Genomic DNA, 222,049 nt, shown 5'->3' with positions numbered 1-222,049 from the left:
TCCTGTTCGGTGCCGCCGCCGGCATGGCCGAGACCGGCCTGATCCCGTTCGCTTCCACCTATTCGGTGTTCGCGGCACGGCGCGCTTACGACTTCCTTTGCCTGGACATCGCCGAGCCGAACCTCAACGTCAACATCATCGGCGGCCTGCCCGGCCTGACCACCGGGTACGGACCGAGCCACCAGGCCACCGAGGACATGGCCATCTTCCGCGGAATGCCCAACCTGACCATCGTGGACCCCTGTGACTCGGTGGACATCGAGCAGGCCGTTCCCCAGCTGGCGGCCTCCGAGGGGCCCACGTACCTGCGCTTGCTGCGCGGCAATGTGCCCACGGTCCTGGATGAGTACGACTACACGTTCGAGCTCGGCAAGGCCAAGGTCCTGCGCGGCGGCAATGATGTTGTGTTCGTTTCCTCGGGTTTGATGACCATGCGTGCCCTGCAGGCGGCAGATGCCCTGGCCAAGCACAACGTCGATGTTGCCGTGGTTCACACGCCCACCATCAAGCCCTTCGACTCCGCTACTGTCCTGGCCGAGCTGAACACCGACCGCCTCGCCGTCACGCTGGAAAACCACACCGTTGTTGGCGGCCTGTTCGAAACTGTTGCCTCCGTTGTCGTAACCTCCGGCCTGGGCAAGCGCGTGGTTCCCATTGCGCTTCCGGACCAGTTCCTCGACGCCGGTGCGCTGCCCACCCTGCATGAGCGCTACGGACTGTCCGTGGACAGGATCGTCGCGAAGGTGCTCGCAGAGCTCGGCTGAGGTGCGCCGCATGCGCGGGACAGGACTTACTGCCTGTCCCGCGCATCTGCACGTAGTATCGACAGTTAACACCCGACTGTCAGCAGTTGCCCATAGAACCGAGGACCCACCATGGCCGTCACCGCATCCCTGCTGGGACTTGAAAAGAAGAGCCTGCGAGAACAGGCGCTCGCAGCACTGCGGACCGCGATCACCAGTGGTGAGCTGGAACCCGGACGGCACCTGGTGGAAACCGAGCTGTCCGAGATGCTCCAAATCAGCCGCGGGACGCTCCGCGAAGCCCTTCGCCAGCTGGAACAGGAAGGCCTGATCTCCGCCGGAGCACGCGGCCGCATGTCAGTGCGGCACCTGGACGTCAAGGAAATCCGCGATATCTTCGCTGTCCGTGGAGTATTGGAGTCCCTCGCGGCACGGACGTTGAGCGATATGCCCGACAAGGAGGCCGCGCTCGCAGAGCTGCGTGCCGCCGTCGATGCGATGGAGAAGGCTGCTGCATCTTCCCTGGAGGAACGGATCGAATCCGACCTCGAGTTCCATCGCACCCTGTGCCGGCTGTCCGGCAACGAAACGCTCCTGCACTCGTGGGAATCGCTGGAGGGTTCCATCCGCATGTCCATCATGTTCGCCGGGCTGGAACGCGCCACCCGGAACATGAGCGTCGGGCGTCACCACGACATTGTTGCAGCCATTGAGACCGGAAACGCGGCCAAGGCTAGGGAAACGATCATCGCCCACATGGACGGTGCGGCGGAGAATTTGGTGGGGTAGTCCGCCCTACGTGCCGCTTCCCGGAGTTGCGTTGTGGCTGGTGGAGCCATGCTTGTATACCCGTCCGCGCTGGGATTGGAACGCCCCCCTGTGCGCCGGCGGTTTCACCTTCGCCCGCCTGCCCTGCTGCACGTTGGTCCAAACTATGCTGCCGAGGGCAACGGCAAACACCGCCGCGAAGACGGCCACCACAAAAACGACATCCATCAGCTGCCAGCTGCCTTCAACAAGTGGTCCGGCAGCCGGTTTCCGGGCGCCCGTCCCCGGATTTCCAGGAGTTCGCGGGCGTGGGCGTGCAGCTTCTTGTCCTCGTCCGATACCGGAACCCATTCGGGAATAGGTACAGCAGTGCCGGTGTCATCGCGGGCCACCATCACCGTGAGGCAGTAGGTGGTCAGGTTCATTTCACGGGTTTTCGGATCACCGGAACGGACGTGGACTGCGATGTGCATGCCCTTGGCGCCGGTGTAGACGAGTCGGGCCTCTACCTCTACTACGTGGCCGATCAGCAAGGGCCGGTAGAACCGGACGCCGCCGGAGAAGACGGCCACGGTGTCCTTTCCGCAGTACCGGGAGGCGCACACATACGCGGCCTCATCGATCCACTTCATGACGATGCCACCGTGGACCTTGCCACCCCAGTTCACATCAGTAGGGGACGCCATGAACCGCAGCGTGACCCTTTCGGCGGTCCCCGCGTCGGTGTATTCCTGGGCGTTCATTGCGTTGACGATCTGCTCGCGGACTTCGATGCGCGCCAAGGCGTGGTCGCGCTGCTCAATCTCATCAGGCGTTGACGGCTCAAACTGAGGGACAGGAATTGGTTTCCCGTCCGGGCCCACGGCCACGAAGATGACCATGCATTGGCTGTGCATCGTCTCGGGACCGCCTTTGGGATCACGCGAGCTGACCACGGTGTGGATATGCATGGAGGACCGGCCGGTGTAGACGATGGTGGAGGTCACCTCAACCATGTCGCCGCTGTTGACCGGATCCGTGAAGTGGATGTTGCCCACGTAGGCGGTGACGCAGTACGACTTTGACCAGCCCACTGCTGCTGCGTACGCTGCCTTGTCCACCCACTCAAGGACCGTGCCGGCGTCGACGGACCCGCTGTGTCCGATGTCCATGGGGGCCGCCAGGAAGCGGAGGGTCACTGAATTGGCGGCGTCATCGCTCATGGTTGGAATCTTACTGTCGGCAGGTTTCTGTTACGTGACTAAGACGTGTGGGCCCGTAGGCGTCAGCTGCGTTGAATTCCCAGGGTGGCGATGAGGTCCTCGTGGAGCTCGAACCAGACGCGGTGGAAGGAGTCACGGTCCGTGGCCGTGAGCCACGCGGTGTCATGGGGAGCGTGCTTTAGTGCTTGCATCAACCGCTCGGCGTAGCCTTCGAATCGGGGCAGCGCACCGGTGAGTTTCGCTTCGGAGGGATGCCACGCGGTCAGGGCCTCGCTCAGGACGTTCGTAGCGTGATCCTTGGCTGCTGCCTGCAGCTGGACGGCGCTGCAAGCCTCCACAACTGACTTGTTCAACCCGCCGAATGCGTCGTGGACGGCCAGCACGGTATCGCGGGCGCCGGCTTTGTCCAGTTCATCGGCAAGGAGCCGCTCATTCTCGGCCCTGCCCCGGCTCGACAGCGACCACCCGCTGCTCCCCGCAAAGGTGCTGTATGACACGAAGCCGTTCACACCGGCGTCGATGAGTTCCGACTCCACCATGGCGCGATCCCGGGCGAAGCGTTCTGCCACCGCGTCAGTATCTGCGAATCCAAGAAGGCGTACGGAATGCAGGGTGAGAAGCGTCATTTGCTGTCCGTGACGGTGATGGTTCCCTGCGTGCCGTCCACGTGCAGGGGGCTTCCGTCCGTCAGCAGGTCCAATGCATCGCGGACGCCCAGGACGGCAGGAATTCCGTACTCGCGGGCCACGATTGCGGCGTGGGAGAGCATTCCGCCGGTTTGCGTCACTACGGCGGAGGCCATTCCGAAGAGGGGCGTCCACGCGGGGTCTGTGGTGCGGCAGACCAGGACGTCGCCGGGTTGCAAGCGGCTGAATTCGTCGGGACCGTGGATGAGGCGGGCAGGGCCCTGGGTGGTCCCGGTACTGGCACCAACACCGGTGAGGATCGTGGTCATCTGGCCATTTCTATCACTGAAACGGTCCGGGGGAGGCGTGGGTGCCGTCAGCGTGCAATATGACAACCATTTGGCGGTCATGTTGCACCTTAGATGAGAATGAATATCATTTAACCATGCCTCATCACCTCACCCCCTCGCCCCTAGTCCTGACCCCGCGGAAACGCCGGCTTCGCGCCCAGCCGATTGCCGCCGTCGGGCTCGCTGCTCTCTTGCTGACAGCGTGCGCCGCCCCTGGTGGCTCAGCCGGCAACCCGGTTGACCAAGCGCCCCCGCCAACGTCATCCCCCAGTGCAAAGGAGGCCGGAGCGCCGACTCCGCGGCTCGTTTACACGCACGACGCCGGCATCTCGGTTCTGGACGCAGCCTCGCTCAAGCCGGTGGGAAGTGCTGAAATTTCCGGGTTCAACCGCTTGAACCCCGCTGGCGACGGGCGCCACGTCTTCGTATCCACGGGGGACTCCTTCCGACTTTTCGACGCCGGTGCCTGGACCGAGCCGCACGGCGATCACAGCCATCATTACGTGACTGATCCCCGGCTGACTGACCTGGCATTCGGGGCAGACAAGGCCGGGCACGTAGTGCTGCACGGGGGCAAGGCGGTGCTGTTCAATGATGGTTCCGGCAAGGTGGAGAGCTTTGAAACTTCCGCGTTGGCAGCTGCCGTGGAGGATGGAAAATTACCCTCTACCGACGTTTACACCACTCCGGAGGCCCATCACGGAGTGGCCGTGGAGCTTGAGGATGGCGGGCTCCTGGTAACCCTTGGCAATGAGGAAGGCCGTTCCGGTATCGCAGTCCTTTCCGCAGGCAAGGGCCAGGACCGAAAGGAAGTCCTGCGTAACGAGGACTGCCCTGGCGTTCATGGTGAGGCCGTAGCGGCGAACGAAGCCGTGGTGGTTGGCTGCGAAAACGGAATGCTCATCTACAAGGATGGTGCCATTACCAAGGTAGCGAGCCCGGATGCTTATGGTCGGATGGGAAATCAGGCGGGCTCCGAAAAATCGCCAGTGATCCTGGGCGACTACAAGGTGGATAAGGCTGCCGAGCTGGAGCGGCCCACCCGGATCTCGCTGGTCAACACAGAGACGGCCAGTCTCCAGTTGGTGGATATTGGCACCAGCTACTCCTTCCGCTCATTGGGCCGCGGGCCTGCTGGTGAAGCGCTGGTACTCGGCACGGATGGTGGATTGCGTGTCATCGATCCGCTGACCGGCACCATCAATTCCACCATTCCGGTGGTTGGGGCATGGGAGGAATCGACCACATGGCAGGACCCGCGGCCCACGCTGTTCGTTCAAGGCTCGACGGCGTACGTCACCGAGCCTGCGACGCGAACCATCCACGCGGTGGACTTGAGTGCCGGAAAGGTAGTGAAATCGGCCCAGCTGGAGCACGTGCCGAACGAGCTGACGGGCGTCAAGGGCTAGACCGTCTCTCACATCCCCTGCCTTAAACACCGACGCTCTCTCCCTTTCTTGAAGCAAGGGAGAGAGCGTTGGCGTTAAGGGACGTTTATGTGAGAGAGGATCGGTGGGGGCTGGCGGGGAACTGGCTACGCGAGAACGCGGAGCTTTGATCCGGAGCGACCGAACAGTGCTGCGTCGGCGGAGATTTTGCCTGCACCTGCCAGTGCGAGGGCCAGGGCTGCGCCGGCGAAGAGCAGCACCAGCTCATACCCGCCGTTGCCGACGAAGATGCCGGCCGGTGCGTGCACCAGGAAGAGGGCGCCGAGCATGTTGACGGCCAGGAGCGTTGCGAACACGCGGGTCAGGAACCCGATGATCAGCGCAATGCCACCCACCAGCTCCAAGGTGGCAACGATGGGGGCTACTGTCGAGGCTCCGGGGACACCCATCTGCGCGAAGGAGGCCTGGGTGCCTGCGATGGTGAATTCGTTGAACTTCTGCCAACCGTGCGCGGCGAAGAGAAATCCTGCAATAACGCGCAGGATGGTCAGGGCTGTGGTGGTCAAGCTGGACTTGTTCATCCTTCAACCCTCCCGGAGATAAGTTGAAGTGTCAACTAATCGTGGCTTTTTATGACCAAACTCCCAGCTAGCGGCTGCGGCGCGGTTTCGCTTGGAGCCACGGCTGCAGCAGCCGGGTGGTGATCGGCAGGAAAATGTACGTCATCAGCGGCGTAAGGATCACGATGTTCAGGAGCACCGCGAACACCAACGGCCAGTCCTGCGTCAACGGATGAAGCAGGAAGTTGGCCAGCAAGCTCAGCGGGAAGAACGGCAGGAAGATGCTGATGGCCTGCTTCCAACGCGGCGGCACCACCGTTTCGGGCACCACCACCGAGACGTCGCCAGGCTGCGAGAACCAGCCCTCAATCCCCGTGTGACGCTCCACCCGGGTGGTTTCCATCATGTCCCTGGCGCTGTCAATCCACCAACGCCGTTCCTCGGAGTCCTCCCACTCCTGCAGCGACTCGGCGTCTGAGAACCGATAAAGCATGTGCCATTCAGTGGAATCCACCCCATTGCGAACCCACCCCGACCCCAAATATCCGGGCCATTCGCGGGCGAGTTCCTGGCCGGCATGGGCCCAGGCGTTGGCTTGGCGGGTGTAGCCCGGGAGGATGGTGCGGGCTACGGAAACGGTGACGGGATGCTCATGTGACACGGCCCAAATGTACCCGGCCCGCGGCGGACTAGTCTGGTTTAGTGCCTCAAACCACAACCGCCCCCACCCGCTCCAACGCCCGCGAGATCCTCCGCCTGGCCGTCCCCGCGTTCGGCGCACTCATAGCCGAGCCCCTGTTCCTGCTGGCCGACTCGGCAATCGTCGGGCATCTGGGCGTCGACCAACTGGCCGGCGTGGGGCTCGCGTCCACCATTCTGCACACCGCCGTGGGGCTGATGGTCTTCCTGGCCTACTCGACGACGCCGGCAGTGGCCCGCGCGATCGGCGACGGCAAGTTGGGCAAGGCTTTGGCAGCAGGGCGCGACGGCGTGTGGTTGGCTCTACTGCTCGGGCTCGCGCTCGCCGTGGCCGGGTTCGTGGCCGCCGAGCCCCTGGTGGGGTTCATGGGAGCGACAGGAGACGTGCAGCAATTCGCCGTCGATTACCTGCGCTGGTCCATGCCTGGCCTGGCCGCGATGCTCCTCATTTTTGCCGGCACGGGTGTTCTTCGCGGACTCCAGGACACCAGGACGCCGCTTGTCGTGGCAACTGCGGGCTTCGCCGTTAACATCGCCCTCAACCTGTTCTTCGTCTACGGCCTGAACATGTCCGTGACGGGTTCCGCGATCGGTACCAGCATCGCCCAATGGGCCATGGCTGCCGTCTATCTGGTGATGGTCAGCCGCAACGCCCGGCAACACGGCGTGTCCCTGAGGCCCGACTGGCATGGCATCCGCGCCATGACCAAGGTGGGTTCGTGGCTCATGCTCCGCACCCTGAGCCTTCGCCTCGCCATCCTCGCTACGGTCCTGGTGGTCACAGCCCAGGGCGCCGTGAACCTCGCGGCCCACCAGTTGGCCATGACTATTTTCTCGTTCCTCGCCTTCGCCCTGGATGCCTTGGCCATTGCCGCGCAGGCGTTGATCGGCAAGGAACTTGGCGCCCGGAACGCCGGCCGGGTCAGGGAACTGACGCGCACCATGATCCGCTGGGGCTTGGGATTCGGGGTGATAACCGGGGTGCTGCTGGCCATCGCGGCGCCGTGGGCCGGCTACCTCTTCACCCCCGACGCCGGCGTACGCTCAGCCCTCACCGTTGCCCTCTGGGTCCTCGCGGTGGGACAGCCCCTGGCCGGCTACGTTTTCGTCCTCGATGGAGTCCTCATCGGCGCCGGCGACGCGCGCTACCTGGCGATTGCCGGCGTCGTAAATCTTGCCGTCTATGTGCCGCTGTTGGTGGCAGTCCACCAACTAAGGCCCGACGGCGAGGCGGGGCTCCTGTGGCTGTGGGCGGCGTTTGCGCTGGGCTACATGCTGGCCCGCGGGGTGACTTTGGGGCTGCGCGCACGTACGGATCGGTGGATGGTGCTGGGTTCGCACTAAACTGGACGGGTGACTCTCCCAGCGACTCCTGCCCAGACTCCTTCTGCCTCCGCGGCCGGACTCTGGAAACCCGTGCTGATCCGTGCCACTGTTGCGCTGGTGTTCGGCGCGGTCACGATCTTCTGGGCCACCCCGTCCGTGCATGTCCTGGCGTGGGCCGTGGGCCTGTATCTGCTCGCCACCGCAGGCGCGGTGTGGATGTCGCGTGCTTTGCCGGTGGCAGTCCCCGCAGTGGTGGCCTTGGCTGGACTCGTGGCGCTGGTAACGCAGTCGGACGCAGGCGTAGCTTTGTCGGCGATGCTGGCCCTGCTGGTGCTGGGGCTCCTTGAATTCGCCCATGGTTTCCGGAAACGGGACATGTTGGCGCGGGACTGGCTCGTTTCCGGCGTCATTTCCGTCGGAACCGCAGTTCTGTTGCCGTTCTTCACCTCCCTCGGAGCCCACGCGCTCCTGGGTGTCGCCGGTGGAGGGGCCATCATTTCCGGTGTGCTGTGGATCCTGTCAGGGCTGACTTTGCGGCACGATGCCAAGACAGCCTCCGGCACTTCCCAGGCCGCTGCTCCCGGCGCTTCGCCCGAGGCCGTAAACTAGTAGCTGGACGTTCTACTCGTTGTAGAACTTTTGCAGACCGGCGGACACTAACCGCCATCATTGGAGGAATGACCGTGGCTGACCAGACACCAGGAGAACCGCGCAAGATGCGGACCTCGGTCAAGGGACCGCTCATGTTCTCCGCGTTCTTTGCGGTACTGGCTTTCGTGGCTGTTCTCATCTTCGCTTCCGGCGGCAGCGCGAAGGCCCCGCGGTTCGACCTCGCCTTCACGGGCGCCGGCATCGCGTTCATCGTGAGCCTCGTTGTGGCGGCCATGTTGTCCATGAGCCACAAGGAAAACGCCGACCACCTCGGCAAGGGATCCGGCGTCAACCTCAGTTCCAAGCGCCCCAACCATGGCGGCCCTGGTGCTCCGGATGATGGCACGGAAACGCACGACGCCGGCCGCTGACCTTCGAGCGCTTCCTCACCTTGGTGGGGGAGCGCTTTTTTGTGGGCTGCTGGTCTCTGCCTTCAACGGTGCGGCGGGTGGTTCGAGGGATCAGGCCGCTCTTGATTTCTTCGACCACCGAAGGGGGAGCGACGCGTTGACCAGGAGCAGGGCCGCCAGAAGCCAACCGGCGCATAGGAGGTAGGGGTCCGGGGTGACGGTGTCATAGGCGATTCCGTCCAAGTCGCCAACCTGGCGGACTGTCATAACGAATCCGGCCGCCATGAGGCCGATGGTGATGGTTGCCAGAGACGCATATACGCGCAGGTTTCCTGACCACCAACGGTTCACTGCGGGGATGAGTCGAAGCGGCAGGCCGACAACAACCGCGGCCACGATCGCCAACGGCGGAATGATGAGGCCGCTCAGCGCCAGACCGATGAAACTTAGCAGTCCGTCATAGCCCACCATCAAAGAAAACTGGAAGCTAACCCAGGTTGGTGCGAGCACTGCGAAGGCGAGAGCCAGTTGGCTGAAAGGTGCCAGGCCCGTGCTGCCTGACCGCTCCCGGGGAAGTTCCCGCAGAGTCAAAGGCCGTGGGGCGCCAGGCTGTGGCAGTGGTTGTCCGGTTGCCTGCGGATGATGCCTTTCCGCGACGACCGGATATCGGGGTGGTCCCACGGGGTTGGTTGGCGGTTCCGCGGCTGACCCGCCGTGGAGGTCACTCATGGTGCCATGCTCCCCACGTCGGTGCGCTTCTTGAATCGGAGAGGGAGCGAAGCGTTCACAGCCAGGAATGTGATGATGAAGCAGCCGGCGGCCACAAGTCCCATGTCGGGGGTCACCTCGTCGTATGGCATTCCGTCGATCACCCCCGTTTGGCGAATCCGCCGGGAATAGCCCGAAATCATGAGGAGTGTCGCGGCGGCAGCGAGCAAGATGTAACAGCGGCCATTTCCCATCCACCAGCGTGAAAGGCGTTGGTTGAGTCGCAGCGGCAGGCCAGTCAGCAATGCCAGGCCGATAGCAAAGACCGGAACATGGGTCACGGCCAATAAGACGCCAAGTATGGTGTCGACGCCGATCATCGGCGGCGTTAGCATCGCAGCAATCCAAGCCGTAGCTACGAATGGGTAAACGACGGCAATTTGCCGGAAAGAAGCAACACGCAACCTGGTTTGTCCGTGGTGATTGATTCCAGGCCCGATGCGTTGTTCCCCCATGCCCGCCATTATGCCCTTCTATTCGCCCCCGGCGGCCTTCCTGGCCCGGTACGCGGCGACGTGGGCGCGGTTGGCGCAGTTGCCGGTGTCGCAGTAGAGCTTGGAGCGGTTGCGGCTCAGGTCCAGCACCACGGCGTCGCAGTCCTCTGCAGCGCACACCCGCATGCGCTCCATTTCCCTGCTGCGGATCACGTCAATGATGCCCATGGCGGCTTCGGTGCCCATCCGGTCTGCCAGGGGAGCTTCGGGGGTGGTGGCGTGGAGGTGCCAGTCCCAGTGATCGTGCTTTACCAGCTGGGGGAGTGCCTTGGCGTCGGCCAGGATCTTGTTGACGGACTTTGCGGCCGTGTCCTCATCGGCGCTCCAGAGGGCCGTGAGTTCGCTGCGAAGGTGTTTGATGCTGTTCAGCTCGGCAGGGGAATTGACCCGCGAACCGGTGAACTCTTCCGCTTTCAGGAATGCATCGAGGTCCTCAAGGGTGACGAGTGATTCCTGCCCATTGGCTGCGGTGTTGATCAGGTTGACGACGCTGCGAAGGGCAACTTCGGTGTCAGGCGCAAAAAGCACTTTGACTCCTTACAAGTTTCGGGAGTACTGTCATGACCATAAGCCCACTTTACTCCTGACAGGAGGCTGCTGTGTCAGCTCCAACGACGAAGGCTGATGCAAAAGGTTTCCTGGCATCAGGACTCGGCATCGCACTCTTTTCTTCCGCTGTCTTTGGCACGTCCGGCTCATTCGCCAAGTCGATGCTGGAAACCGGCTGGTCACCCGGCGCCGCAGTTGCCGTGCGCCTTACAGGTGCTGCGCTGATCCTGCTGATACCCGCCGTCGTGGTTCTTCGTGGCCGCTGGCACCAACTCAAGGACAACTGGCTCACCATCCTGCTCTTCGGACTGATCGGTGTGGCAGGGTGCCAACTGTTCTACTTCAACGCCGTGGCGCGGTTGTCCGTAGGTGTTGCCCTGCTGCTCGAGTACCTGGCTCCGGTGATGATTGTCCTCTGGCTCTGGATTGCCAGCCGGCGGCGGCCTCGCGCGCTGACGGCTGCCGGGACCCTGCTCTCGCTTTGCGGATTGGTCCTGGTGCTTGACCTGACAGGTGCCGTGAAGGTGGACTTCGTCGGAGTCCTGTGGGGCATGGCAGCGGCCGTGTGCCTGGTGATCTACTTCTTCATTACCGCCAAGGAGAATGACACCCTGCCTCCACTGGTGCTCGCTTCCGGCGGCCTCCTGGTCGGTGCAGTGGTGATGTGGCTGGTAGGCCTGTTGGGGCTGCTCCCCATGACGTTCAGCGCTGCCGACACAACCCTTGGCCCGTGGACCACTCCGTGGTGGGTGTCCGCCGTCGGGCTCATCATCCTGGCCACAGTGCTCGCCTACGTTTCCGGCATCATGGCCGCGAGGAGCCTGGGTTCGAAGGTGGCATCCTTCGTCTCACTGACCGAAGTGCTGTTCGCCGTGATCTGGGCATGGCTGCTGCTGGGCGAACTCCCGGGGCCAATTCAATTGCTGGGCGGCCTCCTCATTGTGGGCGGCGTCGTCCTGGTCCGGGTTGACGAGCTCCGGGGCGACCGCCGCGCCGCCCGCGTCCTGGACCACCCGAACGACGTCGAACCCGTCCCGAGCGGTTCCGTCACCGAGTCGCCCCGCAGCTAAGCGGCTTTAACAGCAAAGAACCCGGACGCTGGTGCGTCCGGGTTCTTCCCAACTGTCTTAGTTGGAAGCCTGCTGCTGCTGCTCAGCGTTCTTCTGAGCGCGGTCGCCGGCTTCGCGAAGTGCGTCGGCAACCTTCTTCAGGTTCGAAGCGTGCTGGCTGTCCCACTCGCCGCGGAACTTGTCAGCGTCCGGGCCCTTCCAGTCGGTGCCATCAAGCGCGCCCTTGAGCTGTGAACGCTGCTGCTCGATGTTCTCGGCACCTGCCTTCAGCTTGTTACCGAGCTGACGAAGCTGATCAACATCTGCACCCCAAATAGCCATGAGATTCTCCTTCATTTGTTCGGACCCGAGCTCTTCGGCATCCCCAGCGGCCTCCGGCTCATCCGGAAGATCCAATAACTAAAACCTATCCCGGGAATCCAAAAACCGTCGATGGGCACCCCTCCCCATGCAGCACTGCCCATAGTTAGCATGGGGTTATGTGCCGCAATATCAGGACCCTGCATAACTTCGAACCGCATGCCACGAATGCCGAAGTGGAGGCCGCAGCGCTGCAGTATGTGCGCAAAATCAGCGGATCCACCAAGCCTTCCAAGGCCAACGAGGAAGCCTTCGCGGAGGCTGTCCACGAGATCGCGCATATTACGCAACATCTCCTGGACTCCTTGGTGAGCAATGCTCCGGCGAAGAACCGGGACGAGGAAGCAGCCAAGGCAAAGGCCCGGTCGGCCGTCCGTTTCGGGACAGCCTAGCCGGGCCCTGCTTCCGTTCCTGGGGCTACTTACCGAAGGAGCGCAGCCTCAGCGAGTTGGCTACTACCAGCACCGAGCTCGCTGCCATCGCTGCGCCGGCGATCATGGGGTTCAGGAATCCCAGTGCCGCCACCGGGATGCCGATTGCGTTGTAGAAGAACGCCCAGAACAGGTTGGTCTTGATGGTGGACAGGGTCTTGCGGGACAACTCAATTGCCTGCACCAGCTGACCAAGGTCGCTACCCATCACCGTGAGATCGGATGCCTCGATGGCAACATCCGTGCCCGAGCCCATCGCGATGCCAAGGTCCGACTGTGCCAAGGCGGCAGCGTCATTCACGCCGTCACCGGCCATGGCCACGGTGGCCCCGGAGGCCTGGAGTTTCCGGACTGCCTCGACCTTGCCTTCGGGCAGGACACCGGCGAAGACATCGTCCGCTGAAATCCCGACGGCGGCCGCTACTTGCGCGGCCACGGCAGCGTTGTCGCCGGTCAACAGGATGGGACGGATGCCCAGGTCCTTCAACTTTTGGATTGCCGCTGCCGAACCGGGCTTGATGGTATCGCTCAGGCTGATGATGCCGGCCGGCTGGCCGTCAACCGCAACCCAGATTGCCGTGGCGCCCGCGTTTTCCTCTGCAGCGAGTGCTTCCCGCTGGCTGGAGTCGAGCGTGATGCCGTTCTCCTCGAGCCAGCCGGAGCGCCCGACAACCACGGTCTTGGTGGTTCCCTCGAAAGCAACGGTTCCCCGGACGCCGCCGCCCGGTGCGGAACTGAAGCCTTCAACGCGAGGCAGGCTGCCGCCGTCGTGGGTTGCTTCCTGCGCCGAGGCCGCAATCGCGTGGGCGATCGGGTGTTCAGAGGCGGCTTCAACCGCTCCAGCCAGCGTCAGTACGGTGGCCGATGAGTAGCCGTTGAGGCCCACGGTGTGGTCCACGGCGAGCTTCCCGCTGGTCACGGTGCCCGTCTTGTCCAGCAGGATGGTGTCCACGTGCCGGGTGTCCTCAAGAACCTGCGGCCCCTTGATGAGGATGCCCAGTTGGGCTCCACGGCCGGTTCCCGTCAGCAGTCCCACCGGAGTCGCCAGGCCCAAGGCGCAGGGGCAGGCGATCACCAGGACCGCGACGGCAGCCGTGAAGGCTGCGTTGAGGTCACCGGAGAAGAACAGCCACAGCAGGAACGTGACCAGGGCGATGACCAGCACGATCGGCACGAACACCGAACTGATCCTGTCCGCAAGCCGCGCAATGGGCGCTTTTCCAGTCTGTGCCTGGCTGACCAGTCGACCCATCTGGGCGAGCGTCGTGTCCGACCCAACGCGGGTTGCCCGCACCAGCAGGCGGCCCGAAGTGTTGATCGTTGCACCTGTCACAGCGCTGCCCGGACCGACTTCCACGGGCACCGATTCGCCGGTCACCAGTGAAGCATCGACGGCGGAAGCACCATCCGTGACCACGCCATCGGTGGCGATCTTCTCACCGGGGCGGACCACTATGACGTCGTCCACCAAAAGTTGATCGGCAGGGATCTTCTCCTCCACGCCGTCCACCAGGATGGTGGCGTCCTTGGCGCCCAAATTCAGGAGGGCCTTGAGCGCATTGCCGGCCTTGGCCTTCGCGTTCGCCTCAAGGTAGCGGCCCAGCAGCAGGAAAGTGGTGACCACAGCCGCGACCTCGAAGTACAGGCCGCCGCCGGACATGCTTTCCATGCCGGGGTGTTCAGTCATCCGGGGATCGGCAAACAACTGCCACGCAGAGTACAAGTACGCCGCAATGACACCAATGGAGACCAGGGTGTCCATGGTTGAGGCAAAGTGTCGGGCATTCACTGCGGCAGCGCGGTGGAACGGCCAGGCAGCCCAGCTCACCACCGGCAGGGCCAGTGCTCCGGCAACCCAGCCCCAGTTGGCGAATTGGAGGGCGGGAATCATGGAGATGGCAAACACTGGAATTGTCAGAAGCGCCGCAACAATCAGGCGCGGGCGGAGCGTCGAGGCGGCGGGGCCGTGGGCCATGTGGTCTTCGTGGGCGGTGTGCTGGGTGTGCTGGGTGTGCTCGGTGTGGTTGGCTTCCGCGGCGCCGCTGGTGCCGTGCTCGGCATGCTCGGTCGTTCCTCCCTTAGACGCATGCTGCCGCACGCCACCGGCAGTGCCGCTGGCGGCGTGCTCGCTCGTGCCTGCATGCTGCCGCACGCCACCGGCGGTGCCGCTATGTGCGGGTGCCTGCTCGGTTACAGCCGCGCCATGCTCCTGGGTCTGTGGGGTGGACTTATGTCCGTGGCCCTCGTGATCCGTGGGGTGGCTGGTGTGGGTCTCGTGGGGGTGGGGTTCGCGGGTGTTTGGGGGTGGGGCTTGGCGGACGGTGGCTTTGTAGCCTGTCGCGTTGACTGTGTCCACGATTTGCTGGTCTGTCACGGTTGCCGGGACGGTGACGTGGGCTGATTCGAGGGGCAAGTTGACGCTGGCCTCGACTCCTTCAAGTTTGCCCAGTTTTCGTTCCACTCGATTGACGCACGAGGCGCAGGTCATGCCCTCGATGTCCAGTTCGATGATCCTGTGTGCAGGTTGGTTGAAAGTCTCCTGGCTACTCAAGAGGACTCCTAAGCTTCGTTGGCTACCACCAGGTAGCCGGCTTCTGCCACGGCTTCGCCAATTTCAGACGGCGAGAGCTCCTTGGTTGATGTGATGGTCACGGTGGACAATCCACCGGGGTTGAGGTCTACGGCCACATTTTCGACGCCGTTAAGCGACTCAAGTTCTTCGCTCACGCTGGAGACGCAGTGGCCGCAGGTCATGCCGGAAACGTTGACGTTGGTCTGGATGGTCTGGCTCATGGTGGTCTCCTTGGTGAGTTGGATGGTGTGGTGGTTGTTGGCGGAATTACCGCAGCAGGCGCCCGATGGCATCGGTGGCCTCCTTCACTTTGGCGTCGATCTGTTCGGCTCGGGCTTCAGGGTTGGGCTCGGAGGCGGCACCAACGACGCAATGGCCGATGTGCTCTTCGACGAGTCCCAGGCTGACGGCATGGAGGGCCTTGGTGGCTGCGGCCACTTGGGTGAGGATGTCGATGCAGTATTTGTCGTCCTCCACCATCCGCGCGATTCCGCGGACTTGCCCCTCGATCCGTTTCAAGCGTTTGAGGTACGCGTCCTTGTTGCTGGTGTACCCGTGGGGTGCGGTGTGCTCCGGTTCCACCTCGACGGCGGGTGCATCCGGTTGGCTCATGCTCAGGTCTGGCGTGCTCATATTTAGAATCTATACCCATGGGGGGTATGAGTCAAGTACCCCCCGGGGGTATCTTTTCGGGAATTGGGCCTGGGGTAAAACCCAGACTCGTCCCATACTGGGAGTCAGCGCCGTCGATGCTGCTTTATCGCCGACGCAGACACCAGTGGAGCGATGTCGGAATGGGTGGGATGATGGCGGTTTTCGTACTGATTCATGGGGGCGGTTCCACGTCGTGGGACTGGCACTTGGTCCAGCCCATGCTCGAGACTGCGGGCCATGAGGTCATTGCGGTGGACCTGCCCATCGAAAACAAGAACGCGATGCTTAAGGACTACACCCGCGCCGCAACGGAGGCGGCCGACGGCGCCCGGCACACCATCGTGGTTGGTCACTCGCTGGGTGGCTTTACGGCGCCTTTGGTCTGCGATGAACTCAATTCGGACGGCCTGGTGTACCTCTCGGCAATGATTCCCATGCCGGGTGAGACCTTCGGTGAATGGTGGACCAATACCGGGCATGACCGCGAGACCATCCCCGACGAGGCGTTCTTCAACCTCGTTCCGGACGATCTTGCACAGCAAGCCCGTGGCAAGGAGCGCGATCAGCAGGGGGCCTGGATGTCAGGACCTTGGCCCGGCCGGCATCCGGACGTCCCCACACTGGCCATTTTGTGCCGTGACGACCTGTTCTTTCCGGCGCCGTTCATGCGGCGCCAAGTACAGGACCGGTTGGGAACCGTACCGGTGGAGATCCCGGGCGGCCATTACGCCACACTGAGCCACCCGGATGCTGTGGCTGCGGCGTTGGACGACTTCGCCCAAAGGATCGCACAGACACGACCAGCGTGAGTGCCAGCTGGTCTGAACTTCAGAATACGTTCTGAGCTAGTGTTATTGCATGGGTGCAGCCACAAAATCTGCAAGAACAATCCGACCTTCCCGGGCTACGGCAGCGTCCGAGTCCTTTAGAGCCCGCACGTCATTTCAGTCTTCTGAACTGAGCCGATCCTCGGCGGACGTTTTGCGGCTGCTGCAGACCATCCCGTGAAGGTCACGCGTCGTGATGGCGAATCTCTGGTGCTGATGTCGGAAAGTGCCAATGCGGCGCGCGTTTCCCTGCTCGAACTCGCGGCACAACTGGTCGCTGTTTCGACGAGCATGGAGGGAACGCTCGCGGACCGTATGAGCGATCGTTTTCCTTGGATGCTGGCACTGAGCCCGGATGACCGGGTGGCGTGTGCCGAGAAGGTGCTGGCGGCAGCAAGGGCATCCTTTGCAACCAATCAGCCTCATCTGGCGATTGCAGAACTGACGTCATGGCGCGAAACGGCGACAGCCCTTGCAGCGGGGCTCGGCAGGGAACCGGTGGAGTGGTTGGACGCCTCGGAATCCGTCCAGCGTCCATAGCGAATGTCGAAGAACGAGAAGGTTGAGCGTCCGACCACGAAGAGCGAGTACGAACTCCGATTCGCCTCCATCCAAGCCAAGTGAGGCTGTGCCGACGTCGAACTTTACTCATGTGGTGACCAACTACCGCGGCATCGGGGACCACACCTGCGCATAGGCTTGGACCATGCTGAACCTGGTCCTTGGACTTCTCTTTGCGGGGCTCTTCCTTGCCTCCTACCAGTCCGATCGGCGCAGGCTCCGCAACGGGGTGCTCCTGCTGGTGGCGGCCTGGTTGCTGCTTCAGGCGCTCTTGGACTTCCTCATCGACCTGAACCCGTGGTTCGAGTGGCTGAACCTGGTGATCGTAGTGGTCCCGGTGGTGAGCATTTTTGTGTTCGCCGGCTTCCTGATCGCCAACGGCATCACCATGGTCCACAGGGAGGGTCCCGGCATCAGCAGCTTCCTGCCCATCGCCGTGGGCCTGGCAGTGTTCCTCGCTCCCGTTGTGGCCTTCCTGTTCGTGCTGAGCGGGCAGCCCGTCCTGGCGGGTCTCGCCGCCTTGGCGTTCTTCCTCTGCGCTTACCTGGGCTGCGCCTTTGTGGTGTTCCTCGGGTATGCGCTGGTGTATTCAAGGATGCGGTTCAGCGCGAATCCGGCGGCCGTGATTGTCCTGGGCTCCGGCCTGATTGACGGCAAAGTCCCGCCATTGCTCGCCGCGCGCCTGAACAAGGCTTTGGAAATTTACGACGGCGGCGCACCGGTCAGGCCCGTCCTGGTGCCTTCCGGTGGCCAAGGCCCGGACGAACCGCGGCCCGAGTCCACCGCAATGAAGGAATATCTGGTGGCCAAGGGGGCGTCGGCCGTCGATGTGCTGGAAGAAAACCAGGCCACCACCACCCGCGAGAACCTGGCCTATTCGGTTGCCTTGCTTGCCGACAAAGGTATCCAGGGACCGGTGCTGGTGTGCACCAACAATTACCATGTTCTCCGCGCAGCCCTCCTGTCCCGGCGCCAGAAAATCAACGCCGAGGTAGTGGGTGCTCCCACTGCCAGGTACTTCGTGCCCAGTGCCTTCCTCCGCGAGTTCGTGGCCGTGATGAGGGACAACCGGCTGACCAACGTGGTCCTTTGCCTGCCCATGTTCGGGGTTGCCCTGCTCATCACGGTCGCACTGATGAACTCCTCTGTGGTGTAGTCCTTCTTCCCGGGCCTACGGTTTGGGAAGTCCCGTGGTGAACGTGTGGCTCCATTCGGTGACGGCGCCTTCGGTGAACACGTACCCCTTGCCGCGTACGGCCGTGACAGTCACCGTGCCTTCAGGCTTCTTGTACGTTCCGGCGGAGATTTCCTTGCCGTCCACCAGGTAGGTCACGCCGTCCACCGATGGGACGGTGTAGGCGTCCTGGCCCCGGCCCGGCTTGTCCGTGAAGGCGACGGCTGCCGGCGTCGTGGTTTCGTACTGGAGGCCGAAGCCCAAAGGCAACAGGACGCCGTCGCCGCCTGCTTCGGGTATGTTGACCGGCAGCTTGCCGCCGGGGTTCACCGCACCGGAGATGGCGCGGGCCACGCCGTGGAAGTTTACCGCGTTGACGCCGTAGCTGTTGAGGACGGCGGCTGCACCAGGATAGACGCTGATGTCATAGGGATTTCGTGTCGCAACGACGATCACGGGGGTTCCGGTCGCCGCCAGTTCTGCCACCATTTGTTGCTGGGCCGCGTTGGCAGTGGCGTTGTACGAGGCGAAGACCACGGCATCGACGCCGCGTGCGGCCGCTACCGCCCGTGCCCGATATGCGGCAGAGGGCGAGGCTCCGGCTTCGTAGTCTTCGGCGACGGCGAAGCCTTGTTCCTTCAGGAGGGGAGCGGCAGTTTCAGGCTTGCCGGAACCGGCGCCCACCATGAGTACCGAGCTTCCGGGGGCGAGGGGGAGGACCCTGTCCTCGTTGCGGAGCAGCGTCGCCGCCCGGTCCGAGATCTGGTTGGCCGTGGCGAGGTTGCCTGCGGTTCCTACCAACTGGTCCACGGCGTTGGGGTCCGCCATCGGCTGCTCGAAGACTCCCCGCTTGACCTTCCACTCAAGAATCCGGCGGACGGACTCATCAAGGCGGCTCTCCGTCAGCTCACCGGACTCGACGGCGGCGCGGACCCCTGCGAACGAGGCGTCCGCATCCGGGGAGTTCAGGAGGATGTCCGAGCCGGCCTGGATGGCCTTGACCGCGATTTCTTCCTGGGGCCATTCGGCGGCCATCGCGGCCATATCCAGTGCATCCGTGGTGACCAGGCCCTTGAATCCGAGCTCGTCCCGGAGCAAACCGGTCAGAACCTTGTGCGACAGGGTGCCGGGCATTTCCGGGTCGATGGCCTCAACAATGATGTGGGCTGTCATGACCATGTCCACGCCGCCGTCGATGGCTGCTTTGAAGGGTTTCAGGTGCTGGTTCAGGGTCTCGCGGTCGTAGGTGACGGTGGGCAGTCCATAGTGGGAGTCCACCGATGTATCGCCGTGGCCGGGGAAGTGCTTGGCAGCAGCGCCCACGTTGTGTTCCTGCATGCCGTCGATCTGTGCCACGCCTTGGGCGCTGACCAGCGCCGGGTCTTCACCCATGGAACGGATGCCGATCACGGGGTTGTCCGGGTTCGAATTGAGGTCCAGGACGGGTGCGAAGTCCACATTGATGCCCATGGCGCGCATCTCCGACCCCAGGATTTCGCCCTGCGCCCTGGCAAGTTCCTTATCTGCCGTGGCACCCAGGGCCATGTTTCCGGGGAGGACGGTGGCCGGTGACCCGATCCGGGCAACCAGGCCGCCTTCCTGGTCGATGGTGACGGCCAACGGAATGCCCGTCCCGTCCTGGCCTACAGCCGTTTGCTGCAGCCCGTTGGACAGGCCGGCCACCTGCCGGGGATTGTTGGTGTTCCCGGACCAGGCGAAGTAGAGGACGCCGCCAAGGTTGTACTTGGCCACGACTTCGGCGGGCGTATTGACGCCGTAGCGGGCCTGGTTGCTGGCCGCCATGGACGTGTCGTCGGCCGATGAACCGTAGACGTGCGTCCAGGTCATCTGGCCGATCTTCTCGTCCAGCGACATGCCGGCAATCATCGCCTCGATGTCCGGCGAGGCAGCGACCGTCGTCGTGCGTGCCGTGGTGGGGGCGGCTGCGGCGGCGCCCCCTGCCACCACTCCCGCGCCTGTCATGAGCAGCGCCGTGGCGGCGGCCGTCATCAACGTAGTTCCTTTTCTGAGCATGAGGGTTCCCATTCCGATCGTGAGTGTTCCGGCTGGTTAGCGGGGTCCGTTGTAGAGGAGGTATTGGCGGGTATCGCGGACGAATTGACCCAGTTCCGCCCGCCAGCTGTCCATGATGGTCCGGGCGTCAGCACCGGCGTCGAGTTGTTCGGCAAAGCGGGCCGACCCGCTCAGCAGCCCCATCCAGCGCCCGGCGTCGCCGCGCCAACCGAAGCCGGGGTACAACCGCTTTGCTTCCACCAGCATGTGCGTGCCGATTTCCAAGGCTTCTACGCGGGCAGGATCGGTGATGTGTACCTGGACTCCACCGCAGATGATTCCCTGGTTCTTGGAGAGGGTGGGCTGGAAGTAGGCTTCGCGGAACGTGACACCTGCGAGGCCCTTGCTGTTCAGTGCCTCGGCCCAGCGGTAATCCACGTAAGGAGCGCCGATCAGTTCGAAAGGCCGGGTGGTCCCGCGGCCTTCGGACATGTTGGTGGCCTCAAAGAGCGCTGTACCCGGGTACAGGAGCGCGGTCTCGGGAGTGGGCATGTTGGGGCTGGGCAGGATCCACGCGGCGCGGTTGTCCGGTCCGGTCATTTCGCGGCGCCATCCCTGCACTTCCACTATGTGGAGGTCCTGGAGGGGAGTGAGGCCGGCTGCGGGCAAGTGCACTGCATTGAAGTACTTGGCCAGCTCGCCTACGGTCATGCCGTGTTGGAGGGCGATCCCCAGCTTTCCCACTCCCGACTCGAATCCCGGCTGCAGGACCGGGCCGCGCGCCTGTCCGCCGATGGGGTTCGGCCGGTCAAGGACCACGAACCTGGCGCCCGTCCTGGAGGCGGCCTGCATGGCTCCCCACATGGTCCAGATGTAGGTGTAGAACCGCGCGCCCACGTCCTGGATGTCGAAGCAGATGGTGTCCACGCCGGATTTCTCGTAGAAGCCCACGTAGCCGTCCACTTCGGCGCCGTAAGAATCGTAAACGGTGATGCCGGTGCGGGGATCCACTGAGGTGCCTTCGCTGCCGCCGTCCTGGGCGGTGCCGCGGAACCCGTGCTCGGGGCCGAAAACGGCCCTTACGTCCACGCCGTTATCCGCCATGTCGTCAACGATCGAGTGGAAGTTTGCCAGGACTCCGGTGGGGTTGGTGATGACTCCCACCCGCCGGCCGGCAAAAATGCTCCATTTGTCCGCGGCGGCGACGTCGGCGCCGTTGATTGTGGTGCCGGGCTTCCCGGGGCGGGTGGTTTGGAGGCTGGCAGCAGTAGCGCCGGGGGCAAAGGGTGCGACGACGGCTGTTGCGGCAGCGAGTCCCGATGCGTGGAGTAATTTTCGGCGGTTGAGTGTCATGGGGAGCCTTTCAGATGAGCAGGGCATGACAACTTTTGTGATGTCGCTTACACCGACCGTATTCGCTGTGGAGTTGTGCGTCAATCGTTTACCTGCAATGCGATGGTTGGGTAAATTATTTACATGCACGGGCCGCTACTGTGGGCTGGGCTGACCCGTCTGAAAGGAAGCTCCATGGAAGAGGCACCGAACGTGCAGTTGTCGCGGACCGTTTTGGTGCGGATACGCTCCGCATTGCCCTCCCTGCGCCCTTCCGAGCGCGCCGTCGCAGAGTTGGTGCTCGCTGATCCTTCCCGGGCCGCCATGATGTCAATCGCTGATCTCGCTGAACAGGGCGGAACATCCACCACGTCCGTTGTGCGCTTCTACAAAAAAGTGGGCTACAGCGGGTATTCCGATCTGCGCCTGGACCTCGCCCGGGAAACCGCTCGCGAAAGCCTCGCCAACAGCGTCCCGGCGGGAGTCTACGAGGACATCAACACGTCCGATTCGCTGCGGGATATCGTCTCCAAGATCGCCTTCAACGAGACCATGTCCATCGCCGACACGGCACAAGTGCTCGACGTCGACCACCTCGCCCAGGCTGTGAAGGCCATCTCCGCTTCGCGGAAGACCGACATCTTCGGCGTTGGGGCAGGAGGCCTGGTGGGCGAGGACCTGCAGCAGAAACTGCACAGGATCGGCCGGACGTCCTTTGCTTGGTCTGACCCGCATGCGGCGCTGGCCTCTGCGGCGCTTTTGGACCACGACGGCGTTGCTGTCGCCGTCTCCCATTCGGGCACCACCGTGGACACGGTGGACTTCCTCGCGGCAGCGAAGGCGGCAGGGGCAACCACTATCGCGGTCACCAATCACGCCGACTCGGCGTTGGGGCGCGCGGCGGATATTGTGCTGAATACCGCCGCACGCGAGACGCCCTTCAGGTCCGGGGCCATGGGCAGCCGCATCGCCCAGATGATGGTGGTGGACTGCCTCTTCGTGGGAGTCGCCCAGCATTCCTATGACGCCTCGGTTTCGGCGCTCCAGAAGACCCATGCCGCGGTCCAGGGCCGGAAATTGCCCCGGGGTTCGACGCAGGCGTAGGCCTGTTGCCGGGCGAATGTTCTGCAGGACCAATCAGCTGTCCCGGGACGAGTTTGCGCGCCGGGGTAGGGTCGAGGGATGTTGACGCTTGTTGCCCCGGACGTTTCCTTCTACGAGTCATTCATCGAGTCCCACCGCGAATGGGATGGCACGCATCAGGATGGTGCCGGGCTGTTTGCCGGCGATGACATCAGCACGGCGGAAGGTTTCGCTGCATGGGTGGATAAGTTGCTTGAGGCTGAACATGCCGAAGAAGTGAACGGCATCGTCCCCTGCACTTATCGCTGGATAACTGATGGCTCACGGTATGTGGGGGCCATCGCCTTCCGTCACTACTTGACACCGGCCCTGCTGAACTCGGGCGGACATATTGGGTACGGCGTGCGTCCTTCCGATCGTGGCCGTGGGGCAGCAACCTGGGCTTTGCGGGAAGTATGTGCCGGGCTGGCAGCCGGGGGAGGGCCCGGGCGGGTCCTCTTGACCTGTGATGACAGCAATGCGGCGTCCGCCAGGACCATCGAGCGCAACGGCGGCCAGCTCGAAGACGTTCGCTTGGATGAGGAAGGCCAGCGCTTCAGGCGCTACTGGATTGAGCTCGCCACTGCCGGGCAGTGAATTTGTCACCCGGGGGTTGACGGGCTTCTTAAGTGCGGGCACCATGGACGCATGGTCAGTCAACCCGGGGGTGACAGCTTAACTTCGCCAGGCGCTGATCCGCAGTGGCAGCAGGTGCTCACCCATCGTGCAGCCGACGACGGCTCCCGTGAAGCAGCAGCCAACAGGTTTGCAGAACGGGGGATCACCCCGGAGCAGGTGCGCTCCGTCTTGAACGATGGCGGCGATGCCATATACGCGGCTGCCGCAGCGGGCAGTCCTGGTTGGGCAGAAGCATTCGGCGGGCCTTTGGCCGTGGCCCTGCTGTCCGCGGAAGTCAGTGCCTTTGCCGCACATTTGAATTCCAGGGCGTCCGGAGTCAGGTCAGCGGCTGTCGCTGAGCTCCTGGATGAATACAGCGCCGTCACCGTGGCCGGAGAGCTCGGAGTGGCGCGCCAGAAGGTATACGAAATTGCACGGGCAGGTCTTCGTCCGCCCTACATTGAGAAGGTCCCTTGGAGGACACAATGAATCCGATCGAAGAGAAGGTCCAATTACCGGACCCGCAAACCCACTTTCTGGTCCATCCACTTGACCTGCCGGCAGCCCGCAAGGAGTTCCTGCTGGGCTGGTGGTTGGGCGTCTTCGCCACACCCCAGGTCTACACGGCGCTCCTAGCCTTCTTCTGGGCAGTCAGCAACAACTACGTCACACCCGTGCTGGTCCCGCTCGTTCTGGTGGTGATTGCGGGGTGGGTCGGTTCCAGGCTCACCCGCGGCGCCTGGGACTACATTCCACGGAAACGGCATGACCGGCAGCGGCGGTTGCCTGGCCTGAGGATCAGCGCAGCGCTCGTCACCTCGATGGCACTCCTTGCCGGGCTGGTGGTTTTCATGCTCTGGGCTTCCGGGCAGGACTTCGTCCCCGGCTTCAGCGCGTACCCCTTGGGAATGGGTGCGGCCATTGTGCTGATCATGGTCTTGGAGTTGGTGGTCAAGCTTGTCCGCCGCAGGACGCTGGAGATTGTTCCCCAGGTCCTGAGCACGGTTGTAGTGGCGATCGCCCTGTGCCTGGGATTCGTCCTCCTTCCGCCGGGGGATGCCCCTGGTGTCCCGGAGATGCTGCCCGGTGCCGCCATCCTTGTGGGCGTCTGGTTGATCTGGCTGCTTTTCACCACAACGGAGTCCCGCCGCAACCACGATTGATGGCCTGCAATTCTGTTCACGTTCCCGTCACCAGTCATTGCTAGGCTCCGGGCACTACACGGCTGACCAGGAGGACCGCATGACGGAGGCAAACGCACTATCCACTTCTTTGGACAATTGGTGGGTCAGGGACAACCTGAGGGAGACCATCGATCACTTAGTGGAGCTGGGCTACACCATCAGCGGCGGGCAGGGGGAAGACCCCGACCTGATCGACCCCGGTGGATCGGCGGTGGAGACCTGGAACGAGGATTATCCCTACGAACAGCGGATGACGCGGGACGAGTACGAGATCGAGAAGTACCGGCTCCAGATCGAGCTGCTGAAATTCCAGTACTGGGGCCAGGATCGCGGACTCAAGCATGTGATCGTGTTCGAAGGCAGGGACGCGGCAGGCAAGGGCGGCACCATCAAGCGTTTCACGGAGCATCTGGATCCGCGCTCCGCCCGGACTGTGGCGCTTGCCAAGCCGTCGGACCGCGAGCAGGGCCAGTGGTATTTCCAGCGCTATATCCAGCACCTTCCCACGGCCGGCGAGATCGTCATGTTCGACCGCTCCTGGTACAACCGGGCCAACGTGGAGAAAGTCATGGGCTTCTGCACCGATGACGAATACCGCACCTTCATGGGGCAGGCGCCGGTCTTCGAAAAGATGCTGGTGGACGCCGGTATCCACGTGACCAAGTTCTGGTTTTCCGTTACCAGGCAGGAGCAGCGCACCCGTTTCGCCATCCGCCAGATCGATCCCGTCCGCCGCTGGAAGCTCTCGCCCATGGACCTTGCGTCATTGGACCGCTGGGAAGAGTACACCGACGCCAAGGAACAGACCTTCCTGCACACGGACTCGGACCACGCACCGTGGATCACCATCAAATCCAACGACAAGAAGCGCGCCCGCATCAACGCCATGCGCTATTTCCTCAATCAGTTCGAGTATGAGGACAAGGACACTTCCGTGGTCTACGACGCCGATCCGCTGATCCTCCGCCGTGGCCGCGACGCCGTAGGCGACTAACCTCGGGCCTTTTCCGGAAGTTGGTTACATTCTTCCTACGGCCGGACATTAACGGGGTATGAGCTTGCAAATGGAGCAGGGGGATCGTGTGGAGCCAGCCAGGCAGAAGCATTTCCTGGCGGCACACGCGGCGTGCCACGACAAGGTGTACCGCTATTTCCGGCGTCGAACCGACGGTGCGTCGACGGCGGAGGACCTCACCGCCGACGTTTTCCGGATCGCTTGGGAAAAGTCCCGTCAGGACCAGGAACTCTCCGTCCTCGTGGTGTTCGGAATTGCCCGGAACGTCCTCCGTAACCACTACCGTTCAGCCGTTCGCTCCCACAACCTCACGCAGCAACTGGAGCGGCAGCGAACCCACGAGCTGGGTACGGACGACGGCGAGGTGAGGGAAGCGCTGGACCGGCTCAGACCGGAGGAACGCGAGGTCCTTCTCCTGACGTACTGGGATGGATTCAGTTCTGCCGAGGTTTCCGACCTGCTCGATGTCACGGCCACAGCGGTCAGGATGCGGCTACACAGGGCGCGGAAAGAGCTCAGCAAACTGCTTCGGACGGACCACACCACGGAGGATCCCCGCAATGCGTAACAACGAAACGTCTACCCTGGACCGCCTGGCTTCTGCCGATCCCGCCTTGACGGTAACAGAGGATGAACTGGCCCGGAGCCGGGAGAAGAGCCTGGCCGTCATGCGCACCGATGCAGAGCAGCTTTCTGTCGGGGGCTTCGTAGAAGATCTCCACCGACGCTCGCCCAAGGGACGCCGCCTCCGGGTGCTGGCCGGTGCAGGGTTGGCGGCCGCGGCAGCAGCAGTTGTTCTGGGTGTGGTCCTGACGTCCTCCATGCCGGCTCCCCCCAACGAGCAAGCTGCGCCGGCTGCAACGCAGTCCGGTACTGTTCAGGAGGACGCGTCGAACCCGCCAGGCCTTTCGCCCCTGCCGGAGATTACGGGGCTCAAAGATGCGACGGGGAACGCCAGGATTATTACCGGTGGCAACGGCAATAAGGCGGCTGTTTCCACGGACGAAGACGTAAACGTCTTCATGGAAGCGCTCGCCACGGGAACCTTGGGACTGAGCAGCGGCGGCTGCATAGTCAGCAACCCAGGGGACGGAAAATTCCATGGACTGATCTTCCCCTTCGGAACCAAAGTCACTAACGAGGGGGTTGTGCTGCCGGACGGCGTGGCGTTCAACATCGGCGATGAATTCTCGTTCGGCGGTGGCGGCACTCCCGAGGGCCTGCCGCCCAACGAGTGCCTTCCATCAGGCGGCGGTTTCCTGGTTCAGTCCTGGCGCGATGCCCCGGTTTCGACGCAGCCTGAATAACACCAAACCGCGACGTCGGCACTCACCGTGAGTGCCGACGTCGTGCGTTCTATTCGGCGGACTCTTCCTCCACAACAGGGTCCTTCAACAGCAGCGCCGTGCCTTGGAACGGCCCGAGCTGGAGGAAGAAGCTGCACAGATCATCCACCTGGCCGACGTCCTCGCCGCTGAACAGGTCATGCACGGCAGCTCCCGGAACGAGGTGTGAGGACTGGATGCTGCCGGCGATGTCCTGGTCCGAGAAGTTCAGCACGGTGACCTGGAGTGCTCCGTCGGCGAGCTGGTTGACCAACACCAGCAGCCCCCGGTTGGAGACCTCGGGCACGTCCAGCAAGGTGCTGGTGGCGATGCCCGACTCCTCCCGCACTGTGAGGATCTGCTGGAGCCGACGTGCGTAGGAGCTTGGATCGTTGAGCTGCTCAGGCAACGAGCCGTAGAGGCTGCGGGCCCGGGCCATGCCTGCCAGCGAGGTCTTCGCTTCGGGGCTGGTTCCCATGAGGTCGTGGGCGCCGCGGTTGATCCAGCGGGTGTCACCCTGCGACGTCAGCTCCTTGACGGTCTCGCGGTCCAGGGCCGTGATGCCGGTGAGGTCCCAGCCGGAGAGCGCGAAGACGCCCGGCTGCAGCGCGTTATACATGGACAACAGCACGTGGGCATCCCGTACCTGGGCTTCCTGCTCGGGGGTGATGGCGTCCTGGTCCGTGATACCCAGCGCGGCCGTGATGAAGCTGACCGTGGTGCAGGCGATGCCGTTTGTGGTGAAGAGTGCGTTGTACGGGCCGTTCGCGCCCGTGAGGCGTTCCCGCAGGGTTTCCTGCACCTTCTCGGCAACTTCGGCGCCGGTCAGTTCTTCGCCGCCCAGCTCAAAAATGTCCTCCCTGTGGCCGGCTGCGAAGTGCAGCAACTCGTAGGTGAGCTCGTCGTGGTTCTGGAGGGCATGGACCAGGGAAGCCTGGTCCACCCCGATCTCCATGGAGAGGCGCAGGGTCAAACGCAGGAATTCGGTATCTCCGGTGACGAAGGCGTAGTGGTACGCGGGCCGGGTGATGAAGTCGTACGAGAGGTCGGGCCCGGACTCCGACTGGGCTTTGATGTCATCAATGGTGAGGTTCAGTTCCTGGAAGGAGAACCCGCCCACTTTACGGATCATGGACCCGATCAGCTGGTTTGCGGCCTCCGACAACGGGTGGCCCTCCGACCAGCCCGGCTCCTCCTCCGCACTCTTTTCGACGCCGAGGAATCCGTTGGCATCGAGCCGCAACGCACCGGTGCCGAGGTCCAGCAGCGAGTGCAAGGCGTCGCCGACAACCAGGCGCATGCCTGCGAAGGTTGGGTCCAGCCAGTTGATGGAAGGCTGTCCGGACTTGAAGTAGTGGAGGTAGACCCAGCGGCGGGTCTTTCCGGTGGTGTCGATGATTGGCTTGGTGGCGCTCCAGTTGGTTTCCTTCACGCCGGGTTCATAGAAAATGACCCGCTGCAGCCGCCCGATGATGTAGCCCGCCTTCTGCAGGGCTTCCTCGGCAGCCGGGCTGATGTTCACCGAGTCCGCGCCCTCGGGGACGTCCGGCAACAGGTGCCAGTCTTCCTCGGGGATGTCCACCATGTGGTAGATCCCCGGGTAGTCGCGGAAGTTCATCTCAGCCAGCCGGAAGTCGGCACCCTTGCCGGTGTGCCCCGGGACGATGTCGTCAATGATGGTTCCGCCGTGCTTGTTGGCGACCTCGCACATTTGGCGGAACTCTTCTTCGGTGCCGAACGCGGGATCGATCGCCATGGAGATGCGGTCAAAATGCCCGTCCACGCTGGGAGTCTGCGACCAGCCACGGATGCCGCCGGCCAGCTTCACCGGGCCTGTGTGCAAACCGCGAATGCCGATCTTGCTGAACGCATCCCAAAGCTCGGGATCACCCAGCGCCGAGAGGAAGGACTGGCCATCCTTGGTGATGAAGGACAACGGGTAGGCCGTGAACCAGACAGGTGCGCGCTCCACGGCAGCGCGGGGGTTGGGCCTGGCATAGGAGTTCTGCCACATGCTCGCCTGGCCGGAAAGCTGCCGGGCCATGGTGTTGGCGTCCCCCAGCATGGACTGGTTCCGGAGCCAATCCACATAGGTGGAGTTCAGGCCGTCGAATTCAAGGGAAGGGCGGGCCGCGAAAAATTGCCGCCTGCGGGCAATGGGCCTCAGCGCCTTGGGGCGGGCCGGGTAGAACTGCTCGTCGAAAGTGATTTCCGCCGGTTCGCTCACGCTTTCATCGGGCGTTTCCTGTGGCGTTTCCTCCGAATTTTCTTCCGGAGTTCCGCTGGTTTCTGACACGCTCTCGCTGACTGCAGGCTCCCGCACAGTTTTCTCCTTTACGTGGTCGCCGCGTCAACGCCGACCGTCCGAGGGGGTCGTTCAAGAGGTCACGTACCCGGGCTGCCCCGGACTATTCATGCTAGTCACGTTGGCCTGCGGTTTGTCGAACCCGCGAACAAGTAAGTCTCGTTATTATTCAGCGGCTTGACGTTCAGTGCTTGGAGGCCAACTGCAAAGAAGCCCGACGTCGGCACCCGGGTGAGTGCCGACGTCGGGCTTCAAAGGGTGCTTTTTGCTGTTCTTTAGAAGGACCGCCACTCCACTTTCCAGGAACTGCGTTCGGCCCTACCGAAAGGCCCTCACCTGCCAGTACCGTGGCTCGTGGAGATCGGAGAACAATGAAAATCGTGGTGATCGGTGGCAGCGGCCATATCGGGTCCTTCCTTGTACCCAGGCTCGTGCGGGCCGGGCATGAAGTCATCAATATCAGCCGCGGGACCGGCAATTCCTATATTGCTGCGCCTGAATGGCAGCAGGTCCGCCAGGTAACCGCGGACCGGGAGCAAGAGGACCGGGAGGGCAGCTTTGGCGACCGGGTAGCGCAACTGGGTGCCGACGTCGTGGTTGACCTCATTTGCTTCACGCCCGAATCTGCCAGCGCGCTGCTTGGACGCCTGCGCGGCGGGACCGGCCATCTGCTGCATTGCGGCTCCATTTGGCGCTACGGCATCAGCCTGAAGTTGCCCCTTGTGGAAGGCGCGGACTCCGCTGCAGAGCCCCTGGATGAGTATGGGATCCGGAAGCGGGACATTGCACGCCTGCTCAAGGAAGAGACGGCAGCGGGCGGGTTGGCCACCACGTCGATTCATCCCGGGCACATCGTGGGTCCCGGATGGCAGCCGATCGGGCCGTTGGGAAACCTGGACCCGGGAGTGTGGAAGACGATTGCCGCAGGGCACGCACTCCAGGTTCCGGGGAACGGCACCGAGTTGATGCACCACGTCCACGCCGACGACGTCGCCCAGGCCTTCGAGAAAGCCATCCTGAACCGGGAATCGGCTGCCGGGGAAGATTTCAACATTGTTGCCCCCACCGCGTTGACGGTTCGGGGTTACGTGGGCATGGCGGCATCGTGGTTTGGCCAGGAGCCTCGTATGGAAACGGTGGGCTGGGAGGAGTTCCGCCGGAGCACCACTGCGGAAGCTGCCGATATCAGCTGGGCCCACCTGTCCCGCAACCACTGCGTGAGCATCCAAAAGGCTGTATCGATGATCGGGTACGCGCCGCGCTACGAACCCGAGAAGGCAATCCTGGAATCCCTGCAGTGGCTTATCGCCCACGGCCAGCTCGACGTACCGAAACTGCGGGCCTAAGCCTGTACAACTGCCACCCGAAGTCCCAAGCTTAAGGGGCCACAGGGGGGAGCTTCATGGACACAGCGCCGAACAAGGACGCCACGGACAGCAGGCTCGACCACGGGTTCTTCGTCCTCGGTGGAGCCGCCACGGTATGGCTGGCATTCCTGCTGGTGGGCGAAAGCTTCCATCTGGGGTGGGGCCAACTGTGGTTCTCCTTCGTATTCTGGGCATTCCTTGCCTACCTGCTGTTGCCGCGGCTGCACCGGATCCTGACCACCATTTACGTTCCCGGGTATTTCATTGGCCGCGCCCGGACCAGCGACGGGCTGCTGGGTGACCCCGTCAACGTCGCATTGCTGGGGGCCGAACCCCAAGTCCATGCGATCATGAGGTCCGCCGGGTGGACCCTGGCCGACGACGTCACCTTCGCCAGCAGCCGGCGCATCGTCAGTTCCACCATCTTCCGGCAGAGCTATACCGAGGCTCCGGTCAGCCCGTTGTATCTCTTCGACCGGCAGCAGGACTTTGCCTACCAGCAAGAGGTCAACAACACCCCCGGCAAACGCCACCACGTCCGCTTTTGGCGATGCCCTGAAGGGTGGCTCCTTCCAGGCGGGCACCAAGTGGACTGGCTCGCCGCCGGAACATACGACCGCAGTGTCGGCTTCTCGCTCTTCACCTTGCAGATCACGCACAAAATCGAGCAGAACACGGACGTGGAGCGGGACCACGTCGTTTCCACCGTGTCGGCTGCCGAATCCAGCGTCTCCGTGCACGTCATCAAGGACTTTTCCACCGGCTACCACACGCGCAACGGCGGCGGTGATTCCATTTCAACCGACGGCGACCTACCCATTGTCGATGCCCGAAGCGTCTCCGTCCCCGCCGACCAGCCGCCCAGCCGGACCGACAGCCGTGACCGGCGTCCGGCACCCATCGTGACCGGTGCGGTCCTGGTTGCCATCCGGGCCATAGCCGCTTTTACGTTGGCGATGACACTGCTGACGTCAGGCGGCGACATTGGCCTTGAAGATGTCGTCCTGGATGCGGAAACCACGACGTCGGTAATCGTCACCATGGCGGTCATCGTCCTGCTGTTCGGACTTGGCGAGGTTTTCCTGGCCTGGCGGATCTTCCTTGGCAGCAATGGGGCCCGGGTGATCGCCATGGCTTTGAGCTCCATCTCGATCCTGGTGCAGGCCGTCGACTATTCCACCGGGACTGCCAACCTCACCCTGGAAGCCGGCCTCTCCGGCCTGGCTTCGGACATCCTCGTCCTCTTGGCGTTGTCCAGCCAGCGGGCCAGGGTCTATGCCAAGCGGCAGCGCGTCCCGGCCGTTCCTGCGTCTGTAGTGGTTCGGCGTGTGCCTTCCTGACCTTCTTTGAGTGTTGGTTCGGCCTGACACGCCTTCCTTTGTGGCGTGTCGAGGTGGTTTCGGATCCAAAGTGGGTGGTGACAACGCGTGGCAGCCCCGCCGTTTCCTGCCCGATAGGGTTAATCCGTTCCCAGCCAGCCTGCGTCACCAGCCGGGCCTCCAGAGTTACGGATTAAGGAAAACGGTGTGGACGGAGTCCTTCAAGGTTTCTTTGTGGTCAGCGTGGTGCTGCTCATTGGCTACATCCTTGGCAGGACCAAGGCACTGGGTCCCGAGGGCAGCAAGGTTCTCTCGACGCTGACTTTCATGGTGGGGCTGCCCTGCCTGATGTTTTCGGCGATTGCCTCGCGCCATATTTCAGATGTCCTCAGTGCCACGGGCCTGATTTCGGTGGTCACCGCGGTGGCGGTCATGCTCGTGTTTACCGTGGCTGGCCTCATTTGCCGCTGGGGTGTCCGGCGGACCACTATCGGCGCGCTGTCCGTGGGAATCGTGAACTCCACCAATTTGGGGGTGCCGTTGTCCTTGTATATCCTCGGCAGCGCCACGTACGTCACGCCCATCATGCTGTTTCAGCTGGCCATCGTGACACCCATCGCCTTGACCATCCTCGACCTCACAGATCCCGCGGGCAAACATGTCTCCGTCTGGCGCGTGCTGTCCATCCCGTTCCGCAACCCTGTCACCGTGGCAGCAATTCTCGGGGTGGGCGTGAGCGCTTTGGGCATCGAAGTGCCCTCGCTCATCCTCGACCCCCTGTCGCTTGTGGCCCAGTTGGCTGTGCCGCTGATGTTGATCATCTTCGGCATGTCCCTGCACGGGCTCTCCGTCCGGCCCGGCATCGGCGATCGGGCGCCCACCACTGTGGCCGTGATCCTCAAATCTGCTGTTCAGCCAGCGCTTGCCTGGATCCTGGCGGCATTCATGTTCCATCTGGACCCGTTCAGCACGTTCGTGGTCACCGCCTGCGCCATCCTTCCCACCGGCCAAAACGTGGTGCTCTACGCGGTCCGGTACGGCGTGGGCCAGGGCATTGCCCAATCCACGGCGGTGTTCACCAGCATCCTGGCCGTGCCGCTGCTTCTTGGGGCAGCGTGGCTGTTCGGCTGAGCCGTTGTGATTTCCCATCCGCGTTGGAGTCGGCGCTCACGCCGTGGAAGCTCCGTTTCCAAAAGTAGGCCTTGCCGTCGCCACCCACTTTGAATCGGCTGACGGCTGGACACGCTGGTGCGGTGGGCGTGTTGCCGTTCTCGGAGATCCAAAGCGGGTGGCGACGGTACGCGGCCTGAAGCCGCCACCCGTTGAAGGCCGCCCCCATAAGGCTCGACGACGGCACTCACCATTAGCGCCGCCGTCGTCCGTCAGCGTGGGAGGTGAGAGAGCGTCCGGCTGAAGGGGAGGGGATGTGAGAGAGCGCTGGCCGGGAGGGGAGGGGATGTGGAAGAGCGTCCGGCTGAAGGGGAGGGGATGTGAGAGAAGGTTGCTTAAACAAAAGAGCTCCGGAGTGCGTTATTGGGGGATACGCACTCCGGAGCGGCCTTTGAGCAGGGGCTTTCGCTACCCTGCAGTAATCACTCTACGTTGCCCGCAACCCCTTCGCCACCACCTCGAATAACTACTTTCGCTTTAGTTTCCATGGGGAGCTTCCGGCCGCTTTTTCTGGGGCACAATCAGCACCGGCCGACGTTGGTGATGGCTCAACCAAGCGGCCACGGAGCCGTTGAGGGCCTCGGAAATCCGGTGGCCAAACCCGGGCTCGGGTGTTCCCACAATGATCATGGAAGCGTTGATATCAGCGGCAAGCCTGCCCAGTGCCCGTGCCGGATCTCCCGCCAGCAGACGCAACGTCCACTCGGCGGTGCCGCCGTCCATCGCTTCCGCGATCGCTTTGCCGAGGTCACCCCGGACGGCTTCGACGTCGGCGTTGTCCTTCTCAGGGTGCAGCGACATCCGGTGTGTCTCCCGCGAGGGGTCCCACTCAACGAGGTAGCTGGCCTCGTCCACATAGGCGCACACCAACGGCACGCCGAGCCGCTCGGCCAACGTCCGGGCGGTCTGCAGGACCTCCACGTGCTGGTCCGGAAGAACTCCCACCACCAGGGGAATCGGTCCGCTGAAATCTTCCACAGCCATACCCTTATTGTTGCGCCGGGGTGCCCCAATGAACAGGCTGTTCAGAGGCGTAGGGGCATCAGGTTTCCGTCGGCTTGTTCCACGTCAGTCGCACCTTGAAGTTCGATGCCGTACTCGCCGAAGCGATGAACGCACCCGCCTCGGCATGGAGGTCTATCCCGAATTCCACGCTTACCTCATCCGGACGGTTTTCCAGGCTCAGAAGCTCATCGATCACCCCTTGGACCGCTGGGCGCACATGGGCCAGGGCCCGCTCAAAGGTCTGCTGGGCCCGGGCAAAGACCCCCGAATGGTCCCCGGCGTGATCCCCGCCCCTTGTTACCAGGCTCCCCGCGGCGTTAGCGACCTCCACAACTACCGTGCCGCCGTCGTCGGTAGTGAATTCAACCAACCTGCTCATGTTCCTGTCCCTTCTCCGCTGCGGCAAGGCGGCGGGCCGCCACCACCAGTCCGACCCCCGCTGCACAAACAACCACAAGCTGAATCAACACAAAGTACGCATGCGTCCGGTACCAGGATTCAAGGAAGACTCCCTTGTCCTGCACCCACACCAGCGGGACTGTCACCGTGGGCCACATGAGCAGCCATCCGAACGGCGTGGAGGTGCGGGACCTCAAGGCCAGGATTCCCGCCCACGCGCCCAGGCCCGCATGCACAAAGCTGGCAACGACGGCGGTGGCGTCCACCGTTTCGTTGAGTCCGGAAAGCCCAAAAACAGCCCCGGAAACCACCACGCCCACCATCGCCACCCTGCCGGCGGCGGTGCGGTCGGGAAGTCCCGCCAACGCCAACAGCACGTACCCCAGGGGTGCCACCAGGCCGTAGACGACGCGGAGGGACCCATCGCCCCCGCTCTCGTACCAATAGTTGTCGTCCAGCCAGAGGAAGTAGACCGCGAAGCATGCGCCAAGGCCGCCGGCCACCACCAGTGCGACACCTCCCCACAACAGCGGCATCCACCGGGGTGTCGTCAGCCCGTCTCCGGGGACCGCCACGGAAGGGCTTGGTGTTGGGGCGGCGGTTATCGACGGTTCGCCTCTTGAAACGCCGGCGTTCGACGGCGGGATGGCAGCGGGTGCCTCGGCCTTGGATGTGGATGTGGCTGGGTGCGTTGTGGCTGGGGGTGCGCTGACCTCGCCCGCGGTGGCGGAGGGGGCCGGGCCTGTTGCGGATGGGGCTATTGTCCGGCCGGAGCCTTTCAATGGGCGACGGGCTTGACCCGGGTCCGTTGAGGGCGCGGTAAATGCCGCCGTTTTCCGTGCCGGCCGAACCGGGGGATCGGCTGCCGTGTACGAGCCCTCCGGCTTCCTTTCCCCGGACACCGCATCCATCCCGGTCCCGGCCACCTCAACGTTCGAAGGCTCCGTGGGCCTGGCTTTCTCCAGTTCTTCCCGGGCTGCCGTTGCGAGCCCGTCCGGATCTGCGGCGAGCGGATCCACGGTAGCCAGCTCTGCTGAAACGTCCAGCACCGCCTCCCAGGAGCCGAGGGAGGAATGGTATCGGAGCTCACCTTGCAGGTCCGAGATTCGTTGGCGGCGCTCGCAGTCCTGCCGTCGGGAGGCAGCGTCAGGGAATGCGGGGTGGTCCTGGACCGCGGCGAAGCCATCTGCTGCGGCCAGCCAATCTTCGGCCTCCTCAGCCTCCAGTGCTTCGCGATAAGTGCGATCCAGTTCCAGTCTTTGCCTCGCGTTGTCTCTCAGGGTTGTCGCGTCCCGGTACCCGGGCTCAAGCGTCAGGAGGTCTTCGAAGAGTTCCACGGCCTGTTCCAGTCGGCGGGCCCTCAACTCGGCGGAAGCTTGGACATACAGCGCCCTCAGTTGCGCCCGTTTCATGGCCTGCTCTTGGGCGGCCCGCGGTTGGGGCACTGGATTGGTATCTGCCTGCCCGTCGTTGGCCTGCCCGATATGGCCTTGCCCGGCGCTGGCCTGCGGCGAGTTGGCGCCGGGCTGTGTGCCTTGCCCGGGGCTGCCCGGTACCTGAGGAGATGCCCATGGTGCCGTTTGGGTCGGTAAACGGGGGTCCTTTACCGGGTCGGGCGGTGACGCCGTCGAACCTGCGTTGGCTGGTGCCGCAGCTTGGCCGCCCGGGGTGTTGGCCGCCGTCGAACCTGCGTCCGCTGGTGCCGCAGCTTGGCCGCCCGGGGTGCTGGCCGCCGTCGAACCTGCGTCGGTTGGTGCCGCAGCTTGGCCGGCCGGGGTGCTGGCCGCCGTCGAACTTTCAACGGACGCCCCGCTTCCAACCTGCGCCGTGCCTTCAACTGCCGCCGGAGTGCGCGGTGTTCCTTTCAACGTGAACAGTTGGGTGGTGCCGCCGCGGACGTAGAGGGCCGGGGTGACCCATTCGAGCGTTCCGTCGGGGCTGGCCATGACTGAGATCCTGCCGACGCGCGCCGCCTCATCCACGGTGCGGCCGTTGGCGATCGCGGCGTAGAAGCCGTGGGCGAAGGCGATGGCGGCGTAGTCGCTGATGGCGAACTGCATGGCAGCGACGGCGCCAATGCCGCTCCTGACCAGGGCCGACGCCGTCCCTGAGAAAAGGTCTGATTGGCCCATTTCCCCGGATGAGCAGGAGTTCAGCACCACCAACCTCGGGCGTGGCGCGGCGACGCTGAGCAGGGCCATCAACCTGACGGCGCGGACCATGGCTGCCCTGCCGTCGGGACCCACCAGGGCTATCCTGCCTTCGTCGGTTCGGGAGTCGTAGTCGCCGTGGCCCACAAAATGGACCACATGCCAAGGCCCGGCCAACAGCAAGGACTGCACATCATCCCAGGTCCCCGTTTTCGCCCAGACCAGCTCCACCCGGCCTTCGGAAACGGGGCCAGCCAAGGCCCGGGCCAAGTGTTCTTTCTCGGCAGCGACATCCAATGAGGGCAGGTCCCGCGGTGAGGCAACAATTCCCAGGATGCGCAGAGGGGGCTCCACATCCAAGGGATTCAGGTTGTAGTCCGGTGCGGGGATGTGGCGGAGGAGGGGCTCGGTCTGGCAGAGGTAGGTTTCAGTTTCGGGGTCGAACAAGGTCTCCCAGGGCATGGTGGCCAGTTCCGGCGCCGACAACCTTAGAACCACCCTGAGCTGCTGGCCGGCGTGCTGCGCGGCGCCCAGGCTGGCCCGGTACGTGCCGTAAACCTCGCGGGTGAACAGGGCCTGGAATAACTGTTGTCCCACTTCCCGGACGGCCATTTCAGCCACCGGCATGGTCCTTCGGGCAGCCACGGCAGAGGCCAGGACCGTGGCTTCAAGTTGGGGGAGCCGTTCCAGGATGCCATCCACGTCCAGGGTGAACGTGCCCGAAGCGTGGCCTCCCGCCGGTGCACGGACCACGTGCACCGCATATTCGCCGCGTCCAGAGCCGGCATCAATCTCCAGCTCCATGTCACAGTCCATGGCGGATCCCTTGTGTGACGGGAGTCCGGCCAACGAAGCGTACGCCGGGAATTCCCCTAGGAACAGAGTGGCCCTAAGCGCGGCCGGCCACAAGGGCCGGACCCTTGTAGACACCCCCGCCCCGGCCTACGGTTAATCCGTGCCTGCGGCGTACTTGAACCCACGGCACATCCGAAAGAAGGCGGTCCGCGATGGAAATTTTCATGTGGTGGCTCGATCTGCACCTGGACAGCAAAGAATGGTTGCGGGAAAACCTGCGCGTCGATGAGCTTCCCCTGCCCGTACTGCAGCATATTGCCGAAGCCGGGGGTCCCCATCCGGACAAGGTCAGCGGTGTGCTGACGGAGGCGGACTGGGATTTTATCGAGACACAGTCGGAGTTTGTGGACTGACGCTGCGTGGCCCGCGACGCCGGACTGACGCTGCGTGGCCCCGACGCCGGTCTGGCGGGGCCTGACCCGCGACGCCGGTCTGACGCGGCCTTGCCCGCGACGCCTGTCAGGCGGCGGGCGTCCACCCCAGGGCCGGCCCGAGTTTCTCCGCGATGTCGGTGAGGATCTGCACATAGTCCTCGTGCTCAAAGCTGAAGGGCAGCGCGAATGCCACCTCGTCCACCTCTTGGAAACCTTGGTGGGCGTAGAGTTGCCCGGCGATCTCCTCGCTGGTTCCGATAATGTCCTGGGCGAACATCATGCCCTTCGGTCCCTGGGGCGCACGGGTACGTGGGGTCCGTTGGTCCACATACCGCTGGTATTTCTGCCGCTGGTCCGGTGAGGCCGAGTCTGTGGGAATCACCACCAGGCCTTGGGAGACGCGGGCAGGATGGCCTCCTTGGGCTGCGGCTTCGCGATAGGCGCGGATCTGGGACTGCTGGACCTTGGCAAAGTCCGGTTCCTGGTCCTTGTCCGGGAAGATCACGCTGCTGGAGAGCAGGTTGAAGCCGTTTTCCCCGGCCCACACCGCCGATTTCATGCTCGCAGCCCCGTACCAAAGCCGCGCACGCAGGCCCGGAGAATGTGGTTCCACGCGGTGCGAAAATTCCTCCACCACGCCTTGTTTGCCGGAAAATTCCCGGATTTTCTCCCCGGCGACCAGACGGGCAAGCCGGTTCACACGGGCGTAGCTGAAATCCTCTACATCGGCCGTGTCCGGGTAGAGCTCATGCTTCACGGTGTCGTAATTCATGGGTTCCCCCACGCTCAGCCCCGGGTTGATGCGTCCACCAGAGAGAAGGTCCACGGTGGCCAGGTCTTCGGCCAGGCGCAAAGGGTTTTCCCAACCCAGCGGCGTCACGGCAGTTCCCAGCTCAATCCTTGAGGTGCGCTGGCTTGCTGCTGCCATGACCGCAACGGGCGAGGAAATCCCGAACTGCAGATGCCGGTGCCGGAGCCATGCGCTGTCGAAACCCAGCCGTTCCCCAAGCTCGATGATCTCCAAGGTGGACCGGTGCCCTGCGGCCGGATCCGCGGGATCGAACAGGCCGATGGTGAGGAAACCAAGTTTGCGCAGGGGATGTTCGGGAGTGGGCATTGGCTTCCTTCACGGTTGGGCGGCGGCTACTGCCCAGAATAGGCTCCGGTACCAGGCACGACGTCGGGACGTTACCTTTTGTGATGCCGGCGCCGGTGCCGTTGAAGGACTTTGGTGCCGGGCGGAGGCTATGCGGCGATGGCGCTGGGGCGGGTGGCCGCGACGATGACCTGGGCGGCGGTGTCCGGGCCAAGGGAGGAGGTCCTTTGAGCCCGTTCCTGAACCTGTGCCTGCTGAGCCTCGCGCTCCTGCCGTTCCTTTGCCCGCATCCGGAGCAGCGACACTGCTGAGATCAGGAACCAGGCCACGTTGGTCACTACGGAAGGCCATGCACCGTGGAGCGTCCCATTGATGATGAAAGCGCACGAACCAAGGAGGTTGACGGTTTGGAAGGTGGTGCCTGCCTGCAACCAGCCCATGGACACTGACAAGTAGCCGCCGAGCATTGCCACTGCGCCGGCCCAGCCGGTGATTTCGAACAGCAGTTCCATGGGATTTCCTTTCGGGATTTGGGCACCCCGGAAGGCGCCGGTGAGCGGCGTGTGATCCGGAGTGGAGGCTTGATTAGCTGATCGGTATTTCGAGGCTGAATCGTGCTTTTGAGTCAATATTGGGCGAGGATTGCCTTTAGATCAATTGCAATCTTCTGAAGACGGAGTTTAGGAGCGCTTAACATGGATGTGGACCCCCGCAGACTCTTGGTCCTTCTTGCTGTCGCCCGTACCGGAGGCGTCCTCGCAGCTGCCGATGAACTGCGCATTACGCCCTCCGCGGTGTCCCAGCAGTTGAGCAAACTTGAGGCCGAGGCGGGGCAGTCGCTGCTCCTTCGAACCCCCAAAGGGTCAGTGCTCACACCCGCGGGCCTGGCCATGGCAGAGGCGGGGGAAGAGATAGAGCGTGCGCTCAACGTCGCAAGGGCCCGGATGCAGAGCGAAGTGAATATCGCAGGCGTTGTACGGGTGGGCGGCTTCACCAGCTTCATGCGCACAGTAGTGATCCCGCGCCTTCCGGAATGGCGCAGCCAATACCCCCAGCTGCAGATCCAGATCGTGGAGGACAGCTTCCCTGCGGTGATGAGGCTGATTCGCCAGCGCCAGCTCGATGCCGTGGTGATCGAACAGGACTCGACGGCGGCAGAGCAGCATCCGATGGCCGCCGGAATGGTCCAGGAGCCCTTGATGGATGAGCCGTGGAAACTTGTGGTGCCCGCAGGCAGCCTGCTGGGCACGGATAACATCGATCTCAGCCGCTTGCACTTGCCCTGGCTGGGGGTGGAGTCATCAGCAGCCAATACCGCAGTGCTCGGACGCCTCCGGCACTCCACGGGGGCACGGATTGAGACTGTTCATCAGTACCACGACACCCTGACGGCGCTGGCACTCGTCGCTGCCGGTGAGGGGGTGGCCATTGTGCCCACCCTTGCGCTCACGGGAGTGGTCCACGACCATGTGGACATCCTGGACGTTCCTGGTTTGGGCACCCGGCACATCGCCCTGCGACGCTTCGATCGCCGTCGGGCAGCGAGCCTGCCCGTGGACACGGTGGCCCGGCTTCTGCGGGAATCCGCAGCTGCCTTCGACACCCGCTCCGGCTCCTGACCTGTCCCGCCGCCACCGACGGAACAGGCCAGGAGTGGCCCGGCTAGTTCAGCGCCGGAGTGTCGGTCGGGATCACGCCGGAGCCGTAAAGATCCGAGGCAAGATCCTGCAGTGCCCGCAAGGCCACGCGCTGGGTGAACGGACCGTAGGACACCCGGGCCACACCGAGTTCCTGGAGTTCTGCAGCCGGAAGGGCTCCCGGGGCGCCGATCACCGAAAGCTTGCCGTGGCCGAGGCCTTCAACCAGCGGCTCGATGACCTCACGGGTCATGGCGCCGGGCACGAAGACCAGGGCAGCACCGGCGTCGAGGAAAGCGCGGCCGCGGGCGATGGCATCCTGGATGCTTTCTTCAATGGGGCGGTCGCCGCCCCGCACAATGGCATCGGTGCGCGCATTGAGCTGGAATGCGATTCCTTCATCTGCGGCAGCCGAGATGATTGCCTGGACGCGAGCAACGGCTTCGTCGAAGGGACGGAGTCGGTCTTCGACGTTTGCACCGACCACTCCAATCGCAATCGCCCGGCGGATGGTCTCGGCCGGGTTGTCGTAGCCATCGTCCAGGTCTGCACTGACAGGGTGATCTACGGCGTCGACAATCCGCTTTACTCCATCCAGCGCGACGTCCAAAGGCATGGTCCCGTCGGCATATCCGAAGGACGCCGCAATGGAATGTCCTGCCGTCGCAATCGCCTGCGTCCCAGGAAGCTCTGCGATGGTCCGGGCGCTGATGGCGTCCCACACGTTCACCACGCTCAGGATTTCGGGGGCCTCGTGCAGGGCTTTCAGCTTTTGTGCACGTGCATTGGTGTTTGCTTCAGTCATCGTCGCTCTCCGTTAATGTTTGTCCTCCGTGATTCACGGGTGGGAACCACTCTCACTTGCCACCCACAGCCTAGGCATAAGGCCACACCAGGCGATACCAACCTATGTGAACTTACGACGGCGGACGGCTGGCTTCGGGCGCGGGTTCCGTTCCCGCAGGCACGGCTCCCACCACCCGGTTCCGCCCCTGCGCCTTCGCGCTGTAGAGGGCGGCGTCGGCCACGTTGATCATGAAGGAAAGGTCCTGGACGTCGGTTCCCGTGGAGGTCACGCCATAGCTCACTGTCGGGAAGGGCAACCCGTCCGGACCCCTCATGGACTGCAGGTGGTCACTGATTTCGGAGGCGATTGCCTCGGCCCTCTGTTGGGAGGCGCCGGGCAGGAAGAGGATAAACTCCTCCCCTCCATATCGCCCTACGAGGTCTGTTGACCTGACCGAGGCGGTGCAGGCTGCAGCGAAGGCGCGGAGGGCTGCGTCACCGGCTGAATGCCCATGCTCGTCGTTGATTGCCTTGAAATGGTCCAGGTCGGCGAGGATCAAAGCTGCCCCCCGGCCGGACGGCCGGGCGAGGGACCGGGCTGCCAGGTCCAGGAACGCGCCCCTGTTGAGCAGGCCCGTCAGGTGGTCACGCTCGGCACGTTCCCGGAGGCGTTTGATCAGCTGCTTGTTGCTGAGCGTATTCATGGTGGAGGACACGGACACCAGGAGCATCAAATGCATGAGGGCCGCCGGCGCGTAACCAAAGAAGTCAAGGAACACCGCGCTGTTGGGCCCGGCTGCCATAAAGGTGATGCCGCGGGACAAGTAGTACAAGGCAGTCAGCGCGGCAATCAAGGACAGGAACGTGGTGATCCGCGAGCGTCCGGGCCTCGCGAACCACAGTTCCACGGCGGCCAGGCTGATTCCCAGCATGGTCAGGCTGAGGTACGTCAAGCCGCCCGACCATACTCCGGATCCCGGGTCATCCAATGCCGAGGCAAGTCCGCTGAGCAGGGGAGCCGGTACCAGGAGCCACGGGGTGGCGCGGCGGTCCCTTAAGGTACGGGCTCCCGCCCAGAGGCAGAAGGTACCGGCAACAACCAGGGCCTTGCCCAGGGGGTTTGCCCAGAATTGCGAGGCCGTCCCGTTCAGGAGGAAGGCGGCGTTGCCAACAAAGAACAGGCATAAGGCAACCCGCCACCACCCGGCGTATGCCGAGTGTCTCCGCTGGGACGACACACAGGAAATGACGATCAGGGCCAGGGTGACCAGGCCGAGGACCATCCTTACGGAGAAGGGGTCCAGGACTATTGCTCCCTCTTGCAGTGCTGCTGCAACCATGGCGCGGCCCCGCTAACGCGCTGGGACCGCAGAGTTCCCTTGTGACGGCTTCATGACTCCCTGACCTCGCAAAACATCTGTTCCCCCAACAACGTTGTTCCGGCCTCGTGACCGCAAAACCACAGTCAAGCACGTTTTCTCCCGCGCCGGGGGACAACGGTGGTTCTGGCTCCAGAAAAGTTTTTTTCTATTTCCGCGTCACGATCTGGAGTTTGGCGACACTGTAACCGTTAGGAGTTCTCTGCCCAGAGTTTGAAAGCAATGGAAAGTCCGGCCGAATCTGCTGAGGGCATCCCAAAACTGCGACTATCCACATACGCCCGGAAAACCGTTGCCACCCACCCGCACCGATGGTTCGATGGGACTCATGGCAACCGCAGATAACGCAGAGAGTTATGTCCTGGCTATCGGGACCAAAAAGGGCCTGTGGCTGGCAACCAGCCCGGACCGCAAGGATTGGTCCCTCTCCGGCCCGCACTTCCTGATGAGCGAGATACCCAGCATCGGGATAGATACGCGCAACGGCAAAACCCGGATCATGGTGGGAGTCCGTTCCGAGCATTGGGGGCCCACCGTCGCCCACTCCGACGACCTTGGAGCCAGTTGGACCGAGCCGGAGCAAGGCGCCATCAAATTCCCGGAGGGCACGGATGCAGCCCTGGAACGCGTCTGGCAGATCTACCCCGACGCCGAGTCCCGGCCCGGCGTCGTGTGGGCAGGGTGCGAGCCGATTTCAGTGTGGAAATCCACCGACGGCGGTGAGCACTTCGAGTTGAACCGCGGGCTGTGGGACCACCCCCACCGCAGCGAATGGGGTGCCGGTTACGGGGGAGCGGCGGCACACTCGATCGTGGTTGACCCGTCCGGCGAGAAAGTCCATATCGCCATGAGTACGGGCGGCGTGTACAGATCGCTCGACGGCGGGACCTCATGGGAGCCCCGGAACAAAGGAATCTCGGCCTACTTCATGCCCGATCCCAACCCTGAGTTCGGGCAATGCGTCCACAAGATCGCGGCAGACGCCGCCGTCGAGGGCCGTTTGTACGCTCAAAACCATCACGGCGTGTACCGCTCGGATGACAACGGGGAGAACTGGGAATCGATCGCGGACGGGTTGCCTGCGGATTTTGGCTTCGTCATGCTGACGCACCCGCGGCGCGAAGGAACCGCGTGGGTGATTCCGTTGAAGGCCGATGGCGAACGCATCCCGCCGGACAGCAAGCTCAGCGTCCACCGCACCAATGACGCCGGCAACACGTGGACCGAACTGCACGCCGGTCTCCCGGACCATGAGTACAACGCCGTACTGCGCGATGCCGCGTCCGTGGACACGGCCGAGCCCGTGGGGGTGTATTTCGGAACCCGCGGAGGTGCCGTCTATGCCAGCGCTGATGAGGGCAGCACCTTCACGGAAGTTGCCTCACACTTGCCGGACGTCCTGTGCGTAAGGGCCGCCGTAGTGGTGGACAACACGGCAGGAGTGGAAGCGCCACTGGCTGCGGCGGAAGCCACAGTGATTGCCGAAGCCGCAGTGATAGTGGAGGCAGCGGCCCAGGAGATTGACCCCACTCCGGGCGATCAAGCCAGCGCGCCGGTGCCGGGTTAGGCCCCGTTGTGGCTGACTTTACGGTCCTGCTGCCTGGTGTCCTGCAGCCCCTCGTCGGCGGACAGTCCTATCTGACTGCGTCCGCCGACGGGGCTGTGACCGTTGGACAATTACTTGATGTGGTGACCGGAGATTACCCGGTGCTGGCCAGGCGTCTGCGTGATGAAACCGGGTCCCTCCGCCGTTTCGTGAATATTTACGTGAACGGTGATGAGGTGCGGCGTCTGAAGGGTCTTGATACGGAGGTCGCTGCCGGACAGGAGGTCCTGATTGTCCAGTCCGTGGCCGGCGGCTAAGCAGGATTGACGGCTAAGCGGGATTTGGGGTCAGGCCGGTTCAGGCGACGCGCCAAACACTGCATTCGTCGGTATTGATGGCTTTCCTCAACCCTGAGGCGTGGTCCATGATCCAGACGACGCCGATACCCGGCGCGGTCTCCTGAACCAGTCCGCGGCGGATGACCACGTCATCGTAGGCGGGTCCCACGGACAGGCGGGCTTCGATCTCGTCTCCACGGTGGAGCTGGCTGATCGCGCGTATACGTGTTGTGTGAGTTGTGACTTCCTTCAGCATGGTGGCCTCCTGGGCTGGAGCTTGTGCCTGCACTTGCCGGCTATTCCAGTGTGGCCCGGCATTGTTGCCACGGTATTTCGGGCCGGTTAGGGTCCGGTTAGGATTCCGGGTTGGTTGCATTTCAATCGACCCAGCCCTGCCTTCCCGGCGTGGTGGGGCTGCGGCTGTAGCCTGATCTCGGTTCTTGAGACTCACAGGAGCCACAGGCTCCGTCCCCGGGAGATTCAATGGGTGTTTTGCGGCGATCCATCGCGCTGTCCACAGGCTTGATGGTGTTTGCCACCGGCCTGTTTTTCGTTCAGGCCCCTGCAACAGCCGTTCCTGTCCCAGGCCCGGACAATCCGAACGTGAAGTTCATTGAGGGCACGCCCCACTCGGATCACACGTTCGAAGAGCCGCCGGTGGGCGGCGCACCCAAGGGACAGTCCGACGTCGACTCCCTCCTCAGCAACGGTGCAGCAGCGATTGGCCCGGGCGGTGACATCCGTGTCCGGCTGGTGACGGCAAAACTCGCGGACAACTCCAACACTGTCTCCATGGCCGACGCCGAAAAGACTGTGGCCGCCACCAGTTCCTACTGGCAGGCAATGACAGCGAACAAGCTCTCCATGACGGTCAACAGCAAGGTTGCCGGGCATCAATCCCAAGCGAAATCCACCGACAGCTACAGCACCATCATCTCCACCATCACCAGCGAGCTGAAGTGGTCGGCGAGCCCGTACACGGCGCTGGTGATCTTCATTCCCACCACCACGTTGTCCGGAAACGCGCTCGGCGCCGGCTACAGCAGCGGCAGTTACAGCGGCCGCGTCCTGATGCCGCAGATCAGCAACTTCTCCAATAACGTCATGAGCCATGAGTTCGGCCATGTCATCGGCATGATGCACGCTGATGCGCTGCAGTGCACCAGCGGGGCGTCCGACGTCGGAGTCAACAGCAACGGCCAGTTCACGGACCCGTCCTGCTACATCCGCGAGTACGGCGATACCACCGACATCATGGGCGCTGCGCAATGGAACTCGCCCGTCATCAGCTCCACTTTCTGGGACTACGGCGGACTCGGGCGAGGCGATGAGATCCGCGACACCGGCGTGGCCGCGGGAGTCAAGAGCTACACGCTTAAGCCCTGGGGAGGCACCGAAGCCCAGCGGGCCCTCAAGTTCACGGACCCCGTCAGCAAGGAGGTCTATTACCTGGAACTTCGGCAGCCGGTTGGCTACGACAGTTACCTTTCAGGCGGCAACAAAGGCGTCAAAATTGTCCAGCGCGGCGGTGCCACGATTGCTTCGTCGCTGATCCTCATGCCGGACACCACGCCGTTCAGTGGTTGGTACAGCCAGAACCACGCCTGGCAGGCCGGGAGCACTTTCACCACCTACACAGGTACCAGGGTGACCATCAACTCGGTCAGTTCAACCTCCGCCACGGTCACCATCAATGCGGACACGAAACTCAAGACACGAATGAGCTTCTCCGCCGGAGATTTCGACGGTGACAAGCTGGCCGACGTCCTTTCCCGCGAAGCGGACGGTTCGCTTCTCCTCTACGCAGGCCTCCCCGGGAACCGCCTCGAGGACCCTGTACGGATAGGCTCCGGCTGGGACATCTTCAACGCGGTCCTGGGCACGTCCGATTTCACTGGCGACGGCTTCGCCGACATCCTGGCGCGCAGCAGCGACGGCGCCTTATGGCTCTACCCGGGCAATGGCAAGGGCGGCTTCCTGCCCCGAAGCCAGGCAGGGTATGGCTGGCAGGGCTTTACGCAGTTGGTGGCTCCCGGTGACTTCAACGGCGACGGCCGGGCAGACCTCATTGCCGGCAGTTCCGACGGCCGTCTCTGGCTTTATCCCGGCAACGGTTCGGGTGGATTCCTGGACCAGCGGCAGATCGGCCAAGGCTGGGATGTGTTCACCAGTCTTTCCGCGGCGGGCACTTTCGGTGGCGGCATGGCAGGACTCCTTGCCCGCACGTCGGACGGCGCCCTCTTCGTCTACCCCGGCGACGGCGCGGGCAGCCTCCTGCCGCGTACCGCCGTCGGAACCGGTTGGAACCTGGCCGGTGACATTGTTGGCGGGCAGGAATTTACCGGCGACGGCAAGGCGGATGTCCTTGGCGTTGGTTCCGATATGACGCTTTACCCGGGTGACGGGACCGGCTTTGCCGAGCGGCTGGCGATCGGAAGCGGTTGGAACCAATTCAGCCAGGTGTGGGAAGCCGGTGATTTCGACGGCGACTCCGTGGGCGACATCCTGGCGCGGGGAGCCAACGGCATGCTGTGGCTCTACCCGGGGAACGGTTCGGGTGGCTTCCTGCCACGCGTACAGGTGGGGACCGGGTGGAACATCTTCACGTCGGTTCTGAGCGTCGGCGACTTCGACGGCGACAGGCACCCGGATCTGGTGGCCAGGGCCTCCGATGGGACGCTGTGGCTTTATCCGACCGATGGGAAGGGGCAGTTCCTGGCCCGCAAACAGATTGGTGCGGGCTGGCAAGGATTCACTGAGCTGTTGGCACCGGGCGACTTCTCCGGCGATGGCCGCTCCGACATCCTGGCACGGGCCGCGGACGGAGCCTTGTGGCTCTACCCCGGCAACGGTGCCGGGGGATTCCAGCCGTGGAAGCAGATCGGGACTGGCTGGAACATCTTCAACGCCGTCATGCAGGGCAGCGACTTCAACGGTGACGGCCGGGAAGACGTCCTGGCCCGCGGTACCGATGGTGCACTGTGGCTCTATCCGGGCAATGGCACCGGGGGCTTCCTGACACGGCAGTACCTGGGGTCCGGGTGGAACATGTTCACTTCCTTTGCTGCCCTGGGCAACGCCTTTACGGGCACAGGCGATCCGTCCCTGGTGGGCGTGGCCGGGGATGGAACACTGCTTCTCTACTCCGGAACGGGTTCTGGAAAGTTCAAGCCGGTGGCGTTGGACCCGCGGTAGGTCGTCGTCTGAGTTGTCCAGAGGTGAGCCTCAGGTATAGCACCCGGAATTGTTGCGCTGGGTGAGGCAACGTGGAAGTGGGAAGCGCTCCTTCCCGGTTGCCATTGGCCCCTCAGGTTCGAAGAACAGCGAAAAACCCGGAATGCCATGTGACATTCCGGGTTTTTCGCTGCTTCTCCGATCTCAGCCCAGCGGGGCTGAGTACGGGCTTACACGTGCTGGGTTTGCTTGGGCAGGCCGAGCTCTGCGGTGGGCGTCTTGGCGGATTCGCGGGCGGTGGAGGCCGAGATGACGGCGATGAGGCAAACTACGGCTGTGAAGATCGAAACTGGGACCCATCCGCCAGGCTTGGTTCCGCCGATCGCGGTGACGATGGTGGGCGCGAAGCCTGCCGCAAGGAAGCCAAGCTGGGTGCCGATGGCCAAGCCGGAGAAGCGGACTTTAGTGCTGAACATCTCGCCGTAGAACGAAGGCCACACGGCGTTGGCTGCCGCGTAGCCCAGTGAGAAGTACGCGATAGCGGCGATGAACATAAGCGGCGTGGAGCCGGATTCGAAGCTCAGGAAGAAGAATGGTGTCATGATGGCGCTCGCCACGGCCCCGTAGATGAACACGGGCTTGCGTCCGATGCGGTCTGCGAGCATGCCGAACAGCGGCTGGGTTCCCAGGGCAACAACGTTGGCCGCAACCACCAGCCACAGAGTGATGGTGCTGTTGACCCCGGCGACATCCTGGGCGTATTTGATGGCGAGGGTGCCGAAAACGGTGCTGACTGCTGCAATGAAAGCGCAGCAGATGACCCGCAGGACGTCCTGCCAGTGGTGCTTCAGCAGGTCTGCGATGGGAAGCTTGGCGATCTGGTTGTTCTTCTGGGCCTCAGCGAAAGCGGGCGGTTCGTGCAGGGTGCGGCGGATGAAGAAGGCCACAAGCACCACCACTGCGCTGAGCCAGAAGGGGACGCGCCAGCCGATTCCGTATTTGATGTCATCCGGCAGTGCCACCACGGGGATGAAAACCAATGCGGCCAAGATCTGGCCTCCCTGGGTTCCAGTGAGGGTCCATGACGTAAAGAAAGATCGGCGGTTGTCTGGAGCGTGTTCCAAGGTCATGGATGACGCGCCAGCTTGTTCACCGGCTGCGGAAAGTCCCTGGCACAACCGGGCGAGCACCAGCAGAGCGGGCGCCCACCAGCCGATTGTTTTGAAATCAGGGAGGCAGCCGATCACGAACGTCGACGCGCCCATCAGGACCAGGGTAAACATGAGGACCTTTTGCCGGCCGATCTTGTCTCCGAAATGACCCAGGAATGCCGCACCGATGGGGCGGGCCAAGTACGCGAAACCAAAGGTGGCAAAAGACATGACAGCCGCATTGGCGTCGGCGGAGGGGAAGAACACGTGGGGGAAGATCAGGGCTGCGGCGGAGCCGAAGATGAAGAAGTCGTAGTACTCCACCGCGCTGCCCAGGAAGCTGGCAAGTGCGGCTTTCCGGGGTGTTCCTGTGGTGGTTTCAGTGCCTGGCGTCGCTGACGGCATTGTTTGGCTCATGGAAGGTTCCTTCTGTGACGACGATGTCGCGGATCTGGCTTCGGTGGGAAGACCAGAGCGAGGTGCGGCCGGATCATCCCTAAAGTAACCACATGGTGAGAGCTACTTGTGCAATACAGCAATAGTGGCTGTGAGTGGGGTCACTTGTCAAGAGATGTCACCACCATCTAGAAATAGCTCTCACTATGTGGGAGCATCGAGTCATGAGTGTGAAAGAAGACACAAAGACCGACATGGTCGGCAAAGCCCTGAGTTTGTTGGTCCTGCTGGGCGACGAGCCGCGCGGCGCCAGCGCGGCGGACCTGGCAAGGAGTGCAGGCCTGCCCTTCAGCACCACCTACCGGCTGCTGGGCTCGCTGACACGGGACGGGTTTGTGGACTACGAGCCCGACGGGCGGCGCTACCACCTGGGCCTGCGCGTGTTCCAGCTGGGGCAGCGGGTTTCCAACCACCACGGCTTCGCGGCTACGGCACTGCCTGTCCTGCAGCGGGTCACGGAGCGGACGCATGAGGCCACCATCCTTTCTGTCCGCGACGGCAACCATCACCTGACGGTCAACAAGGTGGATGGCCCCAAGACGTTCCGCGTCACCAGCGATCCCGGCCATCTCGGTGCCCTGCACACAACGTCCGTGGGCAAGGCCATTGTGGCTTTCGAGGAAGAGGTGGAGCGGAAGCGCCTGCTGGAAGAGCTTCCCCTGGACCCCCTCACGGAACGTTCCATCACAGATCGCGATGTGTTCCGGGAGGAAATCGAGCAGGTTAGACGCCAGGGCTACGCCGTGATGGACGAGGAGAATGAGGTCGGAATGCGCGCCGTCGCGGTTCCCGTCCTCAACTCACAAGGCCATGCGTTCGCATCGCTGGCAGTCGCCGTGCCCGTCTTCCGGATGGGCATGGAGGAGCTGATCGCGCACGTCCCCACCCTGCAGGAAGCCGCAGCTGAGTTGTCGGCCCGCCTGCCCCAGCGCTAGCCCCCGTTGTGAGGCCCGTTATGCACACCAAACACGATGGATACCCGGCAGAGCGGGCCCCGCAACGCACCCCTCTCGTTGGGAGGCCCGTTATGCACACCAAACACGATGGATACCCGGCAGAGTGGGCCCCGCAACGCACCCCCCGCACGTTGGGAGGCCCGTTATGCACACCAAACACGATGGATACCCGGCAGAGCGGGCCCCGCAACGCACCCCTCTCGTTGGGAGGCCCGTTATGCACCCCAAGCACGCGGGATACCCAGCGGAGCGGGCCCCGCAACGCACACCCCCTCTCGTTGGGAGGCCCGTTATGCACCCCAAGCACGCGGGATACCCGGCAGAGCGGGCCCCGCAACGCACACCCCGCAACGCGGCACCACAATCGCCAAATGTTCGCGATAAGAACAAGCGTGCGGAATATGAACACTTGTAGTAATCTCAATAACACCCGGTCAGGCGGCGCGTTCCAAAAGTGCCAAACGCCCGCGGTGCTGAAGTCAAAGGAGCTTTAGGATGAGCAACCGAGCCGAGTCCGTTCTGGTGGGCCTCATAGGCGAAGGCGTCATGCCCTCGCTCACGCCGCCCATGCATGAACGCGAAGCCGATGTGCAAGGCCTCCGCTTGCTGTACCGCCCCCTGGACCTGCTGGAACTCGCATTGCCGGCCACCGCCGTCGGGGATCTCCTGACCGCAGCGAACCGTATGGGCTACAACGGCCTGAACATCACGCACCCGTGCAAGCAGTTGGTGCTGGAACGCCTTGATGAAATTTCCGACGACGCCCGTCGACTGGGTGCCGTCAATACAGTCCTGATCCAGGATGGTCGGCTGATCGGCCACAACACCGACTTCTCCGGTTTCGGCTCGGCGCTCGCCGACGGGCTCCCCAAGGCAAAACTGGATCGCGTGGTCCAGCTTGGTGCGGGCGGTGCCGGCTCCGCCGTCGCCTACGCACTCCTCACAGCCGGCGTCAAAACGCTGGACCTCGTGGACATGGACCCGGCCCGTGCGGCAGAACGCGCCGCGGAACTGGGCGCACTCTTCCCGGAGGCCACCGTGACGCCCCGAAGCACCACCGAGCTGCCGGGGATCATGCCCCTGGCTGACGGATTGGTGCACTGCACCCCGATCGGCATGGCCGCCCACCCTGGCTTGCCTTTGGACATCGAACTCCTGGAGCCGCGGCACTGGGTGGCGGACATCGTCTACCGGCCTATTGAAACGCAGCTGGTCCGCCAGGCCCGCGCCAAGGGATGCGACGTCCTCGACGGCGGCCGCATGGCAGTCGGTCAGGCGGCGGACGCTTTCCAGCTCATCACCGGCCGCAAAGCCGACCGGGACCGGATGCGCGCCCACTTCCTGGAGCTGATCGCGGCGGAAGACGCAGCAACCCCCGAGCTGGCAAAGGCGGGCCACTGATGCGCACCGGAATCGCAACGGTCTGCCTGTCCGGCACACTGAAAGAGAAAATGCAGGCCTGCGCCATTGCGGGCTTTGACGGCATTGAGATCTTCGAACAGGACCTGGTCACCTCTCCGCACAGCCCGGAGGAAGTACGGAAAATGGCCGCGGATCTTGGCTTGGGCCTTGATCTCTACCAGCCGTTCCGCGATTTCGACGGCGTCACTCCGGACCTGCTGAAGGCCAACCTCAAGCGGGCAGAGGCCAAATTCAACCTGATGGAACGCTTGGGCATGGACACCATCCTGGTCTGCTCCAACGTCGCCACGGCCACCATCGACCACGACGACCTCCGCGCTGAACAGCTGGCCGAACTCGCAGTATTGGCAGGGGACCACGGCGTCAAGGTTGCCTACGAGGCACTGGCCTGGGGCAAATACGTCAACGACTACGAGCACGCGTACCGCTTGGTGGAGATGGTGGACCACCCCAACCTCGGCACCTGCCTGGACTCGTTCCACATCCTGTCCCGCGACTGGGACACGGCACCGATCGAGGAAATCAACGCGGAGAAGATCTTCTTCGTCCAAGTTGCCGACGCCCCCAAGCTCTCCATGGACGTGCTCTCCTGGAGCCGCCACTACCGGGTTTTCCCCGGGGAGGGCCAGTTCGAACTCGCCAAGTTCATGGGCCACGTGGTCCGCGCAGGTTACGCCGGGCCGGTGTCACTGGAAGTTTTCAACGACGTCTTCCGGCAGTCGGACACCGAGCGCACGGCCGTTGACGCCATGCGCTCCCTGATCTGGCTTGAGGAGCAGAGTGCCGCATGGCTCGCAAGCACCTCCGCGGAAGCGGGAACTGACGCAAAAGCCGCATCCCGCCGTCGTTATCCCATGGAACTTGCCACGCTGCCCAAGGTGAACGAGCCCGCCGGCTTCAACTTCGCCGAGGTCAAAGCGGACGACACCGCGCAGCTGGAGAAGCTCCTGGGCCAGCTCGGGTTCGAGTTCGAGGGCCGGCACCGCACCAAGGACGTCCAGCTCTGGACCATGGGCCAGGCCCGCGTGATCATCAACGAACAGGCGGCATCCCACGCGGAACCGGCTATCGCCGCTTTGGGGTTCGACGTCGACTCCCCAGTGATTGCCTCCGCCCGCGCCCAGCAACTCAAGGCACCCGTGGTTGCCCGCAAGGTCCAGGCCGACGAGGAAGTCTTCCAAGGCATCTCCGCGCCCGATTCCACCGAGATCTTCCTGTGCCAGGGAAGCCCGGACGGCACCGCGGCATGGACGCACGAGTTCGGCGAAGGGCGGGAACACGCCCCCAGCACGCAGAACGCCGTGATCGACCACGTGAACCTCGCCCAGCCGTGGCAGCACTTTGACGAAGCCGTCCTCTTCTATACCAGCGCCCTTGCCCTGGAACCGCAGCCCTTCGCTGAAGTCCCAAGTCCCAGCGGCCTGGTCCGCTCGCAGGTCATGGAAACCAGCAACGGGGAGGTCAGGCTGGTCCTGAACCTTGCACCGGCCCAGCAGGCACAAACAGCGCGCAAAACGTATCAGGAACACATCGCCTTCGCCGTGGACGACCTCGTGGCCACCGCCCGGTCCGCCCACCAAAGAGGCCTGGAGTTCCTGCAGATTCCGGCCAACTATTACGAGGACCTGGACGCCCGGTTCGATCTCGAACCCGGATTCCTGGCCACCCTCAAGGAGCTGAACCTCCTGTATGACCGGGACGCCAACGGCGAATTCCTCCACTTCTACACCGCCACAGTGGGCAGTGTGTTCTTCGAAATGGTGGAACGCCGCGGCAACTACGACGGTTACGGGGCGCCCAACGCCCCGGTGCGCCACGCCGTCCAATACGACTCGCTCCACCGGGTGTAAACCCACCGCCGCCCCGCCAACCAACAGAAACCGTCAACCGAAAGGAGCCGGCCGTGCCACACGAACAGACAGCACAGGCGCTCGAATCCGAGGAACTCGTGCCGCCCGCAGAGCCGCAGGCCGCCCACCAAGCCAAAAAGGTGGAAACCCAGGCGGATCTCAGTGCTGAGATCAAGGGCATCGGGGACCGCTACGCCGAGGCACTGAAGAACGGGAAAGGTCCGGAGACCATGCCGCGGCTGGACTACGCGCCGTACCGCAGCAGCATCCTTCGCCACCCCACCAAGAGCCTGCACCACGCGGACCCGGAAACCATTGAGCTCTACTCGCCGGCGTTCGGACACCAGGACGTGCACGCATTGGAGTCGGACCTGACCATCCAGCACAACGGCGAGCCGCAGGGTGAACGCATCATCGTCGCGGGCCGGGTCCTTGATGGCGACGGCCGCCCGGTGGCCGGCCAGCTGGTGGAAATCTGGCAGGCGAACGCATCAGGCCGCTACATCCACAAGCGCGACCAGCACCCCGCACCCCTGGACCCGAACTTCACCGGCGTCGGGCGTTGCATCACCGGCGACGACGGCTCCTACAGCTTCACCACCATCAAGCCCGGCGCCTACCCGTGGAAGAACCACCTGAACGCCTGGCGTCCGGCGCACATCCACTTCTCCATGTTCGGCTCTGAGTTCACGCAGCGGATCGTCACCCAGATGTACTTCCCGGGTGACCAGCTCTTCCCGCTGGACCCCATCTACCAGTCGATCGTGGACCAGGACGCCCGCGACCGCCTCGTGGCACAGTATGACCACGAGCTCACCAGCCCCGAATGGGCGCTCGGCTACAAGTGGGACATCATCCTGACCGGTTCCAAGCGGACCTGGACAGAAAACGAAGCATACGGCGACGCCGGGGACGAGGAGTAAGCGCATGAGCAAGCTGGCACCCACACCGGGCCAGACCGTAGGCCCTTTCTACGGCTACGCCCTCCCCTTCAACAAGGACAACGAACTCCTGGCACCCGGAAGCCCCGGCAGCATCCGCCTCCAGGGCACCGTGTACGACGGCACCGGCAACCCCATCCCGGACGCCATCCTGGAAATCTGGCAGCCTGATTCCGAGGGCAACATCGTTCAGCGCACCGGCTCCCTGGTCCGCGACGGCTACACGTTCACCGGATGGGGCCGCGGCTCCGTTGGCAACTCGGGCGTGTACACCTTCACCACGGTCAACCCTGGCCCCACGGCTCCGGGGGCGGCAGCGTTCATCTCCGTTGCCGTGTTCGCCCGCGGCCTCATGAACCGCCTCTTCACCCGCGTCTACCTCCCGGAAAACGAGGAAGCGCTGGCCAACGATCCCCTGCTGAGCTCCCTGGATCCCGAGCGCCGCAAGACGCTCATCGCCCGCCGCGACCCTGACGGCGGCCTCACCTGGGACATCCGTCTCCAGGGCGGCGACGAGACCGTGTTCCTGGACTTCCAGCAGGACGGATCGCTGGATAACAGCGTCGGGAACAACCAGGAAACTGCCGAAACGGAAAACCCGGCATGATCGACGGCGACTTCGGCCTCCTCAGCCCCGTTTCGGCGTCGCCCTCCGTGGTGGCGCTGACGGGCGACCGTGCCGTAATCGCGGCAATCCTCGACGTCGAAGCCTCCTGGGCTGCTGTCCTCGAGGAAGCGGGACTGGCTCCCGCCGGATCCGCCGCCGTGGTGGCCGAAGCCGCCGATCCCGGTTCTTACGACGTTCTTTCGGTAGCGGAGCGCGCCCAAGGCGGCGGAAACCCGGTGATTCCCTTGCTCGGAGACTTGCGGGCCCGGGTCCGGGAGTTGGACACTGCCGGAATCGGCGCCGCCAAAGCTGTGCACACATCGCTGACCAGCCAGGACGTCCTCGACTCCGCCCTCATGCTTCTCGCCAGCCGCACCGTTTCCTCGTTGCTGGCCGAGGTCAAGGGCACGACGACGGCGCTCGCCACCTTGGCGGAACAGCATGCGGGCACGTTGAGCGTGGGCAGGAGCCTGACGCAGCATGCCCTGCCCTATACCTTTGGGCTCAAGGCCGCCCAGTGGTTCCAGGGCGTGGCCGCCGCGGCTGCGCGATTGGAGTCCTTGGAATTTCCGGTGCAGTATGGCGGGGCGGGCGGAACGCTGGCCTCGGGCACCAAGCTCACTGCTGGTTCGGACGCAACGCCGTTTACATTGGCCGATTCCCTGGCCGCAGCGTTGGGCCTGGCACCCGCTCCCGCCCCGTGGCACAGCAACCGGCTGGCCGTCACTTCGCTGGGCGACGCGTTGGGGGCGCTCCTGGATTCCTTCGGCAAGATCGCCGCTGACCTGCTGTTCCTCAGCCGGCCGGAAGTCGCCGAACTCGGCGAACCCCTGGCCGCCGGGCGTGGAGTTTCCTCGGCCATGCCGCAGAAGCAAAACCCCGTGCTGTCAGTGCTGATCCGCAGTGCAGCGTTGCAGGCACCCGGTCTCGCATCGCAACTGCACCTCGCCGCAGCAACCTTCAACGACGAGCGACCCGATGGCGCCTGGCATAGCGAATGGCCCGCGCTCCGGCAGCTCTTGGCCTTGACGCTCGGGGCTGCCGGACACGTCCGCGAGCTCTCCGAAGGCCTCCGTGTTTTCCCTGATGCTATGCGCCGGAACCTGGAGATCTCCGGACCGCTGCTCCTCAGCGAAGGCGTCTCAGCCGCCGTCGCCCCCCTCCTTGGGGAGGACGGGAAGCAAAAACTGCAGGGCGTCGTCGATGAAACCCTCAAGGCGCCCGCCGCTGAGCAGCCCCGGATTTACACCAAACTCCTGCGCGAGACGGTGCCTGCGGACAAGCTCTCCGACGCCGAACTTGATGCACTCCTGAACCCCGCAAGCTACCTCGGCGAGGCCCGGGAAATCAGTCGTCGGATCCTTGCCGCCTACCCGAACTTTGCATCATCATCGAAGGGAGCCGCTCGTGGCTAAACCAATCGTCAAGGCCGTGCTGCTCTCCCCGCAGCGCGGGCTCGGAACCAAGCCGCTCCTGGTGGTGGGCCCTTCGCTGGGTACGTCCACGGTTCTTTGGACCGAAACCGCGGCCCTCCTCGGCGACGAGTACGACGTCATCGGTTGGGACCTCCCCGGCCACGGCATTTCGCCGACCACCATAGAAGGTTTCGATGTCGCGGAACTGGCGGACGCCGTCGTCGATCTCGTTGACTCTGTTTCGCCGGGCGCGTCCTTTCACTATGCGGGTGTTTCGCTCGGTGGGGCCACCGGCCTCCAACTCGCCATCAAGCATGGCCACCGCCTTCGCAGCCTCTCCGTCCAGTGCAGTGGCGCCAAGCTGGGCACGCCCGAAGGCTGGCTGGAACGCGCCGAAACGGTCCGCAAGTTGGGGACGCCTGTCATGATCCAAGGCTCGGCCGAACGCTGGTTCGGTCCCGGTTTCATGGACCGGCAGTCGGAGATCAGCAGCCGCCTCCTGCATGCCCTCCGCGACGCCGACCGCTTCGGTTATGCGTTCTGCTGTGAGGCCCTCGCCGCGTTCGACGTCCGCGAGCAGCTCGGCAGCATCACTGTCCCCACGCAGGTGATCGCCGGCGTCGAGGATTCGGTGGCGCCGCCGTCGATGGCCGAAGCCGTGGTTTCGGGCATCAAAGCCGGCGGCGGTTTGGCCGAGGTGCAAACGCTCGACGGCGTGGGTCACCTGGCGCCCGCCGAGGCACCCGCCGCTGTGGCGGACTTGATGCGCACCTTTGTGAAGGAGAACGGACTGTGAGCACTGTGTCCCCGGACAATTTCGAACGGAACGGCGCCGTGCAGCCGGACTCCACCATCCAGGACCTGTACGACGCCGGAATGGTGGTCCGCCGCGAAGTACTGGGCGATGCCCATGTGGACCGGGCCAACGCCGGCAAGGACTCCTTTACCGAGGATTACCAGGACATGATCACCAGGATCGCCTGGGGTGGCATCTGGACGCGGCCCGGCCTGAGCCGGCAAATGCGCTCCGCCGTCACCCTCACGGCACTGGTGGCGCACGGTCACTGGGAAGAGCTCGCCATGCACATCAGGGCAGCCCTCAACAACGGCCTGAGCAGGGACGAAATCAAGGAAATCCTGCTGCAGACCGCCATCTATTGCAGCGTGCCGTCAGCCAACTCCGCGTTCAAGACGGCCCAAAAAGTATTCGCCGAGATCGACGCCAACGAACCCAACTAGTCCCCACCGCCACCCAACTAGGTAACAGCAAACGTCCCATTGGGGGCTCATAGCGACGTTTGCTGTTACTCAGTTGGGCAGAGAGAACGAAGGAAAACCCATGAACCAGGCTTTTGTGTACGACGCCGTGCGCACGCCCTTTGGCAAGTTCGGCTCCGGTCTTGCCGCTGTCCGTCCCGATGACCTTGCTGCCCACGTGGTCCGCGAGTCCGTCAAGCGTGCTCCCGGCCTGGATGTCGAGAGGATCGACGAGGTGGTGTTCGGCAACGCCAACGGTGCCGGCGAAGAAAACCGCAACGTTGCCCGCATGGCCACGCTGCTCGCCGGGCTTCCGGTCTCCATTCCGGGAACCACGGTCAACCGTCTGTGTGGATCTTCCTTGGATGCAGCGATCATCGCTTCGCGCCAGATCAACGCCGGCGACGCCGACCTCATGCTCGTGGGCGGGGCCGAATCCATGTCCCGTGCGCCCTGGGTGTTGCCGAAGACGTCCAAGCCCTACCCGGCCGGTGACATGACCCTCGCTTCAACCACGCTCGGTTGGCGTTTGGTGAACCCGGCCATGAACAGGGACTGGACCATCTCCTTGGGCGAAGCCACCGAACGGCTGCGGGAGAAGTACGGCATCACCCGGGAACGCCAGGATGCTTTTGCGGCTGATTCACATAATCTGGCCGATGCTGCGTGGAACGAAGGCTTCTACGATTCTCTGGTGTCGCAGGTTCCGGGCACTGACCTGGTCCGCGACGAGGGCATCCGAGCAGGTTCATCGGCGGAGAAGCTGGGCGGTTTGAAGACCGTGTTCCGGCCCGAGGCTGACGGGCCCGACGGCGGTACGGTCACCGCCGGGAATGCCTCGCCATTATCTGACGGTGCTTCGGCGGCGTGGATCGGCTCGGAGGCTGCTTCTGGGCTGCTGGGCATGGAGCCCCTGGCCCGCATCGCCGGCCGGGGTGCGCACGGCAACGATCCCCAGTACTTTGGCTTCGCCCCTGTGGAGGCCGCAAACAAGGCCCTCGCGAAGGCGGGCATCGGCTGGGACCAGGTTGGCGCCGTCGAACTTAACGAAGCGTTCGCCGCACAATCGCTGGCGTGCGTTGACGCGTGGGGGATCGATCCCGCAATCGTGAACCAGCACGGCGGTGCGATCGCGATGGGTCACCCGCTCGGTGCCTCCGGTACCCGCATCCTGGGTACGCTCGCCCGTTCGCTGCAGGCGTCCGGGCAGCGTTGGGGTGTCGCAGCGATCTGCATCGGCGTGGGCCAAGGCCTGGCCGTTGTGTTGGAGAACGTCACTGCCGGCGCATCGGCATAAGAAAGGGGTTGAGTCATGCTGAATTTCATTGACACTGTTGGCGAGGCTGTCGCCGGCATCAAGGACGGCTCCACCGTGATGATCGGCGGGTTCGGCAACGCCGGGCAGCCGTTCGAACTGATCGATGCCCTCATGGACTGCGGTGCCAAGGACCTGACCGTGGTGAACAACAACGCCGGCCAGGGCGACCAAGGCCTGGCGCTGCTGATCAAGGAAGGCCGGGTCCGCAAGATGATCTGCTCCTTCCCACGGCAGTCCGATTCATGGCATTTCGACGCCAAGTTCCACGCCGGAGAGATCGAGCTGGAACTGGTCCCGCAGGGCAACCTGGCCGAGCGGATCCGTGCCGCGGGCGCTGGAATTGGTGGCTTCTTCACGCCCACCGGCTATGGCACCACGCTGGCCGAGGGCAAGGAAACCCGGTTGCTGGACGGGAAATGGCAGGTGTTCGAAACACCGATCCACGCCGATGTTGCCCTGATCAAAGCACTCAAGGCCGACGGCAAGGGCAACCTCGTGTACCGCAAGACCGCCCGGAACTTCGGCCCGATTATGGCTGCTGCTGCCAAGCACACCATTGTGCAGGTCTCGGAAATCGTGCCAACCGGTTCCCTGGATCCGGAAAACGTGGTGACACCCGGTATTTACGTCAACAGCGTGGTCCGCGTCGGCGGTTCCAGCGCAGAACAGGTGGCCTGATCATGAGCACCCAAACCAGCCTCCAGACCTTCGAAAAGCCGCTGGGCCGCGACGAACTCGCCCAGCTGGTGGCCCGCGACATCGTCCCTGGCTCCTTCGTGAACCTGGGCATTGGCCAGCCAACACTGGTGTCCAACTACCTCACCGAGGAACAGAACATCACGCTCCACACGGAGAACGGGATGCTGGGGATGGGCCCGGCCGCTGTTGGGGATGACGTCGATGGTGACCTGATCAATGCCGGGAAGATCCCCGTCACGGAGCTGCCCGGGGCCTCGTACTTCCACCACGCCGACTCGTTCGCGATCATGCGCGGCGGGCACCTGGACATCTGCGTGCTCGGCGCCTTCCAGGTTTCCGCAACGGGTGACCTGGCCAACTGGCACACCGGAGCGCCCGACGCCATCCCCGCCGTCGGAGGTGCCATGGACCTCGCCACCGGCGCCAAGGACGTGTTTGTGATGATGACTTTGCTGACGCGCGAGGGCGTGTCCAAGCTCGTGGAACAGTGCACCTACCCGCTCACTGGCGTCGGCTGCGTCACCCGCGTGTACACGGACAAGGCTGTGTTCCTGACAGGACCCGACGGCGTCACCGTCCGCGAGACCTTCGGCTGCACCTTCGAGGAAATCCAGGAGCTCGTACCGCTGCCGCTGAAGAAGGCAGAGTAGGCCTCGCAAGTTGGGCTCCTCGCGTTGTGGGGCCTGTTTTGCAGGGTATTTTGCGCGCTGAGCGTGCGGAGTGGGTCTCGCAAGTTGGGCTCTTCGCGTTGTGGGGCCTGTTTTGCAGGGTATTTTGCGCGCTGAGCGTGCGGAGTGGGCCTCGCAACGTTGGGTCCTTCGCGTTGTGGGGCCTGGTTTGCAGGGTATTTCGCGCGCCAAGCGTGCGGAGTGGGCCTCGCAACGCAATCTAGGATTGGAAACCATGACCGACTCCGCAGTTACCCCGCAGGCCAGCGACCAGTACGTCCAGTCGTTGGCCAGGGGTCTCGCTGTGATCCGGGCCTTCGACGCAAACAACCCGGTGATGACGCTCAGCGAAGTCGCGGCCCGCACGGACCTGACCCGCGCAACGGCCCGGAGGTTCCTGCACACCCTGGTTGAGCTCGGCTACGTCCGCACTGATGGCAAGACGTTCGCGCTCACGGCCAAGGTGCTGCAGCTTGGCTACTCGTATCTCTCCGCGCTGTCCCTGCCCCAGCTCGCCCAGCCCCACTTGGAGCAGCTCAGCCTGAAGCTGGGGGAGTCGACGTCGGCCGCGGTCCTGGACGGTCCGGACATTTTCTACGTTGCCCGCGTCGCTACCCGCCGGATCATGAACGTCGGCATCACCGTGGGCACCCGCTTCCCGGCGTACGCAACGTCCATGGGGCGCGTCCTGCTCGCCGGATTGCCCCAGGCCAAGTTTGAGGCCTACCTTTCGACGGCGGAACTTACCCCGATCACGCCGCGAACCGTGGCCAGCGTGCCCGACTTGAGGGCCGCCGTCGAGCATGTCCGTGCGCAAGGCTGGTGCCTGCTGGACCAGGAGCTGGAAATCGGCCTGATGTCCATCGCGGCGCCGGTGTGGAACCACAACAACGGCGACAATGTTGCCGCAATAAACGTGTCCCTGCAGGCCCAGGCCGTCGCAGCCCGGCCAGACCCAGACGTGTACCTCGAGTCAGTGCGGCTGGAAGTAGTGGCCACGGCCAACGCGATCTCGCAGGACGTGTCCGCCAAGCACTAACCCACCCGACTCAGTCGGTCAGCCGGGGGCTACTTCCGGATCGCCGCCAGCCGTGTCTCCAGGATCCGCCGCACCATCGAGTCGGGCACGGGGTTGTCTGCCGAGAACCGCAGCGTCCCCGGCGACCACGAATAGCCGCCCAGCTCCTCCGACATCTCCGGCAGGATCTGCCCGCTGAACGGGTACAGGGCCAGGTGTTTCTTCGTTTCGAGCACGCTCACCAAGCCCTTGCCATCAACCAGCAGCGCGGGCATCCCGTAGCTGACGCCTTCTTCGGCGTCGGGCGCGAGCTCGCGGGCGATCCCCACAATCCGCTCAAGAATGCCGCGATTGCCGGCAGAGACGCTCTCCAGATATTCGGTGACGGTTCCCATAGGGACATGCTTCCCCAAGCGCGCCGAAGGTGCCAGAGTCTTTAGCGCTCGGGAATCACCGCGATGCCCTGGATTTCGATCAGGGCCTCTTTCTGCCACAGCCGTGTGACCCCGATGCCAGCCATAGCCGGATATTGCGAGCCCGCCATTTCACGCCAGATGCGCCCGATTTCGCGGCCGTTGGCCATGTAGTCGTCCACGTCCGTGAGGTAGATGGTCACGTTGACCAGGTCTTCAGGCTGTCCGCCCGCCTCGCGCAGGGTGGTGATGACGTTGGAGAACGCCTGCGTGAACTGTTCCACGATGCCGCCGGGAACGATGTTCATGTTCTTGTCCAGAGCGGTCTGCCCGCCCAGGAACACGGTGTTCCCGGCAAGAATGCCGTGTGCGTAGCCGGATGGTTTGGCCAGCGATTCCGGGTTGATTGTTGTGTGGCTCATGCTGTTCCTCCTCGTTGTGGCAACTGCAAAAACTTTTGGAAAGCCTCTGTGCAGATCATTTCCGCCGTGCTACGTTGAGCATATGTGACGATCGTAAAAAAGTCGACACATCGTAAAACTCGAAGGGAACCCCCACATGAAACTCGCCACCTTGCGCACGGCCAACGGAGGTACGACGGCGGCGCTCGCCACGGGCGCCGATTCCTACCTCACGCTGCCCGCCACCGACGTCGGGGCCCTCCTGGCCCAGTCGGAATGGCGGATAGTGGTGACGGAGGCCGCGGCATCCAAGGAGCAGAGGGTCATCGCCGCCGGTGAAGCCGTGCTTGCGCCCCTCCTTCCCCGCGCCGGCAAAGTCATCTGCTGTGGCCTGAACTACGGTGACCACATCCAGGAAATGGGCCGGGACCTGCCGGAGTACCCCACGCTGTTCGCCAAGTACGCGGACACCCTGGTGGGAGCCAACGACGCCGTGGAAGTCCAGGGCAGCGACCGCGTCGACTGGGAAGCCGAGCTGGCCGTCGTCGTGGGTTCCGAGCTGTACCGGGCGGATGAAGACCAAGCCCGCGCGGCAATTGCCGGGTACACCGTGGCCAACGATGTTTCCATGCGCGATTGGCAGAGCCGGACGCTGCAATGGTTCCAAGGCAAAGCGTGGGATGGCAGCACCCCTGTGGGCCCGGTCATGGTCACCGCCGATGAAGCGGGAGAACACTTCGAGGTCCGCGGCTACGTCAACGGCGAGCTGGTGCAGCAGGGGAATACCAGCACGTTGGTGTTCGGTCCGGCCCAGTTGCTGTCCTACATCTCCCAGTTCACCGTCCTGCGTCCCGGCGACCTCGTCCTGACGGGAACGCCCGGGGGAGTGGGTATGGGGATGACCCCGCCACGCTTCCTCAAGGACGGGGATGTCCTCACTACCGAAATCGACGGGATCGGCCGGTTGGAGAACCAGTTCCGAATCCACGCCTCAGTTCCAGCCAACGCCTGAACGTCACACCACACCAAAGGAGAACCCCATGAGCCAGAGCACCACCGAATACGTCCTCGAAGGCGACAACTCCATCTACGCCCAGGCCGACGGCAAAGTTGTCCCCGTCGTCACCCGTGCCGGCGCGGAAGACACCAACACTGCCCAGTCCGGCGACTGCATCCGCGTCTCCGGAGTGAGCATCCAGCACACTCCGGCAACCAAGATCTGGTTCGGCCAGGTATCCAACACCCCCGGGTACCGCTCACTCCCGCACCACCATGGCGAGGCCGAAACGGGTGGCTATGTACTCCGGGGGCACGGCCGGATCTACTTCGGCGAGAACTACTCCGAATTCCTGGACATGAAGGCCGGCGACTGGGTTTTCGTGCCGCCGTTCATGCCCCACGTTGAAGCCAACATGTCCGTCACCGAGGAGCTCGTCTGGCTGACGGCACGCACGCCGGAGAACCTCGTGGTCAACCTCGAAGACGTGGCCGACGAAACCCTCGCCGACTACCGCCGGGCCTAAGCCATGATCACTGGAACCCTGACCTCGGAGACCTTCCTCAAGGCCGTTGAACTGACGCCCACAACGGCTGAAGTTTTCGATGAAGCCTATGAAGCGACCACACAGTATGTACCGTGGCCAAAAGCCTATGGTGGAGACATGGTGGCACAGGCCGCGGCCGCAATGATGCGGTCCGTTGATGCTGACAGGACTCTGCACTCGATGCACAGCTACTTCATGCGTCCGGTGGATATTGGTTCCAGTGTCCGCTACGAAGTGGAGCGCCTGCGGGATGGCCGGGGCTACTCCACGCGGACCGTCCGCGGCTTCCAAAACGGCAAACCCGTGTACGCGGCCATGGGTTCGTTCCAGGTTCCCGAGAACGGACCGGACTTCCAGCCTGAGGCCCCTGCCGCCGTCGAGCCTGAATCGCTGCGGACGGCAGCTGAAGCACTGGATGGCGTGGACGGCAAAGCCGCCGAGTACTGGTCCGCGGGCCGGAGCTTCGATATGCGCCATATTCCTGGTCCGGTATATATCGATCTGGAAGGTGGATCGGTTCCGCAGCAGGCGATCTGGGTGAAGGCCTTCGACGCACTGCCCGACGACGCCGACCTCCACCGCACAGCCTTGGCTTACGTCTGCGATTACACGATTTTGGAGCCACTGCTCCGGGTGAACGGCCTCAATTGGTCCAGCCCGGGGCTCGCCACCGCCAGCCTGGACCACTCCATGTGGTTCCACCGCGACGGTCGCGCCGACGACTGGGTGCTCTACGCCCAGGATGCCATTTCCGGTCAGAGCAACAGGGGCCTTGCCATGGGCCGCTTCTTCGACCGCCAAGGACGGCTGCTCGCCACGGTTGCCCAAGAGGGCATGATCCGCGCCGGCGCGTAGACAGCTTTCCACCTCCCCAACCATCAGCTTCAACGACGCACCACTGAAAGGACCGGCCATGAGCATGATGCCATCGGCCCACGTGGACACGTTCACCCGCGACCACCTGCCGCCCGCCGATACCTGGCCTGCGCTTGAATTCACCCTCCCCGAACTCCACTACCCGGAGCGGCTCAATGCTGCTGCCGTGCTGATCGACGACGCTGTTGAACAGTTCGGCGCGGACCGCCCCGCCCTCTGGACCCCGGACGGCGTTGTCTGGACCTACGGCCAGCTCCAGAAGCGCTCCAACCAGGTGGCCCAGGTCCTTACCGAAGACCTCGGCGTGGTCCCCGGCAACCGCGTGCTCCTGCGCGGGCCCAACAACCCGTGGATCGTGGCCGCTTGGCTCGGCGTGCTGAAGGCCGGCGCCGTAGTGGTGACCACCATGCCCATGCTGCGCTCCACCGAGGTCGCCACCCTGATCGACCTCACCAAGCCGGTAGTGGCCATTTCCGACCACCGGTTCGTGGACGAACTCGCAATTGCCGCTGAGAACGAAACAGCCGGCGTCAAGGTACAGGTCCTGACGTACGGGGCCGGCAACGGATTCGACGACGACGGCGACCTCGCCTCGCGCTGCGAGCACAAGAGCGGCAGGTTCACGGCAGTGGACACCGCCGCTGACGACGTTGCCCTGCTGGGTCCGACGTCGGGCACCACCGGTGTGCCAAAGGTGACCATGCACTTCCACCGGGACATTCTGGCCAATGCGGACACCTTTGCCCGCTACATCCTGCAGCCCACGGCTGATGACGTGTTCGCCGGTTCCCCGCCCCTGGCCTTCACGTTCGGACTGGGCGGCCTGGTGGTCTTCCCGCTCCGGTTCGGCGCGTCCTCGCTTCTGACCGAGAAGGCCGGTCCTGTGGAACTCGCGGAGCACGCCGCCGCAGCCGGGGCCAGCATCCTCTTCACGGCACCAACCGCCTACCGGGCGATCCTGAAAGAGAAGCGCGGAGATCTCCTCCGGGGCCTGCGCATCGCCGTTTCTGCCGGCGAGCACCTTTCCAAGGAAACCTGGGACGCCGTGCATGAAGCCACGGGTCTGCGGTTGGTGAACGGGATCGGTGCCACCGAGATGCTGCACGTCTTCATTTCCGCTGCCGGCGATGACATCCGGCCCGGAACCACCGGCCGTGCGGTGCCTGGATTCAGGGCCACCATCCTGGATGACGACGGCAATGAGCTCGGCGCCGGCAACATCGGCCGCCTGGCCGTGATTGGTCCTACCGGATGCCGGTACCTGGATGATGCCAGGCAGGCGAACTACGTGGTCCGTGGCTGGAACGTCACCGGAGACACGTTCTCCATGGACGCGGACGGCTACTTCACCTATCAGGCCCGCTCGGACAACATGATCGTTTCTTCCGGCTACAACATCGGCGCGCCCGAAGTTGAAACGGCCATCGACCAGCACCCTGACGTCGTGGAGAACGCGGTCATCGGGGTTCCGGACGAGGAGCGCGGCAGCATCGTCTGCGCGTTCATTGTCCTGCGCGAAGGCGTCACCGGCGATGCCACCAAGCACAAGGAAATCCAGGACTTCGTGAAGCAGACCATCGCCCCGTACAAGTACCCCCGGGACGTGCGCTTCGTCAACGAACTTCCGCGCAATCCCAGCGGAAAACTCCAGCATTTCAAGCTCCGTGACGGCCTTTTTGCCAAGGAAACCGGCGCGAACGCGAGCCAGAACGAACAACTTACCCCCGCCGGCCAGAGCCAGGCCTGAGAAGGAGCAACACCATGAAAATCGCAATCGTTGGAGGCGGCCCCGGCGGCCTGTACTTCGCAGCACTGATGAAGCAGTTGGACCCCTCGCACGACATCACCCTCTGGGAACGCAACGCTGCCAGCGACACCTTTGGCTTCGGCGTCGTGTTTTCCGATGAGACGCTCGGCGGCATCGGCAATGCCGATCCTGTGGTGGCCGAATACATGAGCCGCCGTTTCGCCCGCTGGTCGGACATCGACATCCACTTCCGCGACCAGATGATCACGGTGGGCGGACAGGGCTTCGCTGCCATGAGCCGCAAGGAACTGCTGGAACTGCTCCAGCGCCGCTGCATCGAACTGAACGTGGACGTGCGCTTCAGCACCCTGGCCCCGGCCGTTGAAGAACTCGAAGCCAACTACGATCTCGTACTTGCGGCGGACGGCATCAACTCCCAGATCCGCGCCAAATACGCTGACTCGTTCAAGCCGAACCTGGACCCGCGGACCAACAAGTTCATGTGGCTGGGCACCAACCAGGTGTTCGAGGCCTTCAAGTTCTTCGTGAAGGAAACCGAGTGGGGCGTCATGCAAATCCACGGTTACCCCTACTCGGATGAGGGTTCCACGTTCATTGTGGAAATGCACCAGGACGTGTGGCACGCTGCCGGCTTCGACGAAACCGCCAACGAGGTCTTCCCTCCCGGCGTCTCGGATGAAAAGGCAATCACCAAGATCCGCGAGATCTTTGCCGAGGAACTGAACGGCTACGAGGTTCTCACCAACAACTCCAAATGGATCAACTTCACCACGGTCCGGAACGAGAACTGGCGCCACAACAACGTGGTGCTGCTGGGCGACGCTGCCCATACAGCCCACTTCTCCATCGGTTCCGGTACCAAGCTGGCTATGGAGGACTCGCTGGCACTGGCTGCTTGCCTGCACGAACACCCGGACGTTGAGTCCGCCCTGGCGGCGTATGAGGCTGAGCGCCGGCCCGTGGTCGCTTCCACGCAGCGTGCGGCCCAGGCGTCCTTGGAGTGGTTCGAGCGCATCGGCCAGTACAAGGACCAGGACCCCACCCAGTTTGCATTCAACCTGCTCACCCGCAGCCGCCGCATCACGCAGGAAAACCTGCGCCTGCGCGATCCCGAGTTCGCCGACGCCGTGGACCGCGGCTTCGCTTCCTCGCAGGGACTGCCAGAGGTGGCACCGGCCATGTTCCAGCCGTACCGCATTGGTGGGCTGGAGCTGAAGAACCGCATCGTGGTCTCCCCGATGGACATGTACTCCGCCACGGACGGCATTCCCGGTGACTTCCACAAGGTCCACCTCGGTTCCAAAGCCCTCGGCGGTGCCGGCCTGGTGATGACCGAAATGGTCTGCGTCTCCGAAGCCGGCCGCATCACCCCCGGCTGCAGCGGCCTCTACACCGATGAGCAGCGTGACAGCTGGAAGGAAATCGTGGACTTCGTTCACGGCCGTTCCACTGCCAAGATCGGCGCACAGTTGGGTCACTCAGGACGCAAGGGCTCCACCAAGCTCATGTGGGAAGGCATCGACCAGCCGCTCGAGTCCGGCAACTGGACCGCCGTCGGGCCCTCTGCGCTGCCGTACAGCCCGCAGAACCAAACCCCAGTGGAGCTGGACCGTACCGGCATGGACGCCATCAAGGCCGAGTTCGTTGCTTCCGCAGTCCGTGCCGACGAGGCCGGGTTCGACCTTCTGGAAGTCCACGCCGCCCACGGCTACCTGTTGTCCTCCTTCCTTTCGCCGGTGTCCAACAAGCGGACCGACGAATACGGCGGCAGCCTGGAGAACCGGCTGCGGTTCCCGCTGGAAGTGTTCGACGCCGTTCGCGCGGCTTGGCCGGCCGACAAACCGGTGACGGTACGCATCTCCGCCACGGACTGGATCGAGGGTGGCAACACTTCCGATGATTCCGTGGCCATTGCCCGCGCCTTCGTAGAGCACGGCGCAGCCGGCCTGGATGTTTCCACCGGCCAGGTCGCCAAGGAAGAGAAGCCCGCCTACGGCCGCAGCTACCAGACGCCGTTCGCCGACCGTATCCGTCAGGAAGTTGCCGCTCCGGCAGGTGTGGCCGTGATCGCCGTCGGCGCCATCTCCAGCTACGACGACGTGAACTCCATCCTGCTCGCCGGCCGTGCGGACCTGATTGCCCTTGGCCGAACGCACCTCTACGATCCCCAATGGACCCTGCACGCTGCCGCTGAGCAGGAATACCAGGGCCCCGGTGCCGAGTGGATCCCGCAGTTCCGGGCAGGCCGCCGGAAGCCGCCGAGCTCCCGCACTGATGCCGTTCGTCCGCGCTTGTCCTTGCTCAAGGAAGCGGAAATCGAAGAGGCCAACACCCACCTTCGCTGGACTCCCGAGTCCGCCGCCGCATCGGTTTTGGTGAAGTAGCCATGGCCACCGCACCGGTCAACGACTGGAACGTGCCCAAGAAGACCACCGGCGTGGTCCTCTTCTGCTGCTGGCTTGCCATCCTGGCCGAAGGCTACGACGTCGGCGTCCTGGGAGCCATCCTCCCCGCCCTCGCCGAATACAAGGAATGGAACCTCAGCCCGCTGGCTCTCGGCGGCCTCGGTTCATATGCCTTGATCGGCATGCTTATCGGAGCGCTGTTCATCGGTACCCTCAGCGACCTCGTGGGCCGCAAGAAGATGCTCCTGGCTTCCATGGTGATCTTCACGATTACCCAAGCCGGCGCAGCGTGGGCACCTACCCCGGAACTGTTCGGAATCTTCCGTCTGATCGGCGGGCTGGGCATGGGTGGAGTCATCCCGGTGGCAGCGGCCCTGACCATCGAATATTCGGCACCGAACAAGCGGTCCTACAACTACGGCCTCATGTACTCCGGATACTCTCTGGGAATTGTGGCTGCAGCCCTTGCTGCCCTGTTTGTCCTGCCCGTGGGGGGATGGCGTGCAGTCATTGCGATCGGCGCTGCGCCGGTGGTGCTGCTCCCGATCATCTGGAAGTTCCTCCCCGAGTCCTTGGAATTCCTGGAGTCGAAGGGCCGGAAGTCCGAGGCCAAGGCCTTGGCTGCCAAGCTGAACATTGCCAACTACACACCGGTGGTTCCCGCAGCTCCTGTTGCCGGCGTCCAAGCGGACCCGTGGTGGAAAACCATTACCACCATGTTCTCCCGCAAGTACTTGCGATCTACCGTGTTCTTCTGGATCTCGCTCTTCTGCGGCCTGGTCCTGGTCTATGGCCTGAACACCTGGCTGCCGAGCATCATGAAGAAGGCCGGCTACGACCTCGGCTCTTCCCTGACGTTCCTCCTGGTCTTCAGCCTTGCATCAGCCATCGGTGGCCTGCTCCTGGGTCGCGCCGCGGACAAGTACGGCAAGAAGCTCATCCTGGTGGTGTTCTACATCCTGGGCGGCCTGGGCATCATGCTGCTGGTCTTCCCGAACATCATGGTGGTCAACCTGCTGTTCGTCGCCTTCGCCGGTGTCGGTTCCATCTCCACCTCGCTGGTCCTCACCGGATACATCGCCGACTACTACCCGGCCAAGGTCCGCGGCACGGCGACGGGTTGGGCGCTGAGCTTCGCCCGTCTGGGTGCCATCTCCGGACCGTTGATCGGTGGGTGGATCGCCGGCTCCAAGTTGCCTTTCGAGGCCAACTTTGCGATCTTCGCCGGCATCGCCGTGTTGGCCGCGGGTGCTGTGGCGATGATTCCCAAGCCGCAACCTGAGGTGCCCGTTGCCGCCGTCGACGTCGATCCTGACGACGCCGCCGTCGGTGCCCGCTAGGAGTGGTCATGGACAGGTTTCCGGAGGCGAGCGTGGAGCGAACGGTGGAGTGGGTGGACACCGACGCCTCCGGACACCAGCACAATTCAGCCATCCTGCGCTGGGTTGAGGCCGCCGAAGCCGAACTCTTCCGCCTGCTGGACTTGCCGGATTACTTTCCCAACGCTCCCCGGGTCCAGCAAGTGATCAACTACAAGGCCAAGCTGTGGTTCGGCCAGCGCATTACCGCCATGGTGAAGATCCAGGCGCTGGGCCGGACCTCCATGACCATGGCGTTCGAGGTAACGTCCGACGCCGGTGAGGTTGCCGCTTACGGGACGGTCACCACCGTGCACGTCCCCCAGGGGACCACTTCTGCGCAGCCTTGGCCGGAGCATCTGATCCGGGCAGTCAGGGCTGGGCAGGAAGGCTAACCCCCTCCGCCGGGATGGCAGTTAATGACAATGTCGAGCTCTGGGACTGTCATCAACTGCCATCTCGGCGTTTGGAGGTGTGGGGCTTCTAGCGCAGGCCCTTGAGGATGTTCTTGGGGCGCTGCATCTCTCCATGCTTGGCGCCGAGGATGATGACCCAGCCGGCGAATGCGGGAATGGCCCACTGGAGTGCTTTCAGCTGCGTTTGGGCGGCCTTCAGCTCGTCCGATGCCCCGGCGCGCGGTTCGGTTGCACCCTCGGCCCCTTCACCGGAGAGTTCGTCCACTTTCTTGCCCACAATGCCTGCATACAGGGTGACGGCAGCGCCTGCCAGGGTCACGGCCGTCTTGTAGACGGTGTTCGCCGCAACGCTGTCCTGCTTGGCGATCCGGCCCTTGTTTTCCCATGCGATGGCCAGGTCCGCCGCCAGGTGCCCAGCGAAAGCCGCAGTCTGGATCGGCGCCCACTTGCCCCAGCCCTTGCTTGAAAGGCGGGTCCGCTCGGTGGGGTCTTTTGCCTCTGCTGCGGCACCATTGAGTCCGATGGCCCCCATCAGCGAGCCGCCGAACCATGCTGCGGCGGTGAGGTCGTGAATGGAACGGGCTACGAGATTTCCTGCCATGATGTGCTTCCTATCGTTGATACGGAAAGGACCCTTCGAGGCCGCGGGGCCCCAAAACAGCGTAGTTCTATAGTAAGCATGCTTACTAAGGCGGGGCCACCCGTTCGCGCACCGGGCCACCCGTTCGCGCACCGGGCCACCCGTTCGCGCACCGGGCCACCCGTTGGCGCGGCGGGGCACCCGTTGGCGAGGCGGGGCACCCGTTGGCGAGGCGGGGCCACCCGTTGGTGCGGCGGGGCCGTGGCCGCTCGCACGGTTGGATGGCGCCGAGTCGATGGGGACTGTGACCGAACCTATGATGAACTGGACTGGCGCCTGATGAGGGCGCGGAAATGAGGCTCTTCAGATGTTCGTCGTTCCGGCACCCCCGGTGCGCCACCAGCAGTTGCTCGTTACGATCTTCGGCCTCTACGGCCGGAATGCGGGCGATGCCTTGCCGGTTTCTGCGCTGATCTCCATGCTGGGCTCGCTCGGCTATGACGCACCGGGCGTGAGGTCGTCGGTTTCAAGGCTCAAGGCGAAGGGCGTGCTCAAGAGCGTCCGCGAAGGCGGGATCGCCAAGTACAAGATTTCCGAGTCCGTCAGCGATGTGTTCCGTGAAGGTGACAAGCGCATCTTTGCCCCGGAGCAGCCCGCCCCGGTTGATACCTGGGTGCTTGCCGTCTTTTCGGTGCCTGAGTCCATGCGCAACCGCCGGCACCAGCTGCGCTCCGCATTGCTGGCGCTGGGGTTCGGTTCAGTGGCCAACGGTGTGTGGATCGCGCCGGCCCACAAGCTGGAGCAAGCCCGCGAACGGCTCACTGCCGGCGGGCTGATTGAGTTCGTGGACCTGTTCCGGAGCGACTACGTTTTTGACGGCCCCATGCGGCCCAAAATCTCCGAATGGTGGGATCTCAAGGAACTTGACGAACAATTTACCGAGTTCCTTGGGCTGTATGAGGGTGCGGAACAGCAGTGGACGCAAAGGGTCGGCGACGATCCTGAAAGGGCCCTGGCAGAGTCCACGGAAGAGCTGCGGCGCGACGCTTTCCGTTACTACATTCCCATGCTGACAATGTGGAGGAAGTTCCCTTACCGGGACCCCAACCTGCCCACCGACTACCTCCCGCCGGAGTGGCATGGGCCCGCGGTCCGCAGGACGTTCCAGGTAGTTCACCGCCTGGCAGCACCCCTGGCCGCAGCCCATGCACACGAGATCATCGCAGAAGCGCTGGATCCTGCGGCGGCCTGATTAGTCGCTGGTCCGTGGGGCATCAATGACGCCGAACACTTCGCCTTGCGGTCCCCGGACCACTACCATCCGGCCCAGTGCGTTCTCTTCCACGGGGCCAAGGAGGGTGGCCCCGAGCTCTACTGCCCGGGTGGCTGTTCCGGCAACGTAATCGCTGGCGAACCACGTCATCCAGTGGTTGGGGGTGTGATCGGGAAGTGCGGTGTCATGATGCACTCCGCCCACTTCCCGGCCATCGAAGGGCCGGCGGATCGTGGAGTAGACAAGGCCTTCTTCACTAACGTCCTGGTAGCTGACGTCAAAGACCTCCGCGTAGAAGGACCGGGCTGCGGAGTAGTCCCGTGTATGGAGTTCGTTCCAGCAGAGGGCGCCATGCTCATTGACGCGTTCAGCGCCGATATGGGTGCCGGCCTGCCACACGCCGAACGTTGCACCAGAACTGTCTGCGGCAAGGGCCATCCGGCCGGATTGGTCGACATCAAAGGGCTCGGCAAGCAGCTGCCCTCCGGAAGCGACGATTTTCTTGGCCGTAAGGTCAACATCGTCCGAGGCCAGGAACGTCGTCCAGGACGTAGGCGTGCCGGGATCCTGTTTGGGCCCCATTCCCGCCACGGCGCGGCCCCTCAGCTGGGCCAATTGATAGCCCCCGGCTTCCTGTCCGCCGGACACAAATTCCCAGCCGAACAGGTCTGCATAGAACGCCTTCGCCGCTTCGGGGTGGTCCACGCCCAGGTCCACCCACAGGGGAGTTGCTGCGGGCCAGTTTGAAATCTTGGTGGACATGGGACTCCTCGGGTCGGGGCGCTGGCGATGCAGCTGCTTCCCCAGGTGCTCGATGCGCCAAGCACCTAAGGAAGCAGCCACCCATAAAGTGCGCCGTTGGCCCGATTCGTGACACTGTTTCCGGCCACTTTTTCAAGGCACCGTGCCGCGCAGCAGTCCATCGCAAGGCGACGCGGGAGCGTCGGCCGCGCCCCGCCGTCGTGCGTGAGGGTTAGACGGTGCGGCTCGCCTTGGCGAGGTTGTCCTGAAGCTCGACGGCGGTCTGCCGGACGACGTACGCGGGACGGTCGCGTTCAACGCGCCAGCTGTCTTCCAGGGGGCCAATGTTGACGGTGTCGAAACCGAATTCGTCGTAGAGCTTGGTGACGAGCCCGGCGGCATCCGGGAAGTCGCTCGCGGTGGCCAGCGCCCGACGGTTGGGCGTGCCTGCAGGGGTGCCGTCGGTAGTGATGTCCTTGGCGAAAATGTGGTTGAAGCCCTTGGCCACCTTGGACGTCGGGAGATGCTTCTGGAGCAGGCCGGAGGTGGTGGCTTGGCCGTTGTCCAGCTCCGGGATGCGGCCATCGCGCTCCCAGTAGTAGTTGTTGGTGTCGATGACGATCTTGCCCTCGAGCGGCTCTACCGGGATGTCCTGGTAGTTTTTGAGGGGTACGGTCACGACGGCGAAATCGCCTGCCGCTGCTGCCTCACCGGGCGTGGCGGCACGGGCCCGCGGTCCCAGTTCTGCCACCAGTTCACCGAGGGTTTCAGGTCCCCGTGAATTGCTGATGACGACGTCGTAGCCCAGTTCCACGGCTTTGCGCGCGATCTGGCTGCCAATGTGTCCTGCTCCGATGATTCCGATTGTTGTCATGCAGGCGGCAACCAAAAGTTGCACGCGCGTATTTCCCGCGTTACGCAATATTTCAATGAGGCCTATACTAAGGAGTCTTACTATGCTGGTTGGCATCGAAGACGAGGAGGTAGCGATGGCCGGACATTTGGAACTGGTTGAAACGCCTGATGGGGAATATCGGATTCTGATGGTGGACGGTGAGGACGTCCTGATGGGACTCTCCAAACAGTTCTCATCCATGGATGAGGCCGTGGAGGGAGTTGCCGCTATCAGGGAAGTGGCGGGAACGGGCCTTCTTCGCCCGGCTTCAGCTGAGCGCTACGCCGTGCTGATGCTGGAAGAACCCGTCATCGATTCCGCACTCGCCGAGCAAGGGGCGCGGACCCAAGCGAAGGCGGTCAACTGTGGCAGCTGAACCAACGCCGCATAAGAAGCGCGGGATTCTCTTCGACGTGGACGGGACCCTGATCGATTCCAGCTACTTCCACGCCATGGCCTGGTGGCAGGCCTTCCGGCGGGAAGGCCTGGACATCGAGATGTCAGCAATCCACCGGCGGGTGGGCAGGGGAGGCGACCGGTTGATCCAGAGCCTTCTGCCCGACTGCACCGACGAGATGCAGGAAGACCTGAAGAGTGCCCACGGCGCAGTCTTTTCAACATTCTGGCCGACGCTGAGGGCATTCGACTCGGCGCGCGACCTCCTCGCGGCATGCTCCGATGCCGGACTGGCCGTGGGCTTGGCGTCGTCGGCTCAACAGCGTGACCTCGAGGTCAGCCGGCATATCCTCGACGCCGGATCCTCGATCGACGCCTGGACCAGCTCCAACGACGCCAAGGAGAGCAAGCCTGCGCCGGACATCCTGGTTGCGTGCCTGGAGAAACTGGGAATCAGCCCCGAGGATGCCGTATTTGTTGGCGACGCAGTGTGGGACGTGAAAGCCGGCGCGGCCATTGGTGTCCCAGTGGTTGGACTGACCTGCGGCGGAATCAGCGAAGCGGAGTTGCGCGACGCAGGCGCCGCGGAAGTCTATGACAATCCACGGCACCTGCTGGAGCACCTGGAAAGCAGCATCGTGGGCCGGCTCGCTGCGGGGTCGCGCGGGGCTTAGCGGGACGTAAGCGCCTGCGGGTTGGCCGGGTTGGTTGGCTTTGTCAGGCTTTAGTTGGACGCAAGCGCCTGCGGGTCGGAGTGGCGGGCCCGAGGGCCCGCCGCTGCAGGCTGGCTTCAGCGCGCGGGGGCTTAGCGCGGCTGCTGTGTTGGTTGGACGCAAGGCGGAGCTGCGGAGCCGTGGAGCTGTCCCGGGCGACTACCGCTGGGAATCGCTGATGCCCTTGTCCCGTCCACGCCGGTTGCGTGCGGTCCAAATAATCAACGCAATGATAATTACCGCGGCTACACCGGCCAGTACCCAGGGAGTGGCGTCGGTGCGGGTCTGTTCCTGGGGATCGGACTCTCCGGTCCCGGGGTTGGCCGGGCCGCTGCCTGCAGGGTTGGGTGTGCTGGGCGCACCGGATGAGGGTGCAGGGTTGGTTGGCGTTTGAGTCGAAGGACCGGACGGGTTGGTGGAATCCGCGGTGGGCGTCGGTGTCGTGGCGGCCACGTTGCCTTGGGTGGCGCTGGCCTGGGCGGCACTGGCCTGAGCAGCACTTGCTTGATAACCGGGCGCTGCGCTGGCTGCGGCCGAGGTCGCGAGCATGGAGCCTGCAATAAGGGCGAATGCCGCTGTAGTGGTGGCTAGTCTTCGAAACATCGTTACCTCCAGGGGTCTAGGGGGTTTTCGTTATCCTCACACTAGTAAGGATACTGACTAAACCGTCCTGGTGGGTGATTTTCGGGGGTGCCGCCCGGGCACAGGGGCGGCACCCATTCCTTTCCTAGCGGGTGAGTTTGGCGGAATCCGGTTCCTGGTCGCCGATGTGGCCAGGTGCGTTGGCGGCGAGGACACGCTGCACGAACGCGCTGTATTCCTCCATGTAATGCCGCAACAGGGCAGCGGTGCCTTCGTCCTTAACTGAACCGTCGTCGTCGTACGCGTCCGCGACAAAGCGGATGTACGCCTCAGGTGCGTTCAACTGCGGTGCGTCCAGGAAGCTCAACACACTGCGCATGGACGACTGCATCACCGCTGTCCCGATGCCGCCCGGCGATGCGCCAATAATTCCCGTGGGCTTCCGGGCAAACGAGTTGGTGCCCCACGGACGCGAACCCCAGTCGATGGCATTCTTCAGGGCGCCGGGGATGGAACGGTTGTATTCAGGGGAGATGAAAAGGATCCCGTCCGAGGCCGCGATCGCATCCTTAAGTTCGCGTCCGGCCGGCGGGAAATCGGCGTCGTAGTCCGAACTGTAGAGGGGAAGGTCCTTGATGGCGATCTCATGGAACTCAAGCTCCGGAGGCGCAACGCTGATCAGCGCCTTGGAAAGAACCCGGTTGATCGAATTGCCCGCCAGGCTTCCCACGAAATAACCGATTTTGAAGGTATCCATAGTGGCGTTCCTTTCCGACGGCACGGCCGGAACCGGCTCGTCGACGGTGTGGTGGCTGGTTGCCCCCAGCTTCCACCGACCCTAATGGAGTTGTGCACATAGCGCAGCCCCCTACTCCCGCACGGACCCTTGCAGTCATAGACTCATGCCAACTGGTTCAGGAGCGTTCGGGAGAGTTCAGGAAGTGGGGTGGCGGGTGAGAGCAGGCATTGCGCGCGAGGCGCTCGACGGCGAGAGACGCGTGGCCGCCACGCCCGAAACGGTCAAGCAATTGATCGGGCTGGGCCTGGAAGTTCAGATCGAGTCCGGTGCCGGATTGGCATCCGGGCACAGCGACGACGATTACCGTCAGGCAGGCGCATCCGTGGTGCAGTCCCTGAATCTGGGGGCCCTGGATGTTTACTGCCACGTCCGTCCCATGGAACCGTCGACGGCGGCAGCCCTCCGCCGGGGTTCGGTCACCGTCGGATTAGGGTCACCGGCCTCCGAATTGCCTACCGTGCGGGCGCTCGCCGCAGGCGGTATCACCGCTTTTGCCCTTGAACTGGTTCCCCGGATTTCCCGCGCCCAATCCATGGACGCACTGACGTCCCAGGCCCTGGTGGCGGGCTACCGGTGCGTCCTTGAAGCGGCCCTGCGCTTGCCCCGCTTTTTCCCGCTGTACATGACGGCAGCGGGGACCATTCCGCCCGCCCGGGTGCTGGTGTTGGGCGCCGGTGTTGCCGGACTTCAAGCGATCGGCACAGCGAAGCGGCTCGGGGCCAGGGTTTCGGCCAATGACATTCGTCCGGCGTCGGCGGATGAAGTAGCCTCCATGGGCGGAACGTTCATCAAGCTGGACCTGGAAACAGCTGAGGCTTCCGGTGGGTACGCACGCGAACTCAGCGCAGACCGGGGGGCCTTGCAACGGGCACTCCTGGCGCCGCATGTGGCCCAGTCCGACGTCTTGATCACCACTGCCGCCGTTCCCGGCAGGAGGGCGCCGCTCCTGGTGAGCCGGGACATGGTCCAGGGCATGAAACCTGGCTCCGTGGTGGTGGACCTGGCCGCCGAATCGGGCGGCAACGTCGAAGGAAGCATCCCGGGGCAGGATATCCCTGTCCCCACAGCCGACGGCCAGGGCGTTGTGACGCTGGTAGGCATCAAGGACGCCGCCTCCGCAATGCCCGCGGACGCCTCCCGCCTTTACGCAAAGAACGTGGCCAACCTGCTGGCGCTCATGACCAAAGACGGCAAAGTGTCCCCGGATTTCTCGGACGAAGTCGTGGCCGGGACTTGCCTGACCCACGACGGCCAGGTCCGGCACGCCCCCACCGCAGAGGCACTCACGGCGTTTGCTGGCGAGATTGTGCCCGTCGTCGGTGGGAGTGCCGGCGTAGTTCCACGCGGCGGTCCCTCGCCTGGCAGTGTTCCGCCGGGCGGTGCCGGTTCCGGCAGTCTCCCGCCGGGCGGTGCGGCTTCCGGCAGTTCCTCGCCTGGAGGTGCGGCTTCCGGCAGTCTCCCGCCGGGCGGTGCCGGTTCCGGCAGTTCCTCGCCTGGAGGTGCGGCTTCCGGCAGTGTTCCGCGCGGCGGTCCCGCACCCGGCAGTGAAGGAGTGCGCTGATGGACGGCATGAGCCTGCTGACCATTACAGTCCTGGCAGTGTTCGTGGGCTTCGAGGTTGTTTCCAAAGTCTCCAGCACCCTGCACACGCCCCTCATGTCAGGCGCGAACGCGATCCACGGGATCATCCTGGTGGGTGCCATCATTGTTGCGGGACAGGCTGCGGATCCGTGGGTGTTGGCGGTCGCCCTGCTGGCTGTCGTCCTCGCTACGGCCAACCTTGTAGGCGGGTTCGTGGTGACCGACCGCATGCTGGAGATGTTCCGCGGACGGCAACGGCCGCCGTCGAACGTTGGACAGCTTGGAGGCACTGGCGGCACTGGAGGTGCAGGAGGCGCGGCAAGTTCTGCAGGTCAGGCGGGTTCTGGAGATCAGACGGGTTCCACAGCAGCCCGGCCGGTCGACTCAGCGGGTCCAATCAAAAAGGGGCGCCGGCAATGACGCTGCTGAACCCCACCTGGACCGCGCTTCTGTATCTCGCCGCGGCAGCATGCTTCATCCTGGCCCTGAAGGGCCTTAACTCCCCCCGGACGGCGCGGCGCGGAAACCTGATCGGAGCCTTGGGTGCCCTGGTGGCCGTGGTCACGGTGTTCCTCTCCGTGAAACTGGATAACATCCCTTGGATCCTGGGGGCCATTGCCGTTGGCTCCGGCGTTGCCGCCCCTGTTGCCCGACGGGTGCAGATGACGCAAATGCCCCAGCTCGTGGCACTTTTCAACGGTGTGGGCGGTGGGGCTGCGGCGCTCGTGGCCTTGCTTGAACTTTCCCACACGGATGATCCTTGGGTTCGGCTGGCCATCGTCTTCACCTTGCTGGTGGGGGCGGTCTCCTTCGCCGGTTCCGGGGTTACTTTTGCCAAGCTTCAGGGGCTCATGACCACCCGGCCCGTGACTTTCCCCGGACTTCCCATCCTCATGGCCGTGGTGCTGCTTGCTGCGGTAGGGGCAGGGGTGGCCGTGATCGTCACAGGCTCGCTTGCGCTGGCACTGGTGCTGCTGGTCCTGGGTCTTTGTGCCGGCATCCTTTTGGTTCTTCCGGTGGGTGGCGCCGATGTCCCGATTGTCATCTCGCTCCTGAATGCGTTTACCGGCCTTGCCGTGGCAGCGTCGGGGCTGGTGCTGGGCAACGTTCTTTTGGTGGTGGCCGGGACATTGGTGGGCGCATCTGGCACCATCCTGACCCGGGCCATGGCCGCCGCGATGGGGCGGAGCGTGGCGGGCATCATGTTCGGAGCGTTCAAGGGCGGCTCCACTGCCGGATCCACAGAGGTCAGCGAACGGCCGGTCCGGTCTTCCAGCGCGGAGGATGTGGCGGTGCTCCTGGGGTATGCGCAGCGGGTCATCATTGTGCCGGGGTATGGCTTGGCAGTTGCCCAGGGACAGCACACTGCCGCCGAGCTCGCCTCAGCCCTGGAAGCGCGGGGCATTGAAGTCGACTTCGCCATCCATCCCGTGGCAGGACGAATGCCGGGACACATGAATGTACTGCTGGCCGAGGCCAATGTGCCCTATGAGTCGCTGAAGGAAATGGGTGAGATCAATTCCGAATTCAAGACCGCCGATGTTGCTTTGGTAGTTGGCGCCAACGACGTCGTGAACCCTGCAGCGAAGACCACCTCCGGATCGCCGATTTACGGAATGCCAATCCTCGAGGTCGCCGACGCCCGGCAGGTGGTATTCCTCAAACGCTCAATGCGGCCAGGATTCGCCGGAATCGAAAACGAACTCCTTTACGAACCACAAACCACCTTGCTCTTCGGAGACGCCAAGGATTCCCTGACAAAGGTCCTCGGTGCCGTGAAGGGACTCTAGGAAAAATCGTTGAACCGCGTCATGTACTGGGCCGTGGCGGCACAAGTCTCTACAGAAGGCTTGTGACCGCTAGGAGTATTGACGTGCAGGACAGTAAGAAGAAGTCGGCGCCGGGGCCGCGTTTCGTCGAGGCGGAAGGCCGGGCCGTGACCAATTGGCGGATCCTCGTGGGCCAGACGGTTCAGGTCTGGCGGTACAACGAGATTGTCGACGAAGGCTGCGTGGAGTCTGTGACCTATGACGGAAAGGTTCTTTGGCTTGCCCAAAGCGGACCCATAGAGCGGCGGTTGGTTGAGAAAGAACGCGGAACCGGTCTCCGGCTCAGGCTCATGGACTGAAAGGCTTTCCGGGCCGGTCGGACTGATCCTAAGCTGGGCTGCACGAAGTACCCAACCATGTACGGCCCACATCCAAGGGAGGTTCCGACGTGACCGTAAAACTCAATAAGAAGGCCTATGATCACGCGAAACGTTTGATTCAGGACGGCAAAGTAGTCAAGGACATCCGCGATGACTGGAGTGAGCACGCTCCCTCCACCAAACAAGAGAGTGCCTTCCTGGAGAAGCACGGGCACGCCGAATATTCCAAGTGGTTCCTGGGTGTGGACGACGAACACCCGGAGGACCAAAAGGGCCACTACAAGTTCCCCATCGGCGACTTCAAGAAGATCCACCGCTGCGGTGTGATCGCGGCCGAGAGCCGGGCGGGGCAGTACGACCACGACGACATTCGTGAGGCGCTGGGCAAACTGCTCGACAAGATCGACCAGGACTGAGTTTAGCCACCCGGCTGATCCACTCCCGCCTACTTAGGAGAGTTCAAGCGACGTCCACCCGCCCCGCAAGTGGCCCCTTTGTTCCCCTACCCGGGCGGGAACACCGCGACCCGAGCGGGTGGGCTTTCCATGGAGCCCGGACTGTGTGCCAGGATTTCCGCGAGCTCCGCCAGCCGGTGTGCCCTCGCCGATTCTGCCAGCGAGAAGGGTTCACCTGGCCGGGAGAATACCAAGGGTCCGTGCCAGGCGGTCGGGATCTTGAGGATGTCAGCGGACGGCCCGACGGCGGCACTCAGGTTGGGGGCCGGGTGCTCGGGATCCACTTGGACGATTTTCGCGGACAGGAGCTCGGCAACCGCGTGTGGAAGTTCCTTCGGGTTTCCCGCAATACGGGTGGCGAGGCTCAAAGCCTTGGTTTGGCCATCAGCCATAGCCAAGGCGGTGGTGGGCCACGCCTGGGAATCCCGCCCGCCGCCGTCGTCCAGTGCCTTTAGCAGTTCAAGCTCGGTGAGCTCTCCAGGGGCGGACAGCACAAACTCATCCATCACCGACTGGGTAAGCTCCCCGGAAGGGGACTGCGTTCCGGGCATCGGATGCACGTGGACGCTGAGGATGTTGCTGTCCAGTTTGGCCAGGGACTTGGTGATTTTCTGCAGGGAACCAGGCTGGTCGAGAAGCACAGTCCGGGCACGCCAAAGGGAAGGTGCCAGATGCAAGGTGCGTCTCTGGCGGAGGGCTGCCGCGTGCAACCACCGCCTGAGCACCTTGGCAGCCGACGGCTCTGCTACCCATATGACCAGCACGGTTGCGGTGACGGCCAGGAGCACGACCTTGGCTGCGTACGGGAGATGGGTTCCCACCACGGCAGCATGGACCAGCAGTTCGATGGGAAGCATCACGGCGATATTGGCCAGGGTGAGCCGGGCCTTGGGCGGTTCGGGGAGTTGGCCACAGGCATCGCAGAGGAGATCCGCGGTGGCCGGAGTGCTCGCGCTGGGCTTCATGCTTTCATGCTGGCTTGTCCCTGTTTCGAACCCGTTGCTTGTGCGTCACGTTCCTGGGACAGTCTCGTGAACACGCAAGAACCCGGCGTTCTCAATGGGAGAACACCGGGTTCCTGGCGAAGAAACGGGAGGGATCGCTCGCGGAGAGCGGCCAGTTCCTAGCGGGTGCGGTCGGAATCGAAGTCCGGATCCACGCCTTGGGCTTGTCCTGCATTGCGGGCGGCAGCAGCATCCTTCAGGAGATCGCGGATCTCGGCAAGCAGGGCGGTGTCCGCCGGCAGGGGCTCTTCCTCGGGTTCCTCCGTGGAGAGACGGTCCTTGACCAGGGAATTGATCTTGTTCATGGGGGCCACGAAGATGAAGTAGACCACGGCAGCGGTGATCAGGAAGGTCACCAGGGCGGTCAGGACGGCGCCGAAGTTGATGAACGTTGCCGGGTTGTCCTGCCAGATCCGGAAACCGAGCCCGTCGGCGTTCATACCGCCGGCTGCCGCGATCACGGGGTTGATGATGTTGTTGGTGAATGCTGCAACGAGCGCGGTGAAGGCACTGCCGATAACCACAGCAATGGCCAGTTCGATCACGTTGCCGCGAAGAATGAAGTCTTTGAAGCCCTTGAACATGGATGGTCCTCCCAATAGGTGCAGTGTCTGCCTCCAGCAGTGATCAAAATACCACTCGGAAGTTTCCAGCTGGTGTAACCGGGATGTGAGTGAGGGTTGGCGGGAAGGGGGTGGGATGTGAGTGAGGGTTGGCGGGAAGGGGGTGGGATGTGGGAGATGGTCAGCCGAGCAGCGACCTCGTGTGGTCGTTGAGGAACATTCCCTTGGGATCGAACTCCCGCCGGACCTGGATGAAGGTGTCCAACTCCGGGTAGAGGCGTTCGAGGCGGCTGCGGGTCATGAAGTGGATTTTGCCCCAGTGGGCGCGCGGCTCGAATTCCTGCAGCACGGCGTCGGCGTCACGGAAGAACTGCCAGTAGTCGGTTCCGGGCTCGGTGGTCAGGGTGATGACGGTGCTGTCTCGGCCTTGGAACTGGGACATGTAGGCGTCGTCGGACTTCACCCAGCGGACCTCCACGGGGTATTTCTGCTCGGGGTACCTGCTCCGGATCAGCTCCTGGATGGCTTCGACGGCCACCAATCCGTCCTCGCTGCGGACAAAGTACTCCAGCTCATGGAACTGCGTTGTGAATCCGCCCGGATAGATGCGGTAGGAACGGTCCAACCGGGCACCTTCAACAGTGGAAAGCTGGCTCTCGTCCTGGACTGAAGCCGCGTTGTAGCGCTTGGTGTAGCTGCGGCCGCCCATGCTGTGATCCGGCGAACCGGGCAGGTCAAGGAGTTCACACGAGTCGTCCCCGGGGCACCACAGGAAGGAGTAGTGCCGGTTGTTGTCGATGTCGGCCTGCCACGTGGACCTGGTTTCCGCCCACGTGGGGTAGGTGATCTCTTCCTGCAGGTAGTAGCTGTCCTCCACGGCCAACTCGACTTCCAGGAAGATCCCCAATGTGCCCAGAGCCGTCTGGGCTGCGCGAAGTTCCCGTAGCTGGTCCTCGCCGATTTCCACGATCTCGCCGTAGCCGTTGATCAGCTTCACCCAGCGCAACTTGGAAGAGAAGCTGCCGAGGTCCTTGCCGGACCCGTGCGTGCTGGTGGCCAGTGCGCCTGCGATCTGCTGTTTGTCGATGTCGCCCTGGTTGCTCAGCGCCAAGCCCTTGTCCCACAAGGCGTCCCCGAACGCGTTGATGGTGGTGCCGGCCAATGCCCGGGCTCGGCGCCCCAAACGATCCGTGCCGGTGATGGCTGAGAGCCCGGACATGTCCATCAGGACCCCGCCGGTCTGAACCAAAGGCGAGGATGAGTGCCCTGAGCCGACCGCCCGCACAGGCAAGCCCTCGCGGATGGCGAAACGGACGGCGTCGAGCGCTTCGTGTTCATTCCCGGGCCGTACGGTGAAGGCGGGCGTAGCACTTTGGTTCCCGCCCCAGTTGGTCCACGTGGCGTCCGTGGTGAAGGGGGCTGTAGGCGTAGCTGCGGCAGGTACGCCCGAAACATTGGTGGTCATGGTGAAAGCTCCGTTGCTTGTCCGTGCGCTTACGCGCCGTGGTTGATCATGACGTGCTTGGTGCGCGAGTAGTCATCCAGGGCGTAGAGCGAGAGGTCGCGGCCGTAGCCGGAACCTTTGAATCCGCCCCACGGTACCTCGCAAGCCAGGACCAGGTGGGCATTGACCCACACGGTGCCGAAGTCCAGCTGCTTGGGAATCCGGAGGGAAAGGCTTGAATCGCGTGTCCAGACCGAGGCTGACAATCCGTAGGGGCTCTCATTGGCGCGGGTCACCGCTTCTTCGGTGGTGCTGAAGGTTTCCACAGTGACCACCGGCCCGAAGATTTCATGCGTGGCGATGTGCGCCCCTGCGGGCACGTCGGTGATGACTGTGGGCTCGATGAAGTAGCCGGGACCTTCCAGCGCGGAACCGCCGATGGCGACTGTGAGGCCTGCGGCCCGTGCTTCAGCCAGCGCTTCCTTGACCCGTTCAAAGTGCGGGAGGGAGATCATGGGGCCGATTTCGACGTCGTCCCCGGCGTCGGGCGCGCCGATCACCAAGGTGCTGACCTCCCGGACCAGGTGACTGGTGAATTCTTCGGCTACGGACTCGTGCACCAGGACACGGCAGGCGGCACCGCAGTCTTGGCCGGCATTCCAAAACCCGGCGTTCCGGACACCGGCAGCAGCGGCGCGGAGGTCGGCGTCGGAGAAGACCACAACAGGGGCCTTGCCACCGAGTTCCAAGTGGACGCGTTTGACCGACTTTGCCGCTGTTTCGGCCACCGCCTGGCCGCTGACCACGCTGCCGGTGAGGGCTACCAGCGCGATGTCAGGGTGCTCGGAGAGACGCTGTCCAACGGTCCGGCCGCGGCCGGTGACCACGTTGAGGATGCCATCCGGAATCCGTCCGGCCAGCACTTCCACGAGCTTCAGCGTGGACAAGGGGGTCTGCTCGGAGGGCTTGATGACGATGCTGTTGCCGGCGGCAAGGATGGGGGCGATCTTCCAGGCAGCCATCAGCAGCGGGTAGTTCCATGGCGTGATGACCCCCACCACGCCTACGGGTTCGCGCAGGATCACCGAGGTGTGGCCGGTGGCGTAGTCACCGCCGGCCATGGAGGTGAGGGTCCGCGATGCGCCGGCCATGAAGCGGAAAGTGTCGATGGTGCTGGAGACGTCGTCCTCGGCCACGGCTTGCGGCTTGCCGGTGTTTGCGGACTCGATGGCCTCAAAGTCGGCCCGGTTCTCCTCGATGATGTTGGCAATGAGATTCAGGACGTCGGCGCGTTCCTTCGGGGTAGTGGCACCCCAGGTTTTTTGGGCCACGACGGCGGCGGCAACAGCGGCGTCCACGTCATCGGCGGTGCCCGCCTGGACTGAGGCGATGACGGCCTCGGTGGCGGGATCAACGACGTCGATCAGGAGCCGGGTGGAGCCTGGGACGAAGGAACCGTTGATGAAGTGCCCCGCCGGAGGCAGGGGCAGAGACAGGGGGAGTTGCAGGGGCTGCGGGGACATCGGGTGCTCTCCGGGGAGGGAAGCTTGGGCGTCGGGGGCTGGGCGTCGCACGGTGAACTGCTCGGTCTGGGTGGTCATGGTGATCCGCTTTCAGGAAAGGTTTGGTCGGGGGCGGTGGCCGGATGAAGTGGTGGCCGGAGGAGTTGCTGGCCGGAGGACGCTGGTCGGATGAGGTGCCGGTCAGGGGTGGTGGGGAGATCAGGAGGCGGCCGGGTCAACGACTGGCCACGGGTGCCCTCAGATGAGGTCCGGGGTGAGTGCCGTTGCTGGGAACGTGGCTGGTTCAGTCTTCTTGCCGAACACCCGGGCCGCCACGTAATAGAGGGGAGCGACAACCACGAGTCCGACGATCCAGGAGATGTCCACTCCACCCATCGCCGCAGCCAAGGGGCCGGTGTAGATAGCTGTAGCCGAGAAGGGAACCTGGATCAGGGCGCCTGCCAGGTATGAGCCGATGGCGATCCAGTTGAACCGTCCGTACACGCCGCCGTCGCGCTTGAAGAAGTCTTCAACCCGGTAGTCTCCGTGCCGCAAAAGGTAGTAGTCCACCAGGTTGATGGCCGTCCACGGAACCAGCACGTACATCAGGAAGGAGAGGAAGTTGGTGTAGAAGAGGATGAAGTTGTCGCGGGCAAAGAGGGCAATGGAGACAGCCACAACGAAGAGGATGATGGCGGCGATGGTGCGGGTCTTGGCGCGTGGCAACCACGAGGGCCTGAAGGTCTGCCCGATGGTGAGGGTGCACAGGACACCGCAGTACAGGTTCATGGCGTTCGAAGCCGCAACTCCCAGGCAGAAGATGCCCACGATAATGAGGGTCCACGGCTGCAGCAGGGTGCCGAGGCTGCCGACGATTTCGACGTCGCCGGTGCTCATGGACACCGCGAGGGTACCCACCAAAGCACCCAGGATCATGGGGAACAGCGTGCCCAGGACGCAACCTGAGTAGGAAGCCCAGAAGGCCGGGCCGGAACCGGTGCCCTGAGGCATGTAGCGGGAGTAGTCGGAGACGTAGGGTGCGTAGGCCAGTTGCCACAACGCGGAAACGGAGATGGTGCCCATGAAGCCCACCCAGTTGAAGTTGCCCGTCTCCAGGAAGTTGACCGGCAAGCCATGGACCATCAGGATCCAGCCGAACGCCAGCAGCAATGCCAACCCTGCCGCGACGCTGAGGACGCGGGCATAGGCGTGGATGAGCCGGTAGCCGAAGATCGTGGCGATCACGCTGACCACGCCGATGATGATGATTCCGCCGTCAACGCTGATGCCGGGACTGACCGCGGCCATCGCTTCGCCGCCGAACACCAGGTTCGCCGCGAAGAAGCCCACGTACATGACCACCACAATGACCACTATCAGCAGTGCACCGAAGGAACCGAACTGGCCGCGGGTCTGGATCATTTGGGCCACACCCAGTTGCGGGCCCTGGGCGGAGTGCAGCGCCATGAAGATGCCGCCCACCACGTTGCCGATGATGATGCCCACGATCGCCGGAACGAATCCCAGGCCGAACACCGTGGTGGCGAGCCCGCCGGTCACGATGGTCATGATCATGATGTTGGAGCCGAACCAGATGGTGAAGAGATCCCGCGCCTTGCCGTGCCGCTCGTTGAGGGGGATCGGCTGGATGGTCTTGTCCTCCAGGCGTGGCACCTCGGTTGTGACGGGCGCGGTGTTCATGACGCACTCCGGGATGCTGAAGCGAGTTCGCGAACAGCTGCGCTGTTTGACTTGCTGCGGTTCACCATCAGCCCCAGCAGATCGAACACCAGGGTGGCGGCGGCAACGGTGGTGATGTCCGCATGATCGTAGGCAGGGGCGACTTCCACGACGTCGGCGCCCACAATGTTGATGCCGTTCAGTCCGCGGAGCAAGGCCAGGAGTTCGCGGGAGTGGAGCCCGCCCATCTCCGGGGTGCCGGTTCCGGGAGCGAAGGCCGGGTCCAGGACGTCGATGTCGATGGAGACGTACACGGGGGTGTCCCCGAGCCTGTCCTTCACGCGCTGGATGGCGGCGGGAACACCGATGACGTCCAGGTCCGAGCATCGAATGATCTGGAACCCGAACTCGTGGTCCCGGAGGAAGTCGTTGCGGTCATAGACCGGCCCGCGGATTCCTACGTGCATGGACTTGTCCTCCACCAGCAGGCCTTCCTCGAACGCCCGCCGGAAGATGGTGCCGTGCGTAATCGGCTGGTCAAAGTACGTATCCCAGGTGTCCAGATGCGCGTCGAAATGCAGCAGTGCCACCGGGCCGTGGACCGTGTTCAGGGCCCGCAGCATGGGCAGGGCGATGGTGTGGTCGCCACCGATGGAGATGAGCCGCTTGTCCTCGCTGATCAGGGGCAAGGCCTGCTCCTCGATCTCACGGACTGCCCGGGCGATGTCGTAGGGGGTGCAGGCGATATCGCCGGCGTCCACAACCTGGGCTTCGTACACAGGTTCAACGTCCAGCTCCGGGTGGTAGCCGGGGCGCAGGAGGCGGGAGGCCTCGCGGACCGCGGCAGGACCGAAACGGGCGCCGGGCCGGAAGGAGGTTCCGCCGTCGAACGGTACGCCGACGATCGCAATGTCGTAATCCGGGACGCGGTCGATTTGGGGGAGGCGGGCGAAGGTGCCGAGGCCTGCATACCGGGGGACTTTGGTTGCATCAACCGGGCCGATGGGCTTGTGCGTTGTCATTGACGGATCCTTGGGGTGAGGGGTGCTCGCCGTTGAGCGGGAAGTACGTAATTCCATTGTTGGTGACGTGGATCACTCCGGATAGCGGTACATTGACTACAAATGGCCGAGCCGTTTAGACGAATGTCTAAGTCCCGCTGAACCGCGTGGCAGGACCCAACACAAAGGCCAGGAACCGGAGCGGAAACATGGCGATTACCGTCGCTGAACTCATCGCAGAGCCGCAACTAGGACTCACCCTCCTGGCCGGAAAAGCCGGCCTGGACAACCGCATCACCTGGGCCCACACCTCAGACCTGCCCAAGCTCTGGGAATGGGTCACCGGCGGAGAACTCATGATGACCAACGGCCTCTCCATACCCGCCGACGCAGCAGGCCAAGTGGCGCTCGCCGAGGCCCTCATGGACAGCGGTGCCAGTGCGCTGGCCATTGGCGAGAAAATGCACGCACCGCCCCTCACCCGGGAATTCCTGGCCGCCTGCGAGCAGCTCCCCTTGCCCCTGATCAACATCCCGTACCCGCTGCCATTCATCGCGATAGCCCGGTCGGTAGCCGAGTCCTCCCTGCTCGAAGAGTCGCGCCGGCTGCGGCAAACGGCCCGCGTCTACGATCTCCTCCGCACCGCCGGAGCCTCCGAGGACCACTGGCAAAGCCTGGTCCAGCGGCTGGCCACCGAACTCGACGCGGACCTGTTCGTGGTGGACCGACGTTGCCTCCACCCCTGGCATCCCGACGGGCAGTCCCTCCCGGTGTTCCTGGCCGAAGAGTGGGCTCCCTTGTCCGGGCAGGTATCCCTCGCGGGGAAGAACTTCCAATGGCACCGCATCCGCGGCCGGCACGTGCTCACCATGGACATTCCCACCCATGCCAACGCGCTCCTGGTGGTGCTGCCCAACAACGAACCGCACCCGGACGCCGTCGTACTTCTCCATGCCGCAACGGTGCTGGGACTGCAGTTGTCGCGCATTGTCTTGTCCCTGGAAGGCCGCCACCGCCTTGCCGGCGAGTTCCTGCTGCAGGCCATGGACGGGCGCCTCGGGGCCGCGGAGATGGAGAGCCGGCTGGCTGCATTCGACGTTCCGCCCGAGGAATTCCTGCTCGCCTCCCTGACGGCGGCCGCCGAACCAAAAGCGACCGACCAAAAAACTGCGGACGACGGCGACAAGCTGGCCAACGTCCACATCGAACTGTGGCGGCACGGGGTTGCATCGGCGTCGCTGAAGCGGAACAACAGGCTCCACGTGGTGGTCCCGGCAGGCGTGCCGGACGACGTCCTGATCCATTGCGCCGGCCTGGAAACCTCGATCGGAATCAGCGCACCGGCAGCAGTGTCCACTATCCAACGCGCATTGCAGGAGTCCCTCTGGGCACTTGGTTCCGCCCGGGCCAACAAGCTGGGGCTGGCCCGCTATGCCGAAGGGCCGTCGTGGCTTGGGCTTACCGGATTCGAGGAAGGAACGGCGCTGGTGAGACGTTTGCTCGGGCCGATTTTCGACTACGAACAGAGCCAGGAAGGCGACCTCATCCTGACGTTGAGGACGTATCTGGACTCGCAGCGTTCCTGGCAAAAGACCGCGGCTGCGCTCTTCGCCCACCGGCAAACCATCATTTACCGGATGCGGAAAATCGGCGAACTGACGGGGCTGGACATGGGTGAAACGTCCACAGTTGCCCAGCTCTGGTTCGCCCTGCAGATCCACGAGGCGATGCATCAGTAGCCACACCTTGCTTGCGCTTTTTCGCGGGAAGCGGCTATGGTGTGAAGCGTGTCACTCATGGTGATGCAACGCTTTTGATCTGCGGCGGGAGAGTCCTGCCGGTACATCCAGTCAGGCGCCGTAGGAGCAAATCCTCCCCAGGAATCTCTCAGGCCCATGTACCGCCGCGGGTAGGCAACTCTGGAAAGCAGTCCGGGTAACCGGGCTCACCGACGGTGCAAGCAGACGGCATGTGGAAACACAGTCTGCGGAATCTCTCAGGTCCAATACAGAGCGGGGAGGAACCCCACATCATCGTGGCGCTCACTGGGCGCCTGAATCATGGAGTTCCTCTTGACTGTTCAATCAACCCCCACCGCCTTCGCGGACCGGCACATCGGCGCCCGCCGCCAAGCCGATGTTGACACCATGCTCAAGGCCATCGGCTACGACTCTGTCGACGGACTCGTGGACGTCGCCGTCCCCGATTCCATCCGCCAGGACACGGCCCTGAAGTTGCAGGACGCCCTTACCGAGGTGCAGGTCCTCGCCGAGCTCCGCAAGCTCGCGTCCAAGAACAAGACCGCCGTTCAAATGATCGGCCAGGGCTACTACGACACCGTCACGCCCCCGGTCATCCGCCGCAACATCCTCGAAGCACCCGCATGGTACACGGCGTACACGCCCTACCAGCCGGAGATTTCCCAGGGCCGCCTCGAAGCGCTGCTGAACTTCCAGACCATGGTGCAGGACCTCACGGGGCTGCCGGTTGCCAACGCGTCGTTGCTGGATGAAGCCACTGCCGTGGCCGAGGCTGTGCTGTTGATGCGCCGGGCCAACAAGTCCAAGACGGCCAAGGACGGCAAGACGGTCCTGGACGCCGACCTCCTTCCGCAGACCATCGCCATTGTGAAGGGCCGCGCCGAGGCGTTGGGCTTCGAGGTTGTCATCACTGACCTTTCGGCAGGCCTTCCCGATGGCGACATCAACGGCATCGTCCTTCAGCAGCCCGGTGTTTCGGGCCGCGTGTTCGATCACTCCGCTGTGATCGCTTCCGCGAAGGAACGCGGCGCACTGGTCACCGTTGCCGCCGATTTGCTGGCGCTCACCCTCATCACGCCCCCGGGCGAACAAGGTGCGGACATCGCCGTCGGAACTGCGCAGCGCTTTGGTGTCCCGCTGTTCTTCGGCGGCCCGCACGCCGCGTACATGGCCGTCCGCGAAGGCATGGAACGCACCCTCCCGGGCAGGATCGTGGGTGTGTCCAAGGACAACGCCGGCGTCCCCGCTTACCGCCTGGCCCTGCAGACCCGCGAGCAGCACATCCGCCGCGAAAAGGCGACGTCCAACATCTGCACCGCACAGGCCCTGCTTGCGATTGTTGCCTCCATGTACGCCGTGTACCACGGTCCCGAAGGCTTGAAGTCGATCGCCGAGACCGTCCACGGCCACGCCCGCGTTTTGGCCGCGACCCTGCAGAAAGCCGGCCGCGAACTCGTCTCCGAATCCTTCTTCGACACCCTCACGGTCCGCGTGCCGGGCAAGGCAGACAAGGTCATCGCCGCCGCCGAAGCCCGCGGTATCAACCTGCGCCTCATCGACGCGGACACTGTTGGCGTTTCCGTTGATGAAACCACGACGCCGGAGGTCCTCTCCGCTGTGGCCGTCGCCTTTGGTGCCGGCCCGGTAGGGGACGCCACCGGATTCGAATTGTCCGCTGAGGTAGTCCGCACCTCCGATTTCCTCCAGCACCCGGTGTTCAACACGCACCGTTCCGAGACGCAGCTGTTGCGCTATATCCGCAAGCTGTCAGACCGGGACCTCGCGCTGGACCGCACCATGATCCCGCTGGGCTCGTGCACCATGAAGCTGAACGCCACCGCTGAGATGGAAGCCATTTCCTGGCCCGAGTTCGCCTCAATCCACCCGTTCGCTCCGGACCACCAGACAGCGGGCTGGCGCGAGCTGATCTCAGACCTCGAAGCGGACCTGACCGAGATCACCGGCTACGACCAAGTTTCCATCCAGCCGAACGCCGGTTCCCAGGGCGAGCTCGCGGGACTCCTGGCGATCCGCGGCTACCACCTGTCCCGTGGCGACGAGCAGCGCAACGTCTGCCTCATTCCTGCCTCGGCCCACGGCACCAACGCAGCCTCGGCAGTGCTGGCCGGGATGAAGGTTGTTGTGGTGGCCACGGCTGCTGACGGCACGATCGATCACGCGGACCTTGCCGCGAAAATCGAGGCCAATAAGGACGTCCTGTCCTGCATCATGATCACCTACCCGTCCACGCACGGTGTGTACGATGCCGACGTCCGCGAAGTTTGCGATGCCATCCACGCAGCCGGCGGCCAGGTGTATGTTGACGGCGCCAACCTGAATGCACTGGTTGGCCTTGCCCAGCCGGGCAAGTTCGGCGGCGACGTGTCCCACCTGAACCTGCACAAGACCTTCTGCATCCCCCACGGCGGCGGCGGCCCGGGCGTCGGGCCGGTTGCTGCGAAGGCACACCTGGCTCCGTTCATGCCGGGCGACGCGAACAAAGCAGCGCACGAACCCGGTCACGGCGTTGCCATCTCCGCTTCCCGTTATGGCTCCGCCGGTGTGCTGCCGATTTCGTGGGCGTACGTGAAGCTCATGGGCGGGCAGGGTTTGACGGAAGCTACCAAGTCGGCGCTGCTGGCCGCGAACTATGTTGCTTCCTGCCTGGATGAGCACTTCCCTGTTCTGTACACCGGCGAGGGCGGGCTCGTGGCCCATGAGTGCATCCTGGACCTCCGTGAACTGACAGCCCGCACGGGTGTCACGGCCGAAGATGTTGCCAAGCGCCTGATCGACTTCGGCTTCCACGCCCCCACTCTGGCGTTCCCCGTTGCGGGCACCTTGATGGTGGAGCCAACGGAGTCCGAGGACCTTGCCGAGATCGACCGCTTCATCGAAGCCATGATCACCATCCGTGCCGAGATCGACCAGGTAGCCGGCGGTGATTTCACTGTTGAGAAGTCGCCGCTGCGCAACGCGCCGCACACGGCTGCCGCCGTCGTGAGTTCCGCCTGGGACCGCGAATACCCGCGCGAGCAGGCCGCCTTCCCGGTCCACCACCTCAAGCAGGACAAGTACTTCCCGCCCGTCGGCCGTATCGACGGCGCCGCAGGCGACCGGAACCTGGTGTGCTCCTGCCCTCCCCTCGAAGCTTTCGAGGACAACACAGCGGACTTTGAAAACTAAGGACTCCCCACATGTCTGAGAATTACACCGCTCTCTATGAGCAGCACAAAAAGGCCGGCGCCTCCTTCACGGACTTTGGTGGCTGGCAGATGCCGCTCAAATACTCCTCGGAGTTGGCTGAGCACCACGCCGTCCGCAAGTCCGCAGGCCTTTTCGACCTCTCCCACATGGGCGAAGTCTGGGTCACCGGTCCCGACGCGGCTGCCTTCCTGGACTATGCGCTGGTGGGCAAGTTGTCCGCCGTCGCGGTAGGCAAAGCCAAGTACTCACTGATCTGCAACGCCGATGGCGGCATCATCGACGACCTCATCACCTACCGTCGGCCCTCACCCGAAGACGGTGTGGACAAGTACCTGGTAGTCCCCAACGCGGGCAACGCGAAGGTGGTTGCTGCCGCACTTCTGAAGCGCGCGGCCGGTTTTAACGTTGCAGTGGAAGACGCTTCCGCCGAGACGTCCCTCGTCGCCGTGCAGGGCCCGAACGCCGAAGAGATCCTCCTGGCCCTGGTGCCGGCCGATCAGCACGCGTTGGTCACGGAACTGAAGTACTACGCGGCGGTTGAGGTGCCGGTAACGTTCGACGGCGGCACGCAGCAGCTGCTGCTGGCTCGCACCGGCTACACCGGCGAAGACGGGTTCGAGATCTACGTCCCCAACCTCGATGCCTCAGGCCTCTGGGAAGCCTTGCTCGAAGCCGGCGAAGGCCACGGACTGATCCCGGCAGGCCTCGCCGCCCGCGACTCGTTGCGCCTGGAAGCCGGGATGCCGCTCTACGGCAACGAGCTCTCCATCCACGCCAACGCCTACGCCGCCGGACTTGGCCCCGTTGTTTCCCTGGCCAAGGAAAGCGACTTCATTGGCCGGGAAGCACTCACAGCCATCAAAGCTGCCGGCGTCGGATCCACACTGGGCCAGAAGCTGGTGGGCCTCAAAGGCACCGGACGCCGCGCCGCACGCGGACACTACTCGGTCCTCAAGGACGGTTCGCTCATTGGCGAAGTCACCTCCGGCCAGCCGAGCCCCACGCTCGGCTACCCGGTAGCGATGGCCTATGTCGACGTCGAGCATTCAGAGCCGGGCACGATCGTCGAGGTTGACCTGCGCGGTAAAGCCGAGCCGTTCGAAGTCGTGGCGCTGCCGTTCTACAAGCGGGTCAAGTAAGTCCCGGCGGGTGTGGCTGGGTGCCTCACGCCCGGCGGGAGTGGCGTCCTCCGCGGGCTCGGTCGCAGAAGCGCCCGCTGGGCGTGGCTTGGTGCGTCACGCCCGACGGGTGTGGCGTCCTCCGCGGGCTCGGTCGCAGAAGCGCCCGCTGGGCGGGCGCGATGCTCCCTTGGACGCCCGCTTCCGGACGTCACTCCCGCAGGGGCTGCGCGGCTCACGCCCGACGGGAGTGTCATCCTCCGCGAGCTCGGTCGCAGGAGCGCCCGCTGGGCGGGCGCGATGCTCCCTTGGACGCCCGCTTCCGGACGTCACTCCCGCTGGGGCTGCGCGGCTCACGCTGCGCACGGACCAGGATACCGAGGCAACCTGCTGAAAGGCGGGTTCCAAGTCACCGTTCGCGGGAGCGGAGCCCTGTGACTGACAGAAGCTGAGTAACGAACTCCGGAAGCGTGCGCCCAAGGAAGCGGCACGTCCGCTCAGCGGGCGTCTTCGCGACCGAGCACGCGGAGGAGTTCGGGTCTCCGCCACCCAGCCAGGGACCGCGGAACACAACATTTTTAGGTATACGAGAAGTAAGGAATTGGAATGAGCAAAGTAGTTGCTGGATTGAAATACTCGGCTGAGCACGAGTGGGTTGCCGTTGATGGTGACGGGCCCGTGGGGATTGGAATTTCCGCGGTTGCCGCTGATGCCTTGGGCGACATTGTTTATGTGGACCTGCCCGAGGTTGGTTCCACGGTGACTGCCGGCGAGACGTGCGGCGAGGTGGAGTCGACCAAGTCGGTCTCGGACCTCTACTCGCCCGTGACGGGGGAGGTGACCGAGATCAATGACGCCGTTGTTACCGATCCGGCCCTGATCAACAACGATCCCTACGGCGCGGGCTGGTTGTTCAAGGTGGCCGCCACGGAGGAAGGGCCGCTCATGACGGCCGAAGAATACGCTGCAACGAACGGTGGAGAACTGTGAACCCGGTATCTGTAACTGAGTACCAGCAAGTGGCGTCGGCGTCGCTGGACGCCCAGTTGTCCGAGCTGGATCCTGAGGTCGCTGCGAAGATCGACGACGAACTGGGTCGCCAGCGCGACGGCTTGGAAATGATCGCCTCGGAGAACCACACGGCCGTTGCCGTGATGCAGGCCCAGGGTTCGGTGTTGACCAACAAGTACGCCGAGGGCTACCCCGGCAAGCGATACTACGGTGGCTGCGAGCACGTTGATGTGATCGAGCAGCTCGCGATTGACCGTATCAAGGCACTGTTTGGCGCGGAGTTCGCGAACGTCCAGCCTCACTCCGGTGCGCAGGCCAACGCCTCGGTGATGCACGCCCTCATCAAACCGGGCGACACCATCATGGGCCTGAACCTCGCCCACGGCGGGCACCTGACCCACGGTATGCGCATCAACTTCTCCGGCAAGCTCTACAACGTGGTCCCTTACGGCGTCCGCGAGGACACCCACACCGTGGACATGGCCGAGGTCGAGCGCCTGGCCTTGGAGCACAAACCGGCACTGATTGTCGCCGGCTGGTCCGCCTATGCGCGGCAGCTGGACTTTGCTGAATTCCGCAGGATCGCCGACTCCGTGGGTGCCTACCTGATGGTGGACATGGCCCACTTCGCCGGCCTGGTTGCCGCGGGCCTGCACCCCTCGCCGGTTCCGCATGCGCACGTCACCACGTCCACCACCCACAAGACCCTCGCCGGTCCGCGTGGCGGCATCATCCTCTCCAACGACGCCGACATCGCCAAGAAGATCAACTCGGCCGTGTTCCCAGGGCAGCAGGGCGGGCCGCTCGAGCACGTGATCGCGGGCAAGGCCGTGGCATTCAAGATCGCCGCTTCCGAGGAATTCCGTGAGCGCCAGGAACGTGTCCTCGCGGGCTCGCGCATCCTCGCCGAGCGACTGATCCAGCCCGACGTCGCCGCTAAGGGGATCTCCGTGGTGTCCGGCGGAACCGACGTTCACCTTGTCCTCGTCGATCTCCGAAACTGCGAGCTCGACGGCCAGCAAGCCGAGGACCGCCTCGCCGCCGTCGATATCACAGTCAACCGCAACGCCGTGCCCTTCGACCCACGCCCGCCCATGGTCACCTCCGGTCTCCGGATCGGCACGCCGGCTTTGGCTACCCGCGGGTTCGGGGAGGCAGCCTTCCGTGAGGTTGCGGACATCATCGCCGAAGTTTTGATCGCCGACGCCGACGCGGACCTTTCCGGCCTGCGGCACCGGGTCGATGTCCTCGCGAAGGCGCACCCGCTGTACCCGGGGGTCGCGAACCTGAGCTAGCCGCTCGGTTGCATTGGCCGATGGGCCTGAAGTCCTCGGCGGGCTCGGTCGCATAGGCATTCGCTGGCCGGATGCGATGCTCCCTTGGACGCCCGCTGCCGGATGCCTAGGCACGGGGCCCTGCCGGGTGGTGTGGGTTCGCGCCGGTTCGGGGGTTCGCTGCTGGGGGTGCCGTGCGAACGGCATGTTTGGCAGCGATTCCTCGAAATGGAGGGTGTGTGTCAGGGTCCTCGGGGTTGGGCCAGGTGTTCTCGGCGGGCTCGGTCGCATAGGCACCCGCTGAGCGGATGCGATGCTCCCTTGGACGCCCGCTGCCGGATGCCTAGGCCCGAGGTGGCCTGCCTGGCGGTGTGGGTTCGCCCGGTTCGGGGGTTTGCTGCTGGGGGTGCCGTGCGCATGGCATGTTTTGGCAGCGATTCCTCGAATTGGAGGGTGTGTGTCAGGGTCCTCGGGGTTGGGCCAGGTGTTCTCGGCGGGCTCGGTCGCATAGGCCCCCGCTGGGCGGATGCGATGCTCCCTTGGACGCCCGCCGCCGGACCCCAAGCCCAAAGGGGGCCTGCTTGGTGGTGTGGGTTTGCGCCGGTTCGGGGGTTCGCTGCTGGTGGTGCCGTGCGAACGGCATGTTTGGCAGCGATTCCTCGAAATGGAGGGTGTGTGCCAGGGTCCTCGGCGTTGGGCCAGGTGTCCTCGGCGGGCTCGGTCGCATAGGCATCCGCTGGGCGGATGCGATGCCCCCTTGGACGCCCGCTGGCGGATGCCTAGGCAGGAGGGGGCCCGCCGGGTGGTGTGGGTTTGCGCCGGTTCGGGGGTTTGCTGCTGGGTGTGCCGTGCGAACGGCATGTTTGGCAGTGATTCCTCGAATTGGAGGGTGCGTATGCCGGCGTCCGTGATGCGAACGGCATGTTTGGCAGTGATTCCCCGAAATGGGGGCTGAAGGGTTTGAGGGTCCGCTCCGTTTGTTGGGGGCGGGGCGGGTTCTGTTTCGTTTTACTTAGGTTAGGAAATGACCATGGCCGTTGGGGTCTTTGATCTGTTCTCTGTGGGTATTGGTCCGTCGAGTTCTCATACTGTGGGGCCGATGCGGGCTGCTGCGGTGTTTGCTGGTGAGTTGAGGGACGCTGGTGTCCTGGGTTCGGTGGCGTCGTTGCGGGTGGATTTGTATGGGTCGTTGGCTGCGACGGGACGTGGCCACGGGACCATGACTGCCACGCTGCTGGGCTTGGAGGGTTACCACCCTGAGCTGATCCTGCCTGAGGAGGTGGAGGCGCGGTTGGCTGCTATTGCTGAGACCGGTGTGCTGAACCTGGCTGGTGCCTCTGGTGAGGGGGTGGAGTTGCCCTATGCGGTGGAGGACATGATTCTCCATCCGTTGACGGTGTTGCCGCGGCATACGAACGGGATGAAGTTTGCTGTCTCGGATGCTGAGGGAAACATCGTGCGGGAGGCGACGTTCTTCTCTGTTGGTGGCGGGTTCATTGTCCGTGAGGGTGGGGAGAACGCCGCTCAGCAGGAGTTGGAGGAGTCCAAGAAGGAGTTGCCGTTGCCTTTTAGGACGGCGGCGGAGTTGTTGGGCAGGTGCCAGTCCAAGGGGCTGGGCATCAGCGACATCATGTTCATTAATGAGCGTGCGTCCCGGTCCGAGGCGGAGATCCGGGAGGGTTTGCTGCATATCTGGTCCGTGATGGAGGCCTGTGTTGAAACCAGTTTGATGCGTGAGGGTGTGCTTCCTGGCGGGTTGCGGGTCCGGCGTCGTGCTCCTGATTGGTTGGAGCGGCTGCTGAAGGAGGACAAGGACCGGAATGATCCGAAGTATTGGCAGGAGTGGGTGAACCTGATCGCGTTGGCGGTCAATGAGGAGAACGCTTCGGGCGGCCGGGTGGTGACGGCGCCGACCAATGGTGCTGCGGGGATCATTCCGGCGGTGTTGTATTACGCGTTGAATTACGCCCCGGGGATGGACAAGGCTTCCCAAAAGAACCGGGATGATGTGGTGGTGAAGTTCCTCCTGACTGCCGGTGCTGTGGGTGTGTTGTATAAGGAGCAGGCGTCCATTTCCGGTGCTGAGGTGGGGTGTCAGGGTGAGGTGGGGTCGGCGTCGTCGATGGCTGCTGCGGGGTTGGCTGAGGTGATGGGTGGTACGCCGGGTCAGGTGGAGAACGCGGCGGAGATCGCGATGGAACATAACCTGGGGTTGACGTGTGATCCGATTGGCGGGTTGGTGCAGATTCCGTGTATCGAGCGGAACGCGATTGCTGCGGCGAAGGCGATCAACGCGGCGAAGATGGCGTTGTGGGGTGATGGTACGCACCGGGTCTCGTTGGATGAGGTGATCGTGACCATGCGGGAAACGGGCAAGGACATGTCCGATAAGTACAAGGAAACCGCGATGGGCGGCCTGGCTGTCAACGTCGTCGAATGCTGAGTTGTGAGGCCCGCTGTGCACGATATGCCGAGGCCAAAGGGCGCAGAACGGGCCCCGCAACGCAAGAATTTACAGATCAACACGAAGGAACCCCATGACTCTCGCACCTGAAGGCCGTAAGTTGCTGCGCGTCGAGGCCCGCAACGCCCAAATCCCGGTTGAACGTAAGCCTGAGTGGATCAAGGCCAAGGTCCAGATGGGTCCTGAGTTTGTCCAGCTCAAGAACCTGGTGAAGAAGGAAGGCCTGCACACCGTGTGTGAAGAGGCCGGCTGCCCGAACATTTTCGAGTGCTGGGAAGACAAGGAAGCGACGTTCCTGATCGGCGGGTCCGAGTGCACCCGGCGCTGTGATTTCTGCCAGATCGATACCGGCAAGCCCTCCCCGGTGGACATGTTCGAACCCACCAAGGTGGCCCGCAGCGTCCAGGCCATGCAGCTGCGCTACGCCACGGTGACCGGGGTGGCCCGTGATGACCTGGCCGATGAGGGTGTCTGGCTGTACGCCGAAACGGTCCGGAAGATCCACGAACTGAACCCCGGCACCGGGGTGGAGTTGCTGATCCCGGACTTCTCCGGCAAGCCTGAGCACATCGCGGCGATCTGTGATTCCAAGCCCGAGGTGTTCGCGCACAATGTGGAGACCGTGCCGAGGATTTTCAAGCGGATCCGTCCGGCGTTCCGGTACGAAAGGTCCCTGGATGTCATCACGCAGGGCCGGGATCTGGGCATGGTGACCAAGTCCAACCTGATCCTGGGCATGGGCGAGACCCGCGAAGAAATTTCCGAGGCGCTGCGGGACCTGCACCAGGCCGGGTGTGACTTGATCACGATCACCCAGTACCTGCGCCCGTCCGAGCGGCACTTGCCGGTGGACCGGTGGGTCAAACCGCAGGAGTTCGTGGACCTCCAGCACGAGGCCGAGGAGATCGGTTTCCTGGGTGTCATGTCGGGTCCGTTGGTGCGGTCCTCATACCGGGCCGGGCGTTTGTGGGCCACCGCGATGCGGAAGAAAGGCCGGGACATCCCCGCCGAACTCGCCCACATCGCAGAAGGCATCCAGGACTCCGGCACCACCCGCCAGGAAGCCTCCACCATCCTCGCCGCCCACGGCTAGGCACGGCCAGGCACGGCTAGGCACGGCTAGGCACGGCTGGGCACGGCTAGGCACGGCCAGGCACGGCAGGCACGGCAGGCACGGCCAGGCACGGCTGGGCACGGCTAAGCACTGCTCCACGACCCCCTGCACCAAGCCCGCAAGGGCCACGCCATGCTTTGGAGAACCACTGACGGACATCGCGGAAATTCAGCGGTGGCCGCATGGAGGTGGGCGTCGCCGTATCCAGCTCTACAGCTTCAACTCCCTGGAAGCGCTTCCGCAACCCGGTTTACGCCCTCAGCCAACACCCGGAAACGTTGATTAACGACGGCGGTCAGCAACCTCCTGGAGGCGGCTGACCGCCGTCGGGGGTTAAGTCATGAACCCGCAGGACTCGAACGCCAGCGCAGTTTTTGCTCAAGACGCGCACAATGTTCGCGCAGGGCCGCGTGCCGGTGCGCTTCAGGGGATCCCGAAGCGTGGGGACGGCACTCGGAGCGGCTCAACCAAAAGTGAGTACCCGCCGCCCCGCCGTGCCTGCATTCCCACCTGTCCATCCAAGTAGTCCGCAACCCAAAACTGAGTACTTGCATCCGGAATGAGCGTATTTCCGACTCCTTGTTCGGCCCGAAAAATGGCGTACAGCCAAGGGTAGCCACGCAAGCATGCCGCACAGAAACATTGGGGGCATCGCTTCATCCGACAACAAAGTTCGGATGCTGGGGGTTGCGAGGCGGCTCCCCGGGACAGAGAAAACCAAGGAGTCTTATCATGCGCAAGCTTTCCAAGAAGAGCCGGATCACAGCCGCTGTCGCAGGCGTGGCATTGGTAGCTGTGGGCGGTGGAGCCGCATACGCCTACTGGACCACCACGGGCTCGGGCAGTGGCTCAGCGACCAACTCGGCCGGCGGTGGAACGGTTACCCTCCATGCAACTTTTGCCGGCGGACTTGCCCCCGGAAACCAGGTTGACGTGGCCTACACAGCCGACAACTCCACTACCTCCGGCACAGTGGTTGGCGCCCTCACCGCGAACGTGACCACCAACGTGGCTGGTTGCCTGCCCGCATGGTTTGAGGTCACCGCCGTCACCAGCAACAGCCCCGTGGCAGCAGGCGCCGCCGGAACCTCCGTGGGCAGCGGCGTCCTGAAGTTCAACGACAGCACCACCGTGAACCAGGACGCCTGCAAATCGGCGATCGTGACGGTCAACGTCTCCAGCCTGTAGCACCGGCCTGCCGGGGACCATCCTGTGAGTGGTGGTCCCCGGCTGATCTTCCTGCCCAGCACTGAACCGTCCGAAAAGAGCTTCCATGGACCCCCGGCCAGAGCCCAATGAGCCATTGCACCGAATCGGAATACCACTGCGCGCGCTGCTCCTGGCGCTGGTAGTGGCTTTCGTGCCTGTTGCGGCACTCGCCGCAAGTGGCGGACAAGGAACAAATGGCGGGCAGGGAACAATCGGTGCACAGGGAAGCCAGGCCAAGGCCGGCAAAGGAATCACGGTGACTTTGTCGCCTTCGAGCCGCACAGTCGATCAGGGGCAGTCAGCCACCTACACGATGTCCGTCGCATCCACTGGAGGATTCACGGGACCGGTAACCTTCGCAGCCGCGGGCCTGCCGGCAGGAGCGGCAGCCGCGTGGTCGCCGTCGTCGGTGGTTTTGACCTCCGGAAGCACCGTCCAGGCCACGGTCACAATCTCCACAGCTGCAGGTACCCCGGCCGGAAAATCGGACTTTATCGTGAAGGGAACGGCCGGAAGCATCGAGTCGTCCGCACAGGCGCAACTGCATGTCCTGGAAGTGAAACGGAGCTTTGACGTGAGCGGTAGTGTCAACGGGCTGCTCGCCCCTGGAGTCACCCGATCCGTGGACCTGCTGATCTCCAACCCCAACAACAAGGCCATCGCGGTGACCAATCTGACGGTTGCCATCAGCCAGGTGGTCAGGACAGCCGCCGCGACGGCAGCCAACCTGCCATGCACCACGGCTGACTACACGCTCACCCAGTACGCAGGAACCTATCCGCTGACAGTGGTGCCAGGGGATCGAACCCTGTCATCGCTGGGAGTGGCCGAGCCGAAGAGGCCCCAGATCACCATGCTGGACACTTCCCGGAACCAGGATGGTTGCAAAGGCGCAACCATCCAGCTCACCTACACCGGCACTGGACAGGCGAACTGACATGACGACGACAGTCCGCACTCCACGCACCCCGGCACAGGGCACCCGCACCCCGCGCACCCCGGCACAGGGCACCCGCACTCCGCGCACCCCGGCCCCACATACCCCGGCACGGGGCAGAATTGCCCGAACGGCCGCTGCCACCGTAGCCCTGTGCATCCTGGGCGGGGCAGGATCTGCCTATGCCTATTGGGCAGCCACGGGCATTGGCAGTGGCTCAGCAACGAACGGCACCCTGCAGAACGTCACGGTGGACGCCTTGGTCCCGGGCGACACCCTGCAAACCAGCCTGGTCCCAGGCGGAACCGCCGACGTCCTTCTTCGCGCCTCCAACCCGAACCCGCATCCGGTGACCATTTACGGCCTCGCAGGCAACGGGTCTGTGACGGCAGATGCCGCCCATCCCGGCTGCACCACCACTGGGGTCACCTTCACGCCGCCGGCCGCGCCGCTGGCACCCTCAGTGGTGATCCCGGCCAACTCCTCCATCCTGCTGACGCTTCCCGGCGCAGCCAGCATGGGAGCTTCGTCCCTCTCCGCCTGCCAAGGCGCCCAATTCACCATCCCCGTCACGCTGGAGGTGCGGAAGTGAGCCCGTCCGGTCAGAACCGACCCCTCCCTGCACTGTTCGGCTGGAGGAGCAGGCTTGCAATCATTGTGGCCGGCCTTCTCCTTCTCTCGTGGGGCGGACCCGCTGCCAGCGCCTTCTGGGGCTCCATCAGCAGTGGACCGGGCGCAGCAAAAGCGGACTCCCTGGCCCAGGGGGCACGGCCTGCCGCCGGCATCTCAGGCGCCAACGTCACGGTTTCATGGACGGCAAGCACGACGGCGGCAGGCCGCCCCGTGACCGGCTACAGTATTGCCCGCTACAGTTCAGCGACCGCCGGGACCAGGATCCCGGCTACAGGTGCGTGCGCTGGAACAGTGGCGGCACTGAGCTGCGTGGAGAGCGCAGTTCCCGCGGGAACCTGGTACTACACCGTGACCCCCATGCTTTCCCTGTGGCAAGGAACCGAAAGCCAGCGAAGCACAGCAACGACCCCGGTCACCGACACCACCCCGCCACTGGCTCCGGTGGTGACTGCGCCTGGGTCCGTCAACCAAGGAAATGTCAGCAGTGTTCCGGTCAGTGGCACGGCGGAAGCTAATTCCACGGTGGTCCTGACCATCACCGGCGGCGGAGCCCAGGCTGTCACGCAAACCATCACCACCGATGCGGCCGGCAACTGGACAGCCGTGCCCGTCAATCTGGGTGCGTTCAGCCCCGGGACCGTCACCTTCTCGGCAAAGGCCACTGATGCGGCCGGCAACACAGGTCCCGCAGGCACGGCGACGGCCACCAAGGACGTGTCATCGCCGACGATCACGGGTGTCCAGCTGATCAACGGAGGCGGTACCAGCGGGAGCGGAGTCATGGCCTCGGGTGACAAGGTGGCCCTGACGTTCTCCGAGCCACTCAGCGCAGGGTCCATCTGCACTGCGTGGACCGCCAACACTGCCCAGACCCTGACTGGCAACGGCGTGGTGACGGTGTCCGTCAATGCCGCCAATGTGCTCACTGTCACCAGTAACGGATGCAGTGTTGGCACCGTAGGGCTCGGGGCCATCTACAATTCGGGACCCCTGACTTTCGTCGGGAATGGAAACAACGCCTCCAGCCTCGCCTGGACTCCCACTGCGACCTCCGGCACCCTGACCATCACCCTCGGTGGAGTGAACACCAGCGGCGACAAGGTGATTTCTTCCACCTCGGTATTCCCCAGCTACAACCCGGCCCCCGGATTGAAGGACCTGGCAGGAAACGCGGTGGCACCGGGGTCAGTTTCAGGTACTCCTTCCCGGTTCTGAACGCTGGATTTCGTGAACAGGACCCACGATTTCGTGAACAGGACACTCGACTTCGTGAAGCGGACCAGCGATTCGTGGCCGGATAGTGCGCTCTGTCGGCGTGATTCCGGGCACTATCCGGTCGCAATTCCGGAGCAGCCCGGCGTCCGGAGCGTAACCTTGGAACGGACGCCAGCGCCGTCGTCGTACGTTTGATCCTGCGACGAAAGGCGAGCCGCCCCCTTGAAGGCTGTAGCGGAAATGTTCACGATGGGTCCTGGAAACAAGGACCACCATCCCGCCCTCCGCTGCGCCATAGGTGTGTTCGTTCCGCTGATTACGCTGACGCTGATCGGGCGGTTGGACCTGGCCGTGTTTGCCTCCTTCGGTGCATTCACCGGAATTTATGGCCGCAACGAGCCGCACAGCGTCCGTTTCCGGAGCCAATTGCGTGCCGGCGGCTTCATGCTTTTGATCATCCTCCTGGCCGCTTTGATGGCCCGTTTTGCCCAGGCTTCCGGGTTGGAGGGTGCGGCGTATTCCTGGCTCCTGACGGCCGCGACCACCATTGTGGCCGGTGGTTGTTCCGTGGTGGTGGCTGCGTGGCGGCTCCGTCCAGGCGGCTCCCTCTTTCATATCTTTGCGTTCGCCGCCATTGCTTCCATCGCAGCCCAGCCACCACTGTGGGAAGCCATGCTGGTGGCCATCCTGACAACCGGGTTCTGCCTGCTGATCGGCATGTCCTCGCGCATTGCCAGCAGTCATCGAACGCCTTGGAAACGCCCGCCGCCCATTCGTCACACGGGCGCGGAGCGTCGGGCGATCTGGCTTGAGGGCGGCGGCTACCTGGTGGCAGCAGGCCTTGCGGGAACCATCGCGACGTTGGTGGGGGAGCGTCTCGGGTTCGGGCATACCTATTGGGCGATGGTTGCCGCGGTGGTTCCACTGGTGGGCCACTCGACGCGCCACCGGGTAAGCCGGGGCATCCAAAGAATCGCCGGTACGGTGATCGGGCTGGTGCTTTTGGCGGGCATCCTGTGGCTGAACCCTGCACCCTGGGCCATGGTCCTGGTGATTGCGGCATGCCAGTTCGGCGCGGAAATGTTCATTGCCCGGCAGTACCTCGTGGCGCAGGTATTCGTGACTCCGCTGGCGTTGATAGCTACCTTGTTGGCGGCGCCCGTTGATCCTGCGTTGCTCCTGCGGGACCGCATCGTCGAGACCGTCATTGGTGCCGCCGTCGGCGTCGCAGTAGTAGTGGCGCCGGCCCTCTGGCGACGGCTGCGTTCGGCACGATCCACTGCCTGAACAGGGGCAGGTCGGCGGACCCTGGAGTTATCACCTAGTATCGATTGGTTAGACAAGCGAGATACATGTCTACCAAAGGACTGGTGATGAACGACAAAAGTGAACGTCAGGGCTATTGGTACGGGCTGGAGAGCCGCAAGCAAATGGGCGCCGTGGACGTCCTGAATGCGCTCAGGGACTATCGCTCGGCCGAGGCTGACATGCGTCGGCGCACCCGCGCTTCGATGGGCATGGGCGAAACCGACCTCGTGGCCTTGCGCTACCTTCTGGAAGCCGAGCGGGCGGGCCGCGACGTGGGCCCCAAGGAGTTGGCGGTCCGGCTCGGAGTGACGTCTGCGTCCATGACCTCGCTGGTGGATCGCCTGGTGAGGTCCGGTTACGTCACCCGGGAACCGCACCCGACCGACAGGCGCGCCCTGATTCTTCGACCCACTGCAGGCTCGGACCAGGAAGTCCGCAGCACTCTGGGGGACATGCACACCCGCATGATGGAGGCGGCTGAGAGCCTTAGTGGCGAGGACTCTGCCGTCGTAGTGGAGTTCCTCCGGCGCATGAGAAAGGCGATCGACAGCATCGCAACTCCTTAGGCCGCCGACTGGACTTAAGTGATAAGTACACATATAACTAGATAGCCAAGCTACTTACTAGGGAATGTGTGGGAAGACGATGACAGTCGCGTTGCGTGAACCAAGTTCCACACCAGTGGCTGAGAATGACGTGCAGGTTGTGACCGATCAGGTCATCCCCATGGGACCCGTGCACTGCGGATCGCACATGGCCATCTCGGCTGGACCCGCCTACGACGCCATGAAATGGGTTTCCGTGGAGCCCATTTGGCCGGAATGGGCCTGCGGGTGCGGCTTCCGTATGGACATCGACGCCATCGACCCCGTCAGCGGCGTCTGGATCGCAGCTCTCCGCCGCCAGAGTCTCCAGCACGAACTCGCCATCTCCCAGAACACCCTTGCCCTGGCTTTCCGGAAGGCCGTTGACGCCGGAGCCAACCCCCAGGCGCTTGCCGAGGTGGCCGGCGTACCTGCCGCCGAAATCGAAACCCTCCTGGCGTGACCACGCTTGATGTTGCGGCCGTCCGCGCTGATCGCGGGGCCGGGTGTTCAAGCATGGCCAGGCCGGAGGCAGTCGTGGAACATACAGCCTATGGGCCCGCTCCGCGCACAGCGGGGGAACGCGCCACCCTGCAACCTGCGGCTTCCCTTCAAGACGAGGTAGTGCTCGGCGGACGGTACCGGCTTGGTGGGCGCCTGGGCGGCGGCTCGGAAGCCTACGTCAATGAAGCCCTTGACCTGCGCACCGGAAAGCCCGTGGCCGTCAAGATTTTCAGGGCAACAGATCCCGCAAAATCGCAGGCCGCCAAGGACGCGCCCTTCCGGCGGGAGGTGGACATCCACAGCCGTCTTCGCCACCAGAACATCGTGGCGGTGCTCGGTTCCGGTATCTGGGAAACCACAGATCCGCAGGGCAGCCGTAACTACCTGGTGATGGACCTGATGGATGGAAGCGACCTCCGCTCAATTCTCCATGACCGACCGGCCACGCCTGGGCAGGCTGTGGCGTGGATGAGCGGGATTGCCAAGGCACTCACGCATCTGCATCGCCGTGGAATTGTCCACAACGACATCAAGCCCGGCAATATCCTGGTGGATTTCAATGCAGCCCCGGACAGCCTCGGGACCGCGAAGTTGACCGACTTTGGGATAGCAATCGACGGTCGTCATGCTGCGCCCAGGTCGTCGTCGGGAACGCCTCACTACCTAAGCCCTGAAGAGGTGTGCGGCGGTACGTCCACATCGGCCAGTGACATCTATTCGCTGGGCTTGGTGGCACTTGAATGCCTGACCGGAACCAAAGCGTTCCCAGGCCCTCCCCTCGAGTCAATGGTTGCAAGGACTCTGGGGGAACCCCGAATTCCCGGCACGGTTCGGCGGCGTTGGTCCATGGTGCTTCATGCCATGACCGACCCCGATCCTGCCGGCAGGCCGTCTGCCAGCCAAGTCGTCGGAATGTTCCGACGACTCACCTGGTAGCCAACAATCAGGTCGATAGCGGTATGCGTCCTTGTGCCGAACTGGGTCCTACTTATGAAAGAGAGATGAAAAATGGGAATTATCGGTTGGATCATTTTGGGTTTGATTGCCGGCGCCATCGCAAAGGCGATCATGCCCGGTAAGCAGGGTGGCGGCTGGATCACCACCATCCTCCTGGGCATCGTGGGTGCCGTTCTGGGTGGCTGGATCGGCAGCGCACTGTTCAAGGTGGGCATCAACGAGTTCTGGTCGCTGTCCACCTGGCTGCTCGCCATCGGCGGCGCACTGCTGGTCCTCGTCATCTGGGGACTGGTGACGCGCAAGAAGGCCTAATCGCCTGGCATCGCAAAAGAGGCCTCGACGCTGCTGCGTCGGGGCCTCTTTGCTGTCATGCAAGAGTTCAGCGCGCCAGGATCCGTGCCTTCTGGGCCTGGAACTCCTTGTCAGTGAGCACGCCGGCACCCTTCAGTTCTCCGAGCTGCTTGAGTTGGGCGAGCATGTGATCGGTCGGATCGACGACGGCGGACGGTACAGGCGGCGGGGGCGGCGGTACCGGAAGCGGTGCCACGGGAGGTCCCGCTGCCGCAGCGGCTGCGGCATCCTCGGCGGCAAAGCGTTGTTGTTGCCTGCGCTGCGTGCGGCCAAGTACTGAACCCACGACGGCGGCACGGCCGGCGGTCCTGAACAAACCCATGGTGGTATCCCTTCGGTGGTGGAGCGTGTCAGCTGGCTGAATAGTCCAGCGCCAGGTCGATGAGGAGCCGCGCGCCGCACCCCGTGGCGCCTTTGCTTCGCCAGGCATCGTCCTTGTCCGATTGCATGGTGCCCGCAATATCGATGTGCGCCCAGGGCGTATCGCCCACGAATTCGGCCAGGAACAGGGCGGCAGTGGTTGAACCGGCGTAAGGTCCACCAAGATTGGAGATGTCGGCGACGTCCGAATCCAGCTGGGGACGGTAGGCCCGTTCCAAGGGAAGCTGCCACAGCTGTTCGTCAGCCCGCCCACCCGACTCCAGCACCAGGTCCACCAGCCGCTGATTGTTACCGAACACCGGGGCCGTGAGCTGTCCCAGGGACATCAAGGCTGCCCCGGTGAGGGTGGCGATGTCCACGATCCCGTCCACCCCATCCTCCACAGCGAGCGTCAGGGCGTCGCACATCACCAGGCGACCTTCGGCGTCGGTGTTCTTCACCTCTATGGTGAGTCCGCTGCGCGTGGTGAGCACGTCCCCCAACTTGTAGGCGGAGCCCGAAGGCATGTTGTCCGTGCACATCAGGAACCCGGTGACGGCGGCTTTGCACCCGAGGTCACGCAGCGCGGTGAAGACCGCAAGAACCGCCGCCGCGCCGCCCATGTCCATTTTCATGAGCAGGTGCATGGGGTCGCTGGGTTTGAGGCTGACGCCGCCGGAGTCGTACATGATGCCCTTGCCCACCAGTCCGAGGTGGCCTGCGGCGGACCCGTCCGGTTGGTAAGTGAGCTTGATCATCCGCGGTTCCTGGGCACTGCCGGCGTTGACGCCCAGAAGGCCGCCGCAGCGGAGGTCGATGAGTTGTTGCTTGTCGAACTCTTCAACCCCGAATCCGAACCGTTTCCCAAGCTCCTTCGCCGCCGAAGCCAGTCCAACGGCGGTGAGGTGGCTGGGAGGAGCGTTGCACAGATCCCGGGCGACGGTGGTGGCCCGCACCTTCACGCGGCCCGTCTCCAGCCCGCGCGAAGCTGCCTCGACGTCCAACCCCGGCGCCAGGAATTGGACCTCGGTCAGGGGGGGTTCTTTGCCTTTGCTCTTGAGGGTGTCGTAGTTATACCGGGCCAACAGCACGCCTTCGGCCAGAACCTGGCCCAGCCTCCCGGCGTCGAGGCTTGCTGTCCCGGCCCCTCCGGAACCTTCGGCCTGTCCGGAACCGGCAGGCAGTTCGAAGCCGATCCGCGATTGCTTCTGCGTGGCACGGACCAAAGCTGCCGCGGCCTTGCGCCAGCCGTCCGCGTCCAAGGAGCCCGGCTTTCCACCGCCAACGGCAACCACCAGGGTTCCTGAGGCATTGGCCAGCTGCAGGGTGGTCCCCGGGGTCCCGTCAAAACCTGCCTTCTCCAAGGTTTCCCGGTGCAGGCCGATGGACTCAGGAACCTCACCTTCCGAGGGCACCAGCACACCGATCACGTCGAGCGGGCCGAACCCGTCCACAAAATGCAGCTCAGGTTCGGTACCGCCCAGGGAGGGGAGGACCGTGAAGTCTTCCGGGATCAGTTTGTAGGGTTCGTGGTTCACCGTTTCGCCCGTTCTCTTGTGGTTGGGACAGCTGTGGTTGGAGCGCCCGCAGTAGAAGCGGCCGGCGCCGAAGAAGCCGTGACAGCTTGGTCCGGCAGCAGGCCCGGCTCCGGGATGGCATCGGGATCGTCGGGTTCCAGTTGTTCAGGCAGGTCGCCTTTCATGCGGCCAGGCATGCGGCCGGCCGGAACGATCGCCAGCAGGGCGAGCCCGGACAAACCCAGCAGGGAGATCTGCAGGGCCCGAAGCCTGGCTTCCTCATTGACCTCGGTGGCGGCTGCCAGCTCGGTAGGACTGCTGACGCGGTCGCCGATGACAGCCTCCACCTGCGCATTGGTCATGAAGTCGGCCTCGTTGACGTTGACCTTATAGATCAACTCCTGGGAGACGTCGGGATGCGCGGCGGCGCCGCTGGCAATCAGGCTGGACAGCATTCCGACGGCGAACGCGCTCGCCACCGCGATGCCGACACTGCCGGAGAGGTTATGGACCAGTCCGCGCCAGGCTCCGACGTCGCCGGCCAACTCGCGCGGAACCGCGCTGAGCAGCGTATTGAACACCAAAGCGACGATTGCGCCCTGGCCCAACCCCAGGAGGATCAGGCCGAGTACCACGAACAACTGGCCCCAGTCGTTGCGGATGGTGAAGGCAAGAAGGACCAAGGCGCCGGCCACCACTACGAAGCCGCCCTGGGCGATGGTTCGCGGCGGGAACTTGTCGTACAGGAACGCCACGAACGTGCTCGCGAGGAAGATGGACAACGTGTAGGGGATGATCGAGAACGAAGTCTCAATGCTGGAGCGTCCCTGGACGATCTGCATGTACAGGGGAATCAGGAAGTTGGCTGCGGTACCGACGAAGAGCATGATGGCCATGCAGGCCGTCACGGCGAGTTCGGAACTGGATGCCAACACCCTGAGGTCGAAAATCCGGGGCAGTTTGGCATCCTGGCGCTTCCGGATCCACATGAAGAACACCTGTCCCGCGATGGCTCCGAGGAGGATCAGCAGTGGCGCAGGGGAGAGCCCCAGGATGTCGAAGGGGGCTTGGTTGGTGGCGAACCAGGTACCCCAGGCGGACAGGCCGCTGAAACCGAAGCTCAACAGGATGACGGCCACCGCGGCGATGATGGAGCCGGTCCAGTCGATCTTCAGTTGGGGTTGCGCCGGGACGGTTTTGAGCTTGAAGCTCAGGAGCAGGTTGATGGCACCGAGGATCACCATAAGGCCGAACGAGTAGCGCCAACCGATGGTGGTGGCGAACCAACCGGCGACCAGCAAGGCCAGCACACCGGCAGCCGGGATGGCTGCAGCCAGGAGTCCAATGGCTTTTGCCTGCTGCTGGTCCTTGTAATTGGTGGCGATAAAGACCGTGAGGGCAGGGGCGATCAGGGCAATGACAGCGCCGGAGGAAGCCTGCGCAATGAAGAGCATCGCCGGGCTGAGGCTCAACGCCACCCCTGCCATGGCGGCGGCATGAATGGCGACGGCGATCTGGAACACCTTGCGCGTTCCGAACCGGGCACCCAGCTTCGCTCCCAGCAGGATGAAGGCCGCCATCGAGAACGTCCCGGCAGTAATGGCAGTGCCCACGGACGTCGCTGCTGTGTCCAGGTCGGTAGTGATGCCCTGCATGGAAACCGTCAAGGCGTTGACGGCGAACGATGCCTGGATTTGGGTGAGGACCACCACGATCAAGGGCAGCCATGAGGCCGCCTTGACCGGTGGCGGTGTTTCAGTGATGGTGTGGTCGCTGGCCATGTCGTGCTCCTGGTGTGCTCTGCCCGTTCACTGGGAAGGGGCGTTTGGATACCTCACTACGGGGTTGGCGGAACGGTGTGCAGGTTTGCCTTGTCTTGGTCTCCGATCATTGGGTTTTCGGGTTCAGGAGTCCTGGGTCCGGGAAAGCGGGCTACGTCTGAAGGGGCCAGAACACGGGTACCAGCAGGAAGGCCACTGCCGCGTACAGCGCCATGATGGCCAGGCCGAACTTCCAGTAGTCTCCGAACCGGTAGCCCGCCGGCTGCATGATCATCATGTTGGCCGGCGTTGCCACAGGAGTCAGCAGGGCGGCGGAGGAAGCTACCGAGACGCACATCAGCACGGCGTAGGGGTTGATGGCTGACTCCTGGGCCACGGAGAGGGCAATGGGGATGATGATCAAGGCTGTGGCCGTATTGCTGATCAGCTGGCCCAGGACGGCGGTCACCACGAAGAGTCCCAGGAGCAACAGCAAAGGGCCGCCGTTTCCTACCACCGACACCATGCCCTCAGCGAGGATTTCGGCGGTGCCGGTGGAGGTAATGGCCGTGGACAGTGGAATCATGCCGGCCACCAGGATGAGGGTGGTCCAGGCCATGGAACGGTGGGCTTGCTGAACTGTCACAACACGCAGCACCACCATGGCCAGGGCCGCCAGCGTCGCTGCCACCGGCGCAGGCACGAGGTTGGTTGCCAGCAGCACCACCATGGCGCCGAGGATGATGAGCGCAGGCATGGCCCGCGGCCCCAGGGGAACTGTTTGGCGGCGGATGGTGTCCGGCGAGTCAACCAGCAACACATTGTGGTCCACGGTGTGCTGGTCAAGCGCAGACCAGGTGCCTTGGAGCAACAGCCGGTCTCCGGCAGTGATCAGCGTGCGTCCCGATGATTCCGGCTCACCCGGATGGTGATGGGCCAGCACCACCAGATCTCCGCTGTCTGTGACCATCCCGGGGTAGGTTTCCGTGCCGACGAGGTTTGAGCGGGGTGCCACTACTACCTCGGCCACCCCGTAGCTGCTGCTGATGAGTCCGCAGGCGGCGTCGTCGTCCTGGCTCAGGCCGTGCCGGGCGGCAAGGGCGTCGATGGTGGGCTGGCCGCCGCGCACCACAATCTCATCGCCAGGTCCGAACACCGCGTTTTCCGACGGCTTGCCGTCTGACCCCTGCACGCTGATGAGGTGGAGGTGGCCGCCGTCGTGCCCGTCCTGAAGGCACGCCACCGGCTGGCCCACCAACGCAGATCCTGCCGGGATGCTGAGCCGGCTCAGGCCCTCCCCGCCGAGGTAATGGTCCATGAGTGTCCGGCCGTGGGAGCCCAGGTCCTTGGGGAGGGCATCAGGGGTCCGGGTGGGCAGGAGCTTCGGGCCCAGCCACAGGGTCAATCCGATGGTTCCCAGCAGCAGGGGAAGCCCCACAAGCCCGAACTCGAAGAACCCGATTCCCTTCCCCGTGGTCTCCAATGCTGCGTTGAGGATCAGGATGTTGACGGGCGAACCGGTCAGGATCAGCAAGGAACCGGCATGGGCAGCGAAGGCCATGGGCATGAGCAGTTCCGATGGCCGCCGTCCCAGCCGGACCGCCAGCACCACCACCATGGGCAACAGCGCTGCGACCGCTCCGTTGACACTGATGAGTGCAGTCAGCAAGGCGGTCAGAACCATCATCAACACCATCAGCCGGGTACGGCTGGTACCCGAGAACCTGATCAGCAAACTTCCCAGCCAAGTGGTTACTCCCGCGGCATCGATGGCCTCCGCCACCACGAACAGGGCAGCGATCAACACCACCGTTCCGCTCCCGAAACCGGCGAAAGTCTCGTCCAAACCCACAATGCCGGTGCCATAGAGGGCCAATGCTGCTCCGAGGGCCACAACCTCCGCAGGCAGCCGGTTCCACACGAACGCAGCGATCACCGCGACCAGCACCACCAGCGTGACAATGACGTCCGTGATAATGACGTCCGTCATGGGTGCCTTGGGTAAGCCGTGTGCTCTTTGGCCAGCATTCTCTCAGACTAGATCCGGGTCAAAGCCGCAGGGTCACCCCAATCGGGTGAGTGATGGGCGTCCTGCGAGGTCACCGCCTACGGAAGGTGGCCGAACTTGTAGGCAGCGGCAACAGCATCGTGCCGTGTCCCGGCTCCGAGTTTGGAATAGATGATCCGGAGGTGGGTCTTGACGGTGTTCACGGATAAATGGAGTTCCGACGCCATCTGGTCCTGCGACAAATGCGAGGGGAGGAGGGCCAACACCTCCCGCTCCCGGGGAGTCAGCAGCGGGGCGAGCCTGGCATCGGCAGGCGACCGCAACGCCATCAAGCGCTTGGCAAGTTCTTCCTGTGGACCATGCGTTCCTGCCCGCTCCACCAGCAGGTCCATGACCTCCTGGGGAGCGATCGCCAAGGGCCTGACCACTCCTACAGCGTCCGCCTTGGCCAGGGCATCTTCCAGGAGCTTGCCGGCCAAGGCCCGCCGCCCCGTGCGGATGGCCATGGAGCATTCCAGGATATTGACGTGAAGCCACGTCCATTCCAGCAGTGGTTCCGCTACGCCCATGTGCAGTGGCCGGAGCCGCTCGGTTGCGGCGTCGAAGCGACTGATCCCGGCGGGTCCTTGCGCTCGCAGCAGGCACAGTTCACCGGTCCCGGGAATGAGTTCCTCGGCCCACTCCAGGACTTCGCGGGCACGCTCTGCGTGCCCCAGGGACAGGGCTGCCGTATGTTCAATCACCGCGATGAAGGCTGCCATGGGCTGCGCGAAGAGATGGCCCTGGCCGATCCTCAGCCGGGCTTGGCGCATACCGTCCAGGGCGTGCCGCCTGTCCCCTGAATCAAGGTGGGCGCAGGCAGTGACCACCTCCAAGGTGGCACGCATTGCCGCCCCCACTCCCTTGGAAGAGGACCCCAGTTGTCCCAGTTCGGTGCCGGCCGAGGAAGCATATTTCAGCGCCGCAACAGGTTCGGCGTCCAGGAGAGCCGCAGCGGCATGCATCAATGCACCCACCGACCGGCCGGCCCCGGCCGTCCACGCGTAGGCCGGCAGCTTCTCCTCCGCCTGCCTGAGGTACTCGCCGGCCCGGCGGAGGTGGCCTTGCATGGCGGAGATGCCTGCAAGCTTGAGGTATACCTTGCCGGCAAGGTAGCAGTTGCCGGCTTCGGTGGCCTCGAGCAGAGCCTCCTGGGCCTCGTTCTCCGCTGCCGCATAGTCCTGCTCAACCACTGCCGCGGTGACCGAGACCATCCTTGCTTCGATCCGGATATCGCTCTGCCGGGACATGGGGAGGGCGGCGTACCCGGTTGCGGCCTTGGGATCCTGGCTGGCCCAGTCCCCGCTGAACCAGGAAAGCCGTGCTTCTGCCAAGGCGCGCAGCTCTGAGAGTTCGGAGGGAGGGTTGTCCGTCCACGAACGGTATGCCGCCGCCAGGTATCGGGCAGCGGTAGTGGGCTGGCGGCTTTCGACGTGCGCCAGTGCCGCCACCAGGCAGAGCTTGGGACTGGCCGCCAGGACGGAATCCGGCAATGCCGCGATGGCCCTCCGAACGCGCGTGACTCCGCCTGATCCCAGGAGGGCTGCTCCGTGCCGTTCAAGGAGTGCCCCGATCAAGCGTGGGTCAGCCGAGTCCATGGCGTGCCGGAGCGCGGCCTCGGGTTCGCCGGCTTGCTCGTGCCACTGCGCAGCTATCGTGTTCAGGCGGAGCACTTCATCCGGGTCCTTGCGGGTGAGTTCGGCCCTGAAGTACTGCCTGATCAGTGGCCGGACCAGGAAGACCTTGCGTCCGCTCCCCGCCGATTCCACCAGATCGCGGTTATCAGCCAGTGTCGAAAGGATGCTCCCGGCATTCCGGTGGCCCGCAAGGGCATTGGCCTGGGCAGCCACCAGGACGCGGCACATGCTGGTGCTGGACAACACGTGCCGCTCCTCCGGGGTCAGTGTTTGGACAATCTCGTGGTCCAGATACTCTGCGAGCTGCCGGTTGTTGGCTGCAATATCACCCACAGGCGCTTCGAGGTCCGCTGTTTTGCGCAGTGAATGCAGGGCAAGCACCACTGAGGCCGGCCAGCCCGCCGTTTGACGGAACAGCTCGCCCAGTTGATGCGTTCCCAGCAAGGTGATGGTCTTTGCCGCGAGGGAGTTGATTTCGTCCAGGGAGAAAGCAAGATCCTGTGAATGCAGCTCCATGATCCGTCCACTGAGCCGTGGGCGTCCCGGGTCAACCGAGGCGCCCTCGCGTGCTGCCAGGACAAGCTGCACTGGCAGGTGCGCCTGGCCCAGCAGCGCCGGAATCCAATGATCGCGGTCAGCGGCAGGGAAGCCCTCCACGCCGTCGATCACCAGTCGGACGGTGTGATCGGCGGCGGCCAACCCTTCCGCCAACAGGCTAAGGACTTCATGGGCGTTTGTCTCGGATCCCGAGAATCCAATGAGCGCGCTGGGAGGTATCGCGGGGCACCGCCGGAGCGCGTGAAGTATGGAGGGCCAGAGGGCCGGGGTGTCCTGTTGGTCCGGGCTTACCCATGCGACGGTGTGCATGTTGCCGGCAAGCCATTGCCCGATCAATACGGATTTGCCGAAGCCGGCCGGGGCGCAGAGAAGGATGGTGTCGGGTGCGGCATCGAGTCTTGCCACAAGCCGGGGCCGGGCCAGCAGATCCAACGGCGGTTTGGAAACCGCGATCAGTTGCGGGCTTACGAAGTCCGGGCGGGTACCACGCAGGTCATCCACTCCTTCAGTGTAGGGGCGGGAGTTCGAGGATTCACCCAGTACAGGCGATCCGCGCGGCGGCGTCCGGGCGTAAGGATTATGGTGTCCGCCGTGGGACGCTTGGGCGAAGCCCGGAAGGGGGTTTCACCGTGCAGGCTTTCAAGGACATCATGAGCGCCGCGGATTCAGGCTGGGTGTACCCGCTTGGGGCTATGTTCGTGGCGTTGTCGGCGATCTTCCCGCCCATCCCCACCACGTCCCTGTTTGTGGCTTTGGGGGCGCTGTCCGCTACCGACAACCTTCCCAACGGCTACCTCCTGGTGGCCGCCATGCTGGCCGGAGCAGTCGCCGGAGACCTTGGGGCGTACGAGTTGGTCCGGCGCAGGGACATGGCCAACTGGAAGATCCTCCAGGGTCCGCGGACGCAGAAGGCCCTGCATGCCTCCCGGGAACGTTTATCCAAGCACTCCGCCTCGTGGGTCCTGACCTCCCGGTTTGTTCCGCTCGGACGGCTGACCATGAACGTAGCAAGCGCCATCACCCCGGTCCCGCGTGGCAGATTTGTCCTCTACTCAGTAGCTGCGGGCATCCTGTGGTCCGCCTACTCGGTGGGAATTGGTGCGCTGTCCGGGCTTCTGCCCGGGCTTTCCACGGAGTTCGCCGTGGTCATTGCCATCGCATTTTCGCTGCTGCTGGGCCGGGCCATCAGCGCAGCCGTGACCTGGTATTTGCAACTGGACGACTGACTGGATCCGGCCATGTTGATGCGCGGGGCAGGCGTTTACTGCAACTTACTGCGCGGCGACAGCACTTACTGCAGCGACGACGTCAGCCGTGCCAGGTTGTCCAAGGCCACTTGGCCCAGCGGCCGCCGCAACCAGTCCTCCAGCAACAACTCCGTGCTCGCCGCGCGGTAACTGTCCTCCACAGCCCTCATCCGGTCCACGATGGACCGGCCGTGGACCAGCACCGAGACTTCCATGTTGAGGCTGAACGAGCGGACATCCATGTTGCTGGATCCAATGACGGCGACGTCATGGTCAATGGTGAAGTGCTTTGCGTGCAGGACCTGCGGGGCCCGGTACAGGTAGATGCGGACTCCGGCCCTCAGCAGGACCTCATAGTAGGAGCGCTGGGCGTGGTAGACCATGGCCTGGTCGCCCACCTCAGAAACAAAGAGCTCCACGCTCAGGCCCCGCGAGGCAGCGGTGACAATGGCCAGCTGGATGGCTTCATCCGGAACAAAGTAGGGGCTGGTGATGCTGACGCGGTGCTCGGCCTTGTAGATGAGCGTGGTGTAGAGCTTGAGGTTGTTGTCGTTGTCGAAACTGGGGCCGCTGGGCAGGACCTGGGCGTCGATGAGCTCCGGTTCCGAGCCCAGGATCACCGGTGAAGTATCCAACGGCAGCAGCGTCTCCGATTCGCTGTACCAGTCCGTGACGAACACGGCGTTGAGCTCACGCACCGCCGGCCCCTCCAACCGGACCATCAGCTCATGCCACTGGAGGCCGCGCCGGATGTTCCGTTTCTTGTTGTAGGAGGCGTCGATCAGGTTTTGCGAGCCGGTATAACCAACCTTTCCGTCCACCACCACCAGTTTTCGGTGGTTGCGCAGGTCCGGGCGCTGCCACTGGCCTTTGAAGGGCCGCAGGGGCAGCATGGCGTGCCATTCGGCGCCCATGTCCTCAAAAGCCTGGAGCATGTCCCGGTACTTGGGGCCGCCAACCGCTGCAAGATGGTCAAAAAGCACCCTGACAACCACGCCGCGTTGGCGGGCACGGGCCATGGCATCGAAAAACGGCGATGTGGTGGGGTCCAGCGCCAGAATGTAGAACTCGACGTGCACGTACTCTTCAGCGGAGTCCATGTCTGCGATCATGCGGTCAAAGCACCCGCGGTAGTCCTCCAACAGCTCGGCTCGGTTGCCGCCCACCATGGGCAGCGCGCCGAGCCTGAGGTTAAGTTCGACGGCGGAACGCAGCCAGGCGGGCCAGTCATCACTGTGGCTGACTGCTGAGAGGCCGGGCGTGCGTCCAAGCATCAGCTCGTTGACCAAGCGTTGCTTCTCACGCCGGGCTTTGGGGAGTTTGCCGCGGCCAACCAGCAGGAAAGCCACGGTGCCCAGATAGGGAATGAAGATGATCGCCAGCACCCAGGCAATGGCGGACGATGGTTTCCGGTTGGCTGAAACCATCACGGCGGCAACAGCTCCGAGCACGATGTGCAGCGCCAACAGGATTAAGGCGACGGCATCGGCGTCGTTCAGTAGTCCTTGCACGTTGGGCTACTTGGCATTCTGCTGCGGGATGACCACTTTTTTGATGATCAGCAGGATGGATGCTGTGGTGGGGCAGGCGATCAGCGCTCCCAACAGTCCCAGCAGCGTCCCGCCTATCATCGCGCCAATCAGGACCAACGAGCCCGGGATGCTGATCGCTTTGCCCACTACGCGCGGGGTCAGGATGTATGCCTCAATCTGCATATAAGCCAACATGACGAGGAAAACAACCAGCGCCGTTGAAGGGGAAGTAAAGAGGGAAACCACGGTCATGATGGCGGTGCTGATCGCGCTGCCTACCAGCGGGATGAGGGTGATGGGGAATGCCAGGACGGCCAGTACTGCCGCGTACCTGACCCCGGCCACTGAAAGGAGGATAAAGGTGAAGACCGCATTGAACAGGGCCAGGATTGACATGCCGCTCAGGTATTTGCCTACCGAGGCAATAATTGTTTCGGCAATATCTGCAAATGATTCCCTGCGGGATGCAGGAACCAAGGCGTAGAGGCTGGATTTCATGACCTCGTGTCCTGCTACGAAATAGAGGGTCAGGACAACCACGAAAACCACGGCGAAAGTTCCGTTCACCACGTTGTAGCCAACCTGCACGGCGCCACCGCCGATGGCCAGCCAGACGTTCGGATCCGCTGCCGAGGTTTCCAGCCATTCCAGCAGCGGGGTCAACGCTCCGCCCAGTGATCCGTTGACGTCCCGGAACCACTCCTGTTCGCCAACGGCGTCGAAACTGGACGGCAGCAAACGGACCAGCGCGGCACCCTCCTCCACCAGGATAGGGACCACGAAACGGATCAGAAGCGCCACCACCACCAGGAAGCCGACGGCCACCGCGAGCACGGCCCCGCCGCGGGACAGTTTCCAGCGTTCCAGCCAGCGGACCAGGGGATACAGTCCCAAGGAGATGAACAAGGCCGCGAAGATCAACGTCAGCGAATACCGCAACGTGATGACCGCAGAACCCAACGCCAAGGCAACCAGGACGCCCAGCGCCGCTACGAGTCCGAAGCGGAACGGACCGCCCTCCAGCAGTGGGAATGCCTTCAATCGCGTCATGCGGACCCTTTCGGCTGTCTGTGGATGGCGGGCCGTCACCGGATCAGGCCAACGCGAGCTGCTTCAGGCGGGCGTACTCCGCTTCGGTAATGTCGCCTGCGGTGAGCAGCGCTTTTGCTGATTCGATCTGCTGGGTGGGCGTAGGGGCGCCGGCTACTTCCCGGATGTAGTTCTCGGCTTCTTCCACTGATTCACGGACGCGCATTTCGCTGCGAAGGGCCATTCCCTTGCCCCGCATGATGACGTAGATCAGGGCAGAAATGAACGGTGCCACGAACAAGCACAGAATCCAGAGGGCTTTCACGCCGCCACCCAATGCTTTGTCGCGGAGAAGATCGGAAATGATCTGAAAGAGGAGGATCAAATAGGCAATGAAGAAAAAAGCGACAATGATGCTCCACAACGATTCCAAGAAGTTCATGGTGTCTTTCCCATCGTTCGTTCGGCCCTGGGGCAGGGCCGTCGTCATCCGGCAAGGGACCCGTTCCCCGGCGGGACCACAGCACCATTCTCGATTCGCCCGCACCCTCCGGGGCCGGCCATTCCTGGGATCGGCAACGATTGGATGGAAAGATCACCCACTAAGGGTGAGCGGGGGCCGGTTGGCCGGATGACCGGTGGCTGGGCCGTTGTCCGGTGCGGTCACAAATTCCCCACAACCTTCCCGTTGCGGTGCGCATCAGGAGGTCGGTTACGCTGCTCAAAGCCACACACCACCGCACGTTCCAGGGTCCCAATGACGCACTCTTCCTCCACCAGCCCAACTGCTGACCGCACCCCGGAAACCGCCGATACCCGAGGGCAGGTGCCGGCGCCGGACCGTTCGTCGACGGCGGTGGCCGTAGGGGCGTTTTCCATGGCGGCAATTGTTGGGCTGTTTGCGTTGATCCTGCACACGTTCGCGCAGGACTCGCCCCGGCTTGGTCCCGTGTACGCAGGTTGGCCGGAGGCTGCAGCAGACTCACCGCTCCCGGCGTTGCGTTGGTTCCTGAGTGACATGACCGAGCCCTTGTTCTTCGCGTCGGATCTCGCCGCCCTCGGTCTCCTGGCCGGGGCGGCCGTGGCATGGTTGGCCGCAAAGCGGGGGAGGACCTGGGCGGGTTTGATCAGCTATGGGACGGGCCTCTGGCCGTGGGTGCTCGCGTCGGCGTCGCTGAGTTTGCTCTTGTCCAACCTGGCGTTCGGATGGATGCTCGACGACGGGTGGCAGCCAACGTTCGTGCCATTTGTTTGCGTCGCTCCCGCAATGGTCATTCTGTACGGAGGCGGTTGGAAGACGTGCGTCACCGGTGCAGCGCTGGGAGCAGCCACCACAACGCCCCTGGCTTTGCTGCTCATTCCCGTGGTGTCCGGGCCCCTCGGCTTGCCCGTGGTGGTGGCAAACGTCCTCGCGATGTCCATAGGCTCCGTTGCCTCGTTCATGGTGGCCAGGCGGTTGCCGTGGCTTGGCCTGGGGGAGCCGGACCTGCCCGCCCAGCAGCACCGGCCGCCGTCGAGCGTTCACCGCACTTTCCGCGACAACGCCGGATGGGGCGCGCGACGGGTGCTCAAGGACTTCACCGAAACGCACTTCTTTGCCAACGAAATCGCCGGAGCCGGAGTGATTCTGGCCGTGGCAGTGGCGTTCGTGCTGAACCCGGGGTTGCCGTCCTACGGTTCGCAGCTGTTGCCCCACATACTGTTCGCCCAGGCGCTGACCTCGGGAATCGGCGTCGTTCTCTGGCTGCGCTGGTACCGCGACGGCGGGTGGGCGGCAACGTATGCGTCGGTAGTGTCCGTTGCCCCTGCCGCCGTGCTGGCCTACGGGGGCTCGTGGTCCTCGGTGGTCGGTGGGGCCGTGCTGGGAGCCGTCCTTGCGCCGCCGATCGCCCGGGTGGTTTCAGCCAGGCTGCCTGCCGGTTTTCACCCGGTGATCGGAAACACCGCCGCCATGGCAGTGTCGACGGCGGTTGCCTTGCCATTGCTTGGGCTGCTGCCCCACTAGGGCCTGGGGGGTCTTAGTCGGCGACGCTGGTCTCAGTCGGTGGCGCGGGTCTCAGTCGGCGGCGAGCAACGCCTGGGGGGCTGCCTGCTTCATCCTGGTTTGCAGCCAGCGGAGCTGAACCTGCGTCTCCTGGTGGCATTCCTTAACAATGGTGAGCAGTTCCTGGTCGCGAAGGGCCGAACCCGCTTGGTGGATCATGGTCCAGGTGACGTCCACCAGGCTGGCCAACAGATACAGGTCCTGCAGATCGCGGAGCATTCCAACGGGTCCGCTCCGCGTCCCGGACAAGCCTTCGGCGTGGAGCCGCTCCGGTTCGTCATCCGAGGTTCCTTCGCCGTAGCGCTCAACCACGGGCAGCAGGAGCTCCTGGTGGTGGTCGCACTGTTTGGCGAGGCTCTGACACAGGAAATGGATATCAGGTTCCGCGCCGTGGCCGGAGGAAACCTGCCGGAAGGATTCTGCGAGGGTACGTTCGCCCTGGTGAAGGAGCCCTAGATAGAGGTGAAGGTTCACAGCGGCCCTCCTGCGGGACGTGAAGCTGTGGTGTTCGGTGCAGGGGCCGGGCCGTTTCCGCTTCGAATTTTCTCCACGTTCACTGCCGCATTCTTGAAGATCGGTTGTTTGGATACGGGGTCCCACTCGGTGATGGTGAGCTCGTTCGCGGCTGTTGCGTGCGGTTGGCCGGCGCCATCCTGCGAGGAATCCCAGTAACCGTAGTGGAAGGGGGCGAAGATCGTTCCTTGGCGGACGCCGCTGACGCGGACCGGCGCCTCGATCATGCCTCGTCGTGACGTTACCCGGACAATATCGCCTTCCGAGATGCCAAGCGCTGTGGCGTCCCCGACCGACAACTCCACCCACATCCGCGGGGCGGCAGCGTTCAGCTGCCGTGAACGCGCCGTCTTGGTGCGGGTGTGGAAATGGTAGGCGGTTCGTCCTGTGGTGAAACGGAGGGGGTAGTCATGGTCGGGTTCTTCATGTGGTGGGTGATACTCCGTGGTCTTTAACCAGGCGCGGCCGGAGGGTGCATCGGCGCGGTACTTTTCTTCCCCGACCTCGGCTCCCGTCAGGAGGTCATGGCCATAGTTTTCGCAGTAGTCCGGGTCGCTGGGGAAACGGGCGTCGCCATAAAGGCGGGTGGTTCCTTCAGGATGCTGGTCGTTGCATGGCCAGGGGATGCCGCTTCCACCGCGGAGCTTGCCATAGCTCAGGCCGGTGTAGTCGCACGGCCGTCCAGATGAGCATTCCTTCCAGGCCTCAAAGGCTTCCTCCGGCCCCTGCCACGTCAGCAGCGGATCGCCGTCCAGCGTGGTGAAGCCCATGCGCCGGGAATAGTCCAGGAAGATATCCAAATCGCTGCGCGCGTTTCCGGGAGGTTCCACGGCCTTCTCGGAGAGGTGGACCACCCGGGAGGCATTGGTGAAGGTTCCGGTTTTTTCGCCCCATGCCGCGGCAGGAAGGACGACGTCGGCCAGCTCGGCCGTCTCTGTCAGGTAAAGGTCCTGAACCACCAGGAACAATTCCGGCTTGGCCAGGATCTCCCTGATCCGGTGAAGCTCCGGCAGCGATACTGCGGGATTGGTTGCCGAAACCCAGAGGAAGTTGATGGAGCCTTGCTCGGCATAGCGGAAGATTTGCATCGCATGGGTGGGTGGTGCCCAATGCGGAATGATCGCAGGGTCCACGTTCCAAAGGGCTGCCAGTTCCTCGATGTGGTCCTGGTTTCCCCAGTTACGGAAGCCCGGCAGGTCGCCGTCGGCCCCGCATTCCCTGTTGTTCTGGGCGGTTGGCTGCCCGTTCATCTGAAGCAGGCCCGCACCCGGCCGGCCGAGCATGCCGCGCAGCAGGTGCAGGTTGTTGACCTGGCAGGACGAGGCCGTGGCCTGGGAGGACTGGTAGAAACCCTGAAGGACGGTGGACAGCACGTTGGTGGAGGTTCCGAAGATGCGCGCCGCTGCCCGGATGTCGTCTGCATTGACTCCACACACCTCGGCCGCGGCCTCCGGAGTCCATTCCTCCACAGTCTTCGCCAGTTCCGGGAACCCCAGGGTGTGCTGGTTGATGTACGCGGAATCGTGCCATCCGTTATGCAGGACTTCGCGGACCAGGGCGTGCATCAGGGCCAGGTTGGTCCCCGGGCGGACGGCCAGGTGCACATCCGCGTGACGGGCCACCTCGGTGTTCCGGGGGTCCACGCATACCAGCTTCGGCGGGGTGGGACCCTCGAGCCGGTCCAGGATCCTTGACCAGAGGACGGTTTGGGTCTCAGGCATGTTGTGGCCGTACAGGAAAACCGCATCGCAGCTGTCGATGTCTTCGTACGCCCCCGGCTGGCCATCAGCCCCGAAGGTCTCCTTGAGTGCTGTCGCCGCGGTTGCAGTGCAGAGGCGGGTGTTGCCGTCCATGTGGGGCGTTCCGATGCCGGCCTTACCGATCACGGCCAAGGCGTAGTACTCCTCGAGGAACAGTTGGCCGCTGGTGTAGAAACCGTGGCTAAGGGGTCCTTTGTCTTTCAGGAGCTTGGCGCTCCGGTTCGCGATCCGGGTCATCGCCGTGTCCCAATCTGTTTCCACCAGGCGCCCATTTTCGCGGATGAGGGGTTGGGTCAGGCGGTCTTTATTGGCTACGCCCTGCCAGCTGGCGAACAGCCCCTTGGGGCCGAGCCGCCCCTTGTTGACCCTGTCCTGCGTCCGGCCACGGATTCCCACCATCACGCCGTCCTTGACCGCAATATCGCACCCGCAACCGTTGCTGCAGAGCACGCAGGCGGACTGAACCCAATGATCGACGTCGGCTTCTGTCAGGTCGCCGGCGAGGGCGATGTCCGCGCGTTCCGGCCACTCGCCTCCACCCGGGAACGGGGTTCGGGTCCCCCAGATATCGGCGATGCGATCCACCATGGTTCCACCTCTTTGCTTGCTGTACTGCCTACTCCAGAATTATCAGCATGCTTAGCATTCGTCCAGTGGCTACGGTGCTTTATCCGCTGGCTACGGCGCTTAATCCGGTGGGATGGTGGGATTGTGGCCCCGGTCAGCCGCCAACGTGATGGATCGTGAAGGCGCTCAGGAACCCGACGGCGGCCGTCAACCCTGTGAGGTTGTGGTGTTCTTCAAACGCCTCGGGAATCATGGTGTCCGCAAGCATGGCCAGGATCCCACCGGCAGCAATGGCGGTAATGAAGGCAATGACGCTCTCCGGGGCGTTCTCCAGTGCCGTGTAGCCGATCAAGGCGGCCAGCCCACTGAAAACTGCGATGGCAATCCAGGTGCCAAAAACATACGCCGGTTTCCGCCCGGCCCTCTTCATGCCGGCAGTACTGGACAGGCCCTCGGGAACGTTTGAAATGAAGACAGCGGCGAGCATGGCCGGGCTGACCGCGCCCCCGGCGAGGAGCCCGACACCAAGAACCACAGATTCGGGGATGCCGTCAATCAGCGCCCCAATGGCGATGGCAGTTCCACTGCCGGGGCTGTCCTTCTCGGATGGCTGCGTGCCGCCGGATCGCTTCCTGTGCTTAGCTCCGGCGCGTGCCAACAGAACGTTCGAGCCCACAAAGATCAAGGCACCCATAAGGAACCCAAGGACAGTAGGGATCAGCCCGCCCCCTTGGACAGCTTCGTCCACCAGCTCGAAGGCCAGGGCGGAGATCAGCACACCCGCACCGAAAGCCATTACCGTGGAGACAATCTTGGGCGGTACTTTCCACAGCCAGGCGATGCCGGCCCCGAGGACCAAGGCGCCACCCGCCAGCGTTCCCCACAACAAAGCCTGCAGCCACATCGGCATTTTGTCCCTTTCCACGGCTTCTACGGCCATTCACATGCATCAAGCAGTGTTTCACACGGGGTTGGTGGGGTTTGGGGAGTCTTGAGTTTTTCCTGAGGAAGTGTTGCGGGTTTGCAGGATTTGTTCTTGATCCTGCCCCGGCACAGTAGTTCTTGTCAGCCAGTCAGGCAGACACCAAAGAACAGGCCGGCCGGTCCCACGGTGGCCCACCGAAAGGACACTGATTCCCATGGCCATCAGCCTCAAGACCACCTCCGGCAAGATCCTCGCTTCCGTCGCACTGGTCGGCACCGCAGCCGCTGTCGCCGGGATGGGCACCTACGGTGCCTTCACCTCCTCGACCTCCGCCTCCCAGGCCGTCACCGCCGGCACCGTCACCATCGCCCTGGGCACCGGAGCCGCGAACACCCTCAACGTCCCGGTCACCGGCATGCTCCCCGGAGACAAAGCCGAAAAACTCGTCACCCTGGCCAACACCGGCAACTCCGACCTGAACAACGTCACCCTCACCACCTCCGCCGGCGCCACCGCCTCCCTGCTGACCACCGACCCCACCAACGGCCTGCAACTGAGCATCGAGAACTGCTCCGTGGCCTGGACCGGTACCGCAGCGCCCTACACCTGCGCCGGAACCAAAACCACCGTCCTGGCCAACGGCCCGGTCATCACAGCGAACAAGGTCCTGAACAACCTGACCTCCCTGACCTCCACCAAAACCGACAACCTCAAAGTCACCACCACCCTGCCCGCCACCGCGGACAACACCTTCCAAGGCGCCACCTCCACCCTCGCCTTCTCCTTCACCGGCACCCAACGCACCGAAACCACCAAATAACACCCACCAGTAACACCAAGAACACCCAGCAACCCCCGCCGGGTCTGATCGGATTCACTACCCCAGCCCGATCAGCCCCGGCCGCGGGGGTGGACTTTTCCAGAGTTCGGGCATGGCCTGCGGTGCCATAGCCCGCAGCGTCTGAGGCCTCAAGTGTCCGAGCCTGCAGCGTCGGAGCCTACGTCGTGGGAGTCCCCAGCTGTCAGATCCGCAGCGTCGGAGGCCCCAAGTGTCCGCGCTCCCAGCGTCAGAGCCCCAGCGCCGCCAGCGTCAGAGCCCGCAGAGTCTGAGGCCTCAAGTGTCCGAGCCTGCAGGGTCGGAGCCGCCAGCGTCCGCACCCCCGGCGCCCTAAAGCCTCGGTGACCGCCGCCAGAGAAACACCACCAAGCCCCGCCGGGCCTGGTCGGGCGCCCCCCTGCCCGATCAGGTCCGCCGGTATTTTTCGTTGGTCCCTTGTATTCCTGAGCCAGACTTGAGTATTTTCCGCAGGAAAGCCTGAGCGGGGCCAGACAGACTCATCTACAGACTCCTCGAGAGAAGTCGAACAATCCCCGAAAGGAACGCCAGGACATGAGCACCCTCACCAGCATCAACGGACCAGCCCTCCATGGCCGGCGTTCCGCCGTGAAGAGCACCCTGGCCGGGGTCGAGAACCAGCCCGCCGCCGTCGCCGTCGTCCCTTGCGCCCCTGAGGCTGCCCCTGTGAAGCAGGCCGCAGCAGACGCACCGACACTAACGCCGGCCGCTGTGCAGCAGTCCGCGGCGGCCACACCGAACACCAGCACTGCCGGCACGTTCCGTCGCGTCGCCGGTAAAACAGCCCGGGGAATCGGCGCCGGCATGCTGGTCCTCGCCGCCCTCGTGTTCCTGTTCCTCGCCATCGGCCCCCGCGTCCTGGGCTACCAAACCTCCACCATGCTCACCGGCTCCATGGCACCCATGATCAACCCCGGCGACATCGTCGTCACCGTCCCAACCCCCATCACGGACATCAAAACAGGCGACGTCATCACCTACCACATCCCGGTCGAAGACCAACGCGTGGAAACCCACCGCATCACCGAAATCACCCCCACAGCCGACGGCGGCACAGCAGTCCAAACCAAAGGCGACGCCAACAACGGCATCGACCCCTGGATCGCCACCCTCCAAGGAACCACCGTGGACAAACACGTCGCCACCATCCCCGGAGTCGGCAACGCCATCCGCACCCTGCGCCAACCCATCGTCATGAACATCCTGATGTACGGCGCACCCAGCATCCTGGTCATCGGAATGCTCGCCTCCATCTGGACCAAAAACCCCACCAAGACAGCACCGGAAGGTGCTGCAGAGCCCAAGGCAGCAAGTAGTGAGTGACCTGACGGGGAGACACGGTGAACAGGGCCGGACGTCGTCGGAATCTCTCCTGGAGACCTGCAAATTGCAAGCTTTGGCTGAGGAATTGGGCGACTCCGCGCCGGCCGTCAGTTTCCTGTCCACATACCTGGGTATGCTGCCCGGCAGGATCCTCAGAATTTCCAACGGACTGTGCCTGCATGATGCCGATGCCAGCATGGACGCGGTGCTGAGCCTTAAGATTTCCTCCGCCATGGTGGGGGCTGTGGAGACAGAAAACCAGTGCCGTGCCATTGAGTCGATGATCCGTGACGATCACTTTGATTCAGCGGTTCTGGCACTCCCGGCCCTTCAGAACTCCACAGACCACTGCTTCGCGGCAGGTCCGAAATTGCTCGTGAAGGTGCAGGAGTCTTTGTGCAAAGGTCCTGGGAACTTGAGCCGGGGGTAATCCCCGGGATGAGAAGGGCTAGTGGCGGGCCGGTACGGAGTTGTCGGCGGCCTTGATTTCATGCGGCACCAGGAAGAGTGCTGCCACCGCGAGCAGGCCGGCGGCAGCAAACACATAGAAACCTGCAGGGTAGGCGATGTTCGCGGCCACCAACGTCCCGGTCACTGCAGGACCAACGATTGCTCCCAACCTGCCAACTCCTGCAGCGAAGCCCAAGGCAGTCCCCCGAAGCCTTGCAGGGAACAGTTGGCTGACCCAGGCATACACCAGCACCTGGGAGCTGAAGACGAAGACCCCCGTTACGAAGACGGCGGTGTTGAGCAGGAATTCGTTCTGGATCTTCACGCTGAGGATGGCCAGCAGGACCGCCGACAATCCGAACCACACGAGCACGATCTTCTTGGTCCCATGCTTATCGGCCAGGAATCCGGCGATGAACAGTCCGGCGACTGCGCCCACATTCAGGACCAGCAACAGCGTCAGGCCGGTGCTCACGGGATACCCGGCAGCCGCCATCAGTTGCGGCAGCCAGGTATTGAGCCCGTAGACCAGCAAAAGCCCCATGAACGATGCGATGCCAATGCCGACCGCCACCATTGGATAGGGCTTCTGCAAGAGGTCGCGGAAGCCGGTCTTTGGCTTGGGGCCTGCTGAATGTTCGACGGCGGCTGCTGCCTCCGGGTCCGCGTCCGCCTTGGCGGGAGCTGCTTCCGGGAGCGATTCCGGCAGCTTGGCCCATAGGAAGGGCAAAAGTACAAGCCCAGCCACGCCGCCGATGATGAACATGAGCCGCCAATTGGGAACAATAAAGATGGCCAGCAGGGCAGTTGCTACAGCACCGACGTGGTAGCCGGTCATCGTGCGGGTTGTTGATTTTCCTGCCGAGCCCGCCGGGGCGTAGTCGTTCATGTAGGCCAAGGCCGCCGGAAGGCATGCGCCCAATCCCAGGCCGGCGAGCAACCGGAGCAGGGAGAACACGGCAACATTCGGCGCGAAGGCGACGCCGATGGTGAACACCGAGAAGCCGGCCACACAGGCGATCAGGAGCTTGCGGCGCCCGAGCTTATCCGACAGCGGGGCGATAAAGAGTGCTCCAAGACCCACGCCGACCAAGGAGATGGTGGCGGCGAAGGTTGCTCCAACCGCGTCGAAACCCAGCTCGCCTGTCTTGATGAGTGTGGGGATCACGGTTCCGAGGACCACGAGGTCGAAGCCGTCCAGCACCATGGCAAGCCAGCAAAGCCAAACAGGCCATTGGGAACGGCGGGCAGATGGCATCGTTGGCATAGCGTCCTCAGTACTTCTTTGTTCACTCTGGCTTGTTGATTCCTGGCCAAAGAACGTTCGGTCGGTCATGAGAGTTGTATCACCGCGCGATGTTGCGTGGCACACGTTCTACCATTGAATGGAAGGTGTCCACCGGTGCGCTGTAGCACCGGTCGGGAAGCAAAGGAGCGCGTCGTGGCCAACTCAGCATCGGGAGATTCCGTGGTTGACCGCGTAGTGCGGGTGATCGAGGCTTTCCCGGAGGGAGTGACCTCGCTGCAATTAACCGAGCTGGCCGAACGGTCCGGGCTCCCACTGTCCTCGGCTCATCGGCTGGTCCGCCAACTCTCCGAGCACAGGCTGTTGGACCTTGGTGCTGGCGGGACGGTGCGCCTTGGCCTCCGTTTATGGGAACTGGTCAACAGGAATTCGCCCACCTTGGCCCTGCGCCAAGCCGCAATGCCCTTCATGGAGGATATCCAGCAGGTTCTGAACCAGAACGTAAACCTGGCAGTGCTCGACGGCTGGGAAGCGCTCTTCGTGGAACGGCTCTCACGGCGAGGATCGGTTGCCAACCGGGCGAAAATTGCGGGAAGGATGCCTGTCCATATCTCCTCGGCAGGGCTCGCCCTGATGTCGCACCAGACCCGCGAGCTTCAGGCGGAGTACCTCGAGCAGTTCCAGGACCCTTCCGGAAAGGTGACGGCCGACGTCGTGCGTCACTTCGTGGCCGAAGCGGCCCAACAGGGGTATGCGCAACTCGCGGGCGTGGTAGATCCCGATACGTGGGGCATTGCCGTTCCGGTCATGGACGGGAAGCGTCGCACGGTAGCGGCCCTTGGTGTTGTTGTCCCGCTGGCAGAGATGCGGCTCCAGGCGCTGGTCCCCGCGCTCCAAACGGCAGCCCGCGGAATCGGACGGCGACTCGGCGAGTGATCCCGATTCCGTTCAACGGAATCAATGTAACGCCAGTCACCCGATGCGGGCCACACTGATCCCAGACTCATCCCGCTTCCGAGCAAGCCGGGATACGCAACGAAGCGAGGAACAACCATGGCACGCACACCCATCACAACCCAAGTGGCCATCATGGGCGCAGGCCCTGCAGGCCTCATGCTCTCCCATTTGCTGGCCCAACAAGGCATCGAATCGGTAGTGGTGGAAATCCGCAGCCGCAAGGACATCCAGGAAACGGTCCGAGCCGGAATTCTTGAGCACGGCACCGTAAACCTGCTGGTTGATTCCGGGGTTTCGGACCGGGTGCTGCGCGAAGGCGACCGCCACGACGGCATCGAGCTGCGCTTCAACGGTGAGAGCCATCGCATCAATTTCAAGGAACTCGTGGGCGAATCCGTCTGGTTGTACCCGCAAACTGACGTGTTCATGGATCTCGCCGCAAAGCGGGAGGCCGACGGCGGCGACGTCCGGTACAGCGTCACGGACACCACAGTTCACGACCTTGAAGGGAAACCGAAGGTTTGGTTCACGGACGAGGACGGCCAGGAATTCGAGATCCAGGCAGACTTCCTCGTGGGTGCCGACGGATCCCGCAGCCACTGCCGCTTCCAGATCCCGGAAGCCAACCGCAAGTGGTACTTCCACGAATACCCGTTCGCGTGGTTCGGGATCCTCGCCGAGGCCCCCCGCAGTGCCGATGAACTGATCTACGCCAACTCCGAAAACGGCTTTGCCCTGATCAGCCAGCGCACCGAAACCGTGCAGCGCATGTATTTCCAGTGCGATCCCAAGGAAAACGTGGCTGACTGGGACGACGAGCGCATCTGGACTGAGTTCCGCAAACGCGTCAACGGCAACGGGTTCGAACTTAAGGAAGGTCCCGTCCTGGAGAAGATGGTCCTGCCCTTCCGCAGCTTCGTCCACACTCCGATGCGGCACGGCAACCTCTTCCTGGCCGGCGACGCAGCCCACACTGTTCCGCCCACGGGAGCCAAGGGACTCAACCTGGCCATCCACGACGTCAAGATGCTTTTCGAGGGCCTCGATTCCTTCTACTCCAACGGTTCCACCGCTTTGCTTGACTCTTACAGCGACCGCGCGTTGGACCGGGTGTGGAAGGCCCAGCACTTCTCATACTGGATGACGTCCATGCTGCACACTGTGCCGGGAGCCGACGACTTCGACCGGGCCCGCCAACTCGGCGAACTGCACTCCGTGGTCACATCCGAACATGCCAAGGCGTACCTCGCGGAGTCCTACACGGGCTGGCCGGCCTCGCGCTAAGCCGGCAGTTGGGTCATCGCGCCGCGCCGCGGTGCATGCCGGCCACCATGATTCCCCGCCAGTGCCAGTATCAGTACCGCTAACAGCGTCAGCGTCAGCGTCAGCGCCAGTGCCAGTATCAGTACCGCTAACAGCGTCAGCGCCAGTGCCAGTATCAGTACCGCGAACAGCGCCAGCGCTAGTGCCAGTACCAGTACCGCGAACAGCTCCAGCGCCAGTGCCAGTACCGCGAACAGCGCCAGCGCCAGTGCCAGTATCAGTACCGCTAACAGCGTCAGCGCCAGTGCAGTACCAGTACCGCGAACAGCGCCAGTGCCAGTGCCAGTGCCGCTGCTGGTGGTTGTTCTATGGGTGGTTAGGTTCGTTGGGGTGTGTGGTGGTGGTTGCGTCGGGGTTTTTGTTGGGGGTCGATGTGGGGTGGGGGGATGAACCAGGGGACGCCGGTTTTCATGTCGATCCGCCATTGTTCTTTGTGGATGAGGTGGTGGTGGTGGCTGCAGAGGAGGGTGCCGTTGTGTGTTGAGGTGGTGCCGCCGTGGGACCAGTAGGTGGTGTGGTGGGCTTCGCACCAGGGTGCTGGCATGGTGCAGTCGGGGAAGGCGCAGCCGCCGTCGCGGGCGGTGATGGCTTTGCGGATGTGGGGTGGGAAGATCCGGGTGGTGCGGCCGATGTCCAGGATGCGTCCTTCGCTGCCGAGCAGGACGGGGATGATGTCGGCGTCGCAGGCTATTTTGCGGATGGTGTTGGGGTGGATGGGTCCGGCGAACGTGCCTGTGCCTGTGCCGGAGCCCGCGCCTAAACCGGTGCCGGTGCTGGTGCTGGTTTGGTGGGTGAGTTGATCGAAGAGTTCGTTGTAGTCGATGGTGACGGTGAGTTGGGGTCGGAGTCCGCCGTCGGAGGGTAGTTTCGCGGCCGTCATGGCGAGGTTGCAGGCGCCGGTGAGGCCGTCCAGGAGTTTCTGCGCCCGGGAGCGCCGGTCAAGGTCAGGGCCGCCGCCGGCGACCGTGCTGCTGTTGTTCACCGTATTGGTGGTGCCCGTCTTGGCCGCGTTGTCAGCATCAGCGGCCATGACCGTGCCGGCGACTGTGGTGGTCAGCCGTGGGTTGGTGGCGGTGTTCATGGTGGTGGTGAGGGTTTCGTATTGTTCGGTGGTGGCGAAGATTTCGATGTGGTGCAGGCCGTAGCGGCGTCGGCGGCGCAGGAACGCGCCTTGGTGTTGGCGGAGGACTTCTTCGGAAGGTTCGGGTCCGTCTTGGTCGATGCGGTCGGTCCAGCGTTTGGCCATTTTGGTGACGAAGTCCGGGTCGGACTCGACTGCGGTTTTGGTGAGGGCGTGTTCCATCCGGGTGATGGTGGCGTCGTCGGTGAGGTTCCGGACTTTGTCCAGGGCGCTGCTGATGATGGTCGCTGACCGGGACGGCAGTTCTCCGGTGGCCAGGGCTTCGGCCAGGATCCCGCGTCGGGCCGGGATGTCCTGGCCGGTCATGCCGGGTTGGGGGAGGACATCCGGGGCGAGGGCAAGTCTGCGCCGGGCCTCGCCGATCCCGACCCGCAACCGTGCCCGCAAGAACTCAGCCGCGTTCCGGTACCCGTCATCCAAGACACCGGCCGATCCCGCAACACCTGCCTCGGACCCTGCTTTCGCTCCGGTCTCGATGCTGCCAGCGTGAGCGCTGCCAGCCTGAGCGCTGCTGGTTCCCGTCCAGGACTGGGAAGCCGCTGCGCCCTCAGGCCTCTGCTCCGTCACCGGCACCGGCTCGACCCAGCCCGTCCGCCATTCCGTCGCTGCCGACAACGCCCCCGGACTCGACTGCTGCGCTGCCGTCCGCGTCCGCTCCACGGCATGGGCGGCGATAACTTGGACATACTCCAGGACGCGGGCGATTTCCTCCACTCTGCCAGCGAAGTCAGCGGCTTCAGTAAACCCAAACAGCCGTGACTCATCGACTGCCATGGAACGCAATGCATCCGCGGCGGCAGCACCTTCAAGAAGTGTTGCTTCCCATGCCGGAACATCAGTCCACGGCGTCCCCGCGGGTACTTTCCCGGGCATCGGGTCCCGCACTTCTCCGCGCATGGGCGCCTCGGGCGCCGGTCTCGCCGTCGCGGGCAGTGGCTCAAGCGGCGGAATCAGCCCGGTATTGCGGGAGGTATCCACTTGGGTGACCATCGGCGTCGGGCGTTGGCGTGCTGTAGTTGGGGCGGTCGTGTCGAAGGAGAACGGCGGGATTAACGATGGCACCTCGCCGTCGCCGGGCGAACCTGCCCGTCGCTCCACGATCTGCCCTGTGTCCTCCATAAATCAAGCCTGTCACGGCAGCCCAACAGCCTGAATCCCCCATTCGCCCTATGTGGAAAACCGCACCACTACCCATGTTGTTGAGGGCGGCAGGAGCGCGAGGACCTACCGTAGCAACATGACTGTAGAACCAAGTCAAAAACCACCCGTCCGTCAGTTGCGCCTTGTCGTGGAGGCTGATGACTACCAAGCGGCTTTGGCATTTTTCCGGGACGGCCTTGGCCTCACCGAGCAGGCTGCCTTCGAGGGGGATGGGGACGCCAGGGTCACCATTTTGGATGCGGGTCGTGCAACTTTGGAGATCGCCAACCGTGCACAGGTGCGGATGATCGACCAGGTTGAGGCCGACGGCTTGCCCAGCGCCAAGCTCCGGATCGCTTTCGAAGTGGATGATTCAGCCGCGACCACCAAAGAGCTGGTCGAAGCAGGAGGTACCTTGATTGCGGAACCCAGGGAAACCCCGTGGAAGTCGCTGAACTCCCGGCTGGAAGCACCTGAAGGGCTTCAAGTAACTGTGTTTCAGGAGCTCGAACCCCGGCAATAGCCGGACTCAACCCGGCAATAGCCGGACTCAACCCGGCATAGCCGGACTCAGCCGGACTCAACCCGACTCCAACTCCCCGCCATAGCCGGACCCAAACCCGACTCAACCACCGACGCCCGTTCGGTGGTCAATGCCCGCTTGGTCGACCTTCCGGTGGAAGCGCATGCCCGCCTTTCCGCCGAGGATGGCGCCGACGAGGGGGACGAGCAGGGCAATGACCAATCCGATAATGCCACTCGCTGTCATCAGGCTTCCGTCGAGGGGAATATGGGGTGCGCCGTTGAGGTCGTCGAGGATGTTGAACCGGCTGCCCGCCACCGCCGCTAGGATCGCCACGATTATGGCGACGATAATGCCCCACAACCAGACGGCGAGCCCTTGCTTCGCTCCGTCAAAGCGCGCCATGCGACCAGCAACATAGCCGCCACAGTAGTAGGCCAGGAACAGGACTATGGCCAGTACGATTCCACTGGCCACGCCGAGGGTTTCGGGGTTCTGCCGTGCTTGGTCCGCTGCCTGTTCGGCACCTGACGGGTTCGCCGCTCCTACGCCTACTCCTATCGCCGCAGCCAGTGCGCTGAGCAGGACGGTCATCCCAATCGCCGTAAGCCAGCCAAAGAAGGCCGAGCCCCATTTGATGCCGCCAAAGCGTTCTTTTTCCGCTTGGACGACGTCGTTCCTGCGGGCTTTGGGGGTGCTTGATCCGGTGTCGTATGCGTCAGCCATGTCAGCTCCTGGTCCGGGTGCCTGAACTTTGGTACATCAAGCAAAACACCTCCTTCCAGCAGAAAGCAAGGATGCTTACTAAATTCCTGGACCGGCAAAAGAATGTCGATGCGGCCGCCCCCGAAAGGCCCCACCTGCCGGGTGATACGCCGGAAACGTGGCAAGCGCACGACGGCGGAAGGTCGCCGTCGTGCGCTTGTCACCTTTGGCTCGGACCGCCGCAGTTGAGGTCAGGGCTGTTGCGACGCCGCCGCGGTCGGTTCGAGGTCGGCAAGGGTGAGCAGATGGCCCGGGGCTTCGGGGAACGGTGCCGTGGAGGCCAGTGCCAAATCCGGCCCGACGTGAATCAGTTCGCCGGATTCCATGGGACGCCAGCCAGGGTTGCCGTCCATTGGCTCCGTGGCGAAGAGGACGTGCGGGGACCGGGAGAGGTCAGTGCTGCGAGAGTGGATCCGCTTGCTCCGTGCGTCCAGTGGTGATGCCGCGGGGCCACGTTCCAGTACATACAACGGGTGGGTTTCCGGGTATCTGAGGGCCCACATGTCCGTTGCCGTGGTGAGGATGAAGTTGAGGCTGAAGACCGGCAACTCGCGGGCCACCCAAGCAACGGCCTCCGTGATGCCCGCGCCTACGTTACCCCCGGCACGGCGTGTCTCCGCTGTGATCAGCGCAAAGAGGCGTTCGCTGTCCGATTGTCCCTGCACGAGGTTGGACACGCCGAGTTCCGCAAGGCGCTGCTCGAGGTGAGGGAGGCCGTGAAGGACGCCGTTATGCGCAAACAGGCGGCCGTCCTGCTCGAAGGGATGGGTGTTGACCATGGTCAGCGCGCCCGTGCTGGCATACCGCACGTGGGCCAGGAATGTGGTGCTTTTCAGGTCCCGTGCTTCGCGCGCGAAAGCGTGATCCTCCCAAGCGGCCAAGGGCTGCTTGGCTACGTGGGCCTTGCCCTCGGCGTCGAAGGTGCCGATCCCGGCGCCGTCGGGCTCCCGCTGGCTTTGCACCGAGAGGCTGTCCGGGGCCTCCAACAACCAGAACGTGGCCCGCACGGGCCGGGGGCCGGCGTGGAGACCGAAGAGACGGCACATGGGCAACTGCCCTTCCCGGGGTTAGTGGTGGAAGCCTTCGGATTGTTTGTCCGTGGGCATTGGTGCTGTGAGGCTGTCGAGGTAGTCCACTTCCTTTTTGAGGTCGGCCAGGAAACTGGAGGCAAGGTCCCGTGTGAAACCGTTGCGGACCACGATCCTCTGCACGGTCACATCACTTAGTCCGTCAGGCAGGGGGTAGGCGGGGACCAGCCAGCCGTTCATCCGCAGCCGCTCGGACAAGTGATGGAGGTTCCAATGCTTTGTGTAGCCGTCGCTGAGTTGCCAGGCAAACACCGGAATGTCGGACCCATCGCTCCACAGGGTGAAGGCGTCCATGGCTCCGATTTCATGGGAAAGGTACAGGGCCACATCGCGTGAGGTGGCTTGGACGGACCTGTAGCCGGCAAAGCCGAGACGCAGGAAAAGGTAGTACTGCAGCAAAACCTGGGCGCCGGGCCGGGAGAAGTTCAAGGCGAACGTGGGCATATCCCCGCCGAGATAGCTGACGTGGAAGATCAGGTCGTCGGGAAGGGCCGCAGCATCCCGCCAGACCACCCACCCGAGGCCGGGATACACGAGCCCATACTTGTGGCCGGATGTGTTGATCGAAGCCACGCGGGGCAGCCGGAAGTCCCACATGATCTCCGGTTGAAGGAACGGGGCCACCATCGCTCCCGAGGCTCCGTCCACGTGGATGGGAATGTCCAGGCCGCGGCGGGCCTGAATATCATCCAACGCCTCCGAAATCAGCTGCACGGGCTCGTACTTGCCCGTATAGGTCACTCCCAGGATGGCTACGACCCCGATGGTGTTTTCGTCCACGTACTTGTCCAGATCGTGGCCATCCAGAGTGGGGTGATCGGTGGAGACCGGCACGAACCGGGGTTCGACGTCCCAGTAATTGCAAAATTTCTCCCAGCACACCTGCACTGCCGAACTGAGGATCAGATTGGGCTTCTCCGTGGATTGCCCCGCGGCCCGCCGGGCATGCTGCCATCGTCGCTTCAACGCCAGGCCGCCCAGCATGCAGGCCTCCGAGGATCCGATGGTGGAGGTTCCGATGCTCTTCTCCGGATCCGGCGCGTTCCACAGGTCTGCGAGCATCCGCCAGCACCGGGTCTCAATCAGCGCCGTTTGTGGGTACTCATCTTTGTCGATCATGTTCTTATCGAACGTTTCGGCGTAGAGCGTGGATGCTTCGGTCTCCATCCACGTACCGACGAACGTCGCCAAATTCAGGCGTGAGTTGCCGTCCAGCATCGCTTCGTCGTGGACTACCTGGTACGCCGTAGCCGGCAGCGATTCGGCTTCCGGCAGGGTAAAGCGCGGAAAGATGGTGGACTCTCCCGGCCGGCTGAACAGGGGATTAAGTTCGACGGCGGTGTCCGGCTCATGCTGTGACGTTCTGTGGGATCTGCTCATGGGGCAACTCCTTGCGGATCGTCCGCTCGTGGCGGGGGCAACTTTCCTCGGCTCACGCTACCCGGGACGGGCCAGCTTCCCAAGGCATGTGGAAAGACGTAAGAAACGCGCTCGACGGCGGCAGGTTGCCGTCGAGCGTTTTCCGCTTCGTCATCCGCAGATGAGGGCTTGCCAGCGAACACTAAGCATGCTTACTTTATTGATGTTCCTTAAAGCCGGCAGGTTGAAAACGTTCCCTGTTCCGGCGACCGGAAACCATGCCTGGTGATGCAGCCCGCTTGGCAATCCACAGTAAGAGAACCGCATTCCAAGGAGACATCATGCTCGCGAGGGAAAACATCGACCGTCTTATGGGCCTCAATGGGAACGTCCGCACCACAGAAGGTGACAAAGTGGGCTCCATTGGCACGTTCTACACCGACGACGACACGGGCGAACCCACCTGGGTGACCGTCAAGACCGGACTTTTTGGCAGTTCGGAATCGTTCATACCGCTCCAGGACGCCGCCGTGGAAGGTGACGACGTGGTGGTTCCGTTCAGCAAGGACCACATCAAGGACGCTCCCCGCGTTGCGGAAGATGGCCACCTTGATCCGGGGGAGGAAAACCGCCTCTACCAGCACTACGGCCTGGAGGGCAGGCACGACTACAGCGGTCACGGCGACGATCTGCGCACCGGTACCACCACTGATCGTGACCCGAATTTCGCCGGGACGGTAGGCACCCGCGACCAAATGGGTACCCAGGACACCCTCGGCACCAGGGACGCGATGGACACTGGCGGCACCTACCGCGGCGAGGGTGGCAGGAACGACGACGACGACGCCATGACCCGCTCGGAAGAGAGGCTCAACGTAGGCACCGAAAAGCAGGCCGCCGGCCGGGCCCGCCTGCGCAAATACATCACCACCGAGAACGTCACCACCACGGTCCCCGTGCAGCGCGAGGAAGTCCGGGTGGAGCGTGAGCCCATCACTGACGCGAACGCAGGGGACGCCATGTCCGGCCCGGACCTGACCGAGAGTGAGCACGAAGTCACCCTTCACGAGGAAAGGCCGGTGGTGGACAAGGAGACCGTTCCGGTGGAGCGGGTCCGACTCGAAAAGGACACTGTGACCGATGATGTCCGGGTGGACGAGGAAGTCCGGAAGGAGCGGATCGAAACCGAGGGCACCAACGCGGACGACATCCGCCGGTAGAGCCTGTTGTGCGGCCCGCCCTGTTCTCCAAGCGCCCGGCCTGCGCCCGGACAAGGTCACAAGCCCGGACGAGGACGAAAGCCCGGACGAGGACGCAGGGCGGGCCGCTCACCCCAAATTTTGCTATCGCAAAAGCACTGGCGATGGGACGATTTTCTTATGGCCGAACAAGAGAAGGACTGGCCCGATATGGCCTCCGCAGCAGCGACAGAGGACAGGGGAGACCCCACAACCCAGCAGCTCAGGACTGTGGGGCAGCGCCGTCGGGAGGCCGAACGGAAGTTGGACCTCCACTTGGAAGAAGCGCGCCACAAAGGTGAAAAGGGGTACCCGCCCGCTACCGAAGGCGGGGATCACTCCGGAGGGTAGCGCCGCTGGAGTGCCCGGGGTGTTTGCCGTGAGCCAGTGGGGTGTCGCTCTTGTGCGCCTCTCCCTGATGCAGCTGCAGCGCGCTGTGAATGAGGGGGAAATGGCTGAAGGCCTGGGGCGTGTTGCCCAGTTGCCGCTGTGCCCGCGGATCCCATTCCTCGCTCAGCAAACCGACGTCGTTGCGCAGCGTGAGCAGCCGCTCAAAGAGCTCGGTTGCTTCCTGGGAACGCCCGATGCCGAGCAGCGCATCCACCAGCCAGAACGAGCACGCCAGGAAGACGCCTTCATCGCCCGGCAGGCCGTCGTGCCCGGATTGGGTCCGGTAGCGCAGCACCAGGCCGTCATCGGTGAGGGCATCCTGGATGGCATCCACAGTCCCGGAAACCCGGGGGTGCTTGTGCGGAAGGAAGCCCACGCGGGGGATCAGGAGCAGGCTGGCGTCCAGTTCCTTGCTGCCGTAAGCCTGTACGAACGTGTTGAGGTCCTCATCGAACCCCTTGGTCATGACGTCGTTGTGGATTTCGCTGCGGAGTGCCGCCCAGCGGTCATGTGGGCCGGGCAGCCCGGAGCTCCGCACTCCCTTGACCATGCGGTCCGCAGCCACCCAGGCCATGACCTTTGAGTGGGTGAAATGCTGCCTCGGTCCACGCATCTCCCAGAGCCCGTTGTCGGGCTGGTCCCATGCCCCTTCGAGGTACTCCATGAGGGCCACCTGGATGTCCCAGGAATTATCCACCGTACCGTCGTGAAAAGCGGCCCGGGTCAGGGACAGCCCGTCCAGGACCTCGCCCCACACATCGAGTTGCAGCTGGGGAGCTGCCGCATTTCCCGTGCGTACGGGAAGTGACCCTTCATAACCGGAAAGCCACGGGATGTCTGCCTCGGGAAGTCTCCGGGCGCCGTCGAGCCCGTACACAATCTGAAGTTCCGACGGGTCGCCGGCGATAGCGCGCAGCAGCCAGTCCCGCCACGCAGAGGCTTCTTCGGTGTACCCGGCGGCGAGCAGCGATTGCAGGGTCAAGGTGGCATCGCGCAGCCAGCAGTAGCGGTAGTCCCAGTTTCGCGGGCCGCCGACCTGTTCCGGCAGGGACGTGGTGGCCGCCGCCACGATGCCGCCTGTTGGCGCATAGGTGAGGGCTTTGAGGGTAATCAAGGACCGCTCAACCGGCTCCTTGTATTTGCCTGCTATTTCACTGCGGCCGATCCACTCCAGCCAGAATGATTCCGTGACGGTCAGGGCCCGGAAGGGGTCGATCCGTCGCGGTTCCCGCTCATGGCTCGGTGCCCAACGCAGCACAAACGGAACACGATCGCCTGCCTTGACCGTGAATTCGCTGTAAGTACGTTTGTCCCGTCCTTGGAGGGGCGCATGGGTGGTCAGATAGGCCGAGTCGGGGCCGGCTACGGCGCTGATGCCGTGCTTGCTGTGCCGGACCCATGGCACCACCCGGCCGTAGTCGAAGCGCAGGACAAGCTCCAACTGCATGGCCACTTCGCCCGAAATTCCCTCCACGATCCGCACCAGGTCCACGGCGTCGTCCCGGACCGGCATGAAGTCAATGACCCGGACCGCTCCGCCATCCACTTCCCATTCGGTCTCCAGGATCAGTGTGTCTTCGCGGTATTGGCGCCGGGTGCAGGTGGCTCCCTCGGGGATTCCTGCGGGGGCGAGGAGCCAGCGGCCGGCGTCGGGATTGTGCAGCAAGGACGCGAAGCAGGCCGGGGAGTCGAACCGTGGCAGGCACATCCAGTCAATGGATCCGCTTCGCCCCACCAATGCAGCGGTGTTCAGGTCCCCGATAATCGCGTAGTCCTCAATCCTGGCCATGGATCAGATCCTAGTCGGCCTCACCCGCCGGACGGCTGAGGCCGTCCGGGATGCGGTCCGGACCGAACGCTGTACCGGCACCAAAGCCGGAACCAGGTTCAAGGACACGCTCGTGCGCAGCAGGGTTCCGACGCTGGGATTCGCGGCACCCTGTTCCACGTTGATGATCATGCGGCGACTCACGCCGGCGGCTTCGGCCAGTTGATCGAGTGTTCATCCGCGGGTTTGGCGCTCTTGTTTCACCCGGGCGCCGATGGCCAGGGACAGGGTGTTGGTGCTTTCATCCATTAGTGCAAAGACTGCACTGAGAGTGCACTATTGCTGTGGGGATGAAATGTACCCTAGCCCGAGGCTCCCGCGGCGTGCTACCACTGACCATAGGACCAAACCCCCGAGGAGAAACCGTGGCCCAAGACCTGCCTGTCCTTGTTGTTGGTGCCACCGGGTTCCTGGGCGGCCAGGTGGTGGACGAGCTCCTCAAGCGGGGAAAGAGCGTCCGCGCCTTGGTGAGGCCCAAGTCCAATGCCGCCAAGCTTGAAGCCAAAGGTGTCGCGATCGCCCGGGGAGACATGCTGGACGCCGCCTCTTTGATCGCTGCCATGACCGGTGTTTCCGCGGTCATCTCGACAGCGGCCGGATATACGAGGAACGACAAGAACGCCAAGGAAATCGACACCTTCGGCAACAGCAACCTTGCAGTCGCCGCCAAGTCTGCAGGCGTCCCCCGCTTTGTGCTGACCAGCATTGTCACCAGTGACCAGACCCCGCAGATCCCCCACTTTTGGAACAAAAAACTGGCTGAGGACAAGCTCCAGGAGCTCGGCGTTCCCTTCGTGGCGCTCCGGCCTGGCGCCTTCTTTGACCAAGCGGTGGGCATGGGCGGTGACCCTTTCGCGAAGGGGCGTCTTGTATGGCTCGGTTCCAAGGAGGCCCGGCTGACCTTTGTCCTGGCCAGTGACGTGGCGCGATACCTCGCCGAGGCCGTCGACGCCGACATCGTTGAGGGTGAGCGCATCGACATCGGCTGGAGCCGGCCCGTCAGTATCCAGGAAGCTGCAGGCATCGCCTCCCAGCGGGCCGGCAAGCCGGTCAAAGTGATGACCGTTCCCGCGGGCGCCATTGCCGGGCTGGGCAAGGTCACAGCAAAAGTCCTCCCCTTGGTGGGGGACATGGCAAGTATGGTGGCGTGGTTCGAAACCGGGAAGTACGTTGCGGACACCAGCCGCCAGGAGCAGGTCTTCGGGCCTGCGCCAACGCCGGAGGATGCGATCGGCAGGGTGGCCGCGCGTTACGGTCGCTGACGGGCAGCCCGCCACTGACGGGCGCTCCCGCTGCCGACGGGCGCTCCCGCTGCCGACGGGTGTTTTCCCTGCTGACGGTCGCTTCCGTCGCCGACGGGCGGCCCGCCGGAAGAGTTCAAATTGCTGGCAGGAGTACCCATTCATAAGTATGCTGACTGTATAGATTCGGCCGAAGACCCCTGACCACGCGCCGAACGTATACGAGGAGCACGTTATGAGAATTGGTTCTTCCATTGCCCTGATCGCCATCGGAGCTATTCTGGCTTTCGCGCTCGCCCCCGGACTCATCCCCTTCCTGGACCAGGTCCTGGTGGGTTACATCCTGATGGTGGTCGGTGTTATCGGCCTCATCATCTCCATCGCCATGTCCAACAGGACGCGTCGCACTGTTGTTGAACGCCGAGGCGACCCCCACACCGTCGTCGAACGTCGCCCGGAGGTCTAAGCAGCCGCCGCAAAACGCAAGAAAGCGCACGACGCCGGGTGGCCGCCGTCGTGCGCTTTCTTGCGTTAAGGGGTCATTGCGTAAGTTCCGGGCTCCTTGCGTGACGGAATGGTCCGAAGGCGTCCGCTTCGGCCCGGGCTTCCTGCCGGCGAACGGCGCGTCGGGCATTAGGCTGCTGCTATGGAGAAGTCATTCGACATTGAACTTGTCAATCAGAACGAGTACCTGGTCCGGTGGGCCTCGGAAGGCCAAACCGGGGAATCCCTGGTCCACACCAACCCGGATTTCCTGTCCGAGGCAGGCCTGGGTGGCTTCGACGAGCAGCGTGTGGTTGAAGAAACTACGTCATTCCTGGCGGAGCACCAGCCCGTGATCGACTTCCCCCAGACGGTTGACTTGGAAGAAATTGCTGCGGCTTACACGGACTACGCCGAGCAGTTGAAGGCGCGCTTGGAAGCCAGCTAACTTCCCTTCCTGAGGTGCGGGGCGTCCGGATTCAGGCGCCCACCCTCACCGGCAGTGGATTGTGCTCAGCAGCGGGTTGTTGCCGCAAGCGGACAGCCTGAATCACGACGCCCAAGGCGGCGAAAACCAGGAGAGTTCCGCCGTAAGCCTGGAGTGTCGGGACGAGCCCCCATGCGGGTACCAGCAAGCCTGCGATGACAACCGGGATGCTGAAGGCAAGGTAGGCGGCGGTGTAGATGCCTGCGAAAACACCGGCACGTTGCCGGGGCTCAACCAGGGGCGCAATCAGGCGAAGTTGGCCGCCGAAGGAGCCGCCAAAACCAACGCCTCCAAGCACGGCGCCAATCCAGATGGCAGGCAGCCATGGGGCGCTGATCCCGATCAGGACCACGACGATTCCGGCGAGGATCAGGGACACTCCTGCCAGGGTGCTGTGCCGGGCGGGATGCCGGGTGAAGTAGAAGCCCGCAGCAGCGGCAGCGAACGGACCCAGGAACGCAGTGAAGCCTGCCACGAGGCCTCCGTCCAGCCCGAATTGGAGCCGGAGCAATGCCGGGGAGAGTCCCAAAAACAGGGCCGGGAACATCCAGCCCGCGATGTGCACCGGAAGGCCTGCGCCAAATTCGCGGCGAATCGACGCCGGCAGGCTGAGTCGGGGGACGAGTGAACGCAAAGCACCCGGTTTGGCAGCCACTGTTTCCGCGGTGAAGCTCACGTATGCGATGGCCGCGACCATGATGACCGCAAGGATCGCGAAGATCAAGGTATTGGCGTCCGGCGTGAATTGGACGGCGGCGCCGGTGACGAGGGCTCCCAGGCCCAGTCCGCCTGCCACGGATGCGGCTGCAAGCCCCCCGGCGATCTTCTTGCGGTTCGCCGGAGCGTGTTCAGTGATGGCTGCGTTGAAAGCGGAAGTGGCCAGTCCGGTGGCAAGGCCCTGAGCCGCTCGAGCGATGATCACCCACGTGATGTTGGGGGCCATGATGAAGACGATCATGGAAAGCAGTTCGCCGGAGAGGGCGATCAGCATCACCGGACGCCTTCCAAGATGATCCGACAATGTGCCCCCGATGAGGAGGGCAACCAAGAGCCCGATCGCGTAGATGGAGAAGGCAATGGTCAGTGCGGAGGCCGAAAAGCCCCACTCCTGTTGGCGCAGGGAGAGCAGCGGCGTCGGTGCTCCGGCTGCGAAAAAGAATGCTGCAAACACTGCTGCGAGCCCGACGAACGAGGATTTTGAAGGGGTGGAACGAGGCAACGGGGGCTCCTTGGACAGGACGGTCTAATAACCCCAGTTAGACAGGTCTGTTCAATAAAGTCAAGAATTTTTAGACAGATCTGTCTGATAGGCTGTTTGCATGTCCGCAACCAAGGTTCCAGCACGACAACGACTCCTCGATGCCGCAGACAAGTTGTTCTACTCCGAGGGCGTCCACACTGTGGGGATTGACCGGGTCATCGAAGAAGCCGGTGTGGCCAAGGGCTCGTTGTTCTACAACTTTTCCGGCAAGGACGAGCTCATAGCCGCTTACCTGGCGGGCCGGGACCAGCGCCGGCGGGACCGAATTGCCCGGTTCCAGCAAGGGTTGGACAAGCCGGTGGATAAGCTGCTGGCCATTTTCGAGGCACTCGAGGAAGCCGTTGCCGAGCCAGGCTACAAGGGTTGCCCATTCGCCAATGCCAACGCAGAAGCCCGTCCGGGCAGCGTTGAGTCCACCGCGTTGCGCACCTTCCGCGATTGGCTGGCCAATGCCATGGTCTCGCTCTGCGAGGAGGAAGGCTTCGCGCGCCCGGAGGATGTCTCCGCCCGGCTTTGCCTCCTCTATGACGGGGCAGTCGCCGGCTCCAACCTCGACGCACAGCCCCAGGCGGTTTCCGTAGCGAAAGAATTGGCGGCAATGGTGCTGGAGGCATCCCCGCGCCGCTGAAAAGGGCCGCACACAAACAGCAAGGGCCGTGAACCTCCTCGAGGATCACGGCCCTTGCCTGTGGCTTAGCGAACCCAGTCGCTATTTACTGAAGCCCACTGAAGCCTACTGAAGCGCCGGCTACTTGATCAGGGCAGCGGCCTGGTCCATCATGGCGCCGGCATTGGCGACGCCCGTGGCCTCAGCGCCCTTGCCGGATGCAGTAGCGGAGATCAGGACGCCGTCTTTGATGGCGTAGGCCATGTAGGTGGTCTGCGACGCACCGCTGGCCGATGACATGGCCGTCTTGTATCCGACCGTTCCCGGGACCGTGCTGATGCCCTCAAATTTTTCGGTGGCCACGTTCATGGATTGGCCGGACATGGACAGGGTCATCTTGGCGCACTTGTTGGCTTGGGCGCTGCTCTTGTCGATGCTCTCCTGCAGTTTCTGGACGTCAACGCCTGATGTCAGGGTCACCATGGTCATCACTTCGGATTCAGCGTCGAGGTCTGCGCCGGCAGCCGTTGTTGACCCCTCAAGGACCTCTGATCCGCCCAGGGTTCCAAGGTCCTTACATTCGGCCGGTTCCACAGTGAACATGCTCAGGAGTGCCTTCATCGGATTTTCCTGGGAGAGCTCATCACTGGAGGCAACGGTCAATTCCTTGCCCGAAGGGCTCTTGACCTGCTTGACCAGTGCCATGAGCTCGTCATTGGTGTACTGCTTGGCTGTGGCCGGAGCCTGCGATGGGGACGCATCCTGCGTGGCCGACCCAGCTGACCCAGTGGATCCCGTGGACCCGCCGCATCCGGTCAATGCCATCATCACCAGTGCCGAAATTCCGACGCTATGCAGCGCAAACTTTTTCACTTCATTCCCCCCAAGGGTGCTTCATGTCCAGGCTGAGTGGTCCTCAGTCGAGACAACACTATCGGTGATTGGCTTTCATGCCAGGCATCCCGTGCGAGGTGTCAGCACGAGGCCTATGACAACCGCGCCGGACCCACTATCCTCTTTGCATGGGCGTGTGGGGAGCGTTTTCCTTGCCGGGCTCCCGCTTTTGTGGGCGGGGTCGGACCCCGCAGCGGGCGCGTGCAGGATGCCCATCCACCAGGGTGGCTGGCCCATGAGGCCGCCGGACAACGCTTCGCCTCCGGACAATTATGCAGCCTTTATCCAGAGGCTGGACGACGCCGCTGCCCACCTCCGATCCCGGCTCCGGTCCGTCCTCCAGGCACTCGGCGCAGTCTCAGTGCTGCTGGAAAAGTACCAGGCCGCTTCCTTGAAGTGGGAACATCGCAGGGCCCGTGTATCGATGGAATTGGACCGCCACACCGGAGGGCCGGAGAAGTGCGCCGCCCTTGGTGAACTCCACGACACCGCTGTGAAAATGGTGGCGCTCCACCACGCGCAGACAACACGCATCAATGAAAGGATGCACCAGCTACGAGGCCGGCGCGACGCTATCCAAAAGTCGCTGGCAGAGCTTGAAACCGCCGCGGCCAAACTGAAGGCGTCCCGTGCGGTGCAGCAAGACCGGCACAACCTCAACACAGTCCTTTATGAACTCGCCGGGGCCAAGGGCGGCGGCGCATCGATACCGGACCATGGGTTGCTCAACGATCTGAAGCAAGCCCGCGAGTCGGTCATCCTCGCCGAAGCGCTCATGGAAGTGAAGGGGGACCAACCATGAAAGATCCAGAGCAGCCGCTATCCACCAAAGGCACGGTCACGGTGGTTCAGTGGGAAAGTAGGACCGGCGATGAACCCGTCGTGAAGTTCGTCATCTTTGGCGTGCTGGGGGTCCTTATCGGACTGCTTCTGATGGTCTTCCTGCCTGCCTTCAGAAGCATCGGCGCCGTCGCCATGTTCACGGTGGTCTTCGCCGGAATCCTAACGCTTCCTGTCATTGCAGCGCGCAGGAACTTCATGCAGGGAGTCACCGCAAGAGTGAATGACACCATTGCCGAGGTGACGGGGAACGCCAGTGAGGCGCTCTCGGTGCAGCAACTTCACCGTCTGATCAGGACTGGCGAACCATGGCCGCTCCTGGTCAACGGCGTGGCCGGGTTACGGCTGCAGGTTCAGCGGGTCCTTGCCCAGAAAGAGGACGCCCCGGTGAAGTGGCGGGCAGTGATCACGGCAGTTCCGCCCGGGAGTGGAGTATCCAGCTTTGACCGTTTGTTGGATGCCGCCCTCAAGCCTGCAGCGGGAAACCGTCGGTAGCCGCTTACTCAGGCTTCGATGTCCACCCGGACGCGCTCGCCGTTGAAGTATTCCAGCTGCCAGCCGTCCGACACGTGGTGGTGTGCCAGGTTCAGGACCGCGTTCTGGACGCTGTCCAAGGTGCGGCCGATGGCACGGCTCAGGGTCAGCCTGATCAAGGTGCCATGCGCGACCACCAGGACCCGTTTGCCGGCGAATTCCCGGGCCAACTCTTCCAGGGCTGCGATGCCCCGGTCGGCGGCAGCTTCATCGCTTTCGCCGCCGCGGAATCCGCCCGGGATGCGCAATGCCTCAAGCTCAGGGCCTGCCTGCAAGCCTTCCGCGGGGCCAAAGCTGCGTTCGGTGAGCTCGGGAACAAGCCGGGCCACCTTCAGTCCGAGCCCGTCTGCGATGATTTCCGCCGTTTCGGCCGCGCGGCTCAGCGGCGAGGACACCACGGTGTCCCACGGCTGATCCGAGAGGAACGCGACGGCTTCGCGCGCCTGTTCCCGGCCGACGTCGTTGAGGGGAATATCGGTGGAACCCTGCAACCGGCGCTCCGCGTTCCAGTCGGTCTGGCCATGGCGGACGAGGGCGAAAGTCGTGAGGGTCATGCCTTCCATTGTGCCTTGCACAGTGGTGGTGCCGCAGTTCCGTACGTCACGTAAGGAAGCGCCCGACGGCGGGAGGTCGCCGTCGGGCGCCTTGCTGCGGCTAGTGCCGTTCGGTTGGGTCAGCTGCGTACACCGTGCGCCCGCCCACCACTGTCCGCAGGATCTTTGCTTCCAGCAGCACCTGTGGGGCGTCTGCGGCGAAGACGTCGGTGTCCAGGACCACGAAGTCTGCGTACAACCCGGCAGCCAGGCGGCCGATGTGATGTTCTGCCCCACACGTCCAGGCTGAATCGCGGGTGGCGTGTTCGATCGACTCGGCCAGTGGCAGGGCGAATTCCGGGACGTTGGTGCCCGCTGAGGGATCCAAGGCGGACGCGCGCGTGGTGGCTACGTACATGTTGGGCAACGGTGCGTGCGGGGAAGTGGGCGAGTCCGTGCCGAAGGCGAGGCGGGCGCCGGCAGCAGTGATCCACGGCCACGGGAAGCCGCGTTCCACGCGGTCGTCGCCCAGCTTGGCGCACCAGTTCCCGCTAATGGCAGGATCAGCGTGGACCGGCTGCATGCTCGCGGTAATCCCCAGGGAGGCGAGGCGATCGACGTCGGCCCTGTCCACCAACTCCAGATGCTCAATGCGGTGGCGGCGTTCGCGGGGGCCGTTCTCCGCCACGGCGTGCTCCACCGCTCCGATCGCGATCCGGACCGATTCATCGCCGATCGCGTGCATGGCAACCTTCAACCCGGCAGCATCTGCCGCTGCAACCACGGGTGCGAGTTCCTCGAGGCTCCAGATCGGCTCCGCATTCGAACCATCGGCGTACGGCATGCCGAGGGTGGCGGTGCAGCCGTCGATCGTGCCATCAATGATGACTTTGATGCCCACCACCCGCAGGAAAGGCGAAACATGTTCGACGGCGAGCGCGGCCGCCCGCTGAACCTGGGCAATGTTTTCCTCCGCCGATCCAGCGTTGTTGACCCTCCAGTAGGCGATGAGCCGGCTGGTCAAGGTGCCGTCTTTGTCGGCCCGGATAAAGGCCTCAAGGTCGGTCTCGTTGAAACCCATGTCGCAGGCGGTGGTCACGCCGGTTTCGCGGTAGGCGTGTTGGACGGCGGCGATGCTGGCCTCGTGCTCGCTTTTACTGACCCGGGCATCGAGGTAGGGGAGCACCATGTCATAGAAGGCGTTCTCGTCGATGTATCCGGTGGCATGCCCGTGCGAATCCCGCTTGATGGTGCCGCCGTGAGGGTTCTGCGTGTGGTGATCAATGCCGAGTTCAGCCAACGCCGCAGTGTTCACCCACACGGAGTGGAAGTCGTAGGCGAAGGCATACACGGGCCTGTCTTGAACTACGGCGTCGAGCATCGCCGCATCAGGCACGCCACCGGGAATGGCCCCGTGCAGCCAGCCGGTGGCCAGGATCCGGTCAGCGTTCGGGCGTTCTGCGGCCCCTGCCTTGATGCGGTGCTGGATCTCCTCCACGGATTTGGCTCCCCATAGGCTGACCTGTCCCAAAGCTTCCCCGGTCCCGACGACGTGGGCGTGGCCATCCACGAACCCCGGGACCACCAGGCGGCCTTCGAGGTCAACCCGTTCGGCGTCGGGCCTGAGCCGTTCGGCGGTATCGGCGTCGCCGACGTACAGGATGCGTTCGCCCTGGACGAGGATGGCCTCGGCCCAGCGGCGGGTATCGGAGGTGAAGATTCGGGCGTTGGTGTAGAGCTGGGTGGTCACGCTGCTTTGTCCTTGCTTTTGGGGGTGGCTTCGTCTGCTGCTGCATCTGCCGCAGTCCGGCTATCCAGGGAGCGGCTCACGTCCAGGAGCAGCTGGTTTTGGAGTTGGTGGAGGTGTTCGCTTTCCGGCTCCGGCCAGGTGGACAGTTTCACCATCACGGTCTGGGTGGGTGGGTCTATCCACAGGTACTGGCCGTATATGCCGATTCCCGTGACGTTGCCTCTTTCGTTGCCCGTGCACCACCACTGCCGGGTATAGGAACCGCCGGGGTGGATGGCGGTGAAAGAGGAGTCCACCATGGCTTCGCGATCCCCGCCATTGAGGATGTTCCCAACCCACTCCGGGGAAACCACCCTGCCAAGGGGAGCTTCGCCGTCGTCGAGCATTAGCTGCCCCACCCGGGCGAGGTCCCGGGCGGTGCAGGAAACCCCGCCGTTCGCGAAGCCGAAGCCGGCGGAATCCACGGTAATGGTGGCGTCCCTGTCTGCACCGAGTTTGGACCACAGATACGTGGACAGGGCTTCGGAGTAGCGCAGCCCGGTGACGCGCTCGATGACCCAGGCAAGAACATCGGTGTTGGCCGAGGAGTACTGGAATTCGGACGCGGTGCCGTTCCCGGTCAGGGTGGTCAGGAATGCGTAGGTGTCCTGGGGGTCTCCGGGGCGGCGGGTGCGCCACCCTGCGGAACGGTCATGGGTCTGGACCTCGGATGCTGGATCCACATAGTCCTCGCTGTAGTCGAGGTGGATGGCCATATCCAGCACGTTCTGGATGGTGGGACCGTCGTAGGCGGAGCCGGCGAGCTCCGGGATGTAGTCCACCACGCGCGCAGTGGGGACAATCTCTCCCGAATCGATCAAGGCCCCCACTACCAGCCCGCACATGGACTTTGAAACGCTCATCACCAAGTGCAGGTCATCGGGTGCGAAGCCGGGGCGGTAGTACTCTGCGATGACCTGGTTGCGGTGCAGGACCAGGAAGGCATCGGTATAAGTCTCTTCGAGCCGGTGCAACAGGTCCGGGAGCCCCAGCCCGTTCAAGCTGCCAGCAGCCGCAGCGGAGGCGTCAGGGAGGCGGCGGGAAACTGTCGCCGTCGGGACGATCTCGCCAAGGTGCGCGAACGTCCAACGGTTGTGCGGTCCCTCCTGCCAGGTGTCCAGCGTTGGCTGGCCGGTGGCGCCGGGATAGCGGGATGGGTGGTGGCCGGTGGGGGCGTTCATGCATGCGCTCCTTGGGTGACGGATGGTGTGGTGGTGCTGCGGCGCAGGGAGGGGGTCAATACGATGTACACGCCGGCGGTGACGATCATGGAGACGGGTACGGAGAGATCCAGGAAGCCCATGGCAGCCGAGATTGGTCCGGTCCATACGGCGTTGGTGAGGAAGAGTGAGGCCACGGCGGCGCCGAGGACCACCGCGAGCATGCCCGGGATGTGCCAGCCGCGGCTGTACCAGAACGGGCCGCCCGGTTTCTCATTGAAGAGTTCCTCGCCCTTGTAGCGGTTGCGGCGAAGGATGACGTCCACGGCGAAGATGGTCATGGTGGGCCCGGAAATCAGGACCAGAAGTTGAAGCATCAGGTTGACGGCGTCCAGGAGGCTGGTGGACATGACGAGGTAGATGGTCAGCGCCGCGCCGATGCCCCCGACCACAATGGCTGATGGGATGCGCCGGATCGGGACGCCGATGGACTGGAACGCCATGCTGGCGGTGTAGGTGGTCATGCCGTTCAGCGAGATCGTGTTGATGATGACCCCCACTACGAAGATCGGTCCCAGCCAGGCCGGGAGCAGGGCCAGGAGTGCAGACTCGATGCCGAGGTCCATGGCTGCCGGGCTGATGCCGGTAGCCAGCAATGCGCCCACGGCCGTGAAGAACATGCAGGGCAACGCCCCGCCGAAGGCCGTGGCCGCGATGATGTGCGAGCGCTTGGTGTTCTCGGGGAGGTAGCGGGCCAGGTCCGGGCTGTTGCTGTAGGACAGGGGAGTGGAAGCCAGAATGGCGAAGCCAATGGTCGCGGCAGACCACAGCCCAGCACCTTCAAGCGGTGCCGGGGCGGCATAATCCCATTGCACATGGGGCAGGACGAACGCCGTCACCAGCAGGAAGATGGCCAGCAGCACGGAGGCCACCAAGGGGTAGCTGCGGAGGATCAGGCTGTGGCCGAACACTGCCACCACCACGGTAATCGCGGCCACGACGATGGTGACGGTCACCGGGCCGGCTACGGGATCCGTGAAGCCAAGCTGTGCCAGGAGTTCAGCGCCCATGAAGGAGGACGCCAGCCAGTTCAGGGCCAGGAAGACGGCGGAAATGAACCAGCCAAAGAAAGCGACCACTACCCTGTTGCCGCGGATCCCGTAGATGGCGCGGGTGATGACGGAGCCGGATGTTCCGGCGGCCGGGCCGCTGGTGGCCACGATCCCGGTGAGGATCCATGGGAGGCTGCCGGCGACGATGACAAGGAGGGCCTGCCACAGTTCCAAGCCGAGCAGGATCAGTGAGGCGCCGACTGTGAAATTCAGGACGCTGACGTTGGGGGCCGCCCATACGGGGAAGAGATCGCGGGCGCGGCCGTGCCGTTCCGAGGCCTCGATGAGTTCGATGCCGCGGGTTTCGGGGTGGGCAAGGGGTTCCGGATAGCTGACCGGATCAGTGGCATGGGGCTGGGACAACGCTGTTCCTCTCGGGCAAAGACCGGCTCACGACGATGGGATACCGGCCCGGTGATGCTATTGGTCGCGTGACCAACGTGCTATTGGTCACTAATCCAATAGACTGTCGATCATGGTGTCAAGCCCCCCGCCCCAACGTGTCCGGAAATTACCTGACGAGCGCCGCGCAGAAATCCTTTCCGAGGCCGCGTCCATTGCCCTGGCCGAGGGGCTCGAGCGGATTACCCTCCGCGCCGTCGCGGACCGGCTGGGTGTCCGGCCCGGCCTGATCAGCCATTACTATCCGGCCGCCGAAGACCTGGTGGTTGCAGCCTTTGTCCTCGCCGTTTCGGAGGAGCGGGAAGAGTTGTTTCCCGACGACGGAACTCCCCTGCACCGCATGGCCCATTTGGTTTCACGCATCGAAGGCAACGGGGCCTTTCCGTTGACCCGGCTATGGCTCAACGCGAGGCACCTCTGCCGCTTTACTCCCGCGTTGGCCGAGGCCATGCTGGCGCAGGAGCATCTGGACCGAACCCGGCTGACCGCGCTCATTGAAGATGGCCGGGCGTCGGGTGACTTCGCCGTCGACGATCCATTCGCAGCCTGCATCCGGATCTGGGTGGCGATCGACGGCGTCGGCTCCTACGCCAACAACCCCGGCTCCTTTGATTATGAAGCGTTTACGCGGTTCGTCACCGACGTTGCCGAATGGACCCTGGGCGTGCCCGCGGGCAAGTTGCGGGCGGCGGTGGATCAGTTGCGCGAGGCCTGACATCGGCCGCAATGCAGCTGCCCCCATTGTTCTTCCAGCGATTTAATCAGTATCCTGATAACTTATCTGGTGAAACCGGATGATGCTGTTTGGGCTCCTTGCCTGGGCCGCACGTGGCTGAAGCAGATTGGCCGCGCGGCCATCGTGAAAGTTTGATTGACGGCATTGCTTGGTGACGCAAGGACAGTGGTTGGGTCCGCGGCTCCAGGTATGCCTGAAGGACGTGACATTTCGTGGGCAACAATGACGAGGCCGTGGACTCCCGTGTCCCCGATTCCATCGACGACACACTGGACGGCCGCTACCAGTTGGGACCCGTGCTGGGTCGGGGCGCCATGTCTGCCGTTTACAAGGCAACAGACCTGCTGCTCGGCCGCGATGTAGCCATCAAGATCTTCCTCCCCGGCTCCGGCGACGACTCATTCCGGGCCCGGCAGGAAAACGAAATGCGGTTGCTGGCCGCCTTCGACCACCCCGGGCTGGTGGCAGCGTTGGATGCCGGGGTGGACACGAGGAATGACGAAGAGCGCGCCTACCTGGTCATGGAACTGGCCGAAGGCCGCGATCTGCGTGCCATGCTCTCCGAGGGACCCCTCACCATTCCGGAGACCGCACGCATCGGAACCCGGCTGGCCGGGGCCCTGTCCCAAGTGCACGCCAAAGGTGTCATCCACCGCGACATCAAGCCGGCCAACATCCTGGTCTCCGACGACGACGTACTGGGTGGGTCTGTAAAGCTGGCGGACTTCGGTGTGGCGCTGGTGATGAACGACCACCGCCTGACTGCCACCGGGTTCACCGTCGGTACGGCCCAGTACCTGAGCCCCGAACAGGCCCAGGGCCTGCATCTGACCCCGGCGAGCGACATTTACTCGTTGGGCCTGGTTCTGCTCGAATGCCTTACGGGTAAGGCGGAATACCCTGGGACGCCCATCGAAACGGCGTCGGCCCGCCTCCACCGCGCGCCCCAAATACCCCTGGATCTGCCCGCCCCGTTGCGCTCGCTCCTGGAAGCCATGACCGACATGGATCCCGAAAAGCGCCCGGCCGCTCAAGAGGTGGAACAGTCGCTTGCCGCGGACGGGATTCAAACCGGCCGCAGGACTGCAGTGCTGACGGCGGTGCCCCCTCAGGGCCCGCTGCGCTCAGCCACCCGGAAGCAAGCCACCATCACCAGCATCCAGAGCTTCACCAAACGTCGTCCCAAGACGGTGCGGGGCGTGGCAGCGGCAGCCGTGACCATTCCGATAGCGCTGTTGCTGTTGGCCCAGGGCATTGGCTTGGCCGGCAATACACCTGATCCGTCACAGCCCGCCGACCCCGGAATCTCCCAGGCCGACCCCCAACCCGCCACACCCGAAGTGACCCGGGACCCTGCGGGAACCGCCCCGGATGCGCCCGAAGGACCTGGGCCCTCGGCAACCGCCCCCGCCGCTCCAAAAGCCGCGGATCCGGGCCCGGCCGAGGTCGTCAACCTTCCCGAGACCACCCAGCCGGAACTTGGCACGGTGCCTGCCGGTCAGCCGGTCGTCGAACAAGCGCCCCTCAGCGGCAAGGAACTCGCAGCTCAAAAGAGCGAGGGCAAGAGCGGCAAGAAGTCCGAAAGCGGCAAAGGCAACGGCAAGTAGCCCAATCACCGTTGATTAACGCACGACGGCGACCTGCCGCCGTCGTGCGTTACGTTCTGTCAGTTCGGCGACCCTGAACGCGCTGGCCGGGGTCAGCTTCCGGAGGGGAAACTGACGGCCACTGTTGTACCGCCGCCGGGAGTTTCTGCCAGGGTGAGGTCGCCGCCGTGTGCTTTCGCGATGCTGCTGCAGGTAGCCAGGCCGAGACCTGAGCCGGGGCCGTCGCCCTGCCTGCGCAGGCGTACCAAGGGTTCCAGGACCTTTGCGCGGTCCTCCGGGGCGATGCCCTTGCCGTTGTCCGCAACGAAGACAGTGGCGCCGTGATAGTTCGAAACCCCGCTGATCCGGACCCGCAGCTCACGATCCGGGCTGCGGTAGTTCATGGCATTCGAAACGAGGTTCTGCAGCAGTGTGCGGAGCTGCCCACGGTCCGCCTGGAGCCGGAGCTCCTGGACGTCCACAACGTCATCGTTCTCGATGCCGAGGTCACGGGCAACCTCTTGGGCTACCTCGCGCAGTGACACCGTGACCGGCTGGATGCCGCCACCCACGCGGGAGTAGCTCAGGACGTCCTCGAGCATGCCCAGCATCCGGCGGCCGCTGGCACCTATCCGGTCCAGATACTGTGCAGCGGTGCTTTGGGGTTCGACGTCGGGGTCGTCCTCCACCAGTTCCACGTAGCCGAGGATGGTGGTCAGGGGGATGCGGAGGTCATGGCTGACGCGGCCAGCGAAGCCGGCGAGTTTCGCGTTGCTTTCCCGCAACTCGGAATAGGTACGGTCCAACTGGACGGTACGGTGCTGAAGTTCAAGCAACTCCACTACCTGCTTGGCCAGGACTTCCAGCATGCTGACCTGTTCAGGGGTCAATTCCTTGGTCTTGTCCGAGAAAACGCACAGGGTTCCGGGGACGAACCCGGACTCTGTTTGCAGGGGAACTGAGGCGTAAAAGCGGACATCGCCGATCTCGCCGGTAACAAAAGGATTGTCTGCGAAGCGGGGGTCCTTGGACGCATCCGCCACCACGGTCCTCTCGCGGGAGAGGAATACCTTGGCGCACATGGAGTCTTCACGGGAGCACACCCCCGGGTCCACGCCCCACGCGCCGATCTGGTGTTGGTACTCGGCACTGATGATGTTGACCACGCCAAACGGTGCGCCGCACAGCTCGGTGGCGAGCCTCACGAGGTTCTGCAGGGCACTCATGACGGCGGCATTGGGCAGGAGCGTGGAATCCACGGCGGGATCAAGCCCATACTCCTGCAGTTCCAAGTCCCTGGCTGCGTCCTTCGTGAAAGACAGCTGCCCCTGAATTTCCGTCATAAAAAACAATCCCCCAAGAGTTTCGTCAATTACCTGCCGATACTACCGGGCCGTTGGACCCGGTGGTTTACTGGATCGCATGACCGAGCAGGAACCGTCCACCGCCGCGTCTACTGACACCATCGATCTCTCCGTACGAACCCCGGCACAAAGGTCCCGCACCTTCACCGGGATCCTGATCAACACGGCGATCGCCAATATCACCACGAGCTATCTCTGGTTCGCGTTGACCTTTTGGGTGTATCTGGAATCCCGCAACGTGATCGCCACAGGGGTGATCGGCGGTGCGTACATGTTGTTGATCGCGCTCTCCAGCATCAGCTTCGGCACCTTCGTGGACCGGTACCGGAAACTGGCCGTGATGCGCTTCGCGGCCATGTTCACCCTGGTGATGTTCGTCCTGTCCGGGATCATGTTCCTGCTGACGCCCGAAGAAGCGCTGCTGGACCTGACGCAGCCCTGGTTCTGGATCTTCACCATGATCATCCTGATAGGTGCTGTGGTGGAGAACATGCGCAACATCGCACTGTCCACCACGGTCACCATCCTGATCGAACCCGACCGCCGGCCCAACGCAAACGGTCTGGTGGGCATGGTGCAAGGGCTCATGTTCATTGTGACCTCGGTGCTATCCGGGTTGTCCGTGGGGCTGCTGGGCATGGGGTGGACCGTGGTTGTGGCCCTGGTGCTCACCGCAGTGGCCTTCGCGCATCTCCTCACGCTGCGGATGCCCGAGGAAGTACGGGCAGCGGCCTCCGACGCGGAAGGCGGATTCGACCTGCGAGGTTCCTGGGCTGCAGTCATGGCGATATCCGGACTGTTTGCCCTGATCCTCTTCTCAACGTTCAACAACTTCATTGGCGGGGTCTACATGGCCCTGATGGATCCTTACGGACTGGAAATGTTCTCCGTGGAAATGTGGGGAACTGTCTTTGCCGTGGGAGCCACGGGGTTTGTTGTTGGCGGCGCCTTGATTGGCAAGTTCGGACTCGGCTCCAACCCCTTGCGCACCATGTTGATTGCAGTGATGCTCATGGGCTTGATCGGTGCACTGTTCACCGTGCGGGAGTGGGCCTGGCTCTACATCGCAGGAATCTGGCTGTACATGGCCTTGGTTCCCGTAGTGGAGGCGGCCGAACAAACCGTCATCCAAAAGGTGGTTCCCTTGCCCCGGCAAGGGCGGGTGTTTGGCTTCGCCATGGCGTTCGAGTCCGCGGCTGCACCCATCACCGCCTTCCTCATCGCTCCGATCGCCCAGTTCTGGATCATCCCCTACGCACGGTCATCCGAGGGCGCAGCACAACTGGAACCGCTGCTGGGAGAAGGGATTTCCCGTGGCATCGCCTTGGTCTTCCTGGCCGCGGGCCTCATCATGATTGCCGTGGCGCTGCTCGCCTTCCTGACTCCGGTTTACCGACGCGTCTCGGCCTCGTATGCGACGACGGCGGCGGAAGAGTCGGCGGAATCGGCGGCGGAATCGGCGGCGGAATCGGCTGCGGGACCCGCGGCGGAAGAATCCGCTGCGGGCTGAGTGGCTTGGGCAGCGCGGATGGGACTCCAACCGTCAGCGCACCCAAAGATCATTCTTTTTGGATGAGACAGGGTGATTGTCCCGGGGTGCAGGGTTGAGTCAGATCGTGTCGCCCTGGCCAGGGCCGCAGAGAGGGAGATGCTTCCATGGCTCAGCAGGACCATTGCGATTACGTCATCGGGTTCGAACCGGAAGACATCATGTTCCTGGCGTGGAAACCTGGCGTGCGGATCGAGGCCGCCAACGCCCGTGCCGCCGTCGAGGCCGTCAATGATCTCGCTGCCGGCCGCAGGTATCCGCTCTTGGTGACCATGGCCGAGACCGCCCACCTCAGCCGTGCGGCCCGCGATGTTTTTGTTGAGCCCTGTGCTGCCTCGAGGATTGCCCTTCTGGGAAACAACCCGGTGGACCGCATGCTCGCCGACTACCAATTGGCGGTCCAAGAGCCACCTTGCCCCACCCAATTCTTCACTTCTGCTGCTGAAGCGAGAGCCTGGCTTCGGCTCTCTCCGGATGAAGATGGCCGGGGCGCGCAGCAGGAAGCGGGAGGGAACCCGCAAAAGGACCGGCACGAAGACCGGAGCGGCTCCGTCGGAAGAACCGCGCCGTGACCGAACCGGCGTCGGGCATCCCTGCCGCTTCGGCGACAGTACCCGCTGACCCGCCAGCGCTGGCAGGCCCGCCCAGCCAGGGTCCAACACCGCCGGATTCAACACCGCCGGATTCAGCACAGCCCGGTTCAACACCGCCCGGTTCAACACCGCCCGGTTCAACACCCCCCGGTTCCCAGCACCGCCGCCTGGCCAACGAGTCCGAGGCACTTCTGGCTGCTTCTTCCGCCGCAGTGGTGGCCGGGCTCGCAGGATTGCTCCTCTTCTTCGGCCGCACCCCTCCCTTATGGGGCGGCGTCTCCTTGGGCCTCGTGTCTGCGGGCGCTGTTCTGGTGCTGGGGTTGGCCTCGGCGTATATCGGGTACTGGCGTTCGCGGTATCAGCCGGATCAGCACTGGCGGCTTGGACTGCCGGCCTGGAAATTCATTGTGGACGCCTCAACGGTGGCCTTGGTCCATGCCCTGATCGCAGCGATCGCAACTGTCGCGGTTTTCCTTCTTCTGCAGCGCAGCTTCCAGGGGCTCACCGTGGATATCTATGCGGCCACCGTGGGGATGGCAGTCGTGTCAGGCTTGGCTGCCTACTGGATTTACCTGTCGGTGTACGACATCAGCACCCGCAAACTGTCCGGTCTCCTGGTCCTGTTCATGGTGATGAGCATCGTGGCCAGCATGGCGACGTCGCAGGATCCCAAATGGTGGGAGTACCACTTCAGCCAGCTCGGCACTGTGGGCGGGGCGTCCAGTGGACTCTTTAATCTGTCGCTGATCGTGGCCGGATTCTTCATCACCACCTTCGCCGTCTATTTGGACCGTGATTTGCGTTCCCTCATCGCCCAGGGCGTGCTGGTCAAGCCTTGGAGCGCAGGACTTTGCTCGGGTGCGTTCGTGGCCATGGGGTTGTTGCTGGCCGGGGTGGGCGTGGTCCCGTTGTCCGTCAGCTTCCTGATCCATACCTTGTTCGCCTCCGGGATGGCGGTGGTGTTCATCTTGCTGCTCCTTGCCTCGCCCTTCATCCTCCGTGGCCTGCCCCGCCGGTTTTTCCTGGTGTGCGGCAGTTTCCTCGCGGCCCTGATCGTGTCGCTGGTGCTGTTCTACCCGGTGGGTTACTTCAACCTCACGGCATTCGAGCTCATTGCGTTCGTGATCATCTATGGCTGGATCGCTGTCTTCATCCGCTTGCTGGACGCCCTCGCCACCCGGAACGACTGATGCCGACCGTGCAGTTGGGGGCCGAGCGGCGCGCGTTGCGGGCTTCTTTGTGGGTCTCCGCTGTGTCTGCCGCAGGGGCCCTGGTTTTGGGGGTGCTCAGCGGGACAAGAATCATCGTGTTCGACGGCGCCTACATGGGCATTGGGCTGGTGCTCACCGCGATCTCCCTCAAGGCATCTTCCGCTTCTGCCGGTGGCCCCACGCGCCGTTTCCCCTTTGGCCGTGACGCCCTGACTCCGCTGGTAGTGCTCATCCAAGGCCTGGCGGTGGCGGGGACGTTGCTGGTGGCAGCGGGCGATGCCGTGGTGGTCATACGCGACGGCGGTTCTCCGGTCAGCGCCGCGATCATCGCCATATATGGGGCTGCCACAGCGGCTATTGGATTCGGGGTGGCCGCGTGGATGCGGCGGGCGGCACCGGACTCGGACCTGGTGGTGGCTGAAATCGCGCAATGGCGGGCGGGGGCCATCCTCAGCGTCATGATGCTCCTGGGCGCGGGGGCGGCATTGGTCCTGCAGGGCCTTGGGCTGAACGATGTTGCCCTCTACGTTGACCCGGTCCTGGTCCTGCTGGCCTGCCTGATCCTGGCATACATCCCTATCGGGTTGATCCGGACCGGGTTGAACGAGCTCCTCGAAGGTGCGCCGTCCAAAGAGTTGGACGCCGCCATCACCCAAGCGATACAGGGCGTCCGGGCGGAATACGGGCTGCAGGAACCGCTCATCCGGTCCGGGAAGGTAGGGCGGAAGCTGTACGTTGAGGTTGATTTTGTGGTGTCCGGATCCGAGTGGAACGTGGGCGAGGAAGACGCCGTCCGCAGGGCTGTTGCTGAAGCATTGGAGCCTTTGGGCCTGGACGTGTGGGCTTACGTTGCCCTCACCGCGGCCCCGGAACTCTTCGAGTGATCCAATGCCATCCCCCGCTTCGGATGAGAACTCCCACACCCCCTACCCCTCGTCAGGGAGGTGTGCAAGTATCGGCAAATGGACCAATATCTGTGGGTGTTGAAGCAAGATCAACTTGATTTGATTCGCGAATTGGAGCCAGCCAGGCTTGAGCTCCTCGATGAGGAAGGCCTGCTGCAACTTCACAAACGGGTTCGGCGGGCCCGCAACAAATACACCACCAACTATCGACGCAAAGCCGCTGACGAGGTCCTGGAAGCCGGCGGCCGCGGAGCTGCATCGAACAAGTCAGACAAGGCACGTGCCCGGGCATTCGTGTTCGAAGAGGCACTCTCGATTGTCAGCACGGAACTGGCGCGCCAGGCCCATGAAGCTGCCGAGGCCTTGAAGGACGAACGGCTGGAACGAGCCAGCGCGGGCAAGTCCACTGGGCCTGGGTCCTCGGGGGGAGGCGCCAAGTCAGCCACGGATTCGGGCCGTGCCCGTTCCCACCAAAAGACCACCGGCGGCGTGAAGCGCGATGCCTCCAGCCAGTCCCAAGGCGCCCAGCGCCAGGCAAAGAAGGACGCCCGCTAAGGAAGCAACAGCTAAAAGGCAACAAGCGCACGACGGCGGCAGGTCGTCGTCGTGCGCTTGTTCGCCTTTACGGTTTGTCGCTTTGCGCTGCTGGCCGCGCTGCTGGCCGCGCTGTTGGCCGCGCTGTTGGCTGCGCTGCTGGCAGTACGTGTACGGCGCTCACGCCATAAACGCCAGGTCCTCCAGTTTCACCGGGTACTGCAGGGACTCCCCGCGGGACAACCGCAGCGCCTCATTCACTGCGCTCGCCGCCATGCGCTCCAACTCATTGCCCAGCGACCCCGCCACGTGCGGGGTGAGCAGTACGTTGGGGTGCGTGTAGAAGCGGGAGCCGGCAGGCAGCACCCACGGGGTGGTCACGTCAAGGATCGCGTAGAGGTCGCCGCGTTCCACCCTGGCGAGCAGCGCATCCTGGTCCACGAGTTCGCCGCGGGAGGTGTTGATGAAGGTAGCGCCCGGCCGCATCCGCTCGATCAACCCGGCGTCCATGAGGTTCCTGGTGGACGGCAGCGACGGCGCATGGAGGCTGACCACATCACTGTGGGCTACCAACTCCTCCAGGCTGACGAGTCCGACGCCGAGGACTTCCGCTTCCTCGGGGGAAAGATAGGGGTCGGCAACCACCACTTCCAGGTCGTAGGGTGCCAGCAACCTGATCACGTGCCTGCCGATCTTCGAGGCTCCGATGATTCCTACACGCTTGCGGTAGTTGCCCATGTCCGGGAAAAGTTGCTCGGCCAGGACGTCGGTCCGGGTGGTGTGCAGGGCACGGGCGATCTGCAGGACCCGTTTGTTGGCAAGGATGATCATGGCCACGGTGTACTCGGCAACCGGGATGGCGTTGGCGTCTGCAGCGGAGCTGACTTGGAGGCCGCGTTCCCAGCAGGCATCTCCGACGTGGTGTTTCACGCTGCCGGCGGCATGGAGTACATAGCGGAGCCGGGGTGCAGCGTCCAGGACAGCGTGGTCGATCATCGGACAGCCCCAGCCGGTGATGAGGATGTCCGCCTCTGACAACACGGCGCGGCCATCCGGCGTCGTGAAGTCCTCGATGGGGTCCCGGCTCAGCAGCGTCAGCGCCGGCTCCAGGGGATCCAGGCTCCTGGAGGGAAACACCGCCCGCGCGGTGTGGGCCGGCATGGCCAGGGCAACATTCAACCTCACTTGACGCTCCCTGCCGTGAGACCCGATTTCCAGAAGCGCTGCAGCATGATGAACGCCAGCAGCAACGGAATGATCGAAAGCAGCGAGCCCGTAATGACCATGGGCGTGAACTCCGGTTGAGGGATGGAATACCCCTGCCAGATGGAGATGCCGACGCTGACCGGCAGCAACTTCTGGTCTTGCAGCATCACCAAGGGCAGCATGAAGTTGTTCCACACGCCCACAAACTGGAAGAGTGCGATGGTGATGTACCCGGGCATCATCATGGGAAGGCCCAGGGAGAAGAAGGACCGGATAGGTCCGGCTCCATCAACGCGGGCAGCTTCCAGGGTCTCGGCAGGAACGTAGGCTGCCGAGTACACCCTGGCCAGGTAGACGCCGAACGGGTTGCAGAGCACCGGAATGAGGATGGCCCAGATGGTGTTGGTGATGCCGAAAACGGAGGCCAACAGATACATGGGGAGAACCGTGGCCGTGTTGGGAATCAGCACGCCCACCAGGACAATCCCGAAGAACGAGTCCTTCCAGCGGAACTGGAATTTGTCGAACGCGTAACCGGCCATCACGGAGATGAGGCCGCCAAGAATTGCTCCGAAAGCGGCGTAGAACATGGAGTTCGCCATCCACCGGAGGAACATCCCGCCGTCCTGGTTCAGGACTGCCATAACGTTCTCCAAGAAGGCCGGCTCACCGAACGCGTAGGCGGCGGTTCCGTACAGGTCCGCGGTGTTCTTGGTTGAGGCGAAGAACAGCCACACCACGGGAAGCACCATGTAGGCGCAGCCCAGGATCAGCAGCGCGTTCACGGTGAACGTACTCGCGAAGCTGCCGTTACGGGCGCGCCGGCGCCTGCTTTGTGCTGGCATGGGAGTTTGGCTGGCGGTGCGGGAGATCGTGGCGGTGCTCATGCTGTGTTCCTTGAGCTGAAGCGCGTCACGGCCCATGAAAGGACTGCCGCCATGAGCGCGATGATGATGGAGGCCGCCGCGGCCTGGTTGAGGTTGTGGCGGTTGAACGCGGCGTCGTAGGCCCACATGTTGGGCACCCACGTGCTGGTGACCGAGGCTGTGGCCTTGGAGATGATGGAAGGCTCCGTGAAGAGTTGGAGCGTGCCGATCACCGTGAAGAGCATGATGACGCTCAACGCGGGCAGGATCAGGGGGAGCTTGATGCTGACGGCCGCCCGGATTTCGCCTGCCCCGTCCACGCGCGCGGCTTCCAGGGTTTCCCGCGGTACGGCTTGGAGCGCGGTGAACAGCACGATCACGTTGTAGCCCGTCCATTCCCAGACGGCGATGTTCACGATGGACGGCAGGATCAGCTGGTTGTCCAGGAAGTTCAGCGAGATTCCACCGGTTTCCAGGACGGAGACGATCGGACTCACGCCGGGAGTGTAGAGGTAGGCCCAGATCAGCGCGGCAATAACTCCGGGGACTGCGTGGGGGAGGAAGACGAGCAACTGGAACAGTTTCCTGGCCCGTGCCACGGCAGCGTCGAGCAAAAGCGCGAATGCCAGGGCGCCGCCCACCATGCAGGGAATGTAGATAAGGCAGTACAGGGCGAGGCGCCCGATACCGCCCACGAAGCTCTCGGACTGCAGGACCTGGAGGTAGTTTTCCAGGCCTACGAACGCGGTCTTGGCCTCACCGAAGCCGAGCCCGGATTTCTGCTGGGCGAAGAAGCTGAGCACGATTGCATAGATCACCGGTGCCACCATGGCGAGAGCGAAGATCGTGAAGAAGGGGGTCAGGAAGAGGGCAGCGGTGCGGCCGCCGGTTCCGGACATGGCCCGGGGCTTGCGGGGGAGCGGAAGTCCGACTTCGGTGGCTTCTGTGGACATCGCTGGTGTTGTGGACGGGTTGGCCATGATGATTCTCCTCGCTGGCAGGGCGGCCCTGGTTGGGCCGCCCCACCTTGCGGGCCTACTCCTTGACGGAGAGACCGTTCTGCTTGAGTCCGGCCACTGTTGCGTCCTGGGCGGTATCGACGGCGTCGAGTACCTTGCCGCCGCTGGTCAGCGTGCCGTAGGCGTCCTTGAGTGCGGTGTTGGTGATGTCCCAGTTGGGGCCCCACTGCCAACCCGGGGTGATGGTGGAATAGGCCTTGCCGAAGACTTCATAGATGTCGTTGCCGAAGTAGCTGGCATCGAAGGCTTTCTGCGCCACGGGGGTCAGGCCCGGGAAGGCGAGGAAGGCGGAGCCGGTGTTGCCGCGGGCAGTGACGGCCTCCTTGCTGGTGGCGAGGAACTCTATGAACTTGGCCGCTGCAGCCGGATTCTTGCTGCTCTTGGTGATGTTGAAACTGGAACCGCCGTAGAACGCGTCAGCAGGAGTGCCCCAGTTGGGGACTTCGGCGGCGATCCACTGCCCCTTCTGGCCGCTGGCCTCGGTCCGCTTCTGGATACCGGTGGCGCTCCAATTGGCGCCCAGGACTCCGACGACGGCGCCGCTCGCCAGGTCTGCGGACCACTCGTCGCTGAAGGACTGCTGGACCTTGACGATCTTCTGGTCGATCAATTTCTGCCAGTACGTGGCGACCTTCTTGGTGGGCTCGTCATTGACACCCACTTTCCAGCTGTCGCCTTCGGTGCCGAACCACTTGCCGCCGGCCTGCCAGGACAGTGCGGCGGTGAGCGCGGCCTCGTTCGGGTTGAAGCTGGCCAGGTGTGCTTCGGGGGCAACGGCCTTGAGCTTCCTGCCGGCCTCCTCGAATTCCTGCCAGGTCTTGGGCGTTGAAACGCCGGCTTTGTCCAGCATGTCCTTGCGGTACCACATGATCATGGGTGCAGCATCGTAGGGAAGTGCGTAGGTCTGCTCGCCGAACTGCACCAAAGCTCTGGTTTCGTCCGTGAGCTTGTCCACGGTTTCAGCCTTGTTGATGTAGCCGTCCAGCGGCTGGAGCTGGCCGTTGCTCACGAACTGGGGCAACTGCGGGTATTCGATGGTGGCAACATCCGGACCGTTGCCTGCGGTGATGGCAGTGGAGAGCTTCGCATAACCGCCGGCGCCGCCGTTGGGAATGGTTTCGAAGGTGACCTTGATCTTGTCCTGGCTGGCGTTGAAGGCCTCTGCCACTTTGTCCATGCCGGCCATGGAGGACCAGAACGTGATGTTGCCGCTGGGGTCTTCCACGGGGGTGGGGTTTGGCGTGGCGGCCGGGGTGCTGCCACAGCCGGTGACGAGTGCAGCAGTGGCCATGAGGCTGGCTGCTCCAAGCAGAAGCTGGCGACGCTTCATTCTGTTCTCCTTTGAAGTTCACGATGCGAAAGTCGTGGTGTGCTCCGGGGCACTTACGGACTAGGCACTATGAAATCCACAGAAGTGAACATCATCAATAAAATGAACAGAAGTAAACAGATCGGCGCCCCGCCGAGGTGGCACTTAAAGACAATGTTGGCACCCAACATTGGGATTAACGGCCATCTCGGCGTGCCGGTGGGCGGAGTTGGCTCGGGGGTGTGGGGCTTGGGGAGCAGCCCGGCAGGAACTAGGGCTGCGTGGAGCCGCGGACTTCCAGGGCCGGGGACAGGTTGACCCGTTGCAACGCCGAGGTGCTTCCGCGCCGCGTCCCGATCCGGCTCAAGCACATCACCAAAGCCTGGTGGCCGACGTCGTATTTCGGCGGTGCCACGGCGGTGAGCGGCACGACGCCGAGGGCTGCAATCTCGTCGTCGTAGGAGACGATTGCGAAGTCCTCAGGCACTCGGATCTGCCGCTCAAGGCAGGCGCTGACGAACTGGAGTGCGTCCTCGTCCGTGTGGACAACGGCGGCTGTCACTTGCGCTGAAGCGCACCAATCCAGGATGCGGTCCACCAGTTCCCTGTGGGCCTGGGGATCGTTTTGGGCGCGGGACATGGCCCGTACCATCGTCTCGTCCCGGGAGTGCCCGGCGCGCTGCATGGCAAGGTGGAAGCCGTCGATGAGCTGCGGAGCCGTAGGACTGTTTTCACGCAAGCAAATGGCAATTTTTTGGTGGCCAAGACCCAGCAAGTGGTTCACGGCGATCTCCGCACCGCGGACGTGGTCGCTCCGCACCGCTTCGAGCCGGCCGTGATCCAGGGCGTCGTCGATGGACCGCTCCACCACAACCACCGGCACCCCGGCCTCTGCCAGCAGGTCCAGCGTTTCGGTTCCGGCCAAGGATTGTGCACTGGGTGTGATGAGGATGCCGTCCACGCCGTGTTCGTACAGCCGCCGCAGTTGTCGTCGCTCCTCGGCATCGGAATAGTTGGTGACACCCAGCACCAGCCGGACGCCGGCTTCCTGCGCCGCCGCTTCTGCGCCGCGGATGACGCCCGGGAAGTAGTACGACGCCGACGGTACGATCATCCCGATCGTCGCCAAAGGCCTCCTTCCGCCCTGCCGCCAGGACGTTGCGGGCGGGGTTGCCTGCCCCACCGGAGTTTTGCCGTTCACCGCGATGGCGCCGCCGTGGACGCGTTCCAGCAGTCCTTGCCCGGCGAGAACAGCGAGGTCGCGGCGAACGGTCATCCCCGAGGTGCCCAGTTTCGCCGCGAATTCGCTGGCGTTGAGGGAGCCGTTCAAGGCCAGTTCCCTCAGGATGAGCTGTTGACGATCCTCGGTCAGCATGCAGATGTCCGCCTATCAAGTTCACTTGTGTTCAGTTTGTTCATTATGAACCAGAACCCGGCGGCTTGGACCCCCAGCGCCTAACTGTCCAGTTTCACCACGGAAATCTCGACGACGGCGGCCCGGGGGAGCAGGTGCTGGCGGATTGCCGCGGCTGCTTCACGCGTTACGACCGGAGCAGGGCGCGACGCATCCACGCCGATCCGGACTTTCACCGCCAGGACCCCGGCGGTTTCGGCCAGCCCAATCAGGGGAAGTGCCTCACCTGTGACGGCGGCTATGGCCGCGCCGGCTATGGACTGCCACAACGGCTGGGCCGGATATACCGCATGGACACCGTCCACGGCCTGGACTACGCCGAGCAGTTCCTCAGCCAGGACCGTAACCGTGGCCGGTGCGGGGATTGCAGACGCCGTGGGTGCGGTTACGGGTCCTGTTACGGGCGCGGCTCCCTGCCCTGCTGCCGTGCGGGATTCCTGCCCTGCGGCCTTGTGGGATTCCTGCCCTGCTGCCGGCCGGGATGCCGGGCCGGTTGTGGGCGGCGTGTCTGCAGCTTCCAAAAACTCCGTCATGGCTGGTCCTCCGTGTTCAGCGGGTCTGTGGTGCTGAGTGGTTCAAGGACATCAGTCACCGTGATGTCGATTGCCTGGATGTTCAGTTCAGTCTGGACGGCCAGGGTCTTTGCCAACTCGTCGCGAAGGGTGGCGGCACGTTCTTCCATGGAGTGTCCGTACACCACGGCAATTTCCACTTCCACGGTGATCGGGGCGCCCACTGTGGTGACATCTCCCTGCAGGCGGCACTTGCCCGCTGCCGTCCCTGGAAGTGCGTCCGCCACGGACCGGATCAGGGCTGAAACAGCTCCTTCGGTTTCCCACAGCGTGTCATCAGGGTGTTCGGCCTTCAAAGGGATGTTCCGTCCCGGCCGCAGTTCCAAGTGCAAATTGTCCAGGATGGACTGCATCCAGTCGTCCGTGCCTGAGCCGGCGTCTGCCACATCGGAGCGGAGCAGGTCGCCGCCGAGCTCGGTGAGCCGGCGCAGGGAGGCCAACGCGGACTGGCATTCGGGGCACATCTCCAGGTGGGCGGGATCGTCAATCTGTCCCGTGTCCAGGTAGGCGCTGAGATCGGCAAGGCTATGCCCGCATTCGAGGGTGTCGCTGGGGGTGTTCATCGCCATTCCTCCATAGTGCGTGCAAGCGTGATCCGTGCCCGGGCCAACCGGCCGCGGACACTGGCTGGGCTGATGTTCAACGTCAGCGCAATCTCCTCATAGCTCTGGTCATTGAATTCCTTGAGGACCCAACAGCGCCGTTGCTCCTCGGGGAGTGCGGCGAGCGCAGCTTTGAGGGCCTCTACCCGCGAGGCATTGACAGCGTTGTTTTCGGGATCCTGGGCCTTCGTCCGGGGCGTGTCGTCGAGTTGGTTTTCCGCAGTGTCCAGCTCCACATGATTGCGTCGTTTCCGGAGGTGGTCGATGCTGCGGCTGCCCACGATCCTCAACAGCCAGCCTTTGACGGCCGCGGGCTCCCGGAGGGTGTCCAACTGCTTCCAGGCCTGAACCAACGTTTCCTGGACCACATCATCGGCGTCCGCCAGGCTACCGGTCAATCGGCGGGCGGTGGCACGCATCAAGGGGCCATGCCGGCGTGCCAAGGCTTCGAAAGCTGCCGTGTCACCATCTGCGGCCCGGCCGGCCAGCAAGGCATCGGGAACGAGGTCCAGTTGGTGCTGTGCCGTGGGTGAACCAGTCACGTTCTGCCTTCCCAGGGAGTCGGAGGTAAGGGTGGAAAGGGGCCGGCCCCGCAAGCGTAGCGGAGCCGGCCCTGGAAATGCCTATTTCTTGGTGAAGCCCTCTTTGAGCTTCTGGGCTGCTTCCTTGATGTTGTCGCCGATGTCGGCGGCAGCGTCCTTGACCTTCTCGCCTGCCTGCTGGAGCTTCGCCTGGGCCTGGTCGTGCTGGCCTTCGCGCTCCAACGACTCGTCACCGGTCAGTTTCCCGGCGCCTTCCTTGGCAGCGCCAAGGTGCTCGGTGGCGGCGTTGTTGATCTTGTCGTTGATTCCCATGGTGTTCCCTTTTCTTTGAGGTGCGCGTGCTCTGTGGTGCCGCGCATGGTTCGGTTGGAGAGAAGTGCGTTCCATTCGTTTACCGGGCTCGTCGCGGTCCAGACACCTGGGTTCGGGCGCCGCTGGTGATTCGGACCAGGACGGGCATTGGATGTCCCAGCAGGGCATCTATTTCCCGGATGAGTTCTTCTGCTGTATTGGCAAGGTCCCGTGGTGAACTTCCCTTGCGGGCCTCGATGCGGAGCCGGAGTGCGGTTCCCCGCCGTGATTCCCAGGCAGAGACTGACGTGGCCAGGACATCCCTGTTCGTGCTGAGGGCTTCCCGGATGGCTGCCGCAACCAGTCCTGCGTCCACTACTGTCCGGCCGCGGGACCCGCCAAGGCTGTTGGCCCCCTCGGCTTCGGCGTTTTCCAGGGCTCCGCCGGCTTCGGAAGGTCCGTCCAGTTGTTCTGCGAGGCGCGGAGTTCGCCCTCCGCCTTGGGTGGCGAGCCAGGCTGCGCTGAAGGCCGCACCGGCCAGCAGCACCGCAATTCCTGCCACCAGCCACCAGCTCCGGAGGGGGTCAGGAAGGGGAGCTGTGCCCGCCAGGGTCCTGAGGTAGTCGCGGCCTGATGTCGCCACCGTTGTCCACGTATCCGCTGCTCCCGACAGGGTTCCGGCCGCGAAGACTGCGGCACCGGCGCCCAGGAGAGCAACACCCAGGAGGGCAAGAATGATGCGGTTCAGTGCACGGTTTGTCTGCCTCATTGCCCCACGGCTCCTTGATTCATCACCCTGACACTCGACGTGACCCGGCGATCCAGCGCGAAGGCGGCCAGTTCGTCGTCGACCACTGTTGCAACAGCCCCGAGGTCCAGGGGAACGCCCGACGTCGGACGGGCCTGGACGCGTACGGACCGCCCACCGACGGTGGTGGTCACCTGTCCTGGGGCGAGGCCGGCGGCAAGCCGGGTGGTGCTGGAAACGGCGGCGGCAATCACGTCGTCGTCCACCACCACTGCTGCGCGCTGGCTTTCCAAGGCACGTCGGGGCTTACGGCCCCGGCCCAGTCCTGCGCCGAGGAGCACCAGTCCCAGGATCCCGAGGCCCGCTCCGGCTGCTGCCATTCCGACCGGGAGCGTGGTGGACGGGAGGTCGATCAGCCACTGGAACATTTGTGCGGGACTCGCCAGCAGTGGCTGGTCCTTGAGGATCCACAGCACGGCTTCGACCGCGAGCCACAGGAAAACGACCAGCAGGATGCAGGCGGAAATGACCGACGGGACAGCCCTCGACGAGTGCGTTTCCCGGCGGATCATCCGGCGCACTGTTCGGTCCTGGCTCATTGCACTCTCCTTTCCCTCAGCTGTTCCGGGATCTGTACCGTGGTTCCGGGTTGGTTCTTGGCCCCGGCTTGTCCCTTGGCTACGGCTTGTCCCTTGGCTCCGGCGAGCCGGATGTCGACCCTGCCGATTTCCAAACCAGTGAGCTCCAGGCCGCGGGACACCAGTTGTGTCCGTGCCGCGCGGGCCTGTTCGAAGACAGTGCTTGTGGTGGTCCGCGGTCCCAGGAGCGACGGCAGCGACAGCTTGACTGAAACCTTGACCCCGAGCTTGCCGGCGTCGTCCTCCAGTTCAGCGGCCACGTTACCCGCCCCCACCCGGAACGCCTGGGCTGTGACGGATTCCAAGGTCTTCCGGATGGCCTGCTGGGTGATGCGGGTATGCCCGGCCCGTGTCATTCCGGCCCGCGTCATGATGAGGAGCGCTTGCCCCGCAACGCATCCAGTACGCCGCGCAGGTCAAGCTTTCCCTCAGCGGAGCGTCCCAGGACAGCCCCGACACCCATGAACAGAGCCGTCAGCAGCAGGCCCCAGAAACCAAAGGCCAACCCTGCCAGGGCCAGGACCGCTCCGATGGCTATGCCGGCGATCGTGGGGTTCATGCGACCCTCGGCTCACGGCCGGCGTCGTCCGCTTCGGCGTCCTCGGAGGGAACGTGGATGTCCGTGATGGTGATGTTGACCTCGGTGACTTCCATGCCCACCAGGTCCTCGATGGCGTTGTAAACGGCATCGCGGGCGTTGTCCGCAACTTCCTGGAGGGGGTGCGGGTACTCAACAACCAAGGTCACGTCCACGGCCACCTGGGTCTGGCCGACCTCGACGCTGACGCCCTGGGTGAGATCCTTCTGGCCCACCTTTTCGCGCAGGTTGCCAATGGCACGGGCAGCGCCGCCGCCAAGGGCATGGACGCCCGGGATTTCCTGGATGGCGATGCCGGCGATCTTGGCCACGACGCCGTCGGCAACGGTGGTGGCTCCACGGCCGTCCTTGCCCTTGTTCGCCGGGGCGCCGTTCGCTGCCGGGCCGCCGTTCAGTTCAGGAGTGCCGGCACCAGGTGCGGAAGTGTTGGTGGCCGCTGCCGTGGTGTTCTTGGCCGGAACGTCTGCGGGGGTGTGCGTCTGGGTCGTCATGGCAATCAGTCCTGTCGGTTGGAAGCTGCGATGGATCATTGCGGCTTGTTCGCTGCGGCGTGTGTTTCGCCGTCATGAAGAAGACGCAGCCAGCCGACGATTCCTCACGGTCCCCTTTATGTGAACTGCGTCACAGCGGTGTGTTCAGTATTGTTCAGCTCGCCCCTGGTCCGGTCAGGCACCCCTAGGGTGGTGACGCTGGAACTACCCGCAGGAGACCCATGTCCATCGGCTTCACCATGCCCGCCCCGGATTTCAACCTCAGCCCCATCACTGGCTGGACACGGGAACACTGGCTTTCCTTCGCCGATCAGCAACTCCTTGCGGTGCGCCCACACTTCTCCCCGCTGAAGGCGGCCATCCGGCTGGGCGGCCGCCCGTCGTCGTCGGGCGTTAAGTCCGACGGCCTGGAGGGCTTCGCCCGGACGTTCCTGCTGGCCGCGTTCCGCGTGGCGGGGGAGCAGGGCGGGGATCCCTTCGGCCACCTCGACCTTTACCGCGAGGGACTCCTCCACGGCACGCGGAAAGACGGGCGTGAAGCGTGGCTGCCCATCACCGACCGATCCCAGCCCATGGTGGAAGCGGCGTCGATAGTCCTTGGACTCCAACTGACCAAGCCCTGGCTGTGGGACACCCTTACCGCAGGGCAGCAGGAGCAGGTGGCCGGCTGGCTGCAGGGTTCTTCCCGCAGCTCCTGCGTGGACAACAACTGGGTGCTCTTCCAGGTCATGATTGCCGAGTTCCTGGCCGGTGCAGGGTTCGAACACAACGCAACCCACATCGACCACGGCCTGGACAGGCTGGATGACTGGTACGCCGGCGGGGGCTGGTACAGGGACGGAGACAACGGGGGCACCGGAGATTTCTTCGATTACTACTGTGGCTGGGCCATGCACCTGTACCCCATCCTGTGGGCGGAATTTGCTGCCGGCCGCCATCCACAAGCCGATCACCGCCTGGACATTTCCCGCAGCCGGCTCGCCGCTTTCCTGGAAGACCACGTCAGGTTCTTCGGCGCCAACGGGCGCCCCGGTGTTCCAGGGCCGCTCCCTGATCTACCGCTACGCAGCCATCGCGCCCCTCTTCATGGGCGAGGCAATCTGCGCCACGCCGCTCGCCCCAGGCCAGACCCGCAGGATCGCCAGCGGCGCCGCCAAGTACTTCCTCGACGCCGGGGCTTACGACGGCGGCCTGCCGTCACTGGGATGGCTCGGCGCTTTTGAATCGATGACCCAGGAATACTCCGGCCCGGCGTCGCCCTACTGGACGTCCAAAGCCTTCGTGGGGCTGCTCCTGCCCGCTGACCACCCGGTGTGGACGGCGGTTGAGGAGCCCTCGCCGTTGGAAGAGGTGGACGGGCTGAAGCATGCCGAAGCGCCCAACTACCTGCTTCACTCCACCGCCCCGGACGGCATTGCCCGCCTCCTGAACCACGGCAGCGACAAATACTATGCCCCCGGACCGGACGATCCCCTGTACCGCAGGCTCGCGTACTCAAGCCACACCGCTCCGCTCTTCACCGAGCACCCCGTGGACAACCACTTCGCCATCCTCGATGATGCCGCGACGCCCAGCCGGCGCTCGCGGATCCACCGGCTTGCCGCCGGCGCAGGACAAGCCGCGAGCTGGCACGCTCCGGTGTGGAGCGACTCCCAGGATCACGCCGGCTCTCCGTGGCGGGTAGCGACAGGAACCGCAGCGGCAGGCGGATACGAGCTGAGGGTCCACATCGTTTCGGCCCCTGCCGGTTCGGGCGGCTCTGATTCGGGCGGCTCTGGTTCGGCACCCGCCGGTGCGGGCGGTACCGGTTCCGGTGGCGCTGTCCGCGACGGCGGATATGCGCTCGCCGACCACCACCCGGTGCCCGCCGACCCACCTTTGCCCCGGGGAAATGGCGCCCATGTCCTCAGCGATGGCAGGCTGCACACCGCGATTTGGCCCCTCCATGGATACACGGACAGCGGCGTCTACCAGGGCGAGGGGGAATCGCCATTTGGCGCCTTCGCTGCCTGCGGCTACCTGGAGGGGCGGCTTACCGGGGAGCGCAGCTGCTTCGTCTCCCTTGTGTACCTCGGAGGTGAGCCGCCCGCCTGGGTGCCTTCCGGCGTCGGGCGTTCAACCGCTTTTGACGTGTTCGACGACGGCACGCGTGTCAGTGCCCGCCTCACCCTGGGTACGGGCCAAGCGCTGGAGGTGGCGTTCGCCTTCTAAGGACTGGCCAGGATTCTTGAGCAAATCTTGAGATGAGACGGCGCCCTTCTTGAGGACTCCATCCGATGGTTGAAACATCAGCCACCGCAGCTGTTGGAGCTTCCAGGAAGGACCACCGAAATGACGGACCAGATTTCCACCCAGTCCTCGAGCATCACCGCCGTCCACGACGCAGTATCCGGCTCTGCCGAAGCCGTCCGCCACGCCGGCGAGGTCCTCAGCCAGACGCGGGTGGCCGTCCGCGAGCAGTTCAATCCGCTGGGTGTGGGCCTGCGCAGTATTTGGCCGCAGTCAGTGGTCGGGTTCTAGGTTTACTGATCCCGGGAGCCACGGAGTTTTGAAACGGGCAGGTACCTCCAGCATCGGGGAGGTACCTGCCCTGCTTCATTTAAGGGACGATGGAGACAGCTCAATAAATAAGGAGACTTGTCATCAAGGAAGAGATGAGGAAGGCCGCCGATGTGGCCGAGGAAGCGTCGAATTCGCAGGCTTTCGCCGCTGTCGCGCGCGGCGGCTACGTGGTCAGCGGGCTCCTGCACGTGCTCATTGGGGTCATCGCCCTCCAAGTGGCGTTCGGAAGCAGCGGCGAAGCCGATGTCAGCGGGGCCGTGACGTCCCTGGCCAGCCAGCCGTACGGCCCGCTCCTGCTCTGGGCCTGCTTCGGCGCCTGCGCAGCACTGGCGCTGTGGCAACTGGGAAACGCCATCCTTGGCCACCGGAACGGCTCGGACAAAATCACCAAGAAACTCTCCGCAATAGGACAGGCGATCGTCTTCGCTGCACTCGCCTCCACGATCGTCTCCTTCATTGCAGGCAAGGGCCAGAACAGCCGGGAGTCCAGCAGCGACTTCACTGTCACACTCCTTAAAGCACCGTTTGGCGTGTTTTTGCTGGTGGCTGTGGGGGCCGGCATCGCGATCACGGGCATCGTCTTCGCAGTGCGCGGCTTCCGACAGAAATTCACCAAGGACCTCACCTTGTCCTCCAACACCTCCGTACGGAAATTCCAACTGGGGGTAGGCATAGTGGGTTACATCGCCAAGGGGATTGCCCTCTTCCTGGTGGGCCTGCTGGTAATCATTGCCTCGGTGCGCGCCCAACCTGAACAGTCCACCGGGCTCGACGGCAGTTTGAAGGCACTCAGGGAGCAGCCTTACGGGGTGTACTTGCTGGCCGCTGTGGCTGTGGGCCTGATGGCCTACGGCCTGTTCCTGATGGTCAAGGCACGGACCCTGCGGACGTAGTTGTACGAAAAGGCGGACTTGGTTTTCCATAAGGCGGCCCGGAGGGTTAGGCGGCGGCGAATACGGGTAAGGAACAACCATGACCCACCACGACCCGAACAACTCCGGCCAGTCAAAGACACCGTTGACCTCACCGCCCACGGATCCCCGCAGCGGGTACCACTCCGGTACCTTCCCGCAACAGGAGCAGCAGCAGCCCGGCCTGACCGCGCCCTTGGATCCCCAACCGGACCACGGCGAGAAAAGCTACGTGGGACACGGCCGGCTGCAAGGCAAGACTGCCCTGATCACGGGTGGAGACTCCGGCATCGGCGCTGCCGTGGCCATCGCCTATGCCCGCGAAGGTGCCAATGTGGCCATCAGCTACCTTCCGGAGGAAGAAGAAGACGCGAGGTCGACGGCGGAATGGATCCGCGAATGCGGTTCGCAGGCACTCCTGATGCCAGGGGACGCGCGGGACGAGGCTTTCGCCAATGAAATCGTGGAACGGACAGTGCAGGAACTGGGCGGTCTCCATGTGGTGGTGCTGAACGCGGCTTACCAGAAGAACCGCGAAGGCCTGGAAACAATCCCCACCGAAGAATTCGATCGCGTCTTCAAGACCAACCTCTACTCACTCATCTGGACAGCCCAGGCAGCCATTCCACATCTCCGGCCAGGCGCATCGATTATTGTTACGGCCTCCATCCAGGCCTTCAACCCTTCGGCCCAGTTGGTGGATTACGCCATGACCAAGGCAGCCCAACTGGCCTTCACCAAGGCCATGGCCGAAGAACTGGGACCCAAGGGAATCCGGGTCAATGCCGTGGCTCCCGGGCCCGTGTGGACCCCGTTGATTCCCGCCACGGAATGGCCGGACAAGCTCCCCACCTTTGGCCAGGACACGCCGCTGGGCAGGGCAGGTCAGCCGGCCGAGCTGGCTCCGGCCTATGTGTTGCTCGCCTCGGATGAAGGGTCCTACATTTCCGGAGCCGTGCTTCCTGTGACGGGAGGCAAAGGACTGTGAACCGCGTGATCGGAGGTCTGTCATGATCGGAGGTCTGCCATGATCGCAGTACTGGTCATCGACATGCAGAATGCCTACTTCGAGGATCCTGCCTTAAAGTCCCGCCAGGACGAGGTTGTTGCTGCCTGCAACTCCCTGACCAGCGCAGCGAGCGAAGCGGGCGCCAAAGTCCTCCTGGTGGGAACCGTGCATGAACGGGACAAATCCACCTGGTCCCTGAACATGCTCGACGACGATCAAGGCTTCATCTTCAGGGGCAGTGAGCAGGCAGAGTTCGTCCCCGGCCTGCTCACTGCCGATTTTCCCCGGCTCATCAAGACCCGTGACAGCGCTTTTTTCGGCACCGACCTCGCCATGCGCCTCAGGAATTGGGGTGTGGACACTGTAGTGCTGGCAGGGATTTCGGCCCACAACTGCATCGCGCAGACCGCAGCCGACGCTTTTGCCCACAACATCAGGGTGGTCTACGCGGCCGAGGCCATCGGTACCGAAAACGCTGAAGCCGCCGAATCGGTACTGCGGGTCTTCACCCGCGAATACCGCCAGGCCGTGCTGCCGCTGGAAGAGATCCTGCTGTTCCTGGAATCGGAGCGGTCAGCTTAGCCCGCTAGCCTGGGCTTGCTGTGCCCCGGTCCTTACCGCGTGCCGGGTTCTTCCCGTTCCACCGGAATCCACAGCTGCCCGCGGCCGTGCGTGCCACCGGCCTCCACTTGGACGCTGAGCATTTCAGGGCCGGGTGCCCACCGGTATGGGTTGGCCGGGAACCACTCGGTGGCTGCGTCCGCCCACATGCTTTGCAGGACTTCCGGGAACTTTCCTTCAGTTTCGAAAACCACCCATAGGCCTGCTGGAACGTCCATGGCCGCGAATTCCTCCGGTGCCGGCTGGCTGGATGCCACCGCATGCCAGTAGTCCAGTCCGCTTCCTTCGCTGCGCTGCTCATCGATGTTGTCGGTGACGGACAGCGGGCCTGCCGGTTCCATATCTGCCAGTTTCAGTAAGCGCTGGGTGTGAGCGGGGTCCAGGCTCCGCTGGAAATCGATGATGGCCTGGTTCGGGCCTTCGTGGACCAGGGGGACGCGGGCTTTCAGGCCAATAAGGCGGAAAGCGGGCTTGTCTTCAATACGGTGCTTCATGTCGGTGTTCCCTTCGACTCGTAGGTGGAACCTCAATTGAGGTTGGGAATGAAGAACAGCCCCGGCTTGCCTTGCTTCAGAGGGAGTAAGGCCGTGCATGGCCTTGAATGCCCTGGTGAACGCCTCGGCGGAGGCGTAGCCGTATCGGACAGCAACGGCCAGGACAGTGCCGCCGTCGATGATTTCCGCTGTGGCTGCCGTCAGGCGGCGCCTCCGGATGTACTCCGAAACCGGCAGCCCGGCCAAGGACGAGAACATCCGCCGGAAGTGATATTCGGATGTCAGGGCGATCCGGGCCAAAGTCCCCACGTCGATCTCTGCCGTGAGGTCCGCCTCGATTGCCTCGATGGCCCGGTTCCATTCCTGCATACTGTTTGCGCTCCCTCGTGCCGCCTGGTTCGGCCTGCTGTGTCTTCGTTCCTGCCTCTGACGCTACGCAGGGTCTGGGGCCGATACCCCACCTATCCTTGCCCGAAAGTATCAGGCCCGGCGCGCGCCCGCGGGTTGGCGCATACCCGGCGGGTTGGGGCGTACCCCGCGGGGCATTACCTGCCGATCCGCGGAAGCGTTCAGGGGGCCGGGGCGGGGCCGGTCCCAGTGCCGGGCAGGACCGGCTCGGGGGCTGGACACAACGCAAGGACCCGGAGGCTGCGGCTGCAGCACTCCGGGTCCTTGGTGTTTTTCAGTTGATACCGGTTCGGTTTCTACCGGTCACTCATTACGGCCGACTGGAGCCGGATGCTTCTTCATCGGGTTCCGATGAGAAGGGCCGGTCCCGAGGGGTGTCTTCCGTATTGTTCTCGTCCAGTTCGGCATCGGCCGAAGGCACCGTCTTTTCGGCGTAGTCGCCGGCGGTGTAGTCTCCTCCGGCGTCCTCCTTCAGGGTCTCGGGGGATACTCCGGAATCACCGTAGTCGCCCTCGGAGTACTGCCCCTCGAGTTCCTCGCCGTTGGCGTCGTGGTTCGGGGTGTCAGCCATGGTGGGTCCTGCGGCTGGTGACCAGGCCGTAGATCAGCAGCACGATGATGGAGCCACCGATAGCGAGGAGCCACGTGGTCAGCGAGAAGAATTCCTGAAGTCCGGTGCCGAAGATGAGGCCACCGATCCAGCCGCCCAGAAGTGCGCCGACGACGCCCAACAGGAGGGTCACGAACCAGCCGCCACCCTGACGGCCCGGAAGAATAAGCTTGGCGATGGCACCGGCCAGGAGACCGAGCAAAAGAAAACCAAAGAAACCCATTTTTGCTCCTACTTTCTTGTTGATGGAAATTCCATGAACGTGGTGAAGCGGTTCACTTCATCGGGTGCCTGTTCCCGATTTTAGGCACCGATATGTTGCCCCTGAGAGGCAAATGGAATACGGGGAGTGGAACAGTGGTAAAACCCCGATGAAATTGTCATTGCGTTCAATACAGCACTCCTCCCGATGGGGGGTCGGGCTCAGTACTACAACTGCAACGCTAGCCGTTCGAGGCACTAGTAGCAAGTAACCTGACTATCTACCTGCCTCGGCCACCGGCCCGATATCACGGGGATTCGAGGGTTGGAACTGCTCCAGGGGTGCAATGGCGGGCCCCTCCTGGCCCGTCGACTACCCCTTCAGCAGCGTTCCGGCTTCCGTGGTCCGGTGCCATGGTTATCACTCCTCGGCTCATGAAACTGATGCTTTACGGAACTTCCCGACGGGTATATTTCCTGCGGGCGTCCCTTGGATGGCATGACAGTTTAGTCCATTGCGCCTGGCATGCAAATGATCCATAAACGCAAGGATTGTAATATGCAGGTGACAGCGCAAGGCCCGCGGGGCTAGTGTCGAGGAATAACGCCTCGAAAGGAGTGATTCCTGTGAAAGGGAAAGCATTGTTCGCCGTTGGAGTGGCCGTCGGCTACGTATGGGGATCAAAATCCTGGCCGGAGGTGTACAAGCGACTCCGCGGGGGCACCGAAAAGGTGCTCAAGAACCCGGAGGTCCAGGACAACGTCCATCATGCCGCCGAAGCTGTCCAGGAATCAGTCCCGGACATCCTGGATAACCTCTATGAGGCCGGCAAGAAACTGCTGGAGAAGGCCGAAGCCGTCCTGCCGGGCATCACCTCGCCGAAGTCGGAGCAGAAGCCCGGTGCCTCAAACAGCGGTGCCTCAAACAGTGGTAGCTCAACCAGCAGAACCTCAACAAGCGGGCCGACCGTCACCACCGTTCCCACTGTCACCCCCGTTCCCGCAGCGACCGGCGTCGAATCCGATGTCGTGTCGGACCCTGCCCGGGATGACACCACCGGAAGCGACTGGACGGACGAGGGCGGCGCAGCGCCGGAAGGGCCGGCCACCAATACGCCGCCCAAGGCCTGACCTAAGCTGACCCGACGCCGGCAAGTGCCGGCGTCGGGCTCTATTTTCCGCGTTCCACGCTGGCCACAATTGCCTCGCCCAACTCTGTGGGCCTGGTGAATTGTGGCCAGTGGCCTGTGGGGAGGTCGATGTAATCGACATCCCGGATCCGCGCGAGCTCAGCGGTGAAGGGGTGCCCGGCGTCCATCCATTCCTTAAGGAGCGAGGACGGGAACTGGCACGCGATGATGGTGGCCGGAACGTCGTAGCGGCGGACGTCGCCCAAATGCTGCTGGTCGCAGGCCACTCCCTTTGGTTCGGGGATGGCGCGGGCACGGAAGGCGTCCTTCAGCTCATCCGTCAGGTCAACAAGGTCCTCGTCCTCGAACAATTCCCACGGCGGCAGTGGGATCTCATCGCCGTCGTCGGGCAGTTCGTCATTGATGACCCCGCCCTCACCGAGCGGACCGCTGTCGACGTATATAGCGCGGGCCACCCGGTCCGGCCGGGCGTCTGCCACGCCGTGGATGATGGCGCCGCCGCCCGAGTGGCCCACCAGGACCACCTTGCCTTCCAGGGCATCCACCGCGGCAACCACGGCGTCGATGTGCGTGCGAAGTCCTATGCCGGCGCGGGGTGCATCGGCTGATTCCAATCCAGGCAAGGTCAGCGGGTGCACCGTATGTCCGGCCGCCACCAGCGGGGGAGCCACCTCCTCCCACGATGAGGCGTCCAACCAGAAACCGGGTACGAGGATGATGTCCATGCGGGTACCCTACGGGAGCCCGCCGACAGTTTGTAGGAGTGGCTACTTTCCTTCCGCCAACTTCTGCACCGTCTTTGCCAGAATCCCGGCGCGCGACCCGGTTGTCCGGGCTTTGAGTATCGGCAGGATGAGGAGGTACCGGTCAGTCTTGCCCAGCTGTTCAAAGGCTTCCCGGGCACCACTGTTTCCTGCCAGGGCGGCTTCAAGGTCCTCGGGAACCTCGGCCTTGGCCTGCGAAACGTAGGCCGATTCCCAGCGGCCGTCGGCTTTGGCTGACTCAATTTCGGCTATGCCTGCAGGGTGCATGCGTCCGGCCTCGATCAGCCGGGCAACTTTGCCCACGTTCACCTGCGACCAGGAACTTCCGGCCCGACGCCGCGAATACCTTTGCAGGAAGGTCTTGGGGTCATGGCCCTTGCGTTGGCCATCAATCCAGCCGAAACACAGTGCGCCGTCCAAGGCGTCCTGGATGTCGATGAGGCCGGTCCCCGCGTTCTTCTTGCCGATCACCAGCCACGCCTCGGTCTTGGTGTCGTGGTTCGCGGCGAGCCACTGTTCCCATTCCGTGCCGCCGGCAAACCGCAGCAATTCCCGTGCGTCATCGTGCTCCACGGCCGCTCCTCCCTCCGTTGCCCTTCGCCTTCTCCCAGCATCCTCCAAGTTAGGAGCAATTGGCGCTGTTTTCAGTGCCGGCAACCACGTCGACTGCTACCTACGTAGGCGAGGATTTGGGTCCCGGAAAGGGGTTGACGCAGGTCACGTTCCCAGTCCATAGTTATCGTATACGATTTCGTACTTGATGCAGTTGGACGAAGAGGAGGCGCCGTGACACTGGAGTTCCGGACCCAGGAGATCAGCCAGGACATGCTGGCCCGGACGCGCAAAGTCATTGCCGTCCACATCAACTACCCCAGCCGGGCGGCCCAGCGCGGACGCACTCCCGGGCAGCCGTCCTACTTCCTGAAGCCTTCCTCGTCGCTGGCACTCGGCTCCACGGACGCCCCCGGATCGGTGGAACGCCCCGCCGGCTGTGAACTCCTCGGCTACGAGGGCGAGATCGCTCTGGTCATCGGCAAGTCAGCCCGCCGCGTCAGTCTTGAGAACGCCTGGAGCCACGTCGAATGGGTCACGGCGTCCAACGACCTCGGTGTGTACGACCTCCGCTACGCAGACAAGGGCTCCAACGTCCGGTCCAAGGGCGGCGACGGTTTCACTCCCTTTGGTCCCGCGCTGATTCCGGCCGATGCTGTTGATCCCGCACAGCTGCAGATCCGTACCTGGCACAACGGAGACCTCGTCCAGGACGACACCACCGAGGACCTGCTCTTCCCCTTCGCCCAACTCGTCGCGGACCTCTCCCAGCTGCTCACGCTCGAAGAGGGTGACATCATCCTCACCGGCACCCCCGCCGGAGCCTCCGTTGCCAAGCCAGGTGACGTCGTCGAGATTGAGGTCACCGGAGGTGGATTCAGCAGCGGCCGCCTGGTCACCAAAGTAACGGAAGGCACGACGCCGTTCGCGGACTTCGGTGCCCGGCCCAAGACAGATGACACCCAGCGGGAAGAGGCCTACGGTTCCCGGGAGGCCGCCGGGCTGCCTGCAGGACAGGAGGCTGCCACGAGCGTGCTGACTCCTGAGCTGAAGGCGAAGCTTGAGTCCGTCGCTACCGCCACACTCTCGTCCCAGCTCCGCAAGCGCGGGCTCAACAACGTGAGCATTGACGGCTTGCAGGCCACCCGCCCGGACCGCAAGGTAGTAGGCCTGGCCCGGACCCTCCGCTACGTTCCCAACCGTGAAGACCTCTTCAAGACCCACGGCGGCGGCTTCAACGCCCAAAAGCAGGCCATCGATTCCGTGAACGAAGGCGAAATCCTGGTCATGGAAGCCCGCGGCGAGAAGGGCACAGGCACGGTGGGGGACATCCTCGCGCTGCGCGCCCAGGTCCGCGGGGCAGCGGCCATCATTACCGACGGCGGCGTCCGCGACTACTCTGCAGTGGCCGACCTGGAGATGCCCACCTACTTCGCCAACCCGCACCCGGCAGTGCTGGGCCGCCGCCACATTCCGTGGGACACCGACATCACCATCGCCTGCGGGGGAGCAACCGTTCAGCCCGGCGACATCATCGTGGCCGACTCCGACGGCATCCTGGTGATCCCCCCGGCCATCGCCGAAGAACTCGTGGATGACTGCATTCAGCAGGAAAAAGAAGAGACGTTCATTTTCCGGATGGTCCAGGAAGGCAACAGCGTGGACGGGCTGTACCCCATGAACAAGGAATGGCAGGCCCGCTACGCGGAGTGGGTAACAGCGGAGTGGCAGAGCAAGCAGGGAGCCTCAGGTGAGTGAAACCGCCGTCGGAAGTGCCGCCGTCGACAACGCCGGTGCCCAAAGCAAGTCCCAGCAGGCTTATGCCGCCGTGAAGGCAAGGATCGTGGAGGGCACCTACACGCCGGGTTACCGGCTGGTGCTGGCCAAGATCGCCGAGGACCTGGGCTTCAGCGTGGTCCCGGTCCGCGAAGCGATCCGCCGCCTGGAAGCCGAAGGGCTGGTGAAGTTCGAGCGGAACGTGGGCGCCACGGTGTCCGGGATCGACCCCACCGAGTACCTGTACACCATGCAGACCCTGAGCATCGTGGAGGGCGCCGCCACCGCGTTGTCCGCCCCGCTGATCGATTCAATCTCCATTGCCCGGGCCCGTGCGGTGAACGAAGAGATGCGTGAGTGCCTGGAGCACTTTGATCCCGTGCGTTTCACCGCGCTGAACCAGGACTTCCACAGCGTCCTGTTTGAACACTGCCCCAATCCGCACATCCTGGACCTGGTCCACCGGGGCTGGAACCGGCTGGCCTCCATCCGGTCCTCCACGTTCCGGTTCGTTCCCGGCCGGGCGCAGGAATCGGTGCGCGAACATGAGGCCCTGCTGCAGCTGATCGAGAATGCAGCAGACGCCGACACCATTGAAAAAGCAGCCCGCCAACACCGCGCCGCAACCCTGGACGCGTACCTCTCCACTACCAACTAAAGCTTTGGAAGAAAAGGAAGACAACGATGACGACCTCAGTAGAGACCACCAAGCACTACATCCCCGAGAACCTGCCCTCCCACATCCAGCACTTCATCAACGGCGAGTTCGTTGACTCCATCTCGGGCAAGACCTTCGATGTCCTGGACCCGGTATCCAACGGCAACTACGCCACCGCTGCGGCCGGCCAGAAGGAAGACATCGACCTCGCCGTCGCCGCAGCCCGCGAAGCATTCGTCAACGGTCCCTGGCCGAAGATGAAGCCCCGCGAACGTGCCCGCGTGCTGAACAAGATCGCCGACGCGGTCGAAGCACAGGAAGCCCGCCTGGCCGAACTCGAGACGTTCGATACCGGCCTCCCGATCACCCAGGCCAAGGGCCAGGCGCTCCGCGCAGCCGAGAACTTCCGCTTCTTTGCGGACCTGATCGTGGCCCAGTTCGATGACGCCATGAAGGTCCCCGGCTCACAGATCAACTACGTGAACCGCAAGCCGATCGGCGTCGCAGGCCTGATCACCCCGTGGAACACCCCGTTCATGCTGGAGTCCTGGAAGCTCGCCCCCGCCCTGGCCACCGGCAACACCGTAGTACTGAAACCGGCCGAGTTCACCCCGCTCTCCGCTTCACTCTGGGCGCAGATCTTCAAGGACGCAGGGCTGCCCGACGGTGTGTTCAACCTGGTGAACGGCCTCGGCGAAGAAGCCGGTGACGCGCTGGTGAAGCACCCGGACGTGCCGCTGATCTCCTTCACCGGCGAGACCACCACAGGCCAGACCATCTTCCGCAACGCCGCAGCCAACCTCAAGGGCCTGTCCATGGAGCTCGGCGGCAAGTCCCCGTGCGTCGTGTTCGCCGACGCCGACCTGGATGCCGCGATCGACTCCGCGCTGTTCGGTGTGTTCTCCCTCAACGGCGAACGCTGCACCGCCGGATCCCGCATCCTGGTGGAACGGGCCATCTACGACGAATTCTGCGAAAAGTACGCCGCCCGGGCCAAGAACATCGTGGTGGGTGACCCCCACGATCCCAAGACCCAGGTGGGTGCGCTGGTCCACCCGGAGCACTACAACAAGGTGGCTTCCTACGTGGAGATCGGCAAGTCCGAAGGCCGGCTCCTGGCCGGCGGCGGCCGACCCGACCACCTTCCCGAAGGCAACTACATCGCACCCACGGTGTTTGCCGACGTCGCGCCTGACGCGCGGATCTTCCAGGAGGAAATCTTCGGTCCCGTCGTGGCCATCACGCCCTTCGAGAACGACGACGAAGCCCTCGCCTTGGCCAACAACACCAAGTACGGCCTGGCGGCCTACATCTGGACCCAGAACCTGACCCGGGCCCATAACTTCTCCCAGAACGTGGAGGCCGGCATGGTGTGGCTCAACAGCCACAACGTCCGTGATCTTCGCACCCCGTTCGGTGGCGTCAAGGCCTCCGGACTGGGCCATGAGGGCGGCTACCGTTCCATCGATTTCTACACCGACCAGCAGGCCGTGCACATCACGCTCGGTTCGGTCCACACGCCCAAATTCGGCGCCTAAACTCGGAGTTTTTGTACAGATAACGCCCCTAATACCCCTTCTAAAGGGCCGTATCTGTACAAAAACTCCATCCAACTGACCCTTTCAACGAAGAGAGAATCCCATGAGCACCCCCTTCACCGGCCCCATCCCTACTCCCACAGTCCCGGCACCGGACATCGTCCGCTGCGCCTACCTGGAACTGGTGGTCACGGACCTGGCCAAGTCCCGCGCTTTCTATGTGGACCTCCTGGGCCTGCACGTGACCGAGGAAGATGAGAACACCATCTACCTGCGTTCCTTCGAGGAATTCATCCACCACAACCTGGTCCTCCGCAAGGGCCCGGTCGCCGCTGCTGCAGCCTTCGCCTACCGGGTGAAGTCCCCGGCAGAGGTGGACGCCGCCGAGGCGTACTACCGCGAACTCGGCTGCCGGGTGGAACGCCGCAAGGAAGGCTTCACCAAGGGCGTGGGCGACTCCGTCCGCGTGGAAGACCCGCTGGGCTTCCCCTACGAGTTCTTCTACGACGTTGAGCACGTGGAACGCCTCACCCAGCGCTACGACCTCTACTCCGCCGGGGAACTGGTCCGGCTGGACCACTTCAACCAGGTCACCCCGGACGTCCCGCGCGGCCGCAAGTACCTGGAAGACCTCGGCTTCCGCGTCTCCGAGGACATCAAGGATTCCGACGGCGTCACGTACGCGGCGTGGATGCACCGCAAGCAGACTGTGCACGATACCGCCCTGACCGGTGGCAACGGCCCGCGCCTGCACCACATCGCCTTCTCCACGCACGAGAAGCACAACATCATCCAGATCTGCGACAAGATGGGTGCCCTGCGCATCTCGGACCGGATTGAGCGTGGCCCCGGACGCCACGGTGTGTCCAACGCGTTCTACCTCTACATCCTTGACCCGGATGGTCACCGCGTGGAGATCTACACCCAGGACTACTACACCGGCGATCCGGACAACCCCACCGTCACCTGGGACGTCCACGACAACCAGCGCCGCGACTGGTGGGGCAACCCCGTGGTCCCGTCCTGGTACACCGAGGCCTCCCTGGTCCTGGACCTCGACGGCAACCCGCAGCCGATCATCGAGCGCGAGGACAAGTCCGAAATGGCAGTCACCGTGGGCGCCGACGGCTTCTCCTACACCCGCCCCTCGGGCGACTCGGATGAAGCGGCCGAGGGCTTCAAGCTCGGAGCGCAGGTCTAAGCCCATGCTGGACGCGAAGACGATCGAAGCCATTGCCGACGAGCTCCTTGAGGCCGGACGTTCCCGTACGCCCGTTCCTCGGCTGACCGCCCGCTATCCAGGGATGACGGTGGAGGATTCCTACGCCGTGCAGCAGTTGTGGATGCGGCGGAATGAGGAAGCCGGCCGCACGTTGGTGGGGCGCAAGATCGGCCTCACGTCCAAGGCAATGCAGGCCGCCACGGGCATCACCGAGCCGGATTACGGAGCCATTTTTGATGACATGGTCCTGGAAACCGGCTGCTCCGTGGAGTGGGACAAGTACACGCACCCCCGGGTTGAAGTGGAGTTGGCGTTTGTGTTGAAGTCAGGCCTCAAGGGTCCCGGCTGCACCATTTTCGATGTTCTCAACGCCACCGACTACGTGGTTCCGGCCCTCGAAATCCTGGACTCCAGGATCGAAATGGAGGGCCGGACCATCGTGGACACCATCTCGGATAATGCCGCGATGGGCGCCATGGTGGTGGGCGGCCGCCCAGTGCGGCCGGACGCCGTCGACCTCCGCTGGGTATCGGCCATCCTGTACAAAAACCAGACCGTGGAAGAGACCGGAGTGGCCGCCGGAGTGCTGGATCATCCAGCAAATGGCGTGCACTGGCTGGCCAACAAAATCGCCGCGCACGGGGACTCCATGAAGGCCGGAGATATCATCCTGGCGGGCTCGTTTACCCGCCCCCTCTGGGTGTACAAAGGTGATACCGTGCACGCTGACTACGGACCGTTGGGAGTTGTGACATGCCACTTCAGCTAGGCCCCACTTTCTACTCGGCGCTCACTGAGGCGGGCCGTCCACTCGCCGGCATGTGGGTGTGTTCCGGCAGCCCGCTGGTGGCGGAAATCTGCGCCGGCTCGGGGCTGGACTGGGTGCTGATCGACGCCGAGCACAGTCCCAACGGGCTGGAATCCATCCTGGCCCAGCTTCATGCTGTGAGCGGCTATCCGGTCCAGGCCATGGTCCGGCCTCCCGTGAATGACACCGTGGTCATCAAGCAATACCTGGACCTTGGAGTGCAGAACCTGCTCATTCCCATGGTGAACTCGGCCTTCGAGGCAGCATCGGCCGTGGCGGCTGTCCGATACCCACCGCACGGGGTCCGGGGTGTGGGTTCGGCGCTTGCCCGGGCCTCGCGCTGGAACCGGGTTCCGGACTACCTGGCGTCCGCCTCGGAATCCATCAGCCTCACGGTCCAGATCGAATCCGAGGCCGCGGCATCGGCTGTGGAGGAGATCCTGGCCGTTGATGGCGTGGACGGCATTTTCCTCGGTCCTTCGGACCTTGCCGCCTCCATGGGCCTGCTGGGACAGCAGGAAAATCCGCTGGTGAGGGCCGTCGTCGAACATTGCCTCGCTGCCGCCAAAGCGGCCGGAAAGCCCGCCGGCGTGAACGCCTTCAACGAGTCAACCGCCCGCGCCTATCTCGACGCCGGTGCCTCCTTTGTGCTGGTCGGCGCAGACGTTGCTGTGCTGGCCCGCGCCTCCGAAGGGTTCGCCTCCACGTTCATTCCAGTGTCTGAAACGGCGGACCGCGAAAGCTACTGATCTGTTCCAGCCCGGGGTAGACAGTGGGCTAGGCTCGATTGAACGAGAGTCTGAGGGGGCAGTGCCGTGAATGGTCGTGTTGTAGCTGTAGTTGCCGTTGTTGCTGTGATGGGACTGGCTGGTTGTTCTTCGCCGGTGGGCCCGAAGGTCCTTTCCCGCGAGGCGACAGCGGAGGACGCACTTCCGGGGAACGTAAGCCTCACCGGTGTGGATCTTGAGGTCGAGCCCGGGTCGACACGTCTGTTGGCTGCGCATGACGACATAAAGTACTACGCGGCCAAGAGCAAGACAGGCGGATCCGCTTGCTTGTACGCGGTGCCTGTGGGACTCCCGGAACGATGGAGGGCGGGGTGCGCGGCGTTTGGCACAGGTGAGGAGATTCTCACCCTGACGGTCTTCGACGATTCCGAGGCGAAGCTCATTAACGACGACGTCGACGCCGGCCAGCCGAAGTACCAGGGGTGGACCGAGATCCACCCGAATGTGCTGATCCGTTCCCGCTGACTGGACTGGGCTCTGGCGCTGGGTGGGTTCTGGCCCGCCTACTTCCGCGCCATGTACCACTCGGTGAATTCGCGGGCGCGTCCGTCTTCGGCGAAGCGGATCACCCAGAGATTGTCGTAGGTGGGCTCGCCGTTCAGGTACGTGGTGAGGCCCTGGACGAATGCGGTGTCACCGTCCTGGCCCAAGAGGGTCCATTCGAACGTCCAGTCCTCGGGCTTGTCGCCGGCGTCGGACCACGCTGTGACGATCTCTTCGTGGCCGTTCCATGGTTTATCCGTGTTGGGTTTGTCGTAGTAGACCGCATCCTCGGTGAAGAGGCCCCGGATATCTTCGGGGTCGTTCGAGGTCCACGCTCGTTCGTACTTGTCCATCCAGGAGTTCACATCGCTCATTCCTCCGTTCTACCCTCCGGGGCCGGTGGGTTCAACGGTGGGCTTGCTGCTTTCACCGAACGTTCCTTCCCAGTTGGTGTGGGGCGTCCTGCGTTCCTTCCCAGTTGGTGTGCGGGCGTCCTGCGTTCCTTCCCAGTTGCCGGTCGGAATGTACGACGACGGCCGGCTGGTTTCCGCTGTTTGCTGCGTTTCGCGGGGGCCGGGTCAGTTCCAGGGAGTGGGTAAGTGGGCAGGAACGCTGGCGGGGAGGGCTGTGCAGTTTGGGGGCGGGGCAGATCAGGCCGGACGGGCGATTCCCCGCGATGACCGGCGGATGTGGTCCGGGGTGAGGCCGGTCAGTGAGGCGAGCTCCAGGTCGTCGCAGACGTGGTTACGGACGGCCATGACAATCAGGGCTTCGCGTCGTTCGGTGATCTGGGTCCGATGACGTTCGGCGGCCCTGAGTTCGTCGCTCTTCTTCTTTACGGCGGACAAGTGGACGCTGCGGGGGAGCCCGCTCGGGTGGAGATCGTCATAAGCCAAAGCGATGGTCCTGACCGCCTTCATGTTCTCCCCTGTAGCCGCCGAAACAGTGGCGATGGTGAGCCCATCCTCAATCGCCTGCGCAATCAGCTCGTTCCTGGCAGCGGTCAGGGTACGGATGGCGCTCGTTGCGTGGGACAGCAGTTGCCGGTGCACTCCGAGGGCATGCGCCAACTTGGCATGATTCGTGTGATTCGTGTGATCCGTGCGGTCCTTGGGCTGCGGACGATCCGTGGGCTGCGGTCGCGGAGCCTTGGCCCGGTAGGTATACCGTCCGGTGGCCGAGCGGGCTTGGAGTGAAACAGTGGGGGCTGACCCTGCCTGGGCTGTCATTGGCTCCCTTTCAGTTTCGGAACAGCACTTCTGATCCCTCGAATCTAGGCAGTGTTCAGCGGTCCAAGGAAATACCAATACCGCGTGAACCCATAAGCAAAGTGCATGGAAGAAGTGCCCCAGAGCGTGTCAATGGGCCTCTCGGGTGCGGGATGGGTGCTGAAACCCCACCAAGAGATCCACGTCATAAGAGCCCCTTATAGATCCACGCACATTAGGTCTTATCCACAGCGCCCACGGATCCCTAGTCTCGAAAAAGGGGATACGCGAATCCGCGCGTCCTGAGTTCCACATTCCTGGAGGAGACATGTCCGACTACCTGCCGGCGTCGAGGGTCACCCGCATCAAGTCCTCAGCGAGCGTCGCCGCGGCCGCCCGCGTCCGTGAACTTAAGGCTGAAGGCATCCCGATCATCGACCTGACCGTTGGCGAGCCGGACTTCGACACCCCGGACCATATCAAGGAAGCAGCAGTCGCTGCCATCAGAGATGGCGAGACCAAGTACACCTCGGTCACGGGTACGCCTGAGCTGCAGACCGCCGTCCTCCGCAAAATCGAGGGTCATACCGGACACCACTATGAGCGCAACCAGCTCACCATTGGCGGCGGCGCCAAGCAAGTCCTCTACGTCGCACTGATGGCCTCGCTCAACCAAGGCGATGAGGTCATTGTCCCGGCACCGTATTGGGTGTCCTACCCGGACATGGTGCTCGCCAACGACGGCACCCCGGTGATCGTCCCGTGCGGTGAGGACACAGGCTTCAAGCTCACCCCGGACGCCCTGGACAAGGCCATCACGCCCAGGACCAAGTGGCTCATCCTCAATGCCCCGTCCAACCCGACCGGCGCTGTGTACACCCGCGAGGAACTCCAAGCCCTTGGCGCAGTCCTGGAGCAGCATCCGCAGGTGTACATCCTCACCGACGAGATCTACGACGAAATCCACTTCGGTGATGGCCGGGTCACCAGCCTGGTCACCGCCGTGCCAACGCTCAAAGACCGCATCCTGCTGGTCAACGGTGTCTCCAAGGCCTACGCCATGACCGGCTGGCGGCTCGGCTATGGCGTGGGACCGGTCCCCCTGATCGCGGCCATGAACAAATTGCAGTCGCAAACCTCGTCCTGCCCGTCGTCCATCAGCCAGGCCGCCGCCGTCGCGGCACTGAACGGCGACCAATCCTTCGTCCGGGACAGCGTGGAGGTGTACCGCAAACGCCGGGACGCCGTCGTCGAGGGTTTGAACGCCATCAATGGACTGTCCGTTGCGCCGGCGGAAGGCGCCTTTTATGCCTACGTGAACTGCAGCGGCGTGATCGGCAAAACCACACCTGACGGCACCGTCATCAGCAATGACCAGGACTTCACGCTTTACCTGCTGGACGCTGCCCGCGTGGCTGTCATCCAGGGCTCGGCTTACGGCCTGGGTCCCTACTTCCGGATCTCCTTCGCCACCTCGCTGGAGACCATCAACGCCGGCGTGGACTCCATCCGCGACGCCGTCAACGCCCTGTCCTAAGCCCCACAGAAAGATTCCCACCATGATTCACGTCAAGACCAAATTCGAACGCCCGGACGCCGACGTCGTCAGTCGCCTCGCCGCCTTTTCCTCCGCCACGATCCACGAGGCCCAAGGCCGCCGCGGCGCACTGAGCTCGAAGATCAAGCCGATCGACCGTTCCATGTCCTTCTGCGGCCCGGCCGTCACCGTAGCCTGTGCCCCGCAGGACAACCTCATGCTCCAGGTGGCCATCCACTACGCACAAGCCGGTGACGTGGTGTTGGTCGGTGCGCAGGAAATGGCCGAGGCCGGCACGTTCGGCGACGTCCTGGGCAACGCCATGAAAGCCAAGGGCATCGCAGCGATGGTCACCGACTCCGGGGTCCGGGACACCCAGGACCTGATTGAACTTGGCCTGCCCGTGTTCTCCGGCAGCGTCAGCATCAAGGGCACCGTGAAGGAAACGCTCGGGCCCATCAACCACCCGATCATCTTTGGCGACGAGATCATCTACCCAGGCGACATCCTCCGCGGCGACGCCGACGGTGTGGTGGTGGTCCGCCGCGAAGAAGCCGAGGAAGTCATTGCCCTCTCACAGGCCCGCGACGACCACGAGCGCGAACTCATCAAGCTCTACCACGACGGCGGCAACACCATTGAGTTGTGCGGACTGACGGAGAAGCTGAAGGAGAAGGGCCTCCTGGTCGAGGACTAGGGTCGCTCCGGGGCCGGCCACCGTCCTGGACGCCGGCCGGCCCTTTGGCGTGCTGTTTTGCTTCCTGGTGGGCGCGGGGTGTGGGCGCGCGGGGGTTGGGGTTTGGGTTCTTGGGTTTGGGATTGGGCACAGGAAAGGCGCCTTGCCGGTAGCAAAGCGCCCTTGGTGCGTGCAACTGAGGCCGGTGAACGACGGCTGTTGCTGGACGACGGCGGGTGGCCGGGTTTGCGGGGCTGCGGGGCTGCGGCTTGTGCAGAGGTGGCTTGGTCCGGAGGTGGCTCGGTCCGGCGGGCGGTTGGCCTGCTCAGTCGAGGCCGGAGTGCCCCGGGCGCGTGTCCACCAAGTGCCATTCGATGCTGTTGCCGGCATGGGCCGGCATCATGCTGCCTTCGAAGACGAACAAGGGTTCGCCAATTCCGCCTGAAGGCCGCCAAAAACCATTTCGCGGACAATGAAATCCGGTTCGAGCGCTGATGGTGCCGCGGGTCGGATTCGAAACCCATCCCACTGTGCTGATCTTTTTCACCGTATTCTCCTTTACCCTGCCTGCGGAATCTGCAGGCCGTTATCAAATGTCTTTCTCATTCGATGGTAGGAAATTAAAACGGTCCTGAATAAGACCAAAGCTGTCTGTCCGGATAAGGGATTGTTATGGATGGGCCGGCAGTTGCACGGGGTCGGTCCCGTACTTGTTGATCAGTTGTTGATGCAGCATTTCCTTGACCACCAACAGCACGGCGGACGCGGCCTCGGACAAAGGCTCGTGGTCCGGAGTGCAGAGGGCGATCTTGCTCTGCAGGCCGGGTTCCACGATCCGCAGCACTTTGAAGTCCTGGTCCGGGAAGAGGGCATCGGCGGCGGACTTGGGCAGCACCGTGCCGCCTAGGTTGGCGCGGATGAGCCGGGTCAGCGAAGGGACGGACTCCACTTCGCCCACCAGTTTCAGCGGGAGGTCCTGGTCCGTCAGGCCCTTCTCGATGAGCTGGCGAAGTGTGTGGTTCTTCTCGGGGAGGAACAGTCCCACCGTGCTCGCTTCGGCAAGCGTTATGGTGTCCTTCCCGTGGTTGACGTCGACGTCCGGGTGAACCACCAGGTGGAGGTCCTCCACGATCATGGTGGTGAACTGGACGCCCCGGATCTTTCCGGGCTCGTAAATGAGGGCCATATCGAGGCGGCCGTTCTTGATGGCTTCACTCAACACGCCGCCGAAAATCTCTGTCAGGTGGACCACGATGTCCGGGTAGCGGCGGCCTACTTCCCTGATGATCTGGGGCGTGAGGCTCGAGGCCATACTGTAGGGCGCGATTGCGATGGATACCCTTCCGGAGGGCGCGGCACCTGAGGAAGCAACATCCTGCCTGGCCTGCTCCACAAGCCTCAGGATCGACTGTGCATGGCGGTACAAGGTGTGCCCGGCTGCCGTTGGTTCCACACCTTGCTTGCTGCGGATGAGCAGGCGCTGCTTGAGGTCGTTCTCCAGTGCCGAGACCTGCTGGCTGAGGGCCGGCTGGGCAACATGGAGGGCGGCGGCGGCCTTGGTGATGCTCCCCGAGTCAACAATTTGCACGAAGTATGAGAGCTTCCGCGTGTCCATGGATGTACCTTCCTGGAGAGCCGTGCCCCACGGGTGGGAAGTTCCCTTCGGTGGCAGGTCCCGATGTTCAAATATAGACGCATCGCCCAGCGGGCAGCTGCTGGGACCCACGCCACAGGGCGTGGTGGTGCAGGTCATAACGGAGACCTATCACGGGATAACTATTAGGTCTTTGTGCGGGGGTCTGTGGGAGTGCGAGACTTTTGGAAAGAACTTCAGGCAACGCTCCGGATTCAATCCAGCGTCCATGAATTTTCGGGAAATTGATTTTCGCCTCCAAGGGAGAGATTCGATATTTCCGCCACTAATTCAAACCCACGGAAAGAGAACCACGTGAACCCGGTTATTGATCTTGTAGCGGATCTTGGAGAGGGATTTGGCGCCTACACCATGGGCGACGATTCCGAACTCCTGGAGATCGTAACAAGCGCCAATATCGCTTGTGGTTTCCACGCCGGTGATCCGGACATCATGGCTGCCACCGTGGCTGAATGCGTCCGCCGCGGAGTCGGCATCGGAGCGCACCCCAGCTTTCCGGACCTGAGGGGTTTCGGCCGACGCGACATGGGCCTTTCTGCAAGCGAGGTTCAGAACGACGTCGTGTACCAGCTGGGTGCACTTAATGGCTTTGCAGCATTCCACGGAACCAAGGTCTCCCACCTCGCGCCCCACGGCCGGCTCGGCAATCTTGTGGCTGTTCGCGCCGATTATGCCCAGGCTGTGGCTGACGCCGGTGCAAGGGTGGACAGCGAACTCATCGTCGTGGCGCAGGAAGGTGAACTGGCCACCGCTTCCCGCGCCGCCGGACTGGACGTTGCCATCGTAGGAATCGTGGACCGCGCCTATCAGGAAGACGGCACCCTGGTTCCACGCAGCCAGCCCGGCGCCGTGCTCCACGATCCCTCGGAGATCGTTGAAAGGACCCTGCGCATGGTGGTCGAGGGCAAGATCCGCTGTGTCAACGGCAAGGAACTCGCCATCGACGTCGATACGCTCCTCCTGCACGGAGACAACCCGGGCGCCGTGGAGCTGGCACGTCGAATCCGTTCGGAACTCGTCGCCGCCGGTGTCCACATCGCGCCCTTGGCTGAGGTCATGCACGCAAAGAAGAAGGCGGCCTGACATGGTGCGCCCAACCGTTCCCACCGAGGTCTACGAATCCGGTGACTCCGCACTCCGGGTGGTAGCAATCTCCGAGGTCAGCGAAAGCAATTGGCTCACCGTCCACGGTCTGGCCGACTGGCTGGAAAACTGTGGTGCAGAAGGTCTCCACGGCGCGGTTCCCACGTACGATTCCGTGCTGGTGGAGTTCGACCCCGTCCTTGTCTCGGCACGCCAAGTACGCGCTTTTGTGAAGCTCGGGCTGTTGGAACTCGCCCACGCCGGTGAATCCGCCGCAGCACCACGTGAGTTCGATATTCCTGTTGCCTACGGCGGCGAATACGGGCCCGATCTGGAGCGCGTCGCTGAGCACCAGGGGATTTCCGTGGAGGAGGTCATTCGCCTCCACACCGAAAAGACCTACACCGTTCGTTGCCTGGGTGCGCCCGCTGGATCCCCCATGATGGACGGCCCCGCCTTCCCCAAACCGGTGCCCCGCCTCAAGGATCCCCGGCTCAGTGTCCCGGCAGGTGCCGTGGCAGTTGCCGGTCGCCAGGCAGTCATCGCTCCGGCCACCGCCCCGGGCGGTTGGTGCGTCATCGGCCAAACCCCCTTGTCCCTCCTGAACATCCGCCGCGAACCACTGGTCCCGTACAAGCCAGGTGACATCCTGCGGTTCCGCCGGATCAGCACTGAGGACTTCGGCTTGTACGCCGGTGCCGAACTCGAGCCGCTGGAACTGGATCGCGCGGAACTGGATCGCGCGGAGTTGAGTCCTGCGGCGTCGGGTCCTGTGGATTTGGGAGCGCAGCCATGACCGGCGGCATCCTGATCCAGCAGCCAGGAAACTCGGTGGTCACAGACCTTGGCCGGACCCGCGGCCCCCGCTTCGGCCTTCCCGTCAACGGTGCTTTGGACCAGTACTCGGCCCGTGCGGCCAACATCCTGGCAGGAAACCTGGACAACGATCCCCTGGTGGAGGTCACGGCCCTGGACTTCCGGATGAAGGCCACCACCGACATCCTCATCGCCGTCACCGGTGCCCCGCTAACAGTTACCGTTGGTGGCCGGCCGGCCACCCAATGGGAACCGGTCTCGGTGCGTGCCGGAGAAACAGTCTCCCTCCGGGGAATCCACCGGGGCCTTCGCGCCTACATCGCCGTCCATGGCTCCATCGAGGCAGAAACACTGCTTGGCAGCGTTGCACCGGACACCGTAGTGGGCTTCGGACTTCAGCTCAAAGAGGGCACCTCGCTCCTCACCAGGAAGAGCGTCGGCCCCGTCCGCCAGCCCTACTTCGACCTCCCGCTTTTCCGGCTGGGCCTTGAACGCCCCAGCATGGACTCGAACCTGTTGGTCGATGTGACCGACGGGCCGGACGTTGCCGGGTTTGGCACGTCCGGTGACCTGCTCTTCACCTCGGAGTACACCGTGAGCGGCCGCAGCAACCACATCGGCCTGCGGCTCGGCGGAGAACTTCCGGAAAGAACCTCAAACGGCGAAGTCCTTTCCCGCGGCGTGCCAGTGGGCGCCGTCGAGGTTCCCTCCAGGGAAGAACTGCTGGTTCTCCACAGGGGACGCGGCGTCACCGCCGGGTATCCCGTTCTTGCAGTAGTCACCAGCGCCGGACTGGATGTCCTGGCCCAAGCGCGGCCAGGGGACAAAGTCCGTTTTCGGAAAACCACAGTGGCAGAAGCTACTGCCGCCCATAGGCGCTCGCGGGCCCAGCTTGAAACACTCCGCGAATCCGTCAACACCGTCTTCGGACTCCTCGGCATCGGATGCCGTCCCCAGTGGCAGGACCTACCGGTTGCGGCATGCAGCTAAAACCCTGTCGTCACACCAGTAGGCGTTGCTACGCTCATCCCAGTAAGGAAAAGTCATGACCGCAAGCACCAACGCTGCGCCAGTGCAGCATGAGCGGCTTACGAGCCGCCAAACCCGCAAGGTTGTCACCGCAGGTTGTGTTGGCATCTTCGTGGAACTGTACGACAACGGCATTTTCGCCTTCATGGCGGGAACGCTGGCGCTCGTCTTCCTGGCGCCGGGCAACCCGGACAACGCCCTGCTCTTCGTGTTCGCCGGTTATGCGGTCTCGTTCTTCGTGCGGCCGCTCGGCGCGGTGGTTTGTGGCTACCTCGGCGACAGGATCGGCAGGCAAAAGCTCCTCGTCTTTGTCATCCTCCTGATCAGTGTGGCCACTGCCGGTATCGGACTGCTGCCTCCCTACGCGGCCATCGGCATCGCAGCTCCCATCCTCCTTGTCCTCCTCCGCCTCCTCCAGGGCTTCTCCGTTGGCGGTGAGGCTGCCGGCGCCATGACGTTCCTGGCTGAGCATGCTCCCGAAGGTAAGCGCGGCATCATTACCTCCTACGCCCAGATCGCCTCCTTCGCAGCTCTGCTGACCGGTACTTTGGTTGCCTTCTCCATGTCGCCCTGGCTCACGCAGGCAGCGATCGACGGCGGCGGCTTCGGCGCGTTTGCCTGGCGCATCCCGTTCCTGGTCGCCATTCCCATGGGCATCATCGGCTGGTACATCCGCAAGGCCATCAGCGATACCCCCAACTTCGAAAAGCTCAAGGAAGAGGGCGGCCTCTCCAAGAACCCGCTCAAGGAAGCCTTCCAGTCCAAGGAGCACCGCCGGGCCATGCTGCTGGCCCTCTTCATCCCGCTGATGAACGGCTCGGGCTACTACGTCCTGTTCTCCTACATGCCCACGTTCCTCAAGGGCAAGCAGCTGAACTTCACCATCGGTGAAGCCCTCCTGGTCACGGCATGCAGCCTGGTGGTCATCTGCATCGCCATCCCGTTCATGGGTGCACTCTCCGACCGTGTTGGCCGAAAGAAAGTCATTGCCGGCTCTGCGATCGCCATGGCTGTGCTGGGCATCCCGTCATACGCACTCATTGCCACGGGCCAGATGGGCCTGGCAATCCTGGGCGCTTGCATCATGGCCATTGTCTTCGCCGGTCACACAGCAGTTATCCACATCCTGATCGTCGAACTCTTCCCCACCCGCGTCCGCTACTCCGCTTACGGCCTCGGCTACAACATCTCCTCCGCGCTGTTTGGTGGCACCGCCCCGCTGCTCATGACCTGGCTGATCGGCAGCACCGGAAACATCTACATGCCCGCCTTCTACGCAGTGATCACGGCGCTTGGCACCCTCATCGCGGTCAGCACGGTCAAGGACCGCGCCCACGAACCACTGCGCGACGCCTAGCCTCCACCAACCTCCGGCAAGTGCGCCGGGCTTCCAAGCCTGGCGCACTCTGCCCCACCGATTCCCCACCTTTTGGAGAACCCAATGTCTTTTTCTGACTACACCACCGCCCTCGTCACCGGAGCATCAACCGGTATGGGCGCAGCCATTGCCGAGCGGCTTGCCAAGCGCGGACTGACCGTTCACGCCGTGGCCCGCAACGAGGAACGCCTTGCCGAGTTGGCCGACCGCACCGGAGCCATCCCGCACGTAGTGGACCTGACCGACACCGCCGCGCTGGCCGCCGTCGTGAATGACCTCAAGGTGGACGTCCTGGTCAACTGCGCCGGGGTTTCCCGGCCGGGCAACATCCTGGACTCGTCCGAAGAGGACATTGACGAGCTGGTGGACGTGAACCTCCGCGGCCTGCTGCAGCTCACCCGTCTGGTCCTGCCGGGCATGGTGGAGCGCGACCTCGGGCACGTCATCAACATCAGCTCCATCGCCGGCGTGTACAACTTCTACGGCCACACCGTCTATCACGCCACCAAAGCCGCCGTGCACCAGATCTCCCGCCAGCTCCGCAATGACACCGTGGGCAAGCGCATCCGTGTCACTGAGATCTGCCCCGGACGCGTGGAGACCGAAATTTTTGGTCGCAACCTGGGTGGAACGCCCGAGGCCATGGAAGAAGCCTGGAAGACCTACTACGAGGGCTACGAATCCCTCACTACCGACGACATCGTGAACGCCCTGGACTACGCCATTGAAACGCCCCGCCACGTCAACGTGGGCATGCTTGAGCTGATGCCCACATTCCAAGTCCCCGGCGGGCTGACGTTCGACCGGCGCTGACGTCCCACCGGTGCCGGTTTTCGGATCGGCACCCCACAGATTCCGGTGGCATCACTCCCGTCACCGGAAATACAAGCCGGCGGCCGCTTTACGCGGCCGCCGGCACCCGCGCAAGGCCACGTTCAGCGCCCGGCATGCCTCAGGCTGCCGCCTGAAATCCCGTACCTGGACCGTTTTCCGGTACTTGCAGTAGCGTCCGGATAAAGCGCACGACGCCGGATGGTTCAGTCTTCGTCGAGCGTTTCAGTCAGGTGATGCGTGGGGATGCGGTCCCGGTCGTACGTGATTTCCGTGTAACCGTGTGGTTGCGGACGTCCGTCGGCCCCGAGGTTGACGAAGACAATCTCCTCGATGGTCAGGATGGCCTCGCGGGTGATCATGTTGCGGACCTCGGCGCGCATGGTCAAGGACGTGCGCCCGAAGCGTTTCGCCGTCAGGCCCATCTCCACCAGGTCGCCCTGAACCGCGGAGCTGACAAAGTTGATCTCGGAAATGTACTTGGTCACGGCGCGGCCGTTACCAAGTTGGAGGATGGCGTAGATCGCGGCCTCTTCATCGATCCACTTCAGCAGGCTGCCACCGAAGAGTGTGCCGTTGGCGTTAAGGTCCTCGGGCCGCACCCATTTACGGGTGCGAAAGGTGATGTCTGCTTTTTCCATAATCCGAGATTATCGAACTGTGGCGGCCCGCGCTTGATGTTTCAGGGAAGAGATCATGCGCCATCACGCCATGGCGGTGTGCGACGCGCTGTGTGAATCGATCCGCTTCGAGTAGCAATACGATTCCTCCACGCCGATGTAGGGGCCAAAATTAGGAACCAGGGCGAAACCGGAACTCTCGTAGAAGCTCCGGCCATCCGACTGCGCGGAACCTGCCTCAGCCGCGATGACGCTGAACCCGTGGGAATGCGCCTGGGCTTCCAAGGCCGCCAAAATGGAGCTCGCCACTCCTGAACCACGGGCATAAGGGACCACGTAGAGCCTTTTTATTTCTGCTGTCTTCTCATCGAGCATCCTCAGGCCGCCGCAGCCCAGCGGTTGTCCGGAGCATTTCTCATAGGCCACCACGAACACAGCAGTGTCTGCTTCCGAGGGAGACGGCCCGGGCTCATGGTCCGTGCTGCCGAACCGTGCATCCAGTTCGGCCTGCTGTGCGGCACGGAGGTCAGAGCCCACGGGGTTGGCCCAGGTGACCTGCCGGATGTTGAGCCGTGGATTGGTCTGCATCGTGCCTCGTTTCGCCGCGTTTCCCAGGAGGTGTCTATGCCTCTCAAGCCTAGTGAGCTGTGGTTACCGCGGTGTTTCCTGCGCGTAAGCGTCGGGAGAATTATCGGGCGCGACCAGCGTTGCGGAGGCTCCGATACGTTCCCGGGGCCTCCCCGCAGCCTCCCTGTCCTCGTCCGCGTCCTCGTCCTCGCAAGACCGTGAGTGAAACCGGCGTCGCGGGGCTTGCTGGGGAGTTGGGGTGCAGAGGCGGCCCGGCCAGGTCCCGGTTCAATGTTTCGCCGGGGTTCAGGGCTGAAGTGCCTCGCCAGTGGGGTCTTCTGCGGTTTGGTCTGCCAGGGCCATGCCGCCCACAGGAACCTGGTCCCAGTGCAGGACCTTCCAGCCGTTCGCGGGGTCGCCTTCCAGGGCCACAATTCCGGTGTTGGGCAGCTGATGGGTCTCGGCGAACACGGTGTCGATGTCGGTTGCCCGACGGCCTGCCCAACACCGGATGGCTGCGCCGTGGCTGACAATCGCGGCCGTCCGGTGTCCTGCCGCCACTACCTGTTCAACCGAGGCATCGAACCGGGCAAAGAAGTCGTGGCCGTTGAAGGCCCCAGGCATCCGGACGTCCAAGTCGCCGTCAGTCCACGCGAACACTGTGCTCATGTACCGGAGATGTGACTCGTGGTCGGTCTTCTTTTCCAGCGCACCCGCCTCGATTTCGTGGACCCCATCCAGAATCACCGGATCCAAGGCCGTAGCCTTCGCCAAAGGAGCGGCAGTCCGCTGGGTACGCAGCAACGTGGAGGTGTAAAGAGCTTCAATGGCTTCATCGGCCAAAGCGTCCGGGAGGGCCGATGCCTGGCGCTCACCTAGTTCCGTCAGCCCCGGGCCTGGGTAGGCGGTGTCGAGTTGGCCTGCCACGTTGCCCGGTGTTTGTCCGTGCCTGATCAACAGGAGCTTCATGGCCGCTCCACTCCTTACGTCGTTGGGATGCTGTCCAACCGCCGGGCGTGGGCGATCACTCGTGCCCGTGTTTCGCTGCCCTCGCGTCCGTGATGTCCCATCCAGCTTAAACGCCGACGGCGGGCCGAGGCACCCAGCCCCGGCCCGCCGTCGTCGAGCATTTGATCCTGCTGCAGGTGGTCCTGGCTGCGGTGGTTCTTACTGCAGTAGCTGTTACTGCAGGTGGCCCTGACTGCACAAGGGCGTGACTGCAGGTGGGTATTACTGCAGGTGGTCCGGAGTGCAGCTGGCTCTTACTCCAGGTGGTCCTTACTTCAGCTGAGTGTTACCGCAGGTGGTCCACCAACTTGTCGGCGATGCCCGTGTACTTGCCAGGGGTCAACGCGAGCAGGCGTGCTTCGGCGTCGGCGGACAGGCCGAGTCCCTGAACGAATTCCTGCATACGGGCTCCATCCACGCGCTGGCCGCGGGTGAGGTCCTTCAGCCGTTCGTAAGGGTTTTCCATTCCTTCGACGCCGGCAATGGCTTCTGCGCGCATCACCATCTGGATGGCTTCACCCAGGACTTCCCAGTTGGTGTCGAGGTCGCCGGCAAGGACTTCCTCGGCGACGTCCAGGGCTTTGAGCCCCTTGGCTACGTTGGAGATGGCCAGCAAAGAGTGGCCGAAGGCGACGCCGATGTTCCGCTGGGACGAGGAGTCCGTGAGGTCGCGCTGCCAGCGGGAAGTAACCAGGGTGGCACCCAGAGTGTCCAGGAGGCCGTTGGAGATCTCCAGGTTGGCTTCCGCGTTCTCGAAGCGGATCGGGTTGACCTTGTGCGGCATGGTGGAGGAACCCGTGGCACCGGCAACCGGGATCTGGCGGAAGTAGCCGATGGAGATGTAGCTCCAGATGTCAGTGCAGACGTTGTGCAGGATGCGGTTGAAGCGGGCGATGTCCGCGTAGAGTTCCGCTTGCCAGTCGTGGCTTTCGATCTGTGTGGTGAGCGGGTTCCACGTGAGCCCAAGGCCTTCTACAAATGTCTTGGCTACGGCTTCCCAGTCAGCACTAGGGACGGACGCTACGTGTGCTGCGTAAGTGCCCGTGGCGCCGTTGATCTTGCCCAGGTATTCGGTCTTGGCGATGCGCGCCAGCTGGCGGTTCAGGCGGTGCGCAATGACGGCCAGTTCCTTGCCCAGCGTGGTGGGCGTGGCGGGCTGGCCGTGCGTGCGGGACAGCATGGGGACAGCCCGGTTCTCTTCCGCCATGGCCTCGATCTGCTTGACGAGGGCGGCAGCGTTGGGAAGCCATACGTCTTCCACGGCGCCCTTGATGCCCACGGCATAGGAGAGGTTGTTGATGTCCTCGGACGTGCAGCCGAAGTGGACCATGGCCGTCAGGTTCTCGATCCCAATGGCCGGCAGGCGACGGCCGATGTAGTACTCCACTGCCTTGACGTCGTGGACAGTGACGGCTTCGATCTCGGCGAGCTCATTGACCGATGCGGCGTCGAAATCGGTGACGATGGCCCGCAACTGGGCGATTTGTTCCTCGGACAGTGGGCCGGCGCCGGGCAGCACGGACTGGCTGGTCAGGTGGATGAGCCACTCCACTTCAACGTGTACGCGATCGCGGTTGAGCGCAGCCTCGGACAAGTAGTCAACGAGGGGTGCGACGGCGGCACGGTAACGCCCGTCGAGGGCGCCAAGGGCGAGAGGTTCGGAAGCGAGGGACACGCGAGGGGATTCAGCCATGGTGCCTATTCTTTCATGTTCCGGCATAGGGCCCGAGTCGATGACGGCGGCTATGTGGACATGGTCCTGCGTTATCCACATACGCAACAACGACGCTTCCTTGGAGGTCTACGGCTCCGTAGCGTCGGACCTACCGATCAGCAGAACAACCAACGGAGTACACGGACATGAGCGTCGGCTTGATGCCTGCAGCCAACCCGCCCACTTTCGACCCCCTGGAGTGCGCTTCCCGAAGCCACGACGTCCAACGGCTCGCCTGGCGTATCAAAACGTGCGTGGACCAAACAGACGCCGTCCTCGCGTCCTTGCGCAGAATCCAATTGGACGACTGGCAGTCTCCCGCAGGTCGGGCCTACCGGACCACAGTCGCCCTGCACGCCTCTGCGCTGATGCGTGCCCGTCAGTCCCTGGATGCTGCTGCTGCCTTGATCCTGCGCCATTCCCAGAGCGTTTCAGTTTCCGCCGGGAAGGGGCAGTAATGGCCGATGCAGCTCCCGTGGGAGCCGGCGGAGCGCCCCGGCCACTGCCGCCGGCGGCGGACGGAATTCTCACGATACGCGGCGGCGTGGGAGGAATGTCATTTCAGTTGGAAGAGCTTCTACGGGGCGTCGCGCAACTGGATGACGTGATTGAGCAGCTTCAGGGAATCGAGGACGAAACCCGCCGCGTCCAGGACGAGCTCGAGGCGTTTCTCTACGACTCCTATGAGACTGGCTGCAATGCCTTCAACTCCGTTGCAGAGAGCGGCAAGGGAGTGGCCAGGGTGCGGCAGGATCTGGTGGAGGTTAGCGCGGGTGTCCGCGCCAGCCACCGTGACTACCAGCTGGTGGAGGCGCGCAACGGGCTCCCGCAGAAGCTGGGTTTCGACCAGCTGCGGCTCTCCGGGGTTGGGTTGCTTCCCGGCCGTGACATGACGCATAACTTCCTCAGGGGAGTCCTGGTTCCACCGTGGGCTGAAACAAGGGACATTCTTCACGGCATTTTGGAGTCGCCGCTCCTTGGAGGGCTTCAACCCCGGAACGTCAGTATCGGGGGAATGGAGCAATCCACTGAATATGTGGATCCCTCCATGGCGGAAAGCCTGAGGCGTCTCGAGGCCCTGCACGCCCGCAACAGCGGTGAGATCGAGGTTATTGAGTTCGAACAAAACGGTGCCTCCTCCTGGATGGTGCTGATACCCGGCACCCAACCGAACTCGCCCAACACCAACCCCCTCGACGTCCCTGGCATCGGTGACGCTGTTGCCTACGACTCCGAAGAAGTCGTCCAGGCGGTTGGCGAGGCCCTGCATGGGGCCGGAGCGGAAGCCGGAGACAGTGTGGTGGCGGTAGGGCACAGCCAAGGAGGCGTCCATGCCATGAACCTCAGCCGGAACAAGGCGTTCCTCAGCGAATTCGACCTCAAATACGTTCTGACGGCCGGAGCCCCTGTTGGTGGAATTACCCCGGAACCGGGCATCAGTTCACTGCACTTGGAACATGTTCAGGACTGGGTCCCCGGAACGGATGGCCGCGTGAACAGTGACACGAAAGACAGGGTGACGGTATCGCTGACAAACGAGGTCAGGACACCCGAAGGTCAGGATCCCGGCCTGGGCCCGGGCCACGATCAGGAGAACTACGCCGAAGGGGCAGAACTCGTTGCCGCAAGCCATGACGAGTCACTCGTTGCTTCCACGGCTGTCTTCACAGGTGTGGTTGGTGCCGGTGGGGTAGCCACAGTTTCCCGGTTCAAACTTGAAAGGGCGCCATCGCCGGAATCTCCTTCGGCAGTGAAAGCTGATCCCCCTCCAAGCGTCCGGGAAACCAAGCGGGATGCTGGAACGCGGTAGGGGCCGCTGCTCCTACCTCTTCCGGGTTCCAGGGATCAGGCCGGCCACCATCGAGATGATGCTGATAATGAGCGATGCCAGGATTGCCGTCCAGAAGAACGAGTCGAGGGTGAGGTGTACGGGCGTGAAGGAACTCAGCCAGGCGGTGAGGTACAGCATGGCTGCATTAATCACGATAGTGAACAGGCCAAGCGTCAGGATGGTGACCGGAAGGGACAACAGCCGGACCAAGGGACGCACCACTGCGTTCACAACACCGAAGATCAGGCCTATAAACAGATATGCCAGTATGATTCCGGCCGTGTCTGCGCCCTGGGTCAGTCCTGCATTGGTGGCGGCCTTTTCCGTGGCGCTGGTAGTGATGTCCATGCCTTGCAGCAGCCAGGTGGCCACCCACAGGGCAAGGCCGTTAATGAGGACGCGAATGATGAATGAACCCATGGGCCCATGGTTACACACGCACCTGATAATCAGCCCAGCGGCAGGGATGGACAGGCAAGTAGGCTTGAAGCCATGACTACTACTGACAACGCACCGGAGGGCGTACTTCCTCGCCCGGTCGTGGACAGGCTTCCTAAGTATGCGGCTGGCAAACCCCCCGCTGCGATCGAGGGCCTCACCAGCTACAAATTGTCGTCCAATGAGAACCCGCTGCCGCCTATTCCTGCAGTGTTGCAGGCAATTGCCGACCAGTCCGATATCAACCGCTACCCCGATCCCCTCGCCACCAAGCTGAGGACGGCTTTGGCCGGCTTCCTTGATGTCCCCGCTGACGACGTCGTCACCGGAGCAGGCAGCCTTGGTGCGTTGAACCAGATCCTCGCAACCTTTGCCGGACAGAATGACGACGGCAAACAGGACGAGGTCATCTACGCGTGGCGTTCGTTCGAGGCATACCCCATCTGCGTCGGTCTTGCAGGGGCCGCCAGCGTCCAGATCCCGTTGCTGGCCGACGGGCGCCATGACTTGGCGACCATGGCCGCGGCAGTCACGGTGCGCACCAAGGTAATCCTCCTCTGCACTCCAAACAACCCCACAGGGCCGATTCTCACTGCGGAGGAAACTGAGCGCTTCATCCAGTCGGTTCCCCCCAACGTGGTGGTGGTTATCGACGAGGCTTACCAGGAATTTGTCCGGGACGATGCTGCAGTGGACGGGATCAAGCTTTACCGCACGTATCCCAATGTCGTGGTGCTGAGGACCTTCTCCAAGGCCCATGGGTTGGCCGGACTGAGGGTCGGATACAGCGTCACGGGTCCGTTGCTCACCCAGCACCTCAGGGTTACCGCCACCCCCTTCGCCGTTTCCCAGATCGCTGAACGCGCCGCCGTAACCTCCATCGAGAATTTTGATCAGGTTGTGGAAAGGGTACAAAGCCTCGTGGACGAAAGAGACCGCGTGACGGCTGGCCTTCGGGAGCTTGGATGGTTCGTTCCAGAGGCGCAGGGAAACTTCATTTGGCTGAACCTCGGACAGCACAGCGGCGAGTTTGCGGCCTTGGCAGCGGAACGCGCGCTCTCAGTCAGGGCCTTTGCCAATGAGGGCGTCAGGGTAAGCATCGGCGAGGTGGAAGCCAACACAAGGTTCTTGGAACTCTGTGCAACTTATACAAAGGCACCGCTGCGTTCCTAGCGGTTAACAAATGCGCCAACCCAACTTACTGCCGATAAAGTAAGGGACGAAAGCCAATAATATGCCCGTTCCGGAATACATTCCGGAACGGGCATATATCCCAGCGACAGACACTGCCCGGCGCCCCGCCGCGGTAAGCAAGGAGACGGAATGGGCTCGACACAACTGCCCCCCGGGACGGAAGAAACTCTCGCGGCAACCTCCGCGGCAGCAGCCGCGCCAGGGGAACCGGTGGAAATGGTTCAGTTGCTGGGCCCTGACGGAAAACTGGGCTCGGATCCTGTCTTCTCGGACTATGCCAAGCGCATCGACCCGGAGAAGCTGCGCGTCTTTTACACGGACATGGCCAGGATTCGTCGTTTCGACCAGGAAGCCACCGCCTTGCAGCGTCAGGGTGAGCTCGCCCTCTGGGTGCCGTTGACCGGCCAGGAGGCGGCCCAGATCGGTTCGGGGCACGCCAGCCAGGCCCAGGACTATATCTTCCCCACCTACCGTGAACATGGCGTTGCACTTGTCCGCAACGTAGACCTTGCTGAGCTCCTCAAGCAGTTCCGGGGTGTCTCCAACGGTGGCTGGGATCCCCGCGAGAACAACTTCCATCTGTACACGCTGGTCCTGGCGGCCCAAACGCTCCACGCAGTTGGCTATGCCATGGGCATCCAAAGGGACCAAAAGCTGGCCGCGGCCACCGATTCGACGGATCCCAAGGCCGCCGTCATCGCCTACTTCGGAGACGGTGCCAGCTCGGAAGGCGACGTCCATGAGTCCATGGTCTTCGCTGCTTCCTACGACGCACCTGTGGTGTTCTTCTGCCAAAACAACCACTGGGCCATTTCGGTACCCACCGAAGTCCAAACCAAGGTTCCGCTGGCCAACCGTGCCAAGGGCTACGGGTTCCCGGGAATCCGGGTTGATGGCAACGACGTCATCGCCGTCCATGCCGTCACCGAGTGGGCTCTGGAGCACGCCCGTGAGGGCCGTGGTCCTGTCCTGATCGAGGCCTACACCTACCGGGTTGGCGCGCACACCACTGCTGACGACCCCACCAAGTACCGCGAATCCGCCGAGGAAGCTGCCTGGCGCGAGAAGGATCCGCTGGACCGCCTGGAGAAATACCTGCGCGCCGAGGGGCTGGCGGACGAGGCATTCTTCGATCAAGTCAAGGCCGACGGCGATGAGCTGGCCAAGTACGTCCGCAGCACCACGCATGGCCTTGAGGTTCCCGACATCAGGGATGCCTTCGCCAGTGTTTATGCCGAACAACACCCGCTGATTGCGGAGGAACTGGCCTGGTTCGAGGAATACTCGGCCGGCTTCGAAAGTGACGAGGAGACAGCTCACTGATGGCAACCATGACCATTGCGAAGGCCATCAACGAAGGTCTCCGCGCATCGCTGACCAACAATCCCAAGTCACTGCTCATGGGCGAGGACATCGGGCATCTTGGTGGTGTCTACCGGGTTACCGACGGACTCATCAAGGAGTTTGGTGAAGAGCGTGTCCTGGACACGCCCTTGGCGGAATCGGGCATTGTGGGCACCGCAATCGGCTTGGCCCTTCGTGGGTACTCTCCCGTATGCGAGATCCAGTTTGACGGCTTTGTCTACCCGGCTTTCAACCAGATCACCACCCAGCTGGCCAAGATCCATGCCCGCAGCCTCGGCAAACTCACCGTTCCGGTGGTCATCCGCATTCCCTACGGTGGCGGTATCGGCTCGATCGAGCACCACTCCGAGTCGCCGGAAGCACTGTTCGCCCACACGGCGGGATTGCGCATCATTTCCCCGTCCAATGCCCACGATGCCTATTGGATGATCCAGAAAGCCATTGAGTGCCAGGACCCGGTCATCTTCTTCGAGCCCAAGCGCCGCTACTGGCTCAAGGGTGAAGTGGATGTCCAGAATGCCGGCCTGTCCGAGGATCCCTTCAAGGCACATATAGTCCGCGAGGGCACTGATGCCACCATCGTGGCCTACGGACCGCTGGTTCCCGTAGCCCTGGCCGCAGCCAACGCTGCTACGGAGGACGGCCGGAGCATTGAGGTCATCGACCTCCGCTCCATCTCGCCCCTGGATTTTGACACCGTGGAAGCCTCGGTCAAGAAGACAGGGCGCCTGATCGTCGCCCACGAGGCACCCACGTTCGGCGGCATCGGAGGCGAGATCGCGGCTCGTATCAGTGAGCGGGCGTTCCTTCACCTTGAGGCCCCCGTGATCCGCGTTGGCGGGTTCCACATGCCGTACCCCGTTGCCAAGGTGGAAGAGGACTACTTGCCGGACATCGACAAGATCCTGGAAGCACTCGACCGCTCGCTGTCCTACTAGCGCCTGCTGGCCCACTCAACCGCCCTGATCCTGCCCGGCTTCGTTGCCTGGTAACCGGAAATCGAGGACCACTGTGACTGTAAAGAAATTCAACCTGCCGGACGTCGGCGAAGGCCTGACCGAGGCCGAGGTAGTGGCTTGGAAGGTCAAACCGGGCGACGTCGTAGCAATCAACGATGTCCTGTGTGAGATCGAAACGGCCAAATCCCTGGTGGAACTGCCTTCTCCCTTCGCCGGCACGGTGACTGAGTTGCTGGTGGAAGAGGGCATCACTGTGGAGGTCGGCACGGCGATCATCGCTGTGTCCGAAGGTGCCGAAGGTGCGGAAGGAACTGCGGCTTCAGGCAGTTCCGGGGGTGCGGTGGCCGAAGCGACTCCGGCGGCTACCGCCGTCGAGATGCCGTTGTACGGCAAACTGAGCGTCGACGAGGACCATGATGACAACCGTCCGGCCGGTGGTCCGCTGGTAGGTTCGGGGCCGAAGGCCGACGCCGTCAAGCGCCGCGCCCGGAAGCGTCCGGCCGGTTCGGTCGAAGCGGCCACGGTCGCCGAAAACGCCGAGGGCACGGTCCAAAACCACCAAGCGGTAGTGGAAGCCAAGGCGGACGAAGTGCCCGTTTCCCACCGCACGACGCCGGCGCGCCCCACTGCTGCACCCGGCAGCCAGCCTCCGGCTGCCCAGGTGGCAAGCACCCAGGTGCCGGCTGCTTCGGCTCCTGCCCCAGCAAGCAACGCCGCGGGTACGCCGATTGCGGCTTCCCGGGGTGCGGCCATCAGCGGCACCATCAGCGGCTTGGTCAACAAGGTTTTGGCCAAGCCCCCTGTTCGGAAGTTTGCCCGCGATCTGGGAATCGACCTCGCGGACGTCGTGGCCACGGGCCAGCGGGGCGAGGTCACCCGCGAGGACCTTGTGAGCTACCAGGCGCAGCGCGATGCCGAGCACGATCAAGCCGACTCCTTCTGGGGCGCCTCCAAGAAACCGCAGGACCAGCGCATCGAGCGCCTTCCAGTCAAGGGGGTTCGGAAGGCCACCGCCAAGGCAATGGTGGAGTCGGCATTCTCCGCGCCGCACGTCAGCATCTTTGTGGACGTCGATGCCAGCCGCACGATGGAGTTCGTCAAACGGCTCAAAGTCTCCCGGGACTTTGAAGGAATCAAGGTCTCGCCGTTGCTGATCCTGGCCAAGGCCGTGATCTGGGCGGCGGCCCGAAACCCCAGCGTCAACGCCACGTGGGTGGAGAACGCAGACGGAAACGGAAACGCTGAGATCCAGGTCAAGCACTACATGAACCTGGGCATCGCAGCTGCGACTCCCCGGGGCCTCATGGTCCCCAACATCAAGGACGCCCAGGACCTGTCCCTCAAGGAATTGGCCCTGGCACTGAACGATCTGGCCACTAAAGCACGTGCAGGCAAGACCCAGCCGGCGGAGATGCAGGGCGGAAGCCTGACTGTCACCAACATTGGTGCACTTGGCATCGACACCGGAACCCCCATCATCAATCCGGGTGAGGTCGCAATCATCGCGTTCGGAACCATCAAACAGAAGCCATGGGTTTTGGACGGTGAAGTCATTCCACGCTGGATCACCACCCTTGGCGGATCCTTCGACCACCGGGTGGTTGACGGCGACTTGTCGGCCCGCTTCATGGCTGACGTAGCGGCCATTCTTGAAGAACCGGCGCTGTTGCTTGACTGACCGGCAAACAACCCCGGGTCCCGGGACGGATTCCCACCCGGAAGGTGCCTCCCGCGCGGAAGGCGCCGCTAACCCGGGTGGCGCTTCGATGGCCGGACCGGACGGTGCTTCCGCGGCTGCACCGGCCGGGGCTGGGCTGGCGGTTGCCGATGCCGGCCATGTTCCCCCGCAGCTTGTAACGGGCCACTGGCGCACGTTTGCCCGGGTTCTGACGGAAGTATTCCAGCCGCCGGTTGTGGTGATGGTGCTGCTGTTGATCAGCCCCGCAATCGAACCCGGGTTTCCTGGAACCATGTGGTTCGGACTCCTGGCCGCAGTGTTCGTCTGCGTCTTGCCGCTGGCCTACGTGCTGGTGATGGTCAAACTGGGCAGGATCACAGACCACCATGTCAGCGACCGACGCCAGCGCCCGGCGTTGCTGCTGATGGCCCTGGTCTCAGTGGTGGCCGGGCTGGGCGTACTGGAGCTGTTGAACGGCCCTGCCAGTGTCTCGGTGATGATCATTGCGCTCATCGGAGGCATCGCCATTTTGGCCGTGGTGAGTGCCTTTTGGAAGATGAGCGGCCACGCCTCTGCCTTGGCCGCGGCGGCTGTCATTGTGGTGGCCATGTTCGGACCTGCCTGGTGGCCGGTGTTGCTCCTGGTCCCGGCAGTGGGCTGGTCGCGGTTGGTCCTGCGCGCTCACACCCTGGGCCAGGTCATTGTGGGCTCGCTGTTCGGCGGAGTGGTGATCGCCGGATTGTGGTGGCTGCTGCGCGAGTGGATGCTGTAGCGGCACAGCGGCACAGCGGCACAGCGGCACAGCGGCACAGCGGCACAGCCGCGCAGTTTCGGCGCCTAGAACGCCGGGTAGCTGACCAGAAGAGCCTGGAGTTCGGTGGTGGACATGTTGTTTGCCATCTCCACGCTGATGCCCATGGCGACGGCGGCGATGGTTACCATGGCCACGCACGCCACGGACAGGAAGCGCCAGTCCTTGCGGAACACGCTGCCGAAAGTCTCGGGCATGTCCAGGCCTGGGGTGATCATGTTGGGCGCGCTGTCCCAGGAGCCGTCGTCGAGCATCGCGATGACGCGGTCGTTGCTGCGGTCAAAACGCATGGTGCTGATGTTGTTGCCGTGGCGGGCAAGAAGGATGTCGTGTCCCACGCGCTGGCGCGGCTGCAAAGTAAGCAAGAAAATGATCCCCTGAAGTCAGTAAGTGGAGGTGGCACGCGCCATTGGGGGCATTTCGATTTTATAACGATGACTTCAGGAGCCCGGCCCAAAAGACGCCAAATGCCGGGTGAGGCTCCCCACCCGGCGGCGTGATTCAGCTCGCTTTACGGCTGGTCGGTCTTGGCGATGTAGACGTCGCAGGGGGCGGTGTGCGCCACTGTGTTGGCTACGCTGCCAAGGACGCGTCCCAGGCCCTGCATGCGCCGGTTGCCCACCACGATCAAGCTGGCGTCCTGCATTTCGGCTTCCTTCACCAGTGCTTCACCAGGCTTTCCGCGCGCCGCGGAGTAGGTGATCTCGAGGCCTTCCTGCGCCAGGCGTTCTGCCACTGTGCGTGCCACGGTTTCTGCTTCGGCGGCGTCGGACACGATCCACTTGTCGGTGCCGATCTCCACCACCTCTGTGCGGTTGCTGTCGAATGCACTGACAACGCGCAGGCTGGCTCCGAGGCCAATCGCCAACTGCCGGGCGGCTTGGGCTGCCCTCATTGCCGTCTCGCTGCCGTCTACTCCGACAATCACAACTCCGGTCATTGTGTTGCTCCTTCATTGATGGCTGTGATGGCTTCTGCCAAAACTGGTGCCAGGCGGCGGACGCCTTCGGTAATGGTATCCGGCGGTACCGCGCTGAACGCCAGGCGCAACTTGTTGGAGGGGCCGTCCGCGGGTGAGAAGGCTGCTCCGGGAATGAAGACGACTCCGGCGTCGATCGCTTTGCCCAGCAGGGGATAGGTATCCACGCCGTCGGGCAGCGTGACCCACACGAAGAAGCCGCCGTCCGGCCGGGTCCAGGTGAGGCCTGCCGGCATGTACTCCTCAAGTGCCGAGAGCAAGGCCTGGCAGCGCTCAGCGTAGAGCGTGCGGTAAGTGTCGATCTGGCCTTGCCAGTCGTATTCCCGGAGGTATGCCGAGACCAGCATTTGATTCAGTGGCGGTGGGCAGAGCGTCACTGCCTCGGACGCGAGGTAGAAGCGGCGCTGGAGGTGGGCAGGAACCAGCGCCCAGCCAATCCGGAGTCCGGGAGCGAAGATCTTGGAGAACGAGCCGAAATAGATGACGTCGTCCGGGTTCGCGGCACGCATCGGCGCTATGGGATGCCCGTCGAAGCGAAGGAGTCCGTAGGGGTTGTCTTCCAGGACAATAATATTCGCCTTGCGGCATATATCGACGATCCGTTGCCGGCGCTCCGCTGCCAACGTGATGCCGGAGGGGTTGTTGAAGTTGGGAATGGTGTAGAGGAACTTGATGTTCTTGCCCTCGGACTGGAGCGCCGCGATCCTGGCCTCAAGATGCTCCGGCACCAGGCCGTCGTCGTCCATGTCGATCGGCTCCACCTCAACCTGGTACGCCTCGAACGTGTTCAGCGCGCCGACGTAGGTGGGGTTTTCCACCAAGACCACATCACCGGGGTTGCAGAAGACCTTGGTGGCTACGTCCTGCGCCGACTGCGAGCCTGCGGTGATGACGACGTTTTCCGGCAGGGCGTCGGTAATGCCCTCGGCTGCCATGACATCGCAGATCTGCCGGCGGAGTTCCTCGGTACCTTGGCCCCCGCCGTACTGCAGGGCGGTCATGCCTTCCTCGGCGATAATCCTGGCGGCGGTCTGTCCCAGCTTTTCCAGGGGCAGCGACTGCAGGTACGGGTTGCCTCCGGCAAGGGAGACGAGCCCCGGGCGCATGGAGATGTCGAAGACGTCCCGCACGGCGGACTGTTTGATATTGGCGGCCCGCGCGGAGAAGAGTTCCTCGTGCGGGTGGGCGGCCGTGGCGGCACGCTCAATGGCGTCGATGGCTTCAGCGGGCAGCGTTGCGCCGGCATCCAATGTTTCGTGGGTCACAGTGACAGGATACTCCTCGATGTTGCTAAAGAGGCAACATCTGTTTCCCAAAATCTTCGAGTGTGGCTCTCCGCGCTTTACGCATCCATCCGGAACGGCTGGAATGTAGCTATGACAGCGCATCAGGCATCCGTGACCAAGGCCGAACAGTTCCACAAACTCCACGACGCCGGGCCCACGCCGCTGGTGCTCGTCAACGTTTGGGACGCTGCGTCCGCACGTGTGGTGCAGGAAGCAGGAGCGACGGCGATCGCCACGTCGAGCTCCGCGGTCTCCTGGAGCCTGGGGTTCCGGGACGGCGACCACGTTCCGTGGGGTCTGGCCATGGCTGCGCTTGGCCGCGTTGTGGGCGCTACAACGCTGCCCGTCACCGCAGACATCGAAACCGGTTACGGACGCACCGACGACGAACTGAGGGCCACCGTCCACGCCGTCCTTGATGAAGGCGCCGTAGGCATCAATATCGAGGACTCCGGCGAGGAACCACTTACCGACACCGCCGAACAGTCACGCAGGATTGCCCTCATCCGGGCCGCTGCCGACGACCGCGGGATTCCGCTGTTTATCAATGCCCGCACCGATACGTTCCTGTCGGGACGATTCGGGGACTCAGCTTATGAGGAGACGTTGCGTCGTGCGGACTCCTATGTCGCCGCCGGTGCCGACGGCGTCTTCGTGCCCGGCGTCGTGGATCTCCATGTCCTCCATGAACTGTCAGGCCGGATACCGGCTCCGCTGAATGCGCTGGCGGGAGTCGGTGCGCCGTCGCCGTTGGAACTGCACGACGCCGGAGTGCGTCGCGTCAGCATCGGCGGCAACACCGCCAAAGCCGCATACGCCAAGGTCGCCCGGGTGGCGACTGAGATTCTGGGGGACGGCAACTGGGCAGGGCTGGCAGGCACGCGCAGCCACGACGAGATGGACGCACTCTTCGAGGAAGGGCCTCGTTACGGCGGGTGAACCATGCGACGGCGGCGCCCGCCTCAAAATGTCGGACCCCGCCGGTAGCTTGGGATCAGAAACAAAAGCCACCACGGCAGGGGAGTACGGATGGCACGACGCAGTGTGCAGTTCTGGCGCATCGAGCAGCTGAACGGTGAAGGGCTGAACCGTCCATTTCCTGCGCGCCGCGTCGCGGAGGTCCTGAAGAAGGCCCAGGACTCCGGGATTGACCGGCATTTCACCAGCGTGGATGGAACTGTCTTGCTGGCGCAGGCCGTGGCGTCCTCGCCCTTTCCCGTGGTGTTGCTGGACCGGGTCCGGGACACCAACCTGCCAAGTGTCGGCGATGCCCTTGGCCGGCGTAAACCGCTCCCGCTGGCTCCCGGTGACCACCTTCTGGAAACCACATACTTCGCGTTCCTCAAGAGGAACGTGGTTGCCGTGCTGACCAGCGGCAACGGTCCCCGGGCGTCCCGGATGGGGGATTACCTCGGTGGAATGCTGGGGCTCGAGCCTGTCCTGGTACCTGTGGTGAGGGAAGACATCGAGGAAATTCTTGCCAGGCTCGAAGTGAGCCGATTCGAATTCGCCCTTCCCGCTGAGCGCCTTACGGGAAAGCTGATGGAGGGCGAGTGGGCCGACGTCCTGGACAGTGCCTCGCGCCTGATGAATGAGGGCACGTTCCGCATTTCGCTCAGTGTTGGGCGGGCAGGAAATGCCGAGGACAAGCAGCGGATCAGGGACCGCATCCAACACCTCATCGACCTCTTCCGCAGGGCCGGTTCCGTGGAGCACTTTGACTACGTGGTGGCCGAGGGCAAGGATTCCCTGACGGGGGACAGGGAAGTGGTCGATCTGCTCAAGGAACGTTTCATCTCGCACATCGAGGTTGATCCGGATGTTTTCAACGATCCCCAAAAGTCGGTGGCCGAGGCCATTGCCATCCTCAACAAGCAGGCCAGGGACAACGAGGCATTCTTCGCCAGGACCCTCCCGGAGGTCAAAGGCTCTCCTGACAGCGGCCTGGTGCCGGACATTGTCGCCGGTGGAATGGCCGCCGTACGGGAAGCCCTCGCTGCGGCCATAGCCTCTGAGGAAGCCACAGCAGGCGGTGCGGGCCATGAGCTTGTACGAGGTTGATATTGAACGCCCCGGGCGGCGGCGGACTGTCTGGCGCTGGTTCCTTCTCCATCCCACTGCCGATTATCTGTGGGCAGCGCTCGCCGTCCTGATCTGGCTGGGGATCGCGCTGCTGGCACATCAACCCTTGATGCTTGAAGGGGCCGACGCCGGGACCCGCCGCGCTCTCTTCCAGACTCTCGCCACCTTGGCAGGAGCAACGGCCGGGCTGACCCTTACCAGCGTTTCCATGCTCATCAACGTGCTGGGCAAGAAGGCTGCACCGGGTCAACGAGAGCTCCCGCTGGAGAGACTCTCTGCAACGCATCGGCGGCAGATCGGTGAAGTATTCCTGTTTGCCATCCCGGGGTTGGGCCTGCTGCTGGTTGCTGCGCTGGTCACGATGGTGCTCGAAGGAGGCGGACCTACGGGGCTGTGGATTCCTGAAGCAGTGGTTTTCGTACTGGCCTTCGCCTCAGTGCTGGCGTTGTTGCGGGTGGCGTGGGCGTTGCGACGGGTGCTGGCCATCGCGACAGCGTGAGCAGATCCGGGCTCGTCATGCGGCGTTCTCCCACGTTGTTCCCCATCGTTTCTCTGAGTCAGTGTGCCAAGCTGCCATGACGTTGCCGGCCGGCAACGGAATGGCAATCGTGAGCTCACCTTACGCTCAGGGCCTCCGTCAGGGTCCTGCCATTGACGTAGATTTCAGCGCGCGACGCACCGCTGGCCGCGACGATTGTCTGGGTCAGTTGAGCCTGGATGCGAGGAATGTCGCACACGCCTCCGGGCCGCAGAGATCCGCTGAGGTTCACTACCACGGTGGACCCGCTCATGTAGCCCGAGAGATAGCGCAGCGAGGAGCCAGCCAGTGCGTCGTAAAGGGCCGCATTGCTGTCCACCGGAATGCCGGCCTCCAAGAGCCGTCCGAGGGCGACGCTCAAGGGGTCCCCGGGCACGGCCACGCCGCGGACAGGAACCAGGCTGTCGTTGCAGCCGAACCGCACGCCGCGGGAGCCGCCGTCGTCGATTGCCACGTAGTAGACCGCGGGACCGGAGGTATCCACTGTCACCACCGTGCCGGTTTCGGAAGGCTCCGGAGCGCTGGTCCCCGGTTCGGGGGAAGGCGCGACGGCGGTGCGCGCCTGCGTGGGGACCGCCTCGGAGGGAGCCGGGCTGGCGGAGGGCGCGGCACTGGGTGCAGAGACTATGGGTGCCGGGTAAGAAGAAGCGGAGGCCGGCGTGGAAGTGGGCGAGGGGTCGGCGATGGACGGAGTGCCTTGGGCGGAAGGTGTCGGGGCGGCAGACGTGGAAAGAGGCGAAGCGGCCGGTGGGCTGACGAAAACGGTCGGCAAAGGAGCCGCGCTTCCGGCTTCGGTTCCCATGGGACTGCCGGTGCCACCAGGTCCGGCAGTGCAGCCAACCAGCCCCAATCCGAAGACGAGGCAGGCAGCTGCGATCGTCGTCGTGCCCTTGATTCCCCGTCCGGCATGCATGACAGCCCCGCGCTCCTGTCCGTCCACCTGTATCTCCAACGTTAGGACGGGTTGGCCCCGGACAACATCCCGCTAGGGTGACGGTTCGGACAAGAGTTGATCACGCCGGGACCGTCAGACGGCCAGCAAGCTGCCGGGTACGCGAATGCCCCCGCCCCGCGGAAAGCGGAACGGGGGCATGGGCGGCGAAATGGCTAGGCTGCTGCTTCTTCGTCCTGGACGGCGGTCAGCGGCTCAAAGATGGCCTTGATCTGCTCTACGACCTCGGCGTCGTCCTTCGGGTGCAGTTCAGCGAAGCGGATCATGGAACCCGGAACTGCCAGCTTGACGTCTTCGAGGACCTTGGCGCCGGCAATGCCGGCAGCCTTGCGGGCCTCGTCCTGGGCCCACACGCCACCGAACTGGCCAAAGGCGGTACCGACGACGGCGGTCGGCTTGCCGGAGAGGGCGCCGGCGCCGAATGGGCGGGACAGCCAGTCGATGGCGTTCTTCAGCGATGCAGGCATGGTGCCGTTGTGCTCGGGGGTGACCAAGAGGATGGTGTCGGCATCGGCTGCTGCGGCGCGGAGGGCGGCGGCTTCGGCGGGGACCTGGCCTTCGACGTCGATGTCCTCGTTGTAGAACGGGATGGTGCCCAGTGAACCGTGGATCTGGACGTCAACGTTCTCCGGAGCGTTCAGCTGGATGGCCTCGGCGAGCTTCTTGTTGTGGGAATCGGCGCGAAGGCTGCCGACGAGGGTAAGAACGGTGCTCTTGGACATGGTGTCTCCTTGTGTCTGGCCGGTAGTAGTGCCGGCCGTTCGATGTCTTGGCTTTGTGGCCTTCATCGATACTAAACGGACTATGGTCCGCTTTCTATTCCCGGGGTCTAGAATATTTCTGTGAGCTCGATCCCCATGAGGCCGGACGTGCCCCTAGGCGCGCCCCATGAGCGCAGTGACGCAGCGAGGAATCGTGAGCGCCTCCTCGTTGCTGCCCGGGATCTTGTGGCCGAGTTCGGCGCCGAGGCGCTGACCATGGACGCGCTCGCCTGCAAAGCGCAGGTGGGCAAGGGAACTGTCTTCCGCAGGTTCGGCAGCAGGGCCGGGCTCATGATGACCCTGCTCAGCGACTCCGAGTCAGAGTTCCAGCGCGGCTTCATGTTCGGGCCGCCGCCGCTGGGGCCCGGTGCTACGCCGAAAGAACGCCTCATTGCTTTTGGCGAGGGGCGGATCTACTTCGTCCTGGAAAACGGCGAACTCCTGAAAGCGGCCGGCGCCGCCACCCGCAACCGCTTTGATGTACCGGCCACCAAGCTTTCGCACCGCCATATGGAAATCCTGCTGCGGGAGGCGGGAATCGCAGACCCGTGGGTCATGGCCATGTCCCTGACCTACGCCCTGGACCCCGAGCGTATTGTGGACGACGTCCGGGTCCGCGGCATTTCGCCTACGCGCCTGAGCGACTCCTGGCGTGAGCTGATCACCCGGCTGCTGCCCGCGGCCTAGCGGCACCCCTTGTGGCGCCCCTTGGTGCCGCCCGGATGCTGCCCGCAGCCTAGCGCCGCCCGGATGCTGCCCGTGCCTGTCGGCGTAGCCCCGCCTGTCGGCGTAGCCCCGCCTGTCGGCGTAGGCCCCGCCTGTCGGCGTAGCCCCGCCCGTCGGAACAGCCCCAGCTGTGCCTCCCACCGTTCTCGCGCCACTGTTAGCGCCCCCATTCCCGTCAATGACGCCGCATTAGTACCTTTGGCGTCCGCATCGTGACGCAGTCTGCACATAACAATCTGGCTGCAAGGCGCGAATCTGGAGGCCAGCTGGCAAAACGTGAAGCAGTTATTGTGGTAGTTTCCTCTTGAATGTGACGCATGCCATACACGGCTGGTGATCACTGAATGGGTGCGGGGGACCCAACAACCCACTGCATCAATTCGTAGCTGACGCCGGCCACAGCCGGGAACCGCGGAAGGACGAGCTTTGAGTTTTGCCACGATTCGGGGCAGCCACCCGACATGCTGAAATATCTGATGAAGCGGTCGGGCATTTACCTGATCATGATCTTCCTGACCACAAGTGCCGGCTACTTCCTGGCCGTCTCATCGCTCAAGCCCGCAGTTCTAGAGCAAGAGAAGATTCCGCGGCCAACCCCTGAACAGGTCAACGCCTCGTTCCGGGGGCTGGGCCTGGACCCGGAGAAAAACGCCTGGGAACGCTACATTGAATGGCTCGGTGGCATCATCACCCGCTGGGACTGGGGACGCAGCCCTAACGGCGCCTTCGTCAACGCCGAGTTCGCCGACCGCGTCTTGGTTTCCACCAGGCTGTTCATCGCCTCGATCATCCTGACCCTGGTCATCGGCGTCGCCCTTGGTGTCTATTCCGCCGCCCGCCAGTACAAGTTCCAGGACCGGGTCATCACGTCCTACAGCTACCTGGTCCACATCCTTCCCGCTCCGATCGCCTACTTCCTGGTGCAGTTGGGCGCGATCAGCATCAATGAAAGCGTTGGGCAGAGGATCTTCTTCGTGACCGGAATTTCGACGCCGGGAATCGAGCCAGGCTGGCCGGCGTTCATTGACCTTGTGGCCCACTACGCCGTGCCCACCTTCGCGATGACCATCTTCGGTTGGGCCGGTTACCAGATCGCCCAGCGCCAGTACCTGTTGGACAACGTCAATGCCGACTTCGTCCGCACGGCACGGGCCAAGGGACTGACCCGGAACCAGGCCATCAGGAAACACGCATTGCGCGTCTCCTTCATTCCGGTGGCCCAGAGCATTGCCTTCACCATTCCGGCGATCTTCACCGGCGGCTTCTTCGCTGAGGCCATCTTCGCCTGGCCCGGCATCGGCCTCTGGAGCATCCAGGCCATCAGCCTCCAGGACGTCAACGTCGCCACCGCAACGCTTGCGTACGGCTCGGTGATCTTCGCGATCGGCGCCATCCTTGCCGACTTCGCCACCACATTGGTCGATCCACGAGTGAGGGTCCAGTAATGACCAACATCATCGATCCCATCGCGGAAATCGACGAGTCCCGGGTGGGCGACCAGGACGTCGTCATCGGGAAGTCCCGCATCATCTTCCGTCGCTTCATGCGGAACCGGACCGCCGTCGCAGGTTTGTTCATCTTCGTGGCGTTGTTCCTCTTCTCGATCTTCGGCGGGTTCCTGACGCAATGGGACAAGGACACCCTTGATCCGTTGAATATCGGCATGCCGCCATCGCCGGACCACCTGCTCGGAACCACGCAGGCCGGCATCGACCTCATGGCGCTCATTGTGGACGGTACCCGGACATCGATCCTGATCGGCCTGATCGTTGGCGGCCTGTCCGTGCTGATCTCCGCTGTGTACGGCTGCACCATGGCCTTCTTCGGGGGCAAGGTGGATGCCACCATGCTGTTCATCCTCGAAGCCCTCATCATGATGCCCGCCATCCTGGTGGTTGCCGTGGCAACCAGCGGCAGCGGAGGCCTCAAGAACCTTCCCAGCTGGCTCCTCCTGGTGGTTGTCCTGCTGTTCTTCAGCTGGATGGGAACCGCCCGCCTGGTGCGCTCGCTTTCCATGTCCCTCATGCAGCGCGACTACGTCAAAGCCGCCAAGTACATGGGTGTCCCTTCCCGCCGCATCGTATGGCGCCACCTGGTTCCCAACATCGGCTCGCTCCTGGTCCTGGACTTCACCCGCGGCATCACCGGTGCCATCCTTGCCGAAGTTGCGTTCTCCTTCATCGGTATCGGAATCAAACTGCCGGACGTCAGCCTCGGTGTCCTCATTGGCCAGGCAACGGGCCAGGTGTCCTCCTTCCCATGGATGTTCTGGGTGCCGCTGACCGTCATGTTCCTGCTGACCGGCTCGCTCGCCATGATGAACGACGGACTCCGTGACGCCTTCGACCCCAGCTCCAGCTCCATTGGGCGGGCCAAGACCAAGACCGCAAAGGCTGGCAAATGAGCACCAACACTTCCCAGACTCCCGCCGAACGGCTCCGCGATGCCGGACTTTATGCCCCCGGCGAAGCAGTCCTCAGCGTCCGCGACCTCAACGTCCGCTTCAACTCCGAGAATGGCGTGGTCCACGCCGTCCGTGGCGTGGATTTCGATCTCATGGCCGGCAAAACCCTGGGCATCGTGGGTGAATCCGGGTCCGGCAAGTCCGTGACCTCCATGGCCATCATGGGCCTCCTGCCCGAGACCGCTGAAATCACCGGCTCCGTCAGGTACAAGGGCAAGGAACTCCTGGGCCTCAGCGACAAGGCCATGTGCAAGCACCGTGGCAGCGATATCGCCATGGTGTTCCAGGACCCGCTGTCCTCACTGACGCCGGTCTACACGGTAGGCACCCAGATCATCGAGGCGCTGACCGTCCACAATCCCACCATGAGCAAGCAGGCCAAAGAAGCCCGCGCCGTCGACCTCTTGCGGATGGTGGGCATCCCCAGTCCCAAAGACCGGCTGAAGGCCTTCCCGCACGAATTTTCCGGCGGCATGCGCCAGCGCGTCATGATCGCCATAGCGATCGCCAACGATCCGCGGGTCCTGATCGCTGATGAACCCACGACGGCGTTGGACGTCACCATCCAGGCGCAGGTGCTCGAAGTCCTGCACACCGCGCAGGAGGAGACCGGCGCCGCCGTCGTGATGATCACCCACGACCTCGGCGTAGTGGCAGGCATGGCGGACGACATCATGGTGATGTATGCGGGCAAACCGGTTGAAACCGGCACTGTGGAGGACATCTACTACAACCCGCGGATGCCCTACACGCTGGGGCTGCTCGGTGCCGTTCCCCGCGTCGACACCGCCACCAGGCAGTCGCTGGTGCCAATCGAAGGAACCCCGCCCAACCTCGCCCTGCCCGTCACCGGATGCTCCTTCGCGGCCCGCTGCCCCATGGTCAGCGACGCCTGCCTGCACGGCGAGCCGGAACTGTTTCCGGTGCCAGGAGTTGAGGGCCAGACTCTGGGACACAAGGCTGCCTGCATCAAGGCGGAGGAACTCTCCGGCAACGCCGACGCGCACAAGATCTTCCACGCGCCGCCCAAGCCGGTTTCAAAGTTCGACGGCGTCCCCCGCGTCGAGCGCGACAAGGTCCTGGAACTCAAGGACGTAAAAAAGCACTTCCCGCTGCTCAAGGGTGCTTTGATCAAGCGACGGATCGGCACGGTCAAGGCCGTGGATGGTCTGAGCTTCGACATCCGCGAAGGCGAGTGCGTCTCGATCGTGGGCGAGTCCGGCTGCGGCAAAACCACCACGCTCCTGGAAATCATGGAGTTCCACCCGGACCAGGTGGGCGAAGTGGTGATCGGCGGCGTCAGCAACAAGGTAGCCACGGACCACAAGACCAAGATGGCCATGCGCAAGGAAATGCAGATGGTCTTCCAGGACCCCACCGGAGCCCTGGACCCGCGCTTCACCGTGTACGAGGTCCTGGCCGAGCCGCTGGAAAACCTGGGCATGCCCAAAGCTGCCATCCGGAAACGCATCATGGAACTCATGAAGCTGGTGGGCTTGCAGCCGGACCACGTGAACCGCTTCCCCAACCAGTTCTCCGGTGGCCAGCGCCAACGCATCGGCATCGCCCGGGCGCTCGCGGTCAACCCGAAGCTGGTGGTTCTGGACGAACCGGTCTCTGCACTGGACGTTTCCGTGCAGGCCGGAGTCATCAACCTGCTGGACAAGCTCCGCGCCGAGTTGGGCCTCAGTTACCTCATGGTGGCCCACGACCTCTCCGTCGTCCGGCACATCTCGGACCGCGTGGCTGTCATGTACCTCGGCAAGATAGTGGAAACCGGCCACGTGGACGACGTCTTCGATAACCCGCGCCACCCCTATACCCGGGCCTTGCTGTCCGCGATTCCGGTGCCGGACCCCCAGCTTGAACGCACCCGTGAACGCATCATCCTGCAGGGTGACCTTCCAAGCCCGCTGGATGCTCCCAAGGGATGCAATTTTGCCACCCGCTGTCCTGTCTTCGCCGCGCTACCTGCCGCGAAGCAGGAGAAGTGCCTTACTCTGGAGCCGCCACTGGCTTCCGAGAAGGAAGGCGCACAGGATTTCGCGTGCTTCTTCCCGGACGGAGAGATAGACGCCGACATGCTGGTGGTGCATGCCTGACGACATATGACGCATTTGAAATGAATCCCTGGTCTCAACTCGCAAATGAATTTCCAGTCGTAAACATGAAGGGCAAACCATGAAGAAATACACGACGATCGGTGGCGTAGCACTCGCAGCAGCGCTCATGCTGACCGCTTGTGGCGGGGGAACGCCGTCGGGTCCGGCCTCACAGAAGGCCGAAGAAAGCGGAGGCGACATCAGCAAGCTGATCAGCGTCAACGCCAAGGAAGCAAAGGATCTTGAGCAGGGTGGCACACTCACCCTGGGCGTGGGCAGCATTGGACCGGACTTCAATGGTTTCTCCAATGTCGGCAACAGCGCGGATACTTCCGCCCTGCTGACACCGGTCAACCCGGCTGCCATCAGCAGCGGCGGCATCGGTGGCTGC

At 63.6% G+C, this 222,049-nt stretch carries 221 protein-coding genes, 3 pseudogenes and 1 riboswitch (2 of these 225 running past the window's edge); of the genes and pseudogenes, 128 read left to right on the top strand and 96 right to left on the bottom strand.

Annotation, left to right across the window (positions count from 1 at the left end):
* A protein-coding gene (locus LDN85_RS21485; RefSeq protein ID WP_026541086.1) for a transketolase C-terminal domain-containing protein crosses the window boundary here: on the top strand, nt 1-764 show its 3' portion. 256 nt of this gene lie to the left of the window's left edge; only the last 764 of its 1,020 coding nucleotides appear in the window; its start codon lies off the left edge, out of view; its stop codon occupies nt 762-764.
* 111 nt (nt 765-875) lie between these two features.
* Entirely contained in the window at nt 876-1,532 is a 657-nt protein-coding gene (locus tag LDN85_RS21480; RefSeq protein ID WP_026541087.1) for a GntR family transcriptional regulator, read from the top strand.
* Nucleotides 1,533-1,538: 6 nt separating this feature from the next.
* On the opposite strand, the gene LDN85_RS21475 is transcribed toward LDN85_RS21480, so the two are convergent.
* The 4 genes from LDN85_RS21475 to LDN85_RS21460 all read right to left on the bottom strand — a co-directional run bounded on the left by LDN85_RS21475 (nt 1,539) and on the right by LDN85_RS21460 (nt 3,668).
* Nucleotides 1,539-1,739, bottom strand: coding sequence for a hypothetical protein (locus tag LDN85_RS21475; RefSeq protein ID WP_091553564.1), 201 nt, complete (start codon nt 1,737-1,739; stop codon nt 1,539-1,541).
* The gene (locus LDN85_RS21470; protein ID WP_026541089.1) at nt 1,739-2,713 is read right to left on the bottom strand and encodes an acyl-CoA thioesterase; all 975 of its coding nucleotides are present in this window, start codon (nt 2,711-2,713) and stop codon (nt 1,739-1,741) included. The genes LDN85_RS21475 and LDN85_RS21470 overlap by 1 nt, the downstream gene beginning before the upstream one ends.
* A 62-nt stretch (nt 2,714-2,775) precedes the next feature.
* Entirely contained in the window at nt 2,776-3,339 is a 564-nt protein-coding gene (locus LDN85_RS21465) for a hypothetical protein (protein ID WP_223944248.1), read from the bottom strand.
* A complete protein-coding gene (locus tag LDN85_RS21460; RefSeq protein ID WP_091553556.1) occupies nt 3,336-3,668 on the bottom strand; it encodes a PEP-utilizing enzyme in 333 nt (110 codons plus the stop codon). Before LDN85_RS21460 ends, LDN85_RS21465 begins: the two co-directional genes overlap by 4 nt.
* Nucleotides 3,669-3,784: 116 nt before the next feature.
* Between LDN85_RS21460 and aztD the strand changes: the two genes are divergently transcribed.
* Nucleotides 3,785-5,098 carry a zinc metallochaperone AztD gene (gene aztD, locus LDN85_RS21455; protein WP_223944247.1) on the top strand — a complete coding sequence of 438 codons (1,314 nt, stop codon included), beginning with the start codon at nt 3,785-3,787 and terminating at the stop codon, nt 5,096-5,098.
* Between the two features lie 125 nt (nt 5,099-5,223).
* Here the strand turns inward: aztD and LDN85_RS21450 are convergent, their stop codons facing one another.
* Nucleotides 5,224-5,658: a DoxX family protein gene (locus LDN85_RS21450; RefSeq protein WP_223944246.1), complete on the bottom strand. Its 435-nt coding sequence runs from the start codon at nt 5,656-5,658 to the stop codon at nt 5,224-5,226.
* A gap of 67 nt (nt 5,659-5,725) precedes the next feature.
* Nucleotides 5,726-6,298, bottom strand: a complete 573-nt coding sequence (locus LDN85_RS21445) for an antibiotic biosynthesis monooxygenase (protein WP_026541094.1) — start codon at nt 6,296-6,298, stop codon at nt 5,726-5,728.
* A 41-nt stretch (nt 6,299-6,339) separates the two neighbouring features.
* Between LDN85_RS21445 and LDN85_RS21440 the strand changes: the two genes are divergently transcribed.
* The 3 genes from LDN85_RS21440 to LDN85_RS21430 all read left to right on the top strand — a co-directional run bounded on the left by LDN85_RS21440 (nt 6,340) and on the right by LDN85_RS21430 (nt 8,684).
* Complete coding sequence (locus tag LDN85_RS21440) at nt 6,340-7,680, top strand: MATE family efflux transporter (RefSeq protein ID WP_223944245.1); 1,341 nt, start codon at nt 6,340-6,342, stop codon at nt 7,678-7,680.
* Between the two features lie 9 nt (nt 7,681-7,689).
* The gene (locus LDN85_RS21435; RefSeq protein WP_223944244.1) at nt 7,690-8,271 is read left to right on the top strand and encodes a DUF308 domain-containing protein; all 582 of its coding nucleotides are present in this window, start codon (nt 7,690-7,692) and stop codon (nt 8,269-8,271) included.
* 68 nt (nt 8,272-8,339) lie between these two features.
* A complete protein-coding gene (locus tag LDN85_RS21430; RefSeq protein WP_026541097.1) occupies nt 8,340-8,684 on the top strand; it encodes a hypothetical protein in 345 nt (114 codons plus the stop codon).
* A 90-nt stretch (nt 8,685-8,774) separates the two neighbouring features.
* Here the strand turns inward: LDN85_RS21430 and LDN85_RS21425 are convergent, their stop codons facing one another.
* The 3 genes from LDN85_RS21425 to LDN85_RS21415 are packed head-to-tail and all read right to left on the bottom strand — an operon-like array spanning nt 8,775 to nt 10,453.
* A complete protein-coding gene (locus tag LDN85_RS21425; protein WP_223944243.1) occupies nt 8,775-9,392 on the bottom strand; it encodes a hypothetical protein in 618 nt (205 codons plus the stop codon).
* Nucleotides 9,389-9,886, bottom strand: a complete 498-nt coding sequence (locus tag LDN85_RS21420) for a hypothetical protein (protein WP_139183518.1) — start codon at nt 9,884-9,886, stop codon at nt 9,389-9,391. The genes LDN85_RS21425 and LDN85_RS21420 overlap by 4 nt, the downstream gene beginning before the upstream one ends.
* Before the next feature lie 18 nt (nt 9,887-9,904).
* Entirely contained in the window at nt 9,905-10,453 is a 549-nt protein-coding gene (locus tag LDN85_RS21415; RefSeq protein WP_026541098.1) for a CGNR zinc finger domain-containing protein, read from the bottom strand.
* Nucleotides 10,454-10,524: 71 nt separating this feature from the next.
* Between LDN85_RS21415 and LDN85_RS21410 the strand changes: the two genes are divergently transcribed.
* On the top strand, nt 10,525-11,544 hold the full coding sequence (locus LDN85_RS21410; RefSeq protein ID WP_223944242.1) for an EamA family transporter: 1,020 nt from the start codon (nt 10,525-10,527) through the stop codon (nt 11,542-11,544).
* A gap of 57 nt (nt 11,545-11,601) precedes the next feature.
* Here LDN85_RS21410 and LDN85_RS21405 read toward each other — a convergent pair whose 3' ends face one another.
* Complete coding sequence (locus LDN85_RS21405; protein ID WP_011776688.1) at nt 11,602-11,865, bottom strand: WXG100 family type VII secretion target; 264 nt, start codon at nt 11,863-11,865, stop codon at nt 11,602-11,604.
* A 158-nt stretch (nt 11,866-12,023) separates the two neighbouring features.
* On the opposite strand from LDN85_RS21405, the gene LDN85_RS21400 reads away from it, so the two are divergent.
* A complete protein-coding gene (locus LDN85_RS21400) occupies nt 12,024-12,296 on the top strand; it encodes a DUF2277 domain-containing protein (protein WP_026541100.1) in 273 nt (90 codons plus the stop codon).
* A 25-nt stretch (nt 12,297-12,321) separates the two neighbouring features.
* Here the strand turns inward: LDN85_RS21400 and LDN85_RS21395 are convergent, their stop codons facing one another.
* The 3 genes from LDN85_RS21395 to LDN85_RS21385 are packed head-to-tail and all read right to left on the bottom strand — an operon-like array spanning nt 12,322 to nt 15,540.
* Nucleotides 12,322-14,886: a heavy metal translocating P-type ATPase gene (locus tag LDN85_RS21395; protein ID WP_275966470.1), complete on the bottom strand. Its 2,565-nt coding sequence runs from the start codon at nt 14,884-14,886 to the stop codon at nt 12,322-12,324.
* A gap of 8 nt (nt 14,887-14,894) precedes the next feature.
* Nucleotides 14,895-15,128: a heavy-metal-associated domain-containing protein gene (locus LDN85_RS21390; RefSeq protein ID WP_026541102.1), complete on the bottom strand. Its 234-nt coding sequence runs from the start codon at nt 15,126-15,128 to the stop codon at nt 14,895-14,897.
* 46 nt (nt 15,129-15,174) lie between these two features.
* Entirely contained in the window at nt 15,175-15,540 is a 366-nt protein-coding gene (locus LDN85_RS21385; protein ID WP_026541103.1) for a metal-sensitive transcriptional regulator, read from the bottom strand.
* Between the two features lie 170 nt (nt 15,541-15,710).
* On the opposite strand from LDN85_RS21385, the gene LDN85_RS21380 reads away from it, so the two are divergent.
* The 3 genes from LDN85_RS21380 to LDN85_RS21370 all read left to right on the top strand — a co-directional run bounded on the left by LDN85_RS21380 (nt 15,711) and on the right by LDN85_RS21370 (nt 18,105).
* On the top strand, nt 15,711-16,370 hold the full coding sequence (locus tag LDN85_RS21380; RefSeq protein ID WP_026547742.1) for an alpha/beta hydrolase: 660 nt from the start codon (nt 15,711-15,713) through the stop codon (nt 16,368-16,370).
* 195 nt (nt 16,371-16,565) lie between these two features.
* Nucleotides 16,566-16,928 (top strand): prevent-host-death protein, encoded by a 363-nt coding sequence (locus tag LDN85_RS21375; protein WP_346347054.1) that lies wholly within the window; start codon nt 16,566-16,568, stop codon nt 16,926-16,928.
* A gap of 166 nt (nt 16,929-17,094) precedes the next feature.
* Complete coding sequence (locus LDN85_RS21370; protein ID WP_026547741.1) at nt 17,095-18,105, top strand: YdcF family protein; 1,011 nt, start codon at nt 17,095-17,097, stop codon at nt 18,103-18,105.
* A gap of 15 nt (nt 18,106-18,120) precedes the next feature.
* On the opposite strand, the gene LDN85_RS21365 is transcribed toward LDN85_RS21370, so the two are convergent.
* Entirely contained in the window at nt 18,121-20,133 is a 2,013-nt protein-coding gene (locus tag LDN85_RS21365; RefSeq protein WP_223944241.1) for a glycoside hydrolase family 3 protein, read from the bottom strand.
* Nucleotides 20,134-20,193: 60 nt separating this feature from the next.
* On the bottom strand, nt 20,194-21,489 hold the full coding sequence (locus LDN85_RS21360) for a DUF1343 domain-containing protein (protein WP_026547739.1): 1,296 nt from the start codon (nt 21,487-21,489) through the stop codon (nt 20,194-20,196).
* Nucleotides 21,490-21,663: 174 nt separating this feature from the next.
* Between LDN85_RS21360 and LDN85_RS21355 the strand changes: the two genes are divergently transcribed.
* From LDN85_RS21355 to LDN85_RS21325, 7 genes are all read left to right on the top strand, one after another.
* Entirely contained in the window at nt 21,664-22,572 is a 909-nt protein-coding gene (locus LDN85_RS21355; protein ID WP_026547738.1) for a MurR/RpiR family transcriptional regulator, read from the top strand.
* 78 nt (nt 22,573-22,650) lie between these two features.
* Nucleotides 22,651-23,187 (top strand): GNAT family N-acetyltransferase, encoded by a 537-nt coding sequence (locus tag LDN85_RS21350; RefSeq protein ID WP_026547737.1) that lies wholly within the window; start codon nt 22,651-22,653, stop codon nt 23,185-23,187.
* 51 nt (nt 23,188-23,238) lie between these two features.
* Complete coding sequence (locus LDN85_RS21345; protein ID WP_026547736.1) at nt 23,239-23,697, top strand: hypothetical protein; 459 nt, start codon at nt 23,239-23,241, stop codon at nt 23,695-23,697.
* Nucleotides 23,694-24,371 (top strand): hypothetical protein, encoded by a 678-nt coding sequence (locus LDN85_RS21340; protein WP_026547735.1) that lies wholly within the window; start codon nt 23,694-23,696, stop codon nt 24,369-24,371. Before LDN85_RS21345 ends, LDN85_RS21340 begins: the two co-directional genes overlap by 4 nt.
* A gap of 79 nt (nt 24,372-24,450) precedes the next feature.
* Nucleotides 24,451-25,386 carry a polyphosphate kinase 2 gene (gene ppk2, locus LDN85_RS21335; RefSeq protein WP_043433022.1) on the top strand — a complete coding sequence of 312 codons (936 nt, stop codon included), beginning with the start codon at nt 24,451-24,453 and terminating at the stop codon, nt 25,384-25,386.
* A 58-nt stretch (nt 25,387-25,444) separates the two neighbouring features.
* A complete protein-coding gene (locus tag LDN85_RS21330) occupies nt 25,445-25,975 on the top strand; it encodes an RNA polymerase sigma factor (RefSeq protein ID WP_081733321.1) in 531 nt (176 codons plus the stop codon).
* Nucleotides 25,968-26,714, top strand: coding sequence for a hypothetical protein (locus LDN85_RS21325; protein WP_051420912.1), 747 nt, complete (start codon nt 25,968-25,970; stop codon nt 26,712-26,714). The genes LDN85_RS21330 and LDN85_RS21325 overlap by 8 nt, the downstream gene beginning before the upstream one ends.
* 49 nt (nt 26,715-26,763) lie before the next feature.
* Here the strand turns inward: LDN85_RS21325 and treS are convergent, their stop codons facing one another.
* Entirely contained in the window at nt 26,764-29,055 is a 2,292-nt protein-coding gene (treS, locus tag LDN85_RS21320; protein WP_223944240.1) for a maltose alpha-D-glucosyltransferase, read from the bottom strand.
* A 353-nt stretch (nt 29,056-29,408) separates the two neighbouring features.
* On the opposite strand from treS, the gene LDN85_RS21315 reads away from it, so the two are divergent.
* The 3 genes from LDN85_RS21315 to LDN85_RS21305 all read left to right on the top strand — a co-directional run bounded on the left by LDN85_RS21315 (nt 29,409) and on the right by LDN85_RS21305 (nt 32,854).
* Nucleotides 29,409-30,383, top strand: coding sequence for an NAD-dependent epimerase/dehydratase family protein (locus tag LDN85_RS21315; protein WP_223944238.1), 975 nt, complete (start codon nt 29,409-29,411; stop codon nt 30,381-30,383).
* A gap of 56 nt (nt 30,384-30,439) precedes the next feature.
* On the top strand, nt 30,440-31,744 hold the full coding sequence (locus tag LDN85_RS21310) for an LssY C-terminal domain-containing protein (RefSeq protein ID WP_223944236.1): 1,305 nt from the start codon (nt 30,440-30,442) through the stop codon (nt 31,742-31,744).
* 186 nt (nt 31,745-31,930) lie between these two features.
* Nucleotides 31,931-32,854: an AEC family transporter gene (locus LDN85_RS21305; protein WP_223944235.1), complete on the top strand. Its 924-nt coding sequence runs from the start codon at nt 31,931-31,933 to the stop codon at nt 32,852-32,854.
* A gap of 516 nt (nt 32,855-33,370) precedes the next feature.
* Here the strand turns inward: LDN85_RS21305 and LDN85_RS21300 are convergent.
* From LDN85_RS21300 to LDN85_RS21290, 3 genes are read right to left on the bottom strand one after another with little or no spacing between them, the layout of a single operon-like run.
* Nucleotides 33,371-33,877 (bottom strand): universal stress protein, encoded by a 507-nt coding sequence (locus LDN85_RS21300; RefSeq protein WP_091553515.1) that lies wholly within the window; start codon nt 33,875-33,877, stop codon nt 33,371-33,373.
* A 58-nt stretch (nt 33,878-33,935) separates the two neighbouring features.
* Nucleotides 33,936-34,277, bottom strand: a complete 342-nt coding sequence (locus LDN85_RS21295) for a CU044_2847 family protein (protein WP_026541119.1) — start codon at nt 34,275-34,277, stop codon at nt 33,936-33,938.
* On the bottom strand, nt 34,261-37,251 hold the full coding sequence (locus LDN85_RS21290) for a CHAT domain-containing protein (protein WP_223944233.1): 2,991 nt from the start codon (nt 37,249-37,251) through the stop codon (nt 34,261-34,263). The genes LDN85_RS21295 and LDN85_RS21290 overlap by 17 nt, the downstream gene beginning before the upstream one ends.
* Before the next feature lie 203 nt (nt 37,252-37,454).
* Here LDN85_RS21290 and LDN85_RS21285 point away from each other — a divergent pair, with 203 nt between their 5' ends.
* Entirely contained in the window at nt 37,455-37,655 is a 201-nt protein-coding gene (locus tag LDN85_RS21285) for a hypothetical protein (protein ID WP_026547727.1), read from the top strand.
* A gap of 106 nt (nt 37,656-37,761) precedes the next feature.
* Here LDN85_RS21285 and LDN85_RS21280 read toward each other — a convergent pair whose 3' ends face one another.
* Nucleotides 37,762-38,793: an LLM class flavin-dependent oxidoreductase gene (locus tag LDN85_RS21280; protein ID WP_223944231.1), complete on the bottom strand. Its 1,032-nt coding sequence runs from the start codon at nt 38,791-38,793 to the stop codon at nt 37,762-37,764.
* Nucleotides 38,794-38,921: 128 nt separating this feature from the next.
* Nucleotides 38,922-39,284 (bottom strand): YgjV family protein, encoded by a 363-nt coding sequence (locus tag LDN85_RS21275; RefSeq protein ID WP_223944229.1) that lies wholly within the window; start codon nt 39,282-39,284, stop codon nt 38,922-38,924.
* Between the two features lie 183 nt (nt 39,285-39,467).
* On the opposite strand from LDN85_RS21275, the gene LDN85_RS21270 reads away from it, so the two are divergent.
* Nucleotides 39,468-40,391 carry a LysR family transcriptional regulator gene (locus LDN85_RS21270; protein ID WP_026541124.1) on the top strand — a complete coding sequence of 308 codons (924 nt, stop codon included), beginning with the start codon at nt 39,468-39,470 and terminating at the stop codon, nt 40,389-40,391.
* 43 nt (nt 40,392-40,434) lie between these two features.
* Here the strand turns inward: LDN85_RS21270 and LDN85_RS21265 are convergent, their stop codons facing one another.
* Nucleotides 40,435-41,214, bottom strand: coding sequence for an isocitrate lyase/phosphoenolpyruvate mutase family protein (locus tag LDN85_RS21265; RefSeq protein ID WP_091553509.1), 780 nt, complete (start codon nt 41,212-41,214; stop codon nt 40,435-40,437).
* 112 nt (nt 41,215-41,326) lie between these two features.
* Nucleotides 41,327-42,535 (bottom strand): diguanylate cyclase, encoded by a 1,209-nt coding sequence (locus tag LDN85_RS21260; RefSeq protein ID WP_223944227.1) that lies wholly within the window; start codon nt 42,533-42,535, stop codon nt 41,327-41,329.
* 358 nt (nt 42,536-42,893) lie between these two features.
* Here LDN85_RS21260 and LDN85_RS21255 point away from each other — a divergent pair, with 358 nt between their 5' ends.
* The gene (locus LDN85_RS21255; RefSeq protein WP_223944218.1) at nt 42,894-44,141 is read left to right on the top strand and encodes a sialidase family protein; all 1,248 of its coding nucleotides are present in this window, start codon (nt 42,894-42,896) and stop codon (nt 44,139-44,141) included.
* Between the two features lie 8 nt (nt 44,142-44,149).
* Complete coding sequence (locus LDN85_RS21250) at nt 44,150-44,437, top strand: MoaD/ThiS family protein (protein ID WP_026541126.1); 288 nt, start codon at nt 44,150-44,152, stop codon at nt 44,435-44,437.
* Between the two features lie 40 nt (nt 44,438-44,477).
* On the opposite strand, the gene LDN85_RS21245 is transcribed toward LDN85_RS21250, so the two are convergent.
* A complete protein-coding gene (locus tag LDN85_RS21245; protein WP_026541127.1) occupies nt 44,478-44,714 on the bottom strand; it encodes a hypothetical protein in 237 nt (78 codons plus the stop codon).
* 227 nt (nt 44,715-44,941) lie between these two features.
* Here LDN85_RS21245 and LDN85_RS21240 point away from each other — a divergent pair, with 227 nt between their 5' ends.
* On the top strand, nt 44,942-47,653 hold the full coding sequence (locus LDN85_RS21240) for an FG-GAP-like repeat-containing protein (RefSeq protein WP_223944217.1): 2,712 nt from the start codon (nt 44,942-44,944) through the stop codon (nt 47,651-47,653).
* A gap of 209 nt (nt 47,654-47,862) precedes the next feature.
* Here LDN85_RS21240 and LDN85_RS21235 read toward each other — a convergent pair whose 3' ends face one another.
* Nucleotides 47,863-49,200 (bottom strand): MFS transporter, encoded by a 1,338-nt coding sequence (locus tag LDN85_RS21235; RefSeq protein ID WP_026541129.1) that lies wholly within the window; start codon nt 49,198-49,200, stop codon nt 47,863-47,865.
* Nucleotides 49,201-49,403: 203 nt separating this feature from the next.
* On the opposite strand from LDN85_RS21235, the gene LDN85_RS21230 reads away from it, so the two are divergent.
* The 12 genes from LDN85_RS21230 (at nt 49,404) to LDN85_RS21175 (ending at nt 61,411) form a co-directional block, all read left to right on the top strand.
* Nucleotides 49,404-50,174: an IclR family transcriptional regulator gene (locus LDN85_RS21230; RefSeq protein WP_026547721.1), complete on the top strand. Its 771-nt coding sequence runs from the start codon at nt 49,404-49,406 to the stop codon at nt 50,172-50,174.
* A 516-nt stretch (nt 50,175-50,690) separates the two neighbouring features.
* A complete protein-coding gene (locus LDN85_RS21225) occupies nt 50,691-51,596 on the top strand; it encodes a shikimate dehydrogenase (RefSeq protein WP_223944215.1) in 906 nt (301 codons plus the stop codon).
* Nucleotides 51,596-53,467 (top strand): sugar phosphate isomerase/epimerase and 4-hydroxyphenylpyruvate domain-containing protein, encoded by a 1,872-nt coding sequence (locus tag LDN85_RS21220; protein WP_223944213.1) that lies wholly within the window; start codon nt 51,596-51,598, stop codon nt 53,465-53,467. Before LDN85_RS21225 ends, LDN85_RS21220 begins: the two co-directional genes overlap by 1 nt.
* 53 nt (nt 53,468-53,520) lie before the next feature.
* Nucleotides 53,521-54,390, top strand: coding sequence for a protocatechuate 3,4-dioxygenase subunit beta (gene pcaH, locus LDN85_RS21215; protein WP_026547718.1), 870 nt, complete (start codon nt 53,521-53,523; stop codon nt 54,388-54,390).
* Nucleotides 54,391-54,394: 4 nt separating this feature from the next.
* Nucleotides 54,395-55,015, top strand: coding sequence for a protocatechuate 3,4-dioxygenase subunit alpha (gene pcaG / locus LDN85_RS21210; RefSeq protein WP_223944205.1), 621 nt, complete (start codon nt 54,395-54,397; stop codon nt 55,013-55,015).
* Entirely contained in the window at nt 55,012-56,430 is a 1,419-nt protein-coding gene (locus LDN85_RS21205) for a lyase family protein (protein WP_223944203.1), read from the top strand. The genes pcaG and LDN85_RS21205 overlap by 4 nt, the downstream gene beginning before the upstream one ends.
* Nucleotides 56,423-57,226: an alpha/beta fold hydrolase gene (locus LDN85_RS21200; RefSeq protein WP_223944201.1), complete on the top strand. Its 804-nt coding sequence runs from the start codon at nt 56,423-56,425 to the stop codon at nt 57,224-57,226. The genes LDN85_RS21205 and LDN85_RS21200 overlap by 8 nt, the downstream gene beginning before the upstream one ends.
* Nucleotides 57,223-57,669 (top strand): 4-carboxymuconolactone decarboxylase, encoded by a 447-nt coding sequence (gene pcaC, locus LDN85_RS21195; protein WP_026541137.1) that lies wholly within the window; start codon nt 57,223-57,225, stop codon nt 57,667-57,669. Before LDN85_RS21200 ends, pcaC begins: the two co-directional genes overlap by 4 nt.
* 100 nt (nt 57,670-57,769) lie before the next feature.
* On the top strand, nt 57,770-58,984 hold the full coding sequence (locus tag LDN85_RS21190) for a thiolase family protein (RefSeq protein ID WP_223944199.1): 1,215 nt from the start codon (nt 57,770-57,772) through the stop codon (nt 58,982-58,984).
* Between the two features lie 15 nt (nt 58,985-58,999).
* Nucleotides 59,000-59,683 carry a 3-oxoacid CoA-transferase subunit A gene (locus tag LDN85_RS21185; RefSeq protein ID WP_026547714.1) on the top strand — a complete coding sequence of 228 codons (684 nt, stop codon included), beginning with the start codon at nt 59,000-59,002 and terminating at the stop codon, nt 59,681-59,683.
* A 2-nt stretch (nt 59,684-59,685) separates the two neighbouring features.
* On the top strand, nt 59,686-60,354 hold the full coding sequence (locus tag LDN85_RS21180) for a 3-oxoacid CoA-transferase subunit B (protein ID WP_091553479.1): 669 nt from the start codon (nt 59,686-59,688) through the stop codon (nt 60,352-60,354).
* A gap of 253 nt (nt 60,355-60,607) precedes the next feature.
* A complete protein-coding gene (locus LDN85_RS21175; RefSeq protein WP_223944197.1) occupies nt 60,608-61,411 on the top strand; it encodes an IclR family transcriptional regulator C-terminal domain-containing protein in 804 nt (267 codons plus the stop codon).
* Nucleotides 61,412-61,440: 29 nt separating this feature from the next.
* On the opposite strand, the gene LDN85_RS21170 is transcribed toward LDN85_RS21175, so the two are convergent.
* The gene (locus LDN85_RS21170) at nt 61,441-61,785 is read right to left on the bottom strand and encodes a DUF1801 domain-containing protein (RefSeq protein ID WP_026541142.1); all 345 of its coding nucleotides are present in this window, start codon (nt 61,783-61,785) and stop codon (nt 61,441-61,443) included.
* 41 nt (nt 61,786-61,826) lie between these two features.
* Nucleotides 61,827-62,225, bottom strand: a complete 399-nt coding sequence (locus tag LDN85_RS21165; protein ID WP_026541143.1) for a RidA family protein — start codon at nt 62,223-62,225, stop codon at nt 61,827-61,829.
* A 136-nt stretch (nt 62,226-62,361) separates the two neighbouring features.
* Between LDN85_RS21165 and LDN85_RS21160 the strand changes: the two genes are divergently transcribed.
* Genes LDN85_RS21160 through LDN85_RS21130 form a run of 7 tightly spaced genes read left to right on the top strand, consistent with a single transcriptional unit; the run spans nt 62,362 to nt 70,550 of the window.
* Nucleotides 62,362-63,216, top strand: coding sequence for a fumarylacetoacetate hydrolase family protein (locus LDN85_RS21160; protein WP_223944195.1), 855 nt, complete (start codon nt 62,362-62,364; stop codon nt 63,214-63,216).
* Between the two features lie 28 nt (nt 63,217-63,244).
* Nucleotides 63,245-63,727, top strand: coding sequence for a cupin domain-containing protein (locus LDN85_RS21155; protein ID WP_026541145.1), 483 nt, complete (start codon nt 63,245-63,247; stop codon nt 63,725-63,727).
* A 3-nt stretch (nt 63,728-63,730) separates the two neighbouring features.
* The gene (locus LDN85_RS21150) at nt 63,731-64,603 is read left to right on the top strand and encodes an acyl-CoA thioesterase domain-containing protein (protein WP_223944193.1); all 873 of its coding nucleotides are present in this window, start codon (nt 63,731-63,733) and stop codon (nt 64,601-64,603) included.
* Nucleotides 64,604-64,661: 58 nt separating this feature from the next.
* On the top strand, nt 64,662-66,371 hold the full coding sequence (locus LDN85_RS21145; protein ID WP_223944191.1) for an AMP-binding protein: 1,710 nt from the start codon (nt 64,662-64,664) through the stop codon (nt 66,369-66,371).
* A 14-nt stretch (nt 66,372-66,385) separates the two neighbouring features.
* Nucleotides 66,386-68,776 (top strand): bifunctional salicylyl-CoA 5-hydroxylase/oxidoreductase, encoded by a 2,391-nt coding sequence (locus tag LDN85_RS21140; RefSeq protein ID WP_223944189.1) that lies wholly within the window; start codon nt 66,386-66,388, stop codon nt 68,774-68,776.
* 2 nt (nt 68,777-68,778) lie between these two features.
* A complete protein-coding gene (locus LDN85_RS21135; RefSeq protein ID WP_223944186.1) occupies nt 68,779-70,137 on the top strand; it encodes an aromatic acid/H+ symport family MFS transporter in 1,359 nt (452 codons plus the stop codon).
* 8 nt (nt 70,138-70,145) lie between these two features.
* Nucleotides 70,146-70,550: an acyl-CoA thioesterase gene (locus tag LDN85_RS21130; RefSeq protein WP_223944184.1), complete on the top strand. Its 405-nt coding sequence runs from the start codon at nt 70,146-70,148 to the stop codon at nt 70,548-70,550.
* A gap of 88 nt (nt 70,551-70,638) precedes the next feature.
* On the opposite strand, the gene LDN85_RS21125 is transcribed toward LDN85_RS21130, so the two are convergent.
* Nucleotides 70,639-71,172, bottom strand: coding sequence for a hypothetical protein (locus tag LDN85_RS21125; protein ID WP_026541151.1), 534 nt, complete (start codon nt 71,170-71,172; stop codon nt 70,639-70,641).
* A gap of 346 nt (nt 71,173-71,518) precedes the next feature.
* Between LDN85_RS21125 and LDN85_RS21120 the strand changes: the two genes are divergently transcribed.
* A complete protein-coding gene (locus LDN85_RS21120) occupies nt 71,519-72,403 on the top strand; it encodes a PaaX family transcriptional regulator C-terminal domain-containing protein (RefSeq protein ID WP_223944183.1) in 885 nt (294 codons plus the stop codon).
* Here LDN85_RS21120 and LDN85_RS21115 read toward each other — a convergent pair whose 3' ends face one another.
* Together LDN85_RS21115 and LDN85_RS21110 are read right to left on the bottom strand one after the other, a co-directional pair.
* The gene (locus tag LDN85_RS21115; RefSeq protein WP_223944181.1) at nt 72,404-73,186 is read right to left on the bottom strand and encodes a VOC family protein; all 783 of its coding nucleotides are present in this window, start codon (nt 73,184-73,186) and stop codon (nt 72,404-72,406) included.
* Nucleotides 73,187-73,397: 211 nt separating this feature from the next.
* On the bottom strand, nt 73,398-74,039 hold the full coding sequence (locus tag LDN85_RS21110) for an NAD(P)-binding domain-containing protein (RefSeq protein WP_223944179.1): 642 nt from the start codon (nt 74,037-74,039) through the stop codon (nt 73,398-73,400).
* A gap of 82 nt (nt 74,040-74,121) precedes the next feature.
* Here LDN85_RS21110 and LDN85_RS21105 point away from each other — a divergent pair, with 82 nt between their 5' ends.
* The gene (locus LDN85_RS21105) at nt 74,122-74,436 is read left to right on the top strand and encodes a hypothetical protein (protein WP_223944177.1); all 315 of its coding nucleotides are present in this window, start codon (nt 74,122-74,124) and stop codon (nt 74,434-74,436) included.
* Entirely contained in the window at nt 74,426-75,130 is a 705-nt protein-coding gene (locus tag LDN85_RS21100) for an HAD family hydrolase (RefSeq protein WP_223944176.1), read from the top strand. The genes LDN85_RS21105 and LDN85_RS21100 overlap by 11 nt, the downstream gene beginning before the upstream one ends.
* 198 nt (nt 75,131-75,328) lie before the next feature.
* Here LDN85_RS21100 and LDN85_RS21095 read toward each other — a convergent pair whose 3' ends face one another.
* Together LDN85_RS21095 and LDN85_RS21090 are read right to left on the bottom strand one after the other, a co-directional pair.
* On the bottom strand, nt 75,329-75,772 hold the full coding sequence (locus LDN85_RS21095; protein ID WP_091553458.1) for a hypothetical protein: 444 nt from the start codon (nt 75,770-75,772) through the stop codon (nt 75,329-75,331).
* A 124-nt stretch (nt 75,773-75,896) separates the two neighbouring features.
* Nucleotides 75,897-76,508 carry an NADPH-dependent FMN reductase gene (locus LDN85_RS21090; RefSeq protein WP_026541158.1) on the bottom strand — a complete coding sequence of 204 codons (612 nt, stop codon included), beginning with the start codon at nt 76,506-76,508 and terminating at the stop codon, nt 75,897-75,899.
* 196 nt (nt 76,509-76,704) lie between these two features.
* Between LDN85_RS21090 and LDN85_RS21085 the strand changes: the two are divergent.
* The 5 genes and pseudogenes from LDN85_RS21085 to LDN85_RS21065 form a co-directional block, all read left to right on the top strand.
* A pseudogene (locus LDN85_RS21085) lies at nt 76,705-77,841 on the top strand (Re/Si-specific NAD(P)(+) transhydrogenase subunit alpha); the annotation flags it as partial.
* 269 nt (nt 77,842-78,110) lie between these two features.
* Nucleotides 78,111-78,386 (top strand): annotated as a pseudogene (locus LDN85_RS21080) (NAD(P) transhydrogenase subunit alpha); the annotation flags it as partial.
* Nucleotides 78,387-78,547: 161 nt separating this feature from the next.
* Nucleotides 78,548-79,921 (top strand): NAD(P)(+) transhydrogenase (Re/Si-specific) subunit beta, encoded by a 1,374-nt coding sequence (locus LDN85_RS21075; RefSeq protein ID WP_223944174.1) that lies wholly within the window; start codon nt 78,548-78,550, stop codon nt 79,919-79,921.
* Nucleotides 79,922-80,004: 83 nt separating this feature from the next.
* On the top strand, nt 80,005-80,259 hold the full coding sequence (locus LDN85_RS21070; RefSeq protein ID WP_223944172.1) for a hypothetical protein: 255 nt from the start codon (nt 80,005-80,007) through the stop codon (nt 80,257-80,259).
* Between the two features lie 89 nt (nt 80,260-80,348).
* Nucleotides 80,349-80,696 (top strand): hypothetical protein, encoded by a 348-nt coding sequence (locus LDN85_RS21065; RefSeq protein ID WP_223944170.1) that lies wholly within the window; start codon nt 80,349-80,351, stop codon nt 80,694-80,696.
* 86 nt (nt 80,697-80,782) lie between these two features.
* Here the strand turns inward: LDN85_RS21065 and LDN85_RS21060 are convergent, their stop codons facing one another.
* The 6 genes from LDN85_RS21060 to speB form a co-directional block, all read right to left on the bottom strand.
* Nucleotides 80,783-81,700 carry an amino acid-binding protein gene (locus tag LDN85_RS21060; protein WP_223944168.1) on the bottom strand — a complete coding sequence of 306 codons (918 nt, stop codon included), beginning with the start codon at nt 81,698-81,700 and terminating at the stop codon, nt 80,783-80,785.
* Nucleotides 81,701-81,858: 158 nt separating this feature from the next.
* Nucleotides 81,859-82,323: a large conductance mechanosensitive channel protein MscL gene (gene mscL, locus LDN85_RS21055; protein WP_026541163.1), complete on the bottom strand. Its 465-nt coding sequence runs from the start codon at nt 82,321-82,323 to the stop codon at nt 81,859-81,861.
* 160 nt (nt 82,324-82,483) lie between these two features.
* Complete coding sequence (locus LDN85_RS21050; RefSeq protein WP_223944166.1) at nt 82,484-83,767, bottom strand: D-arabinono-1,4-lactone oxidase; 1,284 nt, start codon at nt 83,765-83,767, stop codon at nt 82,484-82,486.
* Nucleotides 83,768-83,796: 29 nt separating this feature from the next.
* Complete coding sequence (locus LDN85_RS21045) at nt 83,797-85,347, bottom strand: aldehyde dehydrogenase family protein (RefSeq protein ID WP_223944164.1); 1,551 nt, start codon at nt 85,345-85,347, stop codon at nt 83,797-83,799.
* A 159-nt stretch (nt 85,348-85,506) separates the two neighbouring features.
* On the bottom strand, nt 85,507-86,949 hold the full coding sequence (locus LDN85_RS21040) for a cytosine permease (protein ID WP_223944162.1): 1,443 nt from the start codon (nt 86,947-86,949) through the stop codon (nt 85,507-85,509).
* On the bottom strand, nt 86,946-87,950 hold the full coding sequence (gene speB / locus LDN85_RS21035; protein ID WP_202900167.1) for an agmatinase: 1,005 nt from the start codon (nt 87,948-87,950) through the stop codon (nt 86,946-86,948). Before speB ends, LDN85_RS21040 begins: the two co-directional genes overlap by 4 nt.
* A 188-nt stretch (nt 87,951-88,138) precedes the next feature.
* On the opposite strand from speB, the gene LDN85_RS21030 reads away from it, so the two are divergent.
* From LDN85_RS21030 to LDN85_RS20955, 16 genes are all read left to right on the top strand, one after another.
* Nucleotides 88,139-89,668, top strand: coding sequence for a PucR family transcriptional regulator (locus LDN85_RS21030; RefSeq protein WP_223944154.1), 1,530 nt, complete (start codon nt 88,139-88,141; stop codon nt 89,666-89,668).
* A gap of 75 nt (nt 89,669-89,743) precedes the next feature.
* Nucleotides 89,744-89,842, top strand: a riboswitch (glycine riboswitch).
* Between the two features lie 159 nt (nt 89,843-90,001).
* Entirely contained in the window at nt 90,002-92,875 is a 2,874-nt protein-coding gene (gene gcvP / locus LDN85_RS21025; protein ID WP_223944153.1) for an aminomethyl-transferring glycine dehydrogenase, read from the top strand.
* 11 nt (nt 92,876-92,886) lie between these two features.
* The gene (gene gcvT, locus LDN85_RS21020) at nt 92,887-94,035 is read left to right on the top strand and encodes a glycine cleavage system aminomethyltransferase GcvT (protein WP_223944146.1); all 1,149 of its coding nucleotides are present in this window, start codon (nt 92,887-92,889) and stop codon (nt 94,033-94,035) included.
* 585 nt (nt 94,036-94,620) lie between these two features.
* Nucleotides 94,621-95,004, top strand: coding sequence for a glycine cleavage system protein GcvH (gene gcvH, locus LDN85_RS21015; RefSeq protein ID WP_223944145.1), 384 nt, complete (start codon nt 94,621-94,623; stop codon nt 95,002-95,004).
* Complete coding sequence (glyA, locus tag LDN85_RS21010; RefSeq protein WP_275966469.1) at nt 95,001-96,320, top strand: serine hydroxymethyltransferase; 1,320 nt, start codon at nt 95,001-95,003, stop codon at nt 96,318-96,320. The genes gcvH and glyA overlap by 4 nt, the downstream gene beginning before the upstream one ends.
* 1,009 nt (nt 96,321-97,329) lie before the next feature.
* Nucleotides 97,330-98,742: an L-serine ammonia-lyase gene (locus LDN85_RS21005; RefSeq protein ID WP_223945503.1), complete on the top strand. Its 1,413-nt coding sequence runs from the start codon at nt 97,330-97,332 to the stop codon at nt 98,740-98,742.
* A 94-nt stretch (nt 98,743-98,836) separates the two neighbouring features.
* A complete protein-coding gene (lipA, locus tag LDN85_RS21000) occupies nt 98,837-99,856 on the top strand; it encodes a lipoyl synthase (RefSeq protein WP_223944143.1) in 1,020 nt (339 codons plus the stop codon).
* A gap of 753 nt (nt 99,857-100,609) precedes the next feature.
* A complete protein-coding gene (locus LDN85_RS20995) occupies nt 100,610-101,065 on the top strand; it encodes a hypothetical protein (RefSeq protein WP_026542706.1) in 456 nt (151 codons plus the stop codon).
* Nucleotides 101,066-101,150: 85 nt separating this feature from the next.
* Complete coding sequence (locus LDN85_RS20990; RefSeq protein WP_026542705.1) at nt 101,151-102,023, top strand: hypothetical protein; 873 nt, start codon at nt 101,151-101,153, stop codon at nt 102,021-102,023.
* 1 nt (nt 102,024) lies between these two features.
* Nucleotides 102,025-102,615, top strand: a complete 591-nt coding sequence (locus tag LDN85_RS20985) for a hypothetical protein (protein WP_223944141.1) — start codon at nt 102,025-102,027, stop codon at nt 102,613-102,615.
* On the top strand, nt 102,612-103,871 hold the full coding sequence (locus LDN85_RS20980; RefSeq protein ID WP_223944139.1) for an Ig-like domain-containing protein: 1,260 nt from the start codon (nt 102,612-102,614) through the stop codon (nt 103,869-103,871). Before LDN85_RS20985 ends, LDN85_RS20980 begins: the two co-directional genes overlap by 4 nt.
* A 222-nt stretch (nt 103,872-104,093) precedes the next feature.
* A complete protein-coding gene (locus tag LDN85_RS20975) occupies nt 104,094-105,158 on the top strand; it encodes an FUSC family protein (protein ID WP_026542702.1) in 1,065 nt (354 codons plus the stop codon).
* An 86-nt stretch (nt 105,159-105,244) separates the two neighbouring features.
* Entirely contained in the window at nt 105,245-105,745 is a 501-nt protein-coding gene (locus tag LDN85_RS20970) for a MarR family transcriptional regulator (RefSeq protein ID WP_051421033.1), read from the top strand.
* A 115-nt stretch (nt 105,746-105,860) separates the two neighbouring features.
* A complete protein-coding gene (locus tag LDN85_RS20965; protein WP_223944137.1) occupies nt 105,861-106,226 on the top strand; it encodes a hypothetical protein in 366 nt (121 codons plus the stop codon).
* Nucleotides 106,223-107,203 carry a serine/threonine-protein kinase gene (locus tag LDN85_RS20960; protein ID WP_051421668.1) on the top strand — a complete coding sequence of 327 codons (981 nt, stop codon included), beginning with the start codon at nt 106,223-106,225 and terminating at the stop codon, nt 107,201-107,203. Before LDN85_RS20965 ends, LDN85_RS20960 begins: the two co-directional genes overlap by 4 nt.
* A 72-nt stretch (nt 107,204-107,275) precedes the next feature.
* Nucleotides 107,276-107,536 (top strand): GlsB/YeaQ/YmgE family stress response membrane protein, encoded by a 261-nt coding sequence (locus LDN85_RS20955; RefSeq protein WP_026542698.1) that lies wholly within the window; start codon nt 107,276-107,278, stop codon nt 107,534-107,536.
* 67 nt (nt 107,537-107,603) lie between these two features.
* Here LDN85_RS20955 and LDN85_RS20950 read toward each other — a convergent pair whose 3' ends face one another.
* The 5 genes from LDN85_RS20950 to LDN85_RS20930 form a co-directional block, all read right to left on the bottom strand.
* Nucleotides 107,604-107,897, bottom strand: a complete 294-nt coding sequence (locus LDN85_RS20950; RefSeq protein ID WP_026542697.1) for an SHOCT domain-containing protein — start codon at nt 107,895-107,897, stop codon at nt 107,604-107,606.
* A gap of 28 nt (nt 107,898-107,925) precedes the next feature.
* Nucleotides 107,926-109,473, bottom strand: a complete 1,548-nt coding sequence (locus tag LDN85_RS20945; RefSeq protein ID WP_223944135.1) for a leucyl aminopeptidase — start codon at nt 109,471-109,473, stop codon at nt 107,926-107,928.
* On the bottom strand, nt 109,470-111,233 hold the full coding sequence (locus tag LDN85_RS20940; protein WP_081733665.1) for an MFS transporter: 1,764 nt from the start codon (nt 111,231-111,233) through the stop codon (nt 109,470-109,472). The genes LDN85_RS20945 and LDN85_RS20940 overlap by 4 nt, the downstream gene beginning before the upstream one ends.
* A gap of 151 nt (nt 111,234-111,384) precedes the next feature.
* Nucleotides 111,385-113,202: an SLC13 family permease gene (locus LDN85_RS20935; protein WP_223944133.1), complete on the bottom strand. Its 1,818-nt coding sequence runs from the start codon at nt 113,200-113,202 to the stop codon at nt 111,385-111,387.
* Between the two features lie 116 nt (nt 113,203-113,318).
* Nucleotides 113,319-115,955, bottom strand: a complete 2,637-nt coding sequence (locus LDN85_RS20930; RefSeq protein WP_223944131.1) for a LuxR C-terminal-related transcriptional regulator — start codon at nt 115,953-115,955, stop codon at nt 113,319-113,321.
* A gap of 128 nt (nt 115,956-116,083) precedes the next feature.
* Here LDN85_RS20930 and LDN85_RS20925 point away from each other — a divergent pair, with 128 nt between their 5' ends.
* Complete coding sequence (locus tag LDN85_RS20925) at nt 116,084-116,680, top strand: VTT domain-containing protein (protein ID WP_223944129.1); 597 nt, start codon at nt 116,084-116,086, stop codon at nt 116,678-116,680.
* A gap of 65 nt (nt 116,681-116,745) precedes the next feature.
* Here LDN85_RS20925 and cls read toward each other — a convergent pair whose 3' ends face one another.
* The 3 genes from cls to LDN85_RS20910 are packed head-to-tail and all read right to left on the bottom strand — an operon-like array spanning nt 116,746 to nt 119,704.
* The gene (gene cls / locus LDN85_RS20920) at nt 116,746-118,212 is read right to left on the bottom strand and encodes a cardiolipin synthase (RefSeq protein WP_223944127.1); all 1,467 of its coding nucleotides are present in this window, start codon (nt 118,210-118,212) and stop codon (nt 116,746-116,748) included.
* 6 nt (nt 118,213-118,218) lie between these two features.
* The gene (locus LDN85_RS20915; RefSeq protein ID WP_026542691.1) at nt 118,219-119,283 is read right to left on the bottom strand and encodes an AI-2E family transporter; all 1,065 of its coding nucleotides are present in this window, start codon (nt 119,281-119,283) and stop codon (nt 118,219-118,221) included.
* Between the two features lie 43 nt (nt 119,284-119,326).
* Nucleotides 119,327-119,704 (bottom strand): membrane protein, encoded by a 378-nt coding sequence (locus LDN85_RS20910; protein WP_026542690.1) that lies wholly within the window; start codon nt 119,702-119,704, stop codon nt 119,327-119,329.
* Between the two features lie 315 nt (nt 119,705-120,019).
* On the opposite strand from LDN85_RS20910, the gene LDN85_RS20905 reads away from it, so the two are divergent.
* Nucleotides 120,020-121,267, top strand: a complete 1,248-nt coding sequence (locus tag LDN85_RS20905) for a hypothetical protein (protein ID WP_223944125.1) — start codon at nt 120,020-120,022, stop codon at nt 121,265-121,267.
* 51 nt (nt 121,268-121,318) lie between these two features.
* Here LDN85_RS20905 and LDN85_RS20900 read toward each other — a convergent pair whose 3' ends face one another.
* From LDN85_RS20900 to LDN85_RS20890, 3 genes are all read right to left on the bottom strand, one after another.
* Nucleotides 121,319-121,780: a hypothetical protein gene (locus tag LDN85_RS20900; RefSeq protein ID WP_223944122.1), complete on the bottom strand. Its 462-nt coding sequence runs from the start codon at nt 121,778-121,780 to the stop codon at nt 121,319-121,321.
* Nucleotides 121,777-124,167, bottom strand: coding sequence for a nitrate reductase (locus LDN85_RS20895; RefSeq protein ID WP_223944120.1), 2,391 nt, complete (start codon nt 124,165-124,167; stop codon nt 121,777-121,779). Before LDN85_RS20895 ends, LDN85_RS20900 begins: the two co-directional genes overlap by 4 nt.
* A 133-nt stretch (nt 124,168-124,300) precedes the next feature.
* On the bottom strand, nt 124,301-125,056 hold the full coding sequence (locus tag LDN85_RS20890; RefSeq protein ID WP_026548601.1) for a ZIP family zinc transporter: 756 nt from the start codon (nt 125,054-125,056) through the stop codon (nt 124,301-124,303).
* 229 nt (nt 125,057-125,285) lie between these two features.
* Here LDN85_RS20890 and LDN85_RS20885 point away from each other — a divergent pair, with 229 nt between their 5' ends.
* The 3 genes from LDN85_RS20885 to LDN85_RS20875 all read left to right on the top strand — a co-directional run bounded on the left by LDN85_RS20885 (nt 125,286) and on the right by LDN85_RS20875 (nt 127,680).
* Nucleotides 125,286-125,891 (top strand): TasA family protein, encoded by a 606-nt coding sequence (locus LDN85_RS20885; RefSeq protein ID WP_223944119.1) that lies wholly within the window; start codon nt 125,286-125,288, stop codon nt 125,889-125,891.
* Nucleotides 125,892-126,461: 570 nt separating this feature from the next.
* On the top strand, nt 126,462-127,250 hold the full coding sequence (locus LDN85_RS20880) for a signal peptidase I (RefSeq protein WP_223944117.1): 789 nt from the start codon (nt 126,462-126,464) through the stop codon (nt 127,248-127,250).
* Between the two features lie 73 nt (nt 127,251-127,323).
* Nucleotides 127,324-127,680, top strand: coding sequence for an Hpt domain-containing protein (locus LDN85_RS20875; protein ID WP_223944115.1), 357 nt, complete (start codon nt 127,324-127,326; stop codon nt 127,678-127,680).
* A gap of 18 nt (nt 127,681-127,698) precedes the next feature.
* Here the strand turns inward: LDN85_RS20875 and LDN85_RS20870 are convergent, their stop codons facing one another.
* Nucleotides 127,699-128,967, bottom strand: a complete 1,269-nt coding sequence (locus LDN85_RS20870; protein ID WP_223944113.1) for an aromatic acid/H+ symport family MFS transporter — start codon at nt 128,965-128,967, stop codon at nt 127,699-127,701.
* 174 nt (nt 128,968-129,141) lie between these two features.
* Between LDN85_RS20870 and LDN85_RS20865 the strand changes: the two genes are divergently transcribed.
* On the top strand, nt 129,142-129,882 hold the full coding sequence (locus LDN85_RS20865; protein WP_223944111.1) for an IclR family transcriptional regulator: 741 nt from the start codon (nt 129,142-129,144) through the stop codon (nt 129,880-129,882).
* A 117-nt stretch (nt 129,883-129,999) separates the two neighbouring features.
* On the top strand, nt 130,000-131,187 hold the full coding sequence (locus tag LDN85_RS20860) for a 4-hydroxybenzoate 3-monooxygenase (protein ID WP_223944109.1): 1,188 nt from the start codon (nt 130,000-130,002) through the stop codon (nt 131,185-131,187).
* A 355-nt stretch (nt 131,188-131,542) separates the two neighbouring features.
* Here the strand turns inward: LDN85_RS20860 and LDN85_RS20855 are convergent, their stop codons facing one another.
* Entirely contained in the window at nt 131,543-133,486 is a 1,944-nt protein-coding gene (locus LDN85_RS20855) for an HNH endonuclease signature motif containing protein (RefSeq protein WP_223944107.1), read from the bottom strand.
* A 118-nt stretch (nt 133,487-133,604) separates the two neighbouring features.
* Between LDN85_RS20855 and LDN85_RS20850 the strand changes: the two genes are divergently transcribed.
* Complete coding sequence (locus LDN85_RS20850; protein ID WP_026543100.1) at nt 133,605-134,030, top strand: VOC family protein; 426 nt, start codon at nt 133,605-133,607, stop codon at nt 134,028-134,030.
* A gap of 102 nt (nt 134,031-134,132) precedes the next feature.
* Here LDN85_RS20850 and LDN85_RS20845 read toward each other — a convergent pair whose 3' ends face one another.
* From LDN85_RS20845 to LDN85_RS20835, 3 genes are all read right to left on the bottom strand, one after another.
* Nucleotides 134,133-134,756 (bottom strand): hypothetical protein, encoded by a 624-nt coding sequence (locus LDN85_RS20845; RefSeq protein WP_223944105.1) that lies wholly within the window; start codon nt 134,754-134,756, stop codon nt 134,133-134,135.
* Between the two features lie 230 nt (nt 134,757-134,986).
* Nucleotides 134,987-135,841, bottom strand: coding sequence for a class II glutamine amidotransferase (locus LDN85_RS20840; protein WP_223944104.1), 855 nt, complete (start codon nt 135,839-135,841; stop codon nt 134,987-134,989).
* A 21-nt stretch (nt 135,842-135,862) separates the two neighbouring features.
* On the bottom strand, nt 135,863-137,263 hold the full coding sequence (locus LDN85_RS20835) for a glutamate decarboxylase (protein WP_026548549.1): 1,401 nt from the start codon (nt 137,261-137,263) through the stop codon (nt 135,863-135,865).
* Nucleotides 137,264-137,583: 320 nt separating this feature from the next.
* Between LDN85_RS20835 and LDN85_RS20830 the strand changes: the two genes are divergently transcribed.
* Nucleotides 137,584-138,462 carry a PRC and DUF2382 domain-containing protein gene (locus LDN85_RS20830; RefSeq protein WP_223944102.1) on the top strand — a complete coding sequence of 293 codons (879 nt, stop codon included), beginning with the start codon at nt 137,584-137,586 and terminating at the stop codon, nt 138,460-138,462.
* A 159-nt stretch (nt 138,463-138,621) separates the two neighbouring features.
* Nucleotides 138,622-138,831, top strand: coding sequence for a hypothetical protein (locus tag LDN85_RS20825; RefSeq protein WP_081733660.1), 210 nt, complete (start codon nt 138,622-138,624; stop codon nt 138,829-138,831).
* On the opposite strand, the gene LDN85_RS20820 is transcribed toward LDN85_RS20825, so the two are convergent.
* Nucleotides 138,800-140,659, bottom strand: a complete 1,860-nt coding sequence (locus LDN85_RS20820) for a glycoside hydrolase family 15 protein (protein WP_223944100.1) — start codon at nt 140,657-140,659, stop codon at nt 138,800-138,802. The two genes, LDN85_RS20825 and LDN85_RS20820, sit on opposite strands and share 32 nt — an antisense overlap.
* A gap of 3 nt (nt 140,660-140,662) precedes the next feature.
* On the bottom strand, nt 140,663-140,830 hold the full coding sequence (locus tag LDN85_RS22030) for a hypothetical protein (RefSeq protein WP_346347053.1): 168 nt from the start codon (nt 140,828-140,830) through the stop codon (nt 140,663-140,665).
* A gap of 233 nt (nt 140,831-141,063) precedes the next feature.
* Between LDN85_RS22030 and LDN85_RS20810 the strand changes: the two genes are divergently transcribed.
* The 3 genes from LDN85_RS20810 to LDN85_RS20800 all read left to right on the top strand — a co-directional run bounded on the left by LDN85_RS20810 (nt 141,064) and on the right by LDN85_RS20800 (nt 142,870).
* Complete coding sequence (locus LDN85_RS20810) at nt 141,064-141,960, top strand: SDR family oxidoreductase (RefSeq protein WP_223944099.1); 897 nt, start codon at nt 141,064-141,066, stop codon at nt 141,958-141,960.
* Between the two features lie 214 nt (nt 141,961-142,174).
* The gene (locus tag LDN85_RS20805; protein ID WP_026543092.1) at nt 142,175-142,405 is read left to right on the top strand and encodes a DUF6458 family protein; all 231 of its coding nucleotides are present in this window, start codon (nt 142,175-142,177) and stop codon (nt 142,403-142,405) included.
* A 180-nt stretch (nt 142,406-142,585) separates the two neighbouring features.
* Nucleotides 142,586-142,870, top strand: coding sequence for a hypothetical protein (locus LDN85_RS20800; RefSeq protein WP_026548546.1), 285 nt, complete (start codon nt 142,586-142,588; stop codon nt 142,868-142,870).
* Between the two features lie 31 nt (nt 142,871-142,901).
* Here the strand turns inward: LDN85_RS20800 and LDN85_RS20795 are convergent, their stop codons facing one another.
* On the bottom strand, nt 142,902-144,128 hold the full coding sequence (locus LDN85_RS20795; RefSeq protein ID WP_223944097.1) for an MFS transporter: 1,227 nt from the start codon (nt 144,126-144,128) through the stop codon (nt 142,902-142,904).
* A 100-nt stretch (nt 144,129-144,228) separates the two neighbouring features.
* On the opposite strand from LDN85_RS20795, the gene LDN85_RS20790 reads away from it, so the two are divergent.
* The gene (locus LDN85_RS20790; RefSeq protein ID WP_223944095.1) at nt 144,229-144,798 is read left to right on the top strand and encodes a TetR/AcrR family transcriptional regulator; all 570 of its coding nucleotides are present in this window, start codon (nt 144,229-144,231) and stop codon (nt 144,796-144,798) included.
* 120 nt (nt 144,799-144,918) lie between these two features.
* Here the strand turns inward: LDN85_RS20790 and LDN85_RS20785 are convergent, their stop codons facing one another.
* Complete coding sequence (locus LDN85_RS20785) at nt 144,919-145,650, bottom strand: hypothetical protein (RefSeq protein WP_223944094.1); 732 nt, start codon at nt 145,648-145,650, stop codon at nt 144,919-144,921.
* Nucleotides 145,651-145,879: 229 nt separating this feature from the next.
* Here LDN85_RS20785 and LDN85_RS20780 point away from each other — a divergent pair, with 229 nt between their 5' ends.
* Nucleotides 145,880-146,473 carry a hypothetical protein gene (locus tag LDN85_RS20780; protein WP_223944093.1) on the top strand — a complete coding sequence of 198 codons (594 nt, stop codon included), beginning with the start codon at nt 145,880-145,882 and terminating at the stop codon, nt 146,471-146,473.
* Nucleotides 146,470-147,006, top strand: coding sequence for a hypothetical protein (locus LDN85_RS20775; protein ID WP_026548543.1), 537 nt, complete (start codon nt 146,470-146,472; stop codon nt 147,004-147,006). The genes LDN85_RS20780 and LDN85_RS20775 overlap by 4 nt, the downstream gene beginning before the upstream one ends.
* A gap of 8 nt (nt 147,007-147,014) precedes the next feature.
* Here the strand turns inward: LDN85_RS20775 and LDN85_RS20770 are convergent, their stop codons facing one another.
* The 4 genes from LDN85_RS20770 to LDN85_RS20755 all read right to left on the bottom strand — a co-directional run bounded on the left by LDN85_RS20770 (nt 147,015) and on the right by LDN85_RS20755 (nt 152,002).
* Nucleotides 147,015-147,608, bottom strand: coding sequence for a histidine phosphatase family protein (locus LDN85_RS20770; protein ID WP_026543087.1), 594 nt, complete (start codon nt 147,606-147,608; stop codon nt 147,015-147,017).
* A gap of 91 nt (nt 147,609-147,699) precedes the next feature.
* Complete coding sequence (locus tag LDN85_RS20765) at nt 147,700-149,328, bottom strand: amidohydrolase (protein ID WP_223944092.1); 1,629 nt, start codon at nt 149,326-149,328, stop codon at nt 147,700-147,702.
* Entirely contained in the window at nt 149,325-150,548 is a 1,224-nt protein-coding gene (locus tag LDN85_RS20760) for a serine hydrolase (protein WP_223944091.1), read from the bottom strand. Before LDN85_RS20760 ends, LDN85_RS20765 begins: the two co-directional genes overlap by 4 nt.
* Complete coding sequence (locus tag LDN85_RS20755) at nt 150,545-152,002, bottom strand: cytosine permease (RefSeq protein ID WP_223944090.1); 1,458 nt, start codon at nt 152,000-152,002, stop codon at nt 150,545-150,547. The genes LDN85_RS20760 and LDN85_RS20755 overlap by 4 nt, the downstream gene beginning before the upstream one ends.
* A gap of 112 nt (nt 152,003-152,114) precedes the next feature.
* Here LDN85_RS20755 and LDN85_RS20750 point away from each other — a divergent pair, with 112 nt between their 5' ends.
* Together LDN85_RS20750 and LDN85_RS20745 are read left to right on the top strand one after the other, a co-directional pair.
* Nucleotides 152,115-152,756, top strand: coding sequence for a TetR family transcriptional regulator (locus LDN85_RS20750; protein WP_223944088.1), 642 nt, complete (start codon nt 152,115-152,117; stop codon nt 152,754-152,756).
* A 233-nt stretch (nt 152,757-152,989) separates the two neighbouring features.
* Entirely contained in the window at nt 152,990-154,384 is a 1,395-nt protein-coding gene (locus tag LDN85_RS20745) for a serine/threonine-protein kinase (RefSeq protein ID WP_223944086.1), read from the top strand.
* Nucleotides 154,385-154,476: 92 nt separating this feature from the next.
* Here the strand turns inward: LDN85_RS20745 and LDN85_RS20740 are convergent, their stop codons facing one another.
* Nucleotides 154,477-155,706 (bottom strand): GAF domain-containing sensor histidine kinase, encoded by a 1,230-nt coding sequence (locus LDN85_RS20740; RefSeq protein ID WP_026548537.1) that lies wholly within the window; start codon nt 155,704-155,706, stop codon nt 154,477-154,479.
* A gap of 79 nt (nt 155,707-155,785) precedes the next feature.
* Between LDN85_RS20740 and LDN85_RS20735 the strand changes: the two genes are divergently transcribed.
* The 5 genes from LDN85_RS20735 (at nt 155,786) to LDN85_RS20715 (ending at nt 160,540) form a co-directional block, all read left to right on the top strand.
* Complete coding sequence (locus LDN85_RS20735) at nt 155,786-157,237, top strand: MFS transporter (RefSeq protein WP_223944084.1); 1,452 nt, start codon at nt 155,786-155,788, stop codon at nt 157,235-157,237.
* Between the two features lie 146 nt (nt 157,238-157,383).
* Entirely contained in the window at nt 157,384-157,848 is a 465-nt protein-coding gene (locus tag LDN85_RS20730) for an STAS/SEC14 domain-containing protein (RefSeq protein ID WP_223944083.1), read from the top strand.
* A complete protein-coding gene (locus LDN85_RS20725; protein ID WP_223944082.1) occupies nt 157,845-159,059 on the top strand; it encodes a DUF998 domain-containing protein in 1,215 nt (404 codons plus the stop codon). Before LDN85_RS20730 ends, LDN85_RS20725 begins: the two co-directional genes overlap by 4 nt.
* Nucleotides 159,059-159,964, top strand: coding sequence for a cation transporter (locus tag LDN85_RS20720; RefSeq protein ID WP_223944080.1), 906 nt, complete (start codon nt 159,059-159,061; stop codon nt 159,962-159,964). The genes LDN85_RS20725 and LDN85_RS20720 overlap by 1 nt, the downstream gene beginning before the upstream one ends.
* 78 nt (nt 159,965-160,042) lie before the next feature.
* On the top strand, nt 160,043-160,540 hold the full coding sequence (locus tag LDN85_RS20715; RefSeq protein ID WP_091553333.1) for a hypothetical protein: 498 nt from the start codon (nt 160,043-160,045) through the stop codon (nt 160,538-160,540).
* 159 nt (nt 160,541-160,699) lie between these two features.
* Here LDN85_RS20715 and LDN85_RS20710 read toward each other — a convergent pair whose 3' ends face one another.
* From LDN85_RS20710 to LDN85_RS20645, 14 genes are all read right to left on the bottom strand, one after another.
* Complete coding sequence (locus tag LDN85_RS20710; RefSeq protein ID WP_223944078.1) at nt 160,700-161,704, bottom strand: hydroxyacid dehydrogenase; 1,005 nt, start codon at nt 161,702-161,704, stop codon at nt 160,700-160,702.
* Nucleotides 161,701-162,612: a carbohydrate ABC transporter permease gene (locus LDN85_RS20705; protein WP_223944076.1), complete on the bottom strand. Its 912-nt coding sequence runs from the start codon at nt 162,610-162,612 to the stop codon at nt 161,701-161,703. Before LDN85_RS20705 ends, LDN85_RS20710 begins: the two co-directional genes overlap by 4 nt.
* On the bottom strand, nt 162,609-163,571 hold the full coding sequence (locus LDN85_RS20700; RefSeq protein WP_223944074.1) for a sugar ABC transporter permease: 963 nt from the start codon (nt 163,569-163,571) through the stop codon (nt 162,609-162,611). Before LDN85_RS20700 ends, LDN85_RS20705 begins: the two co-directional genes overlap by 4 nt.
* A gap of 55 nt (nt 163,572-163,626) precedes the next feature.
* Nucleotides 163,627-164,940, bottom strand: coding sequence for a sugar ABC transporter substrate-binding protein (locus LDN85_RS20695; RefSeq protein WP_223944072.1), 1,314 nt, complete (start codon nt 164,938-164,940; stop codon nt 163,627-163,629).
* Nucleotides 164,941-165,190: 250 nt separating this feature from the next.
* Nucleotides 165,191-166,294 carry a substrate-binding domain-containing protein gene (locus tag LDN85_RS20690; protein WP_223944071.1) on the bottom strand — a complete coding sequence of 368 codons (1,104 nt, stop codon included), beginning with the start codon at nt 166,292-166,294 and terminating at the stop codon, nt 165,191-165,193.
* 80 nt (nt 166,295-166,374) lie between these two features.
* The gene (locus LDN85_RS20685) at nt 166,375-166,866 is read right to left on the bottom strand and encodes a hypothetical protein (RefSeq protein WP_223944070.1); all 492 of its coding nucleotides are present in this window, start codon (nt 166,864-166,866) and stop codon (nt 166,375-166,377) included.
* Nucleotides 166,863-167,468: an Asp23/Gls24 family envelope stress response protein gene (locus tag LDN85_RS20680; protein WP_223944069.1), complete on the bottom strand. Its 606-nt coding sequence runs from the start codon at nt 167,466-167,468 to the stop codon at nt 166,863-166,865. The genes LDN85_RS20685 and LDN85_RS20680 overlap by 4 nt, the downstream gene beginning before the upstream one ends.
* A complete protein-coding gene (locus LDN85_RS20675) occupies nt 167,465-168,049 on the bottom strand; it encodes an RNA polymerase sigma factor (protein WP_051421027.1) in 585 nt (194 codons plus the stop codon). The genes LDN85_RS20680 and LDN85_RS20675 overlap by 4 nt, the downstream gene beginning before the upstream one ends.
* A gap of 81 nt (nt 168,050-168,130) precedes the next feature.
* Nucleotides 168,131-168,361, bottom strand: a complete 231-nt coding sequence (locus LDN85_RS20670; RefSeq protein ID WP_026543072.1) for a CsbD family protein — start codon at nt 168,359-168,361, stop codon at nt 168,131-168,133.
* A gap of 79 nt (nt 168,362-168,440) precedes the next feature.
* Nucleotides 168,441-169,109 (bottom strand): hypothetical protein, encoded by a 669-nt coding sequence (locus tag LDN85_RS20665; RefSeq protein WP_223944067.1) that lies wholly within the window; start codon nt 169,107-169,109, stop codon nt 168,441-168,443.
* On the bottom strand, nt 169,106-169,687 hold the full coding sequence (locus tag LDN85_RS20660; RefSeq protein WP_223944061.1) for a hypothetical protein: 582 nt from the start codon (nt 169,685-169,687) through the stop codon (nt 169,106-169,108). The genes LDN85_RS20665 and LDN85_RS20660 overlap by 4 nt, the downstream gene beginning before the upstream one ends.
* Nucleotides 169,684-170,097, bottom strand: coding sequence for a hypothetical protein (locus LDN85_RS20655; RefSeq protein ID WP_223944060.1), 414 nt, complete (start codon nt 170,095-170,097; stop codon nt 169,684-169,686). The genes LDN85_RS20660 and LDN85_RS20655 overlap by 4 nt, the downstream gene beginning before the upstream one ends.
* On the bottom strand, nt 170,094-170,285 hold the full coding sequence (locus tag LDN85_RS20650) for a DUF2273 domain-containing protein (RefSeq protein WP_091553310.1): 192 nt from the start codon (nt 170,283-170,285) through the stop codon (nt 170,094-170,096). Before LDN85_RS20650 ends, LDN85_RS20655 begins: the two co-directional genes overlap by 4 nt.
* Entirely contained in the window at nt 170,282-170,815 is a 534-nt protein-coding gene (locus tag LDN85_RS20645; protein WP_026543068.1) for an Asp23/Gls24 family envelope stress response protein, read from the bottom strand. Before LDN85_RS20645 ends, LDN85_RS20650 begins: the two co-directional genes overlap by 4 nt.
* 221 nt (nt 170,816-171,036) lie before the next feature.
* Between LDN85_RS20645 and LDN85_RS21960 the strand changes: the two are divergent.
* From LDN85_RS21960 to LDN85_RS20620, 6 genes and pseudogenes are all read left to right on the top strand, one after another.
* A pseudogene (locus tag LDN85_RS21960) lies at nt 171,037-171,786 on the top strand (DUF2264 domain-containing protein); the annotation flags it as partial.
* On the top strand, nt 171,695-173,026 hold the full coding sequence (locus LDN85_RS20640; RefSeq protein WP_263422075.1) for a DUF2264 domain-containing protein: 1,332 nt from the start codon (nt 171,695-171,697) through the stop codon (nt 173,024-173,026). The pseudogene LDN85_RS21960 and the gene LDN85_RS20640, both read left to right, overlap by 92 nt.
* A 120-nt stretch (nt 173,027-173,146) precedes the next feature.
* Nucleotides 173,147-173,335, top strand: coding sequence for a hypothetical protein (locus LDN85_RS20635; RefSeq protein WP_026543066.1), 189 nt, complete (start codon nt 173,147-173,149; stop codon nt 173,333-173,335).
* Nucleotides 173,336-173,469: 134 nt separating this feature from the next.
* Nucleotides 173,470-174,270: a DUF1206 domain-containing protein gene (locus LDN85_RS20630; protein WP_026548520.1), complete on the top strand. Its 801-nt coding sequence runs from the start codon at nt 173,470-173,472 to the stop codon at nt 174,268-174,270.
* A gap of 79 nt (nt 174,271-174,349) precedes the next feature.
* Nucleotides 174,350-175,276 (top strand): SDR family oxidoreductase, encoded by a 927-nt coding sequence (locus LDN85_RS20625; RefSeq protein WP_223944059.1) that lies wholly within the window; start codon nt 174,350-174,352, stop codon nt 175,274-175,276.
* Nucleotides 175,277-175,315: 39 nt separating this feature from the next.
* Entirely contained in the window at nt 175,316-175,879 is a 564-nt protein-coding gene (locus tag LDN85_RS20620; RefSeq protein ID WP_223944057.1) for an isochorismatase family cysteine hydrolase, read from the top strand.
* A gap of 32 nt (nt 175,880-175,911) precedes the next feature.
* Here LDN85_RS20620 and LDN85_RS20615 read toward each other — a convergent pair whose 3' ends face one another.
* From LDN85_RS20615 to LDN85_RS20605, 3 genes are all read right to left on the bottom strand, one after another.
* Nucleotides 175,912-176,781 carry an AraC family transcriptional regulator gene (locus LDN85_RS20615; protein WP_026543062.1) on the bottom strand — a complete coding sequence of 290 codons (870 nt, stop codon included), beginning with the start codon at nt 176,779-176,781 and terminating at the stop codon, nt 175,912-175,914.
* Nucleotides 176,782-177,130: 349 nt separating this feature from the next.
* Complete coding sequence (locus LDN85_RS20610; protein WP_223944054.1) at nt 177,131-177,391, bottom strand: hypothetical protein; 261 nt, start codon at nt 177,389-177,391, stop codon at nt 177,131-177,133.
* Nucleotides 177,384-177,653, bottom strand: coding sequence for a GlsB/YeaQ/YmgE family stress response membrane protein (locus tag LDN85_RS20605; RefSeq protein WP_026543060.1), 270 nt, complete (start codon nt 177,651-177,653; stop codon nt 177,384-177,386). Before LDN85_RS20605 ends, LDN85_RS20610 begins: the two co-directional genes overlap by 8 nt.
* 605 nt (nt 177,654-178,258) lie before the next feature.
* Here LDN85_RS20605 and LDN85_RS20600 point away from each other — a divergent pair.
* Complete coding sequence (locus tag LDN85_RS20600) at nt 178,259-178,762, top strand: hypothetical protein (RefSeq protein WP_091553301.1); 504 nt, start codon at nt 178,259-178,261, stop codon at nt 178,760-178,762.
* A 40-nt stretch (nt 178,763-178,802) separates the two neighbouring features.
* Here LDN85_RS20600 and LDN85_RS20595 read toward each other — a convergent pair whose 3' ends face one another.
* Nucleotides 178,803-179,507, bottom strand: coding sequence for an alpha/beta hydrolase (locus LDN85_RS20595; RefSeq protein ID WP_223944053.1), 705 nt, complete (start codon nt 179,505-179,507; stop codon nt 178,803-178,805).
* Nucleotides 179,508-179,549: 42 nt separating this feature from the next.
* Nucleotides 179,550-180,119 (bottom strand): YdeI/OmpD-associated family protein, encoded by a 570-nt coding sequence (locus tag LDN85_RS20590; protein ID WP_223944051.1) that lies wholly within the window; start codon nt 180,117-180,119, stop codon nt 179,550-179,552.
* Nucleotides 180,120-180,371: 252 nt separating this feature from the next.
* Between LDN85_RS20590 and LDN85_RS20585 the strand changes: the two genes are divergently transcribed.
* The 7 genes from LDN85_RS20585 to LDN85_RS20555 all read left to right on the top strand — a co-directional run bounded on the left by LDN85_RS20585 (nt 180,372) and on the right by LDN85_RS20555 (nt 187,353).
* A complete protein-coding gene (locus LDN85_RS20585) occupies nt 180,372-181,856 on the top strand; it encodes a fumarylacetoacetate hydrolase family protein (protein WP_263422099.1) in 1,485 nt (494 codons plus the stop codon).
* Nucleotides 181,849-182,532 carry a GntR family transcriptional regulator gene (locus tag LDN85_RS20580; protein WP_026543056.1) on the top strand — a complete coding sequence of 228 codons (684 nt, stop codon included), beginning with the start codon at nt 181,849-181,851 and terminating at the stop codon, nt 182,530-182,532. Before LDN85_RS20585 ends, LDN85_RS20580 begins: the two co-directional genes overlap by 8 nt.
* Before the next feature lie 26 nt (nt 182,533-182,558).
* Nucleotides 182,559-184,070, top strand: coding sequence for a 5-carboxymethyl-2-hydroxymuconate semialdehyde dehydrogenase (gene hpaE / locus LDN85_RS20575; protein WP_026543055.1), 1,512 nt, complete (start codon nt 182,559-182,561; stop codon nt 184,068-184,070).
* A gap of 103 nt (nt 184,071-184,173) precedes the next feature.
* A complete protein-coding gene (gene hpaD / locus LDN85_RS20570; protein WP_091553291.1) occupies nt 184,174-185,271 on the top strand; it encodes a 3,4-dihydroxyphenylacetate 2,3-dioxygenase in 1,098 nt (365 codons plus the stop codon).
* Between the two features lie 4 nt (nt 185,272-185,275).
* Complete coding sequence (hpaH, locus tag LDN85_RS20565) at nt 185,276-186,061, top strand: 2-oxo-hept-4-ene-1,7-dioate hydratase (RefSeq protein WP_091553289.1); 786 nt, start codon at nt 185,276-185,278, stop codon at nt 186,059-186,061.
* Nucleotides 186,046-186,849 carry an HpcH/HpaI aldolase/citrate lyase family protein gene (locus tag LDN85_RS20560; RefSeq protein ID WP_026543052.1) on the top strand — a complete coding sequence of 268 codons (804 nt, stop codon included), beginning with the start codon at nt 186,046-186,048 and terminating at the stop codon, nt 186,847-186,849. The genes hpaH and LDN85_RS20560 overlap by 16 nt, the downstream gene beginning before the upstream one ends.
* A gap of 66 nt (nt 186,850-186,915) precedes the next feature.
* Complete coding sequence (locus LDN85_RS20555; RefSeq protein WP_223944047.1) at nt 186,916-187,353, top strand: hypothetical protein; 438 nt, start codon at nt 186,916-186,918, stop codon at nt 187,351-187,353.
* A gap of 38 nt (nt 187,354-187,391) precedes the next feature.
* Here the strand turns inward: LDN85_RS20555 and LDN85_RS20550 are convergent, their stop codons facing one another.
* Nucleotides 187,392-187,745, bottom strand: coding sequence for a nuclear transport factor 2 family protein (locus LDN85_RS20550; RefSeq protein ID WP_223944045.1), 354 nt, complete (start codon nt 187,743-187,745; stop codon nt 187,392-187,394).
* Between the two features lie 276 nt (nt 187,746-188,021).
* Entirely contained in the window at nt 188,022-188,600 is a 579-nt protein-coding gene (locus tag LDN85_RS20545) for a hypothetical protein (protein ID WP_223944044.1), read from the bottom strand.
* Between the two features lie 307 nt (nt 188,601-188,907).
* Between LDN85_RS20545 and LDN85_RS20540 the strand changes: the two genes are divergently transcribed.
* Together LDN85_RS20540 and LDN85_RS20535 are read left to right on the top strand one after the other, a co-directional pair.
* Nucleotides 188,908-190,116 carry an aspartate transaminase gene (locus LDN85_RS20540; RefSeq protein WP_223944043.1) on the top strand — a complete coding sequence of 403 codons (1,209 nt, stop codon included), beginning with the start codon at nt 188,908-188,910 and terminating at the stop codon, nt 190,114-190,116.
* 22 nt (nt 190,117-190,138) lie between these two features.
* Nucleotides 190,139-190,813, top strand: a complete 675-nt coding sequence (locus tag LDN85_RS20535; protein ID WP_026543047.1) for a 4-carboxy-4-hydroxy-2-oxoadipate aldolase/oxaloacetate decarboxylase — start codon at nt 190,139-190,141, stop codon at nt 190,811-190,813.
* Nucleotides 190,814-191,117: 304 nt separating this feature from the next.
* On the opposite strand, the gene LDN85_RS20530 is transcribed toward LDN85_RS20535, so the two are convergent.
* Nucleotides 191,118-191,339, bottom strand: a complete 222-nt coding sequence (locus LDN85_RS20530) for a hypothetical protein (protein ID WP_026543046.1) — start codon at nt 191,337-191,339, stop codon at nt 191,118-191,120.
* A gap of 123 nt (nt 191,340-191,462) precedes the next feature.
* On the bottom strand, nt 191,463-192,407 hold the full coding sequence (locus tag LDN85_RS20525; protein WP_026543045.1) for a LysR substrate-binding domain-containing protein: 945 nt from the start codon (nt 192,405-192,407) through the stop codon (nt 191,463-191,465).
* 333 nt (nt 192,408-192,740) lie between these two features.
* Here LDN85_RS20525 and LDN85_RS20520 point away from each other — a divergent pair, with 333 nt between their 5' ends.
* From LDN85_RS20520 to LDN85_RS20500, 5 genes are all read left to right on the top strand, one after another.
* The gene (locus LDN85_RS20520; protein ID WP_223944041.1) at nt 192,741-193,529 is read left to right on the top strand and encodes a 5-oxoprolinase subunit PxpA; all 789 of its coding nucleotides are present in this window, start codon (nt 192,741-192,743) and stop codon (nt 193,527-193,529) included.
* Nucleotide 193,530: 1 nt separating this feature from the next.
* Nucleotides 193,531-194,325 (top strand): carboxyltransferase domain-containing protein, encoded by a 795-nt coding sequence (locus tag LDN85_RS20515; RefSeq protein ID WP_223944040.1) that lies wholly within the window; start codon nt 193,531-193,533, stop codon nt 194,323-194,325.
* Nucleotides 194,322-195,335, top strand: coding sequence for a biotin-dependent carboxyltransferase family protein (locus tag LDN85_RS20510; protein ID WP_091553275.1), 1,014 nt, complete (start codon nt 194,322-194,324; stop codon nt 195,333-195,335). The genes LDN85_RS20515 and LDN85_RS20510 overlap by 4 nt, the downstream gene beginning before the upstream one ends.
* 55 nt (nt 195,336-195,390) lie before the next feature.
* On the top strand, nt 195,391-196,731 hold the full coding sequence (locus LDN85_RS20505; protein WP_026543042.1) for an MFS transporter: 1,341 nt from the start codon (nt 195,391-195,393) through the stop codon (nt 196,729-196,731).
* 84 nt (nt 196,732-196,815) lie between these two features.
* On the top strand, nt 196,816-197,565 hold the full coding sequence (locus LDN85_RS20500) for an SDR family oxidoreductase (RefSeq protein ID WP_026548506.1): 750 nt from the start codon (nt 196,816-196,818) through the stop codon (nt 197,563-197,565).
* Nucleotides 197,566-197,789: 224 nt separating this feature from the next.
* On the opposite strand, the gene LDN85_RS20495 is transcribed toward LDN85_RS20500, so the two are convergent.
* The 4 genes from LDN85_RS20495 to purB form a co-directional block, all read right to left on the bottom strand.
* Nucleotides 197,790-198,224 (bottom strand): hotdog domain-containing protein, encoded by a 435-nt coding sequence (locus LDN85_RS20495; protein WP_017198826.1) that lies wholly within the window; start codon nt 198,222-198,224, stop codon nt 197,790-197,792.
* A 63-nt stretch (nt 198,225-198,287) separates the two neighbouring features.
* Nucleotides 198,288-198,791 carry a GNAT family N-acetyltransferase gene (locus LDN85_RS20490; RefSeq protein WP_035761242.1) on the bottom strand — a complete coding sequence of 168 codons (504 nt, stop codon included), beginning with the start codon at nt 198,789-198,791 and terminating at the stop codon, nt 198,288-198,290.
* A gap of 285 nt (nt 198,792-199,076) precedes the next feature.
* Complete coding sequence (locus tag LDN85_RS20485; protein WP_026548505.1) at nt 199,077-199,739, bottom strand: histidine phosphatase family protein; 663 nt, start codon at nt 199,737-199,739, stop codon at nt 199,077-199,079.
* Nucleotides 199,740-200,064: 325 nt separating this feature from the next.
* Nucleotides 200,065-201,471 (bottom strand): adenylosuccinate lyase, encoded by a 1,407-nt coding sequence (gene purB / locus LDN85_RS20480; protein ID WP_091553420.1) that lies wholly within the window; start codon nt 201,469-201,471, stop codon nt 200,065-200,067.
* 167 nt (nt 201,472-201,638) lie between these two features.
* Here purB and LDN85_RS20475 point away from each other — a divergent pair, with 167 nt between their 5' ends.
* The gene (locus LDN85_RS20475; protein WP_026543037.1) at nt 201,639-201,950 is read left to right on the top strand and encodes a hypothetical protein; all 312 of its coding nucleotides are present in this window, start codon (nt 201,639-201,641) and stop codon (nt 201,948-201,950) included.
* The gene (locus LDN85_RS20470; RefSeq protein ID WP_223944038.1) at nt 201,950-203,302 is read left to right on the top strand and encodes a hypothetical protein; all 1,353 of its coding nucleotides are present in this window, start codon (nt 201,950-201,952) and stop codon (nt 203,300-203,302) included. The genes LDN85_RS20475 and LDN85_RS20470 overlap by 1 nt, the downstream gene beginning before the upstream one ends.
* A 12-nt stretch (nt 203,303-203,314) precedes the next feature.
* Here LDN85_RS20470 and LDN85_RS20465 read toward each other — a convergent pair whose 3' ends face one another.
* Nucleotides 203,315-203,743, bottom strand: a complete 429-nt coding sequence (locus LDN85_RS20465) for a phage holin family protein (RefSeq protein WP_026543035.1) — start codon at nt 203,741-203,743, stop codon at nt 203,315-203,317.
* Between the two features lie 72 nt (nt 203,744-203,815).
* Here LDN85_RS20465 and LDN85_RS20460 point away from each other — a divergent pair, with 72 nt between their 5' ends.
* The 5 genes from LDN85_RS20460 (at nt 203,816) to LDN85_RS20440 (ending at nt 209,729) form a co-directional block, all read left to right on the top strand.
* The gene (locus LDN85_RS20460) at nt 203,816-204,934 is read left to right on the top strand and encodes a histidinol-phosphate transaminase (protein ID WP_223944036.1); all 1,119 of its coding nucleotides are present in this window, start codon (nt 203,816-203,818) and stop codon (nt 204,932-204,934) included.
* Between the two features lie 150 nt (nt 204,935-205,084).
* The gene (gene pdhA / locus LDN85_RS20455; protein ID WP_026543033.1) at nt 205,085-206,278 is read left to right on the top strand and encodes a pyruvate dehydrogenase (acetyl-transferring) E1 component subunit alpha; all 1,194 of its coding nucleotides are present in this window, start codon (nt 205,085-205,087) and stop codon (nt 206,276-206,278) included.
* Nucleotides 206,278-207,258 (top strand): alpha-ketoacid dehydrogenase subunit beta, encoded by a 981-nt coding sequence (locus LDN85_RS20450; protein WP_223944035.1) that lies wholly within the window; start codon nt 206,278-206,280, stop codon nt 207,256-207,258. The genes pdhA and LDN85_RS20450 overlap by 1 nt, the downstream gene beginning before the upstream one ends.
* A gap of 73 nt (nt 207,259-207,331) precedes the next feature.
* The gene (locus tag LDN85_RS20445; RefSeq protein ID WP_223944033.1) at nt 207,332-208,957 is read left to right on the top strand and encodes a dihydrolipoamide acetyltransferase family protein; all 1,626 of its coding nucleotides are present in this window, start codon (nt 207,332-207,334) and stop codon (nt 208,955-208,957) included.
* An 88-nt stretch (nt 208,958-209,045) separates the two neighbouring features.
* The gene (locus tag LDN85_RS20440; RefSeq protein WP_155854175.1) at nt 209,046-209,729 is read left to right on the top strand and encodes a phosphatase PAP2 family protein; all 684 of its coding nucleotides are present in this window, start codon (nt 209,046-209,048) and stop codon (nt 209,727-209,729) included.
* A gap of 65 nt (nt 209,730-209,794) precedes the next feature.
* On the opposite strand, the gene LDN85_RS20435 is transcribed toward LDN85_RS20440, so the two are convergent.
* The 3 genes from LDN85_RS20435 to LDN85_RS20425 form a co-directional block, all read right to left on the bottom strand.
* On the bottom strand, nt 209,795-210,106 hold the full coding sequence (locus LDN85_RS20435; RefSeq protein WP_035761329.1) for a hypothetical protein: 312 nt from the start codon (nt 210,104-210,106) through the stop codon (nt 209,795-209,797).
* Nucleotides 210,107-210,279: 173 nt separating this feature from the next.
* A complete protein-coding gene (locus LDN85_RS20430; RefSeq protein WP_026543028.1) occupies nt 210,280-210,708 on the bottom strand; it encodes a universal stress protein in 429 nt (142 codons plus the stop codon).
* Entirely contained in the window at nt 210,705-212,012 is a 1,308-nt protein-coding gene (locus LDN85_RS20425; protein WP_223944032.1) for a PLP-dependent aminotransferase family protein, read from the bottom strand. The genes LDN85_RS20430 and LDN85_RS20425 overlap by 4 nt, the downstream gene beginning before the upstream one ends.
* A 111-nt stretch (nt 212,013-212,123) precedes the next feature.
* On the opposite strand from LDN85_RS20425, the gene LDN85_RS20420 reads away from it, so the two are divergent.
* The 3 genes from LDN85_RS20420 (at nt 212,124) to LDN85_RS20410 (ending at nt 214,614) form a co-directional block, all read left to right on the top strand.
* Nucleotides 212,124-212,972: an isocitrate lyase/phosphoenolpyruvate mutase family protein gene (locus tag LDN85_RS20420; RefSeq protein ID WP_223944030.1), complete on the top strand. Its 849-nt coding sequence runs from the start codon at nt 212,124-212,126 to the stop codon at nt 212,970-212,972.
* 90 nt (nt 212,973-213,062) lie between these two features.
* Nucleotides 213,063-214,094 (top strand): hypothetical protein, encoded by a 1,032-nt coding sequence (locus LDN85_RS20415; protein WP_026548498.1) that lies wholly within the window; start codon nt 213,063-213,065, stop codon nt 214,092-214,094.
* Entirely contained in the window at nt 214,075-214,614 is a 540-nt protein-coding gene (locus LDN85_RS20410; protein ID WP_026548497.1) for a hypothetical protein, read from the top strand. Before LDN85_RS20415 ends, LDN85_RS20410 begins: the two co-directional genes overlap by 20 nt.
* A gap of 115 nt (nt 214,615-214,729) precedes the next feature.
* Here LDN85_RS20410 and LDN85_RS20405 read toward each other — a convergent pair whose 3' ends face one another.
* Together LDN85_RS20405 and LDN85_RS20400 are read right to left on the bottom strand one after the other, a co-directional pair.
* Nucleotides 214,730-215,593: a GerMN domain-containing protein gene (locus LDN85_RS20405; protein ID WP_223944029.1), complete on the bottom strand. Its 864-nt coding sequence runs from the start codon at nt 215,591-215,593 to the stop codon at nt 214,730-214,732.
* 167 nt (nt 215,594-215,760) lie between these two features.
* Nucleotides 215,761-216,327: an NADPH-dependent FMN reductase gene (locus LDN85_RS20400; RefSeq protein WP_026543022.1), complete on the bottom strand. Its 567-nt coding sequence runs from the start codon at nt 216,325-216,327 to the stop codon at nt 215,761-215,763.
* Nucleotides 216,328-216,447: 120 nt separating this feature from the next.
* On the opposite strand from LDN85_RS20400, the gene LDN85_RS20395 reads away from it, so the two are divergent.
* From LDN85_RS20395 to LDN85_RS20375, 5 genes are all read left to right on the top strand, one after another.
* Nucleotides 216,448-217,053, top strand: a complete 606-nt coding sequence (locus LDN85_RS20395; RefSeq protein WP_175493479.1) for a TetR/AcrR family transcriptional regulator — start codon at nt 216,448-216,450, stop codon at nt 217,051-217,053.
* A 500-nt stretch (nt 217,054-217,553) separates the two neighbouring features.
* Entirely contained in the window at nt 217,554-218,537 is a 984-nt protein-coding gene (locus LDN85_RS20390) for an ABC transporter permease (protein WP_026543019.1), read from the top strand.
* Entirely contained in the window at nt 218,537-219,496 is a 960-nt protein-coding gene (locus tag LDN85_RS20385; protein ID WP_026543018.1) for an ABC transporter permease, read from the top strand. The genes LDN85_RS20390 and LDN85_RS20385 overlap by 1 nt, the downstream gene beginning before the upstream one ends.
* Nucleotides 219,493-221,658, top strand: coding sequence for an ABC transporter ATP-binding protein (locus LDN85_RS20380; RefSeq protein ID WP_026548493.1), 2,166 nt, complete (start codon nt 219,493-219,495; stop codon nt 221,656-221,658). The genes LDN85_RS20385 and LDN85_RS20380 overlap by 4 nt, the downstream gene beginning before the upstream one ends.
* 79 nt (nt 221,659-221,737) lie before the next feature.
* Nucleotides 221,738-222,049: the 5' end (the start) of an ABC transporter family substrate-binding protein gene (locus tag LDN85_RS20375; RefSeq protein ID WP_026543016.1), read on the top strand. Its footprint extends 1,416 nt past the window's final position; the window shows 312 of its 1,728 coding nt (coding positions 1-312); it begins with the start codon at nt 221,738-221,740; its stop codon lies off the right edge, out of view.

Source organism: Arthrobacter sp. StoSoilB20, from assembly GCF_019977295.1.
Classification (GTDB): Bacteria; Actinomycetota; Actinomycetes; order Actinomycetales; family Micrococcaceae; genus Arthrobacter; species Arthrobacter nicotinovorans_A.
The sequence above is the reverse complement of the archived record's forward strand: the minus strand, read 5'-3'. Positions and strand labels throughout refer to the sequence as shown.

What these genes read in the sequence shown, in the direction of transcription:
- LDN85_RS21480 (WP_026541087.1), top strand. Translation starts at nt 876, where the DNA reads ATGGCCGTCACCGCATCCCTGCTGGGACTTGAAAAGAAGAGCCTGCGA.
- LDN85_RS21475 (WP_091553564.1), bottom strand. Translation starts at nt 1,739, where the DNA reads ATGGATGTCGTTTTTGTGGTGGCCGTCTTCGCGGCGGTGTTTGCCGTT.
- LDN85_RS21470 (WP_026541089.1), bottom strand. Translation starts at nt 2,713, where the DNA reads ATGAGCGATGACGCCGCCAATTCAGTGACCCTCCGCTTCCTGGCGGCC.
- LDN85_RS21465 (WP_223944248.1), bottom strand. Translation starts at nt 3,339, where the DNA reads ATGACGCTTCTCACCCTGCATTCCGTACGCCTTCTTGGATTCGCAGAT.
- LDN85_RS21460 (WP_091553556.1), bottom strand. Translation starts at nt 3,668, where the DNA reads ATGACCACGATCCTCACCGGTGTTGGTGCCAGTACCGGGACCACCCAG.
- aztD (WP_223944247.1), top strand. Translation starts at nt 3,785, where the DNA reads ATGCCTCATCACCTCACCCCCTCGCCCCTAGTCCTGACCCCGCGGAAA.
- LDN85_RS21450 (WP_223944246.1), bottom strand. Translation starts at nt 5,658, where the DNA reads ATGAACAAGTCCAGCTTGACCACCACAGCCCTGACCATCCTGCGCGTT.
- LDN85_RS21430 (WP_026541097.1), top strand. Translation starts at nt 8,340, where the DNA reads ATGACCGTGGCTGACCAGACACCAGGAGAACCGCGCAAGATGCGGACC.
- LDN85_RS21425 (WP_223944243.1), bottom strand. Translation starts at nt 9,392, where the DNA reads ATGAGTGACCTCCACGGCGGGTCAGCCGCGGAACCGCCAACCAACCCC.
- LDN85_RS21420 (WP_139183518.1), bottom strand. Translation starts at nt 9,886, where the DNA reads ATGGGGGAACAACGCATCGGGCCTGGAATCAATCACCACGGACAAACC.
- LDN85_RS21405 (WP_011776688.1), bottom strand. Translation starts at nt 11,865, where the DNA reads ATGGCTATTTGGGGTGCAGATGTTGATCAGCTTCGTCAGCTCGGTAAC.
- LDN85_RS21400 (WP_026541100.1), top strand. Translation starts at nt 12,024, where the DNA reads ATGTGCCGCAATATCAGGACCCTGCATAACTTCGAACCGCATGCCACG.
- LDN85_RS21390 (WP_026541102.1), bottom strand. Translation starts at nt 15,128, where the DNA reads ATGAGCCAGACCATCCAGACCAACGTCAACGTTTCCGGCATGACCTGC.
- LDN85_RS21385 (WP_026541103.1), bottom strand. Translation starts at nt 15,540, where the DNA reads ATGAGCACGCCAGACCTGAGCATGAGCCAACCGGATGCACCCGCCGTC.
- LDN85_RS21380 (WP_026547742.1), top strand. Translation starts at nt 15,711, where the DNA reads ATGATGGCGGTTTTCGTACTGATTCATGGGGGCGGTTCCACGTCGTGG.
- LDN85_RS21370 (WP_026547741.1), top strand. Translation starts at nt 17,095, where the DNA reads ATGCTGAACCTGGTCCTTGGACTTCTCTTTGCGGGGCTCTTCCTTGCC.
- LDN85_RS21365 (WP_223944241.1), bottom strand. Translation starts at nt 20,133, where the DNA reads ATGACGGCCGCCGCCACGGCGCTGCTCATGACAGGCGCGGGAGTGGTG.
- LDN85_RS21360 (WP_026547739.1), bottom strand. Translation starts at nt 21,489, where the DNA reads ATGACACTCAACCGCCGAAAATTACTCCACGCATCGGGACTCGCTGCC.
- LDN85_RS21355 (WP_026547738.1), top strand. Translation starts at nt 21,664, where the DNA reads ATGGAAGAGGCACCGAACGTGCAGTTGTCGCGGACCGTTTTGGTGCGG.
- LDN85_RS21350 (WP_026547737.1), top strand. Translation starts at nt 22,651, where the DNA reads ATGTTGACGCTTGTTGCCCCGGACGTTTCCTTCTACGAGTCATTCATC.
- LDN85_RS21345 (WP_026547736.1), top strand. Translation starts at nt 23,239, where the DNA reads ATGGTCAGTCAACCCGGGGGTGACAGCTTAACTTCGCCAGGCGCTGAT.
- LDN85_RS21340 (WP_026547735.1), top strand. Translation starts at nt 23,694, where the DNA reads ATGAATCCGATCGAAGAGAAGGTCCAATTACCGGACCCGCAAACCCAC.
- ppk2 (WP_043433022.1), top strand. Translation starts at nt 24,451, where the DNA reads ATGACGGAGGCAAACGCACTATCCACTTCTTTGGACAATTGGTGGGTC.
- LDN85_RS21330 (WP_081733321.1), top strand. Translation starts at nt 25,445, where the DNA reads ATGAGCTTGCAAATGGAGCAGGGGGATCGTGTGGAGCCAGCCAGGCAG.
- LDN85_RS21325 (WP_051420912.1), top strand. Translation starts at nt 25,968, where the DNA reads ATGCGTAACAACGAAACGTCTACCCTGGACCGCCTGGCTTCTGCCGAT.
- LDN85_RS21315 (WP_223944238.1), top strand. Translation starts at nt 29,409, where the DNA reads ATGAAAATCGTGGTGATCGGTGGCAGCGGCCATATCGGGTCCTTCCTT.
- LDN85_RS21310 (WP_223944236.1), top strand. Translation starts at nt 30,440, where the DNA reads ATGGACACAGCGCCGAACAAGGACGCCACGGACAGCAGGCTCGACCAC.
- LDN85_RS21300 (WP_091553515.1), bottom strand. Translation starts at nt 33,877, where the DNA reads ATGGCTGTGGAAGATTTCAGCGGACCGATTCCCCTGGTGGTGGGAGTT.
- LDN85_RS21295 (WP_026541119.1), bottom strand. Translation starts at nt 34,277, where the DNA reads ATGAGCAGGTTGGTTGAATTCACTACCGACGACGGCGGCACGGTAGTT.
- LDN85_RS21290 (WP_223944233.1), bottom strand. Translation starts at nt 37,251, where the DNA reads ATGGAGCTGGAGATTGATGCCGGCTCTGGACGCGGCGAATATGCGGTG.
- LDN85_RS21285 (WP_026547727.1), top strand. Translation starts at nt 37,455, where the DNA reads ATGGAAATTTTCATGTGGTGGCTCGATCTGCACCTGGACAGCAAAGAA.
- LDN85_RS21280 (WP_223944231.1), bottom strand. Translation starts at nt 38,793, where the DNA reads ATGCCCACTCCCGAACATCCCCTGCGCAAACTTGGTTTCCTCACCATC.
- LDN85_RS21275 (WP_223944229.1), bottom strand. Translation starts at nt 39,284, where the DNA reads ATGGAACTGCTGTTCGAAATCACCGGCTGGGCCGGCGCAGTGGCAATG.
- LDN85_RS21270 (WP_026541124.1), top strand. Translation starts at nt 39,468, where the DNA reads ATGGATGTGGACCCCCGCAGACTCTTGGTCCTTCTTGCTGTCGCCCGT.
- LDN85_RS21265 (WP_091553509.1), bottom strand. Translation starts at nt 41,214, where the DNA reads ATGACTGAAGCAAACACCAATGCACGTGCACAAAAGCTGAAAGCCCTG.
- LDN85_RS21260 (WP_223944227.1), bottom strand. Translation starts at nt 42,535, where the DNA reads ATGGTTGCAGCAGCACTGCAAGAGGGAGCAATAGTCCTGGACCCCTTC.
- LDN85_RS21255 (WP_223944218.1), top strand. Translation starts at nt 42,894, where the DNA reads ATGGGACTCATGGCAACCGCAGATAACGCAGAGAGTTATGTCCTGGCT.
- LDN85_RS21245 (WP_026541127.1), bottom strand. Translation starts at nt 44,714, where the DNA reads ATGCTGAAGGAAGTCACAACTCACACAACACGTATACGCGCGATCAGC.
- LDN85_RS21240 (WP_223944217.1), top strand. Translation starts at nt 44,942, where the DNA reads ATGGGTGTTTTGCGGCGATCCATCGCGCTGTCCACAGGCTTGATGGTG.
- LDN85_RS21235 (WP_026541129.1), bottom strand. Translation starts at nt 49,200, where the DNA reads ATGAGCCAAACAATGCCGTCAGCGACGCCAGGCACTGAAACCACCACA.
- LDN85_RS21230 (WP_026547721.1), top strand. Translation starts at nt 49,404, where the DNA reads ATGAGTGTGAAAGAAGACACAAAGACCGACATGGTCGGCAAAGCCCTG.
- LDN85_RS21225 (WP_223944215.1), top strand. Translation starts at nt 50,691, where the DNA reads ATGAGCAACCGAGCCGAGTCCGTTCTGGTGGGCCTCATAGGCGAAGGC.
- LDN85_RS21220 (WP_223944213.1), top strand. Translation starts at nt 51,596, where the DNA reads ATGCGCACCGGAATCGCAACGGTCTGCCTGTCCGGCACACTGAAAGAG.
- pcaG (WP_223944205.1), top strand. Translation starts at nt 54,395, where the DNA reads ATGAGCAAGCTGGCACCCACACCGGGCCAGACCGTAGGCCCTTTCTAC.
- LDN85_RS21205 (WP_223944203.1), top strand. Translation starts at nt 55,012, where the DNA reads ATGATCGACGGCGACTTCGGCCTCCTCAGCCCCGTTTCGGCGTCGCCC.
- LDN85_RS21190 (WP_223944199.1), top strand. Translation starts at nt 57,770, where the DNA reads ATGAACCAGGCTTTTGTGTACGACGCCGTGCGCACGCCCTTTGGCAAG.
- LDN85_RS21185 (WP_026547714.1), top strand. Translation starts at nt 59,000, where the DNA reads ATGCTGAATTTCATTGACACTGTTGGCGAGGCTGTCGCCGGCATCAAG.
- LDN85_RS21180 (WP_091553479.1), top strand. Translation starts at nt 59,686, where the DNA reads ATGAGCACCCAAACCAGCCTCCAGACCTTCGAAAAGCCGCTGGGCCGC.
- LDN85_RS21175 (WP_223944197.1), top strand. Translation starts at nt 60,608, where the DNA reads ATGACCGACTCCGCAGTTACCCCGCAGGCCAGCGACCAGTACGTCCAG.
- LDN85_RS21170 (WP_026541142.1), bottom strand. Translation starts at nt 61,785, where the DNA reads ATGGGAACCGTCACCGAATATCTGGAGAGCGTCTCTGCCGGCAATCGC.
- LDN85_RS21165 (WP_026541143.1), bottom strand. Translation starts at nt 62,225, where the DNA reads ATGAGCCACACAACAATCAACCCGGAATCGCTGGCCAAACCATCCGGC.
- LDN85_RS21160 (WP_223944195.1), top strand. Translation starts at nt 62,362, where the DNA reads ATGAAACTCGCCACCTTGCGCACGGCCAACGGAGGTACGACGGCGGCG.
- LDN85_RS21155 (WP_026541145.1), top strand. Translation starts at nt 63,245, where the DNA reads ATGAGCCAGAGCACCACCGAATACGTCCTCGAAGGCGACAACTCCATC.
- LDN85_RS21150 (WP_223944193.1), top strand. Translation starts at nt 63,731, where the DNA reads ATGATCACTGGAACCCTGACCTCGGAGACCTTCCTCAAGGCCGTTGAA.
- LDN85_RS21145 (WP_223944191.1), top strand. Translation starts at nt 64,662, where the DNA reads ATGAGCATGATGCCATCGGCCCACGTGGACACGTTCACCCGCGACCAC.
- LDN85_RS21140 (WP_223944189.1), top strand. Translation starts at nt 66,386, where the DNA reads ATGAAAATCGCAATCGTTGGAGGCGGCCCCGGCGGCCTGTACTTCGCA.
- LDN85_RS21135 (WP_223944186.1), top strand. Translation starts at nt 68,779, where the DNA reads ATGGCCACCGCACCGGTCAACGACTGGAACGTGCCCAAGAAGACCACC.
- LDN85_RS21130 (WP_223944184.1), top strand. Translation starts at nt 70,146, where the DNA reads ATGGACAGGTTTCCGGAGGCGAGCGTGGAGCGAACGGTGGAGTGGGTG.
- LDN85_RS21125 (WP_026541151.1), bottom strand. Translation starts at nt 71,172, where the DNA reads ATGGCAGGAAATCTCGTAGCCCGTTCCATTCACGACCTCACCGCCGCA.
- LDN85_RS21120 (WP_223944183.1), top strand. Translation starts at nt 71,519, where the DNA reads ATGTTCGTCGTTCCGGCACCCCCGGTGCGCCACCAGCAGTTGCTCGTT.
- LDN85_RS21115 (WP_223944181.1), bottom strand. Translation starts at nt 73,186, where the DNA reads ATGTCCACCAAGATTTCAAACTGGCCCGCAGCAACTCCCCTGTGGGTG.
- LDN85_RS21110 (WP_223944179.1), bottom strand. Translation starts at nt 74,039, where the DNA reads ATGACAACAATCGGAATCATCGGAGCAGGACACATTGGCAGCCAGATC.
- LDN85_RS21105 (WP_223944177.1), top strand. Translation starts at nt 74,122, where the DNA reads ATGCTGGTTGGCATCGAAGACGAGGAGGTAGCGATGGCCGGACATTTG.
- LDN85_RS21095 (WP_091553458.1), bottom strand. Translation starts at nt 75,772, where the DNA reads ATGTTTCGAAGACTAGCCACCACTACAGCGGCATTCGCCCTTATTGCA.
- LDN85_RS21090 (WP_026541158.1), bottom strand. Translation starts at nt 76,508, where the DNA reads ATGGATACCTTCAAAATCGGTTATTTCGTGGGAAGCCTGGCGGGCAAT.
- LDN85_RS21075 (WP_223944174.1), top strand. Translation starts at nt 78,548, where the DNA reads ATGACGCTGCTGAACCCCACCTGGACCGCGCTTCTGTATCTCGCCGCG.
- LDN85_RS21060 (WP_223944168.1), bottom strand. Translation starts at nt 81,700, where the DNA reads ATGAAGCCCAGCGCGAGCACTCCGGCCACCGCGGATCTCCTCTGCGAT.
- mscL (WP_026541163.1), bottom strand. Translation starts at nt 82,323, where the DNA reads ATGTTCAAGGGCTTCAAAGACTTCATTCTTCGCGGCAACGTGATCGAA.
- LDN85_RS21050 (WP_223944166.1), bottom strand. Translation starts at nt 83,767, where the DNA reads ATGACCACCAATGTTTCGGGCGTACCTGCCGCAGCTACGCCTACAGCC.
- LDN85_RS21045 (WP_223944164.1), bottom strand. Translation starts at nt 85,347, where the DNA reads ATGACCACCCAGACCGAGCAGTTCACCGTGCGACGCCCAGCCCCCGAC.
- LDN85_RS21040 (WP_223944162.1), bottom strand. Translation starts at nt 86,949, where the DNA reads ATGAACACCGCGCCCGTCACAACCGAGGTGCCACGCCTGGAGGACAAG.
- speB (WP_202900167.1), bottom strand. Translation starts at nt 87,950, where the DNA reads ATGACAACGCACAAGCCCATCGGCCCGGTTGATGCAACCAAAGTCCCC.
- LDN85_RS21030 (WP_223944154.1), top strand. Translation starts at nt 88,139, where the DNA reads ATGGCGATTACCGTCGCTGAACTCATCGCAGAGCCGCAACTAGGACTC.
- gcvT (WP_223944146.1), top strand. Translation starts at nt 92,887, where the DNA reads ATGTCTGAGAATTACACCGCTCTCTATGAGCAGCACAAAAAGGCCGGC.
- gcvH (WP_223944145.1), top strand. Translation starts at nt 94,621, where the DNA reads ATGAGCAAAGTAGTTGCTGGATTGAAATACTCGGCTGAGCACGAGTGG.
- LDN85_RS21005 (WP_223945503.1), top strand. Translation starts at nt 97,330, where the DNA reads ATGGCCGTTGGGGTCTTTGATCTGTTCTCTGTGGGTATTGGTCCGTCG.
- lipA (WP_223944143.1), top strand. Translation starts at nt 98,837, where the DNA reads ATGACTCTCGCACCTGAAGGCCGTAAGTTGCTGCGCGTCGAGGCCCGC.
- LDN85_RS20995 (WP_026542706.1), top strand. Translation starts at nt 100,610, where the DNA reads ATGCGCAAGCTTTCCAAGAAGAGCCGGATCACAGCCGCTGTCGCAGGC.
- LDN85_RS20990 (WP_026542705.1), top strand. Translation starts at nt 101,151, where the DNA reads ATGGACCCCCGGCCAGAGCCCAATGAGCCATTGCACCGAATCGGAATA.
- LDN85_RS20985 (WP_223944141.1), top strand. Translation starts at nt 102,025, where the DNA reads ATGACGACGACAGTCCGCACTCCACGCACCCCGGCACAGGGCACCCGC.
- LDN85_RS20970 (WP_051421033.1), top strand. Translation starts at nt 105,245, where the DNA reads ATGAACGACAAAAGTGAACGTCAGGGCTATTGGTACGGGCTGGAGAGC.
- LDN85_RS20955 (WP_026542698.1), top strand. Translation starts at nt 107,276, where the DNA reads ATGGGAATTATCGGTTGGATCATTTTGGGTTTGATTGCCGGCGCCATC.
- LDN85_RS20950 (WP_026542697.1), bottom strand. Translation starts at nt 107,897, where the DNA reads ATGGGTTTGTTCAGGACCGCCGGCCGTGCCGCCGTCGTGGGTTCAGTA.
- LDN85_RS20940 (WP_081733665.1), bottom strand. Translation starts at nt 111,233, where the DNA reads ATGGCCAGCGACCACACCATCACTGAAACACCGCCACCGGTCAAGGCG.
- LDN85_RS20935 (WP_223944133.1), bottom strand. Translation starts at nt 113,202, where the DNA reads ATGACGGACGTCATTATCACGGACGTCATTGTCACGCTGGTGGTGCTG.
- LDN85_RS20915 (WP_026542691.1), bottom strand. Translation starts at nt 119,283, where the DNA reads ATGACGCGATTGAAGGCATTCCCACTGCTGGAGGGCGGTCCGTTCCGC.
- LDN85_RS20910 (WP_026542690.1), bottom strand. Translation starts at nt 119,704, where the DNA reads ATGAACTTCTTGGAATCGTTGTGGAGCATCATTGTCGCTTTTTTCTTC.
- LDN85_RS20905 (WP_223944125.1), top strand. Translation starts at nt 120,020, where the DNA reads ATGACGCACTCTTCCTCCACCAGCCCAACTGCTGACCGCACCCCGGAA.
- LDN85_RS20895 (WP_223944120.1), bottom strand. Translation starts at nt 124,167, where the DNA reads ATGGTGGATCGCATCGCCGATATCTGGGGGACCCGAACCCCGTTCCCG.
- LDN85_RS20890 (WP_026548601.1), bottom strand. Translation starts at nt 125,056, where the DNA reads ATGCCGATGTGGCTGCAGGCTTTGTTGTGGGGAACGCTGGCGGGTGGC.
- LDN85_RS20885 (WP_223944119.1), top strand. Translation starts at nt 125,286, where the DNA reads ATGGCCATCAGCCTCAAGACCACCTCCGGCAAGATCCTCGCTTCCGTC.
- LDN85_RS20880 (WP_223944117.1), top strand. Translation starts at nt 126,462, where the DNA reads ATGAGCACCCTCACCAGCATCAACGGACCAGCCCTCCATGGCCGGCGT.
- LDN85_RS20870 (WP_223944113.1), bottom strand. Translation starts at nt 128,967, where the DNA reads ATGCCAACGATGCCATCTGCCCGCCGTTCCCAATGGCCTGTTTGGCTT.
- LDN85_RS20860 (WP_223944109.1), top strand. Translation starts at nt 130,000, where the DNA reads ATGGCACGCACACCCATCACAACCCAAGTGGCCATCATGGGCGCAGGC.
- LDN85_RS20855 (WP_223944107.1), bottom strand. Translation starts at nt 133,486, where the DNA reads ATGGAGGACACAGGGCAGATCGTGGAGCGACGGGCAGGTTCGCCCGGC.
- LDN85_RS20850 (WP_026543100.1), top strand. Translation starts at nt 133,605, where the DNA reads ATGACTGTAGAACCAAGTCAAAAACCACCCGTCCGTCAGTTGCGCCTT.
- LDN85_RS20845 (WP_223944105.1), bottom strand. Translation starts at nt 134,756, where the DNA reads ATGGCTGACGCATACGACACCGGATCAAGCACCCCCAAAGCCCGCAGG.
- LDN85_RS20840 (WP_223944104.1), bottom strand. Translation starts at nt 135,841, where the DNA reads ATGTGCCGTCTCTTCGGTCTCCACGCCGGCCCCCGGCCCGTGCGGGCC.
- LDN85_RS20835 (WP_026548549.1), bottom strand. Translation starts at nt 137,263, where the DNA reads ATGAGCAGATCCCACAGAACGTCACAGCATGAGCCGGACACCGCCGTC.
- LDN85_RS20830 (WP_223944102.1), top strand. Translation starts at nt 137,584, where the DNA reads ATGCTCGCGAGGGAAAACATCGACCGTCTTATGGGCCTCAATGGGAAC.
- LDN85_RS20825 (WP_081733660.1), top strand. Translation starts at nt 138,622, where the DNA reads ATGGCCGAACAAGAGAAGGACTGGCCCGATATGGCCTCCGCAGCAGCG.
- LDN85_RS20820 (WP_223944100.1), bottom strand. Translation starts at nt 140,659, where the DNA reads ATGGCCAGGATTGAGGACTACGCGATTATCGGGGACCTGAACACCGCT.
- LDN85_RS22030 (WP_346347053.1), bottom strand. Translation starts at nt 140,830, where the DNA reads ATGATCATCAACGTGGAACAGGGTGCCGCGAATCCCAGCGTCGGAACC.
- LDN85_RS20805 (WP_026543092.1), top strand. Translation starts at nt 142,175, where the DNA reads ATGAGAATTGGTTCTTCCATTGCCCTGATCGCCATCGGAGCTATTCTG.
- LDN85_RS20800 (WP_026548546.1), top strand. Translation starts at nt 142,586, where the DNA reads ATGGAGAAGTCATTCGACATTGAACTTGTCAATCAGAACGAGTACCTG.
- LDN85_RS20790 (WP_223944095.1), top strand. Translation starts at nt 144,229, where the DNA reads ATGTCCGCAACCAAGGTTCCAGCACGACAACGACTCCTCGATGCCGCA.
- LDN85_RS20780 (WP_223944093.1), top strand. Translation starts at nt 145,880, where the DNA reads ATGCCCATCCACCAGGGTGGCTGGCCCATGAGGCCGCCGGACAACGCT.
- LDN85_RS20775 (WP_026548543.1), top strand. Translation starts at nt 146,470, where the DNA reads ATGAAAGATCCAGAGCAGCCGCTATCCACCAAAGGCACGGTCACGGTG.
- LDN85_RS20770 (WP_026543087.1), bottom strand. Translation starts at nt 147,608, where the DNA reads ATGGAAGGCATGACCCTCACGACTTTCGCCCTCGTCCGCCATGGCCAG.
- LDN85_RS20760 (WP_223944091.1), bottom strand. Translation starts at nt 150,548, where the DNA reads ATGAACGCCCCCACCGGCCACCACCCATCCCGCTATCCCGGCGCCACC.
- LDN85_RS20750 (WP_223944088.1), top strand. Translation starts at nt 152,115, where the DNA reads ATGGTGTCAAGCCCCCCGCCCCAACGTGTCCGGAAATTACCTGACGAG.
- LDN85_RS20740 (WP_026548537.1), bottom strand. Translation starts at nt 155,706, where the DNA reads ATGACGGAAATTCAGGGGCAGCTGTCTTTCACGAAGGACGCAGCCAGG.
- LDN85_RS20735 (WP_223944084.1), top strand. Translation starts at nt 155,786, where the DNA reads ATGACCGAGCAGGAACCGTCCACCGCCGCGTCTACTGACACCATCGAT.
- LDN85_RS20730 (WP_223944083.1), top strand. Translation starts at nt 157,384, where the DNA reads ATGGCTCAGCAGGACCATTGCGATTACGTCATCGGGTTCGAACCGGAA.
- LDN85_RS20720 (WP_223944080.1), top strand. Translation starts at nt 159,059, where the DNA reads ATGCCGACCGTGCAGTTGGGGGCCGAGCGGCGCGCGTTGCGGGCTTCT.
- LDN85_RS20715 (WP_091553333.1), top strand. Translation starts at nt 160,043, where the DNA reads ATGGACCAATATCTGTGGGTGTTGAAGCAAGATCAACTTGATTTGATT.
- LDN85_RS20705 (WP_223944076.1), bottom strand. Translation starts at nt 162,612, where the DNA reads ATGAGCACCGCCACGATCTCCCGCACCGCCAGCCAAACTCCCATGCCA.
- LDN85_RS20700 (WP_223944074.1), bottom strand. Translation starts at nt 163,571, where the DNA reads ATGGCCAACCCGTCCACAACACCAGCGATGTCCACAGAAGCCACCGAA.
- LDN85_RS20695 (WP_223944072.1), bottom strand. Translation starts at nt 164,940, where the DNA reads ATGAAGCGTCGCCAGCTTCTGCTTGGAGCAGCCAGCCTCATGGCCACT.
- LDN85_RS20690 (WP_223944071.1), bottom strand. Translation starts at nt 166,294, where the DNA reads ATGCTGACCGAGGATCGTCAACAGCTCATCCTGAGGGAACTGGCCTTG.
- LDN85_RS20685 (WP_223944070.1), bottom strand. Translation starts at nt 166,866, where the DNA reads ATGACGGAGTTTTTGGAAGCTGCAGACACGCCGCCCACAACCGGCCCG.
- LDN85_RS20680 (WP_223944069.1), bottom strand. Translation starts at nt 167,468, where the DNA reads ATGAACACCCCCAGCGACACCCTCGAATGCGGGCATAGCCTTGCCGAT.
- LDN85_RS20670 (WP_026543072.1), bottom strand. Translation starts at nt 168,361, where the DNA reads ATGGGAATCAACGACAAGATCAACAACGCCGCCACCGAGCACCTTGGC.
- LDN85_RS20665 (WP_223944067.1), bottom strand. Translation starts at nt 169,109, where the DNA reads ATGAGGCAGACAAACCGTGCACTGAACCGCATCATTCTTGCCCTCCTG.
- LDN85_RS20660 (WP_223944061.1), bottom strand. Translation starts at nt 169,687, where the DNA reads ATGAGCCAGGACCGAACAGTGCGCCGGATGATCCGCCGGGAAACGCAC.
- LDN85_RS20655 (WP_223944060.1), bottom strand. Translation starts at nt 170,097, where the DNA reads ATGACGCGGGCCGGAATGACACGGGCCGGGCATACCCGCATCACCCAG.
- LDN85_RS20650 (WP_091553310.1), bottom strand. Translation starts at nt 170,285, where the DNA reads ATGAACCCCACGATCGCCGGCATAGCCATCGGAGCGGTCCTGGCCCTG.
- LDN85_RS20645 (WP_026543068.1), bottom strand. Translation starts at nt 170,815, where the DNA reads ATGACGACCCAGACGCACACCCCCGCAGACGTTCCGGCCAAGAACACC.
- LDN85_RS20635 (WP_026543066.1), top strand. Translation starts at nt 173,147, where the DNA reads ATGACGGACCAGATTTCCACCCAGTCCTCGAGCATCACCGCCGTCCAC.
- LDN85_RS20630 (WP_026548520.1), top strand. Translation starts at nt 173,470, where the DNA reads ATGAGGAAGGCCGCCGATGTGGCCGAGGAAGCGTCGAATTCGCAGGCT.
- LDN85_RS20625 (WP_223944059.1), top strand. Translation starts at nt 174,350, where the DNA reads ATGACCCACCACGACCCGAACAACTCCGGCCAGTCAAAGACACCGTTG.
- LDN85_RS20620 (WP_223944057.1), top strand. Translation starts at nt 175,316, where the DNA reads ATGATCGCAGTACTGGTCATCGACATGCAGAATGCCTACTTCGAGGAT.
- LDN85_RS20615 (WP_026543062.1), bottom strand. Translation starts at nt 176,781, where the DNA reads ATGCAGGAATGGAACCGGGCCATCGAGGCAATCGAGGCGGACCTCACG.
- LDN85_RS20610 (WP_223944054.1), bottom strand. Translation starts at nt 177,391, where the DNA reads ATGGCTGACACCCCGAACCACGACGCCAACGGCGAGGAACTCGAGGGG.
- LDN85_RS20605 (WP_026543060.1), bottom strand. Translation starts at nt 177,653, where the DNA reads ATGGGTTTCTTTGGTTTTCTTTTGCTCGGTCTCCTGGCCGGTGCCATC.
- LDN85_RS20595 (WP_223944053.1), bottom strand. Translation starts at nt 179,507, where the DNA reads ATGGACATCATCCTCGTACCCGGTTTCTGGTTGGACGCCTCATCGTGG.
- LDN85_RS20585 (WP_263422099.1), top strand. Translation starts at nt 180,372, where the DNA reads ATGCTGGCCCGGACGCGCAAAGTCATTGCCGTCCACATCAACTACCCC.
- hpaE (WP_026543055.1), top strand. Translation starts at nt 182,559, where the DNA reads ATGACGACCTCAGTAGAGACCACCAAGCACTACATCCCCGAGAACCTG.
- hpaD (WP_091553291.1), top strand. Translation starts at nt 184,174, where the DNA reads ATGAGCACCCCCTTCACCGGCCCCATCCCTACTCCCACAGTCCCGGCA.
- hpaH (WP_091553289.1), top strand. Translation starts at nt 185,276, where the DNA reads ATGCTGGACGCGAAGACGATCGAAGCCATTGCCGACGAGCTCCTTGAG.
- LDN85_RS20560 (WP_026543052.1), top strand. Translation starts at nt 186,046, where the DNA reads ATGCCACTTCAGCTAGGCCCCACTTTCTACTCGGCGCTCACTGAGGCG.
- LDN85_RS20550 (WP_223944045.1), bottom strand. Translation starts at nt 187,745, where the DNA reads ATGAGCGATGTGAACTCCTGGATGGACAAGTACGAACGAGCGTGGACC.
- LDN85_RS20545 (WP_223944044.1), bottom strand. Translation starts at nt 188,600, where the DNA reads ATGACAGCCCAGGCAGGGTCAGCCCCCACTGTTTCACTCCAAGCCCGC.
- LDN85_RS20540 (WP_223944043.1), top strand. Translation starts at nt 188,908, where the DNA reads ATGTCCGACTACCTGCCGGCGTCGAGGGTCACCCGCATCAAGTCCTCA.
- LDN85_RS20535 (WP_026543047.1), top strand. Translation starts at nt 190,139, where the DNA reads ATGATTCACGTCAAGACCAAATTCGAACGCCCGGACGCCGACGTCGTC.
- LDN85_RS20525 (WP_026543045.1), bottom strand. Translation starts at nt 192,407, where the DNA reads ATGGACACGCGGAAGCTCTCATACTTCGTGCAAATTGTTGACTCGGGG.
- LDN85_RS20515 (WP_223944040.1), top strand. Translation starts at nt 193,531, where the DNA reads ATGGTGCGCCCAACCGTTCCCACCGAGGTCTACGAATCCGGTGACTCC.
- LDN85_RS20510 (WP_091553275.1), top strand. Translation starts at nt 194,322, where the DNA reads ATGACCGGCGGCATCCTGATCCAGCAGCCAGGAAACTCGGTGGTCACA.
- LDN85_RS20505 (WP_026543042.1), top strand. Translation starts at nt 195,391, where the DNA reads ATGACCGCAAGCACCAACGCTGCGCCAGTGCAGCATGAGCGGCTTACG.
- LDN85_RS20500 (WP_026548506.1), top strand. Translation starts at nt 196,816, where the DNA reads ATGTCTTTTTCTGACTACACCACCGCCCTCGTCACCGGAGCATCAACC.
- LDN85_RS20495 (WP_017198826.1), bottom strand. Translation starts at nt 198,224, where the DNA reads ATGGAAAAAGCAGACATCACCTTTCGCACCCGTAAATGGGTGCGGCCC.
- LDN85_RS20490 (WP_035761242.1), bottom strand. Translation starts at nt 198,791, where the DNA reads ATGCAGACCAATCCACGGCTCAACATCCGGCAGGTCACCTGGGCCAAC.
- LDN85_RS20485 (WP_026548505.1), bottom strand. Translation starts at nt 199,739, where the DNA reads ATGAAGCTCCTGTTGATCAGGCACGGACAAACACCGGGCAACGTGGCA.
- purB (WP_091553420.1), bottom strand. Translation starts at nt 201,471, where the DNA reads ATGGCTGAATCCCCTCGCGTGTCCCTCGCTTCCGAACCTCTCGCCCTT.
- LDN85_RS20475 (WP_026543037.1), top strand. Translation starts at nt 201,639, where the DNA reads ATGAGCGTCGGCTTGATGCCTGCAGCCAACCCGCCCACTTTCGACCCC.
- LDN85_RS20470 (WP_223944038.1), top strand. Translation starts at nt 201,950, where the DNA reads ATGGCCGATGCAGCTCCCGTGGGAGCCGGCGGAGCGCCCCGGCCACTG.
- LDN85_RS20465 (WP_026543035.1), bottom strand. Translation starts at nt 203,743, where the DNA reads ATGGGTTCATTCATCATTCGCGTCCTCATTAACGGCCTTGCCCTGTGG.
- LDN85_RS20460 (WP_223944036.1), top strand. Translation starts at nt 203,816, where the DNA reads ATGACTACTACTGACAACGCACCGGAGGGCGTACTTCCTCGCCCGGTC.
- pdhA (WP_026543033.1), top strand. Translation starts at nt 205,085, where the DNA reads ATGGGCTCGACACAACTGCCCCCCGGGACGGAAGAAACTCTCGCGGCA.
- LDN85_RS20450 (WP_223944035.1), top strand. Translation starts at nt 206,278, where the DNA reads ATGGCAACCATGACCATTGCGAAGGCCATCAACGAAGGTCTCCGCGCA.
- LDN85_RS20440 (WP_155854175.1), top strand. Translation starts at nt 209,046, where the DNA reads ATGGCCGGACCGGACGGTGCTTCCGCGGCTGCACCGGCCGGGGCTGGG.
- LDN85_RS20430 (WP_026543028.1), bottom strand. Translation starts at nt 210,708, where the DNA reads ATGACCGGAGTTGTGATTGTCGGAGTAGACGGCAGCGAGACGGCAATG.
- LDN85_RS20420 (WP_223944030.1), top strand. Translation starts at nt 212,124, where the DNA reads ATGACAGCGCATCAGGCATCCGTGACCAAGGCCGAACAGTTCCACAAA.
- LDN85_RS20415 (WP_026548498.1), top strand. Translation starts at nt 213,063, where the DNA reads ATGGCACGACGCAGTGTGCAGTTCTGGCGCATCGAGCAGCTGAACGGT.
- LDN85_RS20410 (WP_026548497.1), top strand. Translation starts at nt 214,075, where the DNA reads ATGAGCTTGTACGAGGTTGATATTGAACGCCCCGGGCGGCGGCGGACT.
- LDN85_RS20400 (WP_026543022.1), bottom strand. Translation starts at nt 216,327, where the DNA reads ATGTCCAAGAGCACCGTTCTTACCCTCGTCGGCAGCCTTCGCGCCGAT.
- LDN85_RS20390 (WP_026543019.1), top strand. Translation starts at nt 217,554, where the DNA reads ATGCTGAAATATCTGATGAAGCGGTCGGGCATTTACCTGATCATGATC.
- LDN85_RS20385 (WP_026543018.1), top strand. Translation starts at nt 218,537, where the DNA reads ATGACCAACATCATCGATCCCATCGCGGAAATCGACGAGTCCCGGGTG.
- LDN85_RS20380 (WP_026548493.1), top strand. Translation starts at nt 219,493, where the DNA reads ATGAGCACCAACACTTCCCAGACTCCCGCCGAACGGCTCCGCGATGCC.